The organism is Streptomyces sp. NPDC088553, from assembly GCF_044752965.1.
Lineage (GTDB): Bacteria > Actinomycetota > Actinomycetes > Streptomycetales > Streptomycetaceae > Streptomyces.
Genome location: NZ_JBIVMG010000007.1, coordinates 172,838 through 399,773, shown reverse-complemented (window position 1 = coordinate 399,773; position 226,936 = coordinate 172,838). Strand labels below are relative to the sequence as shown.

General features: G+C 72.3%; 203 protein-coding genes, 3 tRNA genes, 3 pseudogenes and 1 riboswitch (1 of these 210 only partly in view). Of the genes and pseudogenes, 97 read left to right on the top strand and 112 right to left on the bottom strand.

The window, feature by feature from the left end; all coding sequences use genetic code 11:
- Together ACIP8Z_RS25685 and ACIP8Z_RS25680 are read left to right on the top strand one after the other, a co-directional pair.
- Positions 1-884, top strand: the 3' portion of a protein-coding gene (locus ACIP8Z_RS25685; protein WP_402087247.1) for an ATP-binding cassette domain-containing protein. 271 nt of this gene lie to the left of the window's left edge; only the last 884 of its 1,155 coding nucleotides appear in the window; its start codon lies off the left edge, out of view; its stop codon occupies positions 882-884.
- Positions 881-1,720: an ABC transporter permease gene (locus ACIP8Z_RS25680; protein WP_402087244.1), complete on the top strand. Its 840-nt coding sequence runs from the start codon at positions 881-883 to the stop codon at positions 1,718-1,720. The genes ACIP8Z_RS25685 and ACIP8Z_RS25680 overlap by 4 nt, the downstream gene beginning before the upstream one ends.
- Positions 1,721-1,787: 67 nt before the next feature.
- Here the strand turns inward: ACIP8Z_RS25680 and ACIP8Z_RS25675 are convergent, their stop codons facing one another.
- On the bottom strand, positions 1,788-2,117 hold the full coding sequence (locus ACIP8Z_RS25675; protein ID WP_402087242.1) for an ATP/GTP-binding protein: 330 nt from the start codon (positions 2,115-2,117) through the stop codon (positions 1,788-1,790).
- A gap of 199 nt (positions 2,118-2,316) precedes the next feature.
- Between ACIP8Z_RS25675 and ACIP8Z_RS25670 the strand changes: the two genes are divergently transcribed.
- The gene (locus ACIP8Z_RS25670; RefSeq protein WP_402087239.1) at positions 2,317-3,351 is read left to right on the top strand and encodes an LLM class flavin-dependent oxidoreductase; all 1,035 of its coding nucleotides are present in this window, start codon (positions 2,317-2,319) and stop codon (positions 3,349-3,351) included.
- Between the two features lie 131 nt (positions 3,352-3,482).
- Here ACIP8Z_RS25670 and ACIP8Z_RS25665 read toward each other — a convergent pair whose 3' ends face one another.
- Complete coding sequence (locus tag ACIP8Z_RS25665; RefSeq protein WP_015036224.1) at positions 3,483-3,875, bottom strand: SCO5389 family protein; 393 nt, start codon at positions 3,873-3,875, stop codon at positions 3,483-3,485.
- Between the two features lie 250 nt (positions 3,876-4,125).
- Between ACIP8Z_RS25665 and nucS the strand changes: the two genes are divergently transcribed.
- On the top strand, positions 4,126-4,797 hold the full coding sequence (gene nucS, locus ACIP8Z_RS25660) for an endonuclease NucS (RefSeq protein WP_187622550.1): 672 nt from the start codon (positions 4,126-4,128) through the stop codon (positions 4,795-4,797).
- Between the two features lie 88 nt (positions 4,798-4,885).
- On the opposite strand, the gene ACIP8Z_RS25655 is transcribed toward nucS, so the two are convergent.
- The 4 genes from ACIP8Z_RS25655 to ACIP8Z_RS25640 form a co-directional block, all read right to left on the bottom strand.
- On the bottom strand, positions 4,886-7,567 hold the full coding sequence (locus tag ACIP8Z_RS25655; protein ID WP_402087237.1) for an ATP-binding protein: 2,682 nt from the start codon (positions 7,565-7,567) through the stop codon (positions 4,886-4,888).
- A 282-nt stretch (positions 7,568-7,849) separates the two neighbouring features.
- On the bottom strand, positions 7,850-8,173 hold the full coding sequence (locus ACIP8Z_RS25650; RefSeq protein WP_015036221.1) for an STAS domain-containing protein: 324 nt from the start codon (positions 8,171-8,173) through the stop codon (positions 7,850-7,852).
- A gap of 126 nt (positions 8,174-8,299) precedes the next feature.
- Positions 8,300-9,148, bottom strand: a complete 849-nt coding sequence (locus ACIP8Z_RS25645; protein ID WP_383869372.1) for a 3-hydroxyacyl-CoA dehydrogenase family protein — start codon at positions 9,146-9,148, stop codon at positions 8,300-8,302.
- Between the two features lie 208 nt (positions 9,149-9,356).
- Positions 9,357-9,995 carry a TetR/AcrR family transcriptional regulator gene (locus ACIP8Z_RS25640; RefSeq protein WP_402087235.1) on the bottom strand — a complete coding sequence of 213 codons (639 nt, stop codon included), beginning with the start codon at positions 9,993-9,995 and terminating at the stop codon, positions 9,357-9,359.
- Positions 9,996-10,101: 106 nt separating this feature from the next.
- Here ACIP8Z_RS25640 and ACIP8Z_RS25635 point away from each other — a divergent pair, with 106 nt between their 5' ends.
- The 3 genes from ACIP8Z_RS25635 to ACIP8Z_RS25625 are packed head-to-tail and all read left to right on the top strand — an operon-like array spanning position 10,102 to position 12,246.
- Positions 10,102-10,875, top strand: a complete 774-nt coding sequence (locus ACIP8Z_RS25635; protein ID WP_402087232.1) for an ABC transporter ATP-binding protein — start codon at positions 10,102-10,104, stop codon at positions 10,873-10,875.
- 35 nt (positions 10,876-10,910) lie between these two features.
- Entirely contained in the window at positions 10,911-11,660 is a 750-nt protein-coding gene (locus ACIP8Z_RS25630) for an ABC transporter permease (RefSeq protein ID WP_402087229.1), read from the top strand.
- Between the two features lie 13 nt (positions 11,661-11,673).
- The gene (locus tag ACIP8Z_RS25625) at positions 11,674-12,246 is read left to right on the top strand and encodes a cob(I)yrinic acid a,c-diamide adenosyltransferase (protein ID WP_402087227.1); all 573 of its coding nucleotides are present in this window, start codon (positions 11,674-11,676) and stop codon (positions 12,244-12,246) included.
- On the opposite strand, the gene ACIP8Z_RS25620 is transcribed toward ACIP8Z_RS25625, so the two are convergent.
- Positions 12,166-12,789, bottom strand: a complete 624-nt coding sequence (locus ACIP8Z_RS25620; RefSeq protein ID WP_402087225.1) for a hypothetical protein — start codon at positions 12,787-12,789, stop codon at positions 12,166-12,168. The genes ACIP8Z_RS25625 and ACIP8Z_RS25620 overlap by 81 nt on opposite strands.
- 152 nt (positions 12,790-12,941) lie before the next feature.
- Between ACIP8Z_RS25620 and ACIP8Z_RS25615 the strand changes: the two genes are divergently transcribed.
- From ACIP8Z_RS25615 to ACIP8Z_RS25605, 3 genes are all read left to right on the top strand, one after another.
- On the top strand, positions 12,942-14,138 hold the full coding sequence (locus ACIP8Z_RS25615; RefSeq protein WP_402087223.1) for a sensor histidine kinase: 1,197 nt from the start codon (positions 12,942-12,944) through the stop codon (positions 14,136-14,138).
- The gene (locus ACIP8Z_RS25610) at positions 14,135-14,788 is read left to right on the top strand and encodes a response regulator (protein WP_402087220.1); all 654 of its coding nucleotides are present in this window, start codon (positions 14,135-14,137) and stop codon (positions 14,786-14,788) included. The genes ACIP8Z_RS25615 and ACIP8Z_RS25610 overlap by 4 nt, the downstream gene beginning before the upstream one ends.
- 124 nt (positions 14,789-14,912) lie before the next feature.
- Positions 14,913-16,760, top strand: coding sequence for a glycosyl hydrolase family 18 protein (locus ACIP8Z_RS25605; RefSeq protein WP_402087217.1), 1,848 nt, complete (start codon positions 14,913-14,915; stop codon positions 16,758-16,760).
- 74 nt (positions 16,761-16,834) lie between these two features.
- Here ACIP8Z_RS25605 and ACIP8Z_RS25600 read toward each other — a convergent pair whose 3' ends face one another.
- The 25 genes from ACIP8Z_RS25600 to ACIP8Z_RS25480 form a co-directional block, all read right to left on the bottom strand.
- Positions 16,835-17,281 (bottom strand): DUF2550 domain-containing protein, encoded by a 447-nt coding sequence (locus tag ACIP8Z_RS25600; RefSeq protein WP_319309818.1) that lies wholly within the window; start codon positions 17,279-17,281, stop codon positions 16,835-16,837.
- A 142-nt stretch (positions 17,282-17,423) separates the two neighbouring features.
- Entirely contained in the window at positions 17,424-17,798 is a 375-nt protein-coding gene (locus ACIP8Z_RS25595; RefSeq protein ID WP_024761909.1) for a F0F1 ATP synthase subunit epsilon, read from the bottom strand.
- A 113-nt stretch (positions 17,799-17,911) separates the two neighbouring features.
- Positions 17,912-19,354: a F0F1 ATP synthase subunit beta gene (atpD, locus tag ACIP8Z_RS25590; protein WP_030321098.1), complete on the bottom strand. Its 1,443-nt coding sequence runs from the start codon at positions 19,352-19,354 to the stop codon at positions 17,912-17,914.
- On the bottom strand, positions 19,354-20,271 hold the full coding sequence (locus ACIP8Z_RS25585; protein WP_402087214.1) for a F0F1 ATP synthase subunit gamma: 918 nt from the start codon (positions 20,269-20,271) through the stop codon (positions 19,354-19,356). Before ACIP8Z_RS25585 ends, atpD begins: the two co-directional genes overlap by 1 nt.
- A 20-nt stretch (positions 20,272-20,291) precedes the next feature.
- Positions 20,292-21,890 (bottom strand): F0F1 ATP synthase subunit alpha, encoded by a 1,599-nt coding sequence (gene atpA / locus ACIP8Z_RS25580; RefSeq protein WP_402087212.1) that lies wholly within the window; start codon positions 21,888-21,890, stop codon positions 20,292-20,294.
- A gap of 146 nt (positions 21,891-22,036) precedes the next feature.
- Complete coding sequence (locus ACIP8Z_RS25575; RefSeq protein WP_402087210.1) at positions 22,037-22,852, bottom strand: F0F1 ATP synthase subunit delta; 816 nt, start codon at positions 22,850-22,852, stop codon at positions 22,037-22,039.
- Entirely contained in the window at positions 22,849-23,394 is a 546-nt protein-coding gene (locus ACIP8Z_RS25570) for a F0F1 ATP synthase subunit B (RefSeq protein ID WP_030321090.1), read from the bottom strand. The genes ACIP8Z_RS25575 and ACIP8Z_RS25570 overlap by 4 nt, the downstream gene beginning before the upstream one ends.
- A 40-nt stretch (positions 23,395-23,434) precedes the next feature.
- The gene (atpE, locus tag ACIP8Z_RS25565) at positions 23,435-23,701 is read right to left on the bottom strand and encodes an ATP synthase F0 subunit C (RefSeq protein WP_209496827.1); all 267 of its coding nucleotides are present in this window, start codon (positions 23,699-23,701) and stop codon (positions 23,435-23,437) included.
- A gap of 92 nt (positions 23,702-23,793) precedes the next feature.
- Positions 23,794-24,603: a F0F1 ATP synthase subunit A gene (gene atpB / locus ACIP8Z_RS25560; RefSeq protein ID WP_319309821.1), complete on the bottom strand. Its 810-nt coding sequence runs from the start codon at positions 24,601-24,603 to the stop codon at positions 23,794-23,796.
- A 222-nt stretch (positions 24,604-24,825) separates the two neighbouring features.
- The gene (locus tag ACIP8Z_RS25555; protein WP_361399609.1) at positions 24,826-25,239 is read right to left on the bottom strand and encodes a hypothetical protein; all 414 of its coding nucleotides are present in this window, start codon (positions 25,237-25,239) and stop codon (positions 24,826-24,828) included.
- A 262-nt stretch (positions 25,240-25,501) separates the two neighbouring features.
- Positions 25,502-26,815 (bottom strand): MraY family glycosyltransferase, encoded by a 1,314-nt coding sequence (locus ACIP8Z_RS25550; RefSeq protein ID WP_319309823.1) that lies wholly within the window; start codon positions 26,813-26,815, stop codon positions 25,502-25,504.
- Positions 26,816-26,933: 118 nt separating this feature from the next.
- On the bottom strand, positions 26,934-28,181 hold the full coding sequence (glyA, locus tag ACIP8Z_RS25545; protein WP_402087206.1) for a serine hydroxymethyltransferase: 1,248 nt from the start codon (positions 28,179-28,181) through the stop codon (positions 26,934-26,936).
- 133 nt (positions 28,182-28,314) lie between these two features.
- Positions 28,315-28,962 (bottom strand): protein-tyrosine-phosphatase, encoded by a 648-nt coding sequence (locus tag ACIP8Z_RS25540; protein WP_319309825.1) that lies wholly within the window; start codon positions 28,960-28,962, stop codon positions 28,315-28,317.
- A complete protein-coding gene (locus tag ACIP8Z_RS25535) occupies positions 28,959-29,606 on the bottom strand; it encodes an L-threonylcarbamoyladenylate synthase (RefSeq protein ID WP_402087203.1) in 648 nt (215 codons plus the stop codon). The genes ACIP8Z_RS25540 and ACIP8Z_RS25535 overlap by 4 nt, the downstream gene beginning before the upstream one ends.
- A gap of 49 nt (positions 29,607-29,655) precedes the next feature.
- Positions 29,656-30,501, bottom strand: a complete 846-nt coding sequence (gene prmC / locus ACIP8Z_RS25530) for a peptide chain release factor N(5)-glutamine methyltransferase (protein ID WP_015036198.1) — start codon at positions 30,499-30,501, stop codon at positions 29,656-29,658.
- A gap of 46 nt (positions 30,502-30,547) precedes the next feature.
- The gene (gene prfA, locus ACIP8Z_RS25525; RefSeq protein ID WP_055599287.1) at positions 30,548-31,624 is read right to left on the bottom strand and encodes a peptide chain release factor 1; all 1,077 of its coding nucleotides are present in this window, start codon (positions 31,622-31,624) and stop codon (positions 30,548-30,550) included.
- 96 nt (positions 31,625-31,720) lie between these two features.
- A complete protein-coding gene (rpmE, locus tag ACIP8Z_RS25520; protein WP_055599288.1) occupies positions 31,721-31,939 on the bottom strand; it encodes a 50S ribosomal protein L31 in 219 nt (72 codons plus the stop codon).
- 203 nt (positions 31,940-32,142) lie between these two features.
- Complete coding sequence (locus tag ACIP8Z_RS25515; RefSeq protein ID WP_402087200.1) at positions 32,143-33,240, bottom strand: LCP family protein; 1,098 nt, start codon at positions 33,238-33,240, stop codon at positions 32,143-32,145.
- A 205-nt stretch (positions 33,241-33,445) separates the two neighbouring features.
- Positions 33,446-35,506, bottom strand: a complete 2,061-nt coding sequence (rho, locus tag ACIP8Z_RS25510; protein WP_402087197.1) for a transcription termination factor Rho — start codon at positions 35,504-35,506, stop codon at positions 33,446-33,448.
- Between the two features lie 419 nt (positions 35,507-35,925).
- Positions 35,926-36,843: a homoserine kinase gene (thrB, locus tag ACIP8Z_RS25505; protein WP_030321061.1), complete on the bottom strand. Its 918-nt coding sequence runs from the start codon at positions 36,841-36,843 to the stop codon at positions 35,926-35,928.
- A 309-nt stretch (positions 36,844-37,152) separates the two neighbouring features.
- Complete coding sequence (gene thrC / locus ACIP8Z_RS25500; protein WP_402087194.1) at positions 37,153-38,223, bottom strand: threonine synthase; 1,071 nt, start codon at positions 38,221-38,223, stop codon at positions 37,153-37,155.
- A 7-nt stretch (positions 38,224-38,230) separates the two neighbouring features.
- Entirely contained in the window at positions 38,231-39,523 is a 1,293-nt protein-coding gene (locus tag ACIP8Z_RS25495) for a homoserine dehydrogenase (RefSeq protein ID WP_402087191.1), read from the bottom strand.
- A gap of 143 nt (positions 39,524-39,666) precedes the next feature.
- On the bottom strand, positions 39,667-41,058 hold the full coding sequence (lysA, locus tag ACIP8Z_RS25490) for a diaminopimelate decarboxylase (protein WP_402087189.1): 1,392 nt from the start codon (positions 41,056-41,058) through the stop codon (positions 39,667-39,669).
- Between the two features lie 12 nt (positions 41,059-41,070).
- The gene (gene nrtL, locus ACIP8Z_RS25485) at positions 41,071-42,084 is read right to left on the bottom strand and encodes an ArgS-related anticodon-binding protein NrtL (protein ID WP_402087187.1); all 1,014 of its coding nucleotides are present in this window, start codon (positions 42,082-42,084) and stop codon (positions 41,071-41,073) included.
- A 101-nt stretch (positions 42,085-42,185) separates the two neighbouring features.
- Positions 42,186-42,668: a response regulator gene (locus tag ACIP8Z_RS25480; RefSeq protein ID WP_402087184.1), complete on the bottom strand. Its 483-nt coding sequence runs from the start codon at positions 42,666-42,668 to the stop codon at positions 42,186-42,188.
- Positions 42,669-42,828: 160 nt separating this feature from the next.
- Between ACIP8Z_RS25480 and ACIP8Z_RS25475 the strand changes: the two genes are divergently transcribed.
- From ACIP8Z_RS25475 to ACIP8Z_RS25465, 3 genes and pseudogenes are all read left to right on the top strand, one after another.
- Positions 42,829-42,900: transfer RNA gene (locus tag ACIP8Z_RS25475), tRNA-Arg, on the top strand.
- A 275-nt stretch (positions 42,901-43,175) separates the two neighbouring features.
- A pseudogene (locus ACIP8Z_RS25470) lies at positions 43,176-43,339 on the top strand (UTRA domain-containing protein); the annotation flags it as partial.
- Between the two features lie 11 nt (positions 43,340-43,350).
- Positions 43,351-43,540 (top strand): annotated as a pseudogene (locus ACIP8Z_RS25465) (YdcF family protein); the annotation flags it as partial.
- A 21-nt stretch (positions 43,541-43,561) separates the two neighbouring features.
- Here the strand turns inward: ACIP8Z_RS25465 and ACIP8Z_RS25460 are convergent.
- Complete coding sequence (locus tag ACIP8Z_RS25460) at positions 43,562-43,822, bottom strand: hypothetical protein (protein WP_402087181.1); 261 nt, start codon at positions 43,820-43,822, stop codon at positions 43,562-43,564.
- 396 nt (positions 43,823-44,218) lie between these two features.
- Between ACIP8Z_RS25460 and ACIP8Z_RS25455 the strand changes: the two genes are divergently transcribed.
- The gene (locus ACIP8Z_RS25455) at positions 44,219-45,904 is read left to right on the top strand and encodes an AAA family ATPase (protein ID WP_402087179.1); all 1,686 of its coding nucleotides are present in this window, start codon (positions 44,219-44,221) and stop codon (positions 45,902-45,904) included.
- Between the two features lie 75 nt (positions 45,905-45,979).
- On the opposite strand, the gene ACIP8Z_RS25450 is transcribed toward ACIP8Z_RS25455, so the two are convergent.
- On the bottom strand, positions 45,980-47,014 hold the full coding sequence (locus ACIP8Z_RS25450) for a Ku protein (protein WP_402087176.1): 1,035 nt from the start codon (positions 47,012-47,014) through the stop codon (positions 45,980-45,982).
- Between the two features lie 74 nt (positions 47,015-47,088).
- Here ACIP8Z_RS25450 and ligD point away from each other — a divergent pair, with 74 nt between their 5' ends.
- The 7 genes from ligD (at position 47,089) to ACIP8Z_RS25415 (ending at position 56,842) form a co-directional block, all read left to right on the top strand.
- Positions 47,089-47,985 (top strand): non-homologous end-joining DNA ligase, encoded by an 897-nt coding sequence (gene ligD / locus ACIP8Z_RS25445; protein WP_402087173.1) that lies wholly within the window; start codon positions 47,089-47,091, stop codon positions 47,983-47,985.
- 346 nt (positions 47,986-48,331) lie between these two features.
- A complete protein-coding gene (locus ACIP8Z_RS25440; RefSeq protein ID WP_402087171.1) occupies positions 48,332-49,192 on the top strand; it encodes a DNA ligase in 861 nt (286 codons plus the stop codon).
- Positions 49,193-49,380: 188 nt separating this feature from the next.
- On the top strand, positions 49,381-51,492 hold the full coding sequence (locus tag ACIP8Z_RS25435; protein WP_402087169.1) for a PBS lyase: 2,112 nt from the start codon (positions 49,381-49,383) through the stop codon (positions 51,490-51,492).
- Between the two features lie 323 nt (positions 51,493-51,815).
- Complete coding sequence (locus tag ACIP8Z_RS25430; RefSeq protein WP_402087166.1) at positions 51,816-52,616, top strand: hypothetical protein; 801 nt, start codon at positions 51,816-51,818, stop codon at positions 52,614-52,616.
- On the top strand, positions 52,613-53,932 hold the full coding sequence (locus tag ACIP8Z_RS25425) for an ATP-binding protein (RefSeq protein WP_402087163.1): 1,320 nt from the start codon (positions 52,613-52,615) through the stop codon (positions 53,930-53,932). The genes ACIP8Z_RS25430 and ACIP8Z_RS25425 overlap by 4 nt, the downstream gene beginning before the upstream one ends.
- Before the next feature lie 26 nt (positions 53,933-53,958).
- Positions 53,959-55,338 (top strand): FtsW/RodA/SpoVE family cell cycle protein, encoded by a 1,380-nt coding sequence (locus tag ACIP8Z_RS25420; protein WP_402087161.1) that lies wholly within the window; start codon positions 53,959-53,961, stop codon positions 55,336-55,338.
- A 28-nt stretch (positions 55,339-55,366) separates the two neighbouring features.
- Complete coding sequence (locus ACIP8Z_RS25415; protein ID WP_402087159.1) at positions 55,367-56,842, top strand: penicillin-binding transpeptidase domain-containing protein; 1,476 nt, start codon at positions 55,367-55,369, stop codon at positions 56,840-56,842.
- Positions 56,843-57,043: 201 nt separating this feature from the next.
- On the opposite strand, the gene ACIP8Z_RS25410 is transcribed toward ACIP8Z_RS25415, so the two are convergent.
- Positions 57,044-57,895 (bottom strand): hypothetical protein, encoded by an 852-nt coding sequence (locus tag ACIP8Z_RS25410; protein ID WP_402087156.1) that lies wholly within the window; start codon positions 57,893-57,895, stop codon positions 57,044-57,046.
- A 47-nt stretch (positions 57,896-57,942) separates the two neighbouring features.
- The gene (locus tag ACIP8Z_RS25405) at positions 57,943-59,052 is read right to left on the bottom strand and encodes a ferritin-like domain-containing protein (protein WP_402087153.1); all 1,110 of its coding nucleotides are present in this window, start codon (positions 59,050-59,052) and stop codon (positions 57,943-57,945) included.
- 189 nt (positions 59,053-59,241) lie between these two features.
- On the opposite strand from ACIP8Z_RS25405, the gene ACIP8Z_RS25400 reads away from it, so the two are divergent.
- The 5 genes and pseudogenes from ACIP8Z_RS25400 to ACIP8Z_RS25380 all read left to right on the top strand — a co-directional run.
- Complete coding sequence (locus ACIP8Z_RS25400) at positions 59,242-60,204, top strand: diiron oxygenase (RefSeq protein ID WP_402087150.1); 963 nt, start codon at positions 59,242-59,244, stop codon at positions 60,202-60,204.
- A gap of 86 nt (positions 60,205-60,290) precedes the next feature.
- Positions 60,291-61,013, top strand: coding sequence for a TetR/AcrR family transcriptional regulator (locus ACIP8Z_RS25395; protein WP_402087148.1), 723 nt, complete (start codon positions 60,291-60,293; stop codon positions 61,011-61,013).
- A gap of 34 nt (positions 61,014-61,047) precedes the next feature.
- On the top strand, positions 61,048-61,356 hold the full coding sequence (locus tag ACIP8Z_RS25390) for a hypothetical protein (protein WP_402087145.1): 309 nt from the start codon (positions 61,048-61,050) through the stop codon (positions 61,354-61,356).
- Between the two features lie 74 nt (positions 61,357-61,430).
- Complete coding sequence (locus tag ACIP8Z_RS25385) at positions 61,431-62,681, top strand: NlpC/P60 family protein (RefSeq protein WP_402087142.1); 1,251 nt, start codon at positions 61,431-61,433, stop codon at positions 62,679-62,681.
- A gap of 108 nt (positions 62,682-62,789) precedes the next feature.
- A pseudogene (locus ACIP8Z_RS25380) lies at positions 62,790-63,974 on the top strand (MFS transporter); the annotation flags it as partial.
- Positions 63,975-63,976: 2 nt separating this feature from the next.
- On the opposite strand, the gene ACIP8Z_RS25375 reads toward ACIP8Z_RS25380, so the two are convergent.
- The 6 genes from ACIP8Z_RS25375 to ACIP8Z_RS25350 form a co-directional block, all read right to left on the bottom strand.
- Positions 63,977-64,507, bottom strand: a complete 531-nt coding sequence (locus ACIP8Z_RS25375) for a DUF6584 family protein (RefSeq protein ID WP_402087141.1) — start codon at positions 64,505-64,507, stop codon at positions 63,977-63,979.
- 156 nt (positions 64,508-64,663) lie between these two features.
- Positions 64,664-65,899: a styrene monooxygenase/indole monooxygenase family protein gene (locus ACIP8Z_RS25370; RefSeq protein ID WP_402087139.1), complete on the bottom strand. Its 1,236-nt coding sequence runs from the start codon at positions 65,897-65,899 to the stop codon at positions 64,664-64,666.
- Positions 65,900-65,937: 38 nt separating this feature from the next.
- Positions 65,938-66,687, bottom strand: a complete 750-nt coding sequence (locus tag ACIP8Z_RS25365) for a GTP-binding protein (RefSeq protein ID WP_402087136.1) — start codon at positions 66,685-66,687, stop codon at positions 65,938-65,940.
- Positions 66,668-67,090: a DUF742 domain-containing protein gene (locus ACIP8Z_RS25360; RefSeq protein ID WP_187622505.1), complete on the bottom strand. Its 423-nt coding sequence runs from the start codon at positions 67,088-67,090 to the stop codon at positions 66,668-66,670. Before ACIP8Z_RS25360 ends, ACIP8Z_RS25365 begins: the two co-directional genes overlap by 20 nt.
- Complete coding sequence (locus tag ACIP8Z_RS25355) at positions 67,087-67,581, bottom strand: roadblock/LC7 domain-containing protein (RefSeq protein WP_319309875.1); 495 nt, start codon at positions 67,579-67,581, stop codon at positions 67,087-67,089. The genes ACIP8Z_RS25360 and ACIP8Z_RS25355 overlap by 4 nt, the downstream gene beginning before the upstream one ends.
- On the bottom strand, positions 67,578-70,571 hold the full coding sequence (locus ACIP8Z_RS25350; RefSeq protein ID WP_402087134.1) for a nitrate- and nitrite sensing domain-containing protein: 2,994 nt from the start codon (positions 70,569-70,571) through the stop codon (positions 67,578-67,580). Before ACIP8Z_RS25350 ends, ACIP8Z_RS25355 begins: the two co-directional genes overlap by 4 nt.
- 371 nt (positions 70,572-70,942) lie before the next feature.
- Here ACIP8Z_RS25350 and ACIP8Z_RS25345 point away from each other — a divergent pair, with 371 nt between their 5' ends.
- Positions 70,943-71,734 (top strand): hypothetical protein, encoded by a 792-nt coding sequence (locus ACIP8Z_RS25345; RefSeq protein ID WP_402087131.1) that lies wholly within the window; start codon positions 70,943-70,945, stop codon positions 71,732-71,734.
- Between the two features lie 12 nt (positions 71,735-71,746).
- On the opposite strand, the gene ACIP8Z_RS25340 is transcribed toward ACIP8Z_RS25345, so the two are convergent.
- A complete protein-coding gene (locus ACIP8Z_RS25340) occupies positions 71,747-72,169 on the bottom strand; it encodes a MarR family transcriptional regulator (RefSeq protein WP_307851045.1) in 423 nt (140 codons plus the stop codon).
- A gap of 468 nt (positions 72,170-72,637) precedes the next feature.
- Here ACIP8Z_RS25340 and ACIP8Z_RS25335 point away from each other — a divergent pair, with 468 nt between their 5' ends.
- Both ACIP8Z_RS25335 and ACIP8Z_RS25330 read left to right on the top strand, forming a co-directional pair.
- A complete protein-coding gene (locus ACIP8Z_RS25335; RefSeq protein WP_402087129.1) occupies positions 72,638-73,468 on the top strand; it encodes a lysozyme in 831 nt (276 codons plus the stop codon).
- Positions 73,469-73,659: 191 nt separating this feature from the next.
- On the top strand, positions 73,660-74,544 hold the full coding sequence (locus ACIP8Z_RS25330; protein WP_402087127.1) for a lytic polysaccharide monooxygenase: 885 nt from the start codon (positions 73,660-73,662) through the stop codon (positions 74,542-74,544).
- Positions 74,545-74,588: 44 nt separating this feature from the next.
- On the opposite strand, the gene ACIP8Z_RS25325 is transcribed toward ACIP8Z_RS25330, so the two are convergent.
- Both ACIP8Z_RS25325 and lon read right to left on the bottom strand, forming a co-directional pair.
- On the bottom strand, positions 74,589-75,194 hold the full coding sequence (locus tag ACIP8Z_RS25325) for a DUF4240 domain-containing protein (RefSeq protein ID WP_402087125.1): 606 nt from the start codon (positions 75,192-75,194) through the stop codon (positions 74,589-74,591).
- A 126-nt stretch (positions 75,195-75,320) separates the two neighbouring features.
- Positions 75,321-77,732, bottom strand: coding sequence for an endopeptidase La (gene lon, locus ACIP8Z_RS25320; protein ID WP_402087123.1), 2,412 nt, complete (start codon positions 77,730-77,732; stop codon positions 75,321-75,323).
- Between the two features lie 130 nt (positions 77,733-77,862).
- Between lon and ACIP8Z_RS25315 the strand changes: the two genes are divergently transcribed.
- From ACIP8Z_RS25315 to ACIP8Z_RS25260, 12 genes are all read left to right on the top strand, one after another.
- Positions 77,863-78,510 (top strand): GNAT family N-acetyltransferase, encoded by a 648-nt coding sequence (locus ACIP8Z_RS25315; RefSeq protein WP_402087121.1) that lies wholly within the window; start codon positions 77,863-77,865, stop codon positions 78,508-78,510.
- 105 nt (positions 78,511-78,615) lie between these two features.
- Positions 78,616-79,227, top strand: coding sequence for a hypothetical protein (locus ACIP8Z_RS25310; RefSeq protein WP_402087118.1), 612 nt, complete (start codon positions 78,616-78,618; stop codon positions 79,225-79,227).
- Positions 79,228-79,390: 163 nt separating this feature from the next.
- Positions 79,391-80,026 (top strand): RNA polymerase sigma factor, encoded by a 636-nt coding sequence (locus ACIP8Z_RS25305; protein WP_319309884.1) that lies wholly within the window; start codon positions 79,391-79,393, stop codon positions 80,024-80,026.
- A complete protein-coding gene (locus ACIP8Z_RS25300) occupies positions 80,023-81,207 on the top strand; it encodes a zf-HC2 domain-containing protein (protein WP_402087115.1) in 1,185 nt (394 codons plus the stop codon). The genes ACIP8Z_RS25305 and ACIP8Z_RS25300 overlap by 4 nt, the downstream gene beginning before the upstream one ends.
- Entirely contained in the window at positions 81,204-82,001 is a 798-nt protein-coding gene (locus ACIP8Z_RS25295) for an ABC transporter ATP-binding protein (RefSeq protein ID WP_402087112.1), read from the top strand. Before ACIP8Z_RS25300 ends, ACIP8Z_RS25295 begins: the two co-directional genes overlap by 4 nt.
- On the top strand, positions 81,998-83,326 hold the full coding sequence (locus tag ACIP8Z_RS25290) for a hypothetical protein (protein WP_402087110.1): 1,329 nt from the start codon (positions 81,998-82,000) through the stop codon (positions 83,324-83,326). Before ACIP8Z_RS25295 ends, ACIP8Z_RS25290 begins: the two co-directional genes overlap by 4 nt.
- Positions 83,323-83,934: a hypothetical protein gene (locus ACIP8Z_RS25285; protein ID WP_402087107.1), complete on the top strand. Its 612-nt coding sequence runs from the start codon at positions 83,323-83,325 to the stop codon at positions 83,932-83,934. Before ACIP8Z_RS25290 ends, ACIP8Z_RS25285 begins: the two co-directional genes overlap by 4 nt.
- Positions 83,935-84,201: 267 nt before the next feature.
- Positions 84,202-85,638 carry an MFS transporter gene (locus ACIP8Z_RS25280; protein ID WP_402087499.1) on the top strand — a complete coding sequence of 479 codons (1,437 nt, stop codon included), beginning with the start codon at positions 84,202-84,204 and terminating at the stop codon, positions 85,636-85,638.
- A 386-nt stretch (positions 85,639-86,024) separates the two neighbouring features.
- Positions 86,025-86,696 carry a spermidine synthase gene (locus ACIP8Z_RS25275; protein ID WP_402087104.1) on the top strand — a complete coding sequence of 224 codons (672 nt, stop codon included), beginning with the start codon at positions 86,025-86,027 and terminating at the stop codon, positions 86,694-86,696.
- A 71-nt stretch (positions 86,697-86,767) separates the two neighbouring features.
- Complete coding sequence (locus ACIP8Z_RS25270) at positions 86,768-87,505, top strand: response regulator transcription factor (protein ID WP_030207163.1); 738 nt, start codon at positions 86,768-86,770, stop codon at positions 87,503-87,505.
- A gap of 50 nt (positions 87,506-87,555) precedes the next feature.
- Positions 87,556-88,626 carry a HAMP domain-containing sensor histidine kinase gene (locus tag ACIP8Z_RS25265; RefSeq protein ID WP_319309890.1) on the top strand — a complete coding sequence of 357 codons (1,071 nt, stop codon included), beginning with the start codon at positions 87,556-87,558 and terminating at the stop codon, positions 88,624-88,626.
- 290 nt (positions 88,627-88,916) lie between these two features.
- Positions 88,917-92,738 carry a multifunctional oxoglutarate decarboxylase/oxoglutarate dehydrogenase thiamine pyrophosphate-binding subunit/dihydrolipoyllysine-residue succinyltransferase subunit gene (locus tag ACIP8Z_RS25260; protein WP_402087102.1) on the top strand — a complete coding sequence of 1,274 codons (3,822 nt, stop codon included), beginning with the start codon at positions 88,917-88,919 and terminating at the stop codon, positions 92,736-92,738.
- 76 nt (positions 92,739-92,814) lie between these two features.
- Here ACIP8Z_RS25260 and fxsT read toward each other — a convergent pair whose 3' ends face one another.
- From fxsT to ACIP8Z_RS25225, 7 genes are all read right to left on the bottom strand, one after another.
- On the bottom strand, positions 92,815-95,838 hold the full coding sequence (gene fxsT / locus ACIP8Z_RS25255; RefSeq protein ID WP_402087099.1) for an FxSxx-COOH system tetratricopeptide repeat protein: 3,024 nt from the start codon (positions 95,836-95,838) through the stop codon (positions 92,815-92,817).
- A gap of 58 nt (positions 95,839-95,896) precedes the next feature.
- A complete protein-coding gene (locus tag ACIP8Z_RS25250) occupies positions 95,897-97,195 on the bottom strand; it encodes an aKG-HExxH-type peptide beta-hydroxylase (protein ID WP_402087096.1) in 1,299 nt (432 codons plus the stop codon).
- Positions 97,196-97,339: 144 nt separating this feature from the next.
- A complete protein-coding gene (locus tag ACIP8Z_RS25245) occupies positions 97,340-97,537 on the bottom strand; it encodes a hypothetical protein (RefSeq protein ID WP_318209188.1) in 198 nt (65 codons plus the stop codon).
- A 114-nt stretch (positions 97,538-97,651) separates the two neighbouring features.
- Positions 97,652-100,864, bottom strand: a complete 3,213-nt coding sequence (locus ACIP8Z_RS25240; RefSeq protein WP_402087094.1) for an SAV_2336 N-terminal domain-related protein — start codon at positions 100,862-100,864, stop codon at positions 97,652-97,654.
- Between the two features lie 16 nt (positions 100,865-100,880).
- Positions 100,881-101,897 (bottom strand): AAA family ATPase, encoded by a 1,017-nt coding sequence (locus ACIP8Z_RS25235; protein WP_402087091.1) that lies wholly within the window; start codon positions 101,895-101,897, stop codon positions 100,881-100,883.
- 121 nt (positions 101,898-102,018) lie between these two features.
- Entirely contained in the window at positions 102,019-104,061 is a 2,043-nt protein-coding gene (locus ACIP8Z_RS25230) for a trypsin-like peptidase domain-containing protein (protein ID WP_402087088.1), read from the bottom strand.
- The gene (locus ACIP8Z_RS25225) at positions 104,058-104,522 is read right to left on the bottom strand and encodes a CU044_2847 family protein (protein WP_402087085.1); all 465 of its coding nucleotides are present in this window, start codon (positions 104,520-104,522) and stop codon (positions 104,058-104,060) included. Before ACIP8Z_RS25225 ends, ACIP8Z_RS25230 begins: the two co-directional genes overlap by 4 nt.
- 94 nt (positions 104,523-104,616) lie before the next feature.
- On the opposite strand from ACIP8Z_RS25225, the gene ACIP8Z_RS25220 reads away from it, so the two are divergent.
- Positions 104,617-104,802, top strand: coding sequence for a DUF6104 family protein (locus ACIP8Z_RS25220; RefSeq protein ID WP_010061466.1), 186 nt, complete (start codon positions 104,617-104,619; stop codon positions 104,800-104,802).
- Positions 104,803-104,853: 51 nt separating this feature from the next.
- Here ACIP8Z_RS25220 and ACIP8Z_RS25215 read toward each other — a convergent pair whose 3' ends face one another.
- Positions 104,854-105,669: a hypothetical protein gene (locus tag ACIP8Z_RS25215; protein WP_402087082.1), complete on the bottom strand. Its 816-nt coding sequence runs from the start codon at positions 105,667-105,669 to the stop codon at positions 104,854-104,856.
- Positions 105,670-105,819: 150 nt separating this feature from the next.
- Between ACIP8Z_RS25215 and ACIP8Z_RS25210 the strand changes: the two genes are divergently transcribed.
- Both ACIP8Z_RS25210 and ACIP8Z_RS25205 read left to right on the top strand, forming a co-directional pair.
- Positions 105,820-106,695: a DUF4097 family beta strand repeat-containing protein gene (locus tag ACIP8Z_RS25210; protein ID WP_402087080.1), complete on the top strand. Its 876-nt coding sequence runs from the start codon at positions 105,820-105,822 to the stop codon at positions 106,693-106,695.
- A gap of 1 nt (position 106,696) precedes the next feature.
- Complete coding sequence (locus ACIP8Z_RS25205) at positions 106,697-107,596, top strand: PadR family transcriptional regulator (RefSeq protein WP_402087077.1); 900 nt, start codon at positions 106,697-106,699, stop codon at positions 107,594-107,596.
- Between the two features lie 183 nt (positions 107,597-107,779).
- Here ACIP8Z_RS25205 and ACIP8Z_RS25200 read toward each other — a convergent pair whose 3' ends face one another.
- From ACIP8Z_RS25200 to ACIP8Z_RS25190, 3 genes are all read right to left on the bottom strand, one after another.
- Complete coding sequence (locus ACIP8Z_RS25200; RefSeq protein ID WP_402087075.1) at positions 107,780-109,186, bottom strand: cellulase family glycosylhydrolase; 1,407 nt, start codon at positions 109,184-109,186, stop codon at positions 107,780-107,782.
- Between the two features lie 90 nt (positions 109,187-109,276).
- The gene (locus tag ACIP8Z_RS25195; protein ID WP_209496771.1) at positions 109,277-110,242 is read right to left on the bottom strand and encodes a zinc-binding dehydrogenase; all 966 of its coding nucleotides are present in this window, start codon (positions 110,240-110,242) and stop codon (positions 109,277-109,279) included.
- Positions 110,243-110,532: 290 nt separating this feature from the next.
- Complete coding sequence (locus ACIP8Z_RS25190; RefSeq protein ID WP_402087072.1) at positions 110,533-111,744, bottom strand: NADP-dependent malic enzyme; 1,212 nt, start codon at positions 111,742-111,744, stop codon at positions 110,533-110,535.
- A 536-nt stretch (positions 111,745-112,280) separates the two neighbouring features.
- Between ACIP8Z_RS25190 and ACIP8Z_RS25185 the strand changes: the two genes are divergently transcribed.
- The 3 genes from ACIP8Z_RS25185 to ACIP8Z_RS25175 are packed head-to-tail and all read left to right on the top strand — an operon-like array spanning position 112,281 to position 115,016.
- A complete protein-coding gene (locus tag ACIP8Z_RS25185; RefSeq protein ID WP_402087069.1) occupies positions 112,281-113,246 on the top strand; it encodes an ABC transporter substrate-binding protein in 966 nt (321 codons plus the stop codon).
- Positions 113,247-113,301: 55 nt separating this feature from the next.
- Positions 113,302-114,252: an amino acid ABC transporter permease gene (locus ACIP8Z_RS25180; protein ID WP_319309903.1), complete on the top strand. Its 951-nt coding sequence runs from the start codon at positions 113,302-113,304 to the stop codon at positions 114,250-114,252.
- Positions 114,249-115,016 (top strand): amino acid ABC transporter ATP-binding protein, encoded by a 768-nt coding sequence (locus ACIP8Z_RS25175; RefSeq protein WP_402087066.1) that lies wholly within the window; start codon positions 114,249-114,251, stop codon positions 115,014-115,016. Before ACIP8Z_RS25180 ends, ACIP8Z_RS25175 begins: the two co-directional genes overlap by 4 nt.
- An 83-nt stretch (positions 115,017-115,099) precedes the next feature.
- Here ACIP8Z_RS25175 and ACIP8Z_RS25170 read toward each other — a convergent pair whose 3' ends face one another.
- Entirely contained in the window at positions 115,100-115,849 is a 750-nt protein-coding gene (locus tag ACIP8Z_RS25170; protein ID WP_402087064.1) for a class I SAM-dependent methyltransferase, read from the bottom strand.
- Between the two features lie 94 nt (positions 115,850-115,943).
- Between ACIP8Z_RS25170 and ACIP8Z_RS25165 the strand changes: the two genes are divergently transcribed.
- Positions 115,944-116,573: a CGNR zinc finger domain-containing protein gene (locus ACIP8Z_RS25165; protein ID WP_402087062.1), complete on the top strand. Its 630-nt coding sequence runs from the start codon at positions 115,944-115,946 to the stop codon at positions 116,571-116,573.
- Here the strand turns inward: ACIP8Z_RS25165 and sodX are convergent.
- A complete protein-coding gene (gene sodX, locus ACIP8Z_RS25160) occupies positions 116,477-116,953 on the bottom strand; it encodes a nickel-type superoxide dismutase maturation protease (protein WP_402087059.1) in 477 nt (158 codons plus the stop codon). The genes ACIP8Z_RS25165 and sodX overlap by 97 nt on opposite strands.
- A 143-nt stretch (positions 116,954-117,096) precedes the next feature.
- Between sodX and sodN the strand changes: the two genes are divergently transcribed.
- Positions 117,097-117,492 carry a superoxide dismutase, Ni gene (gene sodN / locus ACIP8Z_RS25155; RefSeq protein ID WP_030320908.1) on the top strand — a complete coding sequence of 132 codons (396 nt, stop codon included), beginning with the start codon at positions 117,097-117,099 and terminating at the stop codon, positions 117,490-117,492.
- 99 nt (positions 117,493-117,591) lie between these two features.
- Positions 117,592-117,978, top strand: a complete 387-nt coding sequence (locus ACIP8Z_RS25150) for a VOC family protein (protein WP_389038956.1) — start codon at positions 117,592-117,594, stop codon at positions 117,976-117,978.
- A 3-nt stretch (positions 117,979-117,981) separates the two neighbouring features.
- Here the strand turns inward: ACIP8Z_RS25150 and ACIP8Z_RS25145 are convergent, their stop codons facing one another.
- Complete coding sequence (locus ACIP8Z_RS25145; protein ID WP_402087057.1) at positions 117,982-118,602, bottom strand: hypothetical protein; 621 nt, start codon at positions 118,600-118,602, stop codon at positions 117,982-117,984.
- A 31-nt stretch (positions 118,603-118,633) separates the two neighbouring features.
- Between ACIP8Z_RS25145 and ACIP8Z_RS25140 the strand changes: the two genes are divergently transcribed.
- Positions 118,634-119,797 carry a hypothetical protein gene (locus ACIP8Z_RS25140; protein ID WP_402087054.1) on the top strand — a complete coding sequence of 388 codons (1,164 nt, stop codon included), beginning with the start codon at positions 118,634-118,636 and terminating at the stop codon, positions 119,795-119,797.
- Between the two features lie 16 nt (positions 119,798-119,813).
- Here the strand turns inward: ACIP8Z_RS25140 and ACIP8Z_RS25135 are convergent, their stop codons facing one another.
- Positions 119,814-120,290: a GNAT family N-acetyltransferase gene (locus ACIP8Z_RS25135; RefSeq protein ID WP_402087052.1), complete on the bottom strand. Its 477-nt coding sequence runs from the start codon at positions 120,288-120,290 to the stop codon at positions 119,814-119,816.
- Positions 120,287-121,255, bottom strand: a complete 969-nt coding sequence (locus ACIP8Z_RS25130; protein WP_402087050.1) for a LysR substrate-binding domain-containing protein — start codon at positions 121,253-121,255, stop codon at positions 120,287-120,289. The genes ACIP8Z_RS25135 and ACIP8Z_RS25130 overlap by 4 nt, the downstream gene beginning before the upstream one ends.
- A 186-nt stretch (positions 121,256-121,441) precedes the next feature.
- Between ACIP8Z_RS25130 and snpA the strand changes: the two genes are divergently transcribed.
- The gene (gene snpA / locus ACIP8Z_RS25125) at positions 121,442-122,098 is read left to right on the top strand and encodes a snapalysin (RefSeq protein WP_402087047.1); all 657 of its coding nucleotides are present in this window, start codon (positions 121,442-121,444) and stop codon (positions 122,096-122,098) included.
- A gap of 117 nt (positions 122,099-122,215) precedes the next feature.
- Here snpA and ACIP8Z_RS25120 read toward each other — a convergent pair whose 3' ends face one another.
- The 3 genes from ACIP8Z_RS25120 to ACIP8Z_RS25110 are packed head-to-tail and all read right to left on the bottom strand — an operon-like array spanning position 122,216 to position 123,613.
- Complete coding sequence (locus ACIP8Z_RS25120) at positions 122,216-122,635, bottom strand: DUF6304 family protein (RefSeq protein ID WP_402087044.1); 420 nt, start codon at positions 122,633-122,635, stop codon at positions 122,216-122,218.
- Positions 122,636-122,677: 42 nt separating this feature from the next.
- Positions 122,678-122,989 (bottom strand): hypothetical protein, encoded by a 312-nt coding sequence (locus ACIP8Z_RS25115; protein ID WP_402087042.1) that lies wholly within the window; start codon positions 122,987-122,989, stop codon positions 122,678-122,680.
- 42 nt (positions 122,990-123,031) lie between these two features.
- Positions 123,032-123,613: a dihydrofolate reductase family protein gene (locus ACIP8Z_RS25110; protein WP_402087040.1), complete on the bottom strand. Its 582-nt coding sequence runs from the start codon at positions 123,611-123,613 to the stop codon at positions 123,032-123,034.
- A 108-nt stretch (positions 123,614-123,721) separates the two neighbouring features.
- On the opposite strand from ACIP8Z_RS25110, the gene ACIP8Z_RS25105 reads away from it, so the two are divergent.
- Positions 123,722-124,297, top strand: coding sequence for a TetR/AcrR family transcriptional regulator (locus tag ACIP8Z_RS25105; RefSeq protein WP_402087037.1), 576 nt, complete (start codon positions 123,722-123,724; stop codon positions 124,295-124,297).
- Between the two features lie 15 nt (positions 124,298-124,312).
- Here ACIP8Z_RS25105 and ACIP8Z_RS25100 read toward each other — a convergent pair whose 3' ends face one another.
- Together ACIP8Z_RS25100 and ACIP8Z_RS25095 are read right to left on the bottom strand one after the other, a co-directional pair.
- Entirely contained in the window at positions 124,313-125,362 is a 1,050-nt protein-coding gene (locus ACIP8Z_RS25100) for a family 2 encapsulin nanocompartment cargo protein polyprenyl transferase (protein ID WP_402087496.1), read from the bottom strand.
- Positions 125,363-125,462: 100 nt separating this feature from the next.
- Positions 125,463-126,881, bottom strand: a complete 1,419-nt coding sequence (locus ACIP8Z_RS25095) for a family 2B encapsulin nanocompartment shell protein (RefSeq protein WP_402087035.1) — start codon at positions 126,879-126,881, stop codon at positions 125,463-125,465.
- Positions 126,882-127,185: 304 nt separating this feature from the next.
- On the opposite strand from ACIP8Z_RS25095, the gene ACIP8Z_RS25090 reads away from it, so the two are divergent.
- Positions 127,186-127,776: an N-acetylmuramoyl-L-alanine amidase gene (locus ACIP8Z_RS25090; RefSeq protein WP_402087032.1), complete on the top strand. Its 591-nt coding sequence runs from the start codon at positions 127,186-127,188 to the stop codon at positions 127,774-127,776.
- A gap of 67 nt (positions 127,777-127,843) precedes the next feature.
- Complete coding sequence (locus tag ACIP8Z_RS25085) at positions 127,844-128,818, top strand: 1-aminocyclopropane-1-carboxylate deaminase/D-cysteine desulfhydrase (RefSeq protein ID WP_402087029.1); 975 nt, start codon at positions 127,844-127,846, stop codon at positions 128,816-128,818.
- Here ACIP8Z_RS25085 and ACIP8Z_RS25080 read toward each other — a convergent pair.
- Positions 128,794-130,389, bottom strand: coding sequence for a Na+/H+ antiporter (locus ACIP8Z_RS25080; RefSeq protein ID WP_402087026.1), 1,596 nt, complete (start codon positions 130,387-130,389; stop codon positions 128,794-128,796). The two genes, ACIP8Z_RS25085 and ACIP8Z_RS25080, sit on opposite strands and share 25 nt — an antisense overlap.
- Before the next feature lie 39 nt (positions 130,390-130,428).
- On the opposite strand from ACIP8Z_RS25080, the gene ACIP8Z_RS25075 reads away from it, so the two are divergent.
- From ACIP8Z_RS25075 to ACIP8Z_RS25065, 3 genes are all read left to right on the top strand, one after another.
- Positions 130,429-130,689: a UBP-type zinc finger domain-containing protein gene (locus ACIP8Z_RS25075; protein WP_187622460.1), complete on the top strand. Its 261-nt coding sequence runs from the start codon at positions 130,429-130,431 to the stop codon at positions 130,687-130,689.
- 319 nt (positions 130,690-131,008) lie between these two features.
- Positions 131,009-131,422, top strand: a complete 414-nt coding sequence (locus ACIP8Z_RS25070; RefSeq protein ID WP_019889334.1) for an anti-sigma regulatory factor — start codon at positions 131,009-131,011, stop codon at positions 131,420-131,422.
- Positions 131,419-132,501: an RNA polymerase sigma factor SigF gene (locus ACIP8Z_RS25065; RefSeq protein ID WP_402087023.1), complete on the top strand. Its 1,083-nt coding sequence runs from the start codon at positions 131,419-131,421 to the stop codon at positions 132,499-132,501. Before ACIP8Z_RS25070 ends, ACIP8Z_RS25065 begins: the two co-directional genes overlap by 4 nt.
- A gap of 7 nt (positions 132,502-132,508) precedes the next feature.
- Here the strand turns inward: ACIP8Z_RS25065 and ACIP8Z_RS25060 are convergent, their stop codons facing one another.
- Positions 132,509-132,943, bottom strand: a complete 435-nt coding sequence (locus ACIP8Z_RS25060) for a hypothetical protein (RefSeq protein ID WP_319309922.1) — start codon at positions 132,941-132,943, stop codon at positions 132,509-132,511.
- Positions 132,944-133,211: 268 nt separating this feature from the next.
- On the opposite strand from ACIP8Z_RS25060, the gene ACIP8Z_RS25055 reads away from it, so the two are divergent.
- Both ACIP8Z_RS25055 and ACIP8Z_RS25050 read left to right on the top strand, forming a co-directional pair.
- Positions 133,212-134,180: a diacylglycerol/lipid kinase family protein gene (locus tag ACIP8Z_RS25055; RefSeq protein ID WP_402087020.1), complete on the top strand. Its 969-nt coding sequence runs from the start codon at positions 133,212-133,214 to the stop codon at positions 134,178-134,180.
- Between the two features lie 318 nt (positions 134,181-134,498).
- The gene (locus ACIP8Z_RS25050) at positions 134,499-134,756 is read left to right on the top strand and encodes a WhiB family transcriptional regulator (RefSeq protein WP_003953983.1); all 258 of its coding nucleotides are present in this window, start codon (positions 134,499-134,501) and stop codon (positions 134,754-134,756) included.
- 138 nt (positions 134,757-134,894) lie between these two features.
- Here the strand turns inward: ACIP8Z_RS25050 and ACIP8Z_RS25045 are convergent, their stop codons facing one another.
- Positions 134,895-136,361 (bottom strand): sensor histidine kinase, encoded by a 1,467-nt coding sequence (locus ACIP8Z_RS25045; RefSeq protein ID WP_402087018.1) that lies wholly within the window; start codon positions 136,359-136,361, stop codon positions 134,895-134,897.
- A 358-nt stretch (positions 136,362-136,719) separates the two neighbouring features.
- A complete protein-coding gene (locus ACIP8Z_RS25040) occupies positions 136,720-137,358 on the bottom strand; it encodes a TetR/AcrR family transcriptional regulator (protein WP_402087016.1) in 639 nt (212 codons plus the stop codon).
- Positions 137,359-137,441: 83 nt separating this feature from the next.
- On the opposite strand from ACIP8Z_RS25040, the gene ACIP8Z_RS25035 reads away from it, so the two are divergent.
- Both ACIP8Z_RS25035 and nagB read left to right on the top strand, forming a co-directional pair.
- Positions 137,442-138,230, top strand: coding sequence for an SDR family oxidoreductase (locus ACIP8Z_RS25035; RefSeq protein ID WP_402087013.1), 789 nt, complete (start codon positions 137,442-137,444; stop codon positions 138,228-138,230).
- A 180-nt stretch (positions 138,231-138,410) separates the two neighbouring features.
- Positions 138,411-139,196 carry a glucosamine-6-phosphate deaminase gene (gene nagB, locus ACIP8Z_RS25030; protein ID WP_402087012.1) on the top strand — a complete coding sequence of 262 codons (786 nt, stop codon included), beginning with the start codon at positions 138,411-138,413 and terminating at the stop codon, positions 139,194-139,196.
- 90 nt (positions 139,197-139,286) lie between these two features.
- Here the strand turns inward: nagB and ACIP8Z_RS25025 are convergent, their stop codons facing one another.
- The 4 genes from ACIP8Z_RS25025 to ACIP8Z_RS25010 all read right to left on the bottom strand — a co-directional run bounded on the left by ACIP8Z_RS25025 (position 139,287) and on the right by ACIP8Z_RS25010 (position 144,150).
- Entirely contained in the window at positions 139,287-140,810 is a 1,524-nt protein-coding gene (locus tag ACIP8Z_RS25025; protein WP_402087010.1) for a glycoside hydrolase family 3 protein, read from the bottom strand.
- A gap of 9 nt (positions 140,811-140,819) precedes the next feature.
- Positions 140,820-141,686 (bottom strand): carbohydrate ABC transporter permease, encoded by an 867-nt coding sequence (locus ACIP8Z_RS25020; RefSeq protein WP_402087007.1) that lies wholly within the window; start codon positions 141,684-141,686, stop codon positions 140,820-140,822.
- On the bottom strand, positions 141,683-142,705 hold the full coding sequence (locus ACIP8Z_RS25015; RefSeq protein ID WP_030320862.1) for a carbohydrate ABC transporter permease: 1,023 nt from the start codon (positions 142,703-142,705) through the stop codon (positions 141,683-141,685). The genes ACIP8Z_RS25020 and ACIP8Z_RS25015 overlap by 4 nt, the downstream gene beginning before the upstream one ends.
- Positions 142,706-142,854: 149 nt before the next feature.
- Positions 142,855-144,150, bottom strand: a complete 1,296-nt coding sequence (locus ACIP8Z_RS25010) for an extracellular solute-binding protein (protein WP_402087004.1) — start codon at positions 144,148-144,150, stop codon at positions 142,855-142,857.
- A 285-nt stretch (positions 144,151-144,435) separates the two neighbouring features.
- Between ACIP8Z_RS25010 and ACIP8Z_RS25005 the strand changes: the two genes are divergently transcribed.
- From ACIP8Z_RS25005 to ACIP8Z_RS24915, 19 genes are all read left to right on the top strand, one after another.
- Entirely contained in the window at positions 144,436-145,200 is a 765-nt protein-coding gene (locus tag ACIP8Z_RS25005) for a GntR family transcriptional regulator (protein WP_319309930.1), read from the top strand.
- A 426-nt stretch (positions 145,201-145,626) separates the two neighbouring features.
- Positions 145,627-145,881, top strand: coding sequence for a hypothetical protein (locus ACIP8Z_RS25000; RefSeq protein ID WP_402087002.1), 255 nt, complete (start codon positions 145,627-145,629; stop codon positions 145,879-145,881).
- 26 nt (positions 145,882-145,907) lie between these two features.
- Positions 145,908-146,186 carry a hypothetical protein gene (locus ACIP8Z_RS24995; protein WP_030320857.1) on the top strand — a complete coding sequence of 93 codons (279 nt, stop codon included), beginning with the start codon at positions 145,908-145,910 and terminating at the stop codon, positions 146,184-146,186.
- A gap of 47 nt (positions 146,187-146,233) precedes the next feature.
- Positions 146,234-147,310, top strand: a complete 1,077-nt coding sequence (locus ACIP8Z_RS24990) for a glycosyltransferase family 2 protein (protein ID WP_402086999.1) — start codon at positions 146,234-146,236, stop codon at positions 147,308-147,310.
- A 43-nt stretch (positions 147,311-147,353) separates the two neighbouring features.
- Entirely contained in the window at positions 147,354-148,316 is a 963-nt protein-coding gene (locus ACIP8Z_RS24985; RefSeq protein ID WP_402086997.1) for a UbiA prenyltransferase family protein, read from the top strand.
- An 8-nt stretch (positions 148,317-148,324) separates the two neighbouring features.
- Complete coding sequence (locus ACIP8Z_RS24980; RefSeq protein ID WP_402086994.1) at positions 148,325-149,320, top strand: lysylphosphatidylglycerol synthase domain-containing protein; 996 nt, start codon at positions 148,325-148,327, stop codon at positions 149,318-149,320.
- Positions 149,321-149,322: 2 nt separating this feature from the next.
- A complete protein-coding gene (locus tag ACIP8Z_RS24975; protein WP_402086992.1) occupies positions 149,323-150,753 on the top strand; it encodes an aspartate aminotransferase family protein in 1,431 nt (476 codons plus the stop codon).
- Positions 150,747-151,814 (top strand): NAD-dependent epimerase/dehydratase family protein, encoded by a 1,068-nt coding sequence (locus ACIP8Z_RS24970; protein ID WP_402086989.1) that lies wholly within the window; start codon positions 150,747-150,749, stop codon positions 151,812-151,814. The genes ACIP8Z_RS24975 and ACIP8Z_RS24970 overlap by 7 nt, the downstream gene beginning before the upstream one ends.
- 12 nt (positions 151,815-151,826) lie before the next feature.
- Entirely contained in the window at positions 151,827-152,882 is a 1,056-nt protein-coding gene (locus ACIP8Z_RS24965; RefSeq protein ID WP_402086986.1) for a glycosyltransferase family 2 protein, read from the top strand.
- Complete coding sequence (locus tag ACIP8Z_RS24960; RefSeq protein ID WP_402086984.1) at positions 152,875-154,011, top strand: endonuclease/exonuclease/phosphatase family protein; 1,137 nt, start codon at positions 152,875-152,877, stop codon at positions 154,009-154,011. Before ACIP8Z_RS24965 ends, ACIP8Z_RS24960 begins: the two co-directional genes overlap by 8 nt.
- Positions 154,008-154,988: an endonuclease/exonuclease/phosphatase family protein gene (locus ACIP8Z_RS24955; RefSeq protein ID WP_402086981.1), complete on the top strand. Its 981-nt coding sequence runs from the start codon at positions 154,008-154,010 to the stop codon at positions 154,986-154,988. Before ACIP8Z_RS24960 ends, ACIP8Z_RS24955 begins: the two co-directional genes overlap by 4 nt.
- A gap of 17 nt (positions 154,989-155,005) precedes the next feature.
- Positions 155,006-155,971 carry an aldo/keto reductase gene (locus tag ACIP8Z_RS24950; protein WP_355962531.1) on the top strand — a complete coding sequence of 322 codons (966 nt, stop codon included), beginning with the start codon at positions 155,006-155,008 and terminating at the stop codon, positions 155,969-155,971.
- A complete protein-coding gene (locus tag ACIP8Z_RS24945) occupies positions 155,961-157,883 on the top strand; it encodes a hypothetical protein (RefSeq protein ID WP_402086979.1) in 1,923 nt (640 codons plus the stop codon). The genes ACIP8Z_RS24950 and ACIP8Z_RS24945 overlap by 11 nt, the downstream gene beginning before the upstream one ends.
- A gap of 91 nt (positions 157,884-157,974) precedes the next feature.
- Positions 157,975-158,958 (top strand): LuxR C-terminal-related transcriptional regulator, encoded by a 984-nt coding sequence (locus ACIP8Z_RS24940; RefSeq protein WP_402086976.1) that lies wholly within the window; start codon positions 157,975-157,977, stop codon positions 158,956-158,958.
- A 140-nt stretch (positions 158,959-159,098) separates the two neighbouring features.
- Positions 159,099-159,353, top strand: a complete 255-nt coding sequence (locus tag ACIP8Z_RS24935; protein WP_266969114.1) for a DUF3311 domain-containing protein — start codon at positions 159,099-159,101, stop codon at positions 159,351-159,353.
- Positions 159,350-160,957, top strand: coding sequence for a monocarboxylate uptake permease MctP (mctP, locus tag ACIP8Z_RS24930; protein WP_402086973.1), 1,608 nt, complete (start codon positions 159,350-159,352; stop codon positions 160,955-160,957). The genes ACIP8Z_RS24935 and mctP overlap by 4 nt, the downstream gene beginning before the upstream one ends.
- A 116-nt stretch (positions 160,958-161,073) precedes the next feature.
- Positions 161,074-161,574, top strand: coding sequence for a GNAT family N-acetyltransferase (locus ACIP8Z_RS24925; RefSeq protein ID WP_402086971.1), 501 nt, complete (start codon positions 161,074-161,076; stop codon positions 161,572-161,574).
- Positions 161,575-161,622: 48 nt separating this feature from the next.
- Positions 161,623-161,761: riboswitch (cobalamin riboswitch) on the top strand.
- A 132-nt stretch (positions 161,762-161,893) separates the two neighbouring features.
- Positions 161,894-164,272 carry a ribonucleoside-diphosphate reductase subunit alpha gene (locus ACIP8Z_RS24920; protein ID WP_402086969.1) on the top strand — a complete coding sequence of 793 codons (2,379 nt, stop codon included), beginning with the start codon at positions 161,894-161,896 and terminating at the stop codon, positions 164,270-164,272.
- Positions 164,272-165,288 carry a ribonucleotide-diphosphate reductase subunit beta gene (locus ACIP8Z_RS24915; RefSeq protein ID WP_055600924.1) on the top strand — a complete coding sequence of 339 codons (1,017 nt, stop codon included), beginning with the start codon at positions 164,272-164,274 and terminating at the stop codon, positions 165,286-165,288. Before ACIP8Z_RS24920 ends, ACIP8Z_RS24915 begins: the two co-directional genes overlap by 1 nt.
- 69 nt (positions 165,289-165,357) lie before the next feature.
- Here ACIP8Z_RS24915 and def read toward each other — a convergent pair whose 3' ends face one another.
- The 8 genes from def to ACIP8Z_RS24875 all read right to left on the bottom strand — a co-directional run bounded on the left by def (position 165,358) and on the right by ACIP8Z_RS24875 (position 172,709).
- Positions 165,358-165,990 carry a peptide deformylase gene (gene def, locus ACIP8Z_RS24910; protein WP_319309947.1) on the bottom strand — a complete coding sequence of 211 codons (633 nt, stop codon included), beginning with the start codon at positions 165,988-165,990 and terminating at the stop codon, positions 165,358-165,360.
- A 67-nt stretch (positions 165,991-166,057) separates the two neighbouring features.
- Positions 166,058-167,038 (bottom strand): hypothetical protein, encoded by a 981-nt coding sequence (locus tag ACIP8Z_RS24905; protein WP_055600922.1) that lies wholly within the window; start codon positions 167,036-167,038, stop codon positions 166,058-166,060.
- A gap of 79 nt (positions 167,039-167,117) precedes the next feature.
- Positions 167,118-168,407, bottom strand: coding sequence for an HD-GYP domain-containing protein (locus ACIP8Z_RS24900; protein WP_402086967.1), 1,290 nt, complete (start codon positions 168,405-168,407; stop codon positions 167,118-167,120).
- Entirely contained in the window at positions 168,404-169,810 is a 1,407-nt protein-coding gene (locus ACIP8Z_RS24895) for an HD-GYP domain-containing protein (RefSeq protein ID WP_402086965.1), read from the bottom strand. The genes ACIP8Z_RS24900 and ACIP8Z_RS24895 overlap by 4 nt, the downstream gene beginning before the upstream one ends.
- Before the next feature lie 150 nt (positions 169,811-169,960).
- On the bottom strand, positions 169,961-170,278 hold the full coding sequence (gene rsrA, locus ACIP8Z_RS24890) for a mycothiol system anti-sigma-R factor (protein ID WP_319309949.1): 318 nt from the start codon (positions 170,276-170,278) through the stop codon (positions 169,961-169,963).
- Entirely contained in the window at positions 170,275-170,931 is a 657-nt protein-coding gene (locus tag ACIP8Z_RS24885) for a sigma-70 family RNA polymerase sigma factor (protein ID WP_030207302.1), read from the bottom strand. Before ACIP8Z_RS24885 ends, rsrA begins: the two co-directional genes overlap by 4 nt.
- A gap of 241 nt (positions 170,932-171,172) precedes the next feature.
- Positions 171,173-171,814 carry an alpha/beta family hydrolase gene (locus ACIP8Z_RS24880; RefSeq protein ID WP_402087493.1) on the bottom strand — a complete coding sequence of 214 codons (642 nt, stop codon included), beginning with the start codon at positions 171,812-171,814 and terminating at the stop codon, positions 171,173-171,175.
- Between the two features lie 79 nt (positions 171,815-171,893).
- Positions 171,894-172,709 carry an SOS response-associated peptidase gene (locus ACIP8Z_RS24875; RefSeq protein WP_319311343.1) on the bottom strand — a complete coding sequence of 272 codons (816 nt, stop codon included), beginning with the start codon at positions 172,707-172,709 and terminating at the stop codon, positions 171,894-171,896.
- 49 nt (positions 172,710-172,758) lie between these two features.
- Between ACIP8Z_RS24875 and ACIP8Z_RS24870 the strand changes: the two genes are divergently transcribed.
- From ACIP8Z_RS24870 to ACIP8Z_RS24855, 4 genes are all read left to right on the top strand, one after another.
- Positions 172,759-173,454 (top strand): M50 family metallopeptidase, encoded by a 696-nt coding sequence (locus ACIP8Z_RS24870; RefSeq protein WP_402086960.1) that lies wholly within the window; start codon positions 172,759-172,761, stop codon positions 173,452-173,454.
- Positions 173,455-173,474: 20 nt separating this feature from the next.
- On the top strand, positions 173,475-174,806 hold the full coding sequence (aroA, locus tag ACIP8Z_RS24865; protein WP_402086958.1) for a 3-phosphoshikimate 1-carboxyvinyltransferase: 1,332 nt from the start codon (positions 173,475-173,477) through the stop codon (positions 174,804-174,806).
- Positions 174,807-174,809: 3 nt separating this feature from the next.
- On the top strand, positions 174,810-175,823 hold the full coding sequence (gene rsgA, locus ACIP8Z_RS24860; RefSeq protein WP_355962504.1) for a ribosome small subunit-dependent GTPase A: 1,014 nt from the start codon (positions 174,810-174,812) through the stop codon (positions 175,821-175,823).
- Positions 175,824-175,991: 168 nt separating this feature from the next.
- Positions 175,992-176,315: a multidrug efflux SMR transporter gene (locus ACIP8Z_RS24855; protein ID WP_319309953.1), complete on the top strand. Its 324-nt coding sequence runs from the start codon at positions 175,992-175,994 to the stop codon at positions 176,313-176,315.
- Here ACIP8Z_RS24855 and ACIP8Z_RS24850 read toward each other — a convergent pair.
- Entirely contained in the window at positions 176,207-176,860 is a 654-nt protein-coding gene (locus ACIP8Z_RS24850) for a TetR/AcrR family transcriptional regulator (RefSeq protein ID WP_402086955.1), read from the bottom strand. The genes ACIP8Z_RS24855 and ACIP8Z_RS24850 overlap by 109 nt on opposite strands.
- 121 nt (positions 176,861-176,981) lie before the next feature.
- Here ACIP8Z_RS24850 and hisN point away from each other — a divergent pair, with 121 nt between their 5' ends.
- Both hisN and ACIP8Z_RS24840 read left to right on the top strand, forming a co-directional pair.
- Positions 176,982-177,791, top strand: coding sequence for a histidinol-phosphatase (gene hisN / locus ACIP8Z_RS24845; RefSeq protein ID WP_402086952.1), 810 nt, complete (start codon positions 176,982-176,984; stop codon positions 177,789-177,791).
- A 180-nt stretch (positions 177,792-177,971) separates the two neighbouring features.
- The gene (locus ACIP8Z_RS24840) at positions 177,972-178,358 is read left to right on the top strand and encodes a cyclic nucleotide-binding/CBS domain-containing protein (protein WP_402086950.1); all 387 of its coding nucleotides are present in this window, start codon (positions 177,972-177,974) and stop codon (positions 178,356-178,358) included.
- A 61-nt stretch (positions 178,359-178,419) separates the two neighbouring features.
- Here the strand turns inward: ACIP8Z_RS24840 and ACIP8Z_RS24835 are convergent, their stop codons facing one another.
- Positions 178,420-179,871, bottom strand: a complete 1,452-nt coding sequence (locus ACIP8Z_RS24835; protein WP_402086948.1) for a catalase — start codon at positions 179,869-179,871, stop codon at positions 178,420-178,422.
- Positions 179,872-179,997: 126 nt separating this feature from the next.
- On the opposite strand from ACIP8Z_RS24835, the gene ACIP8Z_RS24830 reads away from it, so the two are divergent.
- Positions 179,998-180,417 (top strand): Fur family transcriptional regulator, encoded by a 420-nt coding sequence (locus tag ACIP8Z_RS24830; protein WP_402086946.1) that lies wholly within the window; start codon positions 179,998-180,000, stop codon positions 180,415-180,417.
- Between the two features lie 111 nt (positions 180,418-180,528).
- On the opposite strand, the gene ACIP8Z_RS24825 is transcribed toward ACIP8Z_RS24830, so the two are convergent.
- From ACIP8Z_RS24825 to ACIP8Z_RS24810, 4 genes are all read right to left on the bottom strand, one after another.
- Positions 180,529-180,602, bottom strand: a tRNA-Met gene (locus ACIP8Z_RS24825).
- 72 nt (positions 180,603-180,674) lie between these two features.
- The gene (locus ACIP8Z_RS24820) at positions 180,675-182,654 is read right to left on the bottom strand and encodes a tetratricopeptide repeat protein (protein WP_402086944.1); all 1,980 of its coding nucleotides are present in this window, start codon (positions 182,652-182,654) and stop codon (positions 180,675-180,677) included.
- A 204-nt stretch (positions 182,655-182,858) separates the two neighbouring features.
- A tRNA-Met gene (locus tag ACIP8Z_RS24815) sits at positions 182,859-182,932 on the bottom strand.
- Positions 182,933-182,977: 45 nt separating this feature from the next.
- A complete protein-coding gene (locus ACIP8Z_RS24810) occupies positions 182,978-185,881 on the bottom strand; it encodes a UPF0182 family protein (RefSeq protein WP_402087490.1) in 2,904 nt (967 codons plus the stop codon).
- Positions 185,882-186,016: 135 nt separating this feature from the next.
- Here ACIP8Z_RS24810 and ACIP8Z_RS24805 point away from each other — a divergent pair, with 135 nt between their 5' ends.
- Positions 186,017-186,568, top strand: coding sequence for a PPA1309 family protein (locus ACIP8Z_RS24805; RefSeq protein WP_030320796.1), 552 nt, complete (start codon positions 186,017-186,019; stop codon positions 186,566-186,568).
- A 103-nt stretch (positions 186,569-186,671) separates the two neighbouring features.
- Here ACIP8Z_RS24805 and ACIP8Z_RS24800 read toward each other — a convergent pair whose 3' ends face one another.
- The 4 genes from ACIP8Z_RS24800 to ACIP8Z_RS24785 form a co-directional block, all read right to left on the bottom strand.
- Complete coding sequence (locus tag ACIP8Z_RS24800; protein WP_402086941.1) at positions 186,672-187,760, bottom strand: PDZ domain-containing protein; 1,089 nt, start codon at positions 187,758-187,760, stop codon at positions 186,672-186,674.
- Between the two features lie 66 nt (positions 187,761-187,826).
- Positions 187,827-188,057, bottom strand: a complete 231-nt coding sequence (locus ACIP8Z_RS24795) for a hypothetical protein (RefSeq protein WP_319309960.1) — start codon at positions 188,055-188,057, stop codon at positions 187,827-187,829.
- A 323-nt stretch (positions 188,058-188,380) separates the two neighbouring features.
- A complete protein-coding gene (locus tag ACIP8Z_RS24790) occupies positions 188,381-188,845 on the bottom strand; it encodes a molybdenum cofactor biosynthesis protein MoaE (RefSeq protein WP_402086938.1) in 465 nt (154 codons plus the stop codon).
- 104 nt (positions 188,846-188,949) lie between these two features.
- Positions 188,950-190,059, bottom strand: coding sequence for an SDR family oxidoreductase (locus tag ACIP8Z_RS24785; RefSeq protein ID WP_402086935.1), 1,110 nt, complete (start codon positions 190,057-190,059; stop codon positions 188,950-188,952).
- 214 nt (positions 190,060-190,273) lie between these two features.
- On the opposite strand from ACIP8Z_RS24785, the gene ACIP8Z_RS24780 reads away from it, so the two are divergent.
- Together ACIP8Z_RS24780 and ACIP8Z_RS24775 are read left to right on the top strand one after the other, a co-directional pair.
- The gene (locus ACIP8Z_RS24780; RefSeq protein WP_402086932.1) at positions 190,274-191,707 is read left to right on the top strand and encodes a zinc-dependent metalloprotease; all 1,434 of its coding nucleotides are present in this window, start codon (positions 190,274-190,276) and stop codon (positions 191,705-191,707) included.
- Positions 191,704-192,228, top strand: coding sequence for an NUDIX hydrolase (locus ACIP8Z_RS24775; RefSeq protein WP_402086930.1), 525 nt, complete (start codon positions 191,704-191,706; stop codon positions 192,226-192,228). Before ACIP8Z_RS24780 ends, ACIP8Z_RS24775 begins: the two co-directional genes overlap by 4 nt.
- A gap of 58 nt (positions 192,229-192,286) precedes the next feature.
- On the opposite strand, the gene ACIP8Z_RS24770 is transcribed toward ACIP8Z_RS24775, so the two are convergent.
- The 4 genes from ACIP8Z_RS24770 to ACIP8Z_RS24755 form a co-directional block, all read right to left on the bottom strand.
- Positions 192,287-193,042 carry an AIM24 family protein gene (locus ACIP8Z_RS24770; protein WP_402086928.1) on the bottom strand — a complete coding sequence of 252 codons (756 nt, stop codon included), beginning with the start codon at positions 193,040-193,042 and terminating at the stop codon, positions 192,287-192,289.
- Between the two features lie 19 nt (positions 193,043-193,061).
- Entirely contained in the window at positions 193,062-193,742 is a 681-nt protein-coding gene (locus ACIP8Z_RS24765; RefSeq protein ID WP_030320784.1) for an AIM24 family protein, read from the bottom strand.
- Between the two features lie 14 nt (positions 193,743-193,756).
- Positions 193,757-195,418 carry a TerD family protein gene (locus ACIP8Z_RS24760; RefSeq protein WP_402086925.1) on the bottom strand — a complete coding sequence of 554 codons (1,662 nt, stop codon included), beginning with the start codon at positions 195,416-195,418 and terminating at the stop codon, positions 193,757-193,759.
- Between the two features lie 179 nt (positions 195,419-195,597).
- Positions 195,598-196,173, bottom strand: a complete 576-nt coding sequence (locus ACIP8Z_RS24755; RefSeq protein WP_402086922.1) for a M48 family metallopeptidase — start codon at positions 196,171-196,173, stop codon at positions 195,598-195,600.
- A 213-nt stretch (positions 196,174-196,386) separates the two neighbouring features.
- On the opposite strand from ACIP8Z_RS24755, the gene ACIP8Z_RS24750 reads away from it, so the two are divergent.
- Together ACIP8Z_RS24750 and ACIP8Z_RS24745 are read left to right on the top strand one after the other, a co-directional pair.
- Complete coding sequence (locus tag ACIP8Z_RS24750; protein WP_402086920.1) at positions 196,387-197,526, top strand: TOMM precursor leader peptide-binding protein; 1,140 nt, start codon at positions 196,387-196,389, stop codon at positions 197,524-197,526.
- A 41-nt stretch (positions 197,527-197,567) separates the two neighbouring features.
- On the top strand, positions 197,568-198,917 hold the full coding sequence (locus tag ACIP8Z_RS24745; RefSeq protein WP_402086917.1) for an ABC1 kinase family protein: 1,350 nt from the start codon (positions 197,568-197,570) through the stop codon (positions 198,915-198,917).
- 5 nt (positions 198,918-198,922) lie between these two features.
- Here the strand turns inward: ACIP8Z_RS24745 and ACIP8Z_RS24740 are convergent, their stop codons facing one another.
- From ACIP8Z_RS24740 to ACIP8Z_RS24720, 5 genes are all read right to left on the bottom strand, one after another.
- Positions 198,923-199,105 (bottom strand): hypothetical protein, encoded by a 183-nt coding sequence (locus tag ACIP8Z_RS24740; RefSeq protein WP_055600984.1) that lies wholly within the window; start codon positions 199,103-199,105, stop codon positions 198,923-198,925.
- Between the two features lie 123 nt (positions 199,106-199,228).
- On the bottom strand, positions 199,229-199,552 hold the full coding sequence (locus ACIP8Z_RS24735) for a hypothetical protein (RefSeq protein WP_055600983.1): 324 nt from the start codon (positions 199,550-199,552) through the stop codon (positions 199,229-199,231).
- Positions 199,549-199,920 carry a WhiB family transcriptional regulator gene (locus ACIP8Z_RS24730; protein WP_030320770.1) on the bottom strand — a complete coding sequence of 124 codons (372 nt, stop codon included), beginning with the start codon at positions 199,918-199,920 and terminating at the stop codon, positions 199,549-199,551. Before ACIP8Z_RS24730 ends, ACIP8Z_RS24735 begins: the two co-directional genes overlap by 4 nt.
- Positions 199,921-200,093: 173 nt before the next feature.
- Positions 200,094-200,447, bottom strand: coding sequence for a hypothetical protein (locus ACIP8Z_RS24725; protein WP_383862583.1), 354 nt, complete (start codon positions 200,445-200,447; stop codon positions 200,094-200,096).
- Positions 200,448-200,620: 173 nt separating this feature from the next.
- Complete coding sequence (locus ACIP8Z_RS24720) at positions 200,621-202,798, bottom strand: ATP-dependent DNA helicase UvrD2 (protein WP_402086913.1); 2,178 nt, start codon at positions 202,796-202,798, stop codon at positions 200,621-200,623.
- Between the two features lie 147 nt (positions 202,799-202,945).
- On the opposite strand from ACIP8Z_RS24720, the gene ACIP8Z_RS24715 reads away from it, so the two are divergent.
- On the top strand, positions 202,946-203,188 hold the full coding sequence (locus ACIP8Z_RS24715; protein ID WP_073912119.1) for a mycoredoxin: 243 nt from the start codon (positions 202,946-202,948) through the stop codon (positions 203,186-203,188).
- A gap of 85 nt (positions 203,189-203,273) precedes the next feature.
- On the opposite strand, the gene nudC is transcribed toward ACIP8Z_RS24715, so the two are convergent.
- The 6 genes from nudC to ACIP8Z_RS24685 all read right to left on the bottom strand — a co-directional run bounded on the left by nudC (position 203,274) and on the right by ACIP8Z_RS24685 (position 214,200).
- A complete protein-coding gene (gene nudC, locus ACIP8Z_RS24710) occupies positions 203,274-204,221 on the bottom strand; it encodes an NAD(+) diphosphatase (protein WP_402086911.1) in 948 nt (315 codons plus the stop codon).
- A 35-nt stretch (positions 204,222-204,256) separates the two neighbouring features.
- The gene (locus ACIP8Z_RS24705; protein WP_402086909.1) at positions 204,257-205,678 is read right to left on the bottom strand and encodes a dipeptidase; all 1,422 of its coding nucleotides are present in this window, start codon (positions 205,676-205,678) and stop codon (positions 204,257-204,259) included.
- A gap of 10 nt (positions 205,679-205,688) precedes the next feature.
- Entirely contained in the window at positions 205,689-209,135 is a 3,447-nt protein-coding gene (locus ACIP8Z_RS24700; protein ID WP_402086906.1) for a UvrD-helicase domain-containing protein, read from the bottom strand.
- 69 nt (positions 209,136-209,204) lie between these two features.
- Positions 209,205-210,017: a hypothetical protein gene (locus ACIP8Z_RS24695; RefSeq protein WP_402086904.1), complete on the bottom strand. Its 813-nt coding sequence runs from the start codon at positions 210,015-210,017 to the stop codon at positions 209,205-209,207.
- A gap of 86 nt (positions 210,018-210,103) precedes the next feature.
- Positions 210,104-213,610, bottom strand: a complete 3,507-nt coding sequence (locus ACIP8Z_RS24690; RefSeq protein WP_402086901.1) for an ATP-dependent helicase — start codon at positions 213,608-213,610, stop codon at positions 210,104-210,106.
- A gap of 224 nt (positions 213,611-213,834) precedes the next feature.
- Complete coding sequence (locus tag ACIP8Z_RS24685; protein WP_376310836.1) at positions 213,835-214,200, bottom strand: MGMT family protein; 366 nt, start codon at positions 214,198-214,200, stop codon at positions 213,835-213,837.
- A gap of 192 nt (positions 214,201-214,392) precedes the next feature.
- Between ACIP8Z_RS24685 and ACIP8Z_RS24680 the strand changes: the two genes are divergently transcribed.
- The 3 genes from ACIP8Z_RS24680 to ACIP8Z_RS24670 all read left to right on the top strand — a co-directional run bounded on the left by ACIP8Z_RS24680 (position 214,393) and on the right by ACIP8Z_RS24670 (position 220,395).
- Positions 214,393-217,044 (top strand): flippase-like domain-containing protein, encoded by a 2,652-nt coding sequence (locus tag ACIP8Z_RS24680; protein ID WP_402086898.1) that lies wholly within the window; start codon positions 214,393-214,395, stop codon positions 217,042-217,044.
- A 129-nt stretch (positions 217,045-217,173) separates the two neighbouring features.
- Positions 217,174-218,745, top strand: a complete 1,572-nt coding sequence (locus tag ACIP8Z_RS24675) for an alpha/beta hydrolase (RefSeq protein WP_402086895.1) — start codon at positions 217,174-217,176, stop codon at positions 218,743-218,745.
- A 51-nt stretch (positions 218,746-218,796) separates the two neighbouring features.
- Positions 218,797-220,395 (top strand): alpha/beta hydrolase, encoded by a 1,599-nt coding sequence (locus ACIP8Z_RS24670; RefSeq protein WP_402086892.1) that lies wholly within the window; start codon positions 218,797-218,799, stop codon positions 220,393-220,395.
- 66 nt (positions 220,396-220,461) lie between these two features.
- On the opposite strand, the gene moeZ is transcribed toward ACIP8Z_RS24670, so the two are convergent.
- The 5 genes from moeZ to ACIP8Z_RS24645 form a co-directional block, all read right to left on the bottom strand.
- On the bottom strand, positions 220,462-221,640 hold the full coding sequence (moeZ, locus tag ACIP8Z_RS24665; RefSeq protein WP_319309980.1) for an adenylyltransferase/sulfurtransferase MoeZ: 1,179 nt from the start codon (positions 221,638-221,640) through the stop codon (positions 220,462-220,464).
- Between the two features lie 63 nt (positions 221,641-221,703).
- Complete coding sequence (locus tag ACIP8Z_RS24660) at positions 221,704-222,447, bottom strand: spherulation-specific family 4 protein (protein ID WP_402086889.1); 744 nt, start codon at positions 222,445-222,447, stop codon at positions 221,704-221,706.
- Positions 222,435-223,406 carry an NAD(P)-dependent oxidoreductase gene (locus ACIP8Z_RS24655; RefSeq protein ID WP_030320749.1) on the bottom strand — a complete coding sequence of 324 codons (972 nt, stop codon included), beginning with the start codon at positions 223,404-223,406 and terminating at the stop codon, positions 222,435-222,437. Before ACIP8Z_RS24655 ends, ACIP8Z_RS24660 begins: the two co-directional genes overlap by 13 nt.
- Before the next feature lie 202 nt (positions 223,407-223,608).
- Positions 223,609-225,030 carry a hypothetical protein gene (locus tag ACIP8Z_RS24650; RefSeq protein ID WP_402086886.1) on the bottom strand — a complete coding sequence of 474 codons (1,422 nt, stop codon included), beginning with the start codon at positions 225,028-225,030 and terminating at the stop codon, positions 223,609-223,611.
- Positions 225,023-226,729: a glycosyltransferase gene (locus ACIP8Z_RS24645; protein WP_402086883.1), complete on the bottom strand. Its 1,707-nt coding sequence runs from the start codon at positions 226,727-226,729 to the stop codon at positions 225,023-225,025. Before ACIP8Z_RS24645 ends, ACIP8Z_RS24650 begins: the two co-directional genes overlap by 8 nt.
- Positions 226,730-226,936 lie beyond the last annotated feature (207 nt).

Genomic DNA, 226,936 nt, shown 5'->3' with positions numbered 1-226,936 from the left:
GCAGCCATCTGCTGTCGCTCGCGCAGCTCGCCGGCATCCCGGCGCAGCGCGTCGACGAGGTCCTCGGGGTCGTCGGCCTCCAGGACGTGGCCAAGCGGCGTTCCAAGGGCTTCTCGCTCGGCATGGGCCAGCGGCTCGGCATCGCGGCGGCGCTCCTGGGCGACCCGCAGGTGCTGCTCTTCGACGAGCCGGTCAACGGCCTGGACCCGGAGGGCATCCTCTGGGTCCGCAACCTGATGAAGAAGCTGGCCTCCGAGGGGCGGACGGTCTTCGTCTCCAGCCACCTCATGAGCGAGATGGCCCTCACCGCCGACCATCTGATCGTGATCGGCCGCGGGCAGCTGCTCGCGGACATGAGCGTCACGGACTTCATCTCGGCGAACTCCGCCGACTTCGCCCGGGTGCGGACCCCGGGGACCGATCCGGGTCAGCGGGAGAAGCTGACGGCGGCCCTCATGGAGGCCGGCGGCCAGGTGATGTCGGAGCCGGACGGGGCGCTGCGGGTGACGGGCCTGCCGCTGCCGCGGATCAGTGACCTCGCGCACGACGCGGACGTACGGCTCTGGGAGCTGTCGCCGCACCAGGCCTCCCTGGAGGAGGCGTACATGCGCCTGACGCAGGGCGCCGTGGACTACCGCTCCACCGACGACCGGCTCGCACACCTCCAGCCGCCGCAGCAGCCCGGCCACCAGGGGTACGGCATGCCGCCGCAGCCGGTGGTGCAGGACGTGCCGCAGCAGGGCTGGTACGCACCGCCGCCGCCCGGACAGAACCCGTACGCGGGGGCTCCCGGCCAGCAGCCCGTGCCGGGTCCGTACGCCCCTCCGGCCGCTCAGCAGCCGGCCGCCCCCCAGCCGAGCGACACCACCAAGGACGCCCGATGACCGCCCCCGCCCAGCACCACGCTCCGGCGCCGCACTCCTACGTCTCCCCCATCCCGGTCCGCAGGGCGCACCTCGGTGACGCACTCGCCTCCGAGTGGACGAAGATCCGCTCGGTGCGTTCGACGCTGTGGACGCTCGGGGTCATGGTCCTGCTGATGGTGGCCATCGGCCTGGGGGTGGCGGCGATCGCCGCCAACGCCGGCGAGCAGGAGATGGGCGACGAGTCGGCGCTCGGCTTCGGCTTCTTCGGGATGCTGCCGGCCTCGATCTGTGTGATCACGCTCGGGGTGCTGACGATCGCCTCCGAGTACGGCACCGGCATGATCCGTACGACCCTGACGGCCTGCCCGAGCCGGGCCCGGGTGCTGACGGCGAAGGCGATCGTGTTCTTCCTGCTCGTCTTCACGGTGACCACCGTGGTCGCCGCGCTCGTGGGCGCGGCGCAGGTCGCCCTCGTGGAGTCGGCGGACACGCCGACGACGAGCGAGTGGCTGCGGGCGACGATCGGCGCGGGCGCCTACCTGGCCATGCTGGGGCTGCTGTCGCTGGCGCTCGGCACGCTGATCCGGCACTCGGCCGGTGCGATCACGGTGATGATCGGTCTGCTGCTGCTGCCGCTGGTGGCGGCGCTGTTCATGTTCTCCGAGGCGCTGAAGTCCGTGCAGGAGGCGCTCTTCACTTACGCGATCCCCTCGCAGATGATCTCGCTGTACGCGGCGCAGCCGCCGTTCGGGGACAAGGGCCCGGCGGGCTGGGAGCCGCTGCTGATCATGACCGGGGTCGCCGGGATCGCGCTCGCCGGGGCGTTCGCGCTGCTGAACAACCGGGACGTGTAGTGCGGGAAGCCGGCCCCGGGTCCCCGGGCCGGCTTCCCGGCTCAGTACGCCGGCTCAGCACTCCGGCTCAGTACTTCGGCGCGTTCCTGGACCGCTGCACCCTGCTGGTGCGGCGGTCCTTCGCGTTCCAGCAGGCCTTGTGCCAGTGCCGCCGGTCGTCCACTCCCCCGTACTCCGGCCAGGCGACCATGTGCGGGGCCCCGGCCGGGATCTCCTGGTCGCAGCCGGGGCAGCGGTAGCGCTTGCCGGGCGCGCTCGCCCCGGCGACGAGGCGGACGTACCACTCCTCGCCCTGCCAGGTCTCGGTGCGCTGCACGCCGCCGTACCGGTCGCCGTGGTCGCCCGGCCGCTGCTCGGGCTTCTCGCCGCCTCGGGAACGGTTGTGGCGCGGGGACACGGGCACACCTCACGGGGTCTGGGAACACGGACCGTTCCCTCAAGCCTACGGGCCGCGATGCGGTGCCCCGGGCCCCGTCCGCGACGGCTTAGCCGAAAATCGCAAGAACTTCATGAACGGCCGTTGCCTTTGGCACGTGTCAGACGTTGGTGCCAGTGCGAGGGGAGTTACGCGTCGGCCGCAGAGGAGGCACAAGGCGATGCGCGTGGGTACGTTCGTTCTGGCAGCCCAGTTCCCGGGCCAGGGACAGGGGGAGGCCCTGCACCGGGCGGTGCGGACCGCCGAGGTCGCCGAGGAGGCGGGCCTCGACTCGGTCTGGCTGGCCGAGCACCACTTCGTGCCGTACGGGGTCTGCCCCTCGGCCGTGACACTGGCCGCTCTGCTCCTGGGCCGCACACGACGGCTGCGGGTGGGCACGGCGGTGAGCGTGCTGCCGAACGTCCACCCGGTCGCCCTGGGCGAGCAGGCGGCGCTGCTGCACCTCACCTCGGGCGGCAGGTTCACCCTCGGGGTGGGCCGGGGCGGGCCCTGGGTCGACCTGGAGGTCTTCGGCGCGGGCCTCGACGCGTACGAGACGGGCTTTCCCGAATCGCTCGACCTGCTGCTGCGCTGGCTCTCCGAGCCCCGTGTGGGCGCCGAGGGAGAACGATTCGCCTTCCGTGAGGTACCGGTGGTGCCCCGCCCCGACGAGCTGATCGGCGGCGACCCGGCCCCGGAGGTCGTGGTGGCCTGCACGTCGCCGAGGAGCGTGCGGCTGGCCGCCGAGCGCGGACTGCCGATGCTGCTCGGGATGCACTGCGGCGACGAGGAGAAGGCCGAGATGGTCACGGCCTGGACGCGCTGCGCGCGGGAGGCCGGGCGGGATCCGGACGAGACCGCGCGGATCGGGTCCCACCACGTCTCGGCGGGCGTGGCCCAGCTCGCGGACCGGGGCGCGGACGCGGCGGAGGCGCTGGTGAAGGCGATGCCGGGCTGGCTGAAGCAGGGTCTCGACGCGCATGTGACGGTCGACGGCCGGCACCGGGCGATGCGGGACCCCGTGGCGTACACGGAGCTGCTGTGCGGGTTGCACCCGGTGGGCACGCCCCGGCGCGCGGCGGACCGGCTGGCGGCGACGGCGGAGCGCACGGGCATCACCCGCTTCGCCCTGCTCGCCGAGGGCACGGGCGACCTGGCGTCGACCGAGGAGAACGTGCGGCGGCTCGGCGCGGAGGTCCTGCCGCTGCTCGTCTGACCGTACGGACGGAAGTGCGAACCGTACGGACTCAGGGCGGGGCTGTGCTGCCGCTCCGGCATCTCCGCCGGCGATGCGCGTCGACACGCATCGATCGCGTCTCCCGCGATGCGGAGCGGCAGCACCATGTCTCAGCAGTCGCGCAGTTCCGGCGACTGGTTCAGCAGCTGCCCCCGTACGGACGTGAAGCGGGCGAGCCGCTCGTCCACCGACGGGTCCAGCGGGAAGACCGCCACCCGGTGGCAGTTCTGGAAGGCGAGACGCACCCCGAAATGCCGCTGCAGCGCACCACGAATGGCGTCGCTCGCGAGCGCGCGCAGCAGCTGACCACGTGCCTGCTCATTCGGCGGCGGCGTCTGGTTGTCGGCGAACTCTCCGCCGTCGACCTTCAGCTGAGCCACCAGAGAACTGATCATCTCCCATGCGTAGGGCAGGGAGGTCCGGACGCAGTCGACGAAGTCGGCTTCGTCGACCTCGCCTCGCTCGGCCTGTTCCAACAGTGCCGGTGAGACGTCGAGCGACATGGGTTCTCCTCTCGCGACCCCGCGGACGGGGTCTTGCGGGCAGGGGCGAAGGCCGGGCCGTCCGCCACGCAGCGTGCACGGACGACGACCTCCAGCTTCCACGGTAAGCGCGCAGTCCTGCACGCACCAGGAGATGGGGAACACAACCGGCTGATAACCGACGGGTGTTCGGCTCAGGATCATGCCCGGAGGGGGTCCGGGCGATGCCCGAATCGCGCGGGAGAGCGCCCGTCTTGTAGCGTTGGCGACCATGCGTCTCGTCATTGCCCGTTGCTCCGTGGACTACGCGGGCCGGCTCACGGCCCACCTGCCCTCCGCGCCCCGTCTGATCCTCATCAAGGCAGACGGCAGTGTCTCCATCCACGCGGACGACCGGGCGTACAAACCGCTCAACTGGATGTCCCCGCCCTGCACCCTCAAGGAGGGTGCCGACGGCGAGGCGGGCGTCTGGACCGTGATCAACAAAGCGGGCGAGAAACTGATCATCACGATGGAGGAGATCCTCCACGACTCCTCGCACGAACTGGGTGTGGACCCGGGTCTCATCAAGGACGGCGTCGAGGCGCACCTGCAGGAGCTGCTCGCCGACCGCATCGAGACCCTGGGCGAGGGCTACACCCTAATCCGCCGCGAGTACCCGACCGCGATCGGCCCGGTGGACATCCTCTGCCGGGACTCGGACGGCGCGACGGTCGCGGTCGAGATCAAGCGGCGCGGCGAGATCGACGGCGTCGAGCAGCTGACCCGCTACCTGGAGCTGCTCAACCGCGATCCGCACCTGGCCCCGGTGCGGGGCGTCTTCGCGGCGCAGGAGATCAAGCCGCAGGCGCGGGTCCTCGCCACGGACCGCGGAATCGGCTGCGTGGTCCTGGACTACAACGCGATGCGGGGCATCGAGGACGACAAGCTGCGGCTGTTCTGACGGACGGCGGTGGGACGGCCCCGGGTGCGGTGGACGCGCCCGGGGCCGTCCCCGTCTCCGTACGTGCTCTCCGGCACCGTCCCGTCCGTCAGGCGGGCGTCTCGGAGCCGGTGGCCTCGCCGGGGGCGGGCGGGCCGCCGAGGGACGAGGACGCGGAGATGCTGGGGCTGTTCTCCTCCCCCGACGGAGCCGTCGTGGGCGGGGTCGTCGTCACCGGCGGCGTCGTGGTCGGCGGCGTCGTCGACGGCGGGTTGGTGGGAGGTGTCGGCGGCGTCGTCGTCGGCGGCTTCGGGGGCGTCGTCGTGGGCCGCGGCGGCCGCGTGGTCGAGCCCGTCGGCGGGGCCGTCGTCGTCGTGGGCGGCCTGGTCGTCGACGGGCTGTCCGAGGACGACGGCGTGCCGGAGCCGCCCGGGGTGCCCGAGCTCGACGGGTCCGACGGGCCGGACGGCGAGGCGCTCCCGGAGACGGAGGGGCTCGGGGAGCCGGAGCGGGTGGCCTCGCCGGTCTCGCCGGGCTCCCCCGCGTCGCCGTCGGCCGGCTGCTCCTCGCCTTCGACGCCGTCGCCGGTGGTGTCGTCGGTGGCCGTGCTGTCGGAGGTGACGCGGTTGGTGGCCGGGTCCTCGCCGTTGCCGGAGGTGGCGCCGAGGGTCACGACGGTGCCGAGGACGGCGACGAGGAGCGCGCCCGCGCCGACGGCGGCGAGGTTGCGGCGCGCGCCGTTGATGATGCCGCCCTTGAGGCCCGGGCCGCCGGTGCCCTTGGTGGTGTCGGGGCGGGTGATGAGCGTCGGGCCCTCGTCGGCGAAGTCGGGGAACGCCGGCATGGAGGATCGCGCCGTGCCTCGCCCGGGCACGCCGGACGGCGGGGTCCGGTCGAGGGCTCCCGCGGCTCCGCCCGGCGGCGTCGGGAAGGGCTCGGGGGCCGGTCTGCGGCCCGGGCCGCGCAAGGAGGGAATGCCGCGGGGCGGCGAGACGGGTTCCTCGGCGCGGGTCGCGGCCGGGGCGGTGTGCTCTCCGGAGAGGTCGGCGACCAGGGCGAGCGCCCGGCGTCCCGCGACGGTGCCGCGCTTGTCGGCGAGCGCGCCGCGCATGCCGATGGAGGCCTCCAGCTCGGCGCGGGCCCGCTCCAGGTTCCCGGCGCACAGCGCGAGGACGCCGAGCTCGTGGTGGAAGTAGGCCTCCTCGGCGACCTCTCCGGCGAGCCGGGCGGCCTCCTGTCCGGCGCGCAGGGCCCGTTCCCAGGCGCCCCAGTGCAGTCCGGCGGCGAAGGCGGGGGCGGCGGCGCGGGCGAGCAGGACGGCGGTGGCGCGGTGTTCGGCATCCGTCTCGGGGTCGCCTCCGGTGCCGGCGACGAGGACGGACAGGGCGGCGAGGAGGGCGTCGGACTCGGCGGCGGCCCGCTCGGGGGTGACGGAGGGGTGGGTGGCCCACCATGCGTAGTGCTGGGCGACGGTGTGGGCGCGGTCGGCTCCCTCCGTCTCGTACCCCTGGGCGAGGAGCTGGGTGAGGACCCCGGCGGCCAGCCGGTAGCGGGGGCCGACCGGGGAGAGCAGGCCGCAGGCCCGCAGTTCACCGAGGGCGGCGTCGGCGTGGGTGTCGCCGACGAGGGCCGGCAGATGGGCCTGGTGCGGGACCTCGCCGCCGAGGGCGACGGCGAAGCGCAGCGCGGTCTGGGCGGAGCGGCTGAGGCGGGAGGCGAGCAGGGCGGCGGGGGCGGCGCCCTCGCCGAGGCTGGGCAGGGGTATCTCGCGCAGTTCGACGTCGGGGTCCTCGACTCCGTCGAAGGCCGCCGCGGCGGCGGCCGCTGCCGCTTCGGGGTCGGTCGGCCCGAAGGCCTCCTCCAGGGCGCCGAAGGCGTCGAACTCGGCGGGGGTGACGCGGAGCCGGTCGCGCTGGCGGAGCAGGGCGCCGGCCTGGACGAAGCGGAGCGGCAGGCCCTCGGACTCGAACCACAGGTCGCCGGCCCAGTTGGCCTCGTCGTCGGTGAGAGTGCGGCCGACGGCGCTCTCCAGGAGCGTGAGCGCGGCGCCGCGGCCGAGGCCGGCGAGGTGGATGTCCTCGACGTGGGCGTCGGCCGAGGGGGCGGGGGTGTCGGGTCCGGCTGCGAGCAGGAAGGCGCATTCGGGGGCGGCGGCGAGGAACTCGTCGAGGGCGGCGCCGCCGAACTCCAGGTCGTCGACGACGACGACGGCGCCGATCTCGCGGAGCCGGGCGTGGAGCTCGGTGCGGCCGGGCCGGTGGTCCGGGGCGTACCGGACGGCGACGAACAGCTCGTGGAGGAGTTCGGCCGGGGTGCGGTGGTGACCGGAGAGCCGGACGACTCCGTCGGGCGCGAGGTCGGCGCAGTCGGCGGCGACGGCGTCGAGGAGGGCGGTGCGGCCGGATCCGGCGGGGCCGCTCAGCCGGGCGGAGCGGCCGCGGCCGAGGATGCCGACGAGTCGCTCGCGCTCCTCCTGGCGTTCGAGGAGGGGCAGCGTGGGCGCGGCCGGGCCCGGCGGTACGGGCGGGGCGGCGGCTCGGGCGGCCTCAGCGCGCTCCTCCGCGGTGCGGGGGCGGGGGGCCGCGGGTTCATGGCCGGGCGGGCAGGGTTCGATCTCGCTGCCGTCGACCGGGTTGACGGTGACGAGCAGGTCGCCGGAGACGAGCCGGACGACGCGGGCACGCGCGGGTGCGGGGGCCAGGGCCGGGGCGGGGGTGCCGCGTCCCTGGCGGGCGTCGTCGCCCTCGCCGTCGTGTCCGTACTCCTCCGGCCCCCGGTTGATCGGGTCCATGGTCCAAGCCCCCAAGAAGCGGTGTCCGGTGCCCGCCGGATGGGTCCGTCAAATGTGCAGGCGAGCGAACCCTAGACCGTGGTCAGGCGCTCGGGAACAGGTGGGGTGCCCAGGAGACCCAGTCGTCACGGTCTTGTGAGGATTGAGCGGGACGCCTGGTTCACACAGCTGCTTCACACGCGCGCCATCGCGGGTCGTCCCGCTCCGGGTCGTCCCTGCTCGCGGCAGGTGTCCCGGTCCGGGCAAGCCCTGTCCTCGGCGTCGGCACCCCGCTCCGGGTGGTCACACCCGGGGCAGGGACTCCAGCGCGAGGCCGCCCTCGATGGCGAGGATGCGGTGCAGCTTGGTGGCGACGAGGAGCCGCTGCATCTGGGGCGGCACCCCGCGCAGGACGAGCCGTCGGCCGCAGCGGCCCGCACGTCGGTGGGCGCCCATGATGACGCCGAGTCCGGTCGCGTCCCAGGAGTCGAGGCCGGTCAGGTCGAGCACCAGGTCGCCGACGCCGTCGTCGACGGCCGAGTGCAGGACCGTGCGGGCGTCCGCCGCGCTCCGGACGTCGAGGCGGCCCCCGACGACCAGCTCGACATGGTCGCCCCTGATGTGCATATGCGCTCCCCGAGAGTGCTCCGTCTTCGCAACAACTGACTGCCGCACCGGCAGATACGTTGCGCCTTGTCAGCGAACCGATACCGAAATTCACCCCACGGGGTGAGGCGGGGTGGCGGGTACGGCTCAGTACTTGTAGAAGCCCTGCCCGCTCTTGCGGCCGATGTCACCCGCGTCCACCATCCGGCGCATCAATTCGGGCGCCGCGAACTTCTCGTCCTGGGACTCGGTGTAGATGTTGTTGGCCGCGTTCACCAGGATGTCGATGCCGGTGAGGTCGGCGGTGGCGAGCGGGCCCATGGCGTGGCCGAAGCCGAGCTTGCAGGCGATGTCGATGTCCTCGGCGGTGGCGACGCCGGACTCATGGAGCTTCGCGGCCTCGACGACGAGGGCCGAGATGAGGCGGGTGGTGACGAAGCCGGCGACGTCGCGGTTGACGACGATGCAGGTCTTGCCGACGGACTCGGCGAACTCCCGGGCGGTGGCGAGGGTCTCGTCGCTGGTCTTGTAGCCGCGGACGAGCTCGACGAGCTGCATCATCGGGACCGGCGAGAAGAAGTGGACGCCGACGACGGACTCGGGACGCTCGGTCACCGCGGCGATCTTGGTGATCGGGATCGCGGAGGTGTTGGAGGCGAGGACGGCGCCGTCCTTGGCGATCTTGTCCAGCGAGCGGAAGATCTCGTGCTTGACGTCGAGGTTCTCGAAGACGGCCTCGACGATGACGTCGGCGTCGGCGACGGCCTCGAGCTCGGTGGTGGCGGTGATGCGGCCGAGGGCGGCCTCGGCGTCGGCGGCGTCCAGCTTGCCCTTCGCGACGAACCGGTCGTACGACGCCTTGATGCCGTCGGTGCCCCGGGTGAGGGCGGCGTCGGTGACGTCACGCAGGACGACGTCCCAGCCCGCCTGTGCCGAGACCTGTGCGATGCCGGATCCCATGAGTCCGGCCCCGATGACGGCGAGCTTCCTGGCCACGATGTTCCACCCCTTAACGCCTGTTCACTTCTGGCTCTCCGGCGGAGATTAGCGGTCGGGAGCCGTCATGTGACCGTGAAGTAATGCGCGTCACGCCCTGTTTGACGGACGTCACACTCGCAGCACCCCGTTCGGGCGCCTTCGCCGTCGCGACATACCCACGGGGGGTAGGTCCCGCGCGGGGCGGTGTCCGGAGGGGAGCGGCCCGTCAGCTCTCCCGTACCGCGTAGTCGAGGACCTTCTCGCTCAGCAGCTCCTCGATCTCGTCGAGGAGTACGAGCGCCTCGCGGGAGACGGTGGTCGCCCTGCCCCCGGCGGTCATCGCCCGGGTGATGTAGCCGACGACGGTGGTCTCGATCCAGGCGAGCTGTCCGCCGACGAGCAGCGGCAGCGGGTCCTCGGCGGCGGCGCCGGTCTCCTCGCGGAGGGTGGTGACGACGGCGTCGTGGACCTGCTCCTGGACGTGGAAGAGCCGGGCCTTGAGGGTGGGGGCGTGCTCGATGACGTTCATGAAGGCGTCGAAGCCGTCCATGAGTCCGTACGCGGGTGACACGGCCCCGATGTCCTGGCGGAGTTCACGCAGGACGGCCCGCGCGGCGGACTCCCCGCGGTCGCGGCCGCGGATCGCCCGGGCGAGGCGCTGGGTGACGCCGTCCATCCGGTCGAGGAAGAGGTCCTCCTTGGCCGGGAAGTAGTTGTAGACCGTGTTGACGGAGACGTCCGCCGCCTCGGCGACGTCCGCGACGGTCACATGGACGAAGCCGTGCTCCAGGAAGAGCCCGGTCGCGATGTCCGAGATCCGCTGCTTCGTCTCGCGCTTCTTGCGTTCCCTGAGTCCCTCGGCCATGCCCCTCATCCTAGGCTCCCTGAAACTTCACCACCTCCCCAACTTTGCTGGCACTGGAATTTTGGTGGCGTTGCAAAATTTCAGTGACTCTGTTTTTGTAGTCGCCATGCCCATCATCAGCACGGCCGGGCTCGCCCGGACCTTCACGACCAGGAACGGCCCCGTGGAGGCCGTCCGCGGAATCGACCTCACCGTCCGACCCGGCGAGATCCTCGGCCTCCTCGGCCCCAACGGCGCCGGCAAGACCACCACTCTCCGGATGCTCACCACGCTCCTGCCGCCCACCGGCGGCGCCGCCACCGTCGCCGGCCACGACCTCGTACGGGACCCCGCCGCCGTCCGCCGCCGCATCGGGTACGTCGCCCAGTCCGGCGGCCTCGACCCCCAGGAGACCGTCCGCTCCGAACTCGTCACCCAGGGCCGGCTCCACGGCATGAACCGGGCCCGCGCGACGGCCCGCGCCGAGGAACTCGCGGACGACCTCGGGCTCACCGAACTCCTCGACCGCAGGACCCCGGCGCTCTCCGGCGGCCAGCGCCGTCGGCTCGACCTCGCCATGGGGCTCACCCACCGGCCGGAGATCCTCTTCCTCGACGAGCCGACGACCGGCCTCGACCCCGGCAGCCGCGCCGACCTGTGGGCGCTGGTGCGGCAGCTGCGCGACGAGCACGGCACCACCGTCGTCCTCACCACCCACTACCTGGACGAGGCCGACGCCCTCGCCGAGCGGCTGGTGATCATCGACAAGGGCACGGTCGTCGCCGAGGACTCCGCCGCCGGCCTCAAGGCCGCCCACGGCGCCGCCACCCTCCAGGAGGCGTTCCTCGCCGTCACCGGGCGCGGCCCGGCCCCCGTCGACACGACCCCCGTAGCCGTCTAGGACCTCCCGGTCCCCTCACGTCCCCAGGACATCCGATGCTGCTCCACGACACCGCGATCCTCTTCGGGCGCTACGCCCGCCAGACCCTCCGCTCTCCGTTCCAGATCTTCTTCGGCGCCCTGATGCCGCTGCTCTACCTGCTGCTCTTCGGGCCGCTGCTCACCGGGCTGCCGCTCGGCGGCGAGGGCGACTCCTGGCAGATCCTCGTCCCCGGTCTGCTGCTCCAACTGGGGCTCTTCGGCGCCTCGTTCGCCGGCTTCTCGATCATCATGGAGAAGAACTGGGGGGTGTTCGACCGGATGCGGGTCACCCCGGTGAGCCGGCTCGCCCTGCTGCTCGGCCGGGTCCTGCGGGACGCCGCCCTCTTCGTCTTCCAGGCGGTGCTGCTCGTCCTGGTCGCCCTGCCGATGGGCCTCAGGGCGCCGCTCGCCGGCATCCTGATCGGCTTCGGCTTCGTCGCGCTGCTCTCGGTGGCGCTGGCCTCCCTCTCGTACGCGCTCGCCCTGCGGTTGCGCACCCCGCAGGAGTTCGGACCCGCGATCAACACGCTCGCGATGCCGGCGATGCTGCTGTCGGGCCTCATGCTTCCGATGACCCTCGCCCCCGGCTGGCTGGACGTCCTCTCGCGCCTGATGCCGTTCCGCCATCTGGTGGACGCGGTCCGGGAGGCGTACACCGGGCACTACACGTCACCGACTCTGCTGTACGGGGTGCTCGTCGCCCTCGGCGTCGCGGCGCTCGCCGTGACGGTCGGCACACGGACGTTCCAGAAGGCCATCGCCTAACTAGGCTGGTCCCATGGTCAATCTGACGCGCATCTACACCCGTACCGGCGACCAGGGCACCACGGCGCTCGGCGACATGAGCAGGACCGCCAAGACCGATCTGCGGATCTCCGCCTACGCCGACGCCAACGAGGCCAACGCCGCCATCGGTACGGCGATCGCCCTCGGGCAGCTCGACGCGGAGGTCGTGAAGGTCCTCGTCCGGGTGCAGAACGACCTGTTCGACGTGGGCGCGGACCTCTGCACCCCGGTGGTCGAGGACCCGAAGTACCCGCCGCTGCGGGTCGAGCAGTCGTACGTCGACAAGCTGGAGGCCGACTGCGACCTCTTCCTGGAGCCGCTCGACAAGCTGCGCTCCTTCATCCTGCCGGGCGGCACGCCCGGGGCGGCGCTGCTGCACCAGGCGTGCACGGTGGTCCGGCGGGCGGAGCGCTCCACCTGGGCGGCCCTGGAGGTGCACGGCGAGACGATGAACGCCCTCACCGCCACGTACCTCAACCGCCTCTCAGACCTGCTCTTCATCCTTGCCCGGACGGCGAACAAAGAGGTCGGGGACGTGCTCTGGGTCCCGGGCGGGGACCGCTGACGCCTCACCCTCCGGGGCCCGCCTCGGCCAGATCACGTAGCTGAGCGCGATCAGGCCGTGGATGCCCGCCGTCCGCCAGGCGACGAGGATCCAGGCGTAGAGACCGTCGGTGTTCCCGTCGTCGCCGACGTACAGCGCGGCCAGGAGCAGCAGCCCCGAGGCGACGGCCGCCGCCGTCACCGAGCCCAGCCAGACCTTGCCCTCGTGGCGGGCGCGGGCCATCCCGTACTGCGGAGGCTTCGGGGGCCGGGGCGCGCCGCCGAGGCGGTGGGCGGCGTGGCCGTCGAGCCACTTCACGGTGCGGTGGCCGTGGCCGACGGTGTAGCCGATGTAGAGAGCGGCGAGGCCGTGCTTCCAGCTGGGGTCGGCGCCGTTCTTGAGATCGATCGCGGTGACGACGAGGAGGAGGACCTCCAGGAGCGGCTCGCAGAGCAGCAGCGCGATACCCGTCCGGGGCATTTTCAGGAGGTAGCGGGTGGCGAGGCCGGCGGCCAGCAGGACCCAGAAGCCGACCTCGCAGATGACGATCAGCGTGACGATCACGAGGGTTCCCCTTTCGGTGCCCCCTCAGCGTCTCCCGGCGGACCGCCCGGATCGTCGTCGCCGATGACGAAGTGCGCCTACATCCTTCGATGGAGGAGCGGATCGGCCCGGACGGCGAGGCCCGGGCTCCGCGGGCCGTGTTGGATGGGAACGTGACACTCCCCCGACCGCACCGCACCGACCTGCTCATGGCCGCCGGCGGCCTCGCCATCGGTCTGCTGATGTGGTCCTTCGGACTGCACACCCAGACCGACCGGCTGATCACCGCGCGCTGGGCGACGCTGATCCCGCTCTTCGTCACGGCCGCGATGGTGGCCCTGCGCCGGACGAGGCCGCTGACCGCCCTGAACGTCGGCACGGTCGCCCTCGTCGCGGACCAGTTCACCTACGGCACGCTCGTGACCGCGCTGATGTTCACGGACCTCGTCTACGCGGCCGTGGTCTACGGGAGCGCCGCCGCCGCCCGGCGCATCCCGTATCTCACCGGACTCATCACGATCGGCGTGACGATCGGCTTCCTGGTCTGGTGGCAGAACGCGATCGCCCTGGTGGTCGGCCTGATCACCGGCATGGTGTCGTTCCTGCCCGCGCTGACCGGAGCGGTCGTACGCAATCACCGTCAGGCCGCCGACGCCGCCCTCCTCCGCGCGGAGCAGACCGCGCTGCTCGCGGAGATGGACCGTACCCAGGCCGTCGTCGCCGAGCGGGCCCGGATGGCGCGCGAGCTGCACGACATGGTCGCGAACCACCTCTCGGCCATCGCGATCCACTCCACCGCGGCGATGTCGATCGACGAACCGGCCACCACCCGGCAGGCGCTGACCGTGATCCGGGAGAACAGCGTGGCCGGACTCTCGGAGATGCGGCGGCTCATCGGCCTCCTCCGGGACAGCAGCGGGGACACGGAGCCGGCCGCCGCGCCCACGCTCGCCGGGCTTGACGCCCTGGTCGACCAGGCGCGGGCCAACGCCGGGCCGAGCGGTCTCGACCTCGTCCTGGAGGACGGCCGGGAGTCGACGGAGGGCCTCCCGGCGCCGGTGGAGCTGGCCGCGTACCGGATCGTGCAGGAGTCCCTGACGAACGCGCTCAAGCACGCGGCTCCGGGCGAGGTCCGGGTGGTGCTCACCGGCGGACGGTCTGCCCTTACTGTCGAGGTGACGAGTCCGTGCGGGGAGCGCCCCGGCCCGACCGCGCCCGGTTCGGGCGCCGGTCTGGTGGGGATGCGGGAGCGGGTGGACCTGCTCGGCGGCGCGTTCGAGGCGGGTCCTGTGACGGACCGCGAGGGACGGAAGCAGTGGCAGGTCAGGGCGGAACTGCCCATGGACGTGAAGGACGAGGAGCGGGCATGACAGTGCGGGTGGTGGTCGCCGAGGACCAGTCCGCGGTACGGGCGGGGCTTGTGCTCATCCTGGGCAGCGCACCGGACATCGAGGTCGTCGGGGAGGCGGCGGACGGTGAGCGGGCGGTGGAGCTCGCCCGTGAACTCCGCCCCGATCTGGTCCTGATGGATGTGCAGATGCCCCGGATGGACGGGGTGACGGCGACCGGGATCGTCGTGTCGGAGGGGCTCGCCGATGTGCTGGTCCTGACGACCTTCGACCTCGACGCGTATGTGTTCGGGGCGCTGCGGGCGGGGGCGTCGGGCTTCCTGCTGAAGAATGCGGATGCGCGGGAGCTGATCGAGGCGGTCCGGACGGTGGCGCGCGGCGAGGGGCTCATCGCCCCCGCGGTGACGCGGCGGCTGATCGCGGAGTTCGCCGCGACGGGCGCTCCGGTGCGGCCGGCACCGAAGACGGACCCCTCCGTGCTCGACGTCCTGACGCCCCGGGAGCGGCAGGTCCTGTCGACGCTGGGCCAGGGCCTGTCGAACGCGGAGATCGCGGTACGCCTCGACATGGCGGAGGCGACGGTGAAGACCCACGTCAGCAAGGTGCTCGGGAAGCTGGCACTGCGGAGCAGGGTCCAAGCGGCCGTGCTCGCACAGGAGTTGGGGGTCTAGGAGGACATCGGCGACGTTGGTCTGGACCTCTTGACGATTGGTCCAGACCTTCCTACGCTCGCGGGGCGCGCGCATCTTCACGGACCACCCCCACCCATGTCCGTCCGCAACTTGAGGAGCACCGTTGAGCACTCAAGCACCGACGCGCAGAACAGGGTTCAGACACCGGGCCGCCGCCGGTCTCACCGCCCTGATCCTGCCCCTCGCCGCCATGGTCGGCCTCGCCACCCCCGCCGAAGCGGCCACCTCGGCCACCGCCACGTACACCAAGACCCAGGACTGGGGCACCGGATTCGGTGCCAGCTGGACCGTCAAGAACACCGGCACCACCACCATCAACTCCTGGACCGTCGAGTGGGACTACCCCGCCGGCACCTCCGTGACCTCCGCCTGGGACGCCACCGTCACCAGCTCCGGCACCCACTGGACCGCCAAGAACGTCGGCTGGAACGGGACCCTCGCCCCCGGCGCCTCCGTCTCCTTCGGCTACAACGGCGCCGGCCCCGGCGCCCCCAGCGGCTGTAAGATCAACGGCGCCGCCTGCGACGGCACCAGCCAGCCCGGCGACAACGCCCCCTCGGCCCCCGGCACCCCCGTCGCCTCCGACATCACCGACACCTCGGTGAAGCTCACCTGGACCGCGGCCACCGACGACAAGGGCGTCAAGAACTACGACGTCAAGCGCGACGGCACCACCGTCGCCACCGTCACCGGCCTCACCTACACGAACACGGGCCTGACCGCCGGCACCGACTACAGCTACACCGTCGTCGCCCGCGACACCATCGACCAGACCGGCCCGGCCTCCGGCGCGACCCCCGTCCGCACCACCGGCGGCGGTGGCGGCCAGCCGCTCCCCAACGCCGTGAAGATGGGCTACTTCACCAACTGGGGCGTCTACGGGCGCAACTACCACGTGAAGAACATCGTGACCTCGGGCTCCGCGTCCAAGATCACCCACATCAACTACGCCTTCGGCAACGTCACGGGCGGCAAGTGCACCATCGGTGACGCCTACGCCGACTACGACAAGGCCTACACCGCCGACCAGTCCGTCGACGGCGTCGCCGACACCTGGGACCAGCCGCTGCGCGGCAACTTCAACCAGCTGCGCAAACTGAAGAAGGCCTACCCGAACATCAAGATCCTGTGGTCCTTCGGCGGCTGGACCTGGTCCGGCGGCTTCGGCCAGGCCGTGCAGAACCCGGCCGCCTTCGCGCAGTCCTGCTACGACCTGATCGAGGACCCGCGCTGGGCCGACGTCTTCGACGGCATCGACCTGGACTGGGAGTACCCCAACGCCTGCGGTCTGTCCTGCGACACCAGCGGCGCCGCCTCCTTCAAGAACATGATGCAGGCCATGCGCGCCAAGTTCGGCCCCTCGTACCTGGTCACCGCGGCCGTCACGGCCGACGCCTCCGCGGGCGGCAAGATCGACGCCGCCGACTACGCGGGTGCCGCGCCGTACATGAACTGGTTCAACGTCATGACGTACGACTTCTTCGGCGCCTGGGCGGCGCAGGGCCCGACGGCCCCGCACTCCCCGCTCACCTCGTACGCCGGCATCCCGCAGGCGGGCTTCAACTCCGCCGAGGCGATCGCCAAGTTCAAGGCGAAGGGCGTCCCCGCCAACAAGCTGCTGCTCGGCATCGGCTTCTACGGACGCGGCTGGACCGGCGTCACCCAGGCCGCCCCCGGCGGCACGGCCACCGGCCCGGCCGCGGGCACCTACGAGCAGGGCATCGAGGACTACAAGGTCCTCAAGACCTCCTGCCCGGCCACCGGCACCATCGCGGGCACGGCGTACGCCAAGTGCGGCAGCAACTGGTGGAGCTACGACACCCCCGCCACCGTGAACTCGAAGATGAGCTGGGCCAAGAACCAGGGCCTCGGCGGAGCGTTCTTCTGGGAGTTCAGCGGTGACACCGGCAACGGCGAGCTCGTCGGCGCCATCAACACCGGTCTGAACTAACCCCCCACGGGGTCACGACGAAGCGGGGGCCGGCGCAGCACGCCGACCCCCGCTTCCTCGTGTCCTACGCGACATCAAGCAACATTGACCCGTTGGCCGGGAGGCGCCGCCTCCAGCCAGGCCATGAAACCCGTCCGGGCGTCCTCGCTCATCGCGAGCTCCAGGCGGACGCCCTCGTACATACAGGGCTGGATCACCATGTCGGAGAGCAGCGCGAGCTCCTCCTCGCCCTCCGGCATCCGGCGCTCCAGGGCCACGATGGACGAACGCTCCAGGGTCCGGCGCGGGCGGGGCGAGTACGAGAAGACCCGGAACCAGGCGATCTCGTCACCGCTGTAGCGGGCGACGCCGTACACCCAGCCCTTGCCGCTCGGATCCGGCTCGTCCGGGACGTTCCAGTGCAGCGAGCAGTCGAAGGTGCCGCCGGCACGCTGGATCAGCCTCCGGCGCAAGCCGAAGACGAAGAGCCCGATCACCACCAGTGCGACGACCAGGCCGCACACGAGCAGAGCGAGGAACATCTTCACCGACCTCCTCGCTGCGTCCCGTAGCCGGCACCGCCGGCAGAACCGAATACAACCTGCATCTGCATCGCCTCAGCCGCGGCACGGTCTGGAAAATTCCAGCCGTGCCGCGGCTGAGGGCACTACTCTGCGCGGACCGTCAGCGGACCGCTACCGCGCGCAGCCGGACATCGGCGCGCCGCTCGGCGGCCGCGTCGGAATCCGACTTCGCGCGCTCCAGCGCGCGCTCGGCGCGCTGGGCGTCGATCTCGTCCGCCAGCTCGCAGATCTCCGCGAGCAGAGACAGCTTGTCGTCGGCGAACGAGATGAATCCACCGTGGACGGCGGCGACGACAGTCGCGCCCTCACTGGTACGGATGGTCACCGGGCCCGACTCCAGCACACCGAGCAGCGGCTGGTGGCCGGGCATGACGCCGATGTCGCCGGAGGTGGTACGCGCGATGACCAGGGTGGCCTCGCCGGACCAGACACTCCGGTCCGCGGCGACCAGCTCGACGTGCAGCTCAGCAGCCAAGGGTGGCTCCTCGGGTCACCACCCGGCGGTCGTGCCGGGTGTTGGGGTCAATTCTAGTGGGCGTGGTGAGGGGGGCGGGACCGGATCCCGCCCCCCTCGGGAGAGCACGGGGCTCAGGAGACGCCGAGCTCCTTGGCGTTGGCCTTGAGGTCCTCGATGCCACCGCACATGAAGAACGCCTGCTCGGGGAAGTGGTCGTACTCACCGTCGCAGATCGCGTTGAACGCGGCGATCGACTCGTCGAGCGGAACGTCCGAACCGTCCACACCGGTGAACTGCTTCGCCGCGTGGGTGTTCTGGGACAGGAAGCGCTCGACACGGCGGGCGCGGTGGACAACGAGCTTGTCCTCCTCGCTCAGCTCGTCGATACCGAGGATCGCGATGATGTCCTGGAGGTCCTTGTACTTCTGCAGGATTCCCTTGACGCGCGTGGCGGCGTCGTAGTGGTCCTGCGCGATGTAGCGCGGGTCCAGGATCCGGGACGTGGAGTCCAGCGGGTCCACGGCCGGGTAGATGCCCTTCTCGGAGATCGGACGGGAGAGAACCGTCGTCGCGTCGAGGTGGGCGAAGGTGGTGGCCGGAGCCGGGTCGGTCAGGTCGTCCGCGGGGACGTAGATCGCCTGCATCGAGGTGATCGAGTGACCACGGGTCGAGGTGATGCGCTCCTGGAGGAGACCCATCTCGTCGGCCAGGTTCGGCTGGTAACCCACCGCGGAGGGCATACGGCCGAGCAGGGTCGACACCTCGGAACCGGCCTGGGTGAAGCGGAAGATGTTGTCGATGAAGAACAGCACGTCCTGCTTCTGCACATCGCGGAAGTACTCCGCCATGGTCAGACCGGCGAGGGCCACGCGGAGACGGGTGCCCGGGGGCTCGTCCATCTGGCCGAAGACCAGCGCGGTCTTGTCCAGAACGCCGGCCTCCTCCATCTCCACCATGAGGTCGTTGCCCTCACGGGTGCGCTCGCCGACGCCCGCGAAGACCGACACACCGTCGTGCAGCTTGGCCACACGGACGATCATTTCCTGGATCAGAACGGTCTTGCCGACACCGGCACCACCGAACAGACCGATCTTTCCACCCTTGACGTACGGGGTGAGAAGGTCGACGACCTTCAGGCCGGTCTCGAACATCTCGGTCTTCGACTCGAGCTGGTCGAAGGCCGGGGCCTTGCGGTGGATCGTCCAGCGCGGCGCGTCGGCCACGGTGGACTCGTCCGCGTTCAGCACCTGACCCAGCGTGTTGAACACGCGGCCCTTGGTGACGTCACCGACGGGCACGGTGATGCCCGTGCCGGTGTCGGTCACCGGGGCCTGGCGGACCAGGCCGTCGGTGGGCTGCATCGAGATGGTGCGGACAACGCCGTCACCGAGGTGCTGGGCGACCTCGAGGGTCAGCGTCTTGGTCGCGCCCTCCTCGGCCGGGTCCGGAACCTGGACGTTCAGCGCGTTGTAGATCTCCGGCATCGCGTCGACGGGGAACTCCACGTCGACGACCGGGCCGATGACCCGGGCGACGCGGCCCGTGGCGGCGGCCGTCTCAACAGTGGTCGTCATTACTTGTCACTCCCCGCGGTCGCGTCGGCCAGGGCTGCGGTGCCACCGACGATCTCGCTGATTTCCTGGGTGATTTCGGCCTGGCGGGCCGCGTTGGCAAGTCGGGAGAGGTTGTTGATCAAGTCTCCCGCGTTGTCGGTCGCCGACTTCATCGCGCGTCGCGTGGCGGCGTGCTTGGAAGCAGCCGACTGGAGCAGCGCGTTGTAGATCCGGCTCTCGACGTACCGGGGCAGCAGGGCGTCGAGGACGTCCTCCGCCGACGGCTCGAAGTCGTACAGCGGACGAAGCGTGTCCGAGTCGCCCGCCTCCTTCGCCACCTCGTCGAGGCTGAGGGGCAGCAGCCGGGCCTCGACCGCCGTCTGCGTCATCATCGAGACGAACTCGGTGTAGACGATGTGGAGCTCGTCCACACCACCCTCCGCCGTGTCCTTCTCGATCGCCTCGATCAGCGGAGCCGCGATCGTCTTGGCGTCGCCGTACGACGGCTGGTCCGTGAACCCGGTCCACGTACCGGCCAGCTTCCGCTCGCGGAAGTTGTAGTGGGCGATGCCACGACGGCCGACGACGTAGACGGCGACCTCACGGCCCTCGCCCTCAAGCTTCGCCGTCAGCTTCTCCGCCGCCTTGATGGCGTTGGAGTTGAAGGCGCCGGCCAGACCGCGGTCGCTCGAGAGGAGCAGGACCGCGGCACGGATCGGGTTCTCCGCCTCGGTGGTCAGCGGGTGCTTGTCGTTCGCACCCGTGGCCACCGCCGTGACCGCGCGCGTCAGCTCGGTCGCGTACGGAGTCGACGCCTGCACCTTGCGCTGCGCCTTGACGACACGCGAGGCGGCGATCATCTCCATCGCCTTGGTGATCTTCTTCGTCGCGGTGACGGATTTGATGCGACGCTTGTAGACCCGGAGCTGCGCTCCCATGAGTCAGGTCCCTTCCGTCGTCACTTCGAGACGTTGACGGCGGCAGGAGCGTCCTCGCCCAGCAGCTTGCCGTCAGAGGTCTCGAACTGCTTCTTGAACTCCGCGATGGCGTCGCCCACGGCCTGCAGGGTGTCGTCGGACATCTTGCCGCCCTCACGGATGGAGGTCATGAGGCCCGAGTGGTTCTGGCGGAGGTACGCCAGGAGCTCGGCCTCGAAGCGGCGGATGTCGGCGACCGGGACGTCGTCCATCTTGCCGGTGGTGCCGGCCCAGACGGAGACGACCTGGTTCTCGGTGGGCATCGGCTGGTACTGAGCCTGCTTGAGCAGCTCGACCATGCGCTGTCCACGCTCCAGCTGCGCCTTGGAGGCGGCGTCCAGGTCGGAACCGAAGGCGGCGAACGCCTCCAGCTCACGGAACTGGGCCAGGTCCACACGGAGGCGACCGGAGATCTGCTTCATCGCCTTGTGCTGGGCGGAGCCACCGACACGCGAGACCGAGATACCGACGTTCAGGGCCGGACGCTGGCCGGCGTTGAACAGGTCGGACTCCAGGAAGCACTGGCCGTCGGTGATGGAGATGACGTTGGTCGGGATGAACGCCGACACGTCGTTCGCCTTGGTCTCGACGATCGGAAGACCGGTCATCGAACCGGCACCCAGCTCGTCCGAGAGCTTCGCGCAGCGCTCGAGCAGACGCGAGTGCAGGTAGAAGACGTCACCCGGGTAGGCCTCACGGCCCGGCGGGCGGCGCAGCAGCAGCGACACGGCGCGGTAGGCGTCGGCCTGCTTCGACAGGTCGTCGAAGACGATCAGGACGTGCTTGCCCTGGTACATCCAGTGCTGGCCGATGGCGGAGCCGGTGTACGGCGCCAGGTACTTGAAGCCGGCCGGGTCGGACGCCGGGGCGGCGACGATCGTCGTGTACTCGAGCGCACCGGCCTCTTCCAGGGCGCCGCGCACGGACGCGATGGTCGAGCCCTTCTGGCCGATGGCGACGTAGATGCAGCGGACCTGCTTGTTCACGTCGCCCGAGCGCCAGTTGTCGCGCTGGTTGATGATCGTGTCGACACACAGAGCGGTCTTGCCGGTCTGACGGTCACCGATGATCAGCTGACGCTGACCACGGCCGACCGGCGTCATGGCGTCGACGGCCTTGTAGCCGGTCTCCATCGGCTCGTGCACCGACTTACGGGCCATAACGCCCGGGGCCTGCAGTTCGAGGGCGCGGCGGCCCTCGGTCGCGATCTCGCCGAGACCGTCGATCGGGTTGCCGAGCGGGTCGACGACGCGACCCAGGTAACCCTCACCGACACCGACGGAGAGGACCTCGCCGGTGCGCTGCACCGACTGACCCTCCTCGATGCCACTGAACTCGCCGAGGACGATCGCACCGATCTCGCGCTCTTCGAGGTTCAGCGCGAGACCCAGGGTCCCGTCCTCGAACTTCAGCAGCTCGTTCGCCATGGCCGAGGGAAGACCCTCGACCTTCGCGATACCGTCACCGGCCAGGCTGACCGTGCCGACCTCCTCGCGCGAGGCCGCGTCCGGCTGGTACGACTGGACGAAGTTCTCCAGTGCGTCCCGGATCTCCTCCGGCCGGATCGTGAGCTCCGCCATCTGGGTTCCCTGCTCTCCTTGTTGGGCCCGAAGTTTCTTAAGGGGTCTGGGGGCCGACCCCCAGGAATCTTCTGCAATCTCTGCACGGCCCAACCGGGCCGCTGGTGATGCTGTGTAGCTGTGATGCCTTGTGCTGGTGACGGTCGTCAGCCGGCCAGTCGACGGGTCGCCTCGTCGAGGCGCTCCGCGATCGAGCCGTTGATGACCTCGTCGCCGACCTGCACCGTGATCCCGCCGAGGACCGCGGGGTCCACGTCCAGGTTCAGGTGCATCTCGCGGCCGTACAGCTTGGCGAGTACGGCTCCGAGGCGCTGCTTCTGCTGGTCCGACAGCGGCACCGCCGAGGTGACGACGGCGACCATCCGGTCCCGGCGCGCCGCGGCGAGCTTGGAGAGGGACTCGAGTCCCGCTTCCAGGCTACGTCCCCGGGGCTGGGTCACCAGACGGACGACCAGTCGCTCGGTGGTGACGTTGGCCTTGCCGCCGAGCAGGCTGCGGAGCAGCTCGCCCTTGGCGGTGGCCGTGGCGGCCTTGTCCGTCAGCGCCGAGCGGAGCTCGGGGCTGGAGGACACGATCCGGCCGAAGCGGAACAGCTCGTCCTCGACACCGTCGAGGACGCCCGCCTTCTGCGCCGCGGTGAGGTCGGCGGTGTTCGCCAGTTCCTCGGTCGCGTCGACCAGGTCACGCGAACGCGACCAGCGGGAACGCACCATGCCGGACACCAGGTCGACGGTCTCGCCGCCCACCTGACCGCTCAGGAGTCGCTGCGCGAGCTCGGCCTTGGCCTCACCCGACTGCGCGGGGTCGGTCAGGACCCGACGCAGCGACACCTCGCGGTCGAGCAGCGTGGTGACTGCGGCCAGCTCGTCCGCGAGCTTCGTCGCGTCGACCGACGTGTTGTCGGTCAGCGCGTCGAGGGACTCACGTCCGGCGGCCAGTGCCTCACGGCTCGCTCCGTTCATCGGACGGCCTCCGCCTTCTCCTCGAGCTCGTCGAGGAAGCGGTCGATCGTCCGGCTCTGGCGGGCGGAGTCCTCGAGGGACTCGCCGACCAGCTTGCCGGCCAGGTCGGTGGCGAGCTTGCCCACGTCCTGACGCAGCGAGGCAGAAGCGGCCTTGCGGTCGGCCGCGATCTGCGTGTGGCCGGCCGCGATGATCTCCTCGCGCTGGCGCTGGCCTTCCGCCTTCATCTCCTGGATGATCGCGGTGCCCTGCTCCGTCGCCTCCTGGCGAAGACGCGCGGCCTCGTGGCGGGCTTCGGCGAGCTGGGCCTTGTACTGCTCCAGCACGCTCTGAGCCTCGATCTGGGCCGACTCGGCCTTCTCGATGCCACCCTCGATGGCCTCGCGACGCTGCTCCAGAACCTTGTTGATGTTCGGGAGAAGCTTCTTGGCGAGGAAACCGAAGACGATGACGAAGGCGATCAGGCCGATGACGAGCTCGTCGAGATGCGGGATCAGAGGAGGCTGGGGCTCCTCCGCCTGCGCAAGAAGCAGCGCGTTCACATCAGTGCCTTCCGTAAAAGAATCGGGCTGTCGGTCCGGCTTACTGGTAGACGAAGCCCATGACGATGCCGATGAGGGCGAGCGCCTCACAGAACGCGAAGCCCATGATCTGGTTGGTGCGGATCAGGCCGGCAGCTTCGGGCTGACGGGCGAGCGCCTGCGTACCGTTACCGAAGATGATGCCGACGCCGACGCCGGGGCCGATCGCGGCGAGGCCGTAACCGATCGAGGCGACGTTGCCGACGACGTTGGTCTTGGCGCTGCCTTCGGCGGCGGCGAGGTTGATCATGTCGAGAGCAGCGGACATGCCGTTACTTCCTTCTCTTTCAATGACCCGATGGGGGTTGGCCACCGGACGACTGATGGTTTCGGGGGTGGAGCTACGGGGGCCTGGACGGCTCAGTGGTGCTCGGAGAGCGCGCCCTGGATGTAGCTGCAGGCCAGGAGGACGAAGACGTACGCCTGGACGGCCTGGATGAAGAGCTCGAAGGCGGTCATCACGAGGACCATCACGAACGAGGCGCCGGCGTAGACGAAGCCCAGGCCGTTCATGAGGTACCAGGTGGCCAGCGAGAACATCACGATCAGCAGGTGCCCGGCGAACATGTTCGCGAACAGTCGCACCGCGTGCGTGAAGGGTCGGATCAGCAGGTTCGAGAAGAACTCGAGGACGACGACCATCGGAAGGATCGCGCCGAGCGACTTGTCGTAGCCGACGATGTTCTTCCAGCCGCCGACGAAGCCGTGCTTCTTGAACGTCAGCGAGATCCACATGACGTAGACGATCAGCGCGAGACCGGCCGGGAAGGCGATCAGCGAGGTGACCGGGAACTGGGCGAGCGGAATGATCGACCAGAGGTTCATGATCCAGACGAAGAAGAACAACGACACCATGAAGGGGACGTACTTCTCGCCGTCCTTCTTGCCGATGATCTCGTAGACGATGCCGCGGCGCACGAAGTCGTAACCGGCCTCGCCAACCATCTGCAGCTTGCCGGGTACCAGCTTGGGCTTGCGGAACGCGGCCCAGAAGAACCCGACGACCACGATGGAGCCCAGGAGGGCGAGCAGCATCGGCTTGGTGATCTCGATGCCCCCCACCGTCGCGATGGGCTCGTACATGAACGTGTGCAGGCCCGGCGCCGGGAAGCCACATCCACTGAAGATGTGGCAATCCGGGTCGAAGGCAAGCGTCTGGTCAGCACTCACCGCGGGCTCCTTCAGCGTGGCGCATAGGTACGGCAACCTCGTTGTGTCGGCGCGGCACGCAGCCGCGGGTCGGCACTGGACTGGTCTTACGGATAAGGGGGCGGCGGTTCGGCATCGAGCCTCGCGCTGGGACAGGCGTCTCGGATGCCCGCGCCCGCAGTGCCGCAGTTGGCACCGGACGATAGCAGGAAGCCGAACGCGGCTTTATCCCGGCCCTACCCTTCACGACTTCGACCCCGTGTTTCCGGGGTCGATGTACGTGATCTTGGCCTTCATGTAGGCACGGGCCTGTGCGGCGACCCACACCACGGTCGTCGCGAGCAGCGTGAAAGCGAAGGCCTTGAAGTTGAACAGCGTGGTGTTCTTGAGCAAAGCCAGGAAGATGAAGAGCACCAGCAACTGGGCCGTGTAGAGCATGAGCCCCATGGCCTGGAACAGATGCGGGAGCGACTTCGCCGTCCGCTGCAGGACGACCTGCCCGATTCCCATGAAGAGGAGCACGACCAGGGTGCCGACGACGGCGCCGAGCGCGCCCTTGCCACCGGCGACCACAGCGCTGACGACCGTGGCGATCGCGCCGACGGCAGCGGTGGGGATGACGGTGTGCAGGAGGATGCGTGCGTCGTTGGACGGCATGGCGGTGTCTCCGCTTGCTGGAGGGGGCGATGGTGTCGTCAAGGACGAGCGTAAGCCCGGTCCGAGGTGGGTCTCGGGGCCAACAGACCGTCGCACTACGGTCTTTCGGCACTGTCGCCGGGTCTCGTGAACGGTATCACAAACTATTTGAATAGGTCTTTACCCATAAGGTGTGCCAACAGTCACACATGAGAGTTACCCCGCGCGTGTGTGCGCGACAGTGCGACGCCTTGTCTGCTAATGGCCGCGAATGCGGCTTTCGTCAACTTGGCGTTCCGGCCTTCCGCCTGTCGGTGAAGCGCCCCCTGTTGCCGATGGCGGTGGCACCGTTGATCCCCGCCGGCACCGGAATCCGCTCCTCCTCGACCACGACCGGCTCCGGAGCGGCCGCCACGACGCGGGCGGGCTTGCGGCGCCGGTAGCGGGGCGGTACGACCGACTCGGCCCAGCGGGGTGCGCGCGGGGTGAAGCGCGGCAGCAGGAGCAGCACCAGACCGATCGCGCTGAGCGCGACGACGCAGAGCACGATCCACATCGACGCCGAGTGGACCGAGTACGCCAGCGTCCCGAAGGCGATGAGCGCCGACCAGAAGTACATGATCAGGACCGCGCGGCTGTGCGAGTGCCCGATCTCCAGGAGCCGGTGGTGCAGATGGCCGCGGTCCGCCGCGAACGGCGACTGGCCCTTCCACGTACGGCGCACGATCGCGAGGATCAGGTCCGCCATGGGGATCGCGATGATCGTCAGCGGCAGCACCAGCGGGATGAAGACCGGCAGTGCGGCGTGCGTGGCCTGACGAGTCGAGCCCTCGAAGATCTTCAGCGCGTCCGGGTCGACCTGGCCGGTGATCGAGATGGCCGAGGCCGCCAGGATCAGACCGATCAGCATCGAGCCGGAGTCGCCCATGAAGATCCGCGCCGGATGCATGTTGTGCGGCAGGAAGCCCAGGCACATGCCCATGAGGATCACGGTGAACAGCGTCGCGGGGGCGGCGGCCTCGATCGTGTAGCCGTACCAGAGGCGGTACGCGTACAGGAAGAAGGCGGCGGCGGCGATGCAGACCATGCCGGCCGCGAGACCGTCGAGGCCGTCGACGAAGTTGACCGCGTTGATGGTGAGGACGACCAGGGCGACGGTCAGGAGCGTGCCCTGCCACGGGGTCAGCGAGACGACGCCGACACCCGGGATCGGCAGCCACAGGATCGTCAGACCCTGCGCCACCATCACGCCCGCCGAGATCATCTGCGCGCCCAGCTTGATCAGGGCATCGAGCTCGAACTTGTCGTCCAGGACGCCGATCAGCCAGATCAGGGCGGCACCGGAGAGCAACGCGCGCGGCTCGTTGGAGAGCTCGAAGACGCTGTTCAGGTTCTGCAGGTGGTCGGCGACGAGGAGTCCCGCGCACAGCCCGAAGAACATGGCGATGCCACCGAGCCGCGGAGTCGGTTCTCGGTGTACGTCTCGGGCACGGATCTCCGGCATCGCCCCGGTCGCGATGGCGAACTTCCGCACCGGACCGGTGAGCAGATAGGTCACCGCGGCCGTGACACAGAGCGTCAGCAGGTAATCACGCACGGGCTGCCCCACAGGTTTCGCTGGCCATCTCAGCCCCACACCCTAGCCGTGCCGTCCATGTGCTTGGAGACACCTGGACCCCCCGAACGGTTGCACAGCGACTTTCCGTGACTTCTCCTCAGCCCCCATACGGGGGAAATCGGCCGGTCAGCCCCCGTACCTCCGCCCGGACCCGGGCCGTCTCGGCGGGATCGTCACGCAGCGCCGCGGTGAACAACGCGGCGATCCGCGCCATCTCCGGGGCGCCCATGCCCTGGGTGGTGACGGCGGCGGTGCCGAGCCGGATCCCGCGGCCCTCCCCGTACGGAAGCGCGCAGGTGTCGAGGACCATGCCGGCGGCGGCGAGCCGGGCGCGGGCGGTGCGGCCGTCGACGCCGAGGGGTGCGGGGTCGGCGGTGATGAGGTGGGTGTCGGTGCCGCCGGTCGTCAGCGCGAAGCCTTCGGCGGCGAGCGCGGCCGCGAGCACGCGCGCGTGCTCGACCACCTGATGGGCGTACCCGGTGAACGCCGGGGTGGACGCCTCGCCGAAGGCCACCGCCTTCGCCGCGATGGTGTGCATCTGGGCGCCGCCCTGGGTGAACGGGAAGACGGCCCGGTCGATCCGCCCCGCGAGCTCCTCCCCGCAGAGGACCATCCCGCCGCGCGGCCCGCGCAGCACCTTGTGGGTGGTCGCGCAGACGACGTCGGCGTACGGGACGGGGCTGGGGGCCGCGCCCCCGGCGACCAGGCCGATGGGGTGGGCGGCGTCGGCGATGAGATAGGCGCCGACCTCGTCGGCGATCTCGCGGAAGAGCGCGTAGTCGAGATGGCGGGGATAGGAGATCGACCCGCAGACGATCGCCTTGGGCCGGTGGTGGCGGGCGAGCGCGGCGACCTGCTCGTAGTCGACGAGCCCGGTCTCGGCGTCGACGCCGTACGGGACGAAGTCGAACCAGCGCCCGGAGAAGTTGGCCGGCGAACCGTGGGTGAGGTGCCCGCCGTGCTCCAGGCCCATCGCGAGCACCGTGTCACCGGGCCTCAGAAGGGCCGCGTACGCCGCCAGGACGGCCGAGGAGCCCGAGTGCGCCTGGACGTTCGCGTGGTCGGCGCCGAACAGCGCGGTGGCCCGCTCCACGGCGATCCGCTCGGCGGCGTCGGCGTACTCGCAGCCACCGTGATGACGTGCGCCGGGATACCCCTCGGCGTACTTGTTGGCGAGCGGGGAGCCGAGTGCGGCGAGCACGGCGGGCGAGGTGAAGTTCTCGGCGGCGATCAACTGCAGACTGTCGGCCTGCCGCCGCGTCTCACCGAGCAGCACGTCGGCGATCTCGGGGTCCTGCCGGCGCAGGACGTCGAGGGCCTCATCGGGGGGAGCGGTGACCGACATGTCACCAATGTAGGCACGCACTCCCCCACGCGCCCGGTGAACAGCGCGCAGACACCACGCGAACCCCGGTCGCGCGTCACGACGCCCGTCAGCCCGGTCGCCGCCGCGCTTCACCACGGCATCCGGCGCCCCGTCAGCCGCGCGCCGAGACTCCCGTCAGAGCCGTCACCACCGGGTCCAGTGCCTGGTTGATCTCGTCGCCGATCGAGCGGAAGAAGGTGATGGGGGCGCCGTACGGGTCGTTGACCTCGTCCGCGTCCACCGAGGGGGCCAGGAGCCACCCGCGTAGAGCCGCTGCCGCGCGGACCAGGGCGCGCGCGCGTTCCACCATGCCCTCGTCGTGGGCGTCCGGGAGCGTCGCCGGGTCGATCGCGCGGACCAGGCGGGTGAACTCCTTCAGGGTGAAGGTGCGCAGGCCCGCCGAGTGGCCCATCGAGATGACCTGGGCGCGGTGGTCGCGGGTCGCCGTCAGGACCAGGTCCGCGCGGATGACGTGCTCGTCGAGGAGCTCGCGCCCCACGAAGCCGCTGTAGTCGGCGCCGAAGTCGGCGAGGACCAGTTCCGCGTTGGCCTCCATCGGGGCGCCCTCGTGCCCCCAGGTGCCCGCGCTCTCCACGATCAGGCCGCCGCCGAGCGGGTCGCCGAGGCGGTCGCTCAGGGCATGCCGGGTCAGCCGCTCGGTGATCGGCGAGCGGCAGACGTTGCCGGTGCTGACGTGGAGGATGCGGAAGGTGTTGCTGTCGTCGAACCCCGCTATGCCACGCCCCTCAGGGGCGGTCAATTCGCCACCTCGAGGTCGGGTACGACCTTCCGGAGCTCCTCCGCCGACAGCGCGCCCTCGCGCAGCAGCACCGGCACCTTGCCCGTGACGTCGACGATGGAGGACGGGACGATGCCGGGCGTCGGTCCGCCGTCCAGGTAGACGGAGACGGAGTCGCCGAGCATCTGCTGGGCCGCGTCGCAGTCCTCCGGGGACGGGTGGCCGGTGAGGTTCGCCGACGAGACGGCCATCGGGCCGACCTCGGTGAGCAGCTCGATGGCGACCGGGTGCAGCGGCATGCGGATGGCGACGGTGCCCCGGGTGTCGCCCAGGTCCCACTGCAGGGACGGCTGGTGCTTGGCGACGAGGGTGAGGGCGCCGGGCCAGAAGGCGTCGACGAGCTCCCACGCCTGCTCGGAGAAGTCCGTGACCAGGCCGTGGAGGGTGTTCGGGGAGCCGATGAGCACGGGCGTGGGCATGTTGCGGCCGCGGCCCTTGGCGGCGAGCAGGTCCGCCACGGCCTCGCTGCTGAAGGCGTCCGCCCCGATGCCGTACACGGTGTCGGTGGGCAGCACGACCAGCTCGCCCCGGCGGACGGCGGACGCGGCCTCGCGCAGACCGGTCACACGGTCGGTCGCCTCGTTGCAGTCGTATCGCCGTGCCATCAGTTCCCGGCCTCCTCGTACGCGTGGTTCGTCATGGCGGTCATGCCGGTCATGGCATGGCCTTGCGGGCGGTCGCGAAGCGCGGCCGGTTGTTCAGGTCCGGGTGGTCGGCTGCGTCGGCCCAGCCGGCCTCCTCGTTGAAGATCCACGGCACCTGCCCGCCCTGGGTGTCCGCGTGCTCGATCACGACGAGGCCGCCGGGACGGAGCAGCCGGTGGGCGGTGCGCTCGATGCCGCGGATGGTGTCGAGGCCGTCCTCGCCGGAGAAGAGGGCCATCTCCGGGTCGTGGTCACGGGCCTCGGGTGCCACGTACTCCCACTCGGTGAGCGGGATGTACGGCGGGTTGGAGATGACCAGGTCGACCTGGCCGTCCAGCTCGGGCAGCGCGCTGAGCGCGTCGCCCTGGTGGACGGTGACGCGGGAGCCCTCGGCGTTCTTGCGGGTCCACACGAGCGCGTCGTCGGAGAGCTCCACCGCGTGCACGCGCGAGCGCGGCACCTCCTGGGCCATCGCGAGGGCGATGGCGCCGGAGCCGGTGCAGAGGTCGACGATGAGGGGTTCGACGACGTCCATCGCGCGGACGGCGTCTATGGCCCAGCCGACGACCGACTCGGTCTCCGGGCGCGGCACGAAGACCCCGGGCCCGACCTGGAGCTCCAGGTACCGGAAGAACGCCCGCCCGGTGATGTGCTGGAGCGGTTCGCGGGCCTCGCGGCGGGCGACCGTCTCCCAGTAGCGGGCGTCGAAGTCCGCGTCCTTGACGTTGTGCAGCTCCCCCCGCTTGACGCCGTGCACGAACGCGGCGAGCTCCTCCGCGTCGAAACGCGGTGAGGGAACGCCGGCGTCGGCCAGCCGCTGGGTGGCCTGGGCCACCTCGGCAAGCAGCAGGTTCACGCTGGTCCTCCGTGGTGCGGGGTGGGGCTTACGGAACTGACGCCACTTACGCCGCGGCGAGCTTGGCGGCCGAGTCGGCGTCGACGCACGCCTGGATCATCGCGTCCAGGTCGCCGTCGAGCACCTGGTCGAGGTTGTACGCCTTGAAGCCGACGCGGTGGTCCGAGATCCGGTTCTCGGGGAAGTTGTACGTACGGATCTTCTCGGACCGGTCGACGGTGCGGACCTGGCTGCGACGGGCGTCGGCGGCCTTGGACTCGGCCTCCTCCTGCGCGGCGGCGAGCAGCCTGGACCGCAGGATACGCATGGCCTGCTCCTTGTTCTGGAGCTGGCTCTTCTCGTTCTGGCAGGAGGCGACGATGCCGGTCGGCAGGTGGGTGATGCGGACGGCGGAGTCGGTGGTGTTGACCGACTGGCCGCCGGGGCCCGACGAGCGGTAGACGTCGATGCGCAGGTCGTTGGCGTGGACCTCGACCTCGACCTCCTCGGCCTCGGGCGTGACGAGGACGCCGGCGGCGGAGGTGTGGATGCGGCCGGCGGACTCGGTCGCGGGCACGCGCTGCACGCGGTGCACCCCGCCCTCGTACTTCAGGCGGGCCCAGACGCCCTGGCCGGGCTCGGTGGCGCCGTTGCCGCCCTTGGTCTTCACGGCGACCTGGACGTCCTTGTAGCCGCCCAGCTCGGACTCGGTGGCGTCGATGATCTCGGTCTTCCAGCCGACGCGCTCGGCGTACCGGAGGTACATGCGGAGCAGGTCGCCGGCGAAGAGGGCGGACTCGTCGCCGCCCGCGCCCGCCTTGATCTCCAGGATGACGTCCTTGTCGTCGCTCGGGTCGCGCGGGACGAGGAGCAGACGGAGCTTCTCGGTGAGCTCCTCCCGGTCCTTCTCCAGCTGCTTGACCTCGGCGGCGAAGTCGGGATCGTCGTGTGCCAGCTCGCGGGCGGTCTCGATGTCGTCACCGGTCTGCTTCCAGGCCCGGTAGGTGGCGACGATCGGGGTCAGCTCGGCGTAGCGCTTGTTCAGCTTGCGCGCGTTCGCCTGGTCGGCGTGGACCGAAGGGTCTGCGAGCTTCGTCTCGAGGCCGGCATGCTCGCCGACCAGTTCCTCGACCGCCTCGAACATCGGGGGCTCCTGGGTTTTTCGTCAGTTGCTACGGGACGGCAAAGCGCCGGTCCCGGCCACCCGCGCGGGGCGACCGTGGACCGGCGCAGGGGCTCGCTACTTGGCGGAGCCGGCCTTGCCGAAGCGGGCCTCGAAGCGGGCGACGCGGCCGCCGGTGTCGAGGATCTTCTGCTTGCCCGTGTAGAACGGGTGGCACTCGGAGCAGACCTCGGCACGGATGGTGCCGTCGGTCAGGGTGCTCCGGGTGGTGAACGACGCGCCGCAGGTGCAGCTGACCTGGGTCTCGACGTACTCGGGGTGAATCTCGCGCTTCAAGGTGTCTCCTAGTTTCGGGAGGGCTCCGGGTCGCTTCCGCGGGTCGCGGCAAACGTGAACCGGGGCCGACGTACCAGTCTGCCAGGACCGGCCGCATCTCCCCAAACCGGGGTCGCGGCGAAAGTATTCCTGAGCCCCTTCGGGCGGCGGGTGGACGTGCTTCTCCAGGACGCCCGCGCCGCTGCCCCACGGCGCCCGCGGCGCTACTTCACGATGCCGTCGGCCTGGCCTGTGGCCGCGTCCTTCGTCGCCGAGGCGGGGATCGGCAGGTCCTTCCGCAGGGCCGTCCAGACCTGCCGCGACTGGGCCTCAAGGGGCACGACGCGGTTGGGGTCCCGGGGGTCGTACTCGACGGGCAGGGTGACCATGTGGACGTTCTGGGAGCCGATGCCGGTGAGGCTCTTGGCGAAGCCCATCAGTTCCTGGACCGAGTCGAGTTCGGAGTCGGGGGTGATGGCCTTGGTGGCGGCGTCGGCGAGGTCGAGGAGCTTCTTCGGGTTGGTGAGGACACCGACGTCCTTGACCTGGTTCATGAAGGCCTTCATGAAGGCCTGCTGGAGCTGGATGCGGCCGAGGTCACTGCCGTCGCCGACGCTCTTGCGGGTCCGCACGAGGCCGAGGGACTGCTCGCCGTCGAGGGTGTGGGTGCCCGGTTCGAGGTCGAGGTGGCTCTTGCTGTCCTTGATGGCGGTGGTGGTGGTGATCTCCACGCCGCCGAGCTTGTCGATGAGCTTCTTGAAGCCGGTGAAGTCGACCTCGATGTAGTGGTCCATGCGGATGCCGGAGATCGACTCGACGGTCTTGACGGCGCAGGCGGGGCCGCCGACCTCGTACGCCGTGTTGAACATGGCCCGTCGCTCGGCGGCGACGGCGGCGCCCTGCGCGTCGGTGCACCTCGGCCGGTCGATGAGGGTGTCGCGGGGGATGGAGACCACGCTGGCCTTCTTGTGGCCCTCGTAGACGTGGACGACCATCGCGGTGTCGGAGCGGGCGCCGCCCTCGTCCTTGCCGTAGGCGCCGTTGTCGCCGGAGCGGGAGTCCGAGCCGAGGACCAGGATGTCCATGGAGCCGTTGTCGACGTCGTCGGGGCGGTCGGTGCCCAGCTGCGCGTTGATGTCGACGGTCTCGAGGTTGCCGTCCAGCTTGAAGTAGACGTATCCGAGGCCCGCGCCGCCGAGGACGAGGACGGCGAGGGCGCCGGAGACCAGCACGGCCGCCTTGCGGCTGCGCCTGGCGGGCTGCTTGCGGCGGCGCCCGTTTCCCGCGCCGCCTATTCGGCCGCTCTTGCTCTGCTCGGTCATCGCCATCCCTAGGGCCCTAGATTCACCATATGTGACGGTGATGCGTCCGAAAGGGTTGCATACGGGCCTGTGAGGTTTCGGTGAGCGCGGGCCGGGACAGCACCGCGCCCACCGTGCGGGGCACGGTGGGCGCGGTGGTTCACGCAGGTCACGACGGGGTTACGGACCCAGGGTCCGGCTTTCGTCGCGTGACGCAGGTCTCACGTCAGTCGTCGTTCTTGCCGCCCGGCGTCGTCTTCTGGATCTGGAGCAGGAACTCGCCGTTCGACTTCGTCTGCTTCATCTTGTCGAGGAGCAGCTCGATCGCCTGCTGCTGGTCGAGCGCGTGCAGCACGCGACGCAGCTTCCAGGTGACGGCGAGCTCGTCGCTGCCGAGCAGGATCTCTTCCTTACGCGTACCCGAGGCGTCGACGTCGACGGCCGGGAAGATGCGCTTGTCGGCGAGCTTCCGGTCGAGCTTGAGCTCCATGTTGCCGGTGCCCTTGAACTCCTCGAAGATCACCTCGTCCATGCGCGAGCCGGTGTCGACCAGCGCGGTGGCCAGGATGGTCAGCGAGCCGCCGTCCTCGATGTTGCGCGCCGCACCGAAGAAGCGCTTCGGCGGGTAGAGCGCGGTCGAGTCGACACCACCGGACAGGATGCGGCCGGAGGCCGGCGCCGCGAGGTTGTACGCGCGGCCCAGGCGGGTGATCGAGTCGAGCAGGACGACCACGTCGTGACCCAGCTCCACGAGGCGCTTGGCGCGCTCGATGGCCAGCTCGGCGACGGTGGTGTGGTCCTCGGCCGGACGGTCGAAGGTCGAGGAGATGACCTCGCCCTTGACCGACCGCTGCATGTCGGTGACCTCTTCCGGACGCTCGTCGACCAGGACGACCATCAGGTGGCACTCGGGGTTGTTGTGCGTGATCGCGTTGGCGATCGCCTGCATGATCATGGTCTTGCCGGTCTTCGGCGGGGCCACGATCAGACCGCGCTGGCCCTTGCCGATCGGCGACACGAGGTCGATGATCCGCGTGGTCAGCACGCCCGGGTCGGTCTCCAGACGGAGCCGGTCCTGCGGGTAGAGCGGGGTCAGCTTGTTGAACTCGGGGCGGCCGCGGCCGGAGTCGGCGGCCATGCCGTTCGCCGAGTCCAGGCGGACCAGCGCGTTGAACTTCTCGCGGCGCTCGCCCTCCTTCGGCTGGCGCACGGCGCCGGTGACGTGGTCACCCTTGCGCAGGCCGTTCTTGCGGACCTGGGCGAGGGAGACGTACACGTCGTTCGGACCGGGCAGGTAGCCGGAGGTCCGGATGAAGGCGTAGTTGTCGAGGATGTCGAGGATGCCCGCGACGGGGATCAGGACGTCGTCGTCGGCGACCTGCGGCTCGCCGGCCTGGAAGTCGTCACGGCCGCGACGCCCGCGGCGGTCGCGGTAGCGGCCGCGACGCCCGCGGCGGCCGCCGGCCTCGTCGTCGTAGTCGTCCTGCGGGCCGGCCTGCTGGCCGCCCTGCTGACCCTGGCCCTGGACCTGCTGGCCCTGACCCTGGCCCTGGCCCTGACCGCCCTGGCGCTGGCGCTGGCCGCCCTGGCCACCACCCTGCTCGTCGCCCTTGCCGCGGTCACGCTGACGGTCACGGCGGTCGCGGCGCTCGCCACGCTCCCCGCGCTCGCCACGCTCGCCGCGGTCACGGCGGCCACGGCCCTCGGCGCCGTCGACGGCGGCCTCGGCCTTGGTGTCGGTGCCCGCGTCGGCCTTGGCCTCGGTGCGGGTCTCGGTCTTGACGGCCTGCGCGGCCTCGGCCTTGGCCTCGCCCTCCGGCGAACCGGCGGGGGCGGTGGCGCGGCGGCGACGACGCTCGCCCGCGGGCTGGTCGTCGGAGGCCGGCTGGCCCGGGATGTCGATCTGCTGCTGGGCGACGGCCTTCTCGGCCTTCTCGGCCTTGGGCTCGGCGGCCTCGGCAGCGGTCTCACCCGTACGGGCCTTGGCGGTCGTGCGGCGCTTCGGCTTGGTCTCGGCGGCGTCGGCGGCCTTGGCGGGGGCGGCGGAGCCGCCACCGGCCTGCGCCTCCTTGATGACCTCGATCAGCTGGCTCTTGCGCATCCGCGCGGTGCCCCTGATGCCGAGGCCGGACGCGACCTGCTGCAGCTCGGCCAGGACCATGCCCTCGAGGCCGGTGCCGGAGCGGCGGCGCCGTGCGGTGCCGCCGGTGGCAGCACCTGCGGCGGGCGCGGCGGCGTCGACACTGCTGTCGGCAGTCACGCCCATCAGATCGGTGGTGTCGCTCACGAAGGGTCCTTCCCTGGAGCGGACGTCGGCCATCTGGCTCGGCGACCGGTTGTGCTGTCCGGCAGCGGTCCCGTGTTGGGTGGACCGTGTCCGGGGCGGTGGTCCCGCCGGGTACGGCGGAGAGAAAACGTGCTGGGGTCCGGCCCGAGCGCCCCCTGCTCGGCCCTCGCGAGGAAAGAAGAGCGAGGGGTGTCGTGCCGGTTCCGGAGCGTGCTCGAAACTGCTCAGGCAGGCTGCTCAGGCAGTTGGGGAGGCTCCCGGAAGAATCGGTGGTCCCTGATGGGGACACTCAGCACCGCGCCACAAAGGCGCCGGGTGCTGACTTGAGGTTAACACTACCGGCTCCAACAAACATTCCCCCTCTCCCTCACCGGCAATCTCCTGTCCCGGACGCTGCCCGGCGTCCGGCCGCCGTGCGCCTAGGGCGCCAGCGGAAGGACGCTCGCTCCGGACGCGTCGAGGTCGAGCCGGTTCGCGGCCCAGCCCTCGCCCGCGAGGCGGGCGACCTTGTCGGCCGTCCCGTGTTCGGCCAGCGCGAGGACCGTGGGGCCCGCGCCGGAGATGACCGCGGGGACGCCGTCCGCCCGCAGCCGGTTCACCAGGGCGATGCTGTCGGGCATCGCGGGAGCCCGGTACTCCTGGTGCAGCCGGTCCTCGGTGGCCGCGAGCAGCAGCTCGGGGCGGCGGGTCAGGGCCTCGACGAGGAGCGCGGCGCGCCCGGCGTTGGCCGCGGCGTCCACGTGCGGGACGGTGCGCGGCAGGAGTCCGCGGGCGGTCTCGGTCAGCACCGGCTTCCCGGGGACGAAAACCACCGGAACGATGGAATCCGAGGGATCCATCCTGATCGCCCGCGCGGCACCGGACTCGGTCCAGGCGAGCGTGAATCCGCCGAGCAGACATGCGGCGACGTTGTCGGGGTGCCCCTCGATCTCGGTGGCCAGCTCCAGGAGGGCGGCCTCGTCGAGCTTGGCGTCCCCGCCTATGGTCACGGCGCGGGCGGCGACGATGCCGGCGCAGATGGCGGCGGAGGAGGAGCCGAGGCCGCGGCCGTGCGGGATGCGGTTGGCGCAGACGACCTCGAGGCCGCGCGGCTGCCCGCCGAGCAGGTCGAAGGCGGTGCGCAGGGAGCGTACGAGCAGGTGGCTCTCGTCGCGCGGGAGCGTCTCGGCGCCTTCACCGGCGATGTCGACGTGCAGGCCGGAGTCGGCGACACGGACGACGACGTCGTCGTAGAGGCCCAGCGACAGGCCGAAGGCGTCGAAGCCCGGACCGAGATTGGCGCTGGTGGCGGGGACGCGCACCCGTACGGCGGCGGCGCGGAACGCTGGACCGGCCATCGCTCGATGATCTCCTTGATTGCGACAACGGGTTGTTCTGGAACAGCGGGTGTTTCAGAGGGTGTTTCGGCGGGTGTTTCAAGAGAAGTACGGGGAACCCGGGGGCCGTTTCAGCCACGGAGGCGACGACGGCAACGACACCGCGCATATGCGTCGGGGCGGGTTCGGTACAGCCTATCGAAGGAAGGTTCTGCCGCGACATAGGGCGCACAGGAGGCGCACGATGCGTGTCGCGAGCCAACCTGTGCGCCTATGTACGTTCCTGATCGGGTTTCGATCAGCACGTTTCCCCGCGCGGAGGGGTGAGGATCAGGCCAGACCGAGGCGTTCGGCGGCGGCGGCCGCGTCGACCGGAACGGTGACCGGCTGCGGGGCGCCGGCGACGGCCCAGTCGGGGTCCTTGAGCCCGTTGCCGGTGACCGTGCAGACGATCCGCTGGCCCGGGTCGACCTTGCCCTGGGCGGCGGCCTTCAGGAGACCGGCGACCGAGGCCGCCGACGCGGGCTCGACGAAGACGCCCTCCTGCGCGGCCAACAGGCGGTAGGCCTGGAGGATCTCACGGTCCGTCACCTCGTCGATGAAGCCGCCCGACTCGTCGCGCGCGGCGATCGCGTAGTCCCACGAGGCCGGGTTGCCGATGCGGATCGCGGTGGCGATCGTCGACGGGTCCTTGACGACCTCGCCGCGGACCAGCGGGGCCGAACCGGAGGCCTGGAAGCCCCACATGCGCGGGCGGTGCGTCGCGAGACCGTCCGCGGCGTACTCGCGGTACCCCTTCCAGTACGCCGTGATGTTGCCGGCGTTGCCCACGGGCAGGACGTGGATGTCGGGCGCGTCGCCCAGCATGTCCACGATCTCGAAGGCGGCGGTCTTCTGGCCCTCGATGCGGACCGGGTTGACCGAATTGACCAGCGCCACCGGGTAGTTCTCGGAGAGGCTGCGGGCCAGGGTCAGGCAGTCGTCGAAGTTGCCGTCGACCTGGAGGATCTTCGCGCCGTGCACGAGGGCCTGGCCCATCTTGCCCAGCGCGATCTTGCCCTGCGGCACGAGGACGGCCGAGACCATGCCGGCGCGCACCGCGTAGGCCGCGGCGGAGGCGGAGGTGTTGCCGGTGGAGGCGCAGATGACGGCCTTCGCCCCCTCCTCCTTGGCCTTGCTGATGGCCATGGTCATGCCCCGGTCCTTGAAGGAGCCGGTGGGGTTGGCGCCCTCGACCTTGAGGTGCACCTCGCAGCCCGTGCGCTCGGAGAGGACCTGAGCGGGTACGAGCGGCGTGCCGCCCTCACGGAGCGTGACGACGGGCGTCGTGTCCGTGACCGGAAGGCGGTCCCGGTACTCCTCGATGATGCCGCGCCACTGGTGGGTGCCCTTGTGGGTCATGGGTCCTTTACTCCCCTTCAACACGCATGATGCTGGCGACACCGCGCACGGTGTCGAGCTTGCGCAGCGCCTCGACGGTCCCCGAAAGGGCGGCGTCGGGCGCGCGGTGGGTGACGACGACGAGGGAGGCCTCGCCGTCCTTGCCCTGCTGGCGCACCGTATCGATGGATACGCCGTGCTCGGCGAAGACCGTCGCGACCTGGGCGAGGACGCCCGGCTTGTCGGCCACGTCGAGGCTGATGTGGTACCGCGTCACCACGTCGCCCATGGGGCTCACGGGCAGCTGGGTGTACGCGGACTCGCCGGGGCCGTTGGCCTCGTTGAGCTTGTTGCGGCACACGGCGACGAGGTCGCCGAGGACGGCCGACGCGGTCGGAGCGCCGCCGGCGCCGGGGCCGTAGAACATGAGCTGCCCGGCGGCGTCGGCCTCGACGAAGACCGCGTTGTACGCCTCGCGGACGGAGGCCAGCGGGTGGCTGAGCGGGATCATCGCCGGGTGCACGCGCGCGGTGACGGACGCGCCGTCGGCGGCGCGCTCGCAGATGGCGAGCAGCTTGATGGTGCAGCCCATCTGCTTGGCGGAGGCGAAGTCGGCGGCGGTGACCTCGGTCATGCCCTCGCGGTAGACGTCGTCGAGGCGCACGCGCGTGTGGAAGGCGATCCCGGCGAGGATGGCGGCCTTGGCGGCGGCGTCGAAGCCCTCGACGTCGGCGGTCGGGTCGGCCTCGGCGTACCCGAGGGCGGTGGCCTCGTCGAGCGCCTCGGAGTAGCCGGCCCCGGAGGTGTCCATCTTGTCGAGGATGAAGTTGGTCGTGCCGTTGACGATGCCCATCACGCGGTTGATCTTGTCGCCGGCGAGGGACTCGCGCAGCGGGCGGATGAGCGGGATGGCGCCGGCGACGGCGGCCTCGTAGTAGAGGTCCTGGCCGTGCTCCTGGGCGGCGGCGTACAGGTTCGCGCCGTCCTGGGCGAGCAGCGCCTTGTTCGCCGAGACGACGGAGGCGCCGTGCTCGAAGGCGGTGGTGATGAGGGTGCGGGCCGGCTCGACCCCGCCGATGACCTCGACGATCACGTCGATGTCCCCCCGTTTCACGAGGGCGGTGGCGTCGGTGGTGATCAGCTCCGCGGGGATGCCCTCGCGGACCTTGTCCGGGCGGCGGACCGCCACGCCGGCGAGCTCGACCGGGGCGCCGATGCGCGCGGCGAGGTCGTCGGCGTGCGTCGTCATGATGCGCGCCACCTCTGAGCCGACCACTCCACAGCCCAGCAGCGCCACCTTCAGCGGACGCGTACGCATCATCCGACCTCTTTCTCGTCCTACTTCGTATCTCTACGTTCGAGTCTCTGCGGTTCTCAACGGTGGAACCAGTCTCACTCACCGGACGGGGGTTTCCGCCCCTCGTCCGGATCCTGAGACATCTATTTCATCACTCGACTATTTCATCACCCGACGTCGAGACGCAGGAGATCTTCCTCCGTCTCGCGCCGCACGATGACCCGCGCCTCGCCGTCGCGGACGGCGACGACGGGCGGCCGGAGTGCGTGGTTGTAGTTGCTGGCCATGGAGCGGCAGTACGCACCGGTGGCCGGCACGGCGATGAGGTCGCCGGGCGCCAGGTCCGAGGGCAGGAAGGCGTCCCGTACGACGATGTCGCCGCTCTCGCAGTGCTTGCCGACGACCCGGGAGAGCATGGGCGCGGCGTCGCTGGTCCGCGAGACGAGGCTGACGCTGTACTCGGCGTCGTACAGCGCGGTGCGGATGTTGTCCGACATGCCGCCGTCGACGCTCACGTACGTGCGCAGCCCTTCGAGCGGCTTGACGGTGCCGACCTCGTACAGCGTGAAGGCGGTGGGCCCGACGATGGCGCGCCCGGGCTCGACGGAGATGCGAGGCGTACGGAGCCCCGCGGCCTCGCACTCCCGCGTCACGATCTCGCTCAGCGCCTTGGCGATCTCGTGCGGCTCGCGCGGGTCGTCCTCGGAGGTGTACGCGATGCCGAGGCCGCCGCCGAGGTCGATCTCGGGCAGCTCGACACCGTGCTCGTCCCGCACCTCGGCGAGCAGCTGGACGACCCGCCGCGCGGAGACCTCGAAGCCGGCCATGTCGAAGATCTGCGAGCCGATGTGCGAGTGGATGCCGATGAGCTCGAGCCCGTCCAGCTTCAGCGCCCTGCGCACGGCCTCGGCGGCCTGTCCGCCGGCGAGCGCGATGCCGAACTTCTGGTCCTCGTGCGCGGTGGCGATGAACTCGTGCGTGTGGGCCTCGACGCCGACGGTCACGCGGATCTGCACGCGCTGGCGCTTGCCGAGCGACTGCGCGATGTGCGCGACGCGCACGATCTCCTGGAAGGAGTCGAGGACGATCCGCCCCACGCCGGCCTCGACGGCCGTACGGATCTCGTTCTCGCTCTTGTTGTTGCCGTGGAAGGCGATGCGCTCGGCGGGCATCCCGGCGGAGAGGGCGGTGGTGAGCTCGCCACCGGAGCACACGTCGAGGTTCAGCCCCTCTTCCTTGAGCCACCGCACGATGGCCCGGGAGAGGAAGGCCTTCCCGGCGTAGAAGACGTCGGCGTCCTTGCCGAAGGCCTCGGCCCAGGCGCGGCAGCGGGCGCGGAAGTCGCTCTCGTCGAGGAAGTAGGCGGGGGTCCCGAACTCCTCGGCGAGGTCGGTCACGCTCAGCCCTCCGACGGTGGCGACACCGCGCTCGTCCCGCTCGACGGTCCGGGACCACACCTTGGGGTCGAGGACGTTGAGGTCGGCGGGGGGCGCGGTGTAGTGACCCTCGGGAAGGACGTCGGCGTGGCGAGGGCCTGCGGGATGGGCGGAACGACTCATGTCTGAACTCTTTCAAATCCGTTCGGGTGCGCTGATGCCGAGCACGGAGAGGCCACCGGCGAGCACCGTCCCGGCGGCTTCGGCGAGCGCCAGCCGGGAACGATGGGCGGCCGAGGGTTTCTCGTCGCCGAGCGGCAGAACGGTGTGCTGGAACGCGAGCAGCGCGTCGGCGGTGGCTTCCAGGTGCCGGGCGACCCGGTCGGGGGCGCGGTGGCGGGCGGCGGTGAGGAGGGCGACGGGGTGGTCGCCGAGGACGCCGAGAAGTTCGGGTGCGTGGACGGGGGTCTCGTACGCGGGCTCGAATCCGAGCTGTGCGGCGTTGGCGAGCAGCCGCCGGACGCGGGAATGGGCGTAGCGGACGCGGAAGAGGGAGTTGCGCTCGTGCTGGACGAGAAGGGGAGGCCCGTCGAGGGGCCGGTCCTGGGGGGCGGGCCGGAGAAGGGCCCAGCGGGCGGCGTCGACACCGAGGGTGTCGGGGTCGTAGGCGCCGGGGTGGACGTGAATCCGCTCACCGACGGGCTCACCGGTCGACTCTCGGGGCGGCGCACCGGTCGGCTCGTCCTGGCTGCTGAACCCGGCGTCGGCGCCCTGGCTCCGGAGGAGCCGGACGACGGTCTCGGTGACGAGCAGCGCGCGCGACTCTGTCAGGTCGGCGAAGCGGACGGTGAGCCCGGCGAGGGCGGTGCCGCTCCCGTACGCGTCCCCGGCCTCACGGACGGCCCGTACGAGCTCGCCGCCGGCGTCGGGCCGAAGGGTGAAGTTGAGGAAGCCGGGCCCGGTGACGTCGACCGCCTGGAGTCCGGGGGCGTCACGGAGGCGTTCCTCCAGGATCCCGGCGACATCGAGGGCGGTGCGTCCGGCGGACCGGGCCAGGGTGAGGGCGACGTTGCTGGCGTACTCGCCGACGCCACCGGGCCGAGCCCGCTCGACCTTGACCGTCGGGGGTACGTCGACCCGCAGCGCACCGTCGTCGACCGCACGGCGCACGGCGTGCAGCACGGTGAGGGAGAGGTCCGCGGGGGTCACGGGACAAGCGTAGGGGAGGAGGGGGGGCGGAACGCGAACCGGTTTCGCCATGCGGTCACCCTGGGCGGGGACGGGCCCGGTGGCCGGCCGACCGACGGCACTCAGTGGGGGCGGTGGGTGCTCCCGGCGCGTCGGGACTCCTGGCAGCCGTCGACTGCGGCCGGGTCCTCTCCCCCGTCGGGCCCGGCCCTCTCGGGCCGCTCGCGCCGCTCGCGGTGCATCAGCTGACGGACGACGCGGACGAGCTCGGCGGGCTCGAAGGGCTTGGCGAGAAAGGCGTCGACGCCGGAGGCGACCCCGCCGGACACCTCGTGCTCACCGCAGGCGCTGATGATCGCGACGGGGAGGTGACTGGTCCGGGGATCGGCCCGCAGCCGCTCTGCCGTCTTGATCCCGTCCAAGCGGGGCATGACGACGTCCAGGGTGACGACATCAGGACAGACCCGATGTACGACATCCAGACACTCGGCACCATCGGCCGCGGTCACGACCTCGAACCCCTCGAGTTCGAGATTGACCCTGATCAACTGCCGGATCACCTTGTTGTCGTCGACAACGAGCACCCGACCGGACACGCCTGACACACGAACGAGAGTAGGCCGCCCCGAACGGCCGCGTCCGGGTTTTGCCCACTTCTGACCCGTGCGGGGGACCCCGCCCCTGGTGACACCCCGGAAATACCTGTTCACAGCCACTCCCGCAGAGCTGGTAGGGTTCTACCCGTCGCCGCCGAACGCGGCGGACGCCCCCGTAGCTCAGGGGATAGAGCAACGGCCTCCGGAGCCGTGTGCGCAGGTTCGAATCCTGCCGGGGGCACTTCGCAGGAAGTGCCACACAGACCCCGTGATCAGCGGAAACGCTGAGAGCGGGGTCTTGTTGTATGTGCGGGCGTATGCCGGGGTGAGCGGCCGTATGTCGCGGTCCGTGGACGAGGCGTGGACGGGCCCTGGGGGCGTCGCCACAGGTGAGCGCCGGCGGAAGCGGGGGCCCACAGGGCCGGCATCCGGCGCTACGGGGCGTGGCATACGTCAAGCCGCGTAACGGCGGGGCCCCTGGGACAATTCCAGGGGCCTCAGGCACATCCAGTCGTCGCCCGCACACCCACAGCGGACGGCGTGAGGCTTCTGCAACAGCCGCCCGGTGGACCCACGGTCGAGCTGCACCGGACGACGTACACGGCTGACGGCACCGTATTCGAATTCGCCATCGGCATCCACGCCGCCACCCGTGCGCCTGGGAGTGCGACTTCAAGGTCTCCGCGCAGCGGTGGTCTTCACGCAGGACTGGGCCGACCCCCAACGCCTCTGGGACTACCACCAGATGGGCCGCGCGCCGGCCGTGCTCGATGGCGATCGGACTCGGCAGCCACGACCTTGGGGTGGCCGACGCCGCAGTCGACCTGTACCGGCGCGACACACGCGAACGCATGCCCCGCGGCGAGGCCGTGCACCACAAGAGAGGGCCGCGGGCTCACGTATCAGCGTAGAGGCTTCCTGCGCAGCTTGGTGAGGGGCTTGGCAGAACCGAACTGCCAGTCAAGAGGGCTGCCAGGATTCTTCTCGACCTTCAGCATGACCGACTGGGAAGCGGAGAACTTGAGGACAAGTCCAGCGCGGAACCTTCCATCCGCTTGTCTGTCCCAGACAAGATCACTGTTTGTCCTGGCCCACACCGCAGCGTCCACGAACCGGGATAGCAGCGGTGGTAGCTCGGCGTCCTTCTTCTTGTCCTCGGCCACCAACTCTTCCCCCACGCTTCTGAAAGATCGGCATGACGATGTCCACGTTCTTACGTCTCTCGGCCGCCGGCTCACGCTTCCTGGTCTCGGCCGTGCTCGCACTCTAGGACACAACGGACCGGGCACGCTGACGATTCGGGCAGCTCGACAGCCCGATCGCGGGGCGTGCGTCGGCCCCGAGCCCCGCCACATTCCTCGCCCTCGGAATCGAACGGACAGGCCCCGTGATCCGTGGAAGCGCTGAGCGCGGGGCCTTGTCGTGTGTGCGGGTGGGTGCCGGGGTGTTGGGGCGCGGCGGGCGCGGTGTGGGGATCAGGGCGGTATTACGCTTTGCCCTAAGCGATTCGGGGCCGGCCGGGTGGGCCCGGGCCGGGGGGAACTGTGGCGGGAGAGTCCGTGTCCAGGCGTACCGCCAAGAAGGTCGAGCGGGTGTGGCGTGAAGGCGTCGCGCTGCTTCGGCTGGGGCAGTTCGACGCCGCCGCCGTCCGGTTCACCGAGGTGCTGGAGTACGACCCCACGGCCGCCGACGCCTGGTTGGGGCTCCACGCCACCGGGCGGTCCCAGGCCGAGGCCGTCGACGCCATGGGGCGGTACCGGCATTCCTTCGGCGCGCTGCGGAACACGTGCGCGCTGGCCGTCCGTTCCCGGTTCGATCTCGGCGTCTACGTCACCTTCCGGCTGGAGACCCCGCGCGATCTCTGGCTCGCCGGCATCGCGCAGCAGCTCTCCGCGGGGCACGTCGACGAGGCCGAGCCCGCGCTCCTCACCGCCGTCCTCGACTGCGACGAGACGCGCTTCCTCTGCACGCGTCACGCCTACCTCAAGCAGAACTGGCCGCTGGTCCTGGAGTACTCGCGGGGCATCGAGGCGCCCTTCCTGCGCGACGAGGCCCAGCTGTACGTCGGGTACGCGCTCGCCCGCCAGCGTGTCTTCCACGAGGTCCTCAACACCATGGCGCCCCTCCCCCGCGTACTGGGCCGGGGCGGGCGGTTCGACGGCGAGGTCGCCTACCTGCGCGGGCTCGCCCACGAGGGCGTCGGGGACGGCCGGGAGGCGCTGCGCCATTTCCAGTACGCCTTCCGCTGCTTCCCCGGCCTCGCCGACGTCGCCCAGCGCGCGCAGGCCCATGTTCCCGTTCAGGTCCCCGTTCCCGCCACTGCCCCGGAGGGGGCGGCGGCCGTCTCCGGCGCGAGTGCCACCGTCGTGGACCAGCGGCTCGACGAGGCGCTCGCGCGGCTCGACCGGATGATCGGGCTCGAACCGGTCAAACGGCAGGTGCGGACCCTCGTGGCCCAGCTGCGGATGGCCACCGTCCGCAGGGAACAGGGCCTGCCGACGACCGCCGGACCGCAGCACTTCGTCTTCGCCGGTCCCCCGGGCACCGGCAAGACCACCGTGGCCCGCGTCATCGGCGACATCTTCGCCGGGCTCGGCATGCTGGAGACGGGGACGCTCGTCGAGACCTCACGCGTCGACCTCGTGGGCGAACACCTCGGGTCCTCGGCCATGAAGACGAAGGCCGTCATCGACTCCGCCCTCGGCGGTGTCCTCTTCGTCGACGAGGCCTACGCGCTCCACAACACCGGCTACTCCGGCGGCGACGCCTTCGGCAAGGAAGCCCTCCAGGTGCTGCTCAAGCGGGCCGAGGACGACCGCGACCGGCTCGTCGTCATCCTGGCGGGATACCCGGACGAGATGGCCGAACTCCTCTCCACGAACCCCGGCCTCACCTCCCGTTTCAGTACGCGGATCGACTTCCCGTCGTACTCGGCGGCGGAACTCCTCCAGATCGCCCACGGCGTTCTGGAGTCCCAGGGCGACGTCGTGGACGAGGACGCCGCCGCCGTCCTCCACTCCCATTTCCGGAGCGTCGTGCAGGACGGGCTCGTCGACCAGCTGGGCAACGGGCGGCTCGCCCGTGAGCTCTGCCGCAAGGCCGCCTCCTCCCGCGACCTGCGCCTCTACGACACCCACGGCGGCAACGCCACCCCCAGCCGGGACGACCTCGTCACCGTGCGCGTCGCCGACATCAACACCGCGTACGAGGAGTTGCGTTCCGCCGGCGGTCCTCCCTCCCGGTGAGACCAGCCGCCCAGTTGCCGGGCGCCTGCCGGGCGTCCGCCGACTGTTTTCGAGCGTTCACGCCGTTCACGCCGGTCACGCCGTGCGCTTGCGTGGCGTCGCCTTCTTCGTCGTCGTCTTCTTCGCCGTCGTCTTCTTCGTCGCCGTGCTCTTCGTCGCCGTGCTCTTCGTCGTGCTCTTCTTCGTTGCCGTCTTCGCCGTCGACTTGCGCGCCGGCGCCGCCGTCTTCTTCGCCGCCGTCTTCGACGTGGACTTCTTCGTGTCCGTCGTCTTCGGCGTACGCTCCCGTGGCTTCAGCTGGGTGACCTCCGCCTCCCCCTGCTCGCCCCTGGCCTCCTTCGCCGCCCTCACGCTGTTCTCCAGGGCCGCCATCAGGTCGATGACCTGGCCGCCGCCGGGCTCCTCGCCCGTGGCCGGGGGTGCGACTCCCTCGCCGCCCTCCGCCTTCGCCGCGATCATCTCCTCGACCGCCGTGCGGTAGTCGTCGTGCAGGGTGCTCATGTCGACCTCGCCCAGGGTGGCCATCAGGGCGTCCGCCAGGTCGAGTTCGGCGTCCCGTACGCTCACCGGGTTCTCCGGGGCCACGCCCTCCGGCGCGCGGATCTCGTCCGGCCAGAGCAGGCCGTGCATGGCGATCACGTCGTCCACGACCCGGAGCATCCCCAGGCGTTCCCGCCCCCTGAGGGCGTACTTGGCCACGGCCACCTTCTCGCTGCGCTTCAGCGCCTCGCGGAGCAGGGTGTACGGCTTGGCCGCCGGGACGCCGTTCGCCGAGAGGTAGTACGCGGCGTCCATCTGCAGCGGGTCGATGTCACCGGCCGGCACGAAGGCGACGATCTCGATCGTCTTCGCGGTGGGGAGCGGCAGCGAGGCCAGGTCCTCCTCGGTGATCGGGATCATGGTCCCGTCGGCGTCCTCGTACGCCTTGCCGATCTCCGCCTGCGGGACCTCCTCGCCGTCGAGCTCGCACACCTTCTTGTAGCGGACGCGGCCGCCGTCCTCGGTGTGGATCTGCCGGAAGGAGACGGACCGGCTCTCGGTGGCGTTCACCAGCTTGATCGGGATGCTGACCAGGCCGAAGGATATGGCGCCGTTCCAGATGGATCGCACAGGTGTTTCCCTTCGGGTCGGATCAGGACGTTTCGCCGCCCCCGATTTGTCCGTAATCGTGGGATTCTCATCGTATGACGCCTCTCACAGAGGTGGAGGGGCGGCGCCTGGCGCTCAGCAACCTGGACAAGGTGCTCCACCCGCTCACCGGCACCACCAAGGGCGAGCTGCTCCACTACTACGCGACCGTCGGGGCCGCGATCCTGCCGCATCTGCGCGATCGCCCGGTGTCCTTCCTGCGCTATCCGGACGGTCCCGACGGGCAGCTCTTCTTCACGAAGAATCCGCCGCCCGGCACACCCTCCTGGGTGAGGACCACCCCCGTGCCCCGCTCCGAGGACCCCCGGGCCCGGCAGGTGGTCGTCGAGGACCTCGCCTCACTGATGTGGGCCGCGAACCTCGTCGTGGAGTTCCACACGCCCCAGTGGCGGGCCTCCTCCCCCGCCGTCGCCGACCGGCTCGTGTTCGACCTCGACCCCGGGCCGCCCGCGACGGTCGTCGAGTGCTGCCGCGTCGCCCTCCACCTGCGCGAACGGCTCGCCGCGGACGGTCTCGACGCCTTCGCCAAGACCTCCGGCTCCAAGGGGCTGCACCTGCTCGTCCCGGTGGTGCCCACGCCGTCCCCCCTCGTCTCGGCGTACGCGCGCAAGCTCGCCGTCGAGGCGGAGGCCGCGCTGCCGCGGCTCGTCGTGCACCGGATGGCCCGGGCGCTGCGACCCGGGAAGGTCTTCGTCGACCACAGCCAGAACGCCGCCGCGAAGACCACCGCCACCCCCTACACCCTGCGGGCGCGACCCCGCCCCATGGTCTCCGCGCCCGTCACATGGGAGGAGGTCGAGGAGTGCGCCGGGACTGCCGGGGACCCCGAGTCCCTCGTCCTCCTCATGGATGACATCGCGCCACGTCTTGAGCGGTACGGGGATCTCCTCGCGCCACTTTTCGCGCCCGAGCGGGCGGGGGACGTGCCGTGAACCGGGCCGGGGACGCGTCGTGAACGGGGCCGGGGCGCACGCCCGGGGCGGGGGTGACGGTGCCGCGAGCCCCGGTGGCGGCGCTGCCGGCGACGCTCGTGGCGGGCGCGGCGTGGCTCCGGGCGGGCCCGGCGGGACCCCCGCCGGGGGTGCGCCCGCTGCCGGTGGCACTCCGGGTCACGGCCGCACAGCGCCCCACGCCCTTGGCCCCGGCCCCGGCCCTGACTCCGGCTCCGGCCGTGGCTCCCACCCCGGCTCCGACCCTGACGCCGCCTCCGGCCGCCGCTCCGGCCCCGGTCCTCGCCCTGCCCCTCGCGACCTCGTGCTCCTCCCTCCCGTCGACGTCATGCGGCCCCGTTCCGCCGACGAGATCCCCGCGCAGGGAAACCCGCCCCGGGATCTCCAGTACTCCCTCAAGCTGGACGGTTTCCGCGCCCTCGCCTTCGTCCTCGGCGACGGGAAGGTCGTCCTCCAGTCGCGTTCCCGTCGCGACCTCGCCCCCGAGTTCCCCGGGATCGCCGCGCACCTGCGGGACCGGCTGCCGCCCGGGATCGTCCTCGACGGCGAGCTCTGCGCGTACCGGGAGGGGCGGCTGAGCTTCACCGACCTGCTGCGTTCCCCCGCCGACCGGGCGCGGGCCGGCGTTCCCGTCTCGTACATCGCCTTCGACCTGCTCGCCGTCCCGGGGCGCGACGTACGGGCGCTGCCGCTCCGCGACCGGTGGGAGCTGCTCGGTACGGCCCTCCTCGACGCCGAGCCGCCGCTCCAGCGGGTGCTCGCCACCCAGGACGAGGCGACCGCCCGCGACTGGTTCCGCGACCTGCGGGACGCGGGCGTCGAGGGGATCGTCGCGAAGTCCCTGGCCTCCCCCTATCGGGCCGGCTCCACCTGGGCCTGGCGGAAGATCCGGCACATGGAGACCAGCGACGGCCTGCTGCTCGGTCTCGTCGGCCCGCCCGACCGGCCCCGGGCCCTGGTCGTACGCCTCGCCGACGGCCGTACGGTCTCCACCTCGCCCCGGCTCACCCCCGCGCAGTCGCGCGAGGTCGGCGCCCTGGCCGGGGACCGCGCGGGGCCGCTCGCCCAGGACCCCGAGCACGGTCCCGTGCGGTGGATCGACCCGCCGCTCCCCGTCGAACTGCGGCAGCTCGCCGTGCGGCAGCGGCAGGAGAACGCGACCTTCGTCCGCGTCCGGTCCGAGGGGTAGACGGCGCCCGGGCCCCGTTCCCGGGGTGGGCACTGAGTGCAACTGCCCCGCTGCGTACCGCACATGGCGCAAAGAGACCGCAACTGGGGGCCTGCGCGCGCCCGGTGTCGCCGGTAAGGCCTTGCTGTCCGTCCCGTGGTGCACACTTGCTGCCTGGTACAGGGCTCACGGGGAAGGCGGCCTGGCAAATGCTGACGGGGATCGAGGAGGTCGACTGGGCCTCGTTGGGGCACGCGTACGGCCCCGCGGACGACGTGCCGGAGCTGCTCCGCGGACTCGCCTCCGCCGATCCCGCCGAGCGGGAGACGGCCCTCGACGGCATGTACGGCGCCGTGCACCACCAGGGCGACGTCTACGACTCCACCCTCGCCTGCATCCCCTTCCTCCTCGAACTCGTCGCCGACCCCGCCGTCCAGGACCGCGGCTGCATCGTCGAGCTGCTCACCAGCATCGGCGGGATCGAGCTCGACGACGACGAGGAACTGGACGAACTCGACCCCGAAGGCGAGGAGTTCATCCCCGCCGCCAACTACGCGATGGCCGCCGCCGCGATCGCCGCGGGCGCCGACGTCTTCCTCGGGCTGGTCTCCGACACCGACCCGGAGGTGCGGCTCGCCGCGCCCTGCGCGCTCGCCTCGCTGCACCCCGAGCCCGCGCGGGTGCTGACCCTGCTGCGGGAGCGGCTCACCGTCGAGCGGGACACCGAGGTGCGGCTCGCCCTGGTCGCCGCCGTCGGGCGGATCGCCCTGCGCCACGCGTCGCTGCGCACCGAGACCGTGGACTGGCTGGGCTGGCTCGCCCGCGCCGCCCAGGACCCCGGCCTCCGGCTCGCGGCCCTCGCCCAGCGGGCGCGCTGCGCGCCCGGCGACATCCCCGACGACATCGTGCCGTGGGTGACGGGACTCCTGGAGGAGATCAGGACCTCGGCGCTGGGACCGGCCGCGCCGGGCACCGAGCGCGCCGCGACACCGACCCTCATCGGGCAGGTCCGCGAGCTCCTGGAGGAGCACGCCGCCGGCCGGCCGGCCCCCTGGACGGAGGAGCTGCTCCGGACCCTGCACGCGGCGCTCGACGACCGGGTCGACGACCGCATCGCACTCATCCTGGCGCAGCTGCGCAGCCCCGACTGGGGGCAGCGTTCGGACGCGATCTGGTTGTGCGGCGGGTTGATACGGATCTGGCGGGGGCGGTACGAGGAGGTCGTCCGGCTCGTCGGCGCCCAGCTCGACGACCCCGAGCCACGGCTCCGAGAGGCCGCGACCTCGTTCCTGGAGCGTCTCTTCGAGCTGGGCGCACCCGCCGCCGACGCGCTCGCCGCCCGCCTCACCGTGGGCTCCGGCACCCGCCCCGCCCTGGCCGGCGGCGGCTCCCAGAACGGCTTCGTCGGGCGGTCCGGGCGCGACGGCGCGCTCCTCGCGCTCGCCCGTGCGGGGGACGCCCGCGCCGTCCCGCTGCTCGCCCGTGCCCTGGAGGAGCGCGAGGTGCGGCGCGAGCTGCTGTACGCGATGGACGGCCTCGGGCCCTCCGCCGCCATGCTGGCCCCGCTGCTGCGGCGCCGGCTCGCCGAGGTCGAGCTCGACGAGCGGCTGTACGACCGTGCGGCGCCCCTGCTCTACGCCCTCGCGGCGGTACGGGGCTCCCAGGCCGTGCCGGAGGTCCTGCGGGTCCTGCGCGGCGCGCCCGCGAACCGGCGCGACTGGGTGCGCGAGTCCGCGCTGCGGACCCTGGCGGCGTTCGGGCCCGCGGCCCAGGAGGCCGTACCGGACATCCGCGGGCTCCTCGTCGCCGAATCGGCCACGGTCGCCACGACGGCGGCGCGCGCCCTGTGGGCGGCCGAGGGTGACCTGGGCGAGGTCCTGACCGCTCTGGAGCGGTGGCTCCGGCCGGGCGCCTCGGGCGCGGACTGGTGCTCGGCCGCCCAGGCCCTCGGTGAGATCGGCCCGGCCGCCGCTTCGACGGCCTCCGCCCTCAGACGGGGTCTGGCCTCGCGGGACCTGTGGGTACGGGTCCGCAGCGCCGCGGCCCTGTGGCGGGTGTCCGGGGACGCGGCGGCGGCGCTGCCGGTGCTGCTCGCGGCCTGGGAGGAGAACCGGCACGCGCGCGTGGACGTGGCCGAGTGCCTGGCGGAGATGGGCCCGGCGGCCTCGGAGGCGCAGCTGGTGATCCTCACCGAGCTGACCAGGCGGCGCCGCCACAACGCCCGCGAGGGCGCCTCGGGCAGCCATGACATCCACCTCGACGAGAAGCTCCTCACGGTGTGCCGTGCGGCGCTCGCGAGGATGGAGCGGGGCGCGTTCTAGGGGGCGGGCCCGGCCATGTTCTGAGGGGCGGGACCCGGCCGCCGGGGTGGTAGCGCCTGGGCGCCCGGACTGTCGGGTCTGGCCGGGCGGCGGTCGGGTGCGGCCGGGCGGCGGTCGAGTCCGGTCGGGCGGTCGAGGCCGTGCCGATGGGGCGGTGAGCCCTGTCGAGTCCACCGAGCCCACGAGTAGACAAAAAGGACTTCCCTCCGAATAAGGTCTACTGGAAGCGTGCCCGGACCGGTTCCGCCGCCCGGCCGCCCCGGCCGTCCGGCCACCCCGGCTACCCTGGCCGCCGCCACCGATCGACCCGCACGAGGAGCAGTGTGAGACCGCGCGGACCGCAGCTCGCCGCCGCCGGTGTCCTGTGTGCCCTCGTCCTGGGCGGCGCCGCGGCCTGCGGACGCGACGAGGGCGGGCTCCAGAGCGCCGGGGCCACCCCCACCGCCGTCGGGCCCGTACGGCTCTGGCCCGACCTGCCGCCCGCCACGGATCCGCCGGTCGACTACGGGGAGTCCGACACCGAACGCGTCCCCGGCATCAAGGTCCCCGACAACGACGTCCACGCCGTCGACGCCGTCGCGGTGGTCGACGCCGAGGTGCGCGCCCACCCCGACACGTACAGCGGCGGCGACGGGCTCTACGAGGAGACCGCCCGCGCGATCAGGGCCTGCGAGACCGCGCCGGCCGCCTGTCCGGTCATGCGGCCGTACTACCGCGACCTCACCGGCAACGGCAGGGACGAGCTGATCGTCGGGATCCGCATGCCGGACCAGCAGGTCGGCGTACGCGTCTACCTCGCCGAGAACGGCGGGCTCACCCGCATCATGGCCACCGTCGACCAGGTCATCAGCGTGGAGCTGGCCGGCCGGGACCTGATCATGCGGGTCAGTTCGGCGGGCATCCCCGGGTACGAGTACCGCACCGCCTGGTCCTGGGACGAGCAGCAGCACAGCATGCTGCCCACCCGCGACGAGATCGTCCGGGTGAAGCCCGGCCGCACCGCGCCCCCGACCGTCCCCGCGCCCCGTCTGGTCAGCCCGACGCCGACCCCGGGGCCGGCCTCGACGCCCCTCCCGCTCCCGGTCCCTCCGGACGTGGCCGTTCCCGCCGAGCCGAGCCCGTGAGGGCGCCCCGGCTGCCCGCCTGGACCGCGACCCTCACCTGGAAGGCCGCGGTCTTCATCGCGGTGATGTGCTGCGCCCTGGCCGCGTTGCTCGGCATCCTCGTCCATGTGTCGGTGACCGGTCAGACCGTGAACGACTCACGGGAGAAGGCGCTCGCGCGGCTCACCGACGTCACCCGGCTCTACGAGGCCGGCGAGCCGCTCCCCCGGTTCGCCGGGGTCGACCCGCCCGGGCTCCCGCCCTCCCTCCACGCGCTCGCCGTCCGGGGCGAGCGCGGCACCTTGGTCGCCGACGACCGGGGCCGGCCGACGATGTGGGCGGCGGGCCCGGCGGACGGCCGCGCCCTCGCCGTACGCGTCGACTACACCCAGAGCGCCGAGACGATCGACGCGCTCGACCGCTCGATCCTCGGCTCCTCCGTCCTCGCGATCGGGGCGACGCTGCTCGTGGGCGCCTTCGCGGTCACCCGGGTCACCCGGCGGCTGCACCTCACCGCCCAGGTGGCCCGCCGGATCAGCGCCGGCGATCTCGACGCGCGCGTCGACGACCCCCGTACGAAGGACTCCTCGCGCCCCCAGGACGAGGTGGCCACGGTGTCCGGGGCGCTCGACACGATGGCGTCCTCGCTCCAGAGCAAGCTGCAGAGCGAGCAGCGGTTCACCGCCGACGTGGCGCACGAGCTGCGCACCCCGCTCACGGGGCTCTCGGCGGCGGCCGAGCTGCTGCCGGAGGGGCGGCCGTCGGAACTCGTACGGGACAGGGTGCGGGCGATGCGCGGGCTGACCGAGGACCTCCTGGAGATCTCGCGGCTCGACGCCCGCAACGAGACCGTCGACCTGGCCGTGCACGAACTCGGGCCGCTCGCCGAGCGGGTGGTGCGCGCCTCGGGCACCGAGACCGAGGTGCGGGTCGTACGGGACACGACGGTGGAGACGGACCGGCGGCGGCTGGAGCGGGTGCTGGGCAATCTGATCGCCAACGCGCACAAACACGGGGCACCGCCGGTGGTCCTGACGGTGGACGGTCCCGTGGTGTCCGTACGGGATCACGGGCCCGGCTATCCCGCGTACCTGCTGGAGTCGGGGCCGCAGCGGTTCCGTACCGAGAGCGGGGGCAAGGGGCACGGCCTCGGGCTGACGATCGCGGTCGGGCAGGCGGAGGTGATCGGCGCCGAGCTCGTCTTCGCCCGCGCCGCCGACGGCGAGGGCGCCGAGGCCCGGCTGCGGCTGCCCGAGTACGTGAGCCTCGTGGAGCAGCTCGAAACGGGCGGAACGGAACCGCGCCACACGGCACACCGCGACACAAAAGGGACATAGGGCATACCGCTTGCTACGTTGCGGCCATGACCGCACCGCGCCCGGACGCTCCCCCGCCCGGGGTACGCATGCCGAAGCGCCGCGGCGTGGAACTCTCCCTCCTCGTCTGCGCCGTCCTCATCTGCGTCTACGGTTACGCCGAGGTCGGCCTCGCCCGCAGCGGGGCCGTACCGCCGGACGCCGCGCGCTACGCGGCCGGGCTCGGTCTGCTCGCGCTGGTCGCCCATCTCGCGGTCCGGTTCCGCGCCCCGTACGCCGATCCGCTGCTCCTGCCGATCGCGGTCCTGCTCAACGGCCTCGGCCTGGTGCTGATCTACCGGCTCGACCTGGAGACGCCGAAGGACCAGGCGGCGACGACACAGCTGATCTGGTCGACGCTCGGGGTCGCGCTCTTCATCGTGGTCGTGCTGCTGCTCCGCGACCATCGCTCGCTCCAGGGCTACGCGTACGTCTCGGTGGCCGCCGCGCTCGCCCTGATGATCCTGCCGATCTTCTTCCCGGCGGTGAACGGGGCCAAGATCTGGATCCGGCTCGGCGGTCTCTCCTTCCAGCCGGGCGAGTTCGCCAAGATCCTGCTCGCGGTCTTCTTCGCCGCGTACCTCGCCGCCAACCACAACGCGCTCGCGTACACCGGCCGCCGGATCTGGAAGTTCCAGTTCCCGACCGGGCGGGTGCTGGGGCCGATCGTGGCGATCTGGGTGCTGAGCGTCGGCGTGCTCGTCCTCGAACGGGACCTGGGCACCTCGCTGCTCTTCTTCGGCCTCTTCGTGATCATGCTGTACGTGGCGACCGGGCGGATCGGCTGGATCGCGGTCGGGCTCGTACTCGCCGCCGCCGGCGCCTTCCTCGTCGGCTCGCTCGAACCGCATGTGCACAGCCGGGTGCAGGACTGGCTCGACCCGTTCGCCTCGATCCGGGCCGGGGACGGGCCCGGGCAGCTCGCGCAGTCGCTCTTCTCGTTCGCGGCCGGCGGGATGCTCGGCTCGGGACTCGGTCTCGGCCATTCCGTCCTCATCGGCTTCGCCACCAAGTCCGACTTCATCCTGGCCACGGCCGGCGAGGAGCTGGGGCTCGTCGGCCTGACCGCGCTCTTCCTGCTGTACGCGCTGCTCGTCGCCCGCGGCTACCGCGCCGGCCTCTCGCTGCGGGACCCCTTCGGGCGGCTCCTCGCGATCGGGCTCGCCTCGATCGTGGCGCTCCAGGTGTTCGTGATCGCGGGCGGGGTGATGGGCCTGATCCCGCTGACCGGGATGGCGATGCCGTTCCTGGCGCAGGGAGGGTCGTCGGTGGTCACGAACTGGGTGATCGTGGCGCTCCTCATCCGGGTCAGCGACTCGGCGCGCGCACCGCAGCCGGACGACGCCGACACGGGGACGCTGGCTCCGGTGAAGGAGGGGGCCTCGTGATCCGGCCGCAGACCCCGGGGGGAACCACGTGATCCGGTACGCCCGGCGGGCCGCCGCGCTCTGTCTCGTCCTTCTCGTGGCGCTCCTCGTCAACTCCGCGCGCGTGATGGTCTTCGAGGCCGAGTCGCTCGACGACAACCCGGCCAACCGGCGCATCGCGATCAACCGCTACGCGCAGCCGCGCGGCGAGATCGTCGTCGACGGGAAGCCGGTCACCGGTTCCCGGGACAGCGGGCAGCAGCTGCGCTGGGAACGGACCTACCGCAAGGGCCCGTTGTACGCGCCGCTCACCGGCTACTCCTCGCAGACGTACGGCACGACCCTCGTCGAGCACGCCGAGGACGCGATCCTGTCCGGCACCGACCCGATGCTGGCGCCGCTGCCGCTCTGGAACGACCTCACCCGGGGCCGGCAGCCCGGCGGTGACGTCGTGACGACGATCCGCGCCTCGATGCAGGAGGCTGCCTTCCGGGGACTCGACGGGAAGCGGGGCGCGGTCGTCGCGGTCGAGCCGCACAGCGGCCGCGTCCTCGCGCTGGTCAGCTCGCCCTCGTACGACCCGGGGGTCCTCTCCGGTACGGGGCAGGGGGTCAAGGACGCCTGGCGGCGGCTCACCACCTCGCCGAATCAGCCGATGCTGAACAGGGCGCTGCGGCAGACGTACCCGCCGGGCTCGACGTTCAAGATCGTGACGGCCGCCGCGGCGCTCGACGCGGGGGTGGTGCGGGACGTGGACGCGCCGACGGACACCCCGGACCCGTTCGTGCTGCCCGGCACCCGGCAGGTGCTGCCGAACGAGGCGAAGGGCTGCGGCGACGCGTCCCTCGCGTACGCGATCCAGTGGTCGTGCAACACGGTGATGGCCGGCCTGGGGGTGGAGGTGGGCCTGGAGGGGATGGTCGAGGCGGTGGAGAGGTTCGGCTTCAACGACACGGGGCTGCGGGTGCCGTCCTGGGTGGCCACGTCCAACTTCGACCGGGGGATGAGCCCGGACCAGCTCGCGCTGTCGTCGATCGGGCAGTTCGACACGACGGCGACGCCGCTCCAGATGGCGATGGTGGCGTCGGCGGTCGCCAACAACGGCGAGATCGCCCAGCCGTACCTCGTCGACCGCACGACGACCTCGGGCGGGACGACGATCGACCGTACGGGCCGCCGTAGTTACCGGCAGGCGATGAACCCCGCGACGGCGATGCAGCTCCAGCGGCTGATGGTGAAGGCGGTGACGGAGGGGACGGGGACGAACGCGGCGATCCCCGGGGCTCGGGTCGGCGGCAAGACGGGCACGGCCCAGCACGGCTTCGGCAACACCGGCACCCCGTACGCCTGGTTCATCGCCTGGGCGCAGGCGGAGGACGCGGCCCAGCCGGCGGTCGCGGTGGCGGTGGTCGTGGAGGACGCGGAGGCGTCGCGCACGGACATCAGCGGGGGCGGCAGTGCGGCGCCGATCGCGCGGGCGGTGATGGAGGAGGCGCTGCGGCTGGAGGAGGAGGCGCGGGGGTAGGCCGTCGGGGCCGCACGGCGACGGCACGGCGGCGGCACGGCGGCGGCACGGCGGCGGCACGGCGGCGGCACGGCGGCGCGGTGCCTTCGGGCGGCACCCCGCGCCTCCACCGTCCGGCCGCGCCTCCGCCGTCCGGCCGCGCCTCCACCGTCCGGCCTCGCCTCCGCCCCCCGTCCGCGCGCCCCCGCCAGGCTCCGGCCGTCAGCCGATCGGCTTGCGGATCTCCGCGCGGATCTTGGCCGTCTTCTCGGCGAGGTCGGCCAGGTCGATGTCCTTCGGGTCGGCCGTGGCCTCCCCGGCGCCGACGAGGGCGATGGCGGCGGCGGTGTTCTCGTCGCCCCAGGCGCACATGGGAAGCGTCGTCGTGGCCAGTCCGTCCTTCGACGTGGTGACCTGGCAGCTGACGGTCACGCCGTACCCGGCGGGGGTGAAGTCCTGGGGCTTGACGACGAGCGTGGAGCCCTTGTCCGTGGCGGCCCCCTTGAGGATGGACGAGCGGGTGGAGCCGGGGCTCTTGATCTGCCCGTACAGCCCGGAGAGGACGAGGACGGACTCGTCCTTGCCGCTGTACTGCCCGACCGCCGCCGTCGCGTCCTTCACGGTGAAGTCGGGGGTGTCCTCGATCTCCTTGCCCTGGGTGTCGGAGAGGTCGGAGACGAGGGTGAACTCGCCGCCGAGGACGGTCTGCGGGACGACCAGCTTGTGCGTCGCCGCGGGGAAGGGCCCGGTGACGCCGTCGAGCCCGGCCTTGACGCCGTAACCGATGCCGCCGACCACCACCAGGGAGCCGACGACGATGGCGACGATCGCACCGGCCGACAGCTTCTTCTTCGGCGGCGGCCCCATGGGCGGCTGTCCCCAACCACCGGGGCCGGGCCCCGGGCCCGCCGGGTACTGCGGCGGAACACCGTGCTGGGGGTAGGCCTGTTGGGGGTGGCCCGGCGGGGGGAAGCCCTGCGGGGCGGCGCCGTACGGGCCGGGCTGCTGCGGGGGCGGCACCGGCCCGCCGTACGGGTTGTGGGGCGGCTGGTTCGGCGGTGGCGGCATGGTCATGACGGGCACGCTACGTCACCCGTATGACAACCCGTTCCTCCGGGGACTCAGCCCTGTGCCGCCCCGTCCGCGATCGCGTCCGCGACCTCCGCCACCCGGGCCTGCTCCTCCTTGGCGAAGCGCTCCGCGTCGAGCTGTTCCGCGATCTCCTCGTCCTGGGTCATGAGGAGGTCGAGGTTGGAATCGCCGAGGTCGAAGACGCCCATGTCGAGGTAGGCCTTCTGGAGGCGTTCACCCCAGAGGCCGATGTCCTTGACGCAGGGGACGATCCGGCTGAAGAGCAGCTTGCGGAAGAGGTGCAGGAACTCGTTCTGCTCGGTCAGCTCCTCCGCCTCCTTCCGCGGGATGCCGAAGTTCTCCAGGACCTCGACGCCGCGCAGCCGGTCGCGCATCAGGTAGCAGCCCTCGATGACGAACTCCTCGCGTTCGCGGAGTTCGGCGTCGGACAGCTGCTTGTAGTAGTCGCGCAGGGCCATCCGGCCGAAGGCGACGTGCCGGGCCTCGTCCTGCATCACGTACGCGAGGATCTGCTTGGGCAGCGGCCTGTCGGTGGTGTCGCGGATCATGCCGAAGGCGGCGAGGGCGAGGCCCTCGATGAGGACCTGCATGCCGAGGTACGGCATGTCCCAGCGGGAGTCGCGCAGGGTGTCGTCGAGGAGGCTCCGCAGGTTGTCGTTGATCGGGTAGAGCATGCCGATCTTGTCGTGGAGGAAGCGGCCGTAGATCTCGGCGTGCCGGGCCTCGTCCATGGTCTGGGTGGCCGAGTAGAACTTGGCGTCCAGGTCGGGGACGGACTCGACGATCCGGGCGGCGCAGATCATGGCGCCCTGCTCGCCGTGGAGGAACTGGCTGAACTGCCAGGAGGCGTAGTGGCGGCGCAGATCGCCCTTGTCCTTCTCGGTCATCTTCGCCCAGTGGCGGGTGCCGTGGAGGGTCAGGACCTCGTCGGGGGTGCCGAGCGGGTCGTACGGGTCGACCTCCAGGTCCCAGTCGATCCGGGTGGCGCCGTCCCACTGTTTGTCCTTGCCCTTCTGGTAGAGGGCGAGGAGGCGCTCGCGGCCGTCCTCGTACTCCCAGGAGAAGCGGGCCGCGCCGGTGGCGGGGACCTGCCAGCTCGGGGTGGACGGGGCCGTGGTGTAGAGGTCGCGCGTCGACACTGACGCCTCCTTGGGAGGTCGGGCCTTTTCCCGTGGTGCGAGTCCTGTGGCCAGGCTCACACGCTGGTAGACGGATCGTCAACAAGTCGTGCGCAAGGGATTGACGACGCTACTGACGGGCAGTCTGATAAACGGTGACCACCGGTACGTCACGCCGTCGCGGCCACGGACACAGCGAGGTGCGCACCCATGACCCCCTTCACCGAGTCCACGAGGCCCACGAGGTCCGCGGAGCCGGACTTCAGCCTCCTCAGGGACGCCCTGGGGCCGCTGCGCGACCGTGAGCAGGTCGCCGAACGGCTCCTGGAGTCCTCCCGGAAGCATTCCTACGACCCGGACGTCGAGCTCGACTGGGACGCTCCGTTCGAGGACGGCAAGTGGTTCTGGCCGCCCGAGCTGCTCTCCCTGTACGACACGCCGCTGTGGCGCACCATGTCCGAGGAGCAGCGGATCGCACTCTCGCGCCACGAGGCGGCGTCGCTCGCCTCGCTCGGCGTCTGGTTCGAGATCATCCTGATGCAGCTGCTCGTCCGGCACATCTACGACAACTCGCTGACCAGCCATCACGTCCGGTACGCGCTGACCGAGATAGCGGACGAGTGCCGGCACTCGATGATGTTCGCGCGGCTGATCCAGCGGGGCGGGACGCCGGCGTACCCGGTGCCGAGGCTTTACCACAACCTCGCGCGCCTGCTGAAGACCGTGTCCACGACCCCGGGGTCCTTCGCCTCGACGCTGCTCGGCGAGGAGATCCTCGACTGGATGCAGCGGCTGACGTTCCCGGACGAGCGGGTGCAGACGCTGGTGCGCGGGGTGACCCGCATCCATGTGGTCGAGGAGGCACGGCATGTGCGGTACGCCCGCGAGGAACTGCGCCGCCAGATGGTGACCGCGCCGCGCTGGGAGCAGGAGTTCACGCGGGTGAGCTGCGGAGAGGCGGCGCGGGTCTTCTCGACGTGCTTCGTGAACCCGCAGGTGTACGAGGCGGTGGGCCTGGACCGGCGGGAGGCGGTCGCCCAGGTGAGGGCGAGCGGGCACCGTCGCGAGGTCATGCAGTCGGGCGCCCGCCGCCTGACGGACTTCCTGGACGACATCGGGGTGCTGCGGGGGGTGGGCCGACGCCTGTGGAGGTCGTCGGGCCTGCTGGCGTGAAGGACGGGCGCCGCTCGCCCCCCGCGTGGGCGGGGCGGGTTGCCGCCGCGGGTGGGGGGCGAAGGGGTCCGGATACGCTGCGGAGCATGACTGCCGCCGCCACCCCCGCGTACCGCAGGCTCAGCGTCGAGGCGCGCCGCGGCCAGCTCCTCGAAGCCGCCCAGGAGCTCTTCGCCCACCGCACTCCCGAGGACGTGTCCCTCGATGACGTCGCCGAGGCGGCCGGCGTCTCGCGGCCCCTCGTCTACCGCTACTTCCCCGGCGGCAAGCAGCAGCTCTACGAGGCCGCCCTCCGTTCCTCCGCCGACGCCCTGAACCACTGCTTCACCGAGCCCCCGGTCGGGCCGCCCACCGAGCGGCTCGGCCGGGTGCTCGACCGCTATCTGGCCTTCGTCGACGAGCACGACGCCGGTTTCAGCGCCCTCCTGCGCGGCGGCAGCGTCGCCGAGACCTCCCGTACCACCGCGATCGTCGACGAGGTCCGCCGCGCCGCCGCCGAGCAGATCCTCGTCCACCTCGGTGTCGACGCCCCCGGCCCCCGCCTCAGCATGCTGGTCCGCACCTGGATCGCCGCAGTGGAGGCCGCCTCCCTCATCTGGCTCGACGAGGACAAGCGGCCCCCCGCCCGAGAGCTGCGGGAGTGGCTCGTGGACCATCTCATCGCCCTCCTCGCCGCGAGCACGGCCAGCGACGAGGAGACCGCGCGCGTCGTCGGACGCCTCCTCGCCCAGGAGACGCCCGAGGGGCCCGTGGCCCGGCTGGCCCGCCGGGTGATCCCGGTGGTCGGCGAGGCCGCCCATCTGCTCTGAGCGGGAACAGGAGGCCGGAGGGGACACTGGAGGGGTGAGAAGCCAGAACACCTCCTTCCGTGGCGGCCCGCTCGACGGCCGGGTCCTGCCGATCCTGCTCGGCCCGACCGGCCACCCCCCGAAGTGGTACGAGATCCCGGTCCCGGCCCACGACGGGAAGCCCCCGACCCTCCACACCTACCGGCGCGAGCCCGCGGGCTACACGAAGCGACTGGGTCTCCAGCGCGGCTGGGTCTACGCGTACGCCCCCGAGGGCCGTGAGCGTCGCGAGCTGAAGTGGCCGTGGTCGAAGCCGGGCACGGGCACGACCCCTCCCCGGGACGGCGCTGCGCCGAACGAGTGAGGCCGCCGGACTCACCCCCCTTCGTACGGTAATCGCATGAAGTGACACGTCATCATCCCCGTGGAGGTGGTGACGTGTCGCGAAGGCTGCTGCGTACGGTCTGGACGGGGGCCCTGGCCGCCGCGACCGCCCTCACCGGCGTCCTCCCGGCGGGCGCCGCCGCTCCGGAGCCACCCGCCGATCCCCCGGTGGAGGCGCCGATCGCCCGGGCGGATCCGGCCGCGGAACCGGTGGGACCGGTCGAATCCGCCCCTCCCACCCCGCCGCCCGCCACCGACGACGCCGCCGCCCTCCCTCCCCCCGGCGGCGACTCCCTCACCGCCCTGCTCACCCGGATGCGGACGCTCTACCGGCAGGCCGAGGAGGCGACCGAGCGGTTCAACGCAGCCGAGGAGGCGCTGAAGCTCCAGACCGCCGACACCAAGAAGGTCACCGCCCGGCTCACCGCCGCCCGTACCGCGCTGGCGCAGGGGCGGGCCGCGGCCGGGCGGATCGCCCGGGACCAGTACCGGGGCGGGTCCGAGTTCTCCTCCTACCTGCGGCTGCTGTTCGCGCCGGATCCCCAGTCGGCGCTCGACCAGGGGCATCTGATGGCGCGGGCCTCCCGGGACCGGGCGTCGGCCGTACCGCGGCTGGAGAAGGCCGAGCGGCAGGCCGGCAGCCTGGCGAGCGCCTCCCGCAAGGCGCTGGACCGGCAGCAGGGCCTCGCCGCCACACAGCGCGCCCGGCGCGACGAGGTACGGGCCCGGCTCGCGGAGGTCGAGAAGCTGCTGGCCGCGCTCTCCCCCGAGCAGCTGGCCCGGCTCACCGAGCTGGAGCGGGTCCAGACGGCGGGGGCGCAGCGCGAGCTGCTGGACTCGGGCGTCCTGGACGGCCGGCGCACCCCGTCGGGGGCGGGCGCGGAGGCGTTGCGGTTCGCGGTGGGCCAGATCGGCAAGCCGTACGAGTGGGGGGCGGAGGGCCCGGAGACGTACGACTGCTCGGGGCTGACCCAGCAGGCGTGGGCGGCGGCGGGCCTGGAGGTGCCGCGGACGAGTCAGGAGCAGTGGGCGACGCTGCCCCGGGTGCCGCTCGCGGAGCTCCGTCCCGGGGACCTGGTGGTGTACTTCCCCGGCGCGACCCATGTGGCGGTCTATCTCGGCGAGGGCCTGGTGGTGCAGGCACCGCGGCCCGGCGGGAAGGTGAAGGTGTCCCCGATCGCGGCGAACCCGCTGCTCGGGGCGGTGCGTCCGGATCCGGACGGGGAGGCCCTTGCGGCGTACACCCCGCCGCCGCTGCCGGCGGGGGCGAGGGACGGCGGGGACGAGGGATACGACCGCGACTGAGCGTCAACTCCCCTCCAAAGCACCCCTCTTGCTCTTGAACGTAATATGCAACAAGCTATCCGGGTCCTTACTCGCCGTATCTCGCCCGACCGGACGCGGAGCCCCGCCATGCCCCGACTGCTGCTCTCCACCGGCCCCCAACGCACCCTCGCCGTCTCCAACTTCGTGAACACCGTCGGCAGCGGGCTCTTCCTGACCGCCGGGGTCCTCTACTTCACCCAGGCCGTGCGTCTGTCGGCCGCCACGGTGGGACTCGGGCTCGGCATCGCCGGGACCCTCTCCCTCGCCGTGGGGATCGGGGTCGGCCATCTCGCGGACCGGTGCGGGGCACGGGGCGTGTACATGGCCACGTTGGCCGTCCAGGCGGTGGCGACCGGGGCCTTCGTGTTCGCCGACAGCTTCTGGCCGTTCGTGCTCGCGGTCTCCACCGCCACCGGCGCGAAGGCCGCCGGACTGGCCGCGCGTGCGCCGCTCGTCCGGCACTACGGAGGGGAACGACCGCAGGAGTTCCGGGCCTACCTGCGGGCCGTGACCAACGTCGGCATCTCCCTGGGAGCACTTCTCGCGGGCTGGGCGGTCCAGGTCGGGACGCTCGGCGCGTACCAACTCCTGGTACTGGGAAACGCCTTGGCGTTCGGGGCCTCCGCCATCGTGCTCTTCCTGCTGCCGCCGGTGGCGCCCGCGCCCGTCGCCCGGGGGCCGCGGTGGATCGCGCTGCGGGACCGGCCGTATCTCGCGCTCACCGCGCTCGACGGGGTGATGGCGATGCAGTTCAAGGTGCTGACGGTGGCGATCCCGCTGTGGCTGGTGGGGTCCACCAGCGCCCCGCACTGGCTCGTCTCGGGTGCGATGCTCGCCAACACCGTGATCGTCGTGGGACTCCAGGTGCGGGCGAGCCGGGGCATCGACTCGCCGCGCGCGGGTGGCCACGCCTACCGGCGCGCCGGAGCGGCGTTCCTCGTCTCCTGCGCGCTGGTCCCGCTCTCGGCGGGCGCGCCGGCGACGGTGGCGGTCGGCCTGCTCCTGGCGGCCGTCGTGGTCCACACGATCGGCGAACTGTGGCACTCCGCGGGCGGCTTCGAGGTGTCGTACGCCCTCGCCCCGCCCCGCGCCACCGGCCAGTACCTGGGTGTCTTCGGCCTCGGCGCGGGCCTGTCCGAGGCGGTCGGCCCCGGCCTGCTCATCGCGCTGTGCATCGGCTGGGGCCGCCCCGGCTGGTACGTCGTCGGCGCGCTCTTCGCCCTGACGGGGCTGCTGACGCCGTGGGCGGTCCGCCGGGCGGAGGCCGCGGGGCGCTACGAGAAGAGCGAGACGAGCCCGTACACCCAGACGCCCACCATGACGACGGTGCCTCCGAGGGCGCCGGCGGCCGCGACCACTCCGGAGAGGGTCCAGCCCCCGGGCTCCGGTGCGTCGGTCTCCTCGCCCCGGTCCGCCGCGTAGGAGTCCGGGTCGTCCCAGTCGACGGGGTGTCCGAGCCGCTCGGCGCAGGCGGTCCGCACCGCGGCGAGCTGCTCGGCGGCGAAGGCGGTCGCCGCCAGCGCCTCGGGCCCGGGCCAGGCGAGGGCCTTCATCCGCCACCCGGGAGTCCCGTAGCGCTGCTCGAAGGCGGCGGTCTCCTCCGCGTCCCGGTCCTCTTCGAGGTACATCCAGCGCCCGGCCTGGGCCGCGTCCCCGTACAGCCGGTACACCTCGGCGAGCCGGCGCCGCAGCGTCAGGTCGTACGGGAACGACGAGACCAGGCCGCGCAGCCGCTGCCGCGCCATGGGGATGCGCCCGGCGACGAGGTCGGCGTCCACACGGGCCAGGGTGTTCGACTGAGACATGGGCACATCATCGAGCACGGGGCGGGACAACTCGATCCGTTTTCCGACCGCCGCGGGACGGCCGGTCCCGGGACGGTCCGTCCCGGGAAGGCCGACGGCCGGCTCCCCCGGGCCTTGAGCCCCCGGTGCCGGCCGCCTGAGAGAACCACGCGCGGGTCAGCCGCCCGCGACCTCCGCCAGGTACGCGTTCGTCCTCTCCGGGTCGAAGAAGAAGTTCTCGAAGTCCGACGGGTCGTTGAAGCCGTTCGCGAAGCGGTCGGCGACCGGCTGGAGCTGACCCGCGGCGCCCAGGAGGTTCAGGACGTGCTCCGGCGGCGGCGCCAGCATCGCGTTCGTCCACTTGGTGACGTGCTGGGCCGTCTGCCAGTAGCGGTCGAAGGCCGACTGCATCCACTCCGCGTCGAAGGGCTTGTCGCCCTGCTCGAAGATCGCCGCCAGATACGCGGCCGCGCACTTCGACGCCGAGTTCGAACCCTGGCCGGTGATCGGGTCGTTGGCCACGACCACGTCGGCCACGCCGAGGACCAGGCCGCCGCCGGGCAGCCGGCCGATCGGGTTGCGGACCGTCGGCGCGTACCGGCCGGCGAGGGTGCCGCCCGCGTCGGTCAGCTCGACCTTGGTGGCCCGCGCGTACTCCCAGGGCGTGAACTTCTCCATCAGCTCCAGGGTCAGCGACAGGTGCTCCGCCGGGTCCTTGACGCCCTTGAAGGCGTCGAGCGGGCCGCCGGGGACGCCCTCCCAGAAGAGGATGTCCGCGCGGCCGCCCGTCGTCAGCGTCGGCATGACGAACAGCTCGCCCACGCCCGGGACCACGTTGCACCGCACCGCGTCGAACTCCGGGTGCTCCGGGCGCGGGCCGAGGCCGTGGACGTACGCGACGGCCAGCGCGCGCTGCGGCTCGCTGTACGGCGAACGGGACGCGTCCCGGCCGAACATGGAGACCAGCTCGCCCTTGCCCGCCGCGACGAGCACCAGGTCGTAGCTGCGCGAGAAGTAGTCCAGGTCGCCGACGGCCGCGCCGTGTATCACCAGCTGGCCGCCGCGCTGGGCGAAGGTCTCCATCCAGCCGGCCATCTTCACCCGCTGGTCGACCGACTGCGCGAACCCGTCGAGCCTGCCGACCCAGTCGATCGCGCGGCTGGAGTCGGGCGCGGCGACCGAGACGCCGAGGCCCTCGATGCGCGGTGCCTGGGACTCCCAGAAGTTGAGGCCGAGGTCCCGCTCGTGCTGGAGCGCGGTGTCGAACATGCACTGGGTGGACATGACCCGGCCGGCCCGGATCTCGTCCGCCGTCCGGTTCGACATGAGGGTGACCTCGTACCCCGACGACTGGAGTCCGAGGGCGAGCTGCAGACCGGACTGGCCGGCGCCGACTATGAGTATCTTCCGCATGGGTGGTGCTCCTGGCGTGACGGGGAGAGCTGAGCGATCTATTCGGGGGTGTGTTCCAGCGCGTGGGCGACCATCGCGAGCAGGCTCTCGACGACGCTGTACCGCTTGCGCGCGTCCATGATCACCACAGGGACGTGCGCGGGCACGGTCAGCGCCTCCCTGACGTCGTCCGCCTCGAACAGCTCGGTGCCCTCGAAGTGGTTGACGGCCACGATGTACGGCAGCCCGCAGCTCTCGAAGTAGTCGAGGGCCGGGAAGCAGTCCGTGAGCCGCCGCGTGTCGGCCAGCACGATCGCGCCGATCGCCCCGCGCACCAGGTCGTCCCACATGAACCAGAAGCGCTGCTGTCCCGGCGTGCCGAAGACGTACAGCACCAGGTCGTTGTCGAGGGTGATCCGGCCGAAGTCCATCGCCACCGTGGTGGTGAGCTTGTCCGGCGTGGCGGTGAGGTCGTCGGTCCCCTCGCTCGCCCGGGTCATCAGCGCCTCGGTCTGGAGCGGGGTGATCTCCGAGACCGCGCGCACGAAGGTGGTCTTGCCGACGCCGAAGCCGCCCGCGACGACGATCTTCGTCGCGATCGGGGCGCGGGTGTGGTCGAGCTGCCAGTCCTGCGCGCCGTCCTCGGCGTCGGGCTCGGCGGGGGCCGACGCGGTCGCGGCGGATGCGGTCGTATCTCGCTGGAACAGGTCGGCCGCGGGGGCCTGGGGCTGCGCGGGAATGCCGGTCACCGCCGGTGATCCGGTGTCGGCATCGGAGACGGCGGAGGCGTCAGAGACGACGGAGTCCACTCAGCACCCTTTCGAGGAGCGCGCGGTCGGGCTGCCCGGTGCCGTGACCGGTCCCGTACACACGGATCTTTCCCTGGTCGGCCAGGTCGCTCAGGAGCACCCGGACGACCCCCAACGGCATCTTCAGAAGCGCCGAGATCTCCGCGACCGTCCGCATCCGGCGGCAGATCTCGACGATGGCCCGCATCTCCGGCATCAGACCGCGGGCGCCCGGCCCGCCGTCCGTCAGGAGCTTGCGCACGGCGGGCGCTTCGAGCGCCGCCACGAAGGTCTCGACGAGCAGGACATGGCCGAAGCGGGTACGCCCGCCGGTCAGCGAGTACGGCCGCACGCGCGCGGGGCGGCGTCCATCTCCTCGTACGGGCAGCCGGTGGGCGTGGAACCCCGAAGAAATTGACGTCACTGGGTGCTCTCCATCGATTTGCGCAGTTCACTGCGGACTTCGGGGGTGAGTACGTGACCGGCGCGGCCCACGAAGAGCGCCATGTGGTAGGCCACCACGCTCATGTCGCAGTCGGGCGTGGCGTGCACGCCGAGCAGCGAACCGTCGCTGATCGACATGACGAAGACGCTGCCCTGCTCCATCGCCACCATGGTCTGCTTGACCCCGCCGCCGTCCATCAGGCGTGCGGCGCCGATGGTCAGACTGCCGATGCCGGAGACGATGGTGGCCAGGTCGGCGCTGGAGCCGCGCGGCCCGTTCGGACGGCCGGCTTCGGCGGCGGCCGTCGTCGTGCTCTGCTGGGCGGCCGGGTCGGACGAGAGCAGCATCAGGCCGTCGGAGGAGACGACGGCGACCGAGTGGACCCCGGGCACCTCCTCCACCAGATTCCCCAGCAGCCATTGCAGGTTGCGGGCTTCCGTGCTCAGTCCGAACGTTCCCGTCGCGGTCAACTGCGTGCCTCCTCGACTGTGTCCCCCGTCATCTCCTCTGTACGTGCAGTCTTTACGTCATCTATCCGCGCCGTCCCCATCTCCGCCTCCACGTCGCGGCGCCCGGCCTTTGCTCCCTGGTGGAAGCCGCCGAGGCGGCGGCGCAGGGCCTCCGCGTCCACGCCGCCCGGACGGGGGGTCGTGGTGGCGGGGCCGGCGGGGCGGACCACCTGCGGGGTGCGCTTGGGCAGGCCCTTGTCGGTGACGCGCTCCCCCTGCGGGGCCCGCGGCCCGGGAACCGGCTGGTCGGTGACCGGCTCGGGGGCGGCGGGAGTCCGCGCGGCCAGGGGCTCCTCGTGGCGGGCGGGAGCGGTGACGTCCGCCGCTCGCTCGTGGGTGTCCGGCTCCGGCGGCGGGTCGGGCAGCCGGACCTGGAGCGTGGTCTCGGAGACGCTCTCGCCGAGGGGGGCGGGCTCGTGGTGGGGGGCGGGCTCGGGCTCGTGGTGGGGGGCGGGCTCGGGCTCGTACGAAGCCTCCTGAGGCTCCGGCTCGTACGGCGCCTGAGGCTCCGGCTCGTACGAAGGTGCCTGCGCCTCCGGCTCGTACGGGGCCTGCCGCTCCTCCGCCGGCTCCGGCTCCTGTTCCCGCTGTTCCCGCGCCGCCGTCACCTCGGCCTCCAGGAACGCCCGCTCCGCCGCCTCGACCAGGGGGTCGCGGTTCCGGGACGGCAGCGTGTTGGAGTTGGCCTCCGCGGCCGAGCCGGGCAGGTGGAGGGTGGGTGCCCCGCCCGCCACCCGTACGGGCTCCGTCACGGTCGTCGGCAGGGCGGCGGGGAGCAGCGGCTGCGGCAGGACCACGACGGCCGCCGTGCCGCCCGGCTGCTGCTCGCGCAGCTCGACGCGGACGCCGTGGCGGGCGGCGAGCAGGGCGATGACCCGCATGCCGAGGCCCTCGCCCTCGAAGGCGGCGGGGTCGGCCTCGGCCAGGCGCGCGTTGAGCTCGGCGAGCCGGGAGGCGGTCATGCCGATGCCCGCGTCCTGCACGGAGAGCATCACCTCGCCGGACTCCAGGAGCCAGCCGGAGAGCTGGACCTCGGCGTCGGGCGGCGAGAAGGAGGTGGCGTTCTCCAGGAGTTCGGCGATGAGGTGGCTCAGGTCGTCCGCGGCGAAGCCGGCGATCTGGGCGTGCGGCGGCAGGGACTGGATGGTGACCCGCTCGTACCGCTCGATCTCGCTGACGGCGGCGCGCAGCACGTCGACCAGCGGGACGGGCCCGGCGTGACCGTGTACGTGCTCGTGCCCGGCGAGGACGAGGAGGTTCTCGCTGTGACGGCGCATGACGGTCGCCATGTGGTCGAGCTTGAAGAGGGTCGCGAGGCGGTCCGGGTCCTGCTCGCGCTCCTCCAGCTTCTCGATGACGCCGAGCTGGCGCTCGACGAGCCCGAGGCTGCGCAGCGAGAGGTTGACGAAGGTGTGGTGGACGGTGCTCCTGAACCGTTCGAGGTCGGCGGTGAGGAGCGCGACCTGCCCCTGGAGTTCGGCGCGCTGGGTGGCGAGCTCGGCGCCGAGGGCCTCCTTGGCGGCGGCCAGGTCGGTCCGGTCGTCGGTGAGCCGCTCGGTGTGCGCGGCGAGGCCGGCGAGCTTGGCGTGCAGGGTGTTGAGGGAGCGGACGACCTGAGCGAACTCGTCGTTGCGGCCGGTGAAGCGGACCAGCTCCGCGGCGCCGGGCTCGGGGGCGGCGGCGAGCCGGGCGGCGCCGATCCGGAGGACGGCGAGCGGCCGGGTGAGGGTGCGGGCGACATAGGTGGAGATGCCGATCGCGACGATCAGGCAGCCGCCGAGGAAGGCGATGCGCAGTTCGAGGGCGGTGACGTCGTCGTCGCGGAGCGCGCCGAGGCGTTCGACCCGCTCGGCGGCGAGGGCGGACTCGACGCCGCGCATCTGCTCGATGCGGGCGGAGAGGGCGGACTCCAGGCCGGCCGGGTCGGTCCCGCGCTCGGTCTCCGTCAGCCGGGGCTGGTCGGTGAGGGAGGCGAGGGAGCGCTCGGCGCTCTTGACGTCGGGACCGGCCACGGTGGCGGCGAGGGAGTCGCGGGCGGTGGAGCCGGCGGCCTGGTCGAAGTCGCCGAGGGCGGCGAGTTCACGGACCCGGGCCTGCTGGGCGGCGGCGGTGAGGGCGTCGCGGGCCCGGTCGGCCTCGGCGGTGCCCTCGGGCACGTCGGGGACGTAGGTGCCGGTCTCGGCGTCGTAGTGGACCTCGCCGGAGGGCTCGGGCTGCGGCACGGAGAGCGCGGCGAGGAGCAGGCCCCGGGTGGCGGAGGCCTGCTCGACGGCGCGGCCGAGGGCCGCAGGGGCGCGGGTGGCCTCGGTGAGCGCGGTGTCGGAGGCGCGGGCCGGGGTCTTGTCGGCCAGCTCGTCGGCGAGGGCCTGGAGCTTGGTGATGACCTCCGAGTACGCCCGGTGGGCCTCCAGGGCCGAGCCCTTGCCGGTGAGGGCGGTGCGGCGGACGGAGGGGACTCCGGCGAGGTCGCGGCGGAGCTCGGCGGAGGCGGCGGGCCGGATCTCGTCGATCTGGCGGTCGACGCGGGTGGACCGCGTGCTGGTGATCTGGCGCCTGTGCTTGGCGTCGCCGCTCTGGGAGTCGCGGCCGGCGGCGATGTAGGCGACGACCTCGTCGCGCTCGTCGGCGAGCGAGTGGGCCAGGGTGATGGCCTGCCGGTCGAGTTCGGCGAGGGTGACCAGGCTCTGGGAGTCGTTGAGCTCGGTGGAGGCGGCGAGGACCGCGGGCGCTCCGGCGACGAGGACCGTGATGCCGACGAGGGCGACGCCGGCGACGAGTCGGTTGCGGACGCGCTTGGGGCGGCCGGCGGGGGCGCTGCCGGCGAAGGTGCTGCCGTCGGGGACGCTGCCGGTGGGCACCGCGGCGCCGTCCGGGGTCGGCACCGCACCAGGGGCCTGGCTCCGCGTGCCGTTCTTGCTCCGAGGCCGCTTCATCTGCACCGGTGCTCGCATTCTTGATTCGTCCGCCCACAAAGCAGAGGTGACGGCCGGTCACATGGAGCGCCCCCACCCCTGGTACGGCTTCCGACCATTCCAGCGCTTCTGGGAAGGAGACGCGCATCGGCCGCTCCGCCACCCGAACGAGTGAACAACACTCCTGAGTTGGCGAACAACTTCTCCGGGCGGGCCGGGGAGGCCTCGAAGGGCCCCCGGTTGGATCTTCCGCGCGGGCTTTGGCAGGATGCCCGCCCGCAGCTCCCGGAGCCCGCGACTCCGCCTCCCCGGGGGTCTCCGCCGGGTTGGTACAGGCCATTTCCGCATGTTTGCAGGTCCGGTGAAGACATACGCCGGGAACGTGCGCCGCTCCGGGCACACTGGTCGTCATGCGCAGCGACGTCGCCACCCTGCCCGGCAGTCCCGAACGCCCCAACGAGGACTGGGTGGCCGCCGCCCTGCCCGCCTCGGGCGGCGGGGGAACCGTCGTCCTCCTCGACGGCGTCACGCCACCGGCCGGTGATGACGGTTGTGTGCACACGGTGCCGTGGTTCACCGCGCGCCTCGGCGGGGCTTTGACCGAACTGTCCGCTTCCCGCCGGGACATGCCCTTGCCCGCGATCCTTTCGCTGGCAATCCGGCGCACCGCGGACACCCACCGGCACACCTGTGACCTTTCTCACGTGCGTACGCCCCAGGCGACCGTCGTACTCGCCCGCTGGGACGAGACCTCGGTCGAACACCTCGTCCTCTCCGACTCCGCACTCCTCCTGGAGTCGCCGGACGGGGTCGTACGGGCCGTGCTCGACGACCGGCTCGACCGCGTCCCGGACGAGATCCTGCGGTCCCTGGCGGCGACGGACCGGCTGCGGAACCGGGAGGGCGGCTTCTTCACGGCGGCGGCCGACCCGGCGGTCGCCGGGCGGGCGGTGACGGGAACGAGCCCGCGCGCGGAGGTACGGGCCCTGGCGGCGCTCACGGACGGGGCGAGCCGCTGGGTGGAGCTGTTCGGCGAGGGCGACTGGTCGGACTGCTTCGGCGTCCTGCGCAAGGAGGGCGCGCTCGGACTGCTCCACCGCGTGCGCGCCCTGGAGACGGCGGACGTGTCGGCCGGCGGGACGCGCCGCTGGAAGCCGCACGACGACGCGACGGCGGTACTGGTGGAGCTGGGGGCGGGCTGAGCGGCGCCGCGCTCAGCCCTCGGACCGGACGTTGAAGTGGTTCAGGAGACGGGCGAGTTCGGAGACCTCGGCGCGGTCCCAGTCGGCGAGCTTGCGGACGTACCGCTCGCGCCGCGCGTCCCTGACGTGACGGAAGCGGTCCCGGCCCTCCTCGGTGAGCCGGACCAGCGAGGCGCGTCCGTCGGCGGGGTCGGGGTCGCGGGCGACGAGCCCGAGGTCTTCGAGCGCCCGGAGCTGACGGCTCATGGTCGCCTTGCCGACCCCGAAGTACCCGGCGAGCTCGGTGGCCCGCTGGGGGCCCGCGTCGTCGAGCCGTACGAACAGGCCGTAGGCGGCGGGCTCCAGTTCGGGGTGGACCTCGCGGGCCATCTCGCCGGACTGGGCACGGGCGCGGCGCAGGAAGACCGCGAGTTCGCGTTCGAGGGCGAGGAACACCGGGTCGACCCCGCCGGAGGGGGCGAAGGGTGCGCCGCCGGACGAGCCGAAGGGTCCGGCGCCGGGACCGGCGTGCGGTTCGCCGCCGGACCCGGCCCGGGGTTCGGTGACGGACCCGTGCGGTCCGGCGCCGGACCCGGCGTGCGGTTCGCCGCCGGCGGTCGGCGGGACCACGCCTTCATCTCCCGTACCGCTTCCGTGCACGTCAGCACCTCTCACACGTTCTCCGGCGACTCGCCGACGGCTTTCCGGCCGCTGAAAGTTTCTTTCGGCCGAGGCCATCGCCGCAGCTCTTCCAGTATTTCGCAGGCGTAGACCAACGGCGGTATCCGGGCCCTCTTCCATGGGCCGGGTCTACGTGCGTAGCGTCGTCCACGACGCACTCTGACATGTCCACACCATTACCGGCCCGTGGGCGTCCAGGACCGTCGACCTCGCTCCCCCCACCGATCCTTTCGGAGGCACGCAATGCGTGTGCACAGATCCGGAACGACCCTCGCCGGCGCCGCGCTCGCGGCCCTGACCCTCCTCATCCCCCTCGCCGCGTCCGCCGGAGCCGCCCAGGACCCGGGAGTCCGCCAGACGCCCCCGCGCGGCTCCGCCAGCATGGGCATGGGCGTCCTCGCGCACGACGGGCGCGGCAGCGCCCCCGGCGGCGCCTCCACCCAGGCCGTCCAGACCGAAGGCGTGGACGTCTCCAGCCACCAGGGCAACGTCGCCTGGTCCACCCTGTGGAACAGCGGCGTCAAGTGGGCCTACGTCAAGGCGACGGAGGGCACCTACTACAAGAACACCTCCTTCAACCAGCAGTACACCGGCTCGTACAACGTCGGCATGATCCGGGGCACGTACCACTTCGCGACCCCCGACACGACGACGGGCGCGGCCCAGGCCGACTACTTCGTCAACAACGGGGGCGGCTGGTCGCCGGACGGCAGGACACTGCCGGGCGTGCTCGACATCGAGTGGAACCCGTACGGCGCGACCTGCTACGGCAAGACCCAGGCCGGGATGGTGACCTGGATCCGCGACTTCGTGAACCGGTACAAGGCCAGGACCGGCCGGGACGCCGTCATCTACACGGCGACCAGCTGGTGGACGCAGTGCACCGGCAACTCCTCCGCATTCGCCGCGACCAACCCGCTGTGGATCGCGCGGTACGCCGCGTCCGTGGGCGAACTCCCGGCCGGCTGGCAGTACTACACGATGTGGCAGTACACCTCCTCCGGCCCGACGGTCGGCGACCACAACCACTTCAACGGCGACCTCTCGCGAGTACAGGCGCTCGCCAACGGCTGACGTCTCCGCGTGCGGCGGCCCCCGGCTGTGCGGCGGCACCCCGGGGGCCGCTTCGGCTTTTCCGAGCCTCCCCCTTGCCTATTGGTATGGACCAATGCGAGGCTCTACGGCGATCGCCCGGGATTCAACTTCCGTGCGTTCAGCGCGCGTTGCTCGTCCGTCCTCCCCCACGCACGAGAGAGAGCCCCCGCATGCAGTCCACCCGCCGCACCGCCGCCGGCGTCGCCGCCCTGTCCGCCGCCGCAGCCCTCGTCACCCTCACCCCCACCACCGCCAGTGCCCACGGAGCCGTCTTCAACCCCGTGAGCCGCGTCGCCGCCTGTTACGCGGAGGGCCCCGAGACCCCCAAGTCGCAGGTGTGCAAGGACCTCGTCGCCGACTCCGGCACCCAGCCGCTCTACGACTGGAACGAGGTCAACATCGCCAACGCCGCCGGGCAGCACCAGGCCCTCATCCCGGACGGCAAGCTCTGCTCGGCGAACCGCGAGAAGTACCGGGCGCTCGACTGGGCGCGCACCGACTGGCCGGCGACGGCGGTCGCGGCGGGCAGCTTCGCCTTCAAGGTCCGGGTGACGGCCGCCCACTCCGGCACCATGACCGTCTACATCACCAAGCCGGGCTTCGACCCCACACAGCCGCTGAAGTGGTCGGACCTGGACGCGACCCCCGTCGCCGTCCACAACACCACCCGCACGGCCACCGACGGCTACTACAACTTCACGGGCAACCTCCCCGCCCGGACCGGCCGCCACATCGTCTACAAGGTGTGGCAGCGCAACGACAGCCCCGAGGCCTTCTACAGCTGCTCGGACGTCACCTTCGGCGGTGCGGCCGCGCAGCCGGCCGCGGCGAAGGCCCAGGCCCCGAGCGAGGCGAAGATCGCGGCGGGCGCCTCCCTCTCCACCGTGAGCCACGCGGGCCACGGCGGCGACGAGCAGGCCCCGGCCCTCTCCGCCGAGACGGCCGCGACACCCTCCTCGCCGCTGCCCACGGCCCTCGCGGGCGCGGGCGCCCTCGCCGCCTTCGGCGCGGGCAGCCTGCTCCTGGGCCGCCGCCGGAACACGTCGGCCTCCTAGGCCCTCCGGAACCGTCCGGCTCCCGGGGCACCGTCCCGAGCGTTTTAGGAGCCGGACGTGCCGAGCGGGAAGAGGGCGGTGAGCCGGGGTATCGCCACCCCCTCCGGACGAGACCCCCGCGGTTCGTCGCCCTCTTCCCACTCCTCGGGGTCGGAGAGCTCGTCCGCGAGCTCCTCGGCCGCCTCCTCGACGGCGTCGTCGAACTCCTCGCCGTGGTCGTCCTCCTGGCCGGTCAGCTCGTCGTACGCGTCCTGCGCGACGTAGTCCAGCCACTCCCACTCGGGCCACTCGTCGTCGTCCCACTCGTTCCTGTGCCGGCCCGCCAGAGCCCGGATCCCCGGCACGTCGGCCAGCGCGTCAGGGTCGGCGACGACCGATTCGTACACCTTCCGCCCCTGCCCGACCAGCCAGAGGGTGAAGTAGTGGAAGCCGTCGTCGGTGCAGGCTCCGCTCTCGACCCGGTCCGCCGCCTGCCACAGCGCACGCGTGCCCGCCACCTCGCACGCGTCGTCGAGGCGCACCTGGAACTCCACGCTCTCGGCGGCCGGCCGCCGCAGCAGCTGATCGCCCAGCCACTCCAGCCGCTCGTACCGGTCACCGGGCCGGCGGCTCAACTCGTCGATGAGGGCCCAGAAGGCGTCGTCGTTCATGCGTACGAGCATGACATCCCGCACTGACATCCAGGTGACGATTTCCTTCCGGTTCGCTTCGGTTCCCGCCGGGCACGGCGGAGCGGGGTGCCCTCTTCCGAGGACACCCCGCTTCACGAGGGACCGTTACGCCGCCACTCCCACCGGCACCGCCGCCGGCGCCAGGGCGATCTCCAGGACCTGGCGGACGTCCGTCACCGGGTGGACCTCCAGCTTCTCCAGGATCTCGGCCGGGACGTCGTCCAGGTCGGCCTCGTTCCGCTTGGGGATCACGACCGTGGTGATGCCCGCCCGGTGCGCGGCGAGGAGCTTCTGCTTCACCCCGCCGATCGGGAGGACCCGGCCGGTGAGGGAGACCTCGCCGGTCATGGCCACGTCCGTACGGACGAGGCGTCCGCTCAGCAGGGAGGCGAGGGCGGTCGTCATGGTGACGCCCGCGCTCGGGCCGTCCTTGGGGACCGCGCCCGCGGGGAAGTGGATGTGCACGCCACGGTCCTTCAGACCGGTGACGGGCAGTTCCAGTTCCGCGCCGTGCGAGCGGAGGAAGGAGAGCGCGATCTGCGCCGACTCCTTCATCACGTCGCCCAGCTGGCCGGTGAGGGTCAGCCCGGCGGCGCCGGTCTCCGGGTCGGCCAGGGACGCCTCGACGAAGAGGACGTCACCGCCCGCGCCGGTCACGGCGAGCCCGGTGGCGACACCCGGCACGGCGGTACGGCGCTCCGCCGGGTCCTGGGCCGACTCCGGCACGTGGTGCGGCCGTCCGATCAGCTCGCGCAGGTCGTCGGGGCCGACCGTGAACGGCATTTCGCGGTCGCCCAGTTCGTGCTGGGCCGCGACCTTGCGGAGCAGCCGGGAGATGGCCCGCTCCAGGGTGCGGACGCCCGCCTCGCGGGTGTACTCGCCGGCCAGCCTGCGCAGGCTCGCGTCCTCCAGGACGACCTCGCCGGGCTCCAGGCCCGCGCGCTCCAACTGCCGGGGCAGCAGGTGGTCACGGGCGATGACGACCTTCTCGTCCTCCGTGTAGCCGTCGAGCCTGACCAGCTCCATGCGGTCGAGCAGGGCCTCCGGGATCGCTTCGAGGACGTTGGCCGTGGCGAGGAAGACGACGTCGGAGAGGTCGAGTTCGACCTCCAGGTAGTGGTCACGGAAGGTGTGGTTCTGCGCCGGGTCGAGGACTTCGAGGAGGGCCGCCGCGGGGTCGCCGCGGAAGTCGGAGCCGACCTTGTCGATCTCGTCGAGCAGGACCACCGGGTTCATGGACCCGGCCTCCTTGATGGCCCGCACGATCCGGCCGGGCAGGGCGCCGACGTAGGTCCTGCGGTGACCGCGGATCTCCGCCTCGTCCCGGACGCCGCCGAGGGCGACCCGGACGAACTCGCGTCCCATCGCGTGCGCGACGGACTCGCCGAGCGAGGTCTTGCCGACGCCGGGCGGGCCGACGAGGGCGAGGACGGCTCCACCGCGGCGGCCGCCGACCACGCCGAGGCCGCGTTCGGCACGCCGCTTGCGCACCGCGAGGTACTCGGTGATCCGTTCCTTCACGTCGTCCAGGCCCGCGTGCTCGGCGTCGAGGACGGCGCGGGCGCCGCGGATGTCGTACCGGTCCTCGGTCCGCTCGTTCCAGGGGAGTTCGAGGATCGTGTCCAGCCAGGTGCGGATCCAGGAGCCCTCGGGGGACTGGTCGCTGGACCGCTCCAGCTTCTCGACCTCCTTGAGTGCGGCCTCGCGGACCTTCTCGGGCAGGTCGGCTGCCTCCACGCGGGCGCGGTAGTCGTCGGACTCGTCGCCCTCGGCCTCGCCGTTGAGGTCGCGGAGCTCCTTGCGGACGGCTTCGAGCTGGCGGCGGAGGAGGAACTCGCGCTGCTGCTTGTCGACGCCCTCCTGGACGTCCTTGGCGATGGTCTCGGCGACGTCCTGCTCGGCGAGGTGCTCGCGGAGCTGGGCGGTGGCGAGCTTGAGGCGGGCGACCGGGTCGGCGGTCTCCAGGAGCGCGACCTTCTGCTCGACGGTGAGGAAGGGCGAGTATCCGGAGTTGTCGGCGAGGGCGCCGACGCCGTCGATCTGCTGGACGCGGTCGACGACCTGCCAGGCACCGCGCTTCTTGAGCCAGCTGGTGGCGAGCGCCTTGTACTCCTTGATCAGGTCGGTGACCTGACCGGGCAGCGGTTCGGGCAGGGTCTCCTCGACGGTGCTGCCCTCGACCCACAGGGCCGCGCCGGGTCCGGTCGTCCCGGCTCCGATGCGCACCCGGCCGAGGCCGCGGATCAGGGCGCCGGGGTCGCCGTCGGACAGGCGTCCGACCTGCTCGACGGTGCCCAGGACACCGGTCCCGGCGTAGGTCCCGTCGACGCGCGGCACGAGCAGCACCCGCGGTTTGCCCGCTCCGGGCCGCGCGGCGGCCTGGGCGGCCTCCACCGCGGCGCGTACGTCGTTGTCGGACAGGTCGAGCGGCACCACCATTCCGGGCAGCACGACCTCGTCGTCAAGCGGCAGCACGGGCAGAGTGAGCGGCACGGACGGCTTGGAGTCAGAAGCCATGATCTCCCCTTCGGCAGTCAAGTTGAGCTATGCCGACTCAATGCATGTGAGCCCATGAATGTTCCCGGACGCCTGTTCGCTCTGAGCGATCACCCTCGCACGGGCCGCTCTCGGCCGATGTAATGACTGCATGGATATTGCAGCTCTTACATCGGCGTGGGTGGCGGGCTGGACCGTCTCCCGGGGGACCCCGGCCGCCGTCCACGAGCCCTGGGGCCACCGGATCGAGGTGGGGCTGCCCCGGCACGTCGTACGGCATGTGCTGCCCGCCCCGGACGCGGCCACGGTCGGTGCGCTCTGCACCCGGCTGACCACCCCGTACAGCTGGCTCAAGATCATGGCCGGGCCCGAGGACGCGCACGCGTGGATCACGGAGGGATGGACGGTCCCCGACGACCCCGGCTTCATGATGATCAAGCCCCTGGACCCCGGCGCCCGGCCGGCCCCGCCCGAGGGGTACGCACGGACCACCGAGGTCAGGGACGGTGTCATCCGGGTCCGCGTCCTGGCGCCCGACGGCACCCTCGCCGCCCGCGGCCAGATCGCCCCGACCGGTTCCACGGCCGTCGCCGACCAGATCGAGACCGACCCCGCACACCGGCGGCGCGGGCTCGGAGCCAACGTCATGCGCACCCTGGAGGCGGCCGCCGCCCAGGCCGGCGCCGAGACCGGGGTGCTCGCCGCGACCACGGACGGCCTCGCGCTGTACGACTCCCTCGACTGGCGCTACCGGGGTCCGCTCACCGGCATCGTCCGGGACGGCGGCGGGACCGGCTGACGGTCGGGTCGGGGGGGCGGGTTCGTGGGCGAGGGACAGCAGGCGGCGGGGGTGAACCTGACCGTCCGGCTGCGCGCGGTGCCCGCCGACCGGCATGCTCGGTCCATGGTGAGAGGCATACGGGGGACGTGGTGCGGGACCCTGCTTCTGGTGGGGGCCCTGATCGGCGGTACGAGCGGCTGCGGGCCGGAGACGCCGGCCGAACCGGGCGGGCCGCCGTCGGGGACCAGCGGACCGGCCGAGCCGGGTGCCACGGCGACGACCACGGCCCCCGGAACCACGACGCCCCCGGCAGCCACGACGGTGCCGGGCACCACCACGCCCCCTGCCGCCACCACGGCTCCCGGCACCCCCACCGCGACTGACCCCCACCCCGCCGAGGTCCTCGTCGAGGTCGTCGTCAACGGCGGCCTCGCCGGCGTCCGCAACAAGCTCGTCGTCCACTACGACGGCTCCTGGACCAGCCGCTCCGGCACCAAGCCGCCCCGCACCGGCCGGCAGACCCCTGCCGAGGCCGCCGAACTCCGGGCCGCCCTGGAGGACCCCGCGTACGCCCGGGTCCCGGAGCGGCCGACGGGCGACCCGGTCTTCGACGGCTTCCAGTACTACGTGACGCACCGCCACCGCCTCGTCGTCACCGGCGACGGCGAGCGCCCGGCCGCACTCCAGCGGGTCTTCGCGGCCCTCCCGGACGGCGGCCCGCCGACGAACCCCTGAGCCGGGCCGCGTACGCGCGCACCGGACCGGCATACTCCCGGACCGAGACCCGCCCGGCCGGACACCCGCCCGGACCGACACCCGCCCGGCCAGGCACCCGCCCGGATCGACGCCGGTGCCCGCGCCGAGAACCGAACCGGGGCACGCGCGCGATAGAGAAGGCGTGAGACTGTTGCGCCCCGCAGGGGGAGGCCCCTCCGGGGGCGACGAGGACGACGACACGGCGCTGCTGCGCGCGGTCGCCCGGGGGGACTCCGAGGCGCTCGCCGTGCTGTACGACCGGCACGCCGGCTGGCTGCACGCGCGCCTCACCCGGCGCTGCCCGGACGAGGAGACCGTACGGGAGGTCCTCCAGGACACCTTCGTCACGGTCTGGCGCTCGGCCGGCGGCCACCGGGGCCGGGGCGAGGCCGGCGGCTGGATCTGGGTGATCGCCGCCCGGCGCCTGGTGGACGCGCAGCGGGCCGGGGCCCGCGCGGAACGCGTCGTGGCACGGGCGGCCGAGCACGCCGCCGTGCCCACGGAGCCGTCCGCCGCCGCCTCCTCCGCCGAGGACCGGGTGCTCGCCGGACTGGAGTACGGGGAGGTGGGCGCGGCCCTCGACCGGATCTCGCCCGAACTCGCCGAGGTCCTGCGGGCGACCGTCGTCGACGGCCTGACGACCCGTGAGACCGCCCGGCTCCTCGGCATCCCCGAGGGCACGGTCAAGACCCGCGCCCTGCGCGCCCGCCGCGAACTGCGCGCCGCGCTCGGGGCGGCCCACCCCGGTGGCCCACACGCCTTGGGAGGCACCGCATGACGACACGACGCCCCCCTGCGGACGGCCCCTGGAGCCCCGGGCTCCCCTGGCACGTCTCCGACGCCCTCGCGCGCCGGTACGCCGACGGGTCCGCCGCCGAGACCGACGCCTGGTCGCTGGAGAAGCACGTCGAGTCCTGCGCGGGCTGCGCGGGCCGCGTCTCGGCCGCCGTACGGGCCGGAGCGGCCGGCCCGGTCCTCGCGAGCGTCCGCGACGAGCTGCTGGCGTCCCTCGGACCCGGTCGGGCGCCGGAGTGCGCCCGGACCGTACGCCCGGGTCCCCCCGGCCGCAAGACCGCCGCCGACGCGTCCCCCGGCCACCGGACCGCGGCCGGCGCGCCCCTCGGGCGCCGGATCGCAGCCGCCGCCTCACCGCGGCGGCGACCCGAATCGGCCATCTCCCCCGGGCAACGACCCGATTCGGCAGCCTCCCCCGGGCGGCGGCCCGACGCCGCCACCTCCCCCCGGCCCGATGCCGCGGCCTCCGCCGGCATCCGACCCTCCCCCCTCGCGCCCGCCCCCACCCGGCCGGCCCCCGCCCCGCACGCCCCCACCCCCCTCGGCCGGCGGGCCCGGCTCTGGTGGGCCGTCGGGCCCGCCCTCCGCGGGTCCTGGGTGGTGGCCGTGCTGCTGGTGGTCGGCGGGGCCTTCGGGCTCGCCTACGGCGCCGGGGTCCAGGGGGCGCGGAGTCTGCTGCTCGCCCTCTCGCCCGTCCTGCCGCTCGCAGGCGTCGCCGTCTCGTACGGACGTCACGCCGACCCGCTGTACGAGATCACCGCCGCCACCCCGTCCGGCGGGCTGCGGCTGCTGCTCACCCGTACCGCCGCCGTCCTCGCCGTCTGCGTACCGCTGCTCACCGCCGGCGGGGCGCTGCTGCCGCCGGTGGCCGGTTTCCCGGGGGCCGCCGCCTGGCTGCTGCCCGGCCTGGCGCTGACCCTGGCCACGCTCGCGCTCGGCTCGTTCGTGGGCTGCCGGGCGGCGGGCGCCACGCTCGGCGGCGGGTGGCTGCTCGCCGTCACGGGTCCGCTGCTCGGGCCCGCGGACACGGCCGCTTCGGCCACCGCGCTCGCCCCGTACTTCTCCGGCCCCGCCGTCCAGGGGGGGTGGGCCGCCGCCGCGCTGGCCTGCGCGGCCCTCCTCGCGCTGCGGCGCCGTTCCTTCGACCACCTGGAGTTCCGGTGAACGTCTCGACCGCCGTCGCGGTGAGCGGGCTGACCGTCCGCCATCGCCGTACCGTCGCCCTCGACCGGCTCGACCTGTCCCTCGGTCCCGGCGTCCACGGCCTGCTCGGCCCGAACGGCGCCGGCAAGACCTCCCTCATCCGGGTCCTCGCGACCGTCGCCGCGCCCTCCTCCGGCCGGGTGGAGCTGCTCGGCGGGGACGCGAGGCGGCACCGCGAACGCACCGGCATCCGGCGCCGGCTCGGCTATCTGCCGCAGGATTTCGGCTACTACCCGGCCTTCACCGTGCGGGAGTTCGTGGCGTACGTCGCCTGGCTCAAGGAGGTGCCGGCCGAGCGCGTCCCGGCGGCCGTGGAGCACGCGGTGGCACGGGTCGGGCTCGGCGACCGGATCGACGCGAGGATGAAGACGCTGTCGGGCGGCATGGTCCGGCGCGCCGGAATCGCCCAGGCCATCGTGAACGAACCGGAGTTGCTTCTGCTCGACGAGCCGACCGCCGGCCTCGATCCGGAGCAGCGGGTCGATTTCCGTTCGCTGCTGCGGGAGTTGGGCACGGAGGCGACGGTGGTGGTCTCCACGCACCTGGTGGAGGACGTGGCCGCGGCCTGCACCGACGTCGCGCTCATCGAGTCGGGCCGCCTCGCCTTCCAGGGGTCGACGGCCGAACTCACCGCGCTCGGCAGGGAGTCCACCGACGGGAACGACTCCACGACGCACGCCGTCGAGCGCGGCTACACGGCCGCCCTGCACGCCCACCGGACCCCTTCGGGTACCACGAAGGGAGCACTGCGGTGACCGCCACCCTCACCCCTCCCCCGCCGCGCACCGCCGGACGGACCACCCGCGCGCCGAGGCCCGTCCTCGTCGAGCTGCGCCGTGGGCTCGGCCCCTGGACCGGCCTCGCCGTCCTGCTCACGATCCTCGTGGCGATGTACGGCAAGGCGCCCGGCTGGCAGGGGCGTTGGGCCGATGCCACGAACCTCCTGCACGTGGCCGCCGGGCTGCTCGCCGGCCCGCTCGCGCTCGCGGCGGGCTGCTGGCAGGGCGGCCGGGACCGGCGGCGCGGGACGCTGGACCTCTGGGAGTCCGTGCCCCGCTCGCCGCTCCGCCGCCTGTTCGTCTCGGTCGCCCCGTCCGCGCTCTGGCCGGCGGCGGGCGTGCTCCTGGCCGACGCCGGCTGTCTCCTCGCGACCTGGCCGTACGTCTCCGGCGGCCGCCCCTTCCTCGAACTGCTCGCCGCCGACGCGGTCGCCGTCGCCTCCCTGGGCGCGTTCGGCCATGTCGTCGGACGTACGGTGCGCTGGCGCCTGACGGCCCCGCTCCTGGGCATCGCCGGGTACGTCGCGCTGGGGGCCGGCGCGTACCGCCAGGGCCCCGCCCGCTGGCTCGTCCCCGCTGCCGAGCACCAGTTCCTCTGGGACCGGCCGGTGTGGTGGTTCGGTCCGGTGTCGATGGCGTGGACGGCCGGGCTCGCGCTCACCGTCCTCCTGGCGTACGGGCTCCGCCGGGCGCGGCTGCGTCCGCTCGCCCTGGTGCCGCTGGCCGTGGCGGTCGCCGCCGCCGCTGTGATCCTGCGCCTGCCGGCGGACGAGGGACCGTGGCGTCCGGACCCGGCCCTGACCCGCCCGCTCTGCGACGACGGCACCCCGCAGATCTGTCTGACGGCCGTGGACGCCCGTCTGCTGCCGGAGGTGTCGGCGGCGCTCGCCCCGCTCAACGCGCGCCTCAAGGGGCTGCCCGGCGCCCCGGTCCGCTGGGTCGGCGGCCCGTTCGGGCCCCCTCGCCCCGGGGACGTCGAACTGCCCAACGCGGCGGCGGACGCGGTGCGGGGCCGGCTCCCGCGCCCGGATCTCTTTCTGAACTCGGCGGTGTCCTGGCTGTTCTCGGACACCTGCCGGCCGGGGGACAACACCGGTCCGCACGCGGAGCGGGCGAGCGTCATCAACCTCGCCGTCATCGAGTGGCTGGCGCCCACACCCGAGGACTACGGGCCCGATCCGACCGCCGCCCAGCCGTACATCGACCGCCTCCGCGCCAAGTCCCCGGCCGCCCAGCGCGATTACCTGGGCCGCTATCTGGCGGCGAACACCTGCCACCCCGACGAGGTGCCGGTCCCGTGAGGTCTTCGTCCCTGCTCTATCTGCGCTCCCGCGCCCTGCCCGGCGCCCTGGCCGCCCTCGCCGGAACGGCGGTGGCCGCCGCCTGGGCGGCCTGGTGGCTGGAGTCGCTGCCCGACTTCGACCACACGGCACGGCTGCCGGTCGTCGTCCTCGGCCCGCTGCTCGCGGCCGCCGCGATCGGCACCAGCCTCCACGCGCCGAGCGACGAGCTGGACCGTACGGCGGTACGCGCGTGGTGGCCCCGCCGTCTCGCCCATGTGCTCGCCCCGGCCGTCCTCGCCGTCGCCCTGCTCGCCCTGGCGGTGCCGGGCCACGTGGAGGAGTTCGGCGCGCTCGCCGTCGTACGCAACACCCTCGGGCTGGTGGGGGTGACGGCGGGCGCCGCCGCTGTCGTCGGCGCCCGGCTGAGCTGGCTGCCACCGGCCTTCTTCGTGGGCACGGTCTATCTCGCGGCCCCGCCCGCCCCGGGCGGCGGGGCGCAGTGGTGGGCCTGGGTGATGCAGCCGGGCACCCAGGCGGGTGCGTGGACGGTGGCGGTCGTCGCACTCGCCGCCGGCGCGGGCCTGTACGCGTGGCGGGGGGCGCGGCGGGTGACGGGCGAGTCCTGAGTCCCCCGCGCGCGCCGTGAGGCCGGTGTCCGTGAAGGCGGGTCGGTACCCGTGAGGTGAGGTCGGTACCCGTGGAGTGACCGGGTGACTTCGAAGTGCCTTCTTCCTCGAATCTCCGCCGTGCCGCAGGATTTTCCCATCGACGCGTGGGAATCCCGCGGCACGGCTTTCTCCTTGTGCCGCGGTATTCCCGCGACCCTTCTTTCGCGTACAAGGAGCGATTCCGTGTCCACTCAGAAATCCCCGTCGAGCAGCGGTACGGACCGCATGAGCGGACGCGCCTGGGGCGTGCTGTTCGTGCTGTGCGGCGCGATCTTCCTCGAGGGCATCGACGTGGCCATGCTCAACGTGGCCCTGCCGTCGATCCGCGAGGACCTGGACATGTCGACCGGCATGCTCCAGTGGGTGATGAGCGCCTACGTACTCGGCTACGGCGGGTTCATGCTGCTGGGCGGCCGGGCCGCCGACCTGTTCGGACGCCGCCGGATGTTCGTCCTCTGGCTCGTGGTCTTCCTGCTCTTCTCCGGCCTCGGCGGGTTCGCCACCGAGGGCTGGATGCTGATCGTCGCCCGTTTCGTGACCGGTGTCGCCGCCGCGTTCATGACTCCGGCGGGTCTGTCCATCATCACCACGAGCTTCGACGAGGGCCCCCAGCGCAACAAGGCCCTGCTCGTCTACTCCGGCACCGCGGCCGGCGGCTTCTCGATCGGCCTGGTCGTGGGCGGCCTGCTGGCCGCCGTCGACTGGCGCTGGGTGTTCTTCGCCCCGGTCATCCTCAGCCTTCTCATCCTGGTCGCGGCGATCGCCCTCATCCCCGGGGCGCCGCGCCCGGACCGCACGGGCCGGGGCGTCGACCTGGCGGGCTCGGTCAGCGTCACCGGCGGCATCCTGCTCCTCGTCTTCGGCGTCGAGCGTGCCGCGCACGTCTCCGTGGCCACGACGACCGCCACCGCCGTGGCGAGCCTGGCGCTGTTCCTGGTCTTCGTCGCCGTCGAGCGCAGGTCGCCCTCGCCGCTGGTGCGCCTGGGCATCTTCCGCAACGCCTCGCTGGTCCGCGCCAATCTGGCCGGGCTGCTCTTCGCCGCGGGCTTCTTCGGCTTCCAGTTCATCGCGGTGCTCTACCTGCAGGAGCTGCGCGGCTGGTCGACCCTGGAGACCAGTCTCGCCCTCGTCGTCATCGGGGTGGACGCGATCCTCTCCCCCACCGTGACGCCCAGGCTCGTGGCCAGGTTCGGCAACGCCCGGGTGATCTTCGGCGGTCTGCTCCTCGCCGCGCTGTCGTACGCGCTGTTCCTGCCGGTCGGCGCCGACCGGACGTACCTGGCGATGTTCCCCAGCCTGGTCATCCTGGGTCTGGCCTTCTCGCTGGCCTACGGGCCGTTGACCATCGTCGCCACCGACGGCATCGCCGAGGAGGAGCAGGGCGTCGCCGGCGGTCTGCTCTACACGTCCTTCCAGTTCGGAGCCGCGCTGGGCCTGTCCACCGTCGCCGCGGTGAACATCGCGGCCACGGACGGCCCCTCGCCGACGGCGCTTCTCGACGGCTACCGGGCCGCCCTCGTCGTGCCGCTCGTCGCCGCCCTCGCCGCCGCCCTCGTCAGCGCGTTCGGCCTCCGCCGCCGGGCGGGGTCGACGGACGCCGACGCCGGACCGGCGCCCGCGGACCTTCCCCGTACGGCAGAGCGCGTCGACGCGTCGAGGTAGTTCCCGCCGGGAATTCCCGCAGACGGTTCCCGGACGTAATTCCCGCACGGAATTCCAGCACCGAGTCGCGCACCGCGTTCCGCACCCACGAGAAGGGGGTATCGACATGGTCCCTGCAGGGAATCTTTCTCGGACATCGAAGACGAATTCAACGCCTTCCCTCGGGGCATCGTCCACTGCGCCCGGACCTCGGCGGCCGCATCCGGACGGACGCGGCCCGGCGAGCCGACCGCGGCGCGGCGCGGCGGGGAGGGGGACCCAAGGACTCCTCTCGCACAGCCGTCCGATCCCATCTCCCTTTCCCCGAAACGGGTTTGTCCCCATCGCCGCCGTCCCGCGAGGATGGCCGGGGACCCACTGCCGAGCCGAGAGCGGAGCGACCGACCATGCCAGGAACCGTCACCCTCGACCGCCGCGAAGGACCGTACGGGGAGGTCGTCCTCCGCCGGCGCGACGAGCACTACGAGATCATCGCCAACGGGACCTTCCTGATGGACACCTCCGACGGGCGCTCCGAGCGGCTCCTGATCGACGCGGCGCAGTCCGCGCTCCCCGAGCCGTCCCGCGCCGGCGCGTCCGTCCTCGTCGGCGGTCTCGGCGTCGGCTTCTCGCTCGCCCACGCCGCCGCCGACCCCCGCTGGGGCCGGATCACGGTCGTCGAGCGGGAGGAGGCGATCATCGACTGGCACCGCCAGGGGCCCCTCGCCGCCATCTCCGGGGCCGCGCTCGCCGATTCCCGGACCGTGATCCTGCACACGGACCTGGTGGACCACCTCCACACCTCCCCGGACACCTACGACGCCCTCTGTCTGGACATCGACAACGGGCCGGACTGGACGGTCACCGAGGACAACGAATCCCTGTACGCGGCCGAGGGGTTGGCGGCCTGCGCGGCCCGTCTGAACCCCGGCGGAGTGCTCGCCGTCTGGTCCGCCCGACCCTCCGTCGATTTCGAAGGGTCCTTGCGGAATGCCGGATTCAGCGGGGTACGGACGGAAGAGATCCCCGTTGCCCGGGGCGTCCCCGACGTGGTTCACCTCGGCGTCCGTCCCGAGTAAGTCCTGGATAGCCGGGACGCCGCCGGTACCTCTAGGCTGCAGAGCCGACATCGGCGACGCGAGGCGGGGCAATGGAGCAGACACACACCACTCACCACGGTGCGGCGGCCACTCCGGGGGCCCAGCGCCGGGTGCTCGTGGTCGAGGACGACGCCACGATCGTGGAGGCGATCTCCGCTCGGCTGCGCGCCGAGGGCTTTCTCGTCCAGACCGCGACCGACGGCCCCGCCGCCGTCGACGCGGCCGAGGCATGGCAGCCGGACCTGATGGTCCTCGACGTGATGCTGCCCGGATTCGACGGCCTGGAGGTGTGCCGCCGGGTCCAGGCCCAGCGCCCCGTCCCGGTCCTCATGCTGACCGCCCGCGACGACGAGACCGACATGCTGGTCGGTCTCGGGGTGGGCGCGGACGACTACATGACCAAGCCGTTCTCGATGCGGGAGCTGGCCGCCCGGGTGCACGTGCTGCTCCGGCGGGTGGAGCGGGCCGCGCTGGCGGCCGTCACCCCGCGCAGCGGCATCCTGCGCCTCGGCGAACTGGAGATCGACCACGCGCAGCGCCGGGTGCGGGTGCGGTCCGAGGACGTGCACCTGACCCCGACCGAGTTCGACCTGCTGGTCTGCCTGGCGAGCACGCCGCGGGCGGTCCTCTCCCGCGAGCAGCTGCTCGCCGAGGTGTGGGACTGGGCGGACGCCTCGGGCACCCGGACCGTGGACAGCCACATCAAGGCGCTGCGCCGGAAGATCGGGGCCGAGCGGATCCGCACGGTCCATGGCGTCGGGTACGCGCTGGAGACCCCGGCGCTGTGAGCCGGCGGAGGCCCGGGCGGCCGGGGGAGCTGCGGGGGGCGGACGGCGGGGTGCGCCGGCCGCGCCGGATCGCGATCTCGATCAAGACCAAGCTGGGCACGCTGGTCGTCGGGGCGGTCCTGCTGACCTCCGGGCTCGCGCTGGTGGCGATCCGCACGTCCACGGAGTTCCGGTACATCACGATCTTCGCGATGATCGCGACCCTGCTGATCACGCAGTTCGTGGCGCAGTCCCTGACGGCGCCGCTGGACGAGATGACCACGGTGGCCGGGACGATCTCCCGCGGGGACTTCACCCGGCGGGTGCGGGGCGCGGACCGGCGCGACGAGCTGGGCGACCTGGCGTCGACGATCAACCGCATGGCGGACGACCTGGAGGCGGTGGACCGGCACCGCAAGGAGCTGGTCGCCAATGTGTCGCACGAGCTGCGGACCCCGATCGCCGCGCTCAGGGCCGTACTGGAGAACGTCGTGGACGGGGTCTCCGAGGCGGATCCGGAGACGATGCGGTCGGCGCTGAAGCAGACCGAGCGGCTGGGCCGGCTGGTGGAGACACTGCTCGACCTGTCACGTCTTGACAACGGTGTCGTGGCACTGAGGGCGAGTCGTTTCGAGGTCTGGCCGTATCTGTCCGGAGTTCTGCGCGAAGCGAACCTGGCCGCCTCGCAGCGCGGCCTCTCGTCCACCTCGGGCCTGCACAACCGCACGGACGTGCATCTGCATCTGGACGTGTCGCCGCCCGAGCTGGTGGCGCACGCGGACGCGGAGCGGCTGCACCAGGTGATGGCGAACCTGATCGACAACGCGGTGAAGCACTCGCCGCCGCACGGCCGCGTCACGGTCCGGGCCCGGCGCGGCCCGTACCCGGACTCCCTGGAGCTGGAGGTCGAGGACGAGGGTCCCGGCATCCCGGAGGCGGAGCGGCACAGGGTCTTCGAGCGGTTCAACCGGGGCACGGCCCCGCACCGACAGGGCCCCGGGAGCGACGGCGGCACGGGGCTCGGTCTCGCGATCGCCCGCTGGGCGGTGGATCTGCACGGCGGCGGGATCGGAGTGGCCGAATCGGCACGTGGCTGCCGCATCAGGGTCACTCTTCCGGGCAGCCTTCCACCAAGAGATTGACGTAGGGTTCGAACCGGAGCAGCCCGTTCTGCGTGTCAGTGAGGGAGACCTCCGCGCACGTGAGCGGGGACTGGTCAGAGGTGCGGTCGAAGGCGGCCGTGCCTGCGCTTCTCCCTACCCTCACACATGCGGAACCACGCTTGTTTCCCGCCATTCCCGGCCCCGAAACACCCCGTCAAGTGTGACTTGCGCGACGTTGGCGCTCCCCGCCTGCACCTCTCGGCCGGACAGGCGTAGCCTTTATTTCCGCTGTCCATCACCTTGTGAAGCGGAAGAGGGCGGTTGCCGCCGTGTCGTCTCAGTCCCCCAGTACCCCGAGCTCCCCGACCGACCAGGACGGGCAGGGCAAGAGCCCCGCAGCCGCCTTCGGTGCCAATGAGTGGCTCGTCGACGAGATCTACCAGCAGTACCTCCAGGACCCGAATTCGGTCGATCGTGCCTGGTGGGACTTCTTCGCCGACTACAAGCCCGGAGCGTCGGAGACCCCGACCGCCCCGGCTTCCACCCCACCGAGCGCCCCCGCGGCGCAGCAGGCGGGCCCCGCACAGGCCGCGCCTGCCGCTCCTGCGGCCGTTCCCGCTCCCGCGCCCGCTCCGGTCTCGGCTCCGGCCCCCGCGGCCGCTCCGGCGCCCGTGAAGGCCGCCGCGGCCCCGGCCGCGCCGGCCGCCGCGAAGCCCGCCGCCGCGCCCGCCCCGGCGGCCAAGGCCGCTCCGGCCGCCGCCAAGCCCGCGGCCGAGGCCCCGGCCGGCCCCGAGCTGATCACGCTGCGCGGCCCCGCCGCCGCGGTCGCGAAGAACATGAACGCCTCCCTCGAGGTGCCGACGGCCACGTCCGTCCGCGCCGTCCCGGTGAAGCTGCTCTTCGACAACCGGATCGTGATCAACAACCACCTGAAGCGCGCCCGGGGCGGGAAGATCTCCTTCACGCACCTCATCGGCTACGCGATGGTGCAGGCGATCAAGGCCATGCCGTCGATGAACTACTCCTTCGCGGAGAAGGACGGCAAGCCGACCCTGGTCAAGCCGGAGCACGTGAACTTCGGTCTCGCGATCGACCTGGTGAAGCCCAACGGCGACCGCCAGCTCGTCGTCGCGGGCATCAAGAAGGCCGAGACGCTCAACTTCTTCGAGTTCTGGCAGGCGTACGAGGACATCGTCAAGCGGGCCCGCGTGGGCAAGCTGACGATGGAGGACTTCACCGGCGTCACGGTCTCCCTGACCAACCCCGGCGGCCTCGGCACCGTCCACTCCGTCCCGCGTCTGATGCCCGGACAGTCGGTCATCATGGGCGTCGGCTCGATGGACTACCCGGCCGAGTTCCAGGGCACGTCGCAGGACACCCTGAACAAGCTGGGCATCTCCAAGGTCATGACCCTGACCTCGACGTACGACCACCGTGTCATCCAGGGCGCCGCCTCCGGCGAGTTCCTGCGCGTCGTCGCCAACTTCCTCCTCGGCGAGCAGGGCTTCTACGACGACATCTTCAAGGCCCTGCGCATCCCCTACGAGCCGGTCCGCTGGCTCAAGGACATCGACGCGTCCCACGACGACGACGTCACCAAGGCCGCGCGCGTCTTCGAGCTCATCCACTCCTACCGGGTCCGCGGCCACGTCATGGCCGACACCGACCCGCTGGAGTACAAGCAGCGCAAGCACCCCGACCTGGACATCACCGAGCACGGCCTCACCCTGTGGGACCTGGAGCGGGAGTTCGCGGTCGGCGGCTTCGCCGGCAAGTCGATGATGAAGCTCCGCGACATCCTCGGCGTCCTGCGCGACTCGTACTGCCGCACCACCGGCGTCGAGTTCATGCACATCCAGGACCCGAAGCAGCGCAAGTGGATCCAGGACCGCGTCGAGCGCCCGCACTCCCGCGTGGAGCGCGAGGAGCAGCTGCGGATCCTGCGCCGGCTGAACGCCGCGGAGGCCTTCGAGACCTTCCTGCAGACGAAGTACGTCGGCCAGAAGCGCTTCTCCCTGGAGGGCGGCGAGTCCGTCATCCCGCTGCTCGACGCGGTCATCGACTCGGCCGCCGAGTCGCGCCTCGACGAGGTCGTCATCGGCATGGCCCACCGCGGCCGGCTGAACGTCCTGGCGAACATCGTCGGCAAGTCGTACGCGCAGATCTTCCGCGAGTTCGAGGGCAACCTCGACCCGAAGTCGATGCACGGCTCCGGCGACGTCAAGTACCACCTGGGCGCCGAGGGCACCTTCACCGGCCTCGACGGCGAGCAGATCAAGGTCTCCCTCGCCGCGAACCCCTCGCACCTGGAGGCGGTCGACCCGGTCCTGGAAGGCATCGTCCGCGCCAAGCAGGACGTCATCAACAAGGGCGGCACGGACTTCACCGTCCTGCCCGTCGCCCTGCACGGTGACGCGGCCTTCGCCGGCCAGGGCGTCGTCGCCGAGACGCTGAACATGTCGCAGCTGCGCGGCTACCGCACCGGCGGCACGGTCCACATCGTCATCAACAACCAGGTCGGCTTCACCGCCGCCCCGGAGTCCTCGCGTTCCTCGATGTACGCGACCGACGTGGCCCGCATGATCGAGGCGCCGATCTTCCACGTGAACGGCGACGACCCGGAGGCCGTGGTCCGCGTCGCGCGGCTCGCCTTCGAGTTCCGCCAGACGTTCAACAAGGACGTCGTGATCGACCTCATCTGCTACCGCCGCCGCGGTCACAACGAGGGCGACAACCCGCAGTTCACCAACCCGCAGATGTACAACCTGATCGACAAGAAGCGTTCGGTGCGCAAGCTGTACACCGAGTCGCTCATCGGTCGCGGCGACATCACCCTCGAAGAGGCGGAGCAGGCGCTCCAGGACTTCCAGGGCCAGCTGGAGAAGGTGTTCGCGGAGGTCCGCGAGGCGACCAACGCCCCGGCGACGGCGACCGTGCCGGACGCCAAGGCCGCCTTCCCGGTCAGCGTCACCACCGCGGTCTCCACCGAGGTCGTGAAGCGGATCGCCGAGTCGCAGGTCAGCGTCCCGGAGCGGATCACGGTCCACCCGCGTCTGATGCCGCAGATGCAGCGCCGCGCCGCCTCCGTCGAGGACGGCACGATCGACTGGGGCATGGGCGAGACCCTCGCCATCGGCTCGCTGCTGATGGAGGGCACCCCGGTCCGGCTGTCCGGCCAGGACTCCCGCCGCGGCACCTTCGGCCAGCGTCACGCGGTCCTGGTGGACCAGGAGACCGGCGAGGACTACACCCCGCTGCTCTACCTGGCCGAGGACCAGGCCCACTACAACGTCTACGACTCGCTGCTCAGCGAGTACGCGGCGATGGGCTTCGAGTACGGCTACTCGCTGGAGCGCCCGGACGCCCTGGTCATCTGGGAGGCCCAGTTCGGTGACTTCGTCAACGGCGCGCAGACCGTCGTCGACGAGTTCATCTCCTCGGCCGAGCAGAAGTGGGGCCAGACCTCCGGCGTCACGCTGCTCCTGCCGCACGGCTACGAGGGCCAGGGCCCGGACCACTCGTCCGCGCGCCCGGAGCGCTTCCTCCAGATGTGCGCCCAGGACAACATGACGGTCGCCATGCCGACGCTGCCGTCGAACTACTTCCACCTCCTGCGCTGGCAGGTCCACAACCCGCACCACAAGCCGCTCATCGTCTTCACCCCGAAGTCGATGCTGCGTCTGAAGGCCGCGGCGTCCAAGGCGGAGGAGTTCACCACCGGCGGCTTCCGCCCGGTGATCGGTGACGCGACGGCGAACCCGGCGGACGTCCGCAAGGTCGTCTTCTGCGCCGGCAAGGTCTACTACGACCTGGAGGCCGAGCGGCAGAAGCGCGGCGACACGGAGACCGCGATCATCCGCCTCGAGCGTCTGTACCCGCTGCCGGGTGCCGAGCTCCAGGCCGAGATCGCCAAGTACCCGAACGCCGCGAAGTACATCTGGGCGCAGGAGGAGCCGGCGAACCAGGGTGCGTGGCCGTTCATCGCGCTCAACCTGATCGACCACCTGGACCTTGCGGTCGGCGCGGACATCCCGGCGGGCGAGCGCCTGCGCCGGATCTCGCGTCCGCACTCCTCGTCCCCGGCGGTCGGCTCGGCCAAGCGCCACCAGGCCGAGCAGCAGCAGCTGGTCAACGAGGTCTTCGACGCCTGATCGTCGCCCTCGGAGCACGTACGGAGGCCCGGCACCCCGCTTGGGGGTGCCGGGCCTCCGGCGTGTGCGGGTGGGATCAGAGGTTGGCCTCGAAGTCCCAGTACGGGCGGTTGCGCTGGCGCGCCGAGAGGGTGTGCGGGTGCTGGGCGCCGAGCGTCCTGGTGAGGGTGAGCAGGGCGTCCTCCTCCAGCTTCGCGGCCTCCTCGGTCTCGCGCAGTCCGCGCAGGTCGGTGGCGAGCGAGACCTGGCAGGAGAGGGTCAGCGGGTGCTCGGAGCCCATGACGTGCCGGGCCCTGCGCAGGGTGTCCCGGCTGAGTTCCGCGGCGTCGGACACGCGCCCGTTGAAGTTGCGGGCGGCCGTGGCGTTGAGGGCGCAGCCGAGGACCCAGGGGTGGTCGGGTCCGAGGGCGGCGGTGAGTCCGGCGAGCGCCGCCTCCAGCATGGTCATGGCTTCGGTGCGCTCGCCCGCGGACTGCATCACGAGGGCGGTGTTGGCGAGGACGCCGGTGGAGACGGGGTGGGCGGGGCCGAGCAGGGCCCGGTAGCCGGCCTCGGCCTCGTTGATGAGTTCGCGGGCCCGGTCGAGGTCACCGTGTTCGCGCAGGTAGTTGGCGTAGTTGGTGACCGCGGAGAGCGTGAGGTAGTGGCCGCGTCCCTGGGCCTGTTCGAGGTGGTCGAGGACGCCGGCCATGACGGCGCCGATGTCGTCCTTGAAGCCGCCTTCGCGGCGTCGGCAGAGGGCGAGCTGGCTGCGCGCGTAGAGGGTCTGCTGGTGCTGGGGGCCGAGGATCTTCACATGGAGGCGGACGTTGGCCTCCTGGCGGCCGAGGGCCTCGCGGTAGCGGCCGAGCAGCCGGAGGTCCTGGGCGACCGCGTTGTTGGAGTTGAGGGTGGAGGGGTGGTGGGGGCGCAGGATGTTCTCGCAGCGGGAGAGGGTGTCGGCGTCCTGCTCGTGCGCCTCCTGGTAACGGCCGAGCATCCGCAGGACGACGCCGACGTTGTGGCGGGCGGCGAGGGTGAGCTGCTGGGTCTCGCCGAGGAGGCTCTGCGCCTCGGCGAGGACCTCGCGCTGGAGGCGTTCGGATTCCTTGTACTGGCCGAGGAAGCGGAGGTCCCGGGCGATGCAGATCTTGGACTTGAGGTCGCCGAGCTCGTCGGGGTGGTCGGCCGCGGCGAGCAGGTTGCGGCGGGCGAGGTCGAGTTCGTACGCCTCGCGGAAGCCGCCGCTGCGGCGCAGGATGTCGCCTTCCACGGTGGTGAGTTCCTGCATGTGCGGGGAGAGCGGGTCCATGAAGCCGGTCCAGTTGCCGCGGATGCGGCCGGCGAGGCGGGTGCCCGCCTTGTACTCGCCGCTGCGGTCGCAGTAGCGCAGGCAGTTGAGGACGGTGGTCTGGATCCTCGGGTCGGTGCTGCGCAGTGCCCCGGAGGGCTCCAGGTGGGGCAGGAGTTCGGAGTAGCGGGGCCAGTTCCGGCTGTCCGTCGGGTTGCCCGGGTCGGCCTCGGCGAGCAGCGTCCGGACGGCCTTGCGGTGGGCCTCGCGGTGCTCGCCGTCGGTGAGCCGGGAGACGATGTCGTGCACGAGCCGGTGCATGTGGATCGACTCCTGCTGCGGTACGGCCTCCTCGCTGGTGACGGGGCCGCGGGTCTCCCGGGTGAGCACCGAGTAGTTGACGAGGGTGTCGAGGGCCCGGGTCCAGGCGGGCAGGTCGGTGGCCATCCACCGCAGGTCCTCGGGGAGGGAGGCCTGGGGGTGGGCGCGGACGATGCCGAGGGGGATGCGGCCGGGGGCGAAGGAGGCGCAGAGGCTGAGGATGTCGATGGCCTGGGGCTGGGCGCGCCGGAGCCGGTTGATCAGTATCGACCAGGAGGTGAGCGAGGTGTTGGGCATGCCGTCGCCGGTGCTCGGCTCGTCGACGGTGGAGAGCCGTCCCTCACGGACCATGCGCAGGTACTCGGATGCCTCCATGCCGGACTCGCCGAGCCAGGCGGCCGCCTGGACGAGGGGCAGGGGTACGTCTCCGAACTCGGCGGCGACCTCGTCGGCCTCGACGGCGGTGATGTGCGGGGCGCGGCGCATCAGGTAGCCGGTGGACTCCGCGCGGTCGAAGTTGCGGACCGGGAGCACGTCGGTGTGTTCGCGCCAGCCGTGGTTGCGGGAGGTGATGAGGACGTGTCCGGGTCCCTGCGGGACCGTGACGTCGACGTCCCTGATGTCGTCCCAGCCGTCGAAGACGACGAGCCAGCGGCTGTGCGGGTCGCCTCGGCGGAGGGCCTCGCGGACGGCGCGGATGCGTTCGCCCGGCTCGCTGCCGGTGGGCAGTTCGAGGGCGGCGGCGAGTTCGCCGAGGCGGTCGCGCTGGATGTTGCGGTCGTCGGAGCTGACCCACCAGATGACGTCGTAGTCGGAGCTGAAGCGGTGGGCGTACTCGGCGGCGATCTGGGTCTTGCCGATGCCGGACATGCCGAGGAGGGTGTACGCGGCGTTGCCGCGCTCGGCGTCCATGAGCCGTTCCTGGAGCTCGGTGAGGAGGTCGTCGCGGCCGGTGAAGCGGGGGTTGCGGCGGGGTACCTCGCCCCAGATGTCCGGCGGGGTCTCGGGGTAGCGGACGAGGGCGCCCGGCGCGATCCGGCGGGCGGGGGAACGGCGCGGTTCGATGTCGAGCCTGCTGAGGAGCCGGGCCTCCGCCTCCTCCTCGCCGACGCCCCAGAGGCTGACCGGTTCGAGGACGGCCGTGGAGGGGAGCAGGGTGCGGTTGGTGAGGTTGACGGCGGCGAAGCGGTCGGCCTGGCTCGCGACGAAGCCGCGCAGGACGTCGTTCCACTCGCCGGCGGGCCGGGGGCCCAGTTCGAAGAACCAGTCGTCGAGGACGAGGAGGACCCTGCCGCGGGCGAGGAGCAGATCGCCGAGGGAGTCCTCCAGGGGGACCTCGCGGGGCGGGTCCCAGCGTTGCAGGGTGGCGCGGACGCCGTGGGTGTCGAGGCGCTGGTTGATCCAGGCCGCCCACGGCCGGTGGTAGCCGGGAAAGACGACGAGGACGTGCTCGGGAGCCGCTCTGCCACCGTGGTCCGCCGAAGCGCCGCCCGACCGCTGTTCCGCCATGTGTGCATCTCCCGTCCCGCTCACGCGCCACGCAGTGTCATGTGTCGTGGGCACAGTGTTACGCAAGGGCTCGCCGGCCGGAGCTGAGGCTCGCAAGGTGCTTCCTCATTTGCCGGGCGAACTCCCTTCCCTCATTGGTCAGTTCATCGGATTCAAGCAGTATCGCAAGGGCTTCGACCACCTGATCGTGGACATGGTCGAAACGTTGTGCGGACCGTACGCGCCACTGCTCGGGCACCCCGGAGGCGCGGCCGACCCCCGCCGCCCGCTGCCACAGGTCGGCGAGCGCCAGGTGGGCGTAGACCCCCTGGAGGACGCCGGCGACCGGGCGGGCGTCCGTGCGCCAGCCGACCCGGTAGGTGGGGGCGGCCCCGTCCGGCGGGTGGGGGCGGTGGAGCGGGACCAGCTCGTGGAGCGTGGCGAGCTTGCTGTGGTGCAGCTCGTGGACCAGCGTCTCGGCCATGTCCGCGGCACCGGCGGAGGGCGTCATGAGGACCGCTCCGGGGGCGGCGCTCAGCGTGGCTCCGATGGCACGCGCCCCACGCGGGACGAGGGGCACGACGGCGTCCACCGAGCGGCCCACCTCGACGGCCCGCTCCCGGTCGGTCCCGCGCAGCAGACGGCGGGCGGCGGTCCATCGGGCGGCCCAGCCGGCGTGGTCGGTGTCGGTGTGGTCGGCCGCGGCCCGGGCCGGGATGCCCATGTCCGGCGGCAGCCGGTACGGGTCGAGGTCCTCCAGCCGGGTGGCGCCGCCGGGGAGGGCGCGCAGCCCGCGCCAGCCGGGGCCGCTGCCCGTCAGGGTCGTCGCGGGGCCGTTCGCGCGGCGGCGGAGCACGGCGCGGGAGCCCGTACCGTCCCCGCCCCCGATCCGTACCGCGCGGGAGCGGGCGTCGATCCGGAGCCGGCGCGCGCCGCCCGCCTCCACCCGGCCGACGCCGGGGAGCGGGAGCACTCCGCCGGGGACCTCGACGACCAGGTCCACCGACAGTCCGGCGCGCAGGGCCGCAGTGACGGCGAGGAGTTCGAGATGGGCGAGGTGGCGGTCGAGGCCGGCCCCGAGCGGCTCGGTGAGCGCGGCGGCGAGCCAGGCACCGGTGGTCGGGTAGTCCAGGACGACGCGCACGACGTCCGGGCGGACGCGCTCGGCCCGTTCCAGCAGGAGCCAGCCCGCCTCGAAGCCGCGCAGGACCGCGGGCGCCACCGTCTCGCGGTGACGCTGGACCCGCACCAGGAGGGTCTTGAGCAGGAGCAGCCGACGGGCGTGGAGCCCGGCCCGCAGAAAGGACGCCCCGGCCGGTCCGGGGCGTGTGGTGGCGAGACCCGCGAGCACCGCCGGGTCCGGCGGGGCGGTGATCACCCCCGGCTCCGGCCGCGGGACCGGCCGCCGGGTGGACCGGACGGCGCGGACCGGGCCGAGGCGCCGAGGGGCGACCGGCCGCCTGGTGTCGATACGGCCGAAAACGATCGCCGTGTACGGGCGTCCCGCGGGTGCGCCCGGCGGTCAGCCGATGAACTCGTCCTCTTTCCAGGACTCGACGAGATCCGAGGGGCGGAGCAGCACTCTCTCCACCGCGGCCCCGAGAGCGGCATCGTCCGTGACCCGCAAGGTCCGCAGGTCGACGGCCGCGAGATCGGACAGTTGCGGAGACCAGACGGCATCTCGGCCGACACCGGTCGCCCACCCCGTGTGCTCGAACACTCTCGGCTCCTCCTCACCGACGCTGTCCCCCACGGTCGTAGCGGTGCGGCGGTTCTTCCCGACGCCAGGAGACCGGAAACCCATTCGATTCAACTGCCCCCATGTGCGCCCCCGTTATCCAGCCGTCCAGGACCACCACGGGGGCATGACGCGGCGGCGCTCCTCGGGCGTGAGCGGTACCCCCTCGCTCACCCGGGCGCTCTCCACCTCCGCGAGCAGCTCACGGGTCCGCTCCACGTCGTCCCAGTCGACCTCCAGCAGCTCCCCCGTGAGGCGCCGCCACCGCGTCGTCGCCGCGAGCAGCGCCGCCCGGGCCCGCGCCGGGCGGCCCATCAGGACGAGCACCGCCCCCTGGGCGTGCAGCGCGCGGGCGCCGGTGACCGTGCCCGGGTCGTCGCCGTGGGCGGCGCGGGACTCCTCCCCGGCGTTGCGGTAGGCGGCGAGCGCGTCGCCGATCACCCCGTCCCGCGCGGTTTCGGCCAACTCCAGGCAGACCCTGCCCAGTTGCAGCCACACCTCGGCACGTCGTCCCGGATCGTGGGTGCCCCGGAGCGCCTGTTCGAGCACATGGCGGCTCTCGAAGAGGTCGGGCAGGAAGCCGGCGCGGTGGAAGCGGAGCGCGAGGACGGTGCCGATCAGGGTCCACGCCCGCGCGCGCTCGGGCGCTCCGGCGGGCAGCCGGGTCAGGGCCTCGCGCAGGACGCCCTCGGCCCGGTCGACCGGTGCCGTGCCCGTACCCGCCGCGGCCCGCCGCAGCAGCGATCCGCCCCAGGTGAGCAGGAGCTGTCCGCGCTGCTCGCTGTCGGCGGGGGCGAGCAGGGTGGCCTCCTCGTACGCCGCGTCGGCGGCGGCCCCGTCGCCCTCCGCGTCGTACAGCCGGGCGCGCGCGGTGGTGAAGCGGAGCCGCAGGGCGCGCGCGTCGCCCAGGAGGGGTTCGGCGCGGTCGAGCACGGGACCGATGCGGCCGGGGTCGGTCTCGGCGAGGTGGAGGGCGTCGGCGAGGTCGAGCAGGGCCGCGGCGCTCTCGTGGAGGGTGAGGGCGGCGGTGAGTTCACCCGCCGCCTCCTCGCCGTCCCCGCGCGCGAGGAGCAGTCTGCCGCGGCGCAGATGGAGGGTGTGGCGGGCGGTTTCCGGCCAGCGGTCGGCGTCCTCGGCGAGGGCGGTGAGGGCCGCGTCGAGATGACCGGTCTCGTCCGTGTCGCGCCACAGGGCGTGGTGGACGACGGCGAGTTCGAGCCGGGCCTCGGCCCATGCCTCCTCGCCGGTCCGGCTGAGCTCCCCGGCCCGTACGAGGGTGGCGGCGGCCTGGTCGAGGAGTTCGGGGCGGCGGCCGGTGCGCCGGGCGGCGGCGGTGCCGGCCTCGGCGTACAGGGCGCGGGCGAGGACGATCCGGGCCTCGACCGGTTCGGCCGGGAGCGCCGCCTCGGCGCGCTCGCGGGCCCCGGCGAGCAGGGCCGGGTCGGACTGGGCGCGGCCCTGCGCGAGGAGGCGGCGGGCCTCGGTGAGGGGGTCGGGGGTGACGAGGTCGGGATGGTAGAAGCGGAGCACGCGCGCGGGGATACGGGCGAAGAGTTCCGTCTCGGCGCGTTCCGGTCCGAGGGGTTCGTCGGTCGCCTCGGTCTCCTCCGGGAGGTCGGCGTCCCGGCCGGCCGTCCGGCCCGTCCCCGATCCGTGGCCGGTTCCGTCGCCGGGGTCGTACGCCGTGCCCTTCCCGGCCCCGGCGCCGGTCCCCGGCGCGGTGTCGGTGTCGGCACCCGCGAGGCGTGCCGCGGCGAGCGCCGGGAAGTTGCGCATGCCCTGGCCGAAATTGCGCTCCACGTACGTGGAGCAGTGTTTGAGGACGAGGGCGGCGGCGCTGGGGTCGAGCGAGCCGAGTAAGTGCTGCTGGATCCCGGGCGGGTAGCTGAAGCAGGGGTACGGGGTGGGGCCCGGCAGCCGTCGCAGGAGCCCGCTGAGGAGGACCTCGGCCAGCTCCATGGGGCCGGTGTCGGGCAGCATGGCGCGCTGCACGAGCTGCATGACGGGCAGGGTCAGCGGGGCGGCCGCGAGGTGGACGGCGAGGCGGAGCGCGCCGGGTGAGGCGCCGGCGCGGAAGGCGCGCAGGAGGTCCTCGTCGCTCCGGGCGGCGTGCGGGGTGCGGGGCCCGCGCGCCGTCACCGGCTCGGGGTCGAGCCAGGCAGCCCAGCCGCGGACGGCGTTGCCGCCGTGGCCGGTGTGGATCCGGGTCCAGGAGGCGAAGGCCTCGGGAGTCGGGGTGAGCACGGGGACGGCCCTGCGCCCCGGGACGACGGGCCCCCAGGGCTCGTCGTCGGAGTGGAAGACGGTGTGGCCGCCGGGGGTGGCGGAGCGCTGGAAGGTGCCGGGTTCGGCGGGGAGCGCGGTACGGGGCCAGAGGCGCGGCGGCAGCGGCTGGACGAGGGCGAGCGGGGAGTGGCGGGGCCACTGGCGCAGGAAGCGCTGGGCGTCGCCGCGCTGCCAGAGGGGTCCGACGCAGTCGCTGACGACCAGGGTGAACCGGTTGCCCGTGGGGTCGTGGAGCTGGTCGACGGGGCGCAGCCTGGGGCGGCCGTCGGCGCCGGAGGTGGTGGTGACGAGCGGGGGGCCGTCCCCGGTGTCGTACAGGCGGTGCACCTGGACGTCGCGGAAGGCGCCGGACTGCTGCCCGGCCTGGCGGAGTTCCTCGACCATCCGGCTCCAGACGACCATGGCGGGGCCGGTGTCCATGAGCAGCTGGATGTCGGGGCGCCGTGCCGCCGCGGGGCGCATGACGGGGGTGAGGATGCCGGCGGCGGCGCTGCGTTCGGCCGTGGCCTCCTCGTCGAGGACGCCCTCGCCTGGGCGGTGGGGGGCGAGGCTGTAGGCGCGCAGGGGGCGGAGGGCCTTCTGGAGGCCCAGCAGGCCGGGCAGGGCGTTGGCGCCGGGGGCACGGACGGGCAGGGTCGCGCCCCGATCCGCGGGCCCCGGGCGGGAGACTGTTCCGGCGGCGCCCGCGGCGTCGACTACTCCCGCGGCGCCCGCGGCCATGTGGAGGGAGACGGACTCCCCCGGGCCCCCGGTGCCTGCCGCCGGCTGCCCGTCCCCGCCGGTCTCGCCGCGGGTCGGGTCCGGCGTCCCGTTCGAGCCGTCCCCGGTCTGCGGGGTCTCCGGGGATTCCTCCGTCTCTTCGGGGTTCTCCTCCCCCTGCTGTCCTTCGGGTCCCCCCTGCCCCTCCTGGTCCGGCGGCGGGCCGGGAAGCCATTGGGCCAGCCAGAGGGCGTCCGCGACGTCCTCGGCGGTGGGGTCCTGGCCACCGGCCCGCAGTCTGCGGGTGAGTTCTTCCAGATGCATCCGGTGCATCCGATCGTCACCTCGGCTGATCGAGCGGTTGCATGAGCATGTCGGCGATGCGTTCCCTGGTGACCCGTTCGGCTCGGGAGGCGTGCTGGGTCAGATAGAGGGCGTTGAGGAGCTGGTCGGTGGCGATGACCTCGCCCGGCTCGCGGTTGAGGAAGCGCTGGACGAGGCCCTGCTCCCCGTCGCCCGCGACGGCCTCGCTGCCGAGGTGGGCCTCGATCATGGCGCGGAGCTGGTCCTCGCCGGGCGCTTCGAGCTCCAGGCGGATACAGCGGCGCAACAGGGCGGCGGGGAAGTCCCGTTCGCCGTTGGAGGTGAGCACGATGAACGGAAAGGTGGTGCAGCGGACCCGGCCGCCGAGCACCGCCACCTTGCGGCCGTCGTCGCTGAGCACCTCGACGACGGGCTCCCGGTCGGCGAGCCGCTCCAGCTCGGGAATGGCGAACTCGCCCTCCTCCAGGGCGTTCAGGAGGTCGTTCGGCAGGTCCAGGTCGCTCTTGTCGAGCTCGTCGATGAGCAGCACCCGGGGCAGCTCGGAGGGGAGCAGCGCGGTGCCGAGCGGGCCGAGCCGGATGTACGAGCCGATGCCGGCCGGGGCCGCGGCGGCGGAGCCGGGCGAACCGGCCTGGGCCCGCTCCAGCTGGACGTCCTGGAGGCGCCCGATGGCGTCGTACCGGTAGAGCCCGTCCTGGAGGGTGGTCCGGCTGACGATCGGCCACCGCAGCACGCGCCCGAGGCCCAGTTCGTGGGCCACGGCGTGGGCGAGGGTCGACTTGCCGGTGCCGGGGTTGCCGGTGACGAGGAGCGGACGCCGCAGGTACAGGGCGGCGTTCACGGCGTCGGTCTCGGCCGGCCGGGGGTGGTGGTTCTGGACGAGCCGGCGCTTGACGCCGAGCCGTCGGTCGGAGCCGGCCAGGGTGTCGTCGGCGCCGCCCGTGGAGAAGTCGCGCCAGGGCGGCGGGGCGGGCAGCCGCTGTATCTCGTCGTGCGGAAGACCGGCACCACGGTAGATCCGCCAATCGCTCACGATGGACTCCTCCTGGCTGTGGTGTCGATGCCGGGTCCGTCGACGGTACCGCCCGGGAGCGGGGCCTGCCGATGGCTTAATCGGACGGATCGCGGAGCCGTCGTCCCGGTGGGCACTCCGCTCACTGCTCCCCCTCCCCCAACAGGGGCGGGGGCTCCAGGCGGCCGCCGTCGGGAGGCCTGTCGACCGGATCCAGCATCAGGGCGATGCTCTCGGCCCACGCGTAGTCGGCCAGCACCTCGGGGCCCGCCGCCCGGTCCGTCGCGCGCGTGCGCAGGGATCTGACGGGCCCTCGGACCGTCCAGGCGGTGGAGGCGGCGGAGATCAGCCGGTCGGCCCGCTCGTGGAACTCCGCGCAGTCCGTGTGGTCGTGGGCGCCGGTCCGCCAGAGGGCGAGCGGATGCCCGGCGGCCAGCGCCGCGTGCATCGCCATGAGGCCGTCGCCGCTGCCCACCCGGCCGCAGTACACGGGAACGGTGCCGCCCCCGGCCTCCCGCAGCCGGTCGTACGTCTCCGCCCAGGTCTCCCGGCGGACGCGCGCGGTGTGGGCGTCCGGGCCCGCGCCGGGCACCTCCGCGCGCAGCGGGGCGGCGCGGAGCGGCCCGTGCTCCGCCGCCTCCCAGCGCTCGCGCCATTCGGGGGCCGGTTCCCGGCCGTAGCGGCGGCGGTCGCGGATGACGACGAACCTGCGCTGCCCGAGAGTGGTCGCCCAGGCGTCCTCGGGGCCGCCCTGGGGCGGTTCGAGCCGCCAGGTGTCGAGGGGTTCGTCGAAGAGTTCGCGCGGGAGCACCGCCTCCACGGCGGCCAGGTGCGGTCCGCTGTCGCCGCGCCGCAGGGCGTCCGCGAGCGGCTCGCGCAGGGTCTCCCTGAGCTGGGCCCGTGTGACGCCCCGCTCGTCGAAGTGGAGCGGGCTGACCGTGTGCCCGTCGAGGAGGAGCTTGACCCGCCACGGGTAACGCAGGTCGTAGATCGGGGGGTCGATCTCCAGGAGGACGTCGGCACGCGCGCGGGGTTCGCGTACGGAGAGGGGCGCCGGCCGGCCGGGGCTGACGAGCCGGTCGATCTCGCGCCGCAGGTGCCGGTCGGCGTCGCCCGACTCGTCGACGATCCAGTGGGTGAGGTCCGCGGTGTCGACCCGCTCGCCGTACCGCCCGCGCACGTGCCGGGCGACATGGGCGGCGTACAGGAGCACCGCGTCCAGTTCGAGGTCGCGGACGCCGTCCCTGCGGGGTGCCCGCAGTCCGCGCAGGAGTCCGGCGCCCTCGCTCCAGGTGCGCGGGTCGTCCTCCAGGGCGTCCGGCAGTTCGTCGTCCCTGATCCAGGCCTTGACCTGGTCGACGAGGTCCATGATCTCGCCGGGCGCGGTGGGCGCGGGCAGCTCGGCGAAGTGTCCGTACAGCTGGGTGCGCAGTCCCGGGCTGACGCCCGTGGCGCCGGTGAGACGTCCCTGGGTGCGGGTCCAGTCGGGTCGGTCGTCCAGGGAGCGGTAGCGGGCGAGGTGGTAGCGGTCGTGGGCGCGCAGCGCCTCGCCCATCGCCTCGCCGCCCGGGAGGTCGTGCAGCCGGCGCAGCGCGGTGACGGGGACGACGGCGCCGCCGTCGCGGCCGCGTCCCTTGTTGAGGCCGACGACGGCGCCCTGCTGGTGGTCGACGACGGGCCCGCCGGAGCAGCCTTCGACGGGCATGACCCAGTCGGTGATGAGCGCCTTGCCGTCCGTGCCGATCAGGGTGCCGTGGACGTTCCGGATGCCGAGCTCGCCGGTCTCCCGGGACCAGCCGTGCAGTCCGACGGAGGCCGGCGGGACGGGCGGGCGCTCGCCGAGGCGCACACAGGACGCCTTCTGCGCGCCGGGCACGCGGACGAGCGCGATGTCGGGGAAGGCCCACCGGTCGGGCGGGTCGTCGGGCCGGTCCGGGTACGGCAGGGCGAGCACGACGGTGCCGGTGGTCTCCCTCTTCCCGTCCTCCCAGGTGATGCCGACGGCGGGCTCGTTCCTCCACACCGCGCTTCCCCCCTCGGCCACGACATGGGCGCAGGTCAGCACCCAGCCGGGGGCGATGAAGAAGCCGGTGCCCCAGTACCGGTCGCCGTGCGGGTCATACCCGCAGTCGGGAGCGGCGATGCGTACGAGTGCGGGGCGCACGAGAGCGTCGAAGGCGCTCATGCGGGCTCATCGGCCGCCGGATCCGGTGCGGAGGGGTCGGGTGCGGGTGGCCGGGGTGCGGGAACGGCCGCGGGAACGACCGCCGGATCCGCCGCGGAGTCCGGCTCGGGACCGGCGGCGGGCTCGGCGGCCCGGCCCGGTTCGGTCCAGGTCAGGGAGACGTTCACGGAGGCCTTGCCCGAGCCGTCGGCGAGGACTCCGATCACCTTGCCGGACTGCGCCGACAGTTCGATGCCGAAGCTGACGGCGACCTCCACGGACCCCTGCGGGTCGAGCCCGGCCCGCAGCGAGCCGACCACCCCGCGCACCACGTCCGTGAGTCCGCCGGCCATCGAGACCACCCGGTCCTTGACGCCGGTGTCCTGGAACCCACCGCCCCTGCCGAGTTCCTGCACGTCACTGACCCGGGCCCACACGGGCGTGCCGTCGTCCAGCCGAATACGCGCGATCCCGTGCGTCACAGCGCCCCCGCTCCCCGAAACGATGATGAGGAAGGCTAGTCGGTGGGACTGACGGGCGACAGGGGACGTGGGAGGTTCGGCCTATCCTGAACGCATGTACTTCACCGACCGTGGCATCGAGGAACTGGAGAAGCGGCGCGGCGAGGAGGAAGTCACCTTCGAGTGGCTCGCCGAGCAGCTGCGGACGTTCGTCGATCTCAATCCCGACTTCGAGGTGCCGGTCGAGCGCCTCGCGACCTGGCTGGCCCGTCTCGACGACGAGGACGACGAGGACGAGTAGGGACCGCCCGGAGAACCGGCCGACCCGAGGGGTGACCCCGCGCGCGCGGGGTCACCCCTCGCGCAGTCGGTCGTAGGCGAGGCCGAGCGCGCCGTGGGCGACGAGCAGCGCCCCGGCCGCCGCCCAGCCGCCACTGCGCCGGCCGAGGCCCCAGAGCAGCAGCGGCACTCCCGCGGCGAGCTGCGCCCCGCCCAGGACGCGCGCCCTCGGGCCGCGCAGGTACGGGCCGAGGGGGCCGCCCTCCACCACGTCGAGTTCGGCGCGTACGGCATCCCTCCAGCCCGACCATTCGAGCTGCTCGGCGCCCTGGGCCAGGGCCACGGAGCGGAGCCGGTCGGCGCTCTCGCCGGGGAGGAGCCCGGTCGGCAGGGCGAGCCCGACGCGGCCGAGGACGGCGACGACGCCGAGGAGCCGGGTGGGGGCGTCGGCGTCCGGGTCGGGCTCGGTGAGCGGTTCCAGGGCCTGGACGTCCAGGACGGGGTCGAGCCCGAGCCGCGCGGCGAAGGTGCGCATCGCCTCGTCCTCGCCGACGGGGGTGCCGTCCGCGAGCCAGGTGTAGCCGACCGTGCGGCGGAAGCCGGCGGCGAGCGTGAGACCGGCGCGGTCGCGGTCCCACCAGAACGCGACGACCGGCCAGCCGGCGGCCGAGACGGCGAGGGCGGTGGCCCAGCCGGTGACGACCCGTTCGACCGGCTCCCCGCCGTGGAGCCAGGGCTTCCCCTCCGGTACGAGCACGCTCCAGTCGTCGCCCGCGGGGGCGAGCAGCAGGTGCTCGCGGAGCAGCTGGGCGGGGGGCCGGACCGCCTGGGGATCGGCACGGCAGAGGAGCAGCGCCCCGACGGGATTCGGTCCGGATGTCGCGTTCATGGGCCCTACGCTAGGCCAATTTGTCCGTGTACGGCGCAAATTGCCCCCACCCTGCCAGGGGAGAGTCAGGGTTGACTTCCCTTCACCGCGATATATCGTGTCTATCGAGAAACACGATATGTTGCGTTGCCGAAACGGGAGGTCAGCACCATGACAGAGTGGTCCGTCACCGAGCCGACGAAGCTGGCCCCTGCCGACCCCGTGACCCGCCTGCAGGTCCGCATCGTCAACGGCACGGTGAACGTGGTGGGGACGGACGAGAGTTCCGCCCGCGTGGAGGTCTCCGAGGTCGAGGGGCCGCCGCTGCTCGTGTCCCAGGACGGCTCCACCCTGACCGTGGGCTACGAGGACCTCCAGTGGAAGAGCGCCCTCAAGTGGCTCGACCGCAAGGAGTTCCGGCGCCGGGCCGTCGTCTCCGTCGCCGTCCCCGCGGGCGTCGACGTCGAGGTGACCGTGGTCGGCGCCGAGGCCGTCGTCACCGGCATCACGGGGCGTACGGAGGTGCGCGGCGTCTCCGGCGACACCACCCTCCTCCGACTCTCCGGCCCGGTCCGCGCCGAGAGCGTCTCGGGCAGTCTGGAGGCCCAGTCGGTGACGGGCGCGCTCCGGATCAACTCCGTGACCGGCGACGTGACGGTGATCGAGGGCGCGGGCGCCTCCGTGCGGGCCGAGACCGTCAGCGGCGACATGGTCATCGACCTCGACCCGGCCGAGCTCGACGGGCCGCCCGCCGACATCCGGCTCGCCAGCCTCTCCGGCGAGGTCGCCATCCGCCTCCCCCACCCGGCCGACGCCCGCGTCGAGGCCAACACGACGACAGGCTCCGTGTCGAACGCCTTCGAGGACCTGCGCGTGGCCGGACAGTGGGGCACCAAATCCGTCACCGGCACCCTCGGTTCGGGCCGGGGCACCCTCAAGGCGACGACCGTCTCCGGCTCCATCGCGCTGCTTCGCCGTCCCGAGTCCGACGAGGACGGCGGCCCCACCCCCTCCCCCACCCCCTCCGCGACCGGAAAGGTGCTCTGACATGCCGCCCGTCTTCGCGCACGGCCGCCTGCGTCTCTATCTGCTCAAGCTGCTCGACGAGGCGCCACGCCACGGTTACGAGGTGATCCGCCTCCTGGAAGAGCGCTTCCAGGGCCTGTACGCGCCCTCGGCGGGCACGGTCTACCCGCGCCTGGCCAAGCTGGAGGCCGAAGGCCTCGTCACCCACGCGAGCGAGGGCGGCCGCAAGGTCTACTCGATCACCGACGCCGGCCGTGCCGAGCTGGCCGGGCGCGGCACCGAACTGGACGACCTGGAGCGGGAGATCCGCGAGTCGGTGTCGGAGCTCGCGGCGGAGATCCGTGACGACGTGCGCGGTGCGGCGGGCCGGGTGCGCAGCGAGATGCGCGCGGCGGCGGGCCGGACCCGTGCGGCGGAGTCCTCCTCGTTCACCGAGGCCAAGGAGGAGCTGCGCCGGGTCGGGCAGGAGTGGAAGGAGCAGGCCCGCCAGGCCCGCGCCGAGGCGAAGTCCGCCCGCCACCAGGCGAAGGAGTTCCAGCGGATCGCCCAGCAGGTGCAGGAGGAGGTCCAGGACCGCTTCTCGCGCGGCGACTGGCCCAAGGGGGTCTGGGAGGGCCTCTCGGACATCACGGCCCAGCTCGGCGGTCTCGTGGCGGGCACGACCCACCCGAAGGCCGCCGGCCAGGAACCGCCGTTCGCGGCGGCCCCGGCCGCCGAGGTGCCGGAGTGGGCGCGGGACACGGAGGGCTCGGGCGACCCGGCGCGCGACCTGGACCGGCTCCTCGACCGCTTCCGCGACGAGATCCGGGACGCGGCCCGCGACCACGGGGTGAGCCAGGAGCAGCTGGCCGAGACCCGCGACCAGCTGTCGACGGCCGCGATCCGGATCACCGGCCTGCTGCGGTCCCGCCCGAGAACGTGACCACCGGGGGCTCGGGGGCTCGGCCGAGGACGTGACCGCCGGGGTCACGGGATCCCGGCCGAGAACGTGACAGCCAGGGCCACGGGATCCCGGCCGACAGCGTGACGGCCAGGGTCACGGTGTCCCGGCCACCGGTCTGGCCGCCGTCTCCCGGCAGGGCCTCGGCAGCCTCCCGGCGGGGTCTCAGCGTCGGGTGACGGTCACCGTCACCCGGGAGCCCGGGGCCGCGAGGACCAGGGCCCGTCCGGGGGCCGGGCGGAGCACCAGCGCCCCGCCCCGGGCCGACACCCGCCAATCGCCGGGCGGCAGGGCGAGTTCGGTGACCCGGGAGCCGCGGCGCCCCGCGGAGTCGTACGAGAGGCGGTAGACACCGGCCCCCGAGTCGTAGGCGGCGGAGCGCACCGTGCCCGCGACCACCTCCGCGTAGGGCTCGGCGGTCAGCTCCTTGTTCGTACGGAACGCCCCCGCGTCGTCCACGGCGCAGTAGCCGCCGCCGTAGCACCACTCCCAGCCCGCCCAGCCGGAGCTGTAGCGGCCGAGCGAGGCCATGGCCTCCCGGTAGAAGCGGTTCATGTTCGGCTGGGAGTTGTTGAGCGGCCCCCACTCGCCCACCACCACGGGCACCTTGTACTCCTTCGGGTACAGGGTGACCGCCTGCTCGTAGTTCTCGATCCAGCGGGCCGCCGGGTCGTAGTCCCCACCGGCCTCCATCGCGCCGTTGTAGAAGTGCGGGGCGTAGACGATCTTCGGGTCGTCGATCCGGCCGAGCCCCGTGGGCACGCCCTCGCCCACGATGGGAGTCGGTTCGACGAAGATCCAGCCGTCCTTGTCGACCGAACGGATCGCGTCCGCCACGCGGTTGTACATCGGGGTGATCTGATCCCGCTCGATGCGCCGGGCGGCGGTCGCCAGGTCCTCGTCCTCACGCAGCTCGCCCATCGGCTCGTTGATCGGGTCGTAGCCGAGCACGGCCGGGTGGTCCTCGAAGCGGTCGGCGAGCACCCGCCACATCCGGGCCTGGGCGCGCCGCAGGTCCTCGTCCTCGTACAGGTGGGTGAAGGCCCGCTGCACGGCGGGCTCGAAGTACTCGGAGAACCAGTCGTCGGGGTGCGGCGTGAAGGGCAGTCCGTCGGTCCTGGTCGCCCAGGCGGGCACCCCCCGGTGGCCGAAGGCGGGCCCGAAGACGTCCTGGTGGGCGTCGATGAGGACCCTGACGTCGTGCTTCTCGGCCCAGTCCAGGACCCGTTCGACCTTCCGCAGATAGGACTGGCTGTACTGGCCGGGCCGGGGCTCCAGGTCGTCCCAGAAGACCAGGAGCCGAGCGAAGTTGAAGCCCTTGGCCCGCATGTCGCGGAAGTGCTTCTCGGTGATCCCGGAGAGGGCGGCGTCACCGCTGTGCGCCTTGTCCCCGACGTTCCAGCCGCGCAGGGTGAGTGCGCGGCCGTGCTCGTCGGTGAGCGCGGGTATCGCGCCCCCGCCTGTCCCCGGGCGGTCGGCGGCGGCAGCGGCGGGGACGGTGGGGGCGATCAGCGCGGCGGCGAGGGCGCCCGCGACCAGGGTGGTTCGCCACGCGTGGGTGGTTCGCGACAAGGTAGACCTCCGGCACGACGAAGTGAGCGTTGTTCACGTTTCACGTGCCGGAGATCCCATCAGTCCTACCGACGGGTCATCAAGAGGTCGTCACGAGGTCTTCAGAACGATCTTTCCGAAGAGGTCGCCGGCGGCCAGCCGCTCGAAGCCCTCCCGCGCCCGGTCCAGCGGCAGGACCTCGTCGACGACCGGCCGGAGCCCGGTCGCCGCGCAGAAGGACAACAGGTCCTCCAGCTCGTCCTTGGAACCCATGGTCGAGCCGACGACCTTGAGTTCGAGGAAGAAGATCCGGGTCAGCTCGGCGTGCGCGGGCCGGTCGCCGCTCGTGGCGCCCGAGATGACGAGCGTGCCGCCGGGCCGCAGCGACTTGACCGAGTGGGACCAGGTGGCGGCGCCGACGGTCTCGATGACCGCGTCCACCCGCCGCGGGAGCCGCGCGCCCGGCTCGAACGCCTCGACGGCGCCGAGCTCGACGGCCCGCTTGCGCTTCTCCTCGTCACGGCTGGTGGCGAAGACCCGCAGGCCGGCCGCCTTGCCGAGGGCGATCGCGGCGGTGGCGACACCGCCGCCCGCGCCCTGCACGAGCACGGAGTCCCCGGGCCGTACACCGGCGTTGGTGAAGAGCATGCGGTAGGCGGTCAGCCAGGCGGTGGGCAGACAGGCGGCCTCCTCGAAGGAGAGCTCCTTCGGCTTGGGCAGCACGTTCCAGCGGGGCACGGTCACCCGCTCGGCGAAGGTGCCCTGGTAGTGCTCGGTGAGGATCGACCGGGGCTCGTCGGGTCCGACGCCGTGGCCGGTCTGGCCGATCACGGAGTGCAGGACGACCTCGTTGCCGTCCTCGTCGATCCCGGCGGCGTCGCAGCCGAGGATCATCGGCAGCTTCTCCTCGGGCAGCCCGACCCCGCGCAGCGACCACAGGTCGTGGTGGTTGAGCGAGGCGGCCTTGACGGTGACGGTCGTCCACCCCGGCCGCACCTCGGGTTCGGGACGTTCACCCAATTCGAGGCCGTTCAGGGGCTGGTCGCGGTCGATTCGGGCAGCGTAGGCAGCGAACATGGCCCCGACCCTAGGCGGCCCCGGCCGACCCACGGAACCACACACCCGTGTGACGCGCGTCCCTCCCCCGGGCGGCCGCCGCCACCCGTCCCCCCTGGTGGGCGGCGCCGGAGGGCGAGACCGGGCCCGGGACTCCCCGTACGCGAACCCGGGAACTGGCCGTACGCGAACCCGGGAACTGGCCGTACGCGAACCCGGCTAATCGCCGTACGCGAACCCCGGCGCCCCCCGTACGCGAAAGGGCCCCGTCCTGGGAGGAGGACGGGGCCCTTCACGGGGTGTGCGACGCGTCAGCGCCGGGCGACGCCCTCCGCGCGGGCGGCGGCGGCGACCGCGGCCGCGACGGCCGGGGCGACCCGCTCGTCGAACGGCGACGGGATCACGCAGTCGGCGGCGAGCTGGTCGCCGACGACGTCCGCGATCGCGTTGGCCGCGGCGATCTTCATGCCCTCGGTGATCCGGGAGGCCCGGACCTGGAGCGCGCCGGCGAAGATGCCGGGGAACGCGAGGACGTTGTTGATCTGGTTCGGGTAGTCCGAACGCCCGGTCGCCACGACGGCCGCGTACTTGTGCGCGACGTCGGGGTGGACCTCGGGGTTCGGGTTGGCCATGGCGAACACGAAGGCGTTCGGAGCCATGGAGGCGACGGCCGCCTCGGGGACCGTACCGCCGGAGACGCCGATGAAGACGTCGGCGCCGGCGAGGGCGGCCTCCAGGGAGCCGCTGAGGCCCGCCTTGTTGGTGAGGTCGGCGATCTCGCGCTTGACCGGGTTGAGGTCGTCCCGGTCACGGCTGACGATGCCCTTGCGGTCGGCGACGGCGACGTCGCCGAGCCCGGCCTCCAGGAGGAACTTGGCGATGGCGACCCCGGCCGCGCCGGCGCCGGAGATGACCGCGCGCAGCTCGCCGAGGGTCCGGCCGGTCAGCTTCGCCGCGTTACGGAGGGCGGCGAGGGTGACGATGGCGGTGCCGTGCTGGTCGTCGTGGAAGACGGGGATGTCGAGGCGCTCCTGGAGCTTGCGCTCGATCTCGAAGCACCGCGGCGCCGAGATGTCCTCCAGGTTGACGCCGCCGAAGGACGGGGCCAGCCGGACGACGGTCTCGACGATCTCGTCGGTGTCGGTGGTGGCGAGGGCGATCGGGACCGCGTCCACGCCGCCGAACTGCTTGAAGAGGATGGCCTTCCCCTCCATGACCGGGAGGGAGGCCTCCGGGCCGATGTCACCGAGGCCGAGCACCGCCGTACCGTCGGTCACGACCGCGACGACCTGGGACTTCCAGGTGTAGTCGTTGACCAGGTCGGGCTGCTCGGCGATCGCGGTGCACACCTTGGCGACGCCGGGCGTGTACGCGAGGGACAGGTCGTCCTTGTTCCGGACGGGAACGGTGGCCTGAATGGCCATCTTGCCGCCCCGGTGGAGGGCGAAGACAGGATCGAAGGGCTCCTCCGGAGCTCCTTCCGTACCGCTGTCATTGCGAGGATTGACGATCTCCGCTGCCATTGGGTTGACCCCTTAAGTCTGCTTCGTCTGAGGGTTGGCCGCTCCTGGTGTGGAGCGGTGGGCGGGTCCCGCGGCCGCCGTGTCTGGTAGCCGCGCGGGCGCGCCGCACAACGCGCCCTGAGCCCCGGATGAGGGGTGTAAGGATCCTTCTTACCGGACGGACGGCACCGCAGACGAGTCCATATCCGCTCGGTGACGCGACTCATACCGAGCGCATCCGGACACGGACGGAGGACGACACGTCACCCCATGTCCATATAGGTGCTTCAAGCACCCGATTGGTGGCCTTCGTGTCGTCCGAATGGCGAGATCAACAGGAAATTCTTCGGTGGCGTGGAAGGCATCCAGCAGAAGATCCGGCCCTGATGTACCGGCCTGTTGGCATTCGAGGGTCACCCGTTATCCGATTTTGACATCCGTGGCCGTCGGTTTGAGGCGGTCCGAATGGCAAGATGCCGTAATCACACGAGGTCACGACACTCGAAGAGACGTACGTGACCACTGGCAACTCCCTCACACGCCGGAGGAACCCGATCATGACCGCACGCTCCACGCGCTGTACGACCGCCAAGACCCGCACCTCCCGTCTTGCCGCGGTCGCCGCCATCGCGGTCGTCGGCTCCGTGCTGCTGACCGCCTGTGGCGACCAGACCGAGGGCGGCTCCTCCGCCACCCCGACGAAGGACAGCGGGTCCGCCAACGCCGCCCCGCTCTTCTCGAAGCTCCCCGCCGACATCCAGAAGGCCGGCGTCATCAAGGTCGGCACCGACGCCTCGTACGCCCCGATGGAGTTCACCGAGGGCGGCAAGATCGTCGGCGTCGACCCCGACATCGCCGCGGCCCTGGGCAAGCAGCTCGGTGTCGAGTTCAAGTTCACCTCGGGCACCTTCGACGGTCTGATCACCTCGATCTACAGCGGTCGCCAGGACGTGATCATGTCCTCGATGACGGACAACAAGAAGCGCCAGGAGGGCCTGGACGACAACGGGAAGAAGATCGGCAAGGGCATCGACTTCGTCGACTACTTCAGCTCCGGCGTCTCCCTCCTGGTCAAGAAGGGCAACCCGCAGAACATCAACTCGCTCGACGACCTCTGCGGCAAGACCGTGGCCGTCCAGCGCGGCACGATCTACGAGGACACCTTCAAGGCGCAGGCCACGAAGTGCGGCGCCAACAAGCTGACCATCCAGGCCTTCGACACCGACGCCGAGGCGCAGACCCGCGTCAAGGCCGGCGGCGCCGTGGCCGACCTCAACGACTACCCGGTCGCCGCGTACATCGCGAAGACCTCGGGCGGCGGCAACGACTTCGAGGTCGTCGGCAACCAGAGCGACGTCGGCCTCTTCGGCATCGGCGTCTCGAAGGACAACACGCAGCTGCGCGACGCCATCAAGGAAGCGCTCGACGCGACCATCAAGGACGGCACCTACGCCGATGCCCTGAAGAAGTGGGACGTCTCGGACAGCGCCGTCAAGGCGGCCACCGTCAACGCCGGCCAGTGACGCTCCCCGTCAACGCCGGCAAGTGACCTCCCCGCTCCACTGAAGGGCAGTCGTCATGACTGACAAGATCTCCAAGGACCCGGCCGCCGCTCCGGGCGGGTCCGGCGCCTCGGGTTCCCCGTACGAGGCGATCAAGGCCATCCCCGTGCGGCACTACGGACGCTGGGTCAGCGGCGTCGTGGTGGTCGCGCTGCTCGGATGGCTCATCTACGCCTTCTCCCAGGGCAACATCATCTGGGACACGGTGTGGGACAAGCTGTTCGACCCGTCGATCCTCGACGGCCTCGCGAACACCGTGATCATCAGCGTCTCCTCGATGGCCCTGGGCCTCGTCCTCGGCGTCGTCTTCGCGGTGATGCGGCTGTCCAAGAACCCCGTGACCGGCGCCGTCGCCTGGCTCTACATCTGGTTCTTCCGCGGCACCCCGGTGTACGTGCAGCTGCTGGTGTGGTTCAACCTGTCGCTGATCTTCGAGTACATCAACCTCGGGCCGATCTACAAGAACGAGACCGTCGACGTCATGACGCCGTTCATGGTCGCGCTGCTCGGTCTCGGCCTCAACGAGGGCGCCTACATGGCGGAGATCGTCCGGGCGGGCATCCAGTCCGTCGACGAGGGGCAGACGGAGGCCGCGCACGCGCTCGGCATGTCCCAGACCAAGACCATGGGCCGGGTCGTCCTCCCGCAGGCCATGCGGGTCATCGTGCCGCCGACGGGCAACGAGTTCATCAACATGCTGAAGACCTCGTCCCTCGTCTCGGCCGTGCAGTACACAGAACTCCTGCGGGCCTCGTCGAACATCGGCAGCACGGCGGGCGCCGTGATGGAGATGCTCTTCGTCGCCTCCATCTGGTACCTCGCGCTGACCAGCGTGTTCAGCGTCGGCCAGTACTACCTGGAGCGCCGTTTCGCCCGCGGTTCGACGCGTAACCTGCCGCCCACCCCGTGGCAGCGGGTCAAGACGAACCTCACCACGTTCAAGCGTTCCCCGGAGGCATCGGCATGACCGGTCAGCCCATGGTCAAGGCGGAGGGCGTCCACAAGTCCTACGGCGCCGCCCACATCCTCCGGGGCATCGACCTGGAGGTCCAGAACGGAGAGGTCTTCTGCCTGGTCGGCCCGTCCGGCTCCGGCAAGTCGACCTTCCTCCGCTGCATCAACCACCTGGAGCGGGTCGACGGCGGCCGGCTCTCGGTCGACGGCCAGCTGGTCGGCTACCGGGAGAAGAACGGCAAGCTGTACGAGCTGAAGGACAGCGAGGTCGCGGTCCAGCGCCGTGACATCGGCATGGTCTTCCAGCGCTTCAACCTCTTCCCGCACATGACGGCCCTGGCCAATGTCATGGAGGCGCCGATCCAGGTGAAGGGCGAGTCGAAGGCGGTGGCGCGCGAGCGTGCCGAGCGCCTGCTCGACCGGGTGGGCCTGCGGGAGAAGATGGGGAACTACCCGTCGCAGCTCTCCGGCGGTCAGCAGCAGCGTGTCGCCATCGCCCGCGCGCTGGCGATGGAGCCGAAGCTGATGCTCTTCGACGAGCCGACCTCCGCGCTCGACCCGGAGCTGGTCGGTGACGTCCTGGACGTCATGCGGGACCTCGCCGAGTCGGGCATGACGATGATCGTCGTCACGCACGAGATGGGCTTCGCCCGCGAGGTCGGCGACTCGCTGGTCTTCATGGACGGCGGTGTGGTCGTCGAGTCGGGCAACCCGCGCGACGTCCTCGGCAACCCGCAGCACGACCGGACGAAGGCGTTCCTGTCGAAGGTGCTGTAGCCGGAGACACGGGAAGGGGCGGTACGGGTTCTCCCGTACCGCCCCTTCCCGTTTCCGCGCGGGTTCCCCCGTATCCGCGCGGGCTACTTCACGGCGAGGAGCAGGGTGTCGGAGGGCGAGGCCCAGACGGTCCTGGCCTCGCCGAATCCGGCGGCGAGGAGGGTGTCGGCGTGCCAGCGCGGGGAGGGCGTGTCGCCGTCGGCGTGCTCGCCGTAGATCTCGAAGCGGCGGGCGGTGGGCTCGGCGAGGACGGGGTCCTCGGCGGCGAGGGCCCACCACTCGGCCCAGTCCAGGGCGCCGCCGGTCTTCGCGCGCTCCATGACGGCGTGGCGCTGGGCGCGCTCGGCGGCGTTGATCCGGGGGGTGGTCGCGTCGATCATGTGGTCGGCGTTCAGGAAGACGCCGTCGTCCCGGACGAGACCGGCGAGGCGGCCGTAGAGGGCCGTCAGGGGCTCGCTGTGGAGCCAGTGGAGCGCGGTGGCGGTGAGGACGGCGTCGTACGAGTCGTGGGGCAGCCCGGCGGCCCAGTCGGGGTCCTTGAGGTCGGCGGTCACGAAGGTGACGCGCTCGTCGCCGGCGAAGTACCCCTCGGCGATGGCGAGGAGGGCCGGGTCGAGATCGACACCGGTACTGGTCGCCTCCGGGAACCTCTTGAGGAGCCGATCCGTGATACTTCCCGTACCGCACGCGAGGTCGAGGACGCGGGGCTTCGGCCCCACCAAGGCCTCGACCATGTCGAGCATCACCCGGAAGCGCTCTTCACGGTCCGGCATGTACCACTCCTGCTGACGGTCCCAGCTCTGCTGCCAGGCCGCCCAGTCGGTTCCGGTCATCGCCGTTCCTCCCCCTCTTTGTAATACCCTCTAAGGGTAAACAGTTGTTACCTCTTCCGACCGAGACACTAGCCCGCCGCAGTAAGGACTACAAGTGGAACTGGCCCATTACTCGGATTTCGCCGTACGTCTGGTCAACACCGAGGAGCCGGCCCGCGGCAAGGACTCCCTCACCTCCGTCGAGGTGATCCGGGAGCTCTTCGGCGCGGCCTCCCAGATGGCCCGGCGGGTCACGGAGGCGGACCTGCCCCGCTTCCGGGCGGTACGGACCCGGCTGCGGGCGGTCTTCGCCCTGGCCGACGAGGGCGACCACACGGGGGCCGTCGACCTCCTGAACTCGCTCCTCCTGGAGTTCCCGGTCAGCCCCCAGATCTCCGGCCACGACATCCTCGATGAGAACGGCCGCCCCCGGTGGCACATGCACCTCGCCGACCACTCCTCGAACGCGACCACGGGTTACGCCGCGATCTGCGCGATGGGGCTGGCCTTCCACCTGACCGAGTTCGGCGCCGACCGGCTCGGCCTCTGCCAGGCACCGCCCTGCCGCAACGCGTACCTGGACACGTCCACCAACCGCTCCCGGCGCTACTGCTCCGACCGCTGCGCGACCCGCGCCAACGTGGCCGCCTACCGGGCCCGCAAGCGCCTGGAGGCCGACCGGCCGGACCCGACGGGCCTCACCGCCGAGAACAGCCAGGAGAGCGTCACCCCCAGCGACCGCTGACGCCCCGGCGTCACCGGCCGGTAGCGCGCCCGCACCCGCCCGAGAACCAGCTCGGGCGGTACGGCGCCGAAGACGCGGCTGTCACCCTCGGCGTCCGGGTTGTCGCCGAGCACCCACCAGCCGCCGTCGCGTCGCTCGATCAGCCGCTTCACGATGAGCAGATCCTGCTGGAGCGGATGCCGCACGACGGCCACGCACCCCGGCCGCAGGCGCCCGCCGTAGTGCACGAGCAGCTGATCCCCGTGGAGCAGCGTGGGCACCATGGACACCCCCGTCACCTCGGCGATCCCGAACGGAGCCCCGGCCTCCGCCACTCGCTCCCGCCCCGATTCCCTCATCGGCACCTCCCGCTCCGCCCGCCGGTCCACACGCGCCTCCACCCACACATCCGCTCGTTCACTCGTACACGAGTCCCATGGTGACCCTGGACTTTTGACCTAAGCCCCAGGGGGCGCCCGCGAAATCGCCCTTCTCACCGAGTAATGTCCCACCTGAGAAGACGATCACGAGGAAGGACGGCTCAATGCTCTCCCGCCTGTTTGCCCCCAAGGTGAAGGTCAGCGCCCACTGCGACCTCCCGTGCGGCGTGTACGACCCGGCCCAGGCCCGCATCGAGGCCGAGTCGGTCAAGGCTGTCCAGGAGAAGTACCAGGCGAACGAGGACGCGCACTTCCGCGCCCGCGCCACGGTCATCAAGGAGCAGCGCGCGGAGCTCGCCAAGCACCACGTCTCGGTGCTCTGGAGCGACTACTTCAAGGCCCCGCACTTCGAGAAGTACCCCGAGCTCAACCAGCTGGTCAACGACACCCTGAAGGCCCTCTCGGCCGCCAAGGCGTCGACCGACCCGAAGACGGGCGAGAAGGCGCTGGAGCTCATCGCCGAGATCGACCGCATTTTCTGGGAGACGAAGAAGGCCTGACCTTCTGTTTCCTGTCCGAAGGGGTACGACCGCCTGGCGGTCGTACCCCTTCGGACTTTCCCGCCGCAATACCGACGTACCTACAGAAGGGTGATCTCCATGCGCGTCAAGGCTTTCGACCACCTGGTGCTCAACGTGACCGACGTCGAGAAGGCGCTCGCGTTCTACACCGGCCCCCTGGGGCTCGCCGGCGAACGGGTCGAGGAGTGGCGGGCCGGGAAGGTGTCGTTCCCGTCCGTGCGGATAGACGAGGGCACCGTCATCGACCTCTTCTCGCGCCCGCGCGGCGAGTCCAACGTCGATCACATCTGCCTCGTCGTGGACCCGCTCGACTGGCAGGAGGTCCTCGACGCCGGGACGTTCGACGTCGTCGAGGGCCCCGTCCCCCGCTGGGGCGCCCGTGGTTCCGCCCAGTCGGTCTACGTCAAGGACCCGGACGGCAACACGGTCGAGCTGCGCTGGTACCCGCAGGACGCCACGGAGTAGGGCCTAACCCGGCAGCGCCAGGGCCCGGGCCAGCGCGTCGGCCACCGCGGTCGCGTGGCCGGGGACGTACCGGGTGGTCCACTCGGCGGCCAGCCGGTGGAAGTCGGTCAGATCGCGTTCCGCGTCGGCCAGCAGGCGCCGCAGCTCGGTGACGGGGAGCTCGATCACCGGGCTGTCGGCCCGGTCGGTGTCGACGGTCAGCCGCACCGCGTCGCCGACGCGCTCGGCGAGCGGCGAGGGGTCGTGACCGAAGCCGGCCCACCCGTCCCCGTCGAGGACCTCGAACCAGTCGCGTCGCTCGTCCAGCCCGTTGCAGCAGCCGGGCAGGAGGGTGACGCCCGTCGCGGTGTCGGTGACCCGCAGTCCCCCGGGCGCGAAAAGGTCCTCCACGGTCAGCAGTCCGTGGAGGAAGCTTCCCAGCGGATCGGCGGAGCCCCGCGGGTGATGCCCGTCCGCCGGATCGACGCTGTTGCACTCGGCGACGCGCATCACCGCCGTGCCGACCTCCGCCGCGCCGAGCCGGCCGCTGAGCGGCAGGAAGCCGTACGTCCCCGGGTCCGCGACGGGCCAGAGGCCGAAGTCGTGCGTGCCGAGGATCTCCAGGACGGGGTGAAGGGCGATCATCCGATCAGTGTGCGTCAGTAGGCTTCCTGGCATGACCACGCCCCACCCGTCCTCTCCGCCGCCTCCCGCCTCTCCGGCCTCCACGCCCCCGCGGTTGACCCCAGCGGACGCCCGGGTCCTTCTCCAGCTGCTCCCGGCCGAGATCGGGCCCGGGCTCAGCGAGGCGGAACTCGACGCGGTGGAGGCGCGGTTCGGGTTCGGGTTCTCGGCGGACCATCGGGTGTTCCTCGCCGCCGGGCTGCCCCTCGGGTCGCCGAGCTGGCCGGACTGGCGCGACGGCGACCCCGACGACCTGGCCGACCGGCTGGCCCGGCCGGTCGAGGGCCTGCTCTTCGACGTGGAACACAACGGCTTCTGGCATCCCGGCTGGAGCCCCAGGCCCACGGACCCCACCGAGGCGCTGAAGGTCGCGCGGGCCGCGTCGGCGAGCGTTCCCCCGCTGGTCCCCGTCCACGGCCACCGCTACCTGCCCGGCGCTCCGGGCACCTGGGGGCACCCCGTGCTCTCCGTCCACCAGACCGACGTCATCCTCTACGGGAACGACCTCGCCGACTACGTCCGGCACGAGTTCACCGGCCGGGCGAGCAGCCTCACCGCCCACGCCACCGTCGACTTCTGGTCGTCCTTCGTCGAGGGCGGGGCCGGCGTCGACGTCACCGCCCCCACTCCGTACGCCCCCTACGCCGTCACCCCGCAGGAGGCCGTCGAGTGCCTCCGGATGCTGGCCGTCGAGCGGATCGTCGGCCGGCGGCCCTCGCCGGAACAGTTCATCGAAGCCGGCCTCACCGCCCTCCTGCTCGACGTCGAGGCGGAGTCCCTTCCGCTGCTCGCCGGTCTGACCCGGTCGGAGCACGAACGCGCCGAAGGGCTCTTCGAGCGGGTCCTCGGCGAGCTGGGTCTCGTCGACACCCTGCCCGCGGACGACTCCGGCCTGCCCTGGGAGGCAGCCCGCTGGGAGCTGGTGCGCTGGTGGCTGCGGCTGGTCGTGAACGGGAGCCTCGCCCCCGGGGCCGGGGGCGACCTCGTCACGTACGAGGGCTGGGGCGCCCTGGCCCGGCCGCGGGCGCTCCGGCCGCTCTTCGAGGCGACCGAGGCCCACAACGACCGGGCGGGCTCGCGCGAGCGGCTCGCGGCGGCGATCGTCACGGAGGCCGAGCGGCTGCTCGCCGGGCCCTGGCCACCGCCCCGCGACTGACCCCGCGCGGAGCCGCCTACGCCTCCGTGCGGAGGCTGTAGCGGTGCTTCTCCTTCGACGTGGCGCCCAGCCGGTCGTAGAAGCGGATCGCGCTCTCGTTCCACGCGGGGGTCTGCCACTGGATCTCCGCGAGCCCGAGGCGGCCCGCCTCCGCGCGGACCGCCGCCATCAGGAGCGGGCCCAGGCCGTGGCCCCGGGAGGTCTCCGTGAGGTAGAGGCAGTCCATGTGGAGGTACTCCGTGCCGTCCCAGGTGGAGAGCTCCGGGGCGCAGCTCGCGTAGCCCGCGAGGGTGCCGTCGGGGAGGGCGGCGACCAGACAGCGGAGGCGGGGCGGCTCGGTGCCGAAGAGGAGGCCGGTGAGCCGGTCCGCGAGACCGGGGGCAGGGGGCGCCGCCTTCTCGTACGCCGCGTGCTCGGCGATGAGTTCCACGACCCGCGGCAGGTCCTCGGGGCGTGCGTGTCGGACCTGTGCCTGTGCCGGGTGTGCGCTCATGCCGTCATCATGCACGGCCCCACCGACAGCCTCGCCGCCGTCCCCTGGCGCCGCAGCCACTCGCGGTACGGGGCGGCCCTGAGGGCCACCTCCCGGTAGGCCGCCGCGAGTTCCGCGTACAGCGTGTCCAGGGGCGCCCCGGGGCGCGCGTACAGCAGGAGCCGGACGGCCAGCGGGTCGCCGCGCAGCGGGCGGACGGCCATGTCCTCGCGCGGGACGGAGGTCGGCTGGCAGGGGGCGACGGCCTCGCCGAGGACGATGAGGGAGGCGGCCGTGTGGTAGTCGCCGTGCAGCAGCGGGGGGTCGATGCCGGCGGCGTCCAGGACCCGGCGGAGGCCGTCCCATTCGCCGTCCACGGTCGGGTCGACCATCCAGTGGTCGGCGGCCAGGTCGGCGAGGTCCACCACGGGCCGGGCGGCGGCCGGATGGTCACGGGCCAGGGAGACGAACTGCGGTTCGCGGGCGACCAGGACCCGCTCGCTGAGGCCCTCGGGGACCCGTAAGGGGCAGCCCTCCACCTCGTGCACGAAGGCCACGTCGAGCTGCCCGGCGGCGACGCTCCGCAGCAGCGCGTTGGCGGAGACGTCCATGCGCAGGCCGATGTCGGTGCCGGGCAGCCGCTGGCGGAGCCGGCGCAGCCAGCCCGGGAGCGCCCGGCTCGCGGTGGAGCCGACGCGGAGCCCGAGTCCGTCGGTGCGGGCGGCGGCGGCCCGGGTCTCGGTGACGAGCGCCGCCATGTCGGCGACGAGCGGACGGGCCCGGCTGAGCAAGGAGCGGCCGAGCGGGGTGGGGCGGCAGCCGGTGCGGCCGCGGGAGAAGAGCTCGGCGCCCAGGGAGTTCTCGATGCGGCGCAGCTGGGTGGTCAACGAGGGCTGGCTCATGCCCAGTTGGCGGGCCGCCTTGTGCAGGCTGCCCGTGTCCGCGATGGCGCAGAGCGCGCGCAGGTGTCTCACCTCCAGCTCCATGCCCCGAGGGTAGGGCGGCTCCCTGGCTCGCACCAGATACCCGGAACCCCTCAATCACCTTTGATTTCAAGGGAGTTGAGGGTGTTTCGACCAGGTGATGCGGTGATGCTATCGCCGGTTGACATCATCCCCACGCGCCCCGGCTCCCCCGAGACTCTCTCCCATCCCCTACAGGAGGAGCCCCCCATGCGTCACCCCAAGGTCCTCACCTCTGTCCTGACCACCGCCCTCGGCCTCGGTCTCGCCGCCTCCCTCGGCGCGGCCCCGGCCGTGGCTGCGAGCGCCCCCACCGGCGTCCCGGCCGCCGGCAACGCCGCCGTGGCGTACGCCGGTTCGGCCGAGGAGGCGAAGGCCAACCAGGCCTTCTTCGACGCCGTCGTGAAGTCGGTGGCGAAGAAGCGGGCCGCCGCTCCCGGCGCGGCCGCCGTCACCGTGGTCTACAGCGCCGCCAACGCGCCGAGCTTCCGCAGCCAGATCTCCCGCTCGGCGCAGATATGGAACAGCTCGGTGGTGAACGTCCGGCTCGTCGAGGGCAGCAACCCGGACTTCCGCTACTACGAGGGCAACGACTCCCGTGGCTCGTACGCGAGCACCGACGGCCACGGCAGCGGCTACATCTTCCTCGACTACCGGCAGAACCAGCAGTACAACTCCACCCGTGTGACCGCCCACGAGACGGGGCACGTCCTCGGACTGCCGGACCACTACAGCGGTCCGTGCAGTGAGCTGATGTCGGGCGGCGGCCCCGGCACGTCCTGCCAGAACGCCCAGCCGAACGCCCAGGAGCGGTCCCGCGTCGACCAGCTGTGGCGCTACGGCCTCGCCTCCGCGTTCAAGAGCTGAGCACGCGGAGGACGAGAAGCGGCGGCGCCCCCTCCCCGGGGCGCCGCCGTCCTCGTTCTCCGTTCCGGTGCTCGTGCGCTCAGACCGCCTGGCCGCCTGGCCGCCTGCAGGACGCGGTCAGGCCGCCTGAAGCAGTCGGCGGCCGAAATCGGCGCCGGGCGGCAGCTGGCGCCTGACCCGTTCGAGCGCCCCTTCGAAGTCACCTCCGGCGACGCACGCTTCGAAGGCGGCGCCGCCGTAGTGCAGCGTCAGGCTGAGGTCCGCGCGCTCACCGAGGGTCAGCAGGCAGGCCAGCGTGGCCTGCTGGGAGGTGCCGTCCATGACGACGGGGAGCGGCAGATCCCACTCCAGGACGCAGGCGGTGAGGAGCTGCCCGCCCTCTGCCGCCGCGCTGAGCGCGGCGAAGCCCTCGCCCGTGTACTCGATCCCCCTGATCCGGGTGGCGACATGCCGCCCGTCGGCCGTGATGACGATCGCTTCCGCGCCGCTGCGGTCCCGGTACCAGCCGGTCCAGACTTCCGTCGACTCCGATGACATGCGCGGACTGTAGCCGGAGGACAGGCTCCGGCGCGCGTCCGGTCACCCCGTGGCCTGACTTCTCCCGATCTCGCCGTTCTTGCCGGTCACGTGCGTGCTCGCGGCTTCCGCACCCGCGACGGGACGCGTACCCGCGACCACGTCGGCGGCCGTGCGCACGCTCTCGCCCAGGTCCGCCTCCACGCCCTCGTAGAGCGTGCAGTCCGGGTTGCGGCAGGGCTGCACTTCCCACTCCGGCACCCAGGCCCCGAGGACCTTGTGCCGGGTGGCCGTCGTCACCCGCGGCTGCCCGCAGGCCGGGCAGTCGTGCTCGGACCTGGGGTCCCGCGTCGTGTGAGGCGCCTCGTCACCCATAGGACCAGGGTAGGACGGCTCGCACGGGAGCGCCTGCCGCCGTCACCGCTTCCTGGTGTACGTGCGGACGAACGCGCCGTTGCCGAAGACGCGGAGGTCGTTCAGCTCGAAGTCGCGGGGCTCGAAGTCGGCGCCGAACATCGGCATGCCGGAGCCGTAGACCTGCGGGTAGGTCTTGATGATCAGCTCGTCGATCTCCTCGATGAGCTCGCCCGCGATCGTGGAGCCTCCGCAGAGCCAGATGTCCAGGGGGCCGTCCTCGGCCTTGAGCTCGCGGACGCGGCCGACGAGGTCGTCGGCGATCAGCTCCACGTTGGCGTCGGGCGACTCGGCCAGCGAGCGGGTGGCGACGATCTCCCGCAGATGGCCGTACGGGCTGGTGACACCGATATCCAGGGCGAGCCGGTACGAGCCCAGCCCCTGGACGACGGTGTCGAACCGCTGGTTCTCGGCGTCGATCCCGAGCATCTCCCGGCCCGGCGCCGAGACGGTCTCCGGGTACTCGCCGCCCAGGAACTCCAGGAACTCTGCGTCCACGAACTGGTACATGGAGGTGGCATCGCCCTTGGGGTCACCGATGAAGCCATCGATGGTGCAGGCGATGAAGTACGTGAGCTTGCGCAAACCGGTCCTCTTCCACTACGGATCGTGGCCGCGATCGCAACCACGACGGCTATAGTGCTTCACCTGTAGTGGTTACGCAAGCCCTATTTTCGAAGAAGGAGGAACGACATGGCGAGAAACCCCGAACGACGTACGGCGCTGCTCGACGCCGCCATCCAGGTCCTGGCGGACGAAGGCGCCCGCGGGCTGACCTTCCGCGCGGTCGACGCCTGCGCCGGGGTCCCCACGGGCACCTCGTCCAACTACTTCCGCGACCGGGACCAGGTGCTCTCCGAGGTCGCCGACCGGATCTTCGTACGGCTCACCCCCGAGCCCGGAGCCATCGAGACCGCCCTGCTGCCGGCGCCGAGCCGCGCCCTGGTCGTCGAGCTCATGCGCCAGGTCGCCCAGCGGCTCGCCGCCGAGCGCACCTGCTACCTCGGGCTCTTCGAGCTCCGGCTCGAAGCGGTGCGCCGCCCCGAGCTGCGGACCCAGCTCACCAAGGTGCTCCGGGGCGATCTGGACGCGAACATCCAGCTGCACCTGGCAGCCGGGATGCCCGGGGACGCGGACACCGTCCGGCTGCTCTACTTCGCCCTCACCGGGCTGCTGCTCGACCACTTCACGGTCCCCGGCCTGCACGGCGACCGGGACCTGGACGACCTGATCGAGACCGTGGTCAACCGGATCGTCCCCGAGGCGTGACGAAGCCCCGACCCCTCAGCGCGTACGCCGCGTGACGAACTCCGCGAGCGCCAGCATGTCCCCCGCCGCCGCCAGGTCCGGGACCGCCTGGGCCAGATGCTCGACGGCGCGGCCCATCCGCTCGGCCGCCTGGTCCTGCGCCCAGTCGCGCCCGCCGGCCCGCTCGACCGCGTCCGCGGCCGCCCGTACCGCCGCGGCGTCGAGGACCGGGCGGGCGTACAGCTCGGCCAGCTCGTCGCCCGCCGGCGTCCCCGAGGCGAGCGCCGCCACCACCGGCAGCGACTTCTTGTGGGCGACCAGATCGGCCCCGGCGGGCTTGCCCGTACGGTCCGGGTCGCCCCAGATCCCGATGAGGTCGTCGATCAGCTGGAAGGCGAGGCCCGCCTCCCGGCCGAACGCGTCCATCGCCGCGACCTCCTCCTCCCCCGCGCCCGCGTAGAGCGCGCCGATGGCACAGGAGGCGCCGAGCAGCGCGCCGGTCTTGGCGGTGGCCATCGCCAGGCACTCGTCGAGGGAGACCTCACGCGGCGCCCGCTGCTCGAAGGCGCAGTCGGCCTGCTGTCCGGCGCAGAGCTCGATGACGCAGGCGGCGAGCCGGGCGGAGGCGGCCGCCGAGGCGGGGTGCGGATCCTCGGCGAGCATCCGCAGGGCGAGCGCGCTCATCGCGTCACCGGCGATCAGCGCGTCCGGGATGCCGAAGACCGTCCAGGCGGTGGGCCGGTGCCGCCGGGTCACGTCCTCGTCGACGATGTCGTCGTGGAGCAGGGTGAAGTTGTGCGCGAGCTCCACCGCGGCCGCGGCCTTCACCGCCGGGGCCTCGTCCGCGCCGAGCGCGCGGGTCGCCGCGAGGACCAGGGCGGGCCGGATGGCCTTGCCCGGCGGCTCCGTGGCCGGGGTGCCGTCGGCGTGCTCCCAGCCGAAGTGGTACATCGCGACCCGCCGTATCGAACCGGGCAGGGTCTCGACGGTCGAGCGCAGTTGGGGATGGACGGCCGTCCGCGTCCGGTCCAGGAGCCGCACGGCCCCCTGACCGTCGGTGACGGCATCCCCGCCGGCAATGGTCAAGGTCACTTCCTTCGTTTCCTCCGTGGCGATGCTGCGCGGCGACGGGCCGGGAGCGCCCGGGGGCGGGAGGGTTCGGTCCCCGCCCCCGGGCGTCGTCGGCTCAGCGCCAGCGGCTGACCTCGACGTTCTCCAGGACCCCGAGCGCGTCCGGGACGAGGATCGCCGCCGAGTAGTAGGCCGTGACCAGGTAGGAGATGATCGCCTGCTCGTCGATGCCCATGAAGCGGACGGAGAGGCTCGGCTCGATCTCGTCGGGGATGCCGGTCTGGTGCAGACCGATCACGCCCTGGTCGGCCTCGCCCGTACGCATGCAGATGATCGAGGTGGTCCGGGCGTCCGAGACCGGGATCTTGTTGCAGGGGTAGATCGGCACTCCGCGCCAGGTCGGGATGCGGTTGCCGTTGATGTCGATCGTCTCGGGCACCAGACCGCGCTTGTTGAGCTCGCGGCCGAAGGCGGCGATGGCACGCGGGTGGGCGAGGAAGAGCTTGGATCCCCGGCGGCGGGAGAGCAGCTCGTCCATGTCGTCGGGGCTGGGGGCGCCGTCGTGGGGCTGGAGGCGCTGCCCGTAGTCGCAGTTGGCGAGGAGGCCGAACTCCTTGTTGTTGACCAGCTCGTACTCCTGGCGCTCGCGGAGCGCCTCGACCGTGAGCCGCAACTGCTGCTCGGTCTGGTTCATCGGCTGGTTGTAGAGATCGGCGACGCGGCTGTGCACCTTCAGCACGGTCTGGGCGACGCTCAGCTCGTACTCACGGGGCGAGGCGTCGTAGTCGACGTAGGTGTGCGGGACGACGGCCTCGCCGACGTGGCCCGCGGAGAGGTCGATCTCGGCCTCGCCGAAGTGGTTGGTCCGCTGGTGCGGCAGGGCGGCCACGCTCGCGAGGTGGGCGGCGAGCGAGCCGGCCCGCTCCGCGAGGTTCCGTACGTCGTCCCTGGTGAGCTCCAGGACCGTACATGCGGTGGCGGCGCGGGCGGACCACTCCCAGGTGGCGTCCGGGTCGACGAGGGCGTTGTCGCCGAAGTAGGCGCCGTCGGCGAGGACTCCGAGGACGGCCTCGTCGCCGTACGGCCCCTCGCCGATCTGCTCGATCCTTCCGTGCGCGAGGAGGTGGACCCGGTCGGTCGGCTCGCCGGCGACGGCGACGACCTCACCGGCCGCGTACTCCCGCTGGCGGCAGCGGGCCGCGAGCTCGGCCAGGGCCTCCTCGTCCTCGTAGCCGCGCAGGACGGGGAGTTCGCCGAGTTCGGCGGGGATGACCGCGACGCGCTCTCCGGTCTGGACGAAGGTGACCCGGCCGTCCCCCACGGAGTAGCTGAGCCTCCGGTTCACCCGGTACGTACCACCCTGCACCTGGACCCAGGGCAGCGCCCGCAGCAGCCACCGTGAGGTGATCTCCTGCATCTGCGGCGCCGACTTGGTGGTCGTGGCGAGGTTCCGCGCGGCAGCGGTGCCGAGACTCTGCTGCGGCGCCTGCTGCTCCGCGACGCGTACCTCGTCGCCAACCGAACCAACGGACATGGAACTCCCTCTCGTATGACTGAGTTGCGAGTTGAAGCCTTTCAGCACGGAACGTGTCGGCGCCATTACACATTCGAGTGGGACTGTTCGACGATCTTCGGGGCATGTCACGTGATTTCCATCCGAACAGCGGAGTCCCACCCGCTCCACGGGACCCTGTCCGGATCGGCTCGCACACGGCCCGAACGGATGGCGGCGGAGGAGCGGACTCCGGTACTCCGGAACCTCCGGTACGCCGGACTCCGGTTACTCCGGTACTCCGGCGCTCCGGGAGCCCCCACCCGTCCTCCGAAGGGAGTCGGTCATGTCCAGCCCCATGTCAGCGAGCAGGTTCCTCGACGCGCTGCGCGACGCGGGCCTCACGGTCGTGCAGGTCGGCGCATGGTCCACCCACAACCGCAACCACAAGGGACCCTGGGGCCCCGTGCACGGCGTGATGATCCATCACACCGTGACCCGCGGGACCGCGAACACCGTCCGGATCTGCCGGGACGGCTACGGGGGCCTGCCGGGGCCGCTCTGTCACGGCGTGATCGCCAAGGACGGCACCGTCCATCTCGTCGGCTACGGCCGCGCGAACCACGCGGGCCTCGGCGACGACGAGGTCCTCAGGGCGGTCATCGCCGAGCAGGGCCTGCCCCGGGACGACGAGGCCACCACGGACGGCAACCGGTACTTCTACGGCTTCGAGTGCGAGAACCTCGGCGACGGCGAGGACCCGTGGCCGAAGGTCCAGCTGGAGGCCATCGCGAAGGCGGCGGCCGCGCTGTGCCGGGTGCACGGCTGGACGCAGCGCTCGGTCATCGGGCACCTGGAGTGGCAGCCGGGGAAGGTGGACCCGCGCGGCTTCACGATGGCCTCGATGCGCGAGCGGGTTGCCGACCTCCTGCGCTGACCGTGCGGACCGCGCCGGCCGACGGCCCGGCACCCGGACCACGGCCCGACGCAAGGACAATGGCCGGGTGAACGCGTTCGACCTCTCCCGCCTGCGGCCCCGGCTCCCCTCGCCCCTGGAACCGGTGGAGGACGAGCGCTTCACCCGGCGCGGGCTCACGCTGTCGCTCAAGCGCGAGGACCTCATCCATCCCGACCTGCCCGGCAACAAGTGGCGCAAGCTCGCGCTCAACCTGGCGGCGGCGGGCGGCCGTCCCGTGCTGACCTTCGGCGGCGCGTACTCCAACCATCTGCGCGCGGTCGCGGCCGCCGGACGGCTGCTCGGCTTCCCCACGGTCGGGATCGTGCGCGGCGACGAGCTGGCCGGGCGGCCGCTCAACCCCTCGCTCGCGCGGTGCGCGGCGGACGGGATGCGGCTCGTGTTCGTGGACCGCGCCACGTACCGCGCGAAGAACGACCCGGCCACGCGCGCGACGCTCCTGGAACAGGCCCCCGCGGGCGCGTACGTGGTCCCGGAGGGCGGCAGCAACGCGCTCGCCGTCCAGGGCTGCGTGGAGCTGGGCCGGGAGCTCACCGGGGTGGCGGACACGGTGGCCGTCGCCTGCGGCACGGGCGGCACCCTGGCGGGTCTCGCGGCCGGCCTGGCCGCGGGGCAGCAGGCTCTGGGCGTCCCGGTCCTCAAGGGCGGTTTCCTGGGCGGGGAGGTACGCGCCCTCCAGGAGGCGGCGTTCGGCGGGCCGCGCGGCGACTGGAGCCTGGACGAGCGTTTCCACGGCGGGGGCTACGCGCGCGTGTCCCCGGCTCTCGACGCGTTCGCACGCGACTTCGAGGCGCGGCACGGACTCGCCATCGAGCGGCTGTATGTGGCCAAAATGCTGCTCGGCCTCACGACCCTGGCGGAGGAGGGCGCGTTCCCGGCGGGCACCCGGCTCGTGGCGGTCGTCACGGGCGCCCCGGACACGCCTCGGCCCGGCGGCGGGGCCGGGCGGGACGGGGAGGCCCGGCGGGACGGCGGGGCTCAGCCCGCGGACTCCTCGCGGTAGGCGGCGGCCTCCTCCAGGTCGAGCCGGCGGAGCAGCGTCCGCATCATCTCGTCGTCGATCCGCCGGGCGTCACGCAGCTGTACGAAGACCTCGCGCTCGGCGTCGATCATCTCGCGCGACAGGCGCCGGTAGGTGTCGTCCGCGGTCTCCCCGGTGACCGCGTTGACGGCACCGAGCCGCTCCCAGACCGCGTTGCGGCGCCGCTCCAGGACCGTGCGGAGCCGGTCGGCGAGGGGCTTCGGCAGGGCGTTGCGCTCGTCGGCGAGCAGCGCGTCGAGGCGCGCCTCGGCGGCCTGCGACGCCTCGCTCTGGGCCTGCGCCTCGGCCAGGGTCTCGGCGTACCGGTCCTTCCCGGGGAGCTTCAGGAAGCGGATGAGGGGCGGCAGGGTGAGGCCCTGCACGACCAGCGTGCCGATGACGGTGGTGAAGGTGAGGAAGAGGACGAGGTTGCGGGCCGGGAACTCCACGCCGTCGGTGACCACGGGGATGGAGAAGGCGATGGCGAGCGAGACCACCCCGCGCATGCCGGCCCAGCCGACGACGAGCGGGGCCCTCCAGTCCACCTCCGGCTCGCGTTCCCTGATCCGGGCGGAGAGGCGGGGCAGGAAGGTCGCCGGATAGACCCAGACGAACCGGACCACGACCACCGCGACGAACACCCCGGCCGCGTACCAGGCCGCCTCGCCGATCCCGTACGGCCCGAGTTCCTGGACCACGTACGGCAGCTGAAGGCCGATCAGGGCGAAGACGGCGGACTCCAGGACGAAGGCGACCATCTTCCAGACGGCCTCCTCCTGGAGGCGGGTCTCGAAGTCGACCTGCCAGGCGCGGTGGCCCAGGAAGAGGCCGACCACGACGACGGCCAGGACTCCGGAGGCGTGGACCTCCTCGGCCGCCGCGTAGGCGACGAAGGGGATGAGGAGGGAGAGCGTGTTCTGCAGGAGGGAGTCGCCGAGGTGCCGGCGCAGCCAGTGGATGGGGACCATGAGGACCAGGCCGACGCCGATGCCGCCGAGGGCCGCGAGCGCGAACTCCCCGAGGCCGCCGGCCCAGCTCAGGCCCTCGCCGACGGCGGCCGCGAGGGCGACCTTGTACGCGGTGATGGCGGTCGCGTCGTTCACCAGGGACTCGCCCTGGAGGATCGTGGTGATCCGGTTCGGCAGGCCGAGCTTGCGGGCGATGGCGGTGGCGGCGACCGCGTCCGGCGGGGCGACGACCGCGCCGAGCACCAGGGCGGCGGTGAGCGGCAGATCGGGCACGAAGACGTACGCGAGCCAGCCCACGGCCACGGTGGCGAAGAGGACGTACCCGACGGAGAGCAGCGCGACGGGCCGGATGTTGGCCCGCAGGTCGAGGTACGAGGAGTCGACGGCCGCCGTGTAGAGGAGCGGGGGCAGGATCAGCGGCAGCACGATGTGCGGGTCGAGGGTGTAGTCCGGCACTCCGGGGACGTAGGCGGCGGCGAGACCGGCGGCGACCAGGAGGAGCGGTGCGGGCACCGGGGTCCTGCGGGCGAGTCCCGCGATCGCCGCGCTCGCCGCCACGAGTGCCACCAGCTGTAGAGCGTCCATGCCCGTCCCCGTCTCGTCCCGCAACGTAACCTGGCCATCATGAGCGAGTGCCCGCACGTTGCCGAAATGCCGCGCCCCGAACCGGCGCCGCTGGCCGACACCTGCCCGGAGTGCCTGGCGGACGGTACGCATCCGGTCCAGCTGCGGCTCTGTCTGACCTGCGGGCACGTGGGCTGCTGCGACTCCTCGGCGGGGCAGCACGCGACGGGGCACTTCTCCACGACGGGGCACCCGGTGATGCGGACCTTCGAGCCGGGCGAGGCCTGGCGCTGGTGCTTCGTGGACGGGTCGATCGTCTGAGTCCCCGGCCGGACCGATGGTCCGACCGTCCGGCGATTCGGCCGTTCGACGATTCGCCCGCCCCACGGTTGGGTACGTCACCCCTCCGCCGGTCGCTCGCTTTCGGCCCCCGCAGCCCCCTACCCACCGTACGTACCCATGGGCCTACCATGGGTGACGACCGGGGACCGGGGGGCCGGTGGGGGCAGGGGTGCGCGGCGACACGGCGGGACGGATCGCGATAGCGTCACGGCGGACTGCGCAGCCCCCTGCGTACCGCCCGGTTCGGGGGCCTCTCCCCCCGAGCCCCGAATGAGCTTGTGCCACCTTGGAGGTGAGGGTGTCCCAGATCGCAGGCGAGCCCGGGACCCAGGACTTCGTGGAAGTCCGGCTGCCCGCTGCGGGTGCCTATCTGTCCGTGCTGCGTACGGCCACGGCCGGCCTCGCGGCGCGCTTGGACTTCACCCTCGACGAGATCGAGGACTTGCGGATCGCGGTCGACGAGGCCTGCGCCATCCTGCTCCAGCAGGCCGTGCCGGGATCCGTCCTCAGCTGTGTCTTCCGGCTGGTCGACGACTCCCTCGACGTGACCGTCTCCGCCCCGACCACGGACGGCCGGGCGCCCGAGCGGGACACCTTCGCCTGGACGGTGCTGTCGGCACTGGCCGGGAAGGTGGAATCGTCGGTGGCCGATGACCGTACGGTCTCGATCAGCCTGTACAAACAGCGCGGCGCGGGGCCAGGCCCGGCGTGAGGCGCGGGGACGCGACGGCCGGCATCCCTGAGCAGCAGGCACGGCCGTATGAGGTCGCTACGGAGCAGGCGGACCAGATGAGCGAGCACGAGCAGCACCACGAGGTTCCCGAGACACCAGGCGTCTCCGAGGCCCCCCGGGGCCCCGCGCGTGCGGAGGGCTCCTCCGAGGCGGGCGGGGGCGCGGCGGCGACCGCGGAGACGGTCACCGGGGCCGTCGCCGGGACGGCCGCGGAGACGGTCACGGAGACGGTCGCGGAGACGGAGAAGGCGGAGGACGGGGACGAGCCCGACGACGTCCCCGACGTCCCCGTCACCCCGGACCCGCACGACCGGAGCGGCGCCCGCGCGCTCTTCGTCACGCTGCGTGAGCTGCCGGAGGGTTCCCTGGAGAAGGCCGAGCTGCGCAACCAGCTGGTGCGGATGCACCTGCCACTGGTGGAGCACCTGGCCCGGCGTTTCCGCAACCGCGGCGAGCCGCTGGACGACCTGACGCAGGTCGCGACCATCGGTCTGATCAAGTCGGTGGACCGGTTCGACCCGGAGCGCGGCGTCGAGTTCTCGACGTACGCGACCCCGACGGTCGTCGGCGAGATCAAGCGCCACTTCCGTGACAAGGGCTGGGCGGTCCGGGTGCCGCGCCGGCTCCAGGAGCTGCGGCTCTCGCTGACCACGGCGACGGCGGAGCTCTCCCAGCAGCACGGCCGCTCGCCGACCGTGCACGAGCTGGCCGAGCGGCTCGGGATCTCGGAGGAGGAGGTCCTGGAGGGTCTGGAGTCGGCGAACGCCTACTCGACGCTCTCCCTGGACGTCCCCGACACGGACGACGAGTCGCCCGCGGTGGCGGACACGCTCGGCGCGGAGGACGAGGCCCTGGAGGGGGTGGAGTACCGCGAGTCGCTCAAGCCGCTGCTGGAGGACCTGCCGCCCCGGGAGAAGCGGATCCTGCTGCTTCGCTTCTTCGGGAACATGACCCAGTCGCAGATCGCGCAGGAGGTCGGCATCTCGCAGATGCACGTGTCCCGGCTGCTGGCCCGGACCCTGGCGCAGCTGCGGGAGAAGCTCCTCGTGGAGGAGTGAGGGACCGCTACGTGGTGTCCTGACCGGGGCGCCGGATGCCGAGCGCCTCGGTCGTGGCCGGGTTCACCAGGAGGACGAGCCCGGTGAGGGCCAGGAGTCCGAGGACGACGCCGGCCGGGATCATCACGCTGTTCGCCTGGATCATCTGCCAGGCGACCGGCAGGGCCAGGATCTGGGTGATCACGGCCGGACCGCGGCTCCAGGAACGGCGCGTCCACAGGCCGCGGGCGGCGGCGAGCGGGATGAGCCCGAGTGCGACGAGCGTCACAGCGCCCGTCGCGGCACCGGTGAGGTCCTCGGACGTCCCGGTCAGTGCGTGCACCAGCATGTAGACACCCCCGACGAAGAGGCCGAGGGCCTCGACACCGGCCACGGCCGCCGCGGCGGCGAGTCGGGCGGGGCGGGGGGTCTGCTCCGTGCTGCTCTCAGCGGGACTGCTCATACAGGGCAGGGTAGCGGGGGCCGCCCGGCCCGCCGGAAGCCGGGCGAGGCAGGCCGGTGGAGCCGGGCGGGAGGACGTAGGCGGAGCCGGGGAGCACGTCGGCGAGGCCGGGCGGGAGGACGTAGGCGGAGCCGGGCGGCAGCACGCAGGCGAGGCCCGCGGACGCGGCACCCGACCCGGGTGGTCGCGCTTGCCCGAGGGCGGGTGGATACGTCCAGGGTTCGGGCTGGACTGGGCCCGGTACCGCCGGGTAGGTACCCTGGCGCTCATGCGCGCACTTCTCGTGGTCAACCCGGCAGCCACCACCACCAGTGCCCGCACCCGTGACGTGCTCATCCACGCGCTGGCGAGCGAGATGAAGCTGGAGGCGGTCACCACCGAGTACCGCGGGCACGCGCGGGACCTCGCCCGACGGGCCGCGGACTCCGGCACCATCGACCTGGTCGTGGCCCTCGGCGGCGACGGCACGGTGAACGAGGTCGTCAACGGACTGCTGCACGGCGGGCCCGACCCCGACCGGCTCCCGGGCCTCGCGGTCGTCCCCGGCGGATCGACGAACGTCTTCGCCCGCGCCCTCGGACTGCCGAACGACGCCGTGGAGGCGACCGGCGCCCTGCTCGACGCGATGCGTGAGCGGCGCGCACGCACAGTGAGCCTCGGTCTCGCCTCGGGAACACCGGGCACGGAGGACGAATCCGTCCCCTCCCGCTGGTTCACCTTCTGCGCCGGTCTCGGTTTCGACGCCAGCGTCATCGGCCGGGTCGAACAGCAGCGGGAACGCGGGAAGAGATCCACCCACGCCCTTTATCTGCGCCAGGTGGTGCGCCAGTTCCTGGAGGAACCGAACCGCCGGCACGGCACGATCACCCTGGAGCGCCCCGGCGCCGAGCCGGTCGAGGACCTGGTCCTCTCCATAATCTGCAACACCTCCCCCTGGACCTACCTGGGCAATCGCCCGGTGTACGCGTCCCCGGAGGCCTCCTTCGAAACCGCGCTGGACGTCCTCGGACTGCGCCGTCTCTCCACCCCGGCGGTGGCCCGGTACGCCACCCAGCTGCTCACCTCGACCCCGGAACGAGGGCCGCGCGGCAAGCATGCGGCAACTCTGCACGACCTGACCGACTTCACCTTGCATTCCAAGGTTCCCCTCCCCCTGCAGATGGACGGAGACCACCTGGGACTGCGTACGAGCGTGACGTTCACAGGCGTACGCCGTGCACTGCGTGTGATTGTGTGAGTGGAAGGGCCTAAAGTCCTTTCACTCGAACGTTTAGGCGCGCATCCACCCCTTAGAAGTACGGCTGTGACCTAGCCGACACCGAGGAATCAAAAAAAACTTTCCGGAAGGGGTTGTATCCGTTGCTGGGGTTTGGGAGTCTCTTCTTGGCGATCGGGACGGCCCGCAACACCGGCCTCCACTGAGAGCCAGAACCCCTCCTCAGTCTTAGGACCACACCAGTTCACCTGGCAGTCGGCCCTTCCCTTGCGGGGGGATTCGTGAAAGCGTTCACATTCACAAGCAACCAGCTTGTAACACCCTAGAGAGGTAGCAGCCATGGACTGGCGTCACAACGCCGTTTGTCGTGAGGAAGACCCCGAGCTGTTCTTCCCCATCGGCAACACCGGTCCTGCGCTGCTGCAGATCGAGGAAGCCAAGGCCGTCTGCCGCCGCTGCCCCGTCATGGAGCAGTGCCTGCAGTGGGCGCTCGAGTCCGGCCAGGACTCCGGCGTCTGGGGTGGCCTCAGCGAGGACGAGCGCCGCGCGATGAAGCGCCGTGCCGCTCGCAACCGGGCGCGTAACGCCAGCGCCTGACGCCCACCGACAGCCTGAGGCGAGCGGCGCATACATCGCGTATGCAATCACCGCCCTTGAGCCGCAGCGCGCAGCAGTAACCCACAGCATTCGAGCCCCGGACCGACTTCTTCGGTCCGGGGCTCGCTGCTGTGTTCCTCACTTCAGCGGCTGCACGGGGATGTCGAGGACCACCTTCGTACCGCGCTCGGCGCCCGGCAGCATGTCGAAGGATCCGCCCAACTCCCCTTCCACCAGGGTCCGTACGATCTGCAGACCGAGGTTGCCGGCCCGCTGCGGGTCGAATCCCTCGGGCAGACCGCGGCCGTCGTCCTGGACCGTGATCAGGAGCCGGGCGTCGGGCCTGGGTTCGCCCCGTACGGCGGTGACCTCGACGGCGCCCTCGTCACCCGGGGCGAACGCGTGTTCCAGGGCGTTCTGGAGGATCTCGGTGAGGACCATCGAGAGCGGGGTCGCGACCTCGGCGTCGAGAATGCCGAAGCGGCCGTTGCGCCGGCAGGTCACCCGGCCCGGGGAGATCTCGGCGACCATCGCGATCACGCGGTCGGCGATCTCGTCGAACTCCACCCGCTCGTCCAGGTTCTGGGACAGCGTCTCGTGGACGATCGCGATCGAACCGACGCGCCGCACGGCCTCGTTGAGGGCCTCACGGCCGCCCTCGGAGTCCATCCTGCGGGCCTGCAGGCGCAACAGGGCGGCCACCGTCTGGAGGTTGTTCTTCACCCGGTGGTGGATCTCCCGGATGGTGGCGTCCTTGGTGATCAACTCGCGCTCGCGGCGGCGCAGTTCGGTGACGTCCCGGAGCAGGACGAGCGAACCGATGCGGGTGCCCTTCGGCTTGAGCGGAATGGCCCTGAGCTGGATCACACCGCCGTTCCCCTCGACCTCGAACTCGCGCGGCGCGTAGCCGGAGGCCAGCGTGACCAGGGCTTCGTCCACCGGTCCGCGGGAGGGGGCGAGTTCGGCGGTGATCTGGCCGAGGTGCTGGCCCACGAGGTCGGCGGCGAGGCCGAGCCGGTGGTACGCGGAGAGGGCGTTGGGCGAGGCGTACTGGACGATGCCCTCGGCGTCGAGGCGGACGAGTCCGTCGCCGGCGCGGGGCGAGGAGTCCATGTCGACCTGTTCGCCGGGGAAGGGGAAGGTCCCGGCCGCGATCATCTGGGCGAGGTCGGACGCCGACTGGAGGTAGGTGAGCTCCAGGCGGGAGGGGGTGCGGACGGTCAGGAGGTTGGTGTTGCGGGCGATGACGCCGAGGACGCGGCCCTCGCGGCGGACGGGGATGGACTCGACCCGTACCGGGACCTCCTCGCGCCACTCCGGGTCGCCCTCGCGGACGATCCTGCCCTCGTCGAGCGCGGCGTCGAGCAGCGGGCGGCGGCCGCGCGGCACGAGATGGCCGACCATGTCGTCCTGGTAGGAGGTGGGGCCGGTGTTCGGCCGCATCTGCGCGACGGAGACGTACCGCGTTCCGTCGAGGGTCGGGACCCAGAGGACGAGGTCGGCGAAGGAGAGGTCGGAGAGCAGCTGCCACTCCGACACCAGCAGGTGGAGCCACTCGAGGTCCGAGTCGCTCAGGGCGGTGTGCTGGCGCACGAGGTCGTTCATGGAGGGCACGGTGCGAGCGTACCCGCGGAATAAAGGGGCGGTGAACCTGGATCTCCGGGGCTCCGTGCTGGAGGATGGGCCAGGAAGGACCGTGTTCCTGTGGATGGACAGACAAGAATGGTCTAGTCCACAATGAATGCGATAGACCTCCATCCTCCCCGCACAGGAGGATGGAACGAGGTACCCGACGCTCTCTGCCCTGACTGCGTCGAGACCTCCCACACGGCCGAGGGACCGCACACCCCCGGCCGGAGCAAAACTCCGGGCTGCGGTGCCGGGCGGGCTGAGGGTCCCGCCGGGCGCCGCGGCCCGCGGGTGTTTCCGGAGCCGCTCGGCAGCCGAACCGATCCTCTGCGCCCTACCCCTGTTCCGCGCGCCCCATCTGCCGCGGTTCCTCCGTGCGCCGCGGCGGCCAGGCCAGCATCGCCGTCGCCGCGACGGCCGCCAGCTCCTCCCTCGTCGCCCCGTCGCGGGCCTGCTGGGACAGCCCCTGGAGGACGGCGCCGCTGAAGCGGGCGAGGGCGCGGGCGTCGGTGTCGGCCGGCAGCTCCCCCGAGGCGATGTCCTGACGTATCCGGGTCTCGAAGGAGGCCAGGTTGCGGTTCCTGCGCTCGCGCAGGGCCTCCTCGACCTCGGGGGTCGAGCAGTTGACCGCGGCGGAGATCATCAGGCAGCCCCGGGGGTGGCCGCTCTCCGTGAAGAGCTCGGCGCTCTCGCTCAGGACCCGGCCGATGGCGCCGCGGGCGGTCGCCTCCTCCGCGAAGGCCCGGTCGCCGTACGAGCCGTACGAGCCGGCGTACGCCTCGACGACCTCCTCGAACAGCGTCTTCTTGTCGCCGAAGGCCGCGTAGAGGCTGGGGGCGCTGATGCCCATGGCGCGGGTGAGATCGGCGACGGACGTCGTCTCGTAGCCGTGCTCCCAGAAGGCCATCGTGGCCTTCTCCAGGGCCGTGAGCCGGTCGAAGGAGCGGGGGCGGCCACGCGGTGTCGTCACCATGGAGTGAATTCTATAGCGAGTGCTACGGAAGTGGGGTACGGTCTTTCCGTAACGACCGCTACAGAAATGAGGGGGGCGTCGTCATGGGCGTGCTCGACAGCAGGACCACGGAGGACCGGACCGGGAGGCTGGCCGGGAGGACAGCGCTGGTGACAGGTGGCAGCCGGGGCATCGGACGGGGGATCGCCCAGCGGCTCGGCCGGGAGGGCGCGCGGGTCGCGGTGCACTACGGGAGCAACGAGGCGGCGGCGAAGGAGACGGTCGCGGCGATCGAGGCCGCCGGCGGCGAGGCCTTCGCCATCGGGCAGGAGCTGGGGGTCCAGGGGGACGCGGAGGCACTGTGGGCCGCGTTCGACGCCCACGCGGACGGCCTGGACATCCTGGTGAACAACGCGGGGATCGGGGCCTCCGCACCCTTCGCGACGATCGGCGCCGAGGAGTACGAGCGGGTCTTCGCCGTCAACGCCAGGGCACCGTTCTTCCTCGCGCAGCTCGGCATGGAGCGGCTGCGGGACGGGGGCCGGATCGTGAACGTCTCGACGGGCCTCTCGCACACGGCGGCGATGCCGGACCTCATGGCGTACGCGATGTCGAAGGGCGCGCTCGACGTGTTCACCCGCTATCTGGCGAAGGTGCTGGGCTCGCGCGGGATCACGGTCAACGCGGTGGCGCCGGGCATCGTGGACACCGACATCAACGCGGGCTGGCTGCGGGGGAACGACGAGGCCTGGGCGGGAGCGGCGGCGATGTCGGCGTTGGGCAAGGTCGGCACCCCGGAGGACATAGCCGACGTGGTGGCCTTCCTGGCCTCGCACGACGGGCGCTGGGTGACCGGGCAGTGGATCGACGCGACGGGGGGCTCCCTGCTCTGATCCCAGGGGCCCGAGGGGCTCGAGTGGCTGGTGGGAGACGGGCGGCCGACGATGGAGGCGGCGGGGGCGTCCGGGGGGCGGAACGGCATGAGGGGAAGGCCCCTCCTCTGCTAGATTTGGCTTGATTGGTCTATACCACATGGCTCCTCACCAGCCCCTCACCAGATCGGCAGGCACAGCGTGGAAGTTGTCATCGTCAAGGACGCCAAGGCGGGCGGCGAGCTCATCGCGGACGGCATCGCCGGCCTCCTGCGCCGCAAGCCCGACGCGCTGCTCGGCGTGGCCACCGGCTCGACTCCGCTGCCCATCTACGACGCCCTGATCGCCCAGGTCCAGGCCGGTTCCGTCGACGCCTCGCGGGCCCGGATCGCCCAGCTGGACGAGTACGTGGGACTGCCCTCGGGCCACCCCGAGTCGTACCGCTCCACCGTGCTCCGCCAGGTCGTCGAGCCGCTCGGGCTCTCCCCGGAGGCCTTCATGGGCCCCGACGGCTCCGCCGAGGACGTCCTGGCGGCCTGCGAGGCCTACGACACGGCGCTCTCCGAGGCCGGTGGCGTGGACCTGCAGATCCTCGGCATCGGCACCGACGGGCACATCGGCTTCAACGAGCCGTGCTCCTCGCTCGCCTCCCGCACCCGGATCAAGACGCTCACCGAGCAGACCCGCGTGGACAACGCCCGCTTCTTCGACAACGACATCGAGCAGGTGCCGCACCACGTCATCACCCAGGGCATCGGCACCATCCTGGAGGCCCGTCACCTGGTGCTGCTCGCCACCGGTGAGGGCAAGGCCGAGGCCGTGGCGCAGACCGTCGAGGGCCCGGTGGCGGCGCTCGTGCCGGCCTCCGCGCTGCAGCTGCACCCGCACGCCACGGTCGTGGTGGACGAGGCCGCCGCCTCCAAGCTGAAGCTCGCGGACTACTTCCGTCACACCTTCGCGAACAAGCCCGCCTGGCAGGGCATCTGAACCGCCCGGAATCCCCGTGCACGACGAAGGGGCCCGGCACCTGTTCAGGTGCCGGGCCCCTTCGCGTACGTCCCGTCAGGCGCCGTCCGGTCAGGCGCCGGTTCCGGCGACGGCCTCGGCGGCCGCGCGGCCGCAGACCCGGGCCGCGCCGTGCGTGGCGATGTGCAGGGCCCCGCGGGACTCCGCCTCGTTGAGGCCCATCTCGACCACGACGGTGTCGGGGCGGGCCGCGACCAGGGCGTCCAGGGCCTCGGTCATCCACGCGTGCCGGTGGGCGTCGCGGACGACCGCCACGATCCGGCGCTCCCCCGCGGCGGCGAGGAGGGCATCCACCGAGGAGTCGGCGTAGGAGCCGGTCTCCGTGCCGGGCAGCAGCCGCTCCAGTTCGGCGGCGATGCCCCAGGGGGTCTCGTCACCGACGGCGAAGTTCGCGACGGGGGTGAAGGAGGCCACGTAGGGGGCGCTGCCCATCGGGGTGTACGGCTGCTTCCCCCGGGTCACCTTCAGGGCCCTGCGGGCGGCGACGAGTCCGATGTCGGTGCCGGGCGCGGTCCCCTCCTGCACTGCCGCGCCCGACACCGATTCAGCCCCCCTGGCCCGGTGCGCCTGGGTCCAGGCCGCCAGGGCGCGCACGCGCGCCGCGGCGTCGGCCAGCCGCTCCTCGGGCAGTTCACCGGTCCGTACCGCAGTGACGAGCGCGTCGCGCAGCTGCAGCACGGTGTCCTCGTCGCACAGCCCGCCGCCGACGCAGATGGCGTCGGCGCCCGCGGCGATGGCGAGGACGGATCCACGCTCGATGCCGTACGTCGCCGCGACGGCCTGCATCTCCATGCCGTCGGTGACGATCAGCCCCTCGAAGCCCAGCTCCTGGCGCAGCAGACCGGTGAGGATCTGCGGGCTCAGGGTGGCCGGACGGTGGGGGTCGAGCGCGGAGAGCAGAATATGCGCGCTCATGACCGCCTTGGTACCCGCGGCGACGGCCGCGCGGAAAGGCACCAGCTCACGGGCGTGCAGTGTGGCGAGGTCCACATCGATCCGGGGCAGCGCGTCGTGGGAGTCCACGTTCGTGTCGCCGTGTCCGGGGAAGTGCTTGGTGCAGGCCGCGATCCCGACGCCCTGGAGGCCGTCGACGTACGCCACGGTGTGCCGGGCCACCAGGTCCGGGTCCGGCCCGAAGGACCGGACGCCGATGACCGGGTTCTCGGCGTTGGAGTTGACGTCGGCGGACGGCGCCCAGTTGAGGTCGACGCCGCAGGCCGCGAGCCGGCGGCCGAGTTCACGGGCCACGGCCCGGGTGAGCTCGACGTCGTCGACGCTGCCCAGGGCGTAGTTGCCGGGGAACGAGGAGCCCTGCTTGACCTCCAGGCGGGTGACGTCGCCGCCCTCCTCGTCGATGGCGACGAGGACGTCGTCCCGCTCGGCCCGCAGCTGCGCGGTGAGCGCGGTGAGCTGCTCGGGGCTGACGATGTTCCGGCCGAACAGGCCGACGGACGACAGTCCCTCGCCGATGCGGCGGAGCAGCCAGTCGGGCGCGGTGGTGCCGACGAACCCGGGCTGGAGCACCGTGAGCGCGTCACGGGTCAGGGTGTCCGTGCCGTGTACGAGTGTGGTCATGGGGAGCCCTTATCCCTTCACCGCGCCGGCGGTCATGCCGCCGACGGCCTTGCGCTGGAGGAAGAGGAAGACGACGAGCACGGGAAGCGCGAAGAGCGTCGAGGCGGCCATGGTGGCGCCCCAGTCGCTGCCGAACGCGGTCTGGAACTGGGTCAGCCAGAGCGTCAGCGTCTGCGACTCCTTCTCCTTGTTCAGCATGAGGATCATGGCGAACTCGTTCCAGGCGGTGATGAAGCCGAAGAGCGAGGTCGACATCAGGCCGGGGGCGAGCAGCGGGAAGATCACCTTGCGGAACGCCTGGCCCCGGGTGCAGCCGTCGATCTGCGCGGCCTCCTCCAGCTCGACCGGGACGGCGGCGATGAAGCCGCGCAGGGTCCAGATCGTGAAGGGGAGGACCATGACGAAGTAGATGAGCGTGAGCATCGGAATGCTGTTCAGCATGTCGTTCTCACGGGAGATCATGTACATCGCGATGACCATGACCTCCCAGGGGGCCATCTGCGCCATCATCACGATGAGGACGATGCCCTTGCGCCCCTTGAACCTCATGCGGGCGATCGCGAAGCTCGCGGCCAGCGCGACGAGAAGGGCCAGCAGTACGGCGCCGATGGTGACCATGAGGCTGTTGGTGACGTACGTCCAGAACAGGTCGACGCCGGTCGCGGTCGAGTAGTTCTCGAACGTCGGCGTGAAGACGAAGACGGGGTCCTTCGTCATGATCTCGTGCTGCGGCTTGAGCGAGGACGAGAACATCCAGTACACGGGGAAGACGAAGACGACCGCGAGAACGAGGGCGGTGAGGTTCTTCGCGACCACGCCGACCGTGAGCGGCCTCCTGGTGCGCAGCTTCTGCGGAGTCTCGGTGGTGGCGCTCACAGCTCCTCCTCCTGCTTCAGGATCAGGCGGAAGTAGAAGGACATGACCGCGATGAGCATCACGATCGTCAGGATGGAGATGGCGGCGGCGACACCGTAGTGGAACTGGCCGACGCCCTCGATGTAGGCGAAGACGGGGAGCGTCTCGGAGCCGCGGTCGGGGCCGCCCTGGTTCATGGCGTAGACCTGGGCGAACGCCTTGAAGATCCAGATGATCTCCAGGAACGTCGTGATCATGAAGAAGGACTTCAGGTTCGGGAAGACCACGGCCCAGAAGGTGCGCCAGCCGCTGGCGCCGTCCATCTTCGCGGCCTCGTACAGCTCGGACCCGATGGTGGTCAGGGCGGCGTACATGTTGAGGGCGACGAACGGGATGGAGCCCCAGACCAGCAGGATCATGATGATGACGAGGGTGGAGAACCCGGTCTCGAACCAGTTGTGCTGCTCGTAGCCGTCGAAGCCCAGGGTGCGCATCAGCCAGTTCACGACGCCGAACTGCTCGTCGAAGAGCCAGCGGAAGACGGTGACGGAGGCGACGATCGGCATGGCCCAGGCGAACATCAGGGCCAGCGAGAGGACCAGTCGCATCTTCTTGCCCAGGCGGTTGAGCAGCAGGCCCACGCCCGTGCCGATCGCCATGATGAGTGCGACGTTGACGGCGGTGAAGACGACGCTCCGGACGACGACGGTCCAGAAGTCCGGGTCACCGAGGAGCTCGGTGTAGTTGTCGAAGCCGGTCCAGACGGTCTCGCGGGTGATGAACTCCTTCCGGTTGAGCTCCTGGAAGGAGAGGATCACATTGCGGATCAGCGGGTAGAGCAGCAGCACCGCCATGGACAGCAGGGCCGGCGCGACGAGCAGGTACGGCAGCCACCCGCTGGGCAGGGATCGTCTGCCGCGCGAAGGCTTAAGGACTTCCTTCGGGCCCGAAGGGGGTGGCGGAGTCTGAGACTTCCCTGCCGCCCTCCCGGGCGCGTCCTGAGGATCGGCGGTCGCCGTCCCCTGGGAGTCCACGGTCATGGTCTTATTCCTCGCGGTTCTGGGGCTCCCGCGCCCACCGGGGCGCGGCCCGGGGGAGCGGGCCGCTGATCACTCGTGAAGCGCCGATGGTGCGGCCGGTGCGTGACCGGCCGCACCACCGGGCTACGGATTACTGCTGGTGCTGCTGATTACTGCTGGTTGATCCGCTCGTTGATGACCTTGTCGGCCGCTTCACCGGCGGTCTTGGCGTCCTCGCCCTTCAGGACCTTGGTCATGAAGTCCTTGATCGGGTTCGGGGCGGTCTCGACGTTCGCCCAGCCCGGGGTCACCGGGGTGACCTTGCCGGAGGCGGAGGAGGCGGCCATGGCCTCGGCGAAGGAGCCGGCGGCCGGCTTGAACTGCGCGGAGTCGGTGTTCGGAAGCAGCGCGCCCTCGGTGGCGGCGGCGTACTTCGTCATGTACTCCTTGCCGGCGGCGAGCGCCAGCCACTCCTTCGCGAGGTCCTTGTTCTTGGAGCGCTCGGCGATGGCGAGGTTCGAGCCGCCGAGGAAGACGGAGCCCGGCTTGTCGGCGGTCTTGCCCGGGATCGGGAAGTAACCGAAGTCGGCGGTCTTGCCGGCCTTCTTCATGGCGTCGATCGCGCCGCCGGCCTCCCAGCCGAGACCGATCCAGGACGCCACGCCGCCCTTGGGGACGATGTCGGTGGACTGCTGCGGGGTCGCCTCGTCCTTGTCCTTCGGAGCGGTGGAGTAGGACGCCAGCTCCTTGTAGAAGTTCATGGCGTTGACGGCCTCGGGGGAGGACAGGTTGCCCTTCCACTTGTCGCCGTCCTTGACCGCGAGGTCGCTGCCCTCGTCCCAGATGAGGCCGGCGAGGACGTACCAGGACTGGCCCGGCAGGTAGATCGCCTGCGACTTCGGGTCGGACGCCTTGAGCTTCTTCAGACCCTCGATCCACTCGGCGCGGGTCTTGGGCGGGGTGACACCGGCCTTCTTGAAGGCGGCCTTGTCGTAGACGACGACACGGTTGGCGGCGTACCAGGGGGCCGAGTAGAGCTTGCCGTCCAGCTCGTTGGAGGCGACCATGCCCTTGTTCCAGGCGTCGTAGCCCAGCGTGGCCTTGTCACCCGACAGGTCGGCGAGGCCGCCGGTCACGGCGTAGCCCGCGGTCTGGGTGTTGCCGAGCTCCAGAACGTCCGGCGGGGTGTCCTCGGAGAGCGCGGTGGTGACCTTCTCCTGGATGCCGTTCCAGATCTGCTTCTCGACCTTGACCTTGACGCCCGGGTGCTTGGCCTCGAAGGCCTTGTTCACGTCGGCCATCCACGCGTCCGGCGCGGAACCGTCCATGACCCAGACGGTCAGGGTCTTGTCGCCCCCGGCCGACGCCTTGGCGCCGTCCTTGCCCTTGTCACTGTCGGAACCACACGCAGCGATAGAGACCATCATGCCTGCGACGCCGATCGCCGCGATGAGCTTGCGCTTCACGCCACCCTCCTCAGGGATGCCTGCAACCCCTGCCCACCGCGCGAAGACATACGTCAGGTAGTGCTCGTGGGGCTGGGACCTGGTCTTTAATGGTTTAGACCAGTACCCGGAGCTTGGCCTAGACCTTTAGGGGTGTCAAGGGTGTATAAGAAGGGCAGTCGCGTCCGTTATCGGACCGACACCTGAGGGAGGGCGACGACCCGTGACCGGTCCGTGCCACCATGTGAGCCGCGACAGACGGAGGAGCCGGTGACGGCAGCAGCACAGGAGTCGGGAAGGCAGGCAATGGCCACGGACGCGGGCAGCACGGAGTCGGAGGGCGGGGCACCCACCCGTACCGCGCGCGTGCCCAAGTACTACCGACTGAAGCGGCATTTGCTCGACATGACGGAGACCCTGCCGCCCGGCACACCGGTCCCCCCGGAGCGCACGCTCGCCGCCGAGTTCGACACCTCGCGCACCACCGTGCGCCAGGCCCTCCAGGAGCTGGTCGTCGAGGGCCGACTGGAGCGCATCCAGGGCAAGGGCACCTTCGTGGCCAAGCCCAAGGTCTCCCAGGCGCTCCAACTCACCTCGTACACCGAGGACATGCGGGCCCAGGGCCTGGAGCCCACCTCGCAGCTCCTCGACATCGGCTATGTCACCGCCGACGACACGCTCGCCGGGCTGCTCGACATCTCGGCCGGCGGACGGGTGCTCCGCATCGAGCGGCTGCGCCTCGCGAGCGGGGAGCCGATGGCGATCGAAACCACCCATCTCTCCGCAAAGCGCTTCCCCGCGCTGCGCCGCTCGCTTGTGAAGTACACCTCCTTGTACACCGCCCTCGCCGAGGTGTACGACGTGCACCTCGCCGAGGCCGAGGAGACCATCGAGACCTCCCTCGCCACCCCGCGCGAGGCCGGCCTGCTCGGTACGGACGTGGGCCTGCCGATGCTGATGCTCTCCCGCCACTCGCTGGACGCCGACGGCGAGCCGGTCGAGTGGGTACGGTCGGTCTACCGCGGCGACCGGTACAAGTTCGTGGCGCGCCTCAAGCGCCCCAACGGCTGAGCGCCGACGCCACCACCGCACCACACGAACGGCCGCACCCCACCGGGTGCGGCCGTTCGGCGCCTCCGGAGGCCGTACGAAGGCATTCCGGGGCCCTACGAAGCGATGGCGGGGCCGCCCGAAGGGATTCCAGGGCCGTACGAACGGGATCCGGGGCCGCGCGAGGAGATGACGGCCGCCCGGCACCTTCCGCCTGGCAGGAACGTGACGCCTCCCCGAAACCCCCAGATCAGCGGCGCGCGGCGGCCGTCCGTACCGGCTGGCTCCTAACGGCCACGCACTTGGCGCCAGCCGTACTCCGGTGACAGGGCACCCCCGGCGGGCCAGTCTTGGACCTGTCGGAGCCGCCCGGAAGAGCCCGGGAGCGGCGCCGGGAGAACCGCCCCCGACACTCCTCGACCCCATCGCCAGGAAGGCAGTTCCGCCATGCTCGCCAGCGCCCGTTTCGCCGCTTTCGCCCGCGTTCAGGTCCGCCCCGTCCTCGCCCTGCTCGTCCCCGCCGCGGCCGCGCTGACCCTCGTCCTGGCGGCGGAGCCGGCGTCGGCGGGAGCCCCGGCGGTCGCCGACGGCGTACCGGCCGCGACCGCGACCGCGCCCGCCACCGCCACCGCCACCGCCACCGCCACCGCCACCGCCACCGCGCAGACGAACGACAGCGACAACGGATTCTCCTGGGGCTGATCGTCATCTACCTCGTCGGCATCTCGATGAGGGCATCGGACGACGACCCCGCCCCGGACACCGACCCCCCACCGGCCCCGTCCGCCGCACTCCTCGTCGAGACGCTGCACCGCGTCGCCCGTCCGCAGGACCGTTTCGAGTCCGCACGGGCGCTGGTTCTCGACCGGACGATCCGCCTGGCCCTCTACATCCGGGGCCCCGACGAGATCGAAGCCGTCGGCCACGCGCTGCTGCTCTGCCGGCGCCTCCTCGGCCACTCCCCCGAGCTCTCCCACCATCGCATCGCAGACTTCCGGCTGCTCTGAAGCGCCCCCCACGCCGCAATCACCGACCGCCCTCCCAAGGAACCCCCATGTCCAGGGCTCGTCCCAGCGTGTCCGTCGTCATCCCCAACTACAACTACGAGAAGACCCTCCACGCCTGTCTGACCTCGGTTTTCGCCCAGACCCACGCCCCGCTCGACGTCATCGTCGTCGACGACGCGAGCACCGACGGGTCCCGGGACATCGCCCGGGAGTTCGACGTCGTCCTGATCGCCAACCCCCACAACAGCGGGGTGTCCGCCGCCCGGAACCTCGGGGCCGCCGCCGCCCGCGGCGAGATCCTCTTCTTCCTCGACTCGGACACGGCCCTCCACCCCGAGGCCCTCGCGAACGCCGCCGACCTGCTCCGGGACGATCCCGGGCTCGGCTGTGTCCACGGCGTTCTCGACCCCGAACCGCTCTTCGACGACGGACCCGTGGAGCGCTACCACGCCCTGCACGCCCACTTCTGGCGCCGGCGCGCCGTCGGCGAGGTCCGCACCGCTTTCTTCGCCCTCGGCGCGATCCGCAAGGAGGTCTTCGAGGCCACCGGGCCCTTCGACGAGAACCTCCGGGACTCGGAGGACGTCGAGTACAGCGGCCGGCTCGTCCGCACCCACCGGATCGTGATGACGGAGGCCATCCGCGGCCGGCACGACGACGTCGACCGGCTCGGGGCGATGCTCCGGGAGCAGTACCGGCGTTCACAGCTGCTCATCGCGGCGCTCGGGCAGCTGAGGGAGGGCGGCCTCACCGCCAACCGGCCGCTCGGCGTGCTCGCCGCCGCGCTCACCCTCCCCACCCTCCTCCTCGGTCTGCTCACCCCGTGGCTGCTGCTCGTCCCCGCCCTGTGCGCGCTGGTCTTCGCCTGCGCCGATCCGGGCCTGAGCCGGTTCGCGCTGCGGACCCGCGGCCTCGGCTTCCTCCTCCACTTCACCGCCGTCCACTTCGTGCTGCACCAGGCGATCGTGCTCGGCGCGGCCCGGGGCACCGTCCGCTGGCTCACCGATCCGGACTTCGGGCCCAGCGTGCGCCGCCGCAGAAAGGCCCTCCCGGCGGACCGCCCCGACGCCGCGGCCGCTGATCCCGCTCCCGCCCCGTCTCCCTCCCTCACCTCCACCGGATGACCGCCGCCCACTCCCGTACGCCCCTCCCCCCAGGAGTCCGTTCATGGCCACGCCCACGCTCACCGGCCGAGAGGCGCCGACGGCCCGCCCGCCGGCCTCCCGCCCTCCCAGGCGGCTCGCCGACCTCACCTCCCTCGTCCGGCCCCACCAGTGGACGAAGAACCTGGTCGTCGTCCCCCTCGGCCTGCTCGGCGCGCCCCACCTCGACGGCGCCGCGCTCGGCGGAGCCCTCGCCGCGATCGGTGTCTTCACCCTCGCGTCCGCGCTGATCTACCTGGTCAACGACCTCGGCGACCGGGACCGGGACCGCCGCCACCCGGAGAAGCGGCACCGGCCGATCGCCGCCGGCCGGATCGGCGTCGCGACCGCCGTCTCCTTCGCCGCCGCCCTCGCCGTCCTCCTCGCGGCGACGGTCGGACTCACGGTGTCCACCGGGACGGCCTCGCTCGTCGACTGGTGGCCGGTCGCCGCGTACGTCGCGCTGAACGCCGCGTACAGCAAGGGGCTCAAGCACGTCCCGCTGCTCGACGTCTTCATCGTCGCGCTCGGTTTCGTCCTGCGGCTCGCCCAGGGCTGCCTGGCCTCGGGCAACCCCGTGCCGAGCTGGCTCACCCTCTGTGTCTTCTCCCTCTGCCTGCTGCTGATCCTGGGCAAGCGGCGCCACGAGATGGCGGTCGGCGGGGTGCTGCACCGGCCCGCGCTGCGCGGCTACACCCTCGGCTTCCTCGACCAGCTGCTCGCCTTCACCGCGGTGCTCACGGCGGTCAGTTACGTCCTGCAGGTGCAGGGCAGCCCGGTCTTCGGCCCGCACGGACCGCTGGTCGCGGTGGTCACGGCCCCGTTCGCGCTCTTCGGCCTCGCCCGCTACCTGCAGCTGCTCGTGGTCGACGCGGGTGGCGGCAACCCCTCGCGGGCGCTGTTCAGCGACCGGATGACCGTCTCCAACGCCCTGCTCTGGTCGGCGCTGCTGGCCGGCGCGTGGCCGCTGAGCCACCTCGGATCCTGAGGCCGGGCATGACCACCACCGCACCTGCCGCCCCACCGCTCACGGGGCCCGTCACCGAGCCCGAGCGCCCGCGCGGCCGCCTCCGCCGCGCCCTCCCCGTCCTCTTCCCGGTCGCCGTCGTCACCGGCATCGGCTTCGCCCTGTACGGCCGGGCCGGCGAGCTCGCCGCCCTCGTCCTGCGCCCCGACTCCGTCCCGTACCTCCTCGCGGCCCTGGCCGCCAACGCCCTCGCCGTCCTGCTCTCCATGGCCACCTGGCGGACCCTCCTCGCCGACCTCGGCCCCGGGGTGCCGGGCCGGACAGCGACCCGGATCTACTTCACCTCGTACCTCGGCAAGTACGTGCCGGGGGCCGTCTGGGGCGTCCTCGCCCAGCTACGGATGGGCGGTGCGGCGGGGGTGTCCGCGCCGGTCGTGCTCGCCGTCTTCCTGCTGAACCTGATCGTGGCCGTCCTCACCGGCCTCGCCGTCGGCCCGGTCGCCGCGCCCTGGACGATCGGCGCCGAGGCCTGGTGGCTGGTCCTGCCGGGCGCGGTCACCGTCGCCTGGGCCGTACGGCCCGGACTGCTGCACCGCCTGGCGGCGTTCGCCGCCCGGCTCGCCCGCCGGCCGGCGCCCAGCACCCGGGCGAGCGACCGGGGCATGCGGCGGGCCCTCGCCTCGGCCACCGCCTCCTGGGCGGTCGGCGGGCTGCACCTGTGGGCCCTCGCCGTGATGCTCGGCGCCCCACCGCTGACCGCGCTGCCGGTCTGCGTGGGCGGCTTCGCCCTGGCCACCGCCGCCGCCAGCCTCGTGGTCGTGCTGCCGGACGGCTGGGGTGCCCGCGAGGCCCTGCTGCTCCTGGCCCTGACCGCCCTACTGCCCTGGCAGGAGGCGACCGCCGTCGCCGTCGCCAGCCGGGTGGTCTGCACCCTCAGCGAGGTCCTCGTCGGAGGCGCCGCGCTCCTCCTGACCCTCCCCCGCCGTTCCGCTCCCCCCACCCACCCGATCCCCGCGAAGGACTGACCATGCCCCCGCTGTACTCCGTCGACGACTGCGAGTCGCTGACCACGAAGCAGGTCCACGGCCTGTACAAGGACCACGTCAACAAGAGCCAGGTCTCCCTGATGACCTCCTTCGGCTTCGGCCAGGAGCTCGTCGAGAGCGCCGAGGGCGTCTGGATCACCCAGCGCGACGGCCGCCGCGTGCTCGACTTCACCGGTGGCGTCGGCGTCCTCAACCACGGCCACAACCACCCCCGGATCCTCGCCGCCCGGCAGCGCTTCCAGGAGCGCAGGAGCATGGAGGTCCACAAGACCTACTTCTCGCCGTACGTCGCGGCACTCGGCCACAACCTCGCGGAGCTGCTGCCCGGCGACCTGAACATGTCGTTCTTCCCCAACTCCGGCGCGGAGGCGGTCGAGGGCGCGGTCAAGCTGGCGTACAAGTACCACGGCGGCCGGCGCTCCCGGGTGCTGCGCGCCGACATCTCCTTCCACGGCAAGCTGCTCGGCTCGGGCAGCCTGACCGGCCAGAACCAGTCCGGGTTCCAGTTCCCGGGCATCCCCGGCGTGGAGATCTTCCGGTACGGGGACCTGGACTCGGTCCGCACACTGGTCGCCGGACTCCGCACCGACAAGGGCGAGTCGGACGTGTACGCGATCCTCATCGAGCCGCTGTCGGCGTCGACGATGAACGAGTGCTCGGAGGAGTTCCTGCGCGGGCTGCGGGAGTTGTGCACCGCCGAGAACATCGTGCTGCTCTTCGACGAGATCTACACCGGCTGGGGCAAGACGGGCACCCTCTTCCACTTCATGCGGTACGAGGGTCTGGTCCCGGACATCCTCACCACCTCGAAGTCCTTCGGCGGCGGCAAGTCCTCCATCTCCGCCTTCGTGGCCCGCGAGCCGGTCTTCCGCAAGGCCTACGACAACCTCACGGACGCCCTCCTCCAGTCGACGTCCACCACCTACTACGGCTTCGGCGAGGAGGCGGTCACCGCCATCGAGGCCGTCAACGTGGCTGTCGAGGACGACTATCCGGCCCGTGCCCGGGACATCGAGCGGATCCTCGCCCCCGGTCTCGAGCGGATCGCCAAGGAGTACCCGGACGTGGTGGCCGAGGTACGCGGCCATGGCGCCCTCCACGGGGTGTTCCTGCACAAGGGCCCGAAGGTCCTGGAGCTGGTGACGAAGCTGGTGCCGGGCGCGATGACGAAGGACCCGCGCTTCCGCACCAAGCTCATCACCTCGTCGGTGGTCAACGCCCTCTACCGGGACCACGGCATCTACACGTACTACACACTCAACGGCGAGAACCCGCTGATGGTCGCCCCCTCGCTGGTCGCCGAGCCGCACGAGGTCGAGTTCTTCCTGGACTGCCTCGACAAGACCCTCGCCCAGGGTCTGCCCCGTCTGCTCACCCGTTTCGTCAAGGAGAAGGTGTCGTCGCTGTGGTAGAGCGCATTGTGGTCACCGGCGGTGCCGGCATGCTCGGTTCGACCCTGATCGACCGGCTGCTCGGCGACGGCCGCCAGGTGCACTGCGTGGACCTGCGGGCCCCGCGCACGGAGCACGAGAACCTGACGCACACCGTCTCGGACGTCCGGGACGCGGTGACGATGAAGCGGGTCACGGCGGACGCGGACGTGGTGGTGCACTGCGCCGCCGCGCTGCCCAGCTACCCGGCCGACATGATCCGCTCGGTGATCGTCGGCGGGACCGAGGCGGTCCTCACGGCCGCCGAGGCGAACGCCGTGCCCCGGGTCGTGCACATCTCCTCGACCGCCGTGTACGGGCTGCCGAAGGTGGTGCCCACGCCCGAGGAGTACCCGCGCGAACCCGTCGACACGTACAGCGCAGCCAAGGCGGAGGCCGAGGAGGTCGCCGAGCGGTTCCGCGGCCGGGAGATGTGCGTACCGATCCTGCGGCCCAAGACCTTCCTCGGACCGGGCCGGATGGGCCTGTTCGCGATGCTCTTCGAGTGGGCCGAGGAGGGCCGGAACTTCCCGGTCCTGGGCCGGGGCGACGTCCGTATCCAGATGTTCGACGTGGACGACCTCGTCGACGCGGTCGTGACCGCGATGGACGCGCCGGCCACGACGGCCGACGACACGTTCAACCTGGGCGCCACCTCGTTCGGCACGATCCGCGAGGACTTCCAGGCCGTCCTGGACGCCGCCGGACACGGCAAGCGGGTCCGGTCCATGCCCGCCAAGCCGGCGCTCGCCGCGCTCAGCCTGCTCCAGCGCTCCGGGCTCTCCCCGGTCTACGGGCGCCTGCTGCACAAGCTCCTCGACGACAGCTTCGTCTCCACCGACAAGGCCCGGGACGTCCTCGGCTTCCGGCCGAAGCACTCCAACCAGGACGCGATCCTGCGCACCTTCGCCTGGTGGCGCGAGCAGCGGCTCACCGCCGCCGCGCTCCCCGCGGGCGCCCACCCCGCGAAGAAGGGCGAGGGCGTCACCAGTGTCGAACCGTGGCGGCAGGGGGCCCTCTCCCTCGCCAAGGTCCTTTTCTAGGAGAACCCGATCATGTCCGTTCCGCTGGTCTCCGTCATCGTCCCCAACTACAACTACGGCCGCTCGATCGGCCTGTGCGTCGAGGCCGCCCTCGCCCAGACGTACCCGAACATCGAGGTCCTGGTCGTCGACGACTGCTCCACCGACGACTCCGCCGCGATCGCCGCCGCGGCCGGCGCCCGGGTGGTCTCCACCGGCGTCAACAGCGGGGTCGCGGTCGCCCGCAACCTCGGCGCCGAACTGTCTTCGGGCGAGATCCTGGTCTTCCTCGACTCCGACGTCGCCATGCACCCCGACGCCGTCGCCAAGTCCGTCGAACTGCTCGGCTCCGGACAGGGGTACGGGGCGATCTGCGGCACCTACGAGCCGGAGCCGCTCATCCGCGACAGCCTGGTCGAGGAGTACCGCTCGCTCCAGCAGTACTACCTGCTGCTGAGGTCCGAGGGGGTCATCGACACCGTCCACACCGCGATCCTGGCGATCCCCCGGCGGGTCTTCGACGAGGTGGGACCGTTCAACCCGATCCTGCGGCACACCGAGGACCAGGACTACGGGCGCCGCATCTCGGAGCGGTACACGGTTCTCAGCTCCCTGGAGGTGCGCGGCAGGCACGACCACGACGACACCGTGCGGATCGTCCTCGACAAGGTCTTCGCGCGGGCCCGGCTCGCCGTCCCGCTCATCCTGGGCCGACGGCACCTCCAGGGTGGCTTCGTCACCGGCCCGCGCGCCGGTGCGAGCCTCGCCGCGCCCCTGACGGTGGCCGCGCTCGCCGCGCCGGTGCTGTGGGGAGCGGTGTGGGCGCTGCTGCCGCTCGCCCTGTTCGTGCTCGGTGTGTGGGGCGATCTGGACATGTACCGGGAGGTGCGGCGGCACCGGGGGCGGCTGTTCCTCGGGTACTTCGTGGCCGTCAACTTCCTGGTGAACCTGACGGTGTTCGCGGCGATCGGGGTCGCGGGCGTGCAGTGGCTGTGCTCGAAGCGGTTCCGGCACCTGTACGACCCGCAGCCCCGGCCGGACCTCCCGGCGGCGTCGGCCGGGGTGGCCGCGGGGGCCTCCCGTGGCTGACACGCTCGCGCCGACGGAGTCCCCGGCGGGCGCGCCGGCCGCAGCCGTACGGGTCGCCCCGGCCCGGCGGCGCCTGAACCGGCTCGTCCTCGGCGCGGCCCTCACCTGGCTCGTCCTCCTCCTCGTCGAGTGGGCGGCGGACGGCCGGATCTGGCTGGGGCACCTGGTGGGCATCGTCCCGCCGGCCGCCTTCGCCCTGGTCCCGCTGCTGCTCGCCGCGCTCGCCCCGCTCGCCCGGGGCGCCGCCCGGTGGCGGAGCCTCGCGGCGGCCGCGCTCGCCCTGCTCGTGGGCTTCGGGCAGTCGGGATTCGACCCGGCGGCGCTGTGGCGGTCGGAGCCGGGGCCCGGGCCGGACTCCGTGCGGGTCTTCGCCTGGAACACCAACTCGTGGAACCAGCTCCTCGGCACCCAGGACCACTTCTACGCCTTCCTGAAGGCGAAGGACGCGGACGTCTATCTGCTGCACGAGTACCAGCACGTGACCGCCGACCGCAGGGGCAAGCTGCCCCTCGACGACCTGGCGCGGCTGCGCCGGGAGTTCCCGGGCTACGAGGTCGCGGTCCGGGGCGAGCTGGTGACCCTCTCCCGCTTCCCGATCCTGCGGCAGCCGGCCGTGGGCCCGGCCGGCGACCTGCCGCCGGGCGCGGACTGGCAGGCGGAGTACCGGGAGAACAAGGTGCTGCGGACGGACGTGCGGGTCAGGGGCCGGACGGTGTCGTTCTACAACGTGCACATGCCGGTGTGGAACAGCATGCCGGACGGGCTGCTCTCCGCCGCCTTCTACCGACACATGCGGGAACGGTTCGCCCCGCGCCGGGCGCAGTACGCGGGCCTGGAGGCCGACCTCGCGGCCAACCGCAACCCGGTCGTGGTGGCCGGTGACTTCAACGCGACGGCGGCGATGTCCGACCTCGACCCGCTCCGGGAGCGCCTCGACGACGCGGCGGACGTGAGCACCGACCCGTACCCCACGAGCTGGGAGGAGGGCGGCTGGAAGCCTTTCTGGCGGACCGACTGGGCGTTCACGGGCAACGGGGCGAAGGCCGAGCGCTACGAGTTCAACGAGCCCGAGAAGCTCTCCGACCACGCGGTGCAGGACCTGTGGGTGTCCCTGCCGGGGAACGGGTGACCGACGTGCTGCTGTCCTGCGCCCTCGGCTGGGCGGTGTTCCTCGCCCTGCACCTCGTGCTCAACGGCCGCTGGTGGCCCTGGCTCGCGGTCTCCCTGCTGCCGCCGCTCGCCTTCGCCGCCCTCCCGCTCGCCCTGCTCGGGGCCGCCGCGGTCACCGGCGGGCGGGCGGCGGGGGCGCTCGCCGCGGGCTGTCTGCTCGCGGGCTGGACGCAGAACGGGGTCAACCTCCGTGCCCTTGGGCGCCGTTCGGAGACCGCGGCGGGGCTGCGGCTCGCCTCCTGGAACACTCAGCACTGGAACCAGGGCGGCGACCCCGAGCGCTTCTACGCCTTCCTGCGATCCCTCTCGGCGGACGTCTACGTCCTCCAGGAGTACCTGAACGGCTTCGAGGGCGGCGAGGTCTGGGACATCGACGACGAGAAGCGGATCCGGGCCGCGTTCCCCGAACACCACCTGGCCGTCGGCAACAACTCCGTGACGCTGTCCCGGTTCCCGCCCGCCGGACCGCCCGTGCCGGTCGGCGCCTGCTCGCTCCGGGTGGACCTGCGGGTCGGGGACGGCGTCCTGTCGACGTACAACGTGCACATCCCGGTGCAGCTCACGGTGATGAACCCGCTGCGCCCGGCCTTCCTGCGGGACATGCGGCGCAGGGCCGCCGCCCGCGACCGGGAGTACGCGGCGCTCGTCGCCGACCTGCGGGGCAACCCGCACCCTGTCCTGGTGACCGGGGACTTCAACACGAGCGCCGCCATCGGCGACATCCGCCGGATGCCGGGCTCGCTGCGCGACGCGATCGGCGCCTGCCGTTCGGTCCTCCCGGCCAGCTGGAACGCCCGCGCGCGGCTGCGGCTGTGGCGGATCGACTGGGCGTTCACCGGCGGCGGGGCCCGGGTGGGCTCGTACCGCTTCCTCGACGCCGAGGGCCTGTCGGACCACCTGGTCCAGGAACTGACCGTCACCACCCCCCACCCATGAGAGAGAGGGAACAACCGATGGAGTACACCCACCTCGGCGGCCCCGAGGGCCCCCGCGTGAGCACCCTGTGCCTGGGAACCCTGCCGTTCGGCACCCGGATCGACGAGGCCGCCGCCTTCGCCGTCCTCGACCGCTTCCACGAGGCCGGCGGCACGTTCATCGACACCGCCAACACCTACGCCTTCTGGGAGCCGGGCGCGACCGGCGCCGAGAGCGAGCTGCTGATCGGCCGCTGGCTGCGCAGCCGGGGCGTCCGGGACGAGATGGTGCTCGCCACAAAGGTCGGCGCGCTGCCGGACCCGCCCGGTTCGGCCTGGCCGGAGTGCGCGGAGGGGCTCTCGGCCCCGGTGCTGCGCCGGCAGGTGGAGGAGAGCCTGCGGAACCTGGGCACCGACCGGATCGATCTCTACTACGCGCACATCGACGACCGGCGGACGCCGGTGGCCGAGACCATGGGCGCCTTCGGCGAGCTGGAGGACACGGGGAAGATCGGCCGGGCCGGCTGCTCCAACTTCGCGGCCTGGCGGATCGAGGAGTCGCGGGGCGCGGCGGTCGCCGCCGGGGTGCCGGACTACGCGGCCGTGCAGCAGCGGTACACCTATCTGCGGCCGCGTCCCGGCGCGGAGTTCGGGGTGAACCCGCACGCCTCGGAGGAGCTGCTCGACTATCTGGGGACGCGTCCGGAGCTGACGTTCACGGCGTACACGACGCAGCTGACGGGGGCGTACACAGATGCGGGCAAGGAGGTGCCGGAGCAGTACCGGCACGAGGGTTCGGAGCGGCGCCTCAAGGTGCTCGCGGAGGTCGCGGCGGAGCTGGGCGTGACCGCCAACCAGGTGGTGCTGGCCTGGGCGTTGGGCGGTGAGCTGCCCGTACTCCCGGTGATCGGAGCGAGTTCGACGGCGCAGCTGGACGAGACGCTCGGCGCGGTGGGACTGCGGCTGGACGACGAGCTGAGGAAGCGGCTCGACGATGTCGACTGAACAGGCCCTACGGATAAGGGATCTCGCGCTCCGCCACCGGATGGCCGTGGGCGTGGCCTGGCTGCTCGTGCTGCTGCTCGGCGGCGCGGGGGCGGTGTGGGGTCTCGGCCGGCTCGACCAGTCGTTCACCGCCTCCGGCGGGCCGGGACACCGCGCGAACCAGGCGATCCAGGAGCGGTACGGGAACGGGGCGGCCGTCGCCCCTCTGGTCGCGGTCGCGAGCTGGCCGGCGGCCACGGACGTACGCGCCCCGGACACGGCGGGGCGGTTCGCGGACGCCGTCCGGCGGGCGGCGGGCCCGGGCGCGCGGACGGTCTCGTACGCGGGCACGGGTGACGAGGGGTTCCTCGGCACGGACGGCCGCACGGTGTACGCGCTGGTCCACCCGGGTGCCGGGAAGCCGGACCTCGCGGGGCTGACGGCCGTCGAGGAGGCGGCCGGGGTCCTGCGCGCGGGGCTGCGGTCGGCGCTGCCCGAGGCCCGGGTCGAGGTGACGGGCGTGCTCCCGCTCCAGCACGACAGTGCGGTGGCGGGGCCGGGTGCGGTGGCCCTCGCGGTGAAGTCGGCGTGCGCGCTGGGGCTGCTCGTGCTGCTGGTCCTGGCGTTCCGCTCGCCGCTCGGGGTCCTGGCTCCGCTGCTGCTCGCCGGGGTGACCTCGGTGGGGGCGCTGGTCCTGGTGGAGGCGGTGGCGGGGTTCACCGAGATCAGCTTCATCGTGGTCTACCTGGTGCCGGTCACGGCCCTGGTGCTCGCGGTGCACCGCTGGGCGCAGCCGCCGGAGACCGCCGCCCGGTCCGCTGTGGCGGCCGGTGCGGCGGGGGCGGCGGCCTGCGCCGTCCTCACGCTCTTCCCGGCGGCGTTCCTGCGCTCGGTCGGGATCGCGGGTCTCGCGGTGTGGGCGGTGGGCACGGCGGCGGCCCTCACGCTGGCGCCGGTGCTCCGCTCGGTGACGCCGCCGGACCCGCGTGCCCCACGGACGACCGCGCCGGTACGGGTCGGACGCCGCCCCCGCCCCCTCCCGGCGGTGGTCGGCCTCACCCTCCTCGTCCTGCTCGGGGGCGCGGCCACCCAGCTCCGGGTGGGCAACCCGGAGGCGCACGCCCTGGTGGCGAGCGGCCCGGCCCGCGACGGCCTCGACCGGCTCACGGCGGCCGGGGTGCCGTCGGGGGCCCTGAACCCGCTGGAGGTCCTCGTCCCCGGGGGCGCGGACGCGGAGGCGGTGGCAGCCCGGGCGGCCCGGGTCCCGGGGGTGCTGCTCGCGACGGCGCCGGCGGCGGCCGAGTGGCGCCGCGACGGTTCGGCCGTGGTCGTGGTCGTACCGGAGGCGGAGCCGATGACGGCGGCGGGCGCGGCGACGGTGACGGCCCTGCGGTCGGCGTTCTCGGGCGGGACGCCCCCCGCCCTGGTCGGCGGCTCGGGCGTGGTCGACCGCGACCTCGTGGACGGCGTCTACCGGCTCCTCCCCTACGCGGTCCCGGCGGCCGCCCTCGCCGCCTTCCTCGCGCTCGCCGCCCTCACCACGGCGGGTACGGCTGCCCGCGCCGTGTCCGGTGCCCTCCTCGCCGCCGTCGCCTCGGCGGGTGCGCTCACCGTCCTGTGGCAGTGGGGCCCGCCCGGCACCGGGGCGGTCACCGGCTGGGTCCCGCTCGTCGTCGGCGTTTTCGCCTTCTGCGTGTCGCTCGACCGCTCGGTGGCGTCGACGGCGGGCGGGCCCTCGTGGGCGGGGCCCCTGGCGGCCGGGGCGGGTGCGCTCGCGGTGCTCGCGGTCGGCATCGGGCCGCAGGTCGAACTGGCCCTGCTCGTCTCGGGGTTCGCGATGGCGGCGCTGTTCGACGCGCTGGCCGGCCGGCACCGCACCCCGCCCGTGTCCCCCGCCCGTCCCACATACCGGAGTTCATTCCAATTGGTCTAGACCTAGAGGGCTCCTCCCGCTTAGCATCGACGACCGCGATCACGATTGCGGGGCGGTCGCGGTACGGAACGTGACGAGGGGGAGACAGGGGATGCTGGAGGCGCTCGGCATAAAGGAGTGGACGGAGGCCGTCTACCGTTTGCTCCTGGAGCGACCCGAGTACGACGTGACGGAGATGGCGGCCCATCTGGGCCGCCCCGAGTCCGAGGTCCGCGAGGCGCTCGCCTGTCTCGCGGACCTCAAGCTCGTGCTGATGGACGACTCGTCGGGCGAGGTCGAACCCTTCAACCCGGACGTCGGCTTCTCCTTCCTGCTCTCCCGCGCCGAGGCCGAGCTGAGCAAGCGGAAACGCCAGGTCGAACGGGCGGGACGGGCCGTGGCCGGCATCCTGGCCTCGTACGCGGACCACTCCGAACCGGGCGTCCGGCACGACCTGGTGGACCGCATCACCGGCCTCGACAACGTCCGGGAACGCCTGGAGGACCTGGCCGCGAACGCCCGCACCGAGTGCCTCTCGCTGCTCCCGGGCGGCGCGCAGCTCCCCGACACCATGGACGCGAGCCAGCCGCTCGACCAACTCGCCCTGGAACGCGGGGTGCGGATCCGGTCGATCTACCAGGAGAGCTTCCGCAACGACCCGCCGACCGTCGAATACGTGCGCTGGTACTGCGATCTCGGCGGCGAGGCGCGGACCGTGCCCGTGGTGCCGATGCTCATGGTGATCGTCGACCGGGAGGCCGCGCTCGTCCCCGTCGACCCGGAGGACGGGCGCGCGGGCGCCCTGGAGGTCCGCAGCCCCGGCCTGGTGCACGCGCTCGTGGTGCTCTTCGACCGGCTGTGGGACGCGGGCACGCCGTTCGGCGAGAGCCCGCGCCGCGACGAGCACGATCTCTCCCCGCAGGAGCGGGAGTTGCTCATGCTGCTCGGCATCGGCTGCACGGACGACATCGCCGCCCGGCGGCTCGGGATCTCGCTGCGGACCGTGCGCCGGATGAGCTCGGAGCTGATGAACCGGCTCGGCGCGCGCAGCCGGTTCGAGGCGGGGGTGCGGGCCGCCAAGGAGGGCTGGCTCTGAGCACCGCGCCGGGGGACCGCTCCCACGACCGCAGCTGACGTAGTCCCATCCGTTATGCGGACAGGGGTTCCATGGAGCGGAACAGTCCCCTAGATTTCCCCAGCATTACCGAGGTGATCAGTGAGGGGACCGGAATCGCCATGCCAGAAGCGACACAAGGGAAACAACCCACCATCACGCCCCTGCGAGTGGTGATCGCGCTCTGTCTGTTCGCACCGTTCGTGGCGATGCTCTGGGTGAGCTCCTACGCGAAGGTCGAACCGCTCTTCGCGGGCATCCCGTTCTTCTACTGGTACCAGATGCTCTGGGTGCTGATCTCCACCGCGCTCACCATGGTCGCGTACAAGCTGTGGCAGCTGGACCAGCGTGCCCGCAAGGGGGGTGACGAGCGATGAAGGACGGCGTGAACGGCGTCGCACTCGCCGTCTTCATCTTCTTCTTCCTGGCCGTCACGGTCATGGGCTTCCTGGCCGCGCGCTGGCGCAAGGCCGAGAACGAGCACAGCCTCGACGAATGGGGCCTGGGCGGCCGGTCGTTCGGCACCTGGGTGACCTGGTTCCTGCTCGGCGGCGACCTCTACACCGCGTACACCTTCGTCGCCGTCCCGGCGGCCATCTACGCGGCGGGCGCGGCCGGCTTCTTCGCCGTGCCGTACACGATCCTGGTCTACCCGCTGATCTTCACCTTCCTGCCGCGCCTCTGGTCGGTCTCGCACAAGCACGGGTACGTCACCACCTCGGACTTCGTGCGCGGCCGCTTCGGTTCCAAGGGCCTCTCCCTCGCGGTGGCGGTCACCGGCATCCTCGCCACCATGCCGTACATCGCGCTCCAGCTCGTCGGCATCCAGGCCGTCCTGGACGTGATGGGCGTCGGCGGCGGCGAGAACACCCACTGGTTCATCAAGGACCTGCCGCTGCTCATCGCCTTCGGTGTCCTCGCGGCGTACACGTACTCCTCGGGACTGCGCGCCCCCGCGCTCATCGCCTTCGTCAAGGACACCCTGATCTACATCGTCATCGCGGTGGCGATCATCTACATCCCGATCAAGCTCGGCGGCTTCGACGAGATCTTCGCCACGGCGAACGAGAAGTTCACCACCAACAAGGTGGGCGGGCTTGTCCCGGCTGAGGCCGGCCAGTGGACGTACGCGACGCTCGCGCTCGGCTCGGCGCTCGCGCTCTTCATGTACCCGCACTCCATCACGGCGACGCTGTCGTCCCGGAGCCGTGAGGTCATCCGCCGCAACACCACGATCCTGCCGCTGTACTCGCTGATGCTGGGCCTGCTCGCACTGCTCGGCTTCATGGCGATCGCCGCCGGGATCAAGGTCGAGAACGGCCAGCTCGCCATCCCGCAACTTTTCGAGACCATGTTCCCGGACTGGTTCGCGGGCGTCGCGTTCGCCGCCATCGGCATCGGCGCGCTCGTGCCCGCCGCGATCATGTCGATCGCCGCGGCCAACCTCTTCACCCGCAACATCTACAAGGACTTCATCAAGCCCGACGCCACCCCGGCGCAGGAGACCAAGGTCTCCAAGCTGGTCTCGCTCCTGGTGAAGGTCGGCGCGCTCGTCTTCGTCCTCACCATGGACAAGACGGTCGCGATCAACTTCCAGCTGCTCGGTGGCATCTGGATCCTGCAGACCTTCCCGGCGCTCGTCGGCGGCCTCTTCACCCGCTGGTTCCACCGCTGGGCGCTGCTCGCCGGCTGGGCCGTCGGCATGCTGTACGGCACGATCGCCGCCTACAACGTATCGACGCCGAAGCAGGCGCACTTCGGCGGCTCCTCCGCCGAGATCCCGGGCATCGGCGAGATCGGCTACATCGGTCTCACCGCCTTCCTCCTCAACGTCCTCGTCACGGTCGTCCTGACCTTCGTCCTCAAGGCCGTCAAGGCCCCCGAGGGCATCGACGAGACCTCCCCGGAGGACTACACGGCCGACGCGGGCGACCGCGGGGTCGACCCGAAGCTCCCGAAGGTCGGCGCAGAGACCCACTGATCCACCGCCGGACCCGGCGAAGGCCGCCCTGCCTCCCCTCGGAGGCAGGGCGGCCTTCGCCGTCCCCGGACGGAACCCGTTGGGGGCCTCCGGGCGTCCGGAGGGACACTGCCTTCATGGACTTCACGATCAGGGCGGTACGGCCCGAGGACTACGAGGCGCTCGGTGAGCTCACCGCGGGGACCTATCTGAACGACGGGCTGCTGAAGTACGGGGCGGAGGACTCCTATCTGCACGTGCTCCGGGACACGGCCCGGCGCGCGCGGGAGAGCGAGGTGCTCGTCGCCGAGGACGCCGACGGACGGCTGCTCGGCGGGGTGACCTTCGCCACCGGCGCCACCCCGTGGGCGGACATCGCGATCGAGGGCGAGGCCGAGTTCCGGATGCTGGTGGTCTCCCGTGAGGCCCGCGGCCGGGGCGTCGGAGAGGCCCTCGTACGGGCCTGCATCGAGCGCGCACGGGCTCTCCCGGGGTGCCGCCGCATCGTGCTGTCCACGGACGTCACGATGGTCTCCGCGCACCGGATCTACGAGCGTCTGGGCTTCGTCCGCACCCCGGACCGGGACTGGGAGCCGATCCCCGACCACCGCCTGCGCACCTACTCCTTGGAGTTCTGAGCCAGGGGGCGACACAACATGTGGGGGGTGCCGCACGGGGCGCCCCCCACATGTATGCTCATCCTCGCTGTCGACGCAGGGGAATCCGGCGCGAATCCGGAACTGTCCCGCAACGGTGTGCTTCGTACGGATACGACATATTCGGGCGAGGTGAGTCCGAGGACCTGCCGACAGCGCATCCGGTCCGTCCGTTCCGGGTGCCAATGACGTCCGGGCCTCGCGGAGTGGGCCGGTGGAAGCGTCGCGTCCGGCGTTACGGATGCCCGCCTGCCCGCCTTCCCCCGCCGCGGCCCCGAGCCGAGCGAGGGAGAGCCCCCACGTGACCATCGCGCCCGCCGATCCGGCTTCCGCCGAGGCTTCCGCGGTCGAGAGCGACGGCCCCGGGACCGTGCTGCTGCGGACCCTGACCGACCTCACCGCCGATCTCCCCGACACCGACCCCGGCAAGGTCGCCGCCGCCGCGCTCCGCGGCCGCAGCGCCGTGGCGGACGAGGCGGAACTGCGCGAGCTGGCCACCGAGTCGGCCGCCGGTCTGATCGCCGAGGACCCGGCGTACTCCCGGCTCGCCGCCCGGCTCCTGACGATCACGATCGCCGACGAGGCGGCCGGCCAGGGCTCGTTCTCCTTCTCGGCCTCCGTCGCCGTCGGTCACCGCGAGGGTCTGATCGCCGACCGCACCGCCGAGTTCGTGGCGCTGCACGCGGACCGGCTCGACGCGACGATCGACGCGACCGCGGACGACCGCTTCGGCTACTTCGGCCTGCGCACCCTCTACTCGCGCTACCTGCTGCGCCACCCGATCACCCGCAAGGTGATCGAGACCCCCCAGCACTTCATGCTCCGCGTGGCCTGCGGCCTCGCCGAGGACGACAGCGTCCGCGCGCTCGACGAGGTCGCCGCCCTCTACCGCCTGATGAGCCGGCTCGACTACCTGCCGTCCTCCCCCACGCTCTTCAACTCCGGCACCCGTCACCCGCAGATGTCCTCCTGCTACCTCCTGGACTCCCCCCAGGACGAGCTGGACTCCATCTACGACCGCTACCACCAGGTGGCGCGCCTCTCGAAGCACGCGGGCGGCATCGGCCTCTCCTACTCCCGCATCCGCGCCCGCGGTTCGCTGATCCGCGGCACCAACGGGCACTCCAACGGCATCGTGCCGTTCCTGAAGACCCTCGACGCCTCCGTCGCCGCCGTGAACCAGGGCGGCCGCCGCAAGGGCGCCGCCGCCGTCTACCTGGAGACCTGGCACGCGGACATCGAGGAGTTCCTGGAGCTCCGCGACAACACGGGCGAGGACCAGCGCCGTACGCACAATCTGAACCTGGCACACTGGATCCCGGACGAGTTCATGCGCCGGGTCAACGCCGACGCCGACTGGTCGCTGTTCTCCCCGGCGGACGTGCCCGAGCTGGTCGACCTGTGGGGCGAGGAGTTCGACGCCGCCTACCACAAGGCCGAGGCGGCCGGCCTGGCCCGCAAGACGATGCCGGCCCGCGACCTGTACGGCCGGATGATGCGGACCCTGGCCCAGACCGGCAACGGCTGGATGACCTTCAAGGACGCCTCGAACCGGACGGCCAACCAGACCGCCGAGCCCGGCCACACCGTCCACTCCTCCAACCTCTGCACGGAGATCCTGGAGGTCACCGACGACGGCGAGACCGCGGTCTGCAACCTGGGCTCGGTCAACCTCGGCGCCTTCGTCGTCGACGGCGACATCGACTGGGAGCGCCTCGACTCCACCGTCCGCACGGCCGTCACCTTCCTCGACCGGGTCGTCGACATCAACTTCTACCCGACCGAGCAGGCGGGCCGCTCCAACGCCCGCTGGCGGCCGGTCGGCCTGGGCGCCATGGGCCTCCAGGACGTCTTCTTCCAGCTGAAGCTGCCGTTCGACTCCGCCGAGGCGCGCGCGCTGTCCACCCGTATCGCCGAGCGCATCATGCTCGCCGCGTACGAGGCCTCCGCCGACCTCGCCGAGCGCAGCGGTCCGGTCCCCGCCTGGGACAAGACCCGCGCCGCCCGCGGGGTGCTGCACCCCGACCACTACGACGTCGAGCTGAACTGGCCGGAGCGCTGGGCCGCGCTGCGCGAGCGGATCGCCGCGGTCGGCATGCGCAACAGCCTCCTCCTCGCCATCGCTCCGACGGCGACCATCGCCTCGATCGCGGGCGTCTACGAGTGCATCGAGCCGCAGGTCTCCAACCTGTTCAAGCGCGAGACGCTCTCCGGAGAGTTCCTCCAGGTCAACTCGTACCTGGTCGACGAGCTGAAGGAGCTCGGCGTGTGGGACGCGCAGACCCGTGAGGCGCTGCGCGAGTCCAACGGCTCGGTGGCCGGCTTCACCTGGGTCCCGGCCGAGGTGCGCGAGCTGTACCGCACGGCGTGGGAGATCCCGCAGCGCGGTCTGATCGACATGGCCGCCGCCCGGACGCCGTTCCTGGACCAGTCGCAGTCGCTGAACCTGTTCCTGGAGACGCCGACGATCGGCAAGCTGTCGTCGATGTACGCGTACGCCTGGAAGCAGGGGCTGAAGACCACGTACTACCTGCGCTCCCGTCCGGCGACCCGCATCGCCCGCGCCGCCCAGGCCGCGGCGCCCGCCGCCGCCACCATCCCCGTCCAGCAGGCGACCCCCGACGCGGACGCCCTCGCCTGCTCCCTTGAGAACCCCGAGTCCTGCGAGGCCTGCCAGTAATGAGCACCAACGAGAAGAAGAACCTCCTCGACCCGGGCTTCGAGCTGACCCTCCGTCCGATGCGCTACCCGGACTTCTACGAGCGCTACCGGGACGCGATCAAGAACACCTGGACCGTGGAGGAGGTCGACCTCCACTCGGACGTCGCCGACCTCGCCAAGCTGACGCCGGCCGAGCAGCACATGATCGGCCGTCTGGTCGCGTTCTTCGCGACGGGCGACTCGATCGTCTCGAACAACCTGGTCCTGACGCTCTACAAGCACATCAACTCCCCGGAGGCGCGCCTGTACCTGTCGCGCCAGCTGTTCGAGGAGGCCGTGCACGTCCAGTTCTATCTGACGCTGCTCGACACCTACCTGCCCGACCCGGACGACCGCGCCGCCGCGTTCGACGCGGTCGAGGAGATCCCCTCCATCCGCGAGAAGGCGCAGTTCTGCTTCAAGTGGATGGACTCGGTCGAGAAGATCGAGCGCCTGGAGACGGCCGCCGACCGCCGCCGCTTCCTGCTGAACCTGATCTGCTTCGCCGCGTGCATCGAGGGCCTGTTCTTCTACGGCGCCTTCGCGTACGTGTACTGGTTCCGGTCCCGCGGTCTGCTGCACGGCCTCGCGACCGGCACCAACTGGGTGTTCCGTGACGAGACGATGCACATGAACTTCGCCTTCGAGGTCGTGGACACCGTCCGCAAGGAGGAGCCGGAGCTCTTCGACGACGCGCTCCAGCAGCAGGTCACGGACATGCTGAAGGAGGCCGTCGAGGCGGAGCTGCAGTTCGGCCGTGACCTGTGCGGCGACGGCCTTCCCGGCATGAACACCGAGTCGATGCGCGAGTACCTCCAGTGCGTCGCCGACCAGCGCCTCCAGCGCCTCGGCTTCGCCCCGGTGTACGGCTCCGAGAACCCGTTCTCGTTCATGGAGCTCCAGGGCGTCCAGGAGCTCACGAACTTCTTCGAGCGCCGTCCGTCCGCCTACCAGGTGGCGGTCGAGGGCTCGGTGGACCTGGACGAGGACTTCTAGGACTCCGCCGTACGAGAGGGGCCCCGCACTCGGTCGAGTGCGGGGCCCCTCTCGTACGCGTACCGGCGATCAGGCGTTCGGCACCGTCTCGTAGCGCGGGGTGCCCTCTTCCATCTGGCGCAGGGCGTCCTTGCGGTCCCGCTTGGAGAGGCGGTCGATGTACAGGTAGCCGTACAGGTGGTCCGTCTCGTGCTGGAGGCAGCGGGCGAAGTAGCCGGTGCCGCGCACCTTGATCGGGTTGCCCTGGGCGTCCTGGCCGTGGACCTCGGCGTAGTCGGGGCGGGCCAGCTCGGCGTAGGCGGTCGGCACGGAGAGGCAGCCCTCGTTGGACTCGTCGAGGACGCGCAGCTCGGCCGGGAGCTCCTGGAGGACCGGGTTGATCACGACACCGGTGTGCCGGACGCCCTCGTCGTCGGGGCAGTCGTAGACGAAGACCTTGAGGTCCACACCGATCTGGTTCGCGGCGAGGCCCACGCCCTCGGCGGCCTTCTGGCTCGCGAACATGTCGTCGATGAGCGCCGCGAGCGAGTCGTCGAACTCGGTGACGTCCTTGCACTCCTTGTGGAGCACCGGGTTGCCGACCACCGTGATCGGGCGGGCCGTGCCGCGCTCACGGTGGGCGAGCTCGCGTGCCTCGCAGTCCTCCGTGTCCACGACGAACCCGTCGTTGATGGCCTGCTCGTCCGTCTCCTGCTGCGCCATGTCCGGCCGCGCCTTCCTGAAAACCCGATTCCGTCGGAGGACAGCCTACGGGCCCGCGCGTGAACCCTCAGCAGACCTCTTCGAGATCGCGCCACTCACGGCTGTCGGGGCTGTCCGCCACCCAGCCGTCGAGGAGACCGCGCACCAGGCCCGCCGGGGCCGCGATGCCGCACTCCCGCTCCGGGACCCACAGCTCGCCCGGCGAGCGGTGCCCGAGCGGCCCGGGGTGGCCGGGCTCGCTGTGGTCGTGCGGGTCCGAGTGCTCGCCCTCGCCCTCGGCGCTCGGCATGGTCGACTCGGAGCAGGCACGACAGAGGAGCCGCACGGAGGACGACCAGTCCTCGGCGGCGAAACCCGCTTCCGCGGCGAGCTGCTCCAGGGCGTCCCGGTCGGCCTCGGTGGCCGCCTCCAGGAGGACCACCCAGGTGGGGACGGGTGAGGGGGCCCACAGCTCGATCTCGTCGAAGACCGGGTAGGAGGGGCCGGCGGTGGTGGTGCGCTCGCCGTTCGGCACGCCGTCGTGGAGGACGACCTCGCCCCAGCGGCGCCCGGAGGAGGGCAGAGGAATGGAGAGGACCTCGATCCGGGCCGGGTCGAGCCGGCGGCCCCACACGACCTCGGCCTCGCCCTCGGGCGACAGCCGGACGGCGGCGCTGCCCAGCTCCATGCCGGCCGGCTCACCGGTGCCCGCGGCGGCGCCGGGAACCTTCAGTCCGTAGGCCTGCCAGGCGCGGCGGGCCAGCGGCCAGTCCTGCAGCGCGGTCGCGGCGATGCCCACGTTCCACCAGTCGGGGGCGCCGCTCTCCTTGTCGAGCAGCGCGACGGCGCGGAGCCCGGCGGCGCGCGCCTGCTCCCAGTCGTGCCGGAACTTGTGCAGCAGCGCCAGGTTGAACCAGGACTCCGAGAGCCAGGGCTCCAGATCCGCCGCGCGCGTCAGAAGTGCGCCCGCGTCCTCGTACCGGCCGTCGCCGATCAGCGTGAACGCGCGGTCGGTGGCCTGCCGCCATGAGGCGGAGGGCCGATGCCGTACCTTCCCGAAGATCTTCACGATTCCCGCCTGCCGGTCGCTTCACCCTCTTGTTCGCATCCAACCATGCCCGGTCGGACGCGCGCTCATTACCCATGGGTTACCCAGTCGCGACGGAGGTCACCCCAGCCGCTCCGCCCCGTGCCAGGACCCTGGCCAGGCATTCGACGACATCCGGGTGATGATCGCGGGCGGTGCCGAGCCTGAGCCGCTCCAGGGCGTCGAGGGCGGCGCCCGCGCCCTCGCCGCCCGCGAGGTCGTCGTAGGCGTTCACGGTCCGGACGATCCGGGCGGGCAGCGGCTGCTCGCGGTACGGGTCGGCCTGGCGTTCCACGACGACGGCGACGGCCTCGGGGACACCGGTCATGCGGACGACCTCGCCGCCGAGGAGGGCGATCCGGCGCTGTTCCTCGGTGGGCAGCAGGGCGGTGGCGCCGCCGGCGACGGGGTCGACGAGGGAGAGCTGGCCGATGTCGTGCATGAGCGCCGCGTGCTCCAGGACGGCCAGCTCGGTGCCGGAGAGGCCCAGCTCCCGTCCGACGGCGGCGCTGAGGGCGGCGACCCGGCGGGCGTGCCCGGGCGGGGTGCAGCCGGCGATCTCGGTGGCGCGGGCGAGGGAGGCGATGGTCTGCCGGTTGACCGTGCGCACGGCGGCGTACCGCCGGAAGGAGACCTGGGTGAGCAGCAGCGGCACGGCGAGCACGGGCAGCGCCCAAAGCCCGGCGGCGGCCACGCCGAGCGCCATGACGATGCCGGTGGCGCCGACGGCGGAGCCGATGCCGAGGAGGGCGCGCAGTTCGTCGCGGAGGAGGGGGCCGTACGGGAATCCCGTGCGGGCGCGGAGCAGGAGGGCGGCGAGGACCGCGTCGCACAGGGCGGTCAGGACGAGCAGCAGGACGAGGAAGAGGGCGTACGCCGGGCCCTGGCCGAGGAGCTCGACGACGGTGCCGGAGTTGTAGAGGGGCTGGAAGCAGAGCGCGGCGAAGCCGACGGTGAGGACGCGGCGGGCGAGGTGGTCGAGGCCGGGCCCGCCGCCCCGGGCGATGTGCGGGACGATCCCGGCGAGGCCGGCGGCGACGACGACGGCGACGATCTGGAGGACGCCGTGGGTGGTGGCGGTCCCGGCGCTCGCCCCGAGGAGGGCGTAGGCGAGGGCCCCCGCGGCGGCGAGCGGCGCGGGCTCGCTCCCTGGCGCCTCGCGCACGGGAAGTGCCCCCGCGCCGGGTGCGGCGCCCCAGCGGGCGAGCTCGCCGAGGGCGATGAGAGTGCCGAAGGCGAGGGCGTTGCCGGGTTCGTCGACGCCGTACCAGAGGGTGGAGGCGAAGCCGGCGAGGCTCAGCAGGAACGCGGCCCCGTACACGGCGCCGACGGTGGCGGCGCCGGGTCTCATGCGCGCTCCTTGGACCTGGTCGCGGGTGCTTCCGGTTGCCGTGCGGCGTCGGCCGTGCGCGGCGGCGGCACGTTCCCGCCGGCCGGGCCCGTCGGCGTGGTCTCGTCGGCGGTGACGGCGGGCCGCCAGCCGTGCCGGTCCAGGGCGCGGACGAGGGCGGCGACCATCCGGGCGTCGAACTGACTGCCGGCGCACCGCTCCAGTTCGGCGACGGCGGTCGGCACCGGGCGGGCCCGGCTGTAGGAGCGGGTGGAGGTCATGGCGTCGAAGGCGTCGGCGACGGCCACCACCCGGGCGAACTCGGGGATCTCGTCGCCGTGCAGCCCGTACGGGTAGCCGCTGCCGTCCATGCGTTCGTGGTGGTGGAGGATCGCGGCCCGTGCCTCGCCGAGGAAGCCGATGCCGCGGACCATCTCGTGCCCGTACTCCGGGTGCAGTTCGATGACCCGGCGCTCCTCGGGGGTGAGGGGGCCGTCCTTGCGGAGGACCCGGGTGGGCACGCCCAGTTTGCCGACATCGTGGAGGATGCCGGCGAACCGTACGACGTCGAGCCGCTCCTCGGCCATGCCCAGCTCGCGGGCGATCAGGACGGAGGCGTGGCCGACGCGTTCGCTGTGGCCCCGGGTGTAGCGGTCCTTGATGTCGACGGCCTGGACGAGGGCGCGGATGGTGGCCTGGTGGGCGGCGCGCTCGCGGTGGTACTGGGCGAAGACCCAGCAGGAGATGTACATCGGGAGGAGCACGAAGAGGGCCGACACGGGCCCGTACGTGCTGCGCCAGAGGACGGCCATCATCAGTCCGGCGAGTCCGTGCACGGCGTGCGGGGCGAGCGCCCGGCCGAGGAGGCCGCGCCAGGCGGCCCGCAGGGGCAGTCCGTCGGCCGTCGCCCGGATGCCGCCGTCGAGGGCGGTCAGGACCAGGCAGAAGGTGAGGGCGGCGGCGCCCGCGGGCAGCAGCGCGTACGGGAAGTCGGGGGCGTCGTGACCGTGTCCGAGGGCGCCGGCGCAGCTGAGGGCTTGGGCCGTCTGGGCGGCGGCCCCGACGGCGAGGGCGGTGGCGGCGGCCCGCCAGGCGCGGCGGGGGGCGGCCGGGGGTTCGTCGACGCGGGCGAGGAGGCTGCCGGGCAGGGCGGTGAGCGCGGCGGCGGCGGGCGGCAGGAGGAGGGCGGCGGCGAGGAGGACGGGGAAGAAGGAGCCGGTGCCCATGGGGACGGAGCCGCCGATCGCACGGCCGAGGAGGCGGCAGCGGGCGGGCAGTTCGCAGAGCGCGTACAGGGCGGCGAGGAGCGCGACCGTGGCCCAGGGGGTGGCCGTGCCGGGGCGCAGAGCGGGCAGGACGGTGGCCCCGGCGCCCAGCAGGGCGCAGCCGATGTACACGCGGGCCGCGCGCGGAATGACCTTCACGCCCATCATCCCCGTCACGCTAGCGAGTTGGGCGGCCCGTGACGGCACGGTGGAGCGGATTCGCACCATCGGGTGATACAAGCTGATATACGAAGGAGGCCGCCGCGAGCGTGTCGCGACAGCCTCCTTCTCCCTCTGCGGAAGGGGGAGTTACTCCTGGGGCGCCGGTGTCGTCGGCACGATCGGCGTGATCTCCTGCTCGGGCACCAGGTGCCCGGAGCGGATCAGGTCGATCCGGCCCATGACCTTGGACCGCAGGTCGGTGGGGACGTCGTCACTGCCGCAGCAGCGCTTGACGAGCTTCTTCACCGCCTGCTCCAGGCCGTACTTCTCCAGGCACGGGGAGCACTCCTCGAAGTGCACCTCGAACTTGGTGCAGTCACTGTCGGGCATCTCGTTGTCGAGGAACTCGTACAGATGATCCAGGACTTCCGAGCAATCCGTCTCGTGCGGCTCTCCGCAGCTCATGAGCCCGAGCCTTTCAGATCGTTCGACGACTCTCCGGCGCCCGCGGGTACCAGCCCGCGGTCGCGGGCGTAGTCCTCGAGCATGCCGCGCAGCTGGCGGCGGCCCCGGTGCAGTCGTGACATCACCGTACCGATGGGTGTCCCCATGATGTCCGCGATCTCCTTGTACGCAAAGCCCTCGACATCCGCGAGATAGACGGCGATGCGGAACTCCTCGGGAATCGCCTGGAGGGCTTCCTTCACGTCGGAGTCCGGGAGGTGGTCGAGCGCCTGCGACTCGGCGGAGCGCAGACCGGTCGACATGTGGGACTCGGCGCGCGCGAGCTGCCAGTCCTCGATCTCCTCGGCGGCGCTGCGCTGGGGCTCGCGCTGCTTCTTGCGGTACGAGTTGATGAAGGTGTTCGTGAGGATGCGGTACAGCCAGGCCTTGAGGTTCGTACCCTCGCGGAACTGGTGGAAGGATCCGTACGCCTTGGCGTAGGTCTCCTGCACCAGGTCCTCCGCGTCCGCGGGGTTGCGCGTCATGCGCAGCGCGGCCGAGTACATCTGGTCGAGGTAGCCGAGGGCGTCCCGCTCGAAGCGCGCGTTGCGCTCCTCGGTCGTCTCCTCGGGGCCGTCGTCGGTCCCTGTGTCGGTCCCAGTGACCGGACCCACCTCCTCCAGCGCGGCGGCGAGCCCGAGGGCGGACCCGCTCGTTTCGGAGGATAGACGAGGAACCGCTCCGCCCGCCGCCCGAATCCGGGCCCCCTTGGGGGCGGGCAGCACTGTCCAGTCGAGGTCAGCGGCCTGCGCACGCTCCGGGCAGATGGTCGAACCCATGCGACGGACTCCCTCTTCTCGCTCTCACACCGACGCACGGAACAACAGTGGTCCCCCCCTCAACATTCCCGGTCCGTCAGCGGAGCGAGGTGATCCATTCGGCGACCCCGTCCACCAGGAGCGCCATCGCCTCGTCCGGCCCGAGCGGCGCCCGTTTGGGCAGGGCGAAGCCGTGATCCCCGTACGGGATCTCGACGAGGCGGTACGGGCCTTCCGGGAACTCCGCGGGCCGTCCGAAGGGGTCGTTGCCGCCCTGGACGACGAGCGTCGGCAGCCCGCTGCCGAGGAGTTCGCCGGCCCGGGACTTCTCCGGCCTGCCCGGCGGGTGCAGGGGGAAGCTCAGCGCGAGGACGGCGAGCGCGCCGAGCTCCCGCCCGGTGCGGCAGGCGACCCGGGCGCCGGCGCTGCGGCCGCCCGCGATCACCGGGAGCCCGGGCCGGGCGAGGGCCGGCCAGAGGCCGCGCCAGCCGGTGTCCAGGGTCTTGGGGGCGGGCGCGACCTTCTTGCCCGCCACCCGCCAGGGCTGCTCGACGAGGGCGACGGTCACGCCCCGGGCGGGCAGCGCGGCGGCCAGGGCCTGGAGGTCACGGGCCTCGATGCCGCCGCCGGCGCCGTGGCCGAGGGCGAGGACGGCCCACGGCCTCGTCCCCGCGGGCCCCTCGTGCCAGGCGACGCGGGCATCCCCGGCATCGGTGGAAACGGTCTCGTACTGTGTCACGTCGGTCACGCTCCCATCCTGCCGTCCGGAGGCGCCCGGGACGGTGTCGGAGGACGAGGCGGTCGGGGACGAGGCGGTCTCAGAAGAGCGTGCCGACCTCCGGGCCCTCCAGCTCCGTCAGGAGTTCGGGCCCGTTGTTGCGGACGTTGCTGACCGCGGTCGCCACCGGATAGGCCCGCATCAGGCCCTCGGGCGGCGGGGCGAGCAGCCCGCGCAGCTCCTCCGGCCGGGTGGTCGCCGGGTCGAGCCAGGCGTCCCATCGGTCCTCGGTGAGCATCAGCGGCATCCGGGGGTGGATGTCGGCGAGCGAGTGCGGGCCCTCGGCCGGGGCCACGCCCAGCGGCCCGGTCTCCGCCTCGGTGGTGATCACCGAGCAGGTCACCCACCACGCCAGGGGGTCGCCGTCGGGTAGGGTCCCGTCGCGCCAGAACTCGTAGAGCCCCGCCATCGCGAAGACCGAGCCGTCCGCCGGGGTCACGAAGTACGGCTGCTTCCGCGGCCGCTTCTTCTTCCCCTCGACCTCCAGGTCCCGCTCCCCCGCGCCGGTCACCCACTCGTAGTAGCCGTCGGCGGGCAGGATGCACCGGCGGGCCGAGAAGGCCCGCTTGAAGGAGGGCTTCTCGTCCAGGGTCTCCGCGCGCGCGTTGATCATCCGGGCGGCGCCCTCCGGGGACTTCGACCAGGACGGCACCAGGCCCCATCTCAGCGCGCGCAGCTGGCGAACCGGACGCCGGGATTCTGCGTCTTTCAGAGGGCGTTCCAGAACGGCCCAGACCTCCTTGGTGGGGGCCACGTTCCAGTCCGGGGCCAGAGTCTCCTCCGGCTCCCACTTCTCGATACCGAAGAGTCCGACGAGGTCCTCGGGCCGCCGGCTCGCTGCATACCTTCCGCACATACGTGCCACACTGCCACGATCCCCGACCCCCCGAGGAGCGGCCCGAAAGATGGACCTCTCGATGGACCTCTTCAGCCCGCAGGCCGCTCCGGCCGAGTGGCTGGTGATCGCCACCGGCGTCGCCGCCCTCGCCGTCACCGCGCCCCGCCGCATATGGCTGCTCGCCCGCAACGCGATCACCATCGCCCACGAGGGCGGCCACGGCCTCGTCGCCCTCGCCACCGGCCGGCGCCTCGAAGCGATCCGGCTGCACTCGGACACCAGCGGACTGACCGTGAGCCGCGGCCGCCCGACCGGCCTCGGCGTGGTCCTCACCCTGGCCGCCGGCTACCCCGCCGCCCCGCTGCTCGGCCTGGGCGGCGCCGCCCTGCTGGGCACCCATCGGGTGACCCTGCTGCTGTGGGTGGCGACGGCCCTGCTCCTCGCGATGCTCGTGATGGTCCGCAACGCCTACGGGATCCTCACCGTCCTGCTCACCGGCGCCGCGTTCCTCCTCGTCTCCTGGCTGACCTCCCCCGAGGTCCAGTCGGTCTTCGCGTACGCCGTGGTCTGGTTCCTGCTGCTCGGCGGCATCCGCCCGGCCTTCGAGCTCCAGCTGAAGCGGCGCCACGGCGGCGCCCCCGACTCGGACGCGGACCAGCTCTCGCGGCTCACCCATGTGCCCGCCGGAGTGTGGCTGGTCTTCTTCCACGCGGTCGCGATCTCCGCCCTGATCGGCGGCGGGCGCTGGCTCCTGGGCTTCTGACTCCCCCGTACAGTGAGTCCATGACCGCAGCCACCACCGCGCACACCGACCCGCCCACCGACCTCTGGCCCGCCCCGTATGCCCGCGGCGCCGTCGACGCGACCGTCACCGTGCCCGGATCGAAGTCGGTCACCAACCGCGCCCTGGTGCTGGCCGCGCTGGCGTCCGAGCCGGGCTGGCTGCGCCGCCCGCTGCGCTCCCGCGACACCCTCCTGATGGCCGAGGCGCTCCGCACCCTCGGGGTGAGGATCGAGGAGGGCGTGGGCCCCGACGGCTCCGGCGAGGCCTGGCGGATCATCCCCTCCCCGCTGCGCGGCCCCGCCACCGTCGACGTCGGCAACGCCGGCACGGTGATGCGCTTCCTGCCCCCGGTCGCGGCGCTCGCCGACGGCCCCGTGCGCTTCGACGGCGACCCCCGCTCCCACGAGCGCCCGCTGCACGGCGTGATCGACGCGCTGCGCGCGCTCGGCGCCCGCGTCGACGACGAGGGCCGCGGCGCCCTCCCCATGACGGTGCACGGCGCCGGTGGCCTGGACGGCGGCACCGTCGAGATCGACGCCTCCTCGTCCTCCCAGTTCGTGAGCGCCCTGCTGCTGTCCGCGCCCCGCTTCAACCAGGGCGTCGAGGTACGGCACGTGGGGTCGCGGCTGCCCTCGCTGCCGCACATCCGGATGACGGTCGACATGCTGCGCGCGGTCGGCGCCCAGGTCGACGAGCCGGAGCACGGCGGTGCCCCGAACGTGTGGCGGGTGGCTCCCTCCGCGCTGCGCGGCCGGGACCTGGTCGTCGAGCCCGATCTGTCGAACGCGCAGCCGTTCCTGGCGGCGGCCCTGATCACCGGCGGCCGTGTCACGGTCCCGGACTGGCCGGCGCGAACCACCCAACCCGGTGACGCGCTGCGGGAGATCTTCACCGAGATGGGTGGCTCCTGCGAGCTGACCGATGCGGGCCTGACCTTCACCGGTACGGGCCGGATCCACGGCATCGACGTGGACCTCGGCGAGGTCGGCGAGCTGACGCCCGGCATCGCGGCGGTCGCGGCCCTCGCGGACTCCCCGTCGACCCTGCGCGGGGTCGCGCACCTCCGGCTGCACGAGACGGACCGGCTGGCGGCGCTCACCAAGGAGATCAACGAGCTGGGCGGCGACGTGACCGAGACCGAGGACGGTCTCCACATCCGCCCGCGCCCGCTGCACGGCGGCGTCTTCCACACGTACCACGACCACCGCATGGCGACGGCGGGCGCGATCATCGGCCTCGCGGTCGAGGGCGTGGAGATCGAGGACGTGGCCACGACGGCGAAGACCTTGCCCGACTTCCCGAGGATGTGGACCGAAATGCTCGGGGCCTGAACCATGCGGCGTTACGGCAAGCACACCGACGAGGACGACATCCGCCAGCGGCCCAACCGCAAGGGCACCCGTCCCCGCACCACGATCCGCCCGAAGCACGAGGACGCCGTCGAGGGCATGGTCCTCACCGTCGACCGCGGCCGGCTGACCGTCCTGGTCGACGACCGGGCGGTGACCGCGATGAAGGCGCGCGAGCTGGGCCGCAAGGCCGCCGTGGTCGGCGACCGCGTCTCGCTCGTCGGCGACCTGTCCGGAGAGAAGGACACCCTCGCCCGGATCGTGCGGATCGGTGAGCGCAGCTCGGTGCTGCGCCGCACGGCCGACGACGACGATCCGTACGAGCGGGTGGTCGTCGCCAACGCCGACCAGCTGGCGATCGTCACCGCCCTCGCCGACCCCGAGCCGCGCCCGCGTCTGATCGACCGCTGTCTGGTCGCCGCGTACGACGGCGGCCTCACCCCGCTGCTCGTCCTCACCAAGTCGGACCTGGCGCCGCCGGACGACCTCCTCGACATGTACGGCGCGCTCGGTGTGCCGTACGTGGTGACCACGCGCGACGAGTTCGTGGACGGGGTCGCCGCCGAGCGGGTCCACGAGCACCTCAAGGGCCGGACCACCGCGTTCGTCGGGCACTCCGGCGTCGGCAAGACGACCCTGGTCAACGCCCTGGTCCCGCCGGAGCGGCGACGGACCACCGGTGTCGTCAACGCGGTCACGGGCCGCGGCCGGCACACCACCACCTCCGCGCTCGCCCTGCCGCTGAACGACAAGGAGGGCGGCTGGGTCATCGACACCCCGGGCGTCCGCTCCTTCGGTCTGCACCACGTCGACCCGTCCCGGGTCATCCTCGCCTTCCCCGATCTCGTACCGGGGACGGAGAACTGCCCGCGCGCGTGCAGCCACGACGAGCCGGACTGCGCGCTCGACGCGTGGGTGGCGGAGGGGCACGCCGATCCGGCGCGGCTCGTCTCGCTGCGCCGCCTGCTGGCGACCCGGGAGCGGCGCGAGGGCGACTGAGTCGCTGAGCCCCCGAGCCGCTGAGGCACCCTTCCTGGACCGTCCCGCCGGGCCGCCCGCGTTTGCGGGCTGCCGCGCCGTACGCGTTTACGGACGACCACGATCGGTAAGTGCATAATCGCACCAAGTGCGACGAAGCAGTCACCGACGGCGTGGGAGGCACTGACGATGGCGTGGCTGCTGGTGGTGGTGGCGGGCTTTCTGGAGACGGGGTTCGCGGTCTGCCTGAAGCTCTCGCACGGGTTCACCCGGCTGTGGCCGACGGTCGCGTTCGCGATCTTCGCCCTGGGCAGCTTCGGCCTCCTCACGCTCGCCCTGCGCAAGCTCGACGTGGGTCCCGCGTACGCGGTGTGGACCGGGATCGGGGCGGCCGGGACGGCGATCTACGGAATGATCTTCCTCGGTGACGTGGTCTCCACGCTCAAGATCATCTCGATCAGCCTGGTCATCGCCGGCGTGATCGGGCTCCAGCTGTCCGGCTCGGCGCACTGATCGTCCGCCCGCCGCTCCTCCAGGGCGGGGATCGCGGGCGCCACGACATGGCTGAGGGCCAGCCGGACCGCGAGTTCGCAGCCCACCGCCCACGACTCCTCCGCGCAGGCCACGGTCGCCGCCACCAGCTCGCCGGGCGCCGGCGGCCCCTCGTCGGCGCGGCGCTGCGCGGGGACGGCCGCGGGCCGCGCCCCGGGCCTGGCGGGCCGGGGCGCGGGCAGCCGCTCGTCCCAGGCGCCGGTGAGCAGGGCCCGCAGCACGGGCCGGGAGGCGGCCCGGGCGACGATCCACTCGGCGACGACGACCAGGTTCCGCTCGGGCGGCGCCGGGGCGGCGAGCAGTCGCCGGACGCCCTGGAGATAGGCGTCGGCCTCGCGGCGCGCCAGGGCGCGGGCGAGGCCCTCCTTGCTGCCGAACTCGTTGTAGAGGGTCTGCCGGGAGACCCGGGCGGCCACGGCGAGGTCGGCCATGCGGACGGCGGACCACGACCGGTGCGCGAGCGCGGCGAGCGCGGCGTCGAGCAGGGCCTCGCGGGCAGTCGGCATCGGCGCCTCCCGGGCCGGGGAATCGTTTCCGTGCTCAGCGTCGGCAGGGGCCCCCGCACTGTCAAGGGGCGCCGGTGGACGGTTCTCCGCGCGGGGATCACACGGAGATAGAGTGCCGACCATGGCCGATTACCACGATGATCTGCGTCTCGCCCATGTCCTCGCGGATGCCGCCGACGCGGCCACCATGGACCGGTTCCAGGCGCTCGACCTCAAGGTCGAGACGAAGCCGGACATGACTCCGGTGAGCGAGGCCGACAAGGCCGCAGAGGAACTGATCCGGGGGCAGCTCCAGCGCGCCAGGCCGCGCGACGCGATCCTGGGCGAGGAGTACGGCGTGGAGGGCTCGGGCCCGCGCCGCTGGGTGATCGACCCGATCGACGGTACGAAGAACTATGTGCGCGGGGTGCCCGTCTGGGCGACCCTGATCGCCCTGATGGAGGCCGGGGAGACCGGCTTCCAGCCGGTGGTGGGCGTGGTGTCGGCCCCGGCGCTCGGTCGGCGCTGGTGGGCGGCGAAGGGCCTCGGGGCGTACACCGGGCGCAGCCTCGCCTCGGCGAGCCGGATCGGGGTCTCCAAGGTCGCCTCCCTGGAGGACGCCTCGTTCGCGTACTCCTCGCTGAGCGGCTGGGAGGAGCAGGGCCGCCTCGACGGTTTCCTGGATCTCACGCGCGCGTGCTGGCGGACCCGGGCGTACGGCGACTTCTGGCCGTACATGATGGTCGCCGAGGGCTCGGTGGACATCTGCGCGGAGCCGGAGCTGTCGCTGTGGGACATGGCCGCCGTGGCGGTCGTGGTCCAGGAGGCGGGCGGTACGTACACCGGGCTCGACGGCCGCCACGGCCCGCACAGCGGAAACGCGGCGGCCTCGAACGGCCTGCTCCACGGCGAGCTGCTGAGCTATCTCAACCAGGAGAACGCGGCGGGCTGAGCCTCCGTCGCCCGGTAGAACGCCCGCGTTCGAGCGCCCTCGACACTCCCCGGAGGCGCCTCGCGCGCCCCCTTGTCGGGCCCCTCCCCCGGTGCCACTCTGAGAGTCCCCCCACTTGTGAACTTGTGAATCGGTTCTCGTTGAACGCGGGAACGTTTCACCAAGGAGGTGGCTCCGCCCATGCTCGTCCGCGACGCCATGAGCACCGTGGTCCTCACCATCGGCCCCGCACACACCCTCCGACAGGCCGCCCGGCTGATGACGGCGCGCCGCGTCGGCGCGGCCGTCGTCCTGGACGGGGACGCCGGGATCGGCATCCTCACCGAACGGGACATCCTCAAGTCCCTGGCACGCGACCAGAACCCCGACACCGAGACCGCCGACGCCCACACCACGCACGACGTCGTCTTCGCCGCCCCCACCTGGACACTGGAGGAGGCGGCCGAGGCCATGACCCACGGCGGGTTCCGTCACCTCGTGGTCCTCGACGGCCACGGTCCCGTCGGCATCGTCTCGGTGCGGGACATCATCCGCTGCTGGATCCCGCTGCACAGCGTCGCGGGATGACGCGGGAGCGGGCCGGACTCCGTACGGAAATCCGGCCCGCTCCCTCTTTCGGCAGGCGCCCTCAGCCGCGCAGGGCCTGGATCGCGGCCTCCAGCCGCTTGCCGAAGTCTTCGTCCGCCCGGCGGAAGTTGTCGATCGCCCGCTCGGCGATGTCGTCGCGCGAGACCTTGGCGATGAAGCCGGCCAGGTTGTCGACCAGGCGGCCCTTCTCGTCCTCCGACATCAGCCGGTAGAGGTCGCCGGCCTGCCTGAAGTCGTCGTCCTCGGCGTGGACGGCGGCGGCGTGGTTGCCGGTGGCGCCGGTGACCGGCGCGGACCGCCACAGCGGCCGGTCCGTCTGGGACGGGCCGCCGAAGGAGTTCGGCTCGTAGTTCTTCGCGCCCTTGTGGCGGCCGTCGTAGAGGAAGCCGTCACGGGAGTGGGTGCGCGCCTCGGTGGCGTGCGGGCGGTTCACCGGCAGGTGGTCGGCGTTGATGCCGACGCGGTAGCGGTGGGCGTCGCCGTAGGCGAAGAGCCGGCCCTGGAGCATCTTGTCCGGGGACGGGCCGATGCCGGGCACGAAGTGCGCCGGACTGAAGACGGACTGCTCGACCTCCGCGAAGATGTTCTCCGGGTTGCGGTTGAGCTCCAGGGTGCCGATCTCGATCGGCGGGTAGTCCGCGTGCGGCCACACCTTGGTGAGGTCGAACGGGTTGAAGCGGTACTGCGCGGCGTCGGCCGCGGGCATGATCTGGACCTGCACGGTCCAGGTCGGGAAGTCGCCGCGCTCGATGGCCTCGCGCAGGTCGCGCTGGTGCGAGTCCGGGTCCTCGCCGGCGAGGACGTCGGCCTCGTCCTGGGTGAGGTTCTTGATGCCCTGGTCGGTCTTGAAGTGGTACTTGACCCAGAAGACCTCGCCGGCCTCGTTGTTCCACTGATAGGTGTGCGAGCCGTAGCCGTTCATGTGGCGGTACGAGGCGGGGATGCCGCGGTCGCCGAAGAGCCAGGTGACCTGGTGGGTCGACTCCGGGGAGAGGCCCCAGAAGTCCCAGACGTTGTCCGCCTCCTGCGAGCCCGTGTACGGGTCGCGCTTCTGGGTGTGGATGAAGTCGGGGAACTTGATGGCGTCCTTGATGAAGAACACCGGGGTGTTGTTGCCGACGAGGTCGTAGTTGCCCTCCTCGGTGTAGAACTTCAGCGCCCAGCCGCGCGGGTCGCGCACCGCGTCGGCCGAACCGAGGTTGCCCGCGACCGTGGAGAAGCGCAGGAACGTCTCGGTCTGCTTGCCGACCTCGGAGAGGAACGCGGCACGCGTCCACCGCGAGACGTCACGGGTGAGCGTGAAGGTGCCGTAGGCGCCCGCACCGCGCGCGTGGACCACGCGCTCCGGGATGCGCTCACGGTTGAAGTGGGCGAGCTTCTCCAGCAGGAGCTGGTCCTGGACGAGGACCGGCCCGCCGACGCCCGCCGTCTCGCTGTTCTGGTTGTCGGCGACCGGCGCGCCGGCCTCCGTGGTGAGCGGTCCCTGCGTCACGTGCGCCTCCTGCGTCCTGCCCTGTGTGCCGTACAGAATCCTACAATGGACATTGTCCAAGTCAAGTGAACATCCAAAGTCACACCTGTTCGGGAAGCCGAAGGCGCGACTGTTACCCTGGCCCCCATGAGCGACCTGTTGGAACGACTGCGCGGACGCGGCTGGCGGATGACCGCGCAGCGACGCGTCGTGGCCGAGGTCCTCGACGGGGATCATGTGCACCTGACCGCCGACGAGGTCCACGCGCGCGCCGTGGCGCGCCTTCCCGAGATCTCGCGCGCGACCGTCTACAACACGCTGGGCGAGATGGTCACCCTCGGCGAGGTCCTCGAGGTCGCGACCGACGGACGCGCCAAGCGCTACGACCCCAACGCCCACCGACCGCACCAGCACCTGGTCTGCGGCCGCTGCGGCGCGATCCGGGACGTCCACCCGGTCGGCGACCCGCTGGCGGACCTGCCGGACACCGAGCGCTTCGGCTTCACGATCTCGAACGTCGAGGTCACGTACCGCGGCATCTGCCCGAGCTGCGCGACGACCGCCTGACGTCACGAGGAAGGCCCCCGCTCCGGCGGGGGCCTTCCTCGTGACGTCGCGTCGCGGGAACGACGAAGGCCCGGATCCAGTGACTGGATCCGGGCCTTCGTTGCTACTGAGTAGCGGGGACAGGATTTGAACCTGCGACCTCTGGGTTATGAGCCCAGCGAGCTACCGAGCTGCTCCACCCCGCGTCGGTAAGCCCGACTCTACGGGACGCCGCGCGACCAGCGCAAATCCATTACCGCGCGGCCCTCACGCCGCCGTCACGCGGTCAGCTCCTGATGCAGCGCCTCGCTCAGCCGCGCCGCCCGCTCCGCGACCTCCGCGGGACCCAGCTCCACCGCGCGGGCGCACCAGCGGCGCCCCTCGGTCAGCTCCCCGCGGCGCGCCGCGAGCAGCGCGAGCCGGAGCGCGGCGCGCCCGTGGCCGGCCCGGGCGGCCCGGGTCCACCAGAGGGCGGCCTCCCGCTCACTGCCCTCGCGGGCGAGCAGCAGCCCGAGGTTGAAGGCGCCGTTGCGGCTGCCGGCCTCGGCCGCCTCGCGGTACCAGCGGTCGGCCTCGGCCAGGTCGCCGCGCCCGGCGGCGAGCATGCCGACCCGCACCTGGGCACGCCGGTGGCCCTGCTGGGCCGCCCGCTCGTACCACTCCTCGCACTCGGTCTTCTCCTCCCGGGGCGCGCCGAGGACGGCCGGTCCCGGGTCGGGGCGACGCGCGTCGAGCACCGAGGCGAGCCGGAAGGCGGCCTCCGCGCTGCCGCCGCCGGCCGCGCAGCGCAGGTGCCGCTCGGCGGTGCGCTCGTCGCCGTCCCGGAGGGCGGCGATGCCGACCTGGAGGGCGGCCTCGGTGTGCCCGGCGGCCGCCGCCCGCTCGTACCAGACGAGGGCCGTACGGTCGTCGTCGCGGCCCGCGTGGAGGATGCCGAGGTTGAACGCGGCGTCGACGCTGCCCGCCTCGGCGGCCTTGGAGAACCAGGGCTCGGCGCCGTTGGCGTCGCCGGCCTGGAGGAGCAGCACGGCGAGTGCGTTGGCGGCCTCGCGGTGGCCCGCGTAGGCGGCCCTGCGGTACCACTGCTCGGCCTGCGGGATGCGGTCCTGGGCGGCGCAGAGCAGCCCGAGGTTGTAGGCGCCGTTCACGTCGCCCGCGTCCATGGCGGCCCGGTACCAGCGCTCGGCGGTCTGCTGCTCGCCCCTGGCCGCGTGGAGCGCTCCGAGGGCGTTGGCGGCGTTGCCGTCGCCGTCCTGGGCGGCCCGCAGCCACCACACGGCGGCGCTCTCCTCGTCGCCCGCGTCACGGAGCAGGAAGCCGAGCGCGCAGGCTGCCTTGGCCTCGCCCTCCTTGGCGGAGCTGAGGTACCAGCGGCCGGCCTCCTTGAGCTCGCCGCGGTGCTCCAGGATCGCGCCGAGGTGGAGCGCGGCGCGCCGGTGGCCGCGCGCGGCGGCCTGCCGGAACCACTGCTCGGCCTCGGTGGGCTCGGCCCCGGGCTCGCCGGCGGCCCGTCCGGCCGCGGCGTCGGTGCCCGCGGCGGCCGGGGCGGTGGCGGGCGCGCCGGTGGGCACGAGCGCGCCGGTGCCGGGCACCCGGAGCCGGGTGCCGGTGTCGTGCGGGCCGCGGGTGGTCTCGGTGGCGCGGCGCTCCAGGGCGAGGGCGAGCCGGTACGCGGCCTCGCGGTGGCCCTGTTCGGCGGCGGCGCGCAGCCAGCGCTCGGCGCCGACGTCGCTGCGGTGCTCCAGGAGGTCGGCGAGGGCGTACGCGCCGAGGGCGTGGCCCTGCTCGGCGGCCTGGCGCAGCCAGTACTCGGCGGCCGGCTCGTCGCCGCGCTCGCGGTGGTGGCGGCCGAGGGCGTGGGCGGCGGGCGCGGAGCCGGCGACGGCGGCGACCCGCCACCAGCCGGCGGCCTCTTCGGCGTAGCCGCGCTGGTGCAGCAGGACGCCGAGGTTGTTGGCGGCGGCCCGGTCGCCCTCGGCGGTGGCACCGCGCAGATAGGGCTCGGCGCCGTCGAGGTCGCCGCGGCGCAGCAGCAGCGCGCCGAGCGCGCTCATCGAGGCGAGGTCGCCGCGCTCGGCGGCACGCCGGTGGCGGGCCTCGGTCTCGGTCTCGTTCTCGGCATCGGTCTCGGCGGTGGTGTCGACGGCCGCATCGACGGCCCCTACTGCCTCGATGATCTCGTCCGCGGCGTTCCTGGCATGCCGCTGCACAAACCGCCCTGTCTCCAACAGAGTTGCCCTGTCCCCCATAAATACCATCGTCGCACCACCCGCAACCCGAGCACACCTGGTATACCGCAGCCAGTGAGGTCACTCAGCGTTTTGTCGACATGCCCACAGAGAGACAAGTCAAACACGACTCACGCCAACTCGCCCCTTCCCTACCGCTCTTCGGGCCCCGCGCGCACGCCGACACACGACGAGGGCCCGGATCCTTATGGATCCGGGCCCTCGTCCTCTGAGTAGCGGGGACAGGATTTGAACCTGCGACCTCTGGGTTATGAGCCCAGCGAGCTACCGAGCTGCTCCACCCCGCGTCGGTAAACCAACCGTACCACGGTCGCGGGGTGGAAAACCTCAGGTCAGCCGCTTGATCCCGTCGGCTTGAGCTTCGCACCGGCCTCCGCGGCGCGCTGGAGCGCCGCCTGGAGGTCCTCCTGGGCCTTGCCGTACGCCGTCCAGTCGCCCTTCGCCAGCGCCGCCTCGCCCGCGTCGTACGCCTTCTGGGCGTCCGAGATCGCCTGCTTGAGCGCGGCGTCGTTGGACGCCGGCGGCGGGTTGGTGGTGCCCGGCGGGGTCGTCGGCGAGGTGGGCGGCGGCGTGGTCGGCGCGTCCACCCCGAAGACCGCGTTGAGCGCCTTGGTGAGGTTGTCCTCGAACACCGTGGTGTCCTTGGTCGTGTCACCGTTCGGCTGGTCCGCGTCCACGTACGACACCGCGACCTTCTTCAGGAGCGGGTAGAGCGCGTTGCGTCCCTGGGCGTACACCGGTTCCACGTACAGGAATCCGCCGTCGAGCGGGACGGTCAGCAGGTTGCCGTACTGGATGTCGGAGTCGGCGCCCTTCATGTCCCGGACGAAGGTGGCGACGGAGGGCAGCCCGTTGAGCTTGCTCTGCACCTGCGCCGGACCCGGCACGTCCTCGGTGACCCTCAGCAGTCTCAGCCGGCCGTACTCCTTGCTGGTGGCGTCGGCGTCGACCGCCATGAAGCCGCCCAGGTTGGGCCGCCCGTTCGGCGTGAACGTCGTCGTCAGCGAGAAGCGCTGCGCCGTGTCCCCGGGCATCTTCATGCTCAGGTAGTACGGCGGAACCGCGTTGCCGTCCTTGTTGGTCGGGTCGTCCGGCACCTGCCAGGCGTCCGAGCCGCTGTAGAACTGCGCGGGGTCGGTGACGTGGTAGCGGGTCAGCAGCTCCCGCTGGACCTTGAACATGTCCTGCGGGTACCGCAGGTGCCGCATCAGGTCGCCGCCGATCTCGGACTTGGCCTTGACCGTGCCCGGGAACGCCTTCATCCAGGTCTTCAGGACCGGGTCCTGGGTGTCCCACTGGTAGAGGTTCACCGAGCCGTCGTAGGCGTCGACGGTGGCCTTCACCGAGTTGCGGATGTAGTTGACCTGGTTCTGCTGGGCGACGACCGCGCGCTGCTGGTTCCCGACCGTCAGCGAGTCGGCCGTGGTGTCGCCGAGCGTGGTGCGCGAGGCGTACGGGTAGCCGTTGGTCGTCGTGTAGGCGTCGATGACCCACTGGATCCGGCCGTCGACGACCACCGGGTAGGCGTCGCCGTCGATGGTCAGCCAGGGCGCGACGGCCTCGACGCGCTCCTTGGGCGTGCGGTTGTAGAGGATCCGCGAGCCCTCGCCGATGGCCCCCGAGTAGAGGATCTGCGGCTCGCTGAACGCGACCGCGTAGGCGGCGCGGTTGAACGTGTTGGAGAGGTTGACCCCGCTCTTGCCCTCGTAGCTGGTGGTCTTCTCGCCGTTCTCCTCGTAGTCCAGCTCCTTCTGCGGTCCGCCGACGATCGAGTACTGATCGGTCTTCTCGCCGTAGTAGATCTTCTGCTGGTACGTGCCGAGCATGCCCGTGGTCGGCAGTCCGGCCTCGGTGAAGACCGGGGAGCCGTTGGCGTCCGTCTGCGTGCCCGAGGCCATGATCGCGCCGTAGCCGTGGGTGTACGTGAAGTGGTCGTTGATCCAGTTCCGCTTCGGGATGCCCTTGATGTTGAGCTCACGGAGACCGACGACGGTGTCCTTGCCCGCGTACCGGTCCACGTCCAGGGTGGTCGGGAACTGGTAGTACTTCCGCTTCTGCTCCAGCTGCTGGAACGTCGGCGACACGATGTTCGGGTCGAGGACGCGGTAGCTGGCCGCCGAGTCGGCGTTGCTGCGCAGCTGGTCCTTGGCCTTCACCGTCGACTTGCCCGAGTAGTTCTCCAGCTTCGTCTCGTCGATCGCGTACGCCTTGCGGGTCGCGTCGATGTTCTTCTGGATGTACTGCGCTTCCTTGGCCTGCTCGTTCGGCTGGACCTGGAACTTCTGCACGATGGCCGGGTACAGGCCGCCGATCAGGATCGCGGAGAGCACCATCAGGCCGAAGCCGATCACCGGCAGCTGCCAGGTGCGGCGCCAGAGCGTGGCGAAGAACAGCACGGCGCAGATCGCGGCGATGCAGAACAGGATGGTCTTCGCCGGCAGGTAGGCGTTGGCGTCGACGTACCGCAGGCCCGTCCAGTTGCCGGTGGCCTTGAAGTCGCTGGACTTCACAGCCAGGCCGTACCGGTCGAGCCAGTACGCCACGGCCTTCAGCGCCACGAAGACACCGAGCAGCACCGAGAGGTGCCCGGTGGCCGCGGCGGTGGCACGCGCGCCCGGGCTGGTGATCCGCAGCCCGCCGTACAGGTAGTGCGTGAGCGCGGCGGCGATCAGCGACAGGACGACGGCGGCGAAGCCGAAGGCGAGCAGGAAGCGGTACCAGGGCAGGTCGAACGCGTAGAACGACACGTCGAGCCCGAACTGCGGGTCCTTCTCGCCGAACTTCACGCCGTTGACCCACATCAGCCAGGTGCGCCACTGGCCCGAGGCGGACGCGCCGGCGATCAGCGCCACCAGGGCGGTGACCGCCAGCAGCACCCACCTCTTGAACGGGGCCAGGCCCATCCGGTACCGGTCGAGGCTCTGCTGCTCCAGCGACATCGCGCTGAGCGGCGGCCGCAGCCGGTACGCCAGCCAGATGTTCAGGCCGACGGCGAGCCCCATCAGCAGACCGAAGACGGCGAAGAGACCGATCTTGGTCCACAGCGTGGTCGTGAACACGGACGAGTACTTGACCGAGCGGTACCAGAGCCAGTCCGTCCAGAACCCGGCGAACATCACGAACGCCATGGCCAGAACGGCCAGCACCCCGAGTGTCATGAGCAGGGTACGGGCCCGCCGGGACGGCCGGCCGACTCTCATCCTTGGCCCGGACGGGCTACCGCCGCGGTCCGGCATCTGGAAAGCCAACGTGCGCCCCTCGATGTTGATGCGTCTGAAAGCAGGCCCCGCGATCGTAGAGCCCAATGGTGCAACTTACTGAGGCTTTACCTAGTTCCCGTGTTCAGGGGAAGAGGAGGCAGGATATTGGTCATGTCCAACGTTTCCCCCTCCGGCCCGGCAATGGCCGCGAGCCCCCTCACCCGCGCGGTGCTCGAGATCGACGAGTACGCGGCGGGCCTCGGCTGGGACCAGCCGGCCCGTCTGTTCGCCCTGGTCGACACCGCACGGCTGCGCGCCAAGGAACCCGCGCTCGCCTCCCAGCTGGGCCTGGGTGACGATGCCACCGCCTACACCCCGATCGAGCAGGACAAGCTGCCGCGCGGGAAGCCCCTCGACGAATTCCTCGGCACGATCGCCTGGCCGGCGGGCGTGGCCGGCTGCGCCATGACGGTGGAGCGGCTCATGCTGCCCCCGTCGGCGGAGGCCCAGGTCCCGCAGGGCCTGAACGAGAAGCAGCTCGCCAAGTGGGTGGCCGCCCACCCGGACCGCCAGGAGGTACGGATGACCGTGGCCGTGCTGCGCGGCGGTGCCCGCGAGGCGGCGATCCGGCTCCGCGAGAAGGACACCGCGACCGAGGTCCTGACCGGCCCCGACCTGGTGCCGGGCCTCGCCGAGGCGCTGGCGGCGACCTTCGAGAGCTGACCTCCGCCCGACAGCGGAAGGGGCGCCCGGTCGGTGACCGGGCGCCCCTCCTCACGTACGGACGCGTCTCACGTATCGGCGCGTCTCACGTACGGACGCGGACTCAGCTCTTCGAGCAGCTCGGCAGGGACTTCGTGTCGCCCGCGCGGAGCTTCTCCAGGGACTTCGTGGCGTCGTCGATGGTGTCCACCTTGACCAGGGTGAGCCCGTCGGGCGTGTCCCGCACGGCGTTCTCGCAGTTGTCGGCCGGGGTGAGGAAGTACTGGGCGCCGGCGTCACGCGCGCCGACGAGCTTCATCTCGATACCGCCGATCGGGCCGACCTTGCCGTCGTCGTCGATGGTGCCGGTGCCGGCGATGAAGCGGCCGCCGGTGAGGCTCTCGGGGGTGAGCTTGTCGACGATGCCGAGCGCGAACATGAGCCCGGCGCTGGGGCCGCCGACATCGGCCAGGTTGATGTCGATCGTGAACGGGAAGACGTGGTCGGTACCGGCCTGGATGCCGACGACGGCCCGGTCGCCCTCCTCCGAGGTGGTGGTCGTGATGACCACCTTCTTCGTGACGGTGGGCTCCTCGCGGGCCTTCTCGGCGGCGGCCGCCTCCTTGGCGGGGACGATCGTGAACACGACGTCCTGGCCGGGCTTGCGCTTCACGACCTGCTTGGCGACATCGGCCTGCGCGGTGATCGCCACCCCGTCGACGGCCTTGATCACGTCACCGGCGTGCAGCTTGCCCTCGGCGGGCGAGCCCTTGATCACGGTGCCGACGACCACACGGGAGACGACCGGGATGTTCAGCTCCTTGAGGGCGGCCACCTTGGCGCTCTCCTGGGACTGGCTGAACTCCTCGGCGTTCTCCTGGCTCGACTGCTCCTCGGTCTTGCCGTCCGGGTAGAGCGTGTCGTGCGGCACCACCACGTTGTCGTGGGCCAGCCAGCCGTAGACCGCCTCGACGGCGTTCATCTTGTAGTCCGCGCTCGTCACACGGACCGTCGTCATGTTGAGGTGCCCGTCGGTCGGGTAGGTCTTGCGCCCATCGATGTGCAGGACGGGCTCTCCCCTGGCCTCGCCGAGGGTGTTGACCGTGGGGCCCGGGCTCATCTCCGCGTACGGCACCGGGATCAGGACGCCCGCGATGAGCAGACAGATCAGGACCAGGGTGGAGGCGAGCATCGTCGCGGTGCGGCGTGGCATGGAACGACAGTACGGGACTCGCCTGTGGGTGCACCCCTGGGGCGGTCCGTACGAGGCGGGTCGGCGTCAGCTCGACGGCGAGGTGGCGGCACCGCCCGCGGCGGCGGCCGGCTCGCGCTCGGCACGAGCGGAATCGGGGGTCGTGGTGTGGCCGCGTTCCATCGCGTCCCGGAAGCGTGCGTATCCGGCGAGTTCGGCCACGTCACCTATCGTCTTGTTCCTCGAAGCCCAGCTTCCCCATATCGCCGCGCCGACGACTGCGAAAAGCGGAATCAGCAACCAGGCCAGCGCTGCCATCCCGACCTCCCATCCCCAGTGAGTTGATCAGCAGACTGTGTCATCTGTGAGACCAACGCTCGCGCCTGGGGGGCGGTTACGCAAATCGGGCGTTCGGCTACGCCCTGTCGGCGCGTCGGCTTGCCGCCCTGGCAGGCGCCGACCCTCCCCCAGCCTTCGGCCGGGGGGACCCCCTAACCAGGGGTGGCGGGCCTCAGCAAGCGCCGACCCTCCCCCAGCCTTCGGCCGGGGGGACCCCCGAACCAGGGGTGGCGGGCCTCAGCAAGCGCCGACCCTCCCCCAGCCTTCGGCCGGGGGGACCCCCAAACCAGGGGTGGCGGGCCTCAGCAAGCGCCGACCCACTCCTCTGTGCCGTCCGAGAAGGTCTGGTGCTTCCAGATGGGGACCTCGTGCTTGAGGTCGTCGATGAGCTTGCGGGAGGCCTCGAAGGCCTCGCCGCGGTGCGGGCAGGAGACGGCCACGATCACCGCGATGTCGCCGACGACCAGGTCACCCACACGGTGGATGGCGGCCAGCGCGCGGACCGGGTAGTTGGCGACGACCTTCTCCGCGACCCGGCGCAGCTCCGCCTCGGCGGTGGGGTGGCAGGAGTAGCCCAGACCGTCGACGTCGGCGCCGCCGTCGTGGTTGCGCACGGTGCCCACGAAGAGCGTCGTGCCGCCGGAGGCGTCGTCCCCGACCGCCCGGAAGACCTCGTCGAGGGAGAGCGGGGTCTCCCGGATCGCGAGGAGCTTGATCGGATCGGCGGCGGCCTGCTCGCCGGGGTGGTCAAACGACGTCGGTGCCATGCGTCCATCGTGCCGTACGCGCGCGCGATCCCGGAATAGCGGTTTCGACCGGTCGTCGGCGGGCTCCGTAGGAGGGTCCTACAGGCCGCCGTGACCCCTCCCGGTCAGATCCCCCGCCGCTTCCGCATCTGCCGGACGAGCGCCGCCGTACCCAGCAGGGCCACCGTCGCACCCGCCGCGCCCGCCGCCGTGGCGTCCTTGCGGCCCAGCCGGCGGCCGGCGACCGTGTGACGGCCCTCGACCTCCTCCAGGAGCGCCGCGAGGACCTCCTCGTTCGTCCACTTCGGCCGCCAGCCGGCGTCGTGCAGACGTCCGACGCTGACCACCCACGGGTGCATCGTGTACGCGAGGTCGCCCGCCGGAGACGGGGTGAGCCCGATCCGGTGGAGCCGGGCCGCGGCGCCGAGGGCGACGGCGGAGGGCAGCTCCATGCGCCGGATCCCGGAGAGCTCCTCCACCTCCTCCTGCTCGAGCCAGCCCTCGCAGCCGACCGCGAACTCCCCCTCGACCTTTTCGAGGGCCGCGTACTCCAGGGCGCTGACCAGGTCCTCCACGTGGCAGAACTGCCAGGTGGGCCGGGAGCCGGCGACGACGAGCAGCCGGGGCGACTCGAAGTAGCGGGTCAGCGCCGTGTCCGTACCGCCGACGAGGACGGCCGGGCGGACCACGGTGACGTTGAGGCCGGGGTGCGCGCGCGGGGCCCGGCGGCCGAGGCGCTCGATCTCCAGCATGTCGCCCACGCCGGTGGCCTCCGCCGTGGCCCTGAGCTCGGCGTCCTCGGAGAGCGGGATGTCGTTGTCGGGCAGCGCGCCGTAGACCATCGCGGAGGTGCACAGCACCACCCGGTGGACCCCGGCGGCGGCCGCGGCGGTCAGCACGGTCTGTGTGCCGCGCACGTTGTAGGCCGTCCGGGCGGCGGGGTCGGTCTCCAGGTCGAGATCGACCGCGAGGTGCACGACGACGTCCGCGCCGCGCAGCTTCTCGGCGATGGCCGGGTCGCGCACGTCGAGGATGTGCCAGTGCGCCTCGGCGACCTCGCCCCGGCGCTCGTCGATGGCGACGACCTTCTTGATCTCGTCGGACGCGGCGAGGCGCCTGGTCAGCAGGTCACCGACGCCGGAAGCGGCACCGGTGACCGCGACGACGGGGCCGCGCGCGGCGGACCGGGTTGAGAGGTTTCGCGCTCCGCGAACCTGTGGATCTGGGGAACTCACCGGGCGTCTCCAGCGGTTGTCTTCAGTACGTACACGGATGACGCGTACGGACCAGGTGGCGTCCATCCTGCCGCAGGGCACGGCCCGGCGGAGCACCGAGCCCATTTCCGGCCCGGATGTCTACGCTGGTGGTGTGCGGGGCCTGTCTGGACAGGCCCTGGTCGGGCAGTCGCCGTCGGCAGGAGGCCGGCGGCCCTACGAGCCGAGGAAACCTGTGAGTGACACCCCATTCGGATTCGGCCTTCCGCCGGAGGAGCCGGACAACGGCGACGAGGGCAAGAAGAAGGACCCCGCCGGAGGTGGCCAGGGGTCCGGTGGCCAGGCCGGCGGCAACCCGTTCGGGGCGAACCCGTTCGGCTTCGGCGGGCTGCCCGGCATGGGCGGGCAGGGCGGCGCGGACAATCCGTTCGCGGCGATGTTCGGGTCGCTGAACCCCAACGATCTCGGTGCGGCCTTCCAGCAGCTCGGCCAGATGCTGAGCTACGAGGGCGGTCCCGTGAACTGGGACATGGCCAAGCAGATCGCGCGCCAGGTGGTGGCCCAGGGCACCGCTGACGGCACCAAGGACGCCAGCGTGGGCCCGGCGGAGAAGGCCGCGGTCGAGGAGGCCGTGCGCCTCGCCGACCTGTGGCTGGACGGCGTGACCTCGCTGCCCTCGGGCGCGAGCACGGCCGTGGCGTGGAGCCGCGCGGAGTGGGTCGAGGCGACGCTGCCGGCGTGGCAGCAGCTCGTGGACCCGGTCGCCGAGCGGGTCGGCTCGGCGATGGGCGACGTCCTGCCGGAGGAGATGCAGGCCATGGCGGGCCCGCTGATCGGCATGATGCGCTCCATGGGCGGCGCCATGTTCGGCCAGCAGATCGGGCAGGCCGTCGGCGCGCTCGCCGGTGAGGTCGTCGGCTCGACCGATGTCGGTCTGCCGCTCGGGCCCGCGGGCCGGGCCGCGCTGCTGCCGCTGAACATCGAGGCCTTCGGCAAGGACCTGGGCGTGCCCTCCGACGAGGTGCGGCTCTACCTGGCGCTGCGCGAGGCCGCGCACCAGCGTCTCTTCGCCCACGTGCCGTGGCTGCGCGCGCATCTGTTCGGCGCGGTCGAGGGGTACGCGCGGGGGATCAAGGTCGACACCTCGAAGCTGGAGGAGGCGGTGGGCCAGCTCGACCCGACGCACCCGGAGCAGCTTCAGGAGGCCCTCCAGCAGGGCATGTTCCAGCCGGAGGACACTCCGGAACAGAAGGCGGCCCTGGCCCGTCTGGAGACGGCGCTGGCGCTGGTCGAGGGCTGGGTGGACGCGGTGGTCCACGAGGCCGCCAAGTCGCGCCTCACGTCGGCCGACGCGCTGCGCGAGACGCTGCGCAGGCGCCGGGCCTCGGGCGGTCCCGCCGAGCAGACCTTCGCCACGCTGATCGGTCTCGAACTGCGGCCGCGGCGGCTGCGGGACGCGGCGCGCCTGTGGGCGTCGCTGACCGACGCGCGCGGGGTCGACGGCCGTGACGGTCTGTGGGAGCACCCGGACATGCTGCCGACGGCGACCGACCTGGACGACCCGGACGGCTTCGTGCACCGCGAGCACCTCGACTTCTCCGAGATCGACAAGATGCTCGGCGAGGCGGCCAAGGGCGATGCCCCGGAAGACGGGGACGGCAAGGAGTGACTCTGCACGACGACGCGGTCCTCGTCCTCAAGGGGTACGAGGACCAGCCGGAGCTGCGCGACCTGTATCTGGCGCACCTGGACGCGCATCCGGACGGCATGTACAAGCCCTGTGGGGCCGGGCATCTGACCTCCAGCGCGCTGGTGGTCGACCCGGCGCGCGGGCGGGTGCTGCTGACCCTGCACAAGAAGCTGGGCATGTGGCTGCAGATGGGCGGTCACTGCGAGGCGGGTGACGCGACGGTCGAGGCGGCCGCGCTGCGGGAGGCCACCGAGGAGTCGGGGATCACGGGGCTGCTCCTGCTGCCGGGCGGCCCGGTGCGGCTGGACCGGCATCCCATCCCGGCGCCCTGCCACTGGCACCTGGACGTGCAGTACGCGGCGCTGGCCCCGGCCGGCGCGGTGGAGCAGATCAGCGAGGAGTCGCTGGACCTGCGTTGGTTCACGTACGACGAGGTGGCGGGCGTGGCGGACACGTCGGTGGTCCGTCTCCTGGAGAGCACGCTGGCGCGGCTGTCGTAGGGCACGCGCGCGTGAGGGGCGGTCGGCATGCCGACCGCCCCTCACGTCCGTCCGGTGCCTAGTTCCAGGCGTTGTTCTGGTTCTGGGCGTGGGAGCCGTGCTGTCCGGCGCCGAACTGGGCGGCGATGCCCTGGCCGATGGCCGCGTTCTGCGGGGGCATGACCTCGCTGGGCTGGACGAGCGCGAAGCCCTGGCCGAGGAAGCTGAGTTCCCAGCCCTCGCCGGTGTTGCCGCGGCGGGTGCGGACGCTGGAGCTGTGTGTCTGCGCCTGCATCTGGACGCGCAGCCCGGTGGACCAGGCGACGATGGCGTCCGCGTCGACGCTCACGTACTTCTCGGGCGTGACCCGCATCATCAGCGGCTGCCCCGAGGTCATCAGGGCGACCCGGCCGCGGCCGGAGATGTTGAGCTGGTACTTGCCGGTGCCGGAGACGCCGTACTGGCTGTCGACGGCGATGACCTCGGTGTGGAGGGTCGAGTCGAGCGCCAGGACGTAGGCGCTGTCGACGGTCAGGCCCTCCTGCTCGACGTCCACGACGTGGACGTACTGGGCGAGGTTGGCGAAGTAGACCGTGCCCTGGCCGGAGCAGCGCATCAGGTCGAGGCCCTCACCGGTGCGGGCCTGGGCCCGGCGCTGGCCGGGGGTCTTGTACTCGCCGTCGAAGTCGATGAGTCCCTGGTACGCGACCATGGCGCCCTTGCGGGCCAGGACGTCGTCCTGCCCGGTGAGGCTGACCCGCAGGAGCTGCGGGTTCTGGATGACGTACCGCTCCTGGCTCTGCTGTTCGGCGTGGTTGAAAAGCGGGCTCTGCATGGTGTGTTCTCGCTCCCCCTCAGCCCCGGACCCGCAGGCGGTCGGTGCTGTCCTCGCTCGGCTGTACGACGACGATGCCCTGGCCCGAGAAGGCCATCTGGAATGCCTCGCCGCTGCCCCGCCCGATGAGGGAGGACGCCTTGAAGCTGCGCTTGCCCTTGACCTTGAGCGACGGCGACCAGGCGACGAGCGCGTCGGGGTCGACGTACGTCTCGTCGTCGCCGCGGCCGCAGTCGACGACGATCGGGGTGCCGCGCGAGGTCAGGGCGACCCATCCGGTGCCGGCGATCTCGACGTTGAACAGGCCCTGGCCGGCGAACTTGGCGAGTCCCTTGACCCGCTCGACGCCCCACTGGAGGTGGGCGTCGAAGGCGAGGAGGTTGGTGCCGTTGACCGAGATCGAGTCGTTCTGCAGGTTGATCACGACGACGTCGGCGCCGTAGTCGGCGAGGTAGAGCAGTCCGTCGCCGGAGCACTTCATGATGGGCGCGCCCTCGCCGGTGACCCACTGCTGGGCGACCTGGCGGGCGGCGGGCGGGTTGGGCTCGTAGGTGATGTAGCCCTCGTAGGAGACCATCGAGCCGGTCCGGGCGTAGAGGTCCTGGCCGGAGGCCATGGCCACCTGGAGCATGGCGCGGCCGTGGTTCTCCATCCGGGCCGCGACGGGGGTCGGGGCGTAGCCCGCGAATTGCTGGTTCATGACTTCGGGCTCCCTCAGACCTCGTAGGGCTGGACGACGATGAAGTTGCCGGGGGCGCCCCGGAACTGGAGGTTCACGGTCTCTCCGCTGTGGCCGGGGTAGGCGTTGCGGCGGAGCCGCACCTGGCTGGAGAGGATGACCTGGGACGCGGACGACCACGCCACGACGGCGTTGCAGTCGGCGAAGGTGGTCGGCGTGACGGGCAGCACCACGGGCACGCCGTGGGTCTTGACGACGACGGTGCCGGTGCCCTGGAACTGCATGGTGAACAGGGCGCCGCCGGGGATGCCGTGGCCCTCGATGCGCCGTACCTCGTACTGCAGGGACTCGTCGAACGCGAGGACGTTCTCCGCGGAGACGCAGATGCCGTCGCCCTGGAGCTCGATCGGGTGCAGGTGGGCACCCTCCTCGGCGAGGAAGAGCTGGCCGCGGCCGGTGCAGCGCATCAGCTGCATCTCCTGGCCGGTGGCGTTGCCGACGATCCGGCCGGTGAAGCCGGCGCCCTTGTGGGAGAAGTCGACCTTGCCCTGGTACATGACCATGGAGCCCTGCCGGGCGAGCACGGGCATGCCGCCCATGGCCAGGTCGACCCGCATGAGCTGCTGGTTCTGCGGGGTCCAGCGGGCGCCGGTGGGGGTCTCCTTGTACGGCGCGAGCGCGGCGGCGAGGCCCGCTCCGGTCGCCGGGGCACCCTGCGGGACGCCGGGCTGCTGGCCGTACGCCGGCTGCTGACCGTACGGGGCGGGGGCTGCCTGGCCGTAGCCGGGCGCCGGCGGCTGCTGACCGGGGTACTGGCCCGGCGCCTGCGGCGGCACCTGGCCGGGGTACGGGCCCGGAGGCTGTCCCGGGACCTGGCCGTAGCCGGGGGGCTGCTGCCCGTACGGGGCGGGGGCCGGTGCGGGCGGCGGGACCGGGGCGGGCGCCAGCGGCGCCACCATGGTCGGCTGCGTGTGCACCGGCTGAGCGGGCGGCACGGGCGCGGGCGGGGCCGGCGGGGCGCCGAACGCGGGCGCGGGAGCCGGTGCGGGCGCCGGAGGCGCGCCGAAGGCGGGCGCGGGGGCCGCGGGGGCGCCGAACGCCGGGGGCGCCGTCGCCTGCGGCGGCGGGGCGAAGCCGGGCGCGGCCTGCTGCGGGGCGGCGGGCTCCTCCTCGGCGACCTCGCCGCCGAAGTTCCGCAGGAGCGCGTCGAGGCCGCCGTCGAAGCCCTGGCCGACGGCTGCGAAGCGCCACACGTCCTTGAGGTAGAAATCGCCCAGCATCACCGCGCGCTCGGTGCTGAACTCAGCGCCGGTGAAGGCGTACCGGGCGACCTCCTCGCCGCCCGCGACGATCCGCAGGTGACCGGGGCCGATCTGCGACATCTGGCCGGCGCCGTCGATGGTCGCGGTGAACGACAGCTTGTGGATGGTGGAGGGGATGCGGTCGAGAGTCACGCGGAAGGACTCGGTGTCACCGGACTGCGCCCCGAGCAGCTGGACGGACTCCTCGGGCGTCTTCGGCTGGTTGAAGAAGACGAAGTAGCGGTCGTCGGAGAGCCGCTCGTCCGCGTCGAGTCCGAAACAGCTGATGTCGAAGGTCAGTCCGGGCGCCGCGATCTGCACACCGATGTACAGATCGGTACCCGCGGTGAGATCACTGATCTTGGCCTTGTGGCCGCGTTGGAATTCCCTGGCCATGCGTAACGACCGTCCCCCATCCCGAATGGCGAATGCTCGCGCCAGGCTAACCGCTGAGTGCGACATTGAGACAGCGCAGGTCGTTTTCGGTACCGAATCGGGAAACCCCGGTCACGCGCGCGTGCCGCGGGGGTCACTCCCCGCAAGCGGACGGGGTGACTCCAGGCAAGCGGAGGGGGTCACTCCTCGCTGGCGCCCGGGAGGTGCGGCAGGCGCCCGGCGGCGACCACGCCCTCCAGGTAGCCGCGGGCCCGCTCGGTGCGGGGGTACGCCTCCAGGAGCCGCCAGAACCCGGGGCCGTGCCCGGGAACGAGCAGATGGGCCAGCTCGTGCAGGAGGACGTAGTCGACGACGTACTCGGGCATGCCCTGGAGCCGGTGGGAGAGGCGGATGCTGCCCTCGGAGGGGGTGCAGGAGCCCCAGCGGGTGTTCTGGTTGGTGACCCAGCGCACGGAGCTGGGGCGGGCCCGGCCGCCGAAGTACTGCTCGGACAGCCGCAGCGACCGCTCGGTGAGCTCGCGGTCCCCGAGGACGCTGCGGCTCTCCTGGGCGGCCAGCTTGTCCAGCATCACGCCGACCCAGCGGCGCTCCTCGGCCTCGGACATCCGGGCCGGGATGAGCACGACGGTGCGGTCGCCCTCGCGGTAGGCCGAGACGGTTCTGCTCCGGCGTGGGCTTCTGCGGACCTCGACCGCACTCGTCCCCGCACCGCGGTGCGGCTTGTCGGTCACGCTGCGCTGTGGGTCGGCGGGCACGGTCCCGACGTTACCCGCTGTCAGCGGGGGAAGTCCCGCCTCCGGAGTGGTTTCGGCAACGATCCGCTCACACCCCACACGATTCGAATGATTAATCCCCTCGCCTGTGGACAACTTTCGGCGCCCGTCACGGTGGCGGGGCATTCTCGACTCGGGCGGCGAAAGGCCGTTGTCGATCATGAAGCTGTCGATCATGAATGTGGGGCGGGGGAAATGCATCCGATGGTGAAACCGGCGCTGCGGCGCGCCTGGCGGAGTCTTCGCAGCGTGCAGTTCGGGGTCACCCCCGCGCACGCGGTGGTGCTCGATCCGGTCGACCAGGCGACGGGGACCCTGCTGGGGCTGCTCGACGGCACCCGCGGCACCGAGCTGCTCCGGGCCGAGGCGAGGACCCTCGGCCTGCCGTCCGGACGGCTCGACGCGCTGCTCGGGCGGCTCGAGTCGGCGGGGCTGCTCGCCGACGCCTCGACCGGGCGGCCGGGGAGGGCCGGGCCGACGGCCGGCGCGGTGGACACCGCCCTCGATCCGCTCCGCGCCGACCTCGCCTCCCTCTCCGTCGTCCACCCCGAGCCGGAGCGGGCGGTGCGGACCCTGGCGGCCCGGCGGGCCGTGCGCGTCCAGGTGCGGGGCGCGGGGCGGGTGGGGGCGATGGTGGCGGTGCTGCTCTCGGCGGCGGGCGTCGGCGGGGTCGAGGTCGTCGACTCGGGCCGGGTCGAGCCCTGGGAGACGGCCCCGGGCGGGCTGCCGGCCGAGGCGGTCGGCGAGCGCCGGGCGACGGCGGCCCGCCGGCTGGTCGGCCGGTGGCGGAGGTCACGCGGCCCAAGCGGACCGGGTGAGGGTTCCGGCGGCGTCGGGCTGTCACTCGTCGTGGTGACGCCGAGGGACGGTCTCGGCGCGTACGTCCCCGATCCGCTCCCGGCGCAGCGGTGGGTCACCACGGGGACCCCGCATCTGTACGCCGGGGTCCTTGAGGCCACGGGAGTCGTCGGGCCGCTCGTCCTGCCGGGCGGCACGGCGTGCGCGCGGTGTCTTCAGGAGGAGCGGACGGACCGGGAGCCGGGCCGGCCCCGGCTGCTCGCCCAGTGGCGCTCCGGCACCCGGCATCCGCTGCCCGCCTGCGACCTGGGTCTCGCGACGGCGGTGGCGGGTCTTGCCGCCGCGCACGCGCTGGCCTTCCTCGACGGGGACCTCCCGGCGAGCACGGGCACCCGCTGGGAGACGTCGCTGCCGCTGTTGGAGTGGCGGGCGGAGCGGCTGAGACCCCATCCGACCTGCCCCTGCGGAGCGGCGCGCGGTGGAGAGGGGGAGCGCGCCTCGGCAGCCGGAGGCGCGCAGGACACAATGGCGGGGTAACCGCCCTGCGCGGCACGGCAGTCTGGGTTTTGGAGGGGCGTATGTCTGATCTTCCCCGGAAGGCGGTCACCCGGACCGCCAAGTTGGCGGCGTTGCCGCTCGGCTTCGCCGGCCGGGCCACCTGGGGCTTGGGCAAGCGGATCGGCGGGAGATCGGCGGAGCTCGTCGCCCGCGAGCTCCAGCAGCGCACGGCCGAGCAGTTGTTCAAGGTGCTCGGTGAGCTCAAGGGCGGAGCCATGAAGTTCGGGCAGGCGCTGTCCGTCTTCGAGTCGGCCCTTCCCGAGGAGGTGGCCGGGCCCTACCGGGCGGCCCTGACGAAGCTTCAGGACGCGGCGCCGCCGATGCCGACGCGCACCGTGCACGCGGTCCTGGAGGAGCGGCTGGGCGCGGAGTGGCGTGAGCTGTTCCTGGAGTTCGAGGACAAGCCGACGGCGGCCGCGTCGATCGGGCAGGTGCACCGGGCCGTGTGGCACGACGGGCGCGAGGTCGCGGTGAAGGTGCAGTACCCGGGCGCCGGGGAGGCACTGCTCTCGGACCTGACGCAGCTGAGCCGGTTCGCCCGGTTGCTCGGCCCGCTGATCCCGGGGATGGACATCAAGCCGCTGATCACCGAGATGCGGGACCGGGTCTCGGAGGAGCTGGACTACGCGCTGGAGGCGGCGGCGCAGCAGAAGCACGCGGAGGAGTTCGCGGGCGACCCCGACGTGCTGGTGCCGGCGGTGGTGCACCGGGCGGACCAGGTCCTGGTGACCGAGTGGATGGACGGCATCCCGCTCGCGGAGGTGATCGCGGACGGTACGGCGGAGCAGCGGGACCGGGCGGGTCAGCTCCTGGCCCGCTTCCTCTTCTCGGGCCCCGCGCGCACCGGTCTGCTGCACGCCGATCCGCACCCGGGGAACTTCCGGCTGCTGCCGGGCGCCGACGAGGACGAGGGACCGGAGGGCTGGCGGCTCGGGGTGCTCGACTTCGGCACGGTGGACCGGCTGCCGGGCGGGCTTCCGGAGACGATCGGCACCTGTCTGCGGATGACGCTGGAGGGTGAGGCCGAGACCGTCTACGAGCTGCTGCGGGCGGACGGCTTCGTCAAGAAGTCCGTGGCGCTCGACCCGGACGCGGTCCTGGAGTACCTGCTGCCGATCATCGAACCGGCCGAGGCGGAGTCCTTCCTCTTCACCCGCGGCTGGATGCGCACCCAGGCGGCCCGCATCGCGGACCCGCGCTCCCCCGCCCACCAGTTGGGCAAGCAGCTCAACCTGCCGCCCTCGTACCTGCTGATACACCGGGTGACGCTGAGCACCATCGGGGTGCTGTGCCAGCTGAACGCGACGGTGCGCCTGCGGGCCGAGCTGGAGGAGTGGCTTCCGGGGTTCGTGGCGGCCGACGCGGACTGACGGGGTCACCACCAGGAGGAGTCGAGGCGGCCTTCGATCGCACGGATGTTGGCGCGGGCGCAGTCCTCGCAGAAGTAGCTGCGCCGGCCGTTCTCCACCGAGCAGGTCCAGGTCAGCGGCAGGGTGTCGGCCGTCTTGCCGCAGCGCGCGCAGACGAGGGGCCCCTCGGGGGTACGGGCGTCGTTCACCCTTGTGACGATAACCCGACGAAGCTCCGGGGACCCGACAACGCACCGCGGGGGCCGGTCCGTTCGGACCGGCCCCCGTGGGGGCGCCCCTGGGGGCGCGGTGTGATCACTGCGTGGCGGTCGTCAGTGCATGACGGCCATGGCCAGCGCGCGGCGGGCGCGCAGCGAGACGCGCTCGGCGCGGCGCTGCATGCGTCGGGCGGCGACCAGGCGCACGGCCTGGCGTTCCGCGTCGGCCTCACGGTGGCGCTCGTGCATATGGGCACGGGCGAGGGCTTCTGGGGCGAGTTGCATTTCACGGGTCCTGTTCTGACGCGCGGTGGGCGCGGCGGAGGGGAAGAAGACTGGGGTCGCGGAGCCTGCGGGCTCGCTGGTGGAAGAGGTCATCGGGGCCTGCTTCTGGGGATCGTGCGTGAGGGGGCGGTCGATGGTTCCGGTGGCGCTCATGCCGCGACCGGGTTCTTGCGCGGACGGCCACGGGGCCGCTTGCGGGCGACGACCACGCCCTGGACGAAGAGCTCGCCGCCCCAGACGCCCCACGGCTCGCGCCGCTCCTGGGCGCCGGCGAGGCAGGCGGCCACGAGGGGGCAGGTCCGGCAGAGGGACTTCGCGTACTCGACGTCGGCCGGGGACTCCGCGAAGAAGACCTCGGGGTCGTAGGCGCGACAGGGGACGGGGACGCCGAGGTTCTCGATGGCGTCGTCGAGCGCGGTGAGCGTGCTGAGGGGGGTCAAAGTGGGGTCCTCCGTGGGGCGGCCGGGCTGGGCGATCGATTCGGAAGGCGGTACGGACGGGGCGTGCGCTTCGAGTTGCACGGTGGTCTTTCCTCGTCTGGTCGTTCCGGCCTGTTGACCGGGGTTTCGGCTGGTACCGGGGTGCGTCTGTCCCGAGGCGTCCTCGTGTCGTCGTCCCCGTTCGGGGACAAACAAAAGGGCCGCGGATCCCGGGTGGGGTTCCGCGGCCCTGAAGGCGCCGGTCTGATCATGGATCAGACTGGATCGCTCCAGGGTTCGAGCCCACGGAAGGCCCACATCTTGTGGTCGTGCGTCGTCGTCTGCTGCTGGGTGCCGGCACCGGTCGCCGCAAAGGCATAGGCCGTGGCCTTGCCTGCTGCTCCTGCTTCCAGTGCCTTGGTCGGTCGCTCATTGCGAAGCTCCACGGCAGGCCGCAGACCGGCGCCGGCAAGGCCGGAGACGGGCAGACCGGTGCCAATGAACGCCGAGGCGGAGAGGCCGAGCGAGCAGGCGGAGACGACGGAGCGATCGGTCATTTTGACGGTGCTGACGAAGCCGGCACGGCTGATGAAGCTGGCGGTGCTGGTCTGAATGACGTTGCTGATCACGTGGAATCGCCTCCTCTCGGCGTCTCGGAGGGCTCGGGTGCGAGCCGGACCCTCATGTTTATTTGGACAAGTACAGCACAGAGACAGGGCTTCTCAGAAGCCGCTGTTTCCGTGGTTAAGAACCTATGGGGCTTGACGGGGCAGGCGCAAACTATTTTTCCCACGAGTTTTTCTCAGCTGTCGTCGAGGTCCGCCCCGCCGTCCCCACCTGCGCAGATGGCCAGGACATCGGCGCCGAAGCGGTCGAGCTTGCGGGCGCCGACGCCGGAGATGGACGAGAGCTCCCCGCCGGTGGCGGGGACCCGCTCCGCGATGGCCATCAGCGTCTTGTCGGTGAACACGCAGTACGCGGGCTGGCCGAGCTCCCTGGCCTGCTCGGCACGCCAGTCGCGGAGCCGCTCGTACAGCGCCTCGTCCATGTCCGAGGGGCAGTCCTCGCAGCGCATCAGCTTCATGGCGCCCGCCTCGGTGAGGGTCGCCCCGCAGACCCGGCAGAGAACGGGGCCGCGCGGCTTGCGGCGGCCGGCGGCGGCGCCCCGCTCGAAGGAGCCGGACCCGCCCGAGGCGATCGTGCCGAGGGAGCCGGAGCCGGGCCGCAGGCCCTTGAGGAAGCGGCTGGGGCGCCGGGAGGCCCGGCCGCCGGGCGAGCGGGAGAGCGCCCAGGACAGCGTGAGGTGGAGCCGGGCGCGGGTGACGCCGACGTACAGCAGGCGCCGCTCCTCCTCGATCTGCTCGTCGGTCTTGGCGTAGGTGATGGGCATCATGCCCTCGGTGAGGCCGACCAGGAACACGGCGTCCCATTCGAGGCCCTTGGCGGAGTGCAGCGAGGCGAGGGTGACGCCCTGCACGGTCGGCGCGTGCTGCGCGGCGGCCCGCTCGTCGAGTTCGGCGACGAGGTCGGAGAGGGTGGCCCCGGACCTGGCGCGGGCGAAGTCCTCGGCGAGCCGGACGAGGGCGGCGAGGGACTCCCAGCGGTCACGGACGGCCCCGGAGCCCGCGGGCGGCTGCGAGGTCCAGCCCTTGGTCGAGAGGACGGCCCTGACCTGTGCGGGCAGGTCCTCGGCGTCGTCGAGGAGGGAGTCGTTGCCCCCGGCGCGGGCGGCGCCGCGCAGGGCGATGCCCGCCTCCCGTACCTCCTGGCGCTCGAAGAAGCGCTCGGCGCCGCGCAGCTGGTAGGGCACTCCGGCGTCGGCGAGGGCCTGCTCGTACACCTCGGACTGGGCGTTGATCCGGTAGAGGACGGCGATCTCGCCGGCCGGGACGCCGGCGGCGATGAGGTCGCGGATGCGGCGCGCGGTGCCCTCGGCCTCGGTCGGCTCGTCCGCGTACTCCGTGTAGACGGGATCGGGGCCCGGGTCGCGCTGGGAGATCAGTTCCAGGCGGTGCTCGGCGGCCCGGCCGCGGGCCTGGCTGAGCAGTCCGTTGGCGAGGTGGACGACCTGGGGGGTGGAGCGGTAGTCGCGGACCAGCTTGACCACCGTGGCCCCGGGGTGGCGGGTGCGGAAGTTCAGCAGGTGGTCGGGCGTGGCCCCGGTGAAGGAGTAGATCGTCTGGCTCGCGTCGCCGACGACGCAGAGGTTGTCGCGGTCGCCGAGCCACAGGTCGAGCAGCCGCTGCTGGAGCGGGGAGACGTCCTGGTACTCGTCCACGACGAAGTGCTGGTACTGGCTCCGGATCTGGTCGGCGATGTCGTGCCGGTCCTGGAGGATGCCGACGGTGAGCAGCAGCACGTCCTCGAAGTCGATCACCGAGCGGTCACGCTTCAGCTGCTCGTACATCGCGTAGATCTGGCTGATTTCCGCCGGGTCGCGAGGGGCGTCCCGGTGGGCCTTGGCGACGATGGCCGGGTAGTCGGCGGGGACGGTCTGGGTGACCTTGGCCCACTCGATCTCGCCGGTGACGTCCCGCAGCTCGTTCCGGTCGAGCCGGACCCGGCAGCGGGCCGCGGCGTCGGCGACCAGCTGGATCTTCCGCTCCAGGAGCCGGGGCAGATCACCACCGACTGCTTTCGGCCAGAAGAACTGGAGCTGTCGGAGGGCCGCGGAGTGGAACGTGCGCGCCTGGACCCCGCCCGCGCCGAGCTGCCGGAGCCGGCCGCGCATCTCGCCCGCGGCGCGGTTGGTGAACGTGACGGCCAGCACACTGGCGGGCTGGAGTCTGCCCGACCGCACCCCGTACGCGATGCGGTGGGTGATCGCCCGCGTCTTGCCCGTGCCGGCGCCCGCCAGCACGCACACCGGGCCGGTCAGGGCCAGGGCGACCTCGCGCTGCTCCGGGTCGAGCCCGTCGAGCACCGCGTCGGCCGTCTCCGGTACCTGCGGGAAGAGAGTGGAGTGCGTTGCTGCTGTCACCCCCCAATGCTGCCAGGTCCGCCGAGCTCGCCGCGGAGGCTTGTCCACAGGCCGCGTCCGCGGTCATACGAATTCCGGGAATGGCCGGGACGGGGCGTACGTTCTTCCTCTCGGCACCCGTCAGCGAACCAAGAGGAGCGCCTCGCCATGCAGGGCACTGTGACGATGTACAGCACCACGTGGTGCGGCTACTGCCGTCGGCTGAAGAGCCAGATGGACCGCGAGGGCATCGCGTACACGGAGATCAACATCGAGCAGGACCCCGACTCGGCGGCGTTCGTCGAGAAGGCGAACGGCGGAAACCAGACGGTTCCGACCGTCCTCTTCCCGGACGGCTCGACGCTGACGAACCCGAGCCTCGCCCAGGTGAAGCAGGCGCTCAGCGTCTGAGCCACCCGGCCCCTGCGCACGAGGAACCCCCGACCGGTACGGACCGGCCGGGGGTTCTTCGTACGCGCGGAACGTGTCGTACGTCTCAGATCACGTCGCCGGGCTTCGGCAGCGGCTTGCCGTACCAGCGCTCGATCAGCCGGGAGGCGATCGAGATGCCGTACGGCGGGATCACCTCGCCCGACTCGAAGGCGGCGGCCAGGTCGTCGCGGGAGAACCAGCGGGCCTCGTGGATCTCCTCGCCGTCCACGGTGATCTCCGAGGAGGTCGCGCGGGCGAAGAAGCCCAGCATCAGGCTGGACGGGAACGGCCAGGGCTGGCTGGCGATGTACTCGACCTCGCCGACCGTGACACCGGCCTCCTCGAAGACCTCGCGGACCACCGACGCCTCGATGGACTCGCCGGGCTCGACGAAACCGGCGAGGGTCGAGAAGCGGCCCTCGGGCCAGTGGACCTGGCGGCCGAGCAGCGCCCGGTCCTCCTCGTCCGTGACCAGCATGATCACCGCGGGGTCGGTCCGCGGGTAGTGCTCGGCGCCGCACGCCTGGCAGCGGCGGATGTGCCCGGCGGCGGCGATGACCGTGCGCTCGCCGCAGCGCGAGCAGAAGCGGTGGAGGCGCTGCCAGTTCTCCAGGGCCACCGCGTGCACCATGAGGGCGGCGTCCCGGTCCGACAGCAGCAGACCTGCCTCGCGGAGCCCGGCGGGCCGCGCGGACTGGTCCATGCGGCCGGGCAGGGAGTCCTTCTGGAGTGCGAAGTAGGAGACGCCGTCGGCGTCCGTGCCCAGGAAGTAGCGGTGCGTCTCGGTGACCGGGGCCTCGAAGGCCGGGGTCATGACGAGTTCGGTCGTGCCGTCCGCCGTGTCGTCGATCAGCACCTGGCCCCCGGAGACCACGAAGACCCGCGTGGTGGGGTGGCTCCAGGCCGCCGCCAGCCACGCCTCGTCGAGGCGGTGGTGCGCGGCACGGTCGATGCCGCTCGGAGCGGTGAGCGAGATCGGGCGATCCGCTGACGCGTTCTTCAAGGTGCTCACAGGTGCTTCCAACTCCCCCGGATCGGTGTGTGGGTTCAGCGCTCGGCGACAGGCCCCAGGGCGGCGGGCAGGTCGCCCCAGAGGTGCGCGGTCGTCTCGACGCCCTTCATGAGGAGATCGAGTTCGATCTTCTCGTTCGGGGCGTGCCAGCCGTCGGACGGGACGGAGATGCCGAGGAACAGGACGGGTGCGTCCAGGACGTCCTGGAGGTCGGCGGCCGGTCCCGAGCCGCCCTCGCGGGTGTAGCGGACCTTGGCGCCGTCGAAGGCCCGGCTCATGGCCCCGGCGACCGCCTTGAGGGCGGGGTGGCCGAGCGGGGTGAGGCAGGGCCGGGTCGGGGCGCCGAAGACGATCTCGTACCGGATGCCGGCGGGGACGAGACCGGCGAGCCAGTCCCGCACCGCGAGCTCGATCTTGGCCGGGTCCTGACCTGCGACCAGCCGGAACGACAGCTTGAGCTGGGCGGAGGCGGGGACGATCGTCTTGCCGCCGGGTCCCTGGTAGCCGCCGCCGATGCCGTTGACCTCGGCGGTGGGGCGGGCCCAGACACGCTCCAGGGTGGAGAAGCCGGCCTCGCCGAGGGTGCCGTGCGACTTCGCCGTGCGCAGCCAGGCGGCCTCGTCGAACGGCAGCTCGGCGACGAGGGCGCGCTCGGCGTCGCTGAGCTCGGTCACTCCCTCGTAGAAGCCGGGGATCGCCACGTGCTCGTCGGCGTCGTGGAGGGCGGCGACGATCCGGCCGGCGACGGTGGCCGGGTTCGGCACGGCGCCGCCGAAGGAGCCGGAGTGGATGTCCTGGTCGGGGCCGTACAGCTCGATCTCGCAGTCGGCGACCCCGCGCATGCCGGTGCAGACGGTGGGGGTGGTCTCGGACCACATGCCGGTGTCGGAGACGATCACGGCGTCGGCGGCGAGGCGCTCGGCGTGCGTCTCGACCAGGGTCCGGAAGTGCGGGGACCCGGACTCCTCCTCGCCCTCGACGATCAGCTTGAGGTGGACAGCGGGCGCGCTGCGGCCGGTGACGGCGAGGTGCGCGCGGACGCCGAGGGTGTGGAAGAACACCTGGCCCTTGTCGTCGGCCGCCCCGCGCGCGTACATCCGTCCGTCGACCACGGTCGGTTCGAACGGGTCCGTGTGCCAGCCGTCCTCGCGGGCGGCGGGCTGCACGTCGTGGTGGCCGTAGACGAGGACGGTCGGCGCGTCCGGGTCGTCGGAGGGCCACTCGGCGAAGACGGCGGGGGCGCCGTCGGTCTCCCAGACCTCGACCGTGGTGAACCCGGTCTCGGTGAGCTTGGCGGCGAGCCACTCGGCACTGCGCCGTACGTCCCCGGCGCGGTCCGGCTGCGCCGACACGGAGGGGATGCGCAGCCACTCCGCGAGGTCGCCGAGGAAGGCGGCACGGTGCTGCTCGATGTACGTACGTACGGCGTGGACGGCGCTGTCCGGGGTCTCGCTCATGCCCCCGAGCCTATCCGGCGCCCGGGGGTGCCCCGCCCGGCAGGAGGGTCTGACCGGCGTCGGGCGCCGGCTCTCCGAGGAGGAGGGCCTCCAGCTCGGCCCGGCCGGGCAGCCGGGTGGGGCGGGCGACCTCGCCCGTCCGTACGTAGACGAAGGCGGCGGCCACGTCCTCGGGCGCGAGACCGTGCTGCTCGGCCCAGGCGAGCCGGTAGATCGCGAGCTGGAGCGGGTCCGCGGAGCGCAGCCGGCTCGTCTTCCAGTCGACGATCTCGTACGCGCCGGAGTCCGGGTCCCGGTAGACGGCGTCGATCCGGCCCCGGACGACCCGGCCGCCGAGCGAGAGGTGCACGGGGACCTCGACGCGGTACGGGGTGCGGTGGGCGTACTCGGTACGGGCGAAGGCCTCCTTCAGCTCGTCGAGGTCCCGCTCGTCGAGGATCTCCGGCTCCCCCGCGAAGTCCTCCCCGCCGGGCAGGTCCTCGGGACCGAGGAACGGCAGCGGCAGCTCCTCGAACCGGGACTCCACCCAGGCGTGGAACCGGGTGCCCCGGCGGGCCGCCGGCTGCGGGGCCTTCGGCATCGGCCGGGCCAGCTCCTGGGCGAAGCCGTCGGGGTCGGCGGCGAGGCGGAGGACCTGGGAGGCGGAGAGGTACGCGGGGAGGACGACGTCACGGGTGGTGGCGCGGGCCCGGCGGAGTTCGGCGGTGAGGGCGGTGAGGTCGCGGTCCCAGGAGGCGATGGCTCGCGCGTCTTCGGGGGTGAGCGTCTGCGCCTCCCCCCGGGGTGCCGGGACCGTGTCCGCGTGGGTGTCCTCGGGGAGGGCCTCTTCGTCCTCGTCCCAGACGGGTTCCTCCTCTTCCGGCCAGAGGTCCTCCGGGGGCGGGTCCTGGGGGTGCGGGTCCTGGGGGCCGGGCGCCGTGCTGGTGGGACGCTCGCTGGTTCCGCCCCGCGGAGCGATGGCCCACAACCGGGTGCGGACGAGCTCGGCCGCTTCCCGGCGGCGCCTGAACGACTCCCCGTCCAGCGGGAGCGGCCAGGTCTCCTCGCTCTCCGGCTCCGTCAGCGTCGGGTTCCTCGCGTCCTTCTGCGGTTCCTCCGCCCATGCCTCGATCTCCCCGTGGCCCTGCTCGCAGTGGGCGTACAGGGCCTGGAGGAAGTCCGACGGACCTCGGGGTTTCTTCTGGGACGGGCCCCACCAGTGGGCCGAGCCGAGGAGGAGGGTGCGGGGGCGGGTGAAGGTGACGTAGCCGAGGCGGAGTTCCTCGGTGTGCTGGTGGTCCCGCATCTCGTTCTTGAAGGCCGTGAGGGCCTTGGCGTTCCAGGTGTCGATGGCCGGCAGCGTGGCGGCGTCGCCGCGCAGGGCGTGCGGGAGGACCTGCGGCTGCGAGGTCCACGACTCGCGGGCGCGGGCGCTGGGGAACTGGCCGGTGACCAGACCGGGGACGGCGACGACGTCCCATTCCAGGCCCTTGGACTTGTGGGCGGTGAGGACCTTGACGGTGTTCTCGCCGCCGGGCAGGGCGTTGTCGAGGCCCTTCTCGAACTGGACGGCCGTGCGCAGGAAGCCGAGGAACGCGAGGAGGCTCGCCTCGCCGTCGAGGGAGGCGAAGCCGGCGGCGATGTCGAGGAAGTGGCCGAGGGTCTCGCGACGGCGGGCGGCGAGCGCGTGCGGGGAGGCGGACAGTTCGACTTCGAGGCCGGTGGCGGAGAGCACCCGGTGCAGGACGTCCATGAGCGGGTCGGCGAGCGAGCCGCGCAGGGCGCGCAGCTCGGCGGCGAGGCGCGCGAAGCGGACCCGGGCGTCGGCGGAGAAGGCGAGGCCGTCGTCGGCCGCGCCGCCGGAGTCGAGGAAGGTGTCGAGCGCGTCGGCGAGGGAGACGACTTCGGCCGGGTCGACGCCCTCGACGGCGGCGGCGAGCCGCTGCTCGGGGTCGGGGTCTTCGCCGCCCCGGTGGACGAGGTGACGGGCCCGCCTGCCGAGGAGGGCGAGGTCGCGGGGGCCGATGCGCCAGCGGGGGCCGGTGAGGAGGCGGACCAGGGCGGCGTTGGCGCCCGGGTCCTGGAGGACCTCGCAGACGGCGACGAGGTCGGCGATCTCGGGCAGGTGGAGGAGGCCGGAGAGGCCGACGACCTCGACGGGTACGTCACGGGCGACGAGGGCCGCGTGGATGGCGGGGAAGTCGGTGGCCGTGCGGCACAGGACGGCGATCTCGCCGGGCTCCCGGCCGGTGCGGACGAGATGGGCGAGGGAGTCGGCGAGCCAGTCGATCTCCTCGGCGTGGGTGGGGAGGAGGGCGATGCGGACGCTTCCGTCGGCCTCGGCGCCGGGCGCGGGACGCAGCGCCTCCACGCCCGCGTGCATGGCGCGCAGGGGCGCGGCGAGTCCGTTGGCGAGGTCGAGGAGGCGGCCGCCGCTGCGCCGGTTCTCGGAGAGGGCGTAGCGGTCGGCGGGGCTGCCGTCCGCGTGCGGGAAGTGCTCGGGGAAGTCGTCGAGGTTGGCGACGGAGGCGCCGCGCCAGCCGTAGATGGCCTGGCAGGGGTCGCCGACGGCGGTCACCGCGTGGCCGGTGGGGCGCTGTCCGGTGCCCTGGCCGAAGAGTCCTGAGAGCAGCAGCCGCTGGGCGACGGAGGTGTCCTGGTACTCGTCGAGGAGGACGACCCGGAACTCGTCGCGGAGGATCTCGCCGACCTCGGGCCGGGTGGTGGCCAGTTCGGCGGAGCGGGCGATCTGGTCGCCGAAGTCGAGCAGGTCGCGGGAGCGTTTGGCGGCCCGGTAGCGGACGACGAGGTCGAGGAGTTCGCGGCGGGCGGTGGCGGCCTCGGGGATCTTGCGCAGCTCGGCGTTGCTGAGCTTGGCCTCGGCGAGGGCGGTGAGCAGCGCGGAGTCGTACGAAAGAAGTCTTTCCGGCGGTACGAGGTGTTCGGCGAGCTCGGCGTCGAGGGCGAGCAGGTCGGTGATCAGGGTCGTGAAGGAGCGGGTGAGCGCCGGGTACGGGCCGGGGGCCTCGCGCAGGACGCGGGCGGCGAGCTGGTAGCGGGTGGCGTCGGCGAGGAGCCGGGAGGTGGGTTCGAGCCCGATGCGGAGGCCGTGGTCGGTGAGGAGCCGGCCGGCGAACGCGTGGTACGTGGAGATCCGGGGCTCACCCGGGGGGTCGTCCGGGTCGATGACGTCGGGGTCGGTCACTCCGGCGCGGACGAGGGCGGTGCGGACGCGCTCGGCGAGCTCTCCGGCTGCCTTGTTGGTGAAGGTGAGACCGAGGACCTGCTCGGGGGCGACCTGGCCCGTGCCGACCAGCCAGACCACCCGGGCGGCCATCACCGTCGTCTTGCCGGAGCCGGCTCCGGCCACGACGACCTGCGGGGCGAGCGGCGCGGTGATGCAGGCCGTCTGCTCCGGGGTGAACGGGATGCCGAGGAGCTCCTTGAGCTGCTCGGGGTCGGTGATGCGTGCGGTCACCTCAAAGAGGCTAACGCGGAGGACCGACAGTCCGGTCCGGTCCGGCCCCGATCCCGCGAGGGATCCTCGTCACGCGGGCGTGCCCGCGTCCAGCTTCGACAGGTCCACCGTCTCGTCGGCGGGCGGGACGACGACCCGTACGGGCTTGTCGTAGTCGGAGAGCAGCATCGCGCCCGGTTCCTCGCCGCCGGCCTTGACCATCTTCAGGATGTACGGCTTGCCCTCCTGGGACACGGACACGGTGGTGGTCTCGTCTTCGGCCTTCTTCTTGACCAGGGTCGCGACGGGGGTGCCGTCGACCTCGGCGTCGCGGCCCCTGGTCAGTCCGCGGCGCTCCTCCTTGTCCTCGCCGAGGTCGGCGAGGAGCGACTTCAGGTCGCAGACGCCGCTGAGGTCGGCGCTGCCGGCCTGCCCCGGGGCGATCTTCAGCCAGCGGCCCTTGACCAGCTCGACCGTGGCGTCGATCTGGGCGTCGGGCATGCCCTGGGAGGCCATGGAGACGCGCCAGAAGGCCTCGTCGCCCTTCATGTAGGTGATCCGGTCGATCTTGCGGAGCTCGGCGGTGCCCCCCTTGATCTTCATCACGCCGGTGCACTCGTCGTGGTCGTTCACGGCGAAGTCGATGTCGAGGGGCTGCCCCTCCGTGACGACCCGGCCGGTCATCCGGAGCGAGGTCGCCGACTGGGTCGCGGTGACCGCCTTGTCGGCGATCTCGTCGGCGGTGAGACCGGAGAACGGATCGGGCGACGGCGCCGACACCGAGGACGCGGCCGCGGCCGCGGTGCCGGTCGTCGCGGCCCAGGCCGAGACGGGTGCGGGACCCGTGACGACGGCGACGGCGCAGACGACGGCCGCGGCGCGGAGCTTTCGGTGGGACGCCATGCGAGCCTCCTCGCGGTTTCCCCGATCCCTGTCCACCAGGGTCTCCCCGCGCGCGCGTGCCCGCGACTCCGCGCCCCGGGCCACCGTCAGTCGACGACCTGGCGGCCCTCCGGCTGGGCGCTGCACGAGGCGCGGAACGAGCAGTTCGCGCAGTGCTGGCCGGTGGTCGGGGTGAAGCGCTCGTCGAGGACCCGGCCGGCGGCGTTGGCGAGCAGCTCGCCGACCCACTCCCCGGCGAGCGGTTCCTGCGCCTGGACCTTGGGGAGGGCGTCGCCGCCCTCCTTCTGCGGGGCGGCCTGCCGCAGCTGGACGAGTTCGGCGCCGCCCGGCTCCGGCCGCCGCCCGTCGAGTACCTCGTCGAGGGCGCCCTCCCGGACCGCGAGCTGGTAGACGGCGAGCTGCGGGTGCTGGGCGACCTCGTCCTTGGTGGGGGCCGACTTGCCGGTCTTGAAGTCGACGACGTACGCGCGGCCGTGCTCGTCGGTCTCGACGCGGTCCATGGAGCCGCGGATGCGGACCTCGTACGCGCCCGCCTCCAGGGTCACGTCGAAGTCGTGCTCCGACGCGGCCGGGGTGCGGCCGCCGCGGTCCATGACGTGCCAGCTCAGGAAGCGTTCGAGCGCCACGCGCGCGTTCTGCTTCTCCTGCGCCGACTTCCAGGGGGCGTCGAACGCGAGGGCGTCCCACACCGAGTCGAGCCGGGCCATGAGGACGTCGAGGTCGGCGGGAGTACGGCCGGAGGCGACCTCGTCGGCGAGGACGTGGACGACGTTGCCGAAGCCCTGGGCGGCGGTGGCGGGGGCCGCGGCCTTGACCTCGCGGCCCAGGAACCACTGGAGGGAACAGGTGCTCACGAGGTTGTCCAGGGAACTCGGCGAGAGGGCGACGGGCCGGTCGCGGTCGCGCAGCGGCTCCGGGCTGCGGGTCGGCTCGAACAGGCCCCACCAGCGGTCCGGGTGCGCGGCCGGGACCAGCGGCTGGCCGTCCTCGTCGGTGAGCGCGGCGAGCTCGGCGAGCCGGTGGGCGGCGGCGTCGCGGAGCGCGGGCGAGGCGTCCGGGTCGACGGTGGTGGCGCGCAGCTCGGCGACGAGGGCGGAGACGGCGAGGGGGCGGCGGGGGCGGCCGGGCACGTCCTTCGGTTCGGCGCCGAGCTCGGTGAGGAAACGGGAGGGCTGGTCCCCGTCCTCGGCCGCGGCCTTCACCGCGGTGACGACGAGGCGGTCACGCGCGCGCGTGGCGGCCACGTAGAAGAGGCGGCGCTCCTCGGCGAGCAGGGCGCCGGGGGTGAGGGGCTCGGCGAGACCGTCGCGGCCGATGCGGTCGGCCTCCAGGAGGGAGCCGCGGCGGCGCAGGTCGGGCCAGAGTCCTTCCTGGACCCCGGCGACGACGACGAGGCTCCACTCCAGGCCCTTGGAACGGTGGGCGGTCATGAGGCGGACGGCGTCGGGGCGGGTGTGGCGGCGGGTGAGGGTGTCGGCGGCGATGTCCTGCGCGTCGAGCTCTTCGAGGAAGTTGAGGACGCCGCGGCCGCCGACGCGCTCCTCGGCGCGGGCGGCGGTCTCGAAGAGGGCGCAGACGGCGTCGAGGTCCCGGTCGGCGTTGCGGCCCGCGGGCCCGCCGCGGAGCGCGGCCCGCTCCAGCCGGCCGGGCCACGGGGTGCCGTTCCAGAGCACCCAGAGGGCCTCCTCGGCGGTGCCGCCGTCGGCGAGGAGGGTGCGGGTGTCACGGAGCAGGTCGCCGAGCCGCTTCGCGCCGCGGGTGTAGGCGGGGTCGTGGGCGGCGAGGCGCTCGGGCTCGGCGAGGGCGCGGGCGAGCAGGACGTCGGAGGGCGGCGGGACCTTGTCGCCCGCGGCGCGGGCCTCGTCGCGCAGGGCGCGGCCCAGGCGGCGGAGGTCGGCGGGGTCGACGCCGGCGAGCGGGGAGGCGAGGAGTTCCAGAGCGGTCTCGGTGGTCAGCCACGTGCGGGTGCCCTCCGGCCGCGCGGGCTCGGCGCCCGGGGGCGAGTCCTCTTCGTCGTGCTCGGCGGGCGTGGGGTCCGATTCGTCGTGCTCTGCGGGCGTGGGGCCCGATTCGTCGTGCTCGGCGGGCGTGGGGTCCGATTCGTCGTGCTCGGCGGGCGTGGGGTCCGGGAGGTCCCGGTCCGGTGCGGGCCTGCCCGCTGCCTGGGCCACCGCCCTCAGCGCCAGCAGCAGCGGGGCGACCGCCGGTTCGTGGCGGAGCGGGGTGTCCGCCGCGTCCGTCTCCACGGGGACTCCCGCCGAGGTGAGGGCGCGGCGGAGGGACGGGAGACCGGCGGAGGCCCGGGTGAGGACGGCCATGTGCTGCCAGGGGACGCCGTCCTCCAGGTGGGCGCGGCGCAGCAGGTCGGCGATGTTCTCGGCCTCCGCCGAGGCCGTCGGGTACGTGTACGCCTCCGCGCGGCCCCCGGCCCGCGCCGCCGTGAGGTCCCGGTGGGCGCGGACCTTGTCGGCGGGGAGCCGGGGCATCGGCATCCGCTGGGCGAGCAGCCGGGTCGCGCCGAGCAGCTCGGTGCCCGAGCGGCGGGAGGTGCGCAGGACCCGGACGTCCGCGCCGCCGAAGGTCGCGGGGAAGTCGAGGATGCCGTTCACGTCGGCGCCCCGGAAGGCGTAGATGGACTGGTCGGGGTCGCCGAAGGCGACGACCGTGCTCCGGCCCGTCGGCCGGCCGCTCTTCGCGGACGCCCTTCCGGCGGCCCCGGCCCCTGTCGGACCGCCCGCGAGGGCGTGCAGCAGCCGGACCTGCGCCGGGTCGGTGTCCTGGTACTCGTCGACGTAGATCGCGTCGTACGCGGGCAGGCTGATGTCCTCGGCGAGGAGGACGGCGCGGTGGACGAGCTCCGTGTAGTCGAGGACGCCCTGGAGGTCGAGGACGTCGAGGTACTCGGCGAGGAAGCCGGCCGCGGCCTTCCAGTCGGGCCGGCCGACCCGCTCGGCGAAGTGGGCGAGGGCGTCCGGTCCGAGGCCGAGTTCGCGGGAGCGCGCGAGGACCGCCCGCACCTCGTCGGCGAAGCCGCGGGTGGTGAGGCAGGCGCGGAGCTCGTCGGGCCAGCGGATGCTCCCGAGCCCGGTCTTCTCCAGGTCGATGTGGCCGGCGAGCAGTTCCCGTACGGCGAGGTCCTGCTCGGGTCCGGAGAGCAGCCGCAGGGGTTCGGCGAAGAGTTCGGCGTCCTGGTGGGCGCGGATCAGGGCGTAGCAGTACGAGTGGAAGGTGGTGGCCTGCGGCGGGCGGCGGCCGCCGAGCCGGGCGGCCATGCGGTCGCGGAGTTCGACGGCGGCCTTGCGGCTGAAGGTGAGGACGAGGAGCCGTTCGGGGTCGGCGCCCTTCTCCATCCGGGCGGCGACGGCCTCGACCAGGGTCGTCGTCTTGCCGGTGCCGGGTCCGGCGAGGACGAGAAGTGGTCCGCCGTCGTGGTCAACCACTTCGCGCTGGGTTGCGTCCAGCTGAGGGGAATCCATCGGGGCCGGCGTGGTACGCACCAGTCGGTACGCGCCCGGGTTCCGCGGCCGTCCCGAACCGGGGTACGGCTGTCCCTGGTACGGCGGCGTACGCCGGGTGGTCGAGGAGGTACTCACGTGGGTCGCCGGTCCTGGTGGGAGTGGTGGTGCGGGTGAGGCGGCCGTCCCCCGCGGCCGGCCGTCGGGCTCGCCGGCCCGCCGTCGCCTCGGGAGACGCGAACGTCGACGTTACGCGAAACGGCCCGCCGCCGAGCCGTACTCCGCGCCCCGTTCCGTACCGCGTACGTCCCGTCCGGCGCCGCTCACGCCCCGCCCCGTGCGGTCGTCCCCGGTCGGCGGGCTCAGGTGTGAGTTCCGTCCCAGCGCGCCCGCCGCATGTCGATCCTCGGCAGGTGTCCCTCGGCCGCCGGGCCCCGCTCGCGCAGCGGCGTGCCCTCCTCGCGGTAGTGGTCGAGGGCCCTCAGTTCGTGCCCGGGGAGCAGCGTGCCGTCCGAGCGGACCACCCGCCACCAGGGCGCCGTCCCGCCGTACAGGGCCATGACCCGGCCGACCTGGCGGGGTCCGCCCTCGCCCAGCCATTCGGCGACGTCGCCGTAGGTCATCACCCGGCCCGGCGGGATCCCGTCGGCGACGTCGAGCACCCGTTCCGCGTACTCGGGCAGTTCTCCGGTCTCCCCCACGGGCACCTCCATGCTCATCCGCACCATCCTGCCTCACCCCACCGACATGGCCCTGATGCCTCCGCGCGGCGGCTCTTCGTGCCACCATCGTGCGGGCGGTGACTGGTGATACGAGATCAAGAGCGACAAGTACAAGAACAAGAGCAAGAACAACAGCGAGAAATACGGCCGGCACAACAGCGAGAACGAGAACGACACCACGCGCATGCAGAGACGGACATGGTGATGGCCCCGGACACCCAGCCCCCTGAGGAGGGCCAGGCCGACGTGCCCGAACGGGTCTCCGGCGACGAGCCGCTGCTCGCCGCCCGGGTGCACCGCCCCTCGGACCTGATGCGGCTGCTCGCCGGTCTGCTCGCCATCGGGCTCGTCATCGCCGTCGCCGCGTTCGCCCACGCGACGACCTCGGGGCTCGAGGAGGACATCAACAAGGGCGCCGTCGGCGCACCCGATGTCTTCGTCAAGATCGCCGGTCTCGTCTCCTCCATCGCCGTCCTGCTCGTCCCCGTCGCCTTCGCCATCGAGCGCCTGATCAAACGTGACGGGCTGCGCATCGCGGACGGCGTCCTCGCCGCCGTGCTCGCGCACGGTCTCACCCTCGCCACCGACCTCTGGGTCGCCGAGGCCGCGCCCGGCACCATCCAGGACGCGCTGACCCAGCCGGCGTCCGGCGGCGGGCTCACCGACCCCGTGCACAACTACCTCGCGCCGGTGATCGCGTACATGACCGCCGTCGGCATGGCCCGCAGACCCCGCTGGCGGGTGTCGCTCTGGGTGGTGCTGGCGCTCGACGCGTTCACCATGCTGGTGGCCGGATACACCACCGCGCTCTCGATCATCCTGACCGTCCTGATCGGCTGGACGGTGGCGTACGGCACGCTGTACGCGGTCGGCTCCCCCAACGTCCGGCCCACCGGGCAGACCCTCCTCGCCGGTCTGCGCCGAGTCGGCTTCCGGCCGGTCACAGCACTGCGCGCCGAGGGCGTGCCCGACTCGTCGGACAGCGGCGACCGGGGCCGCCGGTACATCGTGACCCTGGAGGACGGACCGCCGCTCGACGTCACCGTCGTCGACCGCGAGCAGCAGGCGCACGGCTTCTTCTACCGCGCGTGGCGGCGGATCACCCTGCGGACGATCACCACCCGCCGGTCGATCGTCTCGCTGCGGCAGGCCCTGGAGCAGGAGGCGCTCCTCGCGTACGCGGCGATCGCCGCCGGGGCGAACGCGCCGAAGCTGATCGCCACCTCCGAGCTCGGCCCGGACGCCGTGATGCTCGTCTACGAGCACGTCGGCGGCCGCAGCCTCGACTCGCTCGACGACGACGACATCACCGACGCGCTGGTCCGCAGCGCCTGGCGGCAGGTACGGGCGCTCCAGTCGCGCCGGATCGCGCACCGCAGGCTCACGGGCGACGCGATTCTGGTGGATCGTTCCGGCAGGGTGATCCTCACCGATCTGCGCGGCGGCGAGATCGCGGCCGGCGATCTGATCCTGCGGATGGACATCGCCCAGCTGCTCACCACCCTCGGTCTGCGGGTCGGTGCCGAGCGCGCGGTCGCCGCGGCCGTCGAGGTGCTCGGCCCGGACGCCGTCGCCGACTGTCTGCCGCTGCTCCAGCCGATCGCGCTGAGCCGCTCCACGCGCGCGACGCTGCGGAGACTCGCCCGGGAGCGGTCGGCACGCGAGCGGGAGGCCGTGCTCGCCGCCTCGGAGGCGGCCAAGCACGAGCGGGAGCTGGCGAAGGTCCACGCCGCGGAGGCGGCCGCGGATCCGACGGCCGCCCGGGCCGAGACCAAGGCCGAGAAGAAGGCGGACAAGAAGGCCGAGAAACGGGCCCTGGACACGGCGCTCGACGAGGCCCGCGAGGAGGACCTGCTGGCCCAGATCCGGCAGCAGGTGCTGCTCATCCGCCCGCAGGCGCCGGCCGAGCCGGTCCGCCTGGAGCGGATCAAGCCACGGACCCTGGTCAGTCTGATCGCGGGCGCGGTCGCCGCGTACTTCCTGCTGTCGCAGATCTCCCGGACGCCGCTGTCGACGATCAGCGAGGCTGACTGGCGGTGGGTCGCGGCCGCGGTGCTGTTCTCCGCGCTCAGCTATGTGGCGGCGGCGATGAGCCTGCTCGGCTTCGTGCCGGAGCGGGTCGGGTTCTGGCGGACGGTGGTGGCGCAGGTCGCCGGCTCGTTCGTGAAGATCGTCGCCCCGGCGGCGGTCGGCGGCGTCGCCCTGAACACCCGCTTCCTCCAGCGCTCGGGAGTACGGCCGGGGCTCGCGGTGGCGAGCGTCGGCGCCTCCCAGCTGTTCGGACTCGGGGCGCACATCCTGCTCCTGCTGGCCTTCGGCTATCTGACGGGAACGGAGCGGTCGCAGTCCTTCACCCCGTCGAGGACGGTCATCGCCGGTCTCCTCACGGTCGCGGTGCTCGTGCTCGTCGTGACGGCGATCCCGTTCATGCGGAAGTTCGTCTCGACGCGGCTGCGCTCGCTCTTCGCCGGTGTGGTGCCGCGCATGCTGGACGTGCTCCAGCGGCCGATGAAGCTGGTCACCGGCATCGGCGGGATGCTGCTGCTCACCCTCACCTTCGTGCTCTGCCTGGACGCCTCGATCCGGGCCTTCGACCACAACAACGTGTCGATCAGCTACGCGAGCGTGGCCGTCGTCTTCCTCGCGGGCAACGCGCTCGGCTCGGCGGCGCCGACCCCCGGCGGCGTGGGAGCCGTCGAGACCGCGCTCACCTTCGGTCTGGTGGCGGTCGGCCTGCCCATCGAGGTCGCGACCCCGGCCGTACTGCTCTACCGCCTGCTGACCCTGTGGATCCCGGTCCTCCCGGGCTGGCTCTGCTTCAACTGGCTGACGAAGCGCGAGGCGCTCTAGGGGGTGCCGGCGTGGCGGGCCGGGCGGGACGTTCAGGACCCGGCCCGGGCGACCGAGTCGCGTCCGCGCCGCCACCCGCATGGACCCCTGTCCCGCGCGGCGGTGGGGGCGGCGGCCCACCATGGGCCTATGCCGATCTCCGCCGCCCAGCGCGCCGCTCTGCTGACCGCCACCACCGTGCTGCTCGCCGCCGGGTGCTCGGACGGGGGCGACGAGGCGGCCGGGACGAGTCCGAGCGGCACGGCCGGGGTCTCCGCGCTGGCGGCGCAGAAACTGTCCTGGGCCCCGTGCCCGGCACCGTCCGCCGCCGAGGGCGGCGGGCCCGCCCCCTCCCCACTGCCCGGGGGCGCCGCCTGGGAGTGCTCCTTCCTCCAGACCCCCCTCGACTGGTCGGTGCCGGACGGCGAGACCATCGAGCTCGCGCTGATCCGGGCCCGGGCCCGCGACCAGGACCGGCGGATCGGTTCGCTCGTCTTCAACTTCGGCGGGCCGGGCGGCTCGGGCGTCACCGCCCTGCCCGGCTTCGCCAACGATTACGAGGCCCTGCGCGGCCGCTACGACCTGGTCTCCTTCGACCCGCGCGGGGTGGGCCGCAGCGACCCGGTGGAATGCCTCACCGACAAGGAGCTCGACGCCTACTACGCCCTCGACTTCACGCCCGACGACGAGGCCGAGGAGCGGACGCTCTCGGACGCGCAGAAGAGGTACGCGGCCGGCTGCGACAAGGACGCGGGGCCGGCCCTGCCGCACGTCGGCACCGAGAACGCCGCCCGGGACATGGACCTGATGCGCCAGGTCCTCGGCGACGACAAGCTCCACTACTTCGGCATCTCGTACGGCACCGAACTCGGCGGCGTCTACGCCCACCTCTTCCCGAAGAACGTCGGCCGGGCCGTCTTCGACGCGGTCGTCGACCCGGACGCCGGCGTCGAGGAGGGGGCGCTCGGCCAGGCGAAGGGCTTCCAGCTCGCCCTGGACAACTTCGCCCAGGACTGCGTGGACCGCGGCGCCGAGTGCACCCTGCCCGGCTCGTCCGTCGCCGAGATCGAGGCCTTCGTGATCGATCTCCTCGCCTCCCTCGACAAGGAGCCGATCCCGGGCATCGGCGACCGCAAGCTCACCCAGACACAGGCCACCAACGGCATCGCGCAGGCCCTCTACTCCAAGGACCTCTGGACCTATCTGGAGCAGGGTCTCTCCGACGCCGAGGGCGGCGACGGGGGCCTGCTCCTCACCCTCTCGGACTCGATGAACGGGCGCGGCCAGAACGGCTCCTACAGCAACATCCAGGCCGCCAACGCGGCCATCAACTGCGTCGACTTCAAGGAGCGCTACACCCTCGGCCAGGCCAAGGAGCGCCTCCCCCAGTTCCGCGAGGCCTCCCCCGTCTTCGGCGACTTCATGGGCTGGGCGCTCTCCAGCTGCTCGCAGTGGCCGGTGCCCGGGACCTGGGAGAACCCGGACGTCTCCGCTCCGGGCGCGGCGCCGATCCTGGTCGTCGGCAACACCGGCGACCCGGCCACCCCCTACGAGGGCGCCCGCGCCATGGTGGAGGCGCTCGGCGACGGGGTCGGCGTGGAGCTCACGTACGAGGGCGAGGGCCACGGTGCCTACAACAGCGGCAGCGCGTGCGTGAAGAAGGCGGTCGACGCGTACCTCCTGGACGGCAAGGTCCCGGCCTCCGGCACCGTCTGCAAGTAGCCCGGAGGCCCCCCTAGGATGGCCGCCTTGTCGGGCTTCTGGGGGGAACACATGTCCATACGCGTACGGACGGCGGTCCTGGCCGTCACCGGCCTGCTGGTCGCGGGCTGCACGAGCGCCGGCGGCGGGGCCCCGGCCACCACCCCGGGCCCGAGGACGACCACGGCAGACGCCAAGCCGTCGGCCACCACCGCCACCCCCTCGGCCACCGCCCCTCTGCCCCCGCTGCCCGCCTCCCTCACCGGCCAGCGCCCCGACTGGAAGGCCTGCCCGGCACCCGGGCCGGGCGGGGCGAAGCCCGGCGCGAACTGGCGCTGCGCCACCGTCAAGGTGCCGCTCGACCACGCGAAGCCCGAGGGCGCGACGATCCCGATCGCCCTGATCCGCAAGGAGGCGGGCCGCAAGGCCGACCGCATCGGCTCCCTGCTCTTCAACTTCGGCGGCCCCGGCGCCTCCGGCGTCGACATCCTGCCGCAGGCCGAGGAGGACTACGGCAAGCTCGCCGAGCGCTACGACCTGGTGGGCTTCGACCCGCGCGGCGTCAGCCGCAGCTCCGGTGTCGTCTGCCGGACCGACGCCGAACAGGCCGCCGCCGAGGCCACCGTCGACCTCACCCCGGACTCGGCCGAGGAGGAGGCCGCGTACCTCAAGGACAACGCCGCCTTCGCCGCAGGCTGCGCCCGCCGCTCCGCCACGGTCCTCCCGCACACCACGACCACCGCCACCGCCCGCGACCTGGACCTGATCCGGCAGGTCCTCGGGGACGCCAAGCTCCACTACTTCGGCATGTCGTACGGGACGGAGCTCGGCGGCACGTACGCGCACCTCTTCCCGCGCAACGTGGGCCGGCTCGTCCTCGACGCGGTCGTCGACCCGACCGCCGACACCGTGGGGCACGCCCGCCACCAGACGATCGGCTTCCAGCGGGCCCTGGGCAACTACCTGAAGAGCACCGGCCAGGACCCCGAGGACGGGACCGAGCGGATCGCACGCCTGCTGCGGAAGCTCGACCGCGCGCCGCTGACGGTCGGCCAGCGGAAGCTCACCGAGGGCCTGGCGCTCACGGGCATCGCGGTGACGCTGTACGGGCAGTCCAACTGGCCCCTTCTGACGGCGGCCCTCGCGGACGCCGAGAAGGGGCGCGGCGGCGCCCTGCTCGAACTCGCCGACTACTACAACGACCGTGACGCGAGCGGCCACTACGCCACCCAGTCGCACGCGCAGCGGGCGATCTCCTGCGCCGACTCCAGCGCGCGGCCGACAGCGGCGGAGGCCAAGGCGCTGATCCCCGAATTCCGGCGGCTCTCCCCCGTGTTCGGCGAGTTCCTCGCCTGGGACACGGCCGGCTGGTGCGCCGAGTGGCCGGTGAGGGGCGAGCGGGCGACCCCGGAGGCGAGCGCCCCGGGCGCCGCCCCGGTCCTCGTCGTCGGCACGACGGGCGACCCGGCGACCCCGTACGAGGGCGCGGAGAAGATGGCGAAGGAACTCGGCGACGGGGTCGGCGTCCTGGTCACCAACGAGGGCGAGGGGCACGGCGCGTACGGCACGTCGTCGTGCGCGACGGCGACGATCGACGCGTACCTCCTGGACGGCAAGGTCCCCGCGTACGGCACGACCTGCTCCGGCGGAGCGGCTCGTAGCGGGGCGTGACCCGTAGCGGGACACGCGAAGGGGCCCGGATCTCGTGTCGAGATCCGGGCCCCTTCGTCAGGCCGACTAGTAGACCGGCTTCTCGGGCTCGATCTGGTGGACCCAGCCGATCACGCCGCCGCCGACGTGCACCGCGTCGGCGAAGCCCGCGGACTTCAGCACCGCGAGGACCTCCGCACTGCGGACACCCGTCTTGCAGTGCAGGACGATCCGCTTGTCCTGCGGGAGGTCCTGGAGGGCGGTGCCCATCAGGAACTCGTTCTTCGGGATCAGACGCGCGCCCGGGATCGAGACGATCTCGTACTCGTTCGGCTCGCGGACGTCGATGATGTCGATGTTCTCGCCGTCGTCGATCCACTCCTTGAGCTGCTTCGGAGTGATCGTGGAGCCGAGCGCCGCCTCCTGGGCCTCCTCGGAGACGACGCCGCAGAAGGCCTCGTAGTCGATGAGCTCGGTGACGGTCGGGTTCTCGCCGCAGACCGCGCAGTTCGGGTCCTTGCGGACCTTCACCTGGCGGTACTGCATCTCCAGGGCGTCGTAGATCATCAGGCGGCCGACCAGCGGGTCGCCCACGCCGGCGAGGACCTTGATGGCCTCGGTGACCTGGATGGAGCCGATGGACGCGCACAGCACGCCCAGGACGCCTCCCTCGGCGCAGGACGGGACCATGCCCGGCGGCGGGGGCTCCGGGTAGAGGCAGCGGTAGCAGGGGCCGTACTCGGACCAGAACACGGACGCCTGGCCGTCGAAGCGGTAGATCGAACCCCAGACGTACGGCTTGTTCAGCAGCACGCAGGCGTCGTTCACCAGGTAACGGGTGGCGAAGTTGTCGGTGCCGTCGACGATCAGGTCGTACTGGCTGAAGATGTCCATCACGTTCTCGGCCTCGAGCCGCTCTTCGTGGAGGATCACGTTCACGTACGGGTTGATGCCGAGCACGCTGTCGCGTGCCGAAGCGGCCTTGGAGCGGCCGATGTCGGCCTGGCTGTGGATGATCTGGCGCTGGAGGTTCGACTCGTCGACCTCGTCGAACTCCACGATGCCGAGCGTGCCCACGCCGGCGGCGGCCAGGTACATCAGCGCCGGCGAGCCGAGGCCACCGGCACCGACACACAGCACCTTGGCGTTCTTCAGCCGCTTCTGCCCGTCCATCCCGACGTCCGGGATGATCAGGTGGCGGGAGTACCTGCGGACCTCGTCTACGGTGAGCTCGGCAGCCGGCTCGACCAGGGGTGGCAGCGACACGGGGACTCCGGTTGTCGGTATGTCAGTACGGTTGTTCTCCCCGTAACACTGCCACGCCTCTTCTCATTCCGAGACACCCGGTCCGATCCGCGAGACGATTTCGTCCCAGTAGCCGGGCAGCGAGTGGAATGGCGCACTTTGTCCCGGGCCCCCCGCGCGGTCGGTGAAGAAGATCGTCCCGGCCCCCTGCCAGCGGGCGATCCGCAGGGCCTCGTCCAGGTGGGTGCGCGGAACGCCGTGCACGAGATGGACGAACTTCGCCTCCGTGTACTCGGCCGTCCACTCGGCCACCTGCGACCAGCGGTAGTCCGCCCAGGCGCCCGAGAAGGTCACCAGCTGGTCGGCGGTCTCGGCGTATCCCGGGTGGGGATGGGTGCCGTGGCCGAGGACCAGGTGGGCCTCGCCGCCGAGGACTGCCTCCAGGGTCGCGGTGACCCGCCGCACGCCGGCCAGATCCGCCCGGTCCGCGGGGCAGCGGTCCAGGTAGTAGCCGTCCACCTTGTACCAGTCGACGAAGCGGTGGGCGTCGGAGACCAGCTCCCCGAACGGCCGGGAGCCGTACGCGGCGTCCAGGTGCCCGAGGACCCTGACCCCGGCGTTACGGAGCTTCCCCGCCGCCTCCAGACAGTGCGGGTCCGGGCGGCTTCCCGGGCCATCCGCCACGTTGAGCACCGCCCAGTGCAGCGGGGTCCCGGGGCGGGTCAGCTCGCCCCACTCGACGGGGGCGAGCAGCGGGTGGGCGTAGCCGGGCACGCCCACCCCCAGGGCTTCCTTCACCGCCCCCGTGGTCGCCGTCAGATGCGACACGCCGCCTCCATCCAGATGTCGGCGAGCGACTCCTCCAGGTTGATCCGGGGCCGCCAGCCGAGCCGGTCGCGGGCGGTCCGGACGTCGGCCTGCTGCCAGGGGCCGCAGCCGTCGGGGTACGGGTAGGGGGCGGCGGCCAGCTGGTCGGCGATGGTCCCCTCGGTGCGGGGGGCGCCGATCATCGGGCGCTGCGGCATGCCGTGCGGGGCGTCCAGCTCGTGCAGGTTGCCGGAGTAGCCGGCGACCCTGGCGAGGACGGCGGCGGCGTCCCGGAGCCGGACCGCGCGGCCGGTGCCGATGTTGACGACGCCCTGGGCGGCGGAGAGCGAGGCCGCGTGCACGGCCCGCGCCACGTCCCGTACGTCGACGAAGTCCCGCTGCACGCCGAGGCCGCTGAGCTTGAGCTCGCCGTCACCGGCCTGCATGGCCCTGCGCATGGCCTCGGCGAGCCGGCCGAGCGGCGAGCCGGCGGGGGTGCCGGGGCCGACGGGCGAGAACACGCGGAGGACCACGGCGTCGAGGCCCGAGCCCAGGACGAGTTCGGTCGCCGCCAGCTTCGACACCCCGTACGGGCCGCCGGGGCGGGGTACGGCGTCCTCGGCGGTGGAGGAGCCGGGCTGGCTGGGCCCGTACTCCGAGGCGCAGCCGACCTGGACGAGCCGGGCGCCGCAGCCGCTGCGGCGCAGGGCCTCGCAGACGGTGGCGACGGCGACGGTGTTGTGCCGGGTGAGGTCGCGGGCGCCGCCGCGGGTGGCGCCGGCGCAGTTGACGACGACCCCGGGGTGGACGGCGTCGAGGAACCGGGTCAGCGCGCCCGGGCTGCCGGAGGCGAGGTCGAAGCGCACGTCGGCGTCGTCGCCCCGGCCGAGCGCGGTGAGGTGGACCGCCGGGTCGGCGAGGAGCCGGTCGGCGACGAAGCGGCCGATGAAGCCGTTGGCTCCGAGCAGTAGCACCCTCATCGCGCGGCCCCTTCGTGCCGACCGGCCGTTCCTTGGGGTTGCGGGGTCATGGTCTTCGGTCTCCTTGCGAGGTGATCAGAGAGGTGACGGGGCGCGCCCGCGGCGTCGGCTCCGCGGGTGCGGGAAGGTTTCCTGACGGGAGGCTCGGCGGGGTGGGAGGTGCGGTGGTCGCCCGGCCTCCGACGGGGGCTGCGGCGGGTTCTCACGGGGTGGCGTGGGCCGAGGCCCGGGAGAGGGAGCCGGTCGCGTGGGCCAGCAGGCCGAGCGCGGCGGCGCCGCAGACGAGGGTGGGTACGGCCCCGGGGCCCCAGGTGTCGACGACGGCCCGCACGGGGGTGGCGAGGGCGTCGAAGCCGGGGACGGGGACGCGGGCGGCGAGGACGCTCGTGAGGGCGAGCGCCTCGGCGGCGCTGGCGGCGGCGAGGGCGGCCGCGGCCGTCTCGGGGAAGCCGTGGACGGTGAGGAGCCGGGCGAGCAGCAGGAGCGCGCCGAGGGCGAGGGCCCCGGGGCTGAATCCGGTGAGCCCGAGCAGCAGGGTGAGGGCGAGGAGTTGGAGGGTCACGGTGCCGAGGAGCAGCGGGCGGGTGCCGGCGGCGAAGTCGGCGAGGCCCCGGCTGTCGGCGATCCGGCGGCGTGCCCGGTGGGCGAAGAGCCGGGCGCACCAGGCGGCGGGGGCGACGGCGAGGGCGAGGCCCAGGACCGGTCCTGGAGTCAGGTCCCAGGGGCCGTCGGGGCCGCCGCTGAGCACCTGGGTGAGGAGGCCGTCGCCGCAGACCGCGTACGCCACGAGCCAGACGGTCCAGAGCCGGGCGGCGGGCACGGTGCCGCCGTCGGGGGCGCGGAAGGGGCCGCGCCGGACGGCGAACAGGAGGGCGGCGGTGAGCAGCAGGGCCCCGGTCGCGCCGACGGCGAGACGCACGGGCCCGTGGGTGACGGCGAGTCCGATGCCGGTGAGCGCGGCGGCGGCGCCGGGGGTGAGGACGGCGAGCATCCAGGGGTCGGTGTCCCCGCGCGGGGGCGCGGGCGGCGCGGGGGGCTCTCCGCCGCGGGGCACGCGCGCGTAGAGCTCCTCGGCCAGCGAGAACACGTCCCGGTGCCGGAAGCGGGCGGCGGTCCGGTCGGTGAACCCCTGGGCCTCAAGACCGGCGGCGATCTCCAGCGGGTCGACGGCCCGGGCGCAGAGCTCCCGGTGCCGGTGCATGAGGACTTTGACGGGGTCGGCGGTGCCGCGCCGGGGACGGGCGGCGGGGGCGGGCGCTCCGGCCGGGGCTCCTGCGGGGGTGGGCTCAACCGGGACCCGGCCGGGCAGGCCGCCCGCGAGGACGGGGGCGGACGTCTCGGAGGAACCGGACGGGCCGGCGGGGGCGGACCTCTCGGCGGAACCGGACGGGCCGGACGGGCCGGCGGAGCCGGGCGGCGTGGTCGGCCACGGTGCGCCCGCCTCGGCCGGGGCTATCCCGGACGGCAGGGCCTCGACGGGCCCCTCGGGGGTGTGCGGGTCGAGGGCGCCGCCGGTACGGGGGGTCAGTGCGGGGGCGCCGAGGAGGGCCTCGGAGCGGGCGTCCCAGGCTCCGGGGCTCGTCGGGGCGGCGGAGCCGCGCATGGGGGTGTCTCCTTCAGGCATCGGGGGCTCCTGTCCCGGCGGCCACGGCCTTGGGCGCCCAGCTGCCCGGCACGTGTGCCTCGGCGGGGTGGGCGAAGGGCACGCCGTCCCCGGGGCGGTGGCGCACCGGCGCGTGGGAGAGGAGTTCCAGGTAGATGCCGCGGAACGCGGCGAGGTTCTGTTCGACGGTGAAGAGTTCGAGCGCGCGGGCGCGGGCCGCGGCGCCCAGGCGGTGGCGGCGCTCGGGCTCGCGGAGCAGCGCGAGGCAGGCGTCGGCGAGTGCCCGGGGGTTGCGCGGGGGGACGACGAGCCCGGTGCCGCCGATGATCTCGACGACCGCGCCGACGTCGGTGGAGACGGTGGCTCGCGCGCAGAACATCGCCTCGACGAGGCTCGCGGGGAAGCCCTCGACGACGCTGGACAGGACGACGACCGCGCCGGAGGCGTAGGTGTCCTCCAGGGTGGGTGCCTCGGGGCCGCCGAGCTCCTCGAAGGTGACCGGGTTCTCGCCGACGGCGTGCGCGCCGGCGGCCTCGTCGGGGAAGAGCTGGGCCGCGAGCCCCTTGATGTGGGCGAGGTACGCGCCGGAGCCCGGGTCCCGTAGGGGTACGGCGACGATCCTCAGCCGCGCGTCGGGCTGCCGGGCGCGGATCTCGGCGAAGGCGTGCAGCAGGGCGATGAGGTCCTTGGCGGGTTCGACCCGGCCGACCCAGACGAGGGTGGCGGGGTCGCCGCTCTCCTCGTCCTCGCCGACCTCGGCGAAGCGGTCGGCGGCCATGCCGGGGTGGACGGTGCGGATCCGGGCGCGGTCGGCGCCGCACTTCTCCTGCCAGCGGCGGGCGTGGGCGTTGCCGGGGGTGAGGAGGGCGGCCTGCCCGTAGACCTCGGCGGCGAGCCGGCCGTGGAGGGCGGCGAGCAGGGTGCGCAGGGGCGCGGAGCGGTCGGCGCCGGCGGCCGAGAGGTAGTGGGAGCGGAGTTGTACGCCGTACTCGGTGACGAGCAGCGGGGTCCCGAAGAAGCGTTTGGCCAGCAGGCCGGGAAGGGCGGTGGTGCCGCCGGCCGCGGCGTGGCAGAGGTCGGCCGCGCCGAGCGCGTCCTCCGCGTACCAGTCGAGGGAGAGGGGGCGCAGGGTGCGCTCCAGGTGCTCGACGAAGGCGAGGTGGTCGGGGAGTCCCGCTGCGGCCGCGCCCCGGCGTGCGCCGGGGGCACGGCAGGCGGATTCGAGGGTGCGGACGGCGTCGTCGGAGCGGAGCGCGCCGGGGAGCCCGCCGCGCTCGCGGGCGAGTTCGGCGAGTGCGTAGAGCCCCTCGGCGAAGGCGACCTTCCCGGGATCGGCCCCGGCCTCGTGCTCCCCGGGCCCGGCGGTGGTGTCCGCGGACGCGGGGGCGGTCTCCCCGCACACGCCCAGCGCGAGCCGGTGGAAGGCCTCGACGAACCGGCGCCGCTCGCGCCGGCCGTAGGCGCGGCGGGCGGCGCGGCGGTCGCCGAGGGCGGTGCGTTCGAGGAGGTTCCGCGCCGCCGGGCCGGAGTCGGAGCCGTCCAGGTCGGCGGTGCGTGCGACGCGGGCGTTCGGGGGGAGCGGTCGCGGGGTGCCGGACGCGCCGAGGGCGTACAGGTCGAACTGGTGCTGCCCGAGTCCCCGTACGAGCCGCTCGCACCAGAGTCCGGACTCACCGGTGGCGTACGGGTAGCCACCCTCCGTGAGCAGTCCGATCCGCATGAGTGCACCCCCGATCTCCCTTGACGACGGCCACCGTTGGTCCGGCGACTCGCAGCGGGAAGAACGTAAGCGGAGATACCGGTGGTGGGGGGGGGGGGGGGGGGGGGGGGGGGGCCGCGGGGGGGGGGGGCGGGGCGGGGGCCCCCCCCCCCCCCGGGGGGGGGGGGGGCCCCCCCCGGGGGGGGGGGGCGGGGGCGGGGGGGCGCG

Coding starts and splice junctions, on each gene's coding strand:
- ACIP8Z_RS25680 (WP_402087244.1), top strand. CDS start 881: ATGACCGCCCCCGCCCAGCACCACGCTCCGGCGCCGCACTCCTACGTC.
- ACIP8Z_RS25670 (WP_402087239.1), top strand. CDS start 2,317: ATGCGCGTGGGTACGTTCGTTCTGGCAGCCCAGTTCCCGGGCCAGGGA.
- ACIP8Z_RS25665 (WP_015036224.1), bottom strand. CDS start 3,875: ATGTCGCTCGACGTCTCACCGGCACTGTTGGAACAGGCCGAGCGAGGC.
- nucS (WP_187622550.1), top strand. CDS start 4,126: ATGCGTCTCGTCATTGCCCGTTGCTCCGTGGACTACGCGGGCCGGCTC.
- ACIP8Z_RS25655 (WP_402087237.1), bottom strand. CDS start 7,567: ATGGACCCGATCAACCGGGGGCCGGAGGAGTACGGACACGACGGCGAG.
- ACIP8Z_RS25650 (WP_015036221.1), bottom strand. CDS start 8,173: ATGCACATCAGGGGCGACCATGTCGAGCTGGTCGTCGGGGGCCGCCTC.
- ACIP8Z_RS25640 (WP_402087235.1), bottom strand. CDS start 9,995: ATGGCCGAGGGACTCAGGGAACGCAAGAAGCGCGAGACGAAGCAGCGG.
- ACIP8Z_RS25635 (WP_402087232.1), top strand. CDS start 10,102: ATGCCCATCATCAGCACGGCCGGGCTCGCCCGGACCTTCACGACCAGG.
- ACIP8Z_RS25630 (WP_402087229.1), top strand. CDS start 10,911: ATGCTGCTCCACGACACCGCGATCCTCTTCGGGCGCTACGCCCGCCAG.
- ACIP8Z_RS25625 (WP_402087227.1), top strand. CDS start 11,674: ATGGTCAATCTGACGCGCATCTACACCCGTACCGGCGACCAGGGCACC.
- ACIP8Z_RS25610 (WP_402087220.1), top strand. CDS start 14,135: ATGACAGTGCGGGTGGTGGTCGCCGAGGACCAGTCCGCGGTACGGGCG.
- ACIP8Z_RS25600 (WP_319309818.1), bottom strand. CDS start 17,281: ATGTTCCTCGCTCTGCTCGTGTGCGGCCTGGTCGTCGCACTGGTGGTG.
- atpD (WP_030321098.1), bottom strand. CDS start 19,354: ATGACGACCACTGTTGAGACGGCCGCCGCCACGGGCCGCGTCGCCCGG.
- ACIP8Z_RS25585 (WP_402087214.1), bottom strand. CDS start 20,271: ATGGGAGCGCAGCTCCGGGTCTACAAGCGTCGCATCAAATCCGTCACC.
- atpA (WP_402087212.1), bottom strand. CDS start 21,890: ATGGCGGAGCTCACGATCCGGCCGGAGGAGATCCGGGACGCACTGGAG.
- ACIP8Z_RS25575 (WP_402087210.1), bottom strand. CDS start 22,852: ATGAACGGAGCGAGCCGTGAGGCACTGGCCGCCGGACGTGAGTCCCTC.
- atpE (WP_209496827.1), bottom strand. CDS start 23,701: ATGTCCGCTGCTCTCGACATGATCAACCTCGCCGCCGCCGAAGGCAGC.
- ACIP8Z_RS25555 (WP_361399609.1), bottom strand. CDS start 25,239: ATGCCGTCCAACGACGCACGCATCCTCCTGCACACCGTCATCCCCACC.
- glyA (WP_402087206.1), bottom strand. CDS start 28,181: ATGTCGGTCACCGCTCCCCCCGATGAGGCCCTCGACGTCCTGCGCCGG.
- ACIP8Z_RS25535 (WP_402087203.1), bottom strand. CDS start 29,606: ATGGCACGGCGATACGACTGCAACGAGGCGACCGACCGTGTGACCGGT.
- prfA (WP_055599287.1), bottom strand. CDS start 31,624: ATGTTCGAGGCGGTCGAGGAACTGGTCGGCGAGCATGCCGGCCTCGAG.
- ACIP8Z_RS25515 (WP_402087200.1), bottom strand. CDS start 33,240: ATGACCGAGCAGAGCAAGAGCGGCCGAATAGGCGGCGCGGGAAACGGG.
- thrB (WP_030321061.1), bottom strand. CDS start 36,843: ATGGCCGGTCCAGCGTTCCGCGCCGCCGCCGTACGGGTGCGCGTCCCC.
- thrC (WP_402087194.1), bottom strand. CDS start 38,223: ATGACCCACAAGGGCACCCACCAGTGGCGCGGCATCATCGAGGAGTAC.
- ACIP8Z_RS25495 (WP_402087191.1), bottom strand. CDS start 39,523: ATGATGCGTACGCGTCCGCTGAAGGTGGCGCTGCTGGGCTGTGGAGTG.
- lysA (WP_402087189.1), bottom strand. CDS start 41,058: ATGAGTCGTTCCGCCCATCCCGCAGGCCCTCGCCACGCCGACGTCCTT.
- ligD (WP_402087173.1), top strand. CDS start 47,089: ATGACGCCTCTCACAGAGGTGGAGGGGCGGCGCCTGGCGCTCAGCAAC.
- ACIP8Z_RS25440 (WP_402087171.1), top strand. CDS start 48,332: ATGCGGCCCCGTTCCGCCGACGAGATCCCCGCGCAGGGAAACCCGCCC.
- ACIP8Z_RS25435 (WP_402087169.1), top strand. CDS start 49,381: ATGCTGACGGGGATCGAGGAGGTCGACTGGGCCTCGTTGGGGCACGCG.
- ACIP8Z_RS25420 (WP_402087161.1), top strand. CDS start 53,959: ATGACCGCACCGCGCCCGGACGCTCCCCCGCCCGGGGTACGCATGCCG.
- ACIP8Z_RS25410 (WP_402087156.1), bottom strand. CDS start 57,895: ATGACCATGCCGCCACCGCCGAACCAGCCGCCCCACAACCCGTACGGC.
- ACIP8Z_RS25400 (WP_402087150.1), top strand. CDS start 59,242: ATGACCCCCTTCACCGAGTCCACGAGGCCCACGAGGTCCGCGGAGCCG.
- ACIP8Z_RS25395 (WP_402087148.1), top strand. CDS start 60,291: ATGACTGCCGCCGCCACCCCCGCGTACCGCAGGCTCAGCGTCGAGGCG.
- ACIP8Z_RS25375 (WP_402087141.1), bottom strand. CDS start 64,507: ATGTCTCAGTCGAACACCCTGGCCCGTGTGGACGCCGACCTCGTCGCC.
- ACIP8Z_RS25370 (WP_402087139.1), bottom strand. CDS start 65,899: ATGCGGAAGATACTCATAGTCGGCGCCGGCCAGTCCGGTCTGCAGCTC.
- ACIP8Z_RS25350 (WP_402087134.1), bottom strand. CDS start 70,571: ATGCGAGCACCGGTGCAGATGAAGCGGCCTCGGAGCAAGAACGGCACG.
- ACIP8Z_RS25345 (WP_402087131.1), top strand. CDS start 70,943: ATGCGCAGCGACGTCGCCACCCTGCCCGGCAGTCCCGAACGCCCCAAC.
- ACIP8Z_RS25335 (WP_402087129.1), top strand. CDS start 72,638: ATGCGTGTGCACAGATCCGGAACGACCCTCGCCGGCGCCGCGCTCGCG.
- ACIP8Z_RS25330 (WP_402087127.1), top strand. CDS start 73,660: ATGCAGTCCACCCGCCGCACCGCCGCCGGCGTCGCCGCCCTGTCCGCC.
- ACIP8Z_RS25325 (WP_402087125.1), bottom strand. CDS start 75,194: ATGAACGACGACGCCTTCTGGGCCCTCATCGACGAGTTGAGCCGCCGG.
- lon (WP_402087123.1), bottom strand. CDS start 77,732: ATGGCTTCTGACTCCAAGCCGTCCGTGCCGCTCACTCTGCCCGTGCTG.
- ACIP8Z_RS25315 (WP_402087121.1), top strand. CDS start 77,863: ATGGATATTGCAGCTCTTACATCGGCGTGGGTGGCGGGCTGGACCGTC.
- ACIP8Z_RS25310 (WP_402087118.1), top strand. CDS start 78,616: ATGGTGAGAGGCATACGGGGGACGTGGTGCGGGACCCTGCTTCTGGTG.
- ACIP8Z_RS25300 (WP_402087115.1), top strand. CDS start 80,023: ATGACGACACGACGCCCCCCTGCGGACGGCCCCTGGAGCCCCGGGCTC.
- ACIP8Z_RS25280 (WP_402087499.1), top strand. CDS start 84,202: ATGAGCGGACGCGCCTGGGGCGTGCTGTTCGTGCTGTGCGGCGCGATC.
- ACIP8Z_RS25275 (WP_402087104.1), top strand. CDS start 86,025: ATGCCAGGAACCGTCACCCTCGACCGCCGCGAAGGACCGTACGGGGAG.
- ACIP8Z_RS25270 (WP_030207163.1), top strand. CDS start 86,768: ATGGAGCAGACACACACCACTCACCACGGTGCGGCGGCCACTCCGGGG.
- fxsT (WP_402087099.1), bottom strand. CDS start 95,838: ATGGCGGAACAGCGGTCGGGCGGCGCTTCGGCGGACCACGGTGGCAGA.
- ACIP8Z_RS25240 (WP_402087094.1), bottom strand. CDS start 100,864: ATGCATCTGGAAGAACTCACCCGCAGACTGCGGGCCGGTGGCCAGGAC.
- ACIP8Z_RS25230 (WP_402087088.1), bottom strand. CDS start 104,061: ATGAGCGCCTTCGACGCTCTCGTGCGCCCCGCACTCGTACGCATCGCC.
- ACIP8Z_RS25220 (WP_010061466.1), top strand. CDS start 104,617: ATGTACTTCACCGACCGTGGCATCGAGGAACTGGAGAAGCGGCGCGGC.
- ACIP8Z_RS25215 (WP_402087082.1), bottom strand. CDS start 105,669: ATGAACGCGACATCCGGACCGAATCCCGTCGGGGCGCTGCTCCTCTGC.
- ACIP8Z_RS25210 (WP_402087080.1), top strand. CDS start 105,820: ATGACAGAGTGGTCCGTCACCGAGCCGACGAAGCTGGCCCCTGCCGAC.
- ACIP8Z_RS25205 (WP_402087077.1), top strand. CDS start 106,697: ATGCCGCCCGTCTTCGCGCACGGCCGCCTGCGTCTCTATCTGCTCAAG.
- ACIP8Z_RS25195 (WP_209496771.1), bottom strand. CDS start 110,242: ATGTTCGCTGCCTACGCTGCCCGAATCGACCGCGACCAGCCCCTGAAC.
- ACIP8Z_RS25190 (WP_402087072.1), bottom strand. CDS start 111,744: ATGGCAGCGGAGATCGTCAATCCTCGCAATGACAGCGGTACGGAAGGA.
- ACIP8Z_RS25185 (WP_402087069.1), top strand. CDS start 112,281: ATGACCGCACGCTCCACGCGCTGTACGACCGCCAAGACCCGCACCTCC.
- ACIP8Z_RS25180 (WP_319309903.1), top strand. CDS start 113,302: ATGACTGACAAGATCTCCAAGGACCCGGCCGCCGCTCCGGGCGGGTCC.
- ACIP8Z_RS25175 (WP_402087066.1), top strand. CDS start 114,249: ATGACCGGTCAGCCCATGGTCAAGGCGGAGGGCGTCCACAAGTCCTAC.
- ACIP8Z_RS25170 (WP_402087064.1), bottom strand. CDS start 115,849: ATGACCGGAACCGACTGGGCGGCCTGGCAGCAGAGCTGGGACCGTCAG.
- sodN (WP_030320908.1), top strand. CDS start 117,097: ATGCTCTCCCGCCTGTTTGCCCCCAAGGTGAAGGTCAGCGCCCACTGC.
- ACIP8Z_RS25150 (WP_389038956.1), top strand. CDS start 117,592: ATGCGCGTCAAGGCTTTCGACCACCTGGTGCTCAACGTGACCGACGTC.
- ACIP8Z_RS25145 (WP_402087057.1), bottom strand. CDS start 118,602: ATGATCGCCCTTCACCCCGTCCTGGAGATCCTCGGCACGCACGACTTC.
- ACIP8Z_RS25140 (WP_402087054.1), top strand. CDS start 118,634: ATGACCACGCCCCACCCGTCCTCTCCGCCGCCTCCCGCCTCTCCGGCC.
- ACIP8Z_RS25135 (WP_402087052.1), bottom strand. CDS start 120,290: ATGAGCGCACACCCGGCACAGGCACAGGTCCGACACGCACGCCCCGAG.
- ACIP8Z_RS25130 (WP_402087050.1), bottom strand. CDS start 121,255: ATGGAGCTGGAGGTGAGACACCTGCGCGCGCTCTGCGCCATCGCGGAC.
- snpA (WP_402087047.1), top strand. CDS start 121,442: ATGCGTCACCCCAAGGTCCTCACCTCTGTCCTGACCACCGCCCTCGGC.
- ACIP8Z_RS25120 (WP_402087044.1), bottom strand. CDS start 122,635: ATGTCATCGGAGTCGACGGAAGTCTGGACCGGCTGGTACCGGGACCGC.
- ACIP8Z_RS25115 (WP_402087042.1), bottom strand. CDS start 122,989: ATGGGTGACGAGGCGCCTCACACGACGCGGGACCCCAGGTCCGAGCAC.
- ACIP8Z_RS25105 (WP_402087037.1), top strand. CDS start 123,722: ATGGCGAGAAACCCCGAACGACGTACGGCGCTGCTCGACGCCGCCATC.
- ACIP8Z_RS25095 (WP_402087035.1), bottom strand. CDS start 126,881: ATGTCCGTTGGTTCGGTTGGCGACGAGGTACGCGTCGCGGAGCAGCAG.
- ACIP8Z_RS25090 (WP_402087032.1), top strand. CDS start 127,186: ATGTCCAGCCCCATGTCAGCGAGCAGGTTCCTCGACGCGCTGCGCGAC.
- ACIP8Z_RS25080 (WP_402087026.1), bottom strand. CDS start 130,389: ATGGACGCTCTACAGCTGGTGGCACTCGTGGCGGCGAGCGCGGCGATC.
- ACIP8Z_RS25075 (WP_187622460.1), top strand. CDS start 130,429: ATGAGCGAGTGCCCGCACGTTGCCGAAATGCCGCGCCCCGAACCGGCG.
- ACIP8Z_RS25060 (WP_319309922.1), bottom strand. CDS start 132,943: ATGAGCAGTCCCGCTGAGAGCAGCACGGAGCAGACCCCCCGCCCCGCC.
- ACIP8Z_RS25055 (WP_402087020.1), top strand. CDS start 133,212: ATGCGCGCACTTCTCGTGGTCAACCCGGCAGCCACCACCACCAGTGCC.
- ACIP8Z_RS25050 (WP_003953983.1), top strand. CDS start 134,499: ATGGACTGGCGTCACAACGCCGTTTGTCGTGAGGAAGACCCCGAGCTG.
- ACIP8Z_RS25045 (WP_402087018.1), bottom strand. CDS start 136,361: ATGAACGACCTCGTGCGCCAGCACACCGCCCTGAGCGACTCGGACCTC.
- ACIP8Z_RS25040 (WP_402087016.1), bottom strand. CDS start 137,358: ATGGTGACGACACCGCGTGGCCGCCCCCGCTCCTTCGACCGGCTCACG.
- ACIP8Z_RS25035 (WP_402087013.1), top strand. CDS start 137,442: ATGGGCGTGCTCGACAGCAGGACCACGGAGGACCGGACCGGGAGGCTG.
- ACIP8Z_RS25025 (WP_402087010.1), bottom strand. CDS start 140,810: ATGACCACACTCGTACACGGCACGGACACCCTGACCCGTGACGCGCTC.
- ACIP8Z_RS25015 (WP_030320862.1), bottom strand. CDS start 142,705: ATGACCGTGGACTCCCAGGGGACGGCGACCGCCGATCCTCAGGACGCG.
- ACIP8Z_RS25005 (WP_319309930.1), top strand. CDS start 144,436: ATGGCCACGGACGCGGGCAGCACGGAGTCGGAGGGCGGGGCACCCACC.
- ACIP8Z_RS25000 (WP_402087002.1), top strand. CDS start 145,627: ATGCTCGCCAGCGCCCGTTTCGCCGCTTTCGCCCGCGTTCAGGTCCGC.
- ACIP8Z_RS24995 (WP_030320857.1), top strand. CDS start 145,908: ATGAGGGCATCGGACGACGACCCCGCCCCGGACACCGACCCCCCACCG.
- ACIP8Z_RS24990 (WP_402086999.1), top strand. CDS start 146,234: ATGTCCAGGGCTCGTCCCAGCGTGTCCGTCGTCATCCCCAACTACAAC.
- ACIP8Z_RS24985 (WP_402086997.1), top strand. CDS start 147,354: ATGGCCACGCCCACGCTCACCGGCCGAGAGGCGCCGACGGCCCGCCCG.
- ACIP8Z_RS24980 (WP_402086994.1), top strand. CDS start 148,325: ATGACCACCACCGCACCTGCCGCCCCACCGCTCACGGGGCCCGTCACC.
- ACIP8Z_RS24975 (WP_402086992.1), top strand. CDS start 149,323: ATGCCCCCGCTGTACTCCGTCGACGACTGCGAGTCGCTGACCACGAAG.
- ACIP8Z_RS24965 (WP_402086986.1), top strand. CDS start 151,827: ATGTCCGTTCCGCTGGTCTCCGTCATCGTCCCCAACTACAACTACGGC.
- ACIP8Z_RS24950 (WP_355962531.1), top strand. CDS start 155,006: ATGGAGTACACCCACCTCGGCGGCCCCGAGGGCCCCCGCGTGAGCACC.
- ACIP8Z_RS24945 (WP_402086979.1), top strand. CDS start 155,961: ATGTCGACTGAACAGGCCCTACGGATAAGGGATCTCGCGCTCCGCCAC.
- ACIP8Z_RS24940 (WP_402086976.1), top strand. CDS start 157,975: ATGCTGGAGGCGCTCGGCATAAAGGAGTGGACGGAGGCCGTCTACCGT.
- ACIP8Z_RS24935 (WP_266969114.1), top strand. CDS start 159,099: ATGCCAGAAGCGACACAAGGGAAACAACCCACCATCACGCCCCTGCGA.
- mctP (WP_402086973.1), top strand. CDS start 159,350: ATGAAGGACGGCGTGAACGGCGTCGCACTCGCCGTCTTCATCTTCTTC.
- ACIP8Z_RS24925 (WP_402086971.1), top strand. CDS start 161,074: ATGGACTTCACGATCAGGGCGGTACGGCCCGAGGACTACGAGGCGCTC.
- ACIP8Z_RS24915 (WP_055600924.1), top strand. CDS start 164,272: ATGAGCACCAACGAGAAGAAGAACCTCCTCGACCCGGGCTTCGAGCTG.
- def (WP_319309947.1), bottom strand. CDS start 165,990: ATGGCGCAGCAGGAGACGGACGAGCAGGCCATCAACGACGGGTTCGTC.
- ACIP8Z_RS24900 (WP_402086967.1), bottom strand. CDS start 168,407: ATGAGACCCGGCGCCGCCACCGTCGGCGCCGTGTACGGGGCCGCGTTC.
- rsrA (WP_319309949.1), bottom strand. CDS start 170,278: ATGAGCTGCGGAGAGCCGCACGAGACGGATTGCTCGGAAGTCCTGGAT.
- ACIP8Z_RS24875 (WP_319311343.1), bottom strand. CDS start 172,709: ATGTGCGGAAGGTATGCAGCGAGCCGGCGGCCCGAGGACCTCGTCGGA.
- ACIP8Z_RS24870 (WP_402086960.1), top strand. CDS start 172,759: ATGGACCTCTCGATGGACCTCTTCAGCCCGCAGGCCGCTCCGGCCGAG.
- aroA (WP_402086958.1), top strand. CDS start 173,475: ATGACCGCAGCCACCACCGCGCACACCGACCCGCCCACCGACCTCTGG.
- rsgA (WP_355962504.1), top strand. CDS start 174,810: ATGCGGCGTTACGGCAAGCACACCGACGAGGACGACATCCGCCAGCGG.
- ACIP8Z_RS24855 (WP_319309953.1), top strand. CDS start 175,992: ATGGCGTGGCTGCTGGTGGTGGTGGCGGGCTTTCTGGAGACGGGGTTC.
- ACIP8Z_RS24850 (WP_402086955.1), bottom strand. CDS start 176,860: ATGCCGACTGCCCGCGAGGCCCTGCTCGACGCCGCGCTCGCCGCGCTC.
- hisN (WP_402086952.1), top strand. CDS start 176,982: ATGGCCGATTACCACGATGATCTGCGTCTCGCCCATGTCCTCGCGGAT.
- ACIP8Z_RS24840 (WP_402086950.1), top strand. CDS start 177,972: ATGCTCGTCCGCGACGCCATGAGCACCGTGGTCCTCACCATCGGCCCC.
- ACIP8Z_RS24830 (WP_402086946.1), top strand. CDS start 179,998: ATGAGCGACCTGTTGGAACGACTGCGCGGACGCGGCTGGCGGATGACC.
- ACIP8Z_RS24820 (WP_402086944.1), bottom strand. CDS start 182,654: ATGGTATTTATGGGGGACAGGGCAACTCTGTTGGAGACAGGGCGGTTT.
- ACIP8Z_RS24810 (WP_402087490.1), bottom strand. CDS start 185,881: ATGCCGGACCGCGGCGGTAGCCCGTCCGGGCCAAGGATGAGAGTCGGC.
- ACIP8Z_RS24805 (WP_030320796.1), top strand. CDS start 186,017: ATGTCCAACGTTTCCCCCTCCGGCCCGGCAATGGCCGCGAGCCCCCTC.
- ACIP8Z_RS24800 (WP_402086941.1), bottom strand. CDS start 187,760: ATGCCACGCCGCACCGCGACGATGCTCGCCTCCACCCTGGTCCTGATC.
- ACIP8Z_RS24795 (WP_319309960.1), bottom strand. CDS start 188,057: ATGGCAGCGCTGGCCTGGTTGCTGATTCCGCTTTTCGCAGTCGTCGGC.
- ACIP8Z_RS24790 (WP_402086938.1), bottom strand. CDS start 188,845: ATGGCACCGACGTCGTTTGACCACCCCGGCGAGCAGGCCGCCGCCGAT.
- ACIP8Z_RS24770 (WP_402086928.1), bottom strand. CDS start 193,042: ATGCAGAGCCCGCTTTTCAACCACGCCGAACAGCAGAGCCAGGAGCGG.
- ACIP8Z_RS24765 (WP_030320784.1), bottom strand. CDS start 193,742: ATGAACCAGCAATTCGCGGGCTACGCCCCGACCCCCGTCGCGGCCCGG.
- ACIP8Z_RS24760 (WP_402086925.1), bottom strand. CDS start 195,418: ATGGCCAGGGAATTCCAACGCGGCCACAAGGCCAAGATCAGTGATCTC.
- ACIP8Z_RS24750 (WP_402086920.1), top strand. CDS start 196,387: ATGCATCCGATGGTGAAACCGGCGCTGCGGCGCGCCTGGCGGAGTCTT.
- ACIP8Z_RS24745 (WP_402086917.1), top strand. CDS start 197,568: ATGTCTGATCTTCCCCGGAAGGCGGTCACCCGGACCGCCAAGTTGGCG.
- ACIP8Z_RS24735 (WP_055600983.1), bottom strand. CDS start 199,552: ATGAGCGCCACCGGAACCATCGACCGCCCCCTCACGCACGATCCCCAG.
- ACIP8Z_RS24715 (WP_073912119.1), top strand. CDS start 202,946: ATGCAGGGCACTGTGACGATGTACAGCACCACGTGGTGCGGCTACTGC.
- ACIP8Z_RS24705 (WP_402086909.1), bottom strand. CDS start 205,678: ATGAGCGAGACCCCGGACAGCGCCGTCCACGCCGTACGTACGTACATC.
- ACIP8Z_RS24695 (WP_402086904.1), bottom strand. CDS start 210,017: ATGGCGTCCCACCGAAAGCTCCGCGCCGCGGCCGTCGTCTGCGCCGTC.
- ACIP8Z_RS24685 (WP_376310836.1), bottom strand. CDS start 214,200: ATGGTGCGGATGAGCATGGAGGTGCCCGTGGGGGAGACCGGAGAACTG.
- ACIP8Z_RS24680 (WP_402086898.1), top strand. CDS start 214,393: ATGGTGATGGCCCCGGACACCCAGCCCCCTGAGGAGGGCCAGGCCGAC.
- ACIP8Z_RS24675 (WP_402086895.1), top strand. CDS start 217,174: ATGCCGATCTCCGCCGCCCAGCGCGCCGCTCTGCTGACCGCCACCACC.
- ACIP8Z_RS24670 (WP_402086892.1), top strand. CDS start 218,797: ATGTCCATACGCGTACGGACGGCGGTCCTGGCCGTCACCGGCCTGCTG.
- ACIP8Z_RS24655 (WP_030320749.1), bottom strand. CDS start 223,406: ATGAGGGTGCTACTGCTCGGAGCCAACGGCTTCATCGGCCGCTTCGTC.
- ACIP8Z_RS24650 (WP_402086886.1), bottom strand. CDS start 225,030: ATGCCTGAAGGAGACACCCCCATGCGCGGCTCCGCCGCCCCGACGAGC.
- ACIP8Z_RS24645 (WP_402086883.1), bottom strand. CDS start 226,729: ATGCGGATCGGACTGCTCACGGAGGGTGGCTACCCGTACGCCACCGGT.